A 226,960-nucleotide genomic window follows, 5' to 3' on the forward strand; every position below is an offset into this window, starting at 1 on the left:
ATGACGGCAGTTCACCAGCGGCGGTGCCGCGACGTCCACGAGCCTCTGCCTCACGCCCGTTAGGCACCGCCTCACACCGCCCGGGCGACCGCGTCGAGCTCCGGGCGCCCGGGCGGGACGGCCAGGGCCAGCCGCAGCCGGGGCGCCCCGTGCGCCAGGGGCCGCCAGGCGAGCCCGGCGTCCAGCGCCGACGCCGGCCGCAGGGCCACCACCCGTTCCCCGGACGTCAGTTCCGCCGCGACGATGCCGCGCCGCGCGGCCGCCGGACGGAGCCGGGGCTCCCAGCCGCCCGCACGGCAGGCGTCGAGCACCATGTCGTGGTAGTCCGGGGCGAGTTCGCGCCGGAACCAGAGCAGCGTCTGCCCGTCCAGGTCCGGCCAGCCGACGGCGGCGCGGGCGGCGAGCGGATGGTCCGCCGCCAACAGCACGCCGAGCGGCTCGTCGTGCACGACGGTGACGCCGAGTCCCGCCACGTCGGCGGGCAGCGTCACCACCCCGAGGTCGGCCTCCCCCGAGCGCAGGCGCACGAGCTGCCCGGTCGTCGGCACGGTGTCGAACTCCGGCTCCGCGCCCGCGTCCCGGACCGCCGCCGCGACCCTCCGCAGCACCGCCGCGGGCGTCCCCGGCGCCACCACCGCCCGCACCGGCCGCCGTTCCCGCGCCGCCGCCCGGACGGCGGCGAGCGCCCGCCCGGCCGCCGCCAGCACGGCCCGGGCCTCCGGCAGCAGCGCCTCGCCGGCCCGCGTCAGCGTCATCCCGGCCGGCGTCCGCGTGAACAGCGCGGCCCCGGCCTCCCGTTCGAGGGCCTTGATCTGCTGGCTGAGCGAGGGCGAGCTGAGACGCAGCCGCCCGGCGGCCCGGGTCAGGTTCGCCTCCTCGGCGACGGCGCAGAAGTAGGTGAGCTGTCGGAGTTCCACGGGACCATCCTCGCGGGGCGGGGGCGGGGCGGACGCACGGGGGTCCGGGCGACGCCTATTTCTTCCGCGGGGACGAGGTGCTGCTGCACCGCGGCGGGACGGACGGTGCCGTCGTCCCGGGCTACCCGAAGAAGATCACCTCCGTCTTCCCCAGGCTGCAGGAGGTGGGGGCGGTCCGGGTCGCGTCCACGTGGACGGCCCCGAACGGCGGCCGGGTCGCCTGACCGCGCAGGTCGCGGCGCGACCTGCGCGGAGCACCGACTCGCTCACCGGCGGCGGACCTCGACCATGAAACAGCCGAATTCCACCGCGCGGACGTGTACCAGCGCCACTGCCGGATCGGCGAAGACATCGCGCAGTGCGTGATGCACCTCGGTGGCCCGCTCCTTGGGGATCTCGATCAGTCTCCCGCCGAGGATGTGACCCTGGGCGCTGTAGGCACGCAGCATCCGGCGAGCACCGTGCAGTTCGGCTGGATAGCCGGTGCCGGAGGGCGGTTCGCCGCATTCCTCGGCGTGAATGAATACCGGACCGCACTCGTCGTACGGGCCGGGTGCAGCGCCTGTCTCCTCCGCCCAGCGGCGCAACGGCGCGTACGAGACGAGGACGATCCGCTCACCTGCTTCGCTGTGCCGCAGACAGCAGCGCAGCGGGGCACCGCCCGCCGGATCGGTGACGGGTGTCCGGGTGCAACCGGCGTCGTCCCGTTCCCGCAGTTGTTCCAGCACGGCCGGATCGATGGCCCGCACTTCATAAGTCGTGGTCATGGCTCCAGCATTCGCAGATGCCCGTCCCCGCGCTGGCGGACATCGGACACCGCCCTTCGGAGCCGCCGGACACCGTGACCTGATGAGGGCCGCAGCAAGTAACTCGGCGCCTGGTCAAAGCAGGTCAACGGATCGTACGGGCGGTTCGTCAGGAACCGCTGACGCCCGTCCACGTCGCGTACAGCTCGCCGACCACCGCCTCGACCGGGCGCAGCCGGGCGGACGGGCATGGCGCCGGAGGCGGCGAGGGGTCGGTGCGGGAGCGTTCCACTGCTTCGGCCAGGGAGTCCAGGCGGTCGGCCAGGGCCTCGACGGCGACGCGGTCCGGGTCGTCCAGCGGGGCCGCCCGTCCGAGGTCGGCGGTGTGGCCGAACAGTCGGTGGAGGGAGGGGAGCAGGGCCGCCGGATCCGGGTGGCGAGGGCGGTGGTGCGTGACGCGCAGGAGGCCCGTCCGGCGGACGGTGTCGTCGAGCAGGCGCAACTGCCGGTCGGCGAGGCGGACACCGGGCGGCGTGGGCCCGTCGGGGCCGGTCGGCCGTTCGGTCAGTACGCGGAGGTGGCCCGCGGCGGCCCGGAGCGCGGCGGCCGTCGAACGCGCCACGTGCTCCGCGCCGTTGACGGGCCAGAGGACGACACCGAGGAGCAGCACGACCGCGCAGCCCGCGGTGACATCCACCAGGCGGTTCAGCGGCAGGGCGTAGGCGTCGGTGGTCAGCCCCGAGACGACGACGAGGAGGAAGGGGGTGAGACCGGCGACCATCACCGCGTAGTTGCGGCCCTGGCCGACCGGGACGAGCACGGCCGCCGCCGTCGCGAGGGCGGCCGCGCCCCACGGGCCGGGGTGCAGGGCGAACAGCGCGGCGAAGACCGTCGCGCCGACGAGCGTGCCCAGGGTGCGCTGCACGGCCCGCAGCCGGATGACGACGGGGTCGGGGCGGAGGACGAGGTAGGCGCTGAACGGCGCCCAGTACCACTCGGCGGTGCGCAGCAGCAGCCCCGCCGCCGCGGCCGCGGCGATCACCGTGGTGACCCGGAGGGTGTAGCCGCCGTCGGCGCCGACGGGCAGGACCACCCGCCACAACGGGGTGCGGGGGAGCGGCGGGGCGGGGGTGGAATCACCGGGCGGCGGCCCGGCGCGCGCGGTGCGGAGCGCGGTGTCGAGCCGCTCCGCCAACGAACCGCCCGTGTCGGGGAAGCGGTCGGGGCCCCGGGAGCGCGTACGGGAGAGCGTCCTCGCGACCGTCCGGGCGGTGCCGCTCGCGTCCGGCTCACGGAGGGCCATGGCACTGAATCGCACCAGCCCGGCGAGGTCCGTGAGACGCGCCAGCCACCGCCCCTCGGCGCGCACCGCGGACGGGCGGGCCGCGCCGAGCTGTTCCGCGCCCTCGCCGGCGGCCCGGAGATGGGCGCCGGCCCACTGGGCGCGGTCCCGGAAGCGAGCGGTGCCGGCGGAGTCGAGCAGCCGCGCGACGCTGCGCCAGACGCCGCGTACGGCCTCACGGCGCGAGCGCACCGGGAAGGGCAGCGCGAGGGCCGTTCCCCAGAGCCATCCGACCGCCAACAGCCCCAGGGAGAGGGGGAGTCGGCCCAGTCCTCCCGGGGCGGCGAGGGCGACGAGGCCGTTGGCCGTGAAGGTGAGCCCGCCGAGCGTGGCGGTGACCGTCCGCACGTACGAGGAACCGACGGCCGCCAGTGCGGCGGAGACGCCCACCGCCGCCCATCCGTGCGCGGCGACCGGAGCCGCCAGCGTGCCCGTCGTGTAGCCGACGAGCATGACGAACCCCAGGGGAACCAGTGTGCGCAGCCGCGCCGGTACGTAGCCCCCCGGGTCGTTCAACTCGGCCTGGTACGAGCCGAGGGCGACCAGCCCGAGGAGTGAGGCCCGGCCGGTGGCCGCGGCGAGGGCCAGCGGCACGCCGACCGCGAGCACCATCCGCGGTACGGCGGTGGGCGCGAAGGGCACTCGGTCGAATCCCAGCACCGCGGAGGAGAAGCCCGGGTGGCGCGGGCGTCCGTCATGGACGGTCATCCGACGGCGAACAGCGGCCCGGTGAGGGTCAGTCCGAGGTCGTGGCCCACGTAGGAGAAGAAGGCCAGCAGCATCAGGCACGCGCCCGCGAGGGCGAAGTCCTTCTGGAAGTGGATCATTTCCTGTTGGCGGGCCATGGGCTCGGTCTCCTGCCAGAACCGGTGCATCGTCAGGGCGGCGGGGACCAGGAAGACCGCCAGGAGCAGGGCTCCCAGGTCCGCCCAGGCACCGAGCAGCAGGCTCAGGGAACCGGCCAGCATCAGCAGTCCGCTGCCCGCGACCGCCGCGGCGGGGACGGGCAGGCCCTTGGCCGCCGCATATCCGGCCATGGCCTTCGTCTTGGTCAGGTGGCCGACGGCGGACGTCAGGAACAGCAGGGCGAAGAGAATGCGGCCGATGAGGACCAGGACGTCCATGACGACCTCCAACTGGCGGGAATCAGGGGGGCTGTCGGCCCGTCGGCGGCAGCAGGCGCATGCCGGGCGGGACGGGGACGGTCCTGTCGCCCGTGGCCAGGGCGGAAAGCTCCTCGGCCGAAAGGTCCTCGGCCGACGCCCGGGGACTTCTTCCTCACCGTACTGCCGCAACCGGTGCCCCGCTGCTTCGGCCGGGCCCCGTACGCGACCATGCCGTGCCGTCCCGGCCTCTCTGCCAGCGGCGATAGCGAATTGTCACTGGAGAACAACGGAGGGGAGGCGATAGTGTGTGCGAGCCGTTCCCCCCACGATTCGACGGTGTCAGCTGTCCGTCAGCCCGTTCCGATCGTGGAGTTCCCCTTGGCCATGCCCACCGCGTCCGCATCCCGTTCCGCCGTCCGTCGTCGGTTCGCCGCAGCCTCCGGGCTCGTGCTCGCCACCGTGCTCGCCCTCGGCGGGTGCACCGGGGGCGACAAGGCGTCGGAAGGCTCCACCACGACGCACACCGCGTCCGCCCCGGTGTCCGCATCACCGTTCCCCACGCGCGAGGCGACGCCTTCCCCGACGCCCGACCCGACGACGGCATCGCCGAAGCCCGAGCCGTCGTCGCACGAGCCCTCGGACGAGCCTTCGGCCGAGGAATCGCACGCCCGCCCCGCCCCGGAACACACCCGCGCCGATGCCTCCACCGGCTCCTCGGGCCGGAGTTCCGGTACGGAGTCCGCCTGCGAGATCCGTTCCAACGCGGGGAACTGCTACCAGGCCGGGCAGTTCTGCCGCAAGAGCGATGTGGGCGCGAGCACCCACGACGCACACGGCCGGCTCATCACCTGCGGCAGCGACAGCGGCCGGCCCCGCTGGCACTACTGAGCGGGGAACGGTCAGTCGTCCGTCTTGATCTTCTTCATGACCAGGTGGGAATCGACCCGCGTCACCGCCCGCAGCCCGATCAGCTTGGTCGTCAGGAACGTCTCGTACGCCGCGTGGTCCTCGACCGCGACGCGGATGAAGTAGTCGGGGCGGCCGAACAGACGGTTGAACTCGAGGACTTCGTCGTAGGAGGCGATCGCGGACTCCAGCTCCTCCACCGTCTGGAGGTCGTTGACGCCGATCTCCACGGCGGCCATCACCTCGAAGTTCCGGCCGGCCGCCGCCGGGTCGATGCGGGCCCGGTAGCCGGTGATGATCCCCTCGTCCTCCAGGCGCTTGACCCGGCGCAGGCAGGGCGGCGGGGTGAGGCCGACGCGTTTGGCCAGCTCGACGTTGGTCAGGCGGCCGTCCTGGCGCAGATGGAACAAAATCTCCCGATCAATGCTGTCCATGTAATTTCATTACCCATCCGGCCCGGTTTCAAGAATGATCCGAAACCATATTACGTCCATCAAAACCTAAAATTGCTATATGAACGCCCCGTCAGCCGCGGCGATAGGCCGCCCCTCCGCCGTCCCCTCCCGACCACCGTCCGACTTCCGGTCGGCCCTCACGGACTCCAGCTCCGTGGGGCTGGCCCTGTTCCCGCTGGGGATCGCCTTCGGCGTGCTCGTCGTCCACGCGGGGCTGGACTGGTGGTGGGCCTCCGCGATCACCGCCTTCGTGTACGCGGGCTCGCTGGAGTTCCTCCTCGTCGGCCTCATCGCCGCGGCGACGCCGCTGGCCCAGGTCGCGCTGACGGCCTTCCTGGTCAACTTCCGGCACGTCTTCTACGCGCTGTCCTTCCCGCTGCACCGGGTCAAGTCCCGCGCGGGCAAGGCCTACAGCACCTACACGATGACCGACGAGGCGTACGCCCTGACCACCGGGGAGTCCGCGCAGTCCTGGAGCGGCCGCCGGATCGTGTGGCTCCAGGCCCTGTGCCAGGTGTACTGGGTCGCGGGCGCCACGCTCGGCGCGCTCTTCGGCGCGCTGGTCCCGGCCGAACTGGCCGGTCTGGACTTCGCGTTGACCGCCCTGTTCGTCGTCCTGGCCGTCGACGCCTACCTCGTCAAGCGCGACGTCCCCACCCCCGTCCTCGCCCTGGTGTGCGCGCTGGCCGCCCGCTTCGTCCTGCCGGGGCAGATGCTGCTCGCCGCGCTCGGCCTGTTCACCGCCGGGCTCCTGGCCCGCCGCGCCTTCGCGTCGCAGAGGGAGGCGGCCCGTGCCTGAGAACACGGCCTACGTCGCCGCCGCCGTGGCCATCAGCGCCGCCGTCACCTGGGCGCTGCGGTCCCTGCCGTTCGCCGCGCTGGCACCCCTGCGGGCCAGCGACACCCTCCGCTACCTCAGCGTCCATATGCCGGTCGGCGTGATGGTGATCCTCACCGTCTACACGCTCCGCGACGTCTCCCCGGGGGGCGCCGCGCCCGTCGGCCTGGCCCTCGCGGCCACCCTCGGCCTGCACCTGTGGCGGCGCAACGCGGTCCTGAGTGTGCTGGGCGGCACGGCGATCCATGTCGCCCTGGCGAGCACGGTCTTCAGCCACGTCTGACGAGAGACCGGCCGGGCCGCTATACAAGGGGGATGACATTCCCGGAGGCGTCCCGGCGCCGCTTCCTGCGCACGGCCGCCGTCGCGGCGGCTCCTCTGCCCGCGCTCGGAGCGCTCGCGCCGCCCGCGGCCGCCCGGTCCGCCGACAGCAGGTCCGCCGACAGCCGGTCCACCGAGGGGAGACGGTGGACCGGCCACTGGCCCGCAGACCTGAAGGACGCCGTGGTGCGGGCCATGCCCGCCGCCGTGGAATGGGCCCGCCCGGCCCGCTGGCCCTTCGGGGCCGTCCTCGTCGACGCCGCGTCCGGGGACGTCGTGGCCGGGGCCCGCAACACCACCGAGAAATCCGGCGACATGACCGCCCACGCCGAACTCAACCTGCTGCGCGAGGCCGCCGCCGCGGGCCGCGACCTCCCCTCATACGTGGTGGTCAGCACCGCCGAGCCGTGCGCGATGTGCGCGGGCGCCCTGCTGTGGGCCGGGGTGCGGGGCGTCGCCTACGGGACGTCCGTCGTCACACTCGTCTCGCATGGCCTCCCGCAGATCGACCTGCCGTTCGGCGAGGTCGTGCAGCGGTCCGATCTGCCGGGGCCGCGGCCCGCGGTGGGGCGTGAGGTGCGCACGGATCTCACCGATCCCCTCTACCGCAGGCCCGGATGACGGGCGGGTCCCCGGCGCACCCCGAAGGGCGCACCGGGGACCAGGGAACGGCCCGTCACCAGATGACGGGAATCCTCGCCGGCATGATGGCCATCCGGTTCGGGTGCCAGGGCACTTCCTCCGCCGGAACCGCCAGGCGGATGTCCGGCAGCCGGTCCAGCAGGACGCGGAACGCCGTGTCCGACTGGCGGCGTACCAGGTGCGCGCCCGGGCAGTGGTGACGGCCGTAGCCGAACCGCAGGTGCGGGTTGGGCGAGCGGGACGGGTCGAACGCCTCGGGGTCGGGGAAGGCCGCCGGGTCGAAGTTGACCGCGTCCAGGGACAGCAGGACCAGGTCGCCCTCCTTGACGGAGGCGTCGCCCAGCTGCGCGTCCCGCGTGACGTACCGCGGGATCGCGTTGCCCAGGACCACGCTGCACCGCAGCAGTTCCTCCACGCACTGCGGCATCGTCTCCGGCCGGGCCCGCACCGCGCTCATCACCTCCGGCTTCTGGAGGAGGTTGAACGCCGCCACCCCCAGGAAGCTCGCGAAGTCCTCGTAGCCGCTGACGAAGAGGACGGAGACGATGTTCGACAGCTGACGGACCGTCAGACCACCGCTGTCCGCGTTGAGGTCGGCGAGGCGGTCGACCAGGCCGCGCGGCTCGCCGGGGCGGCGGGCGGCCATGTACTCCTGCATGTAGAGGCGGATCTCCTCCCAGTTGCGGGCGAGTTCCTCCGGCGAGTACGTGACCATCGTCAGGTCGACGTCGGCCCGGTGGGCCAGCCACGCCCGGTCCGCGAAGGGCAGGCCCAGCAGCCGGCACATGCACTTCGCGGCGACCCACTCCGCGAAGTGGTGCTGCAGATCGCCCGGCGCGCTCTCCCGGGCCATGGCGTCCAGGCCCTCCCGGGTGGCCTCGGCGACCCAGTCGGCGGGCAGCTCCGGCTGGTTGCGGCCGAGCGCCTTGAGCACCTCGTCGCGCAGCCCGGCCTTCTGCAGGTGGTTCATGGCGTCCAGCAGCTCGGGCGCCAGGATCGGGGCGTCCTGCGCCGGGCTCTCGGCCTCGGCGAGGACGGAGCGGGCGAACGCCCGGTCCCGCAGCACGTGCTGGGTCAGCTCGTAGCCGGTGACCAGCCAGGCCTCGCCGCCGGAGTTGGTGCTGACCCGCGCCACAGGACAGCGGCCCCGCAACTCGGCGAGCTCGGGGGCGAGACGGTCGCCGTCGGTGCTGAACGGATAGCGCGGGAGCGGCTCCCGGCGCGCGGCGTCCTCGGTCGGTGCGGTCACGGAGTGCGGGCCCTTCTCTTCCGAATTTTCCGGGGTCATGGACGAAGCGGTCACCAGCGCACCGGCAGCCGTGCCGGGGCGCGCAGCGGCGTCGATTCGTCCCAGGCGATCGTCTCCGCCGGCACCGCCAGTTCGATGTCCGGCAGCCGCTCCAGCAGCACCTGGATCGCGGTGGCGAGCTGGAGCCGGGTCAGATGGCCACCGGTGCAGGCGTGCGGGCCGTGCCCGAACGCGATGTGCGCGTTGGGCGACCGGGTCAGGTCGAGGCGGTCGGCGTCGGCGAACGCCTCCGGGTCGCGGTTGGCGGAGGCAGGCACCGGGACGACCGCGTCACCGGCCCGGATCCGCTGCCCGTGCAGCGTGAAGTCCTCCTTGGCGACAAGGATGTTGATGGCGTTCATCAGCGGGACGTACCGCAGCAGCTCCTCCACCGCGGCGCCGATCCCCGCCGGCTCGTCCCGCAGCCGCCGCAGCTGCTCGGGGTGGGTGAGCAGGGTGAGCAGGGCGTTGCCGGTGTGCTGGATGTTGGTCTTGTAGCCGGCCATGAGCATGGTGACGACGAAGCTGACGACGTCGTCCCGGGTCAGCTCGCTCCCCGGGCGGCGGCTCTCGGCCAGGAGCAGGTGCACATAGTCCTCGCCGGACCCGCCGGAGGAAACCTCCTGCTCCTTGCGGGAGATGAGCTCCGAGGCGTAGTCCTGCAGCGCGTACAGCGCCGTCAGCACCTCCTCCATCGTCAGCCCCGAGGCGCCGAGCAGGGCGAGGGTGTGCGGCAGATAGATGTCGCGGTCCTCGTGCGGCAGCCCGACGGTCTCGCACAGCACCCGCAGCGGCAGCGGATCGACGTACGCGGCGACGAGGTCCGCCGTCCCGTCCTCGGCCCCGGCCACCATGGCGTCGATCAGCTCCTCCGCCATGGTCCGGATCCGCGGGCCCATGAACTCCAGCCGCCGCCGCCCGAACAGCGGCAGGACGGTGCGGCGGACGCGCTCGTGGTGCTCCCCGGTCATCTCCAGGAACGTGGGCAGGCACGGCGGCGGCGCGTCCTCGCCCTCGCGGGGCGGCCAGGCCGACATCAGCGGCCGCTCCAGCCGCGGATCGGCGAATGCGGCCCGCGCGTCCGCGTAGCGGGTGATCAGCCAGCCCGTCTCGCCGTTGGGCAACTGCGCCTTGACGACGGGCTGTTCGGCGCGCAGCCGGGCGTAGGCGCACGGCGGTCCGGCCGTGCCGGGCTCCACGTCCGGGACGGGGATGACGGTGTCGGTCTCGCTCATGCGGTCGTCTCCGAGGGCTCGGCGGCGGGACGGGGCAGATAGCCGGAGGTGAAGAAGTACTCCAGGTAGTGGTCCAGCAGGGCGGCGTCGACCGGCGGGCAGTCCAGTCCGCTGCCGGCCAGCGCCGCCTCGGCGTTGCGCCGTCCCAGCACGGGGAAGGTGTCCTTGAGGTACATCTCCTTGACGGACATGTCCGCCGCGCGGCTGCGGTCGACGCACAGCGAGACGAACGGCGCGGTGGCGCTCGTCGGATGCTCGGCGACGTGCCGCACCAGCTCGCCGACCCACTGCCCGTACGGCATGGTCCGCAGGGCGAAGCCCGCCGCGCGCATCCGGTCCAGGACGTCCGAGAGCATGCCCGGGCGCGGATTGGTGAGGTGGTAGACGCGTCCGTCGGCCGGCTCGTGGGTGGCGATGCGCACGACGCACTCGGCGACATGGTCCACCGGGACGAAGTCCATGGGCAGTTCGATGTCCGGGGCCAGCCCCGTCTCGGCGATCACCTTGAAGAGGGAGCAGATGGCCGTCTCGGTGTTGCACGTGCCGTGCGCGCGGTCGCCCGTCACCTCGTACGGCCGGTACACCGCCACCGGCAGCCCCTGCCCGGCGGCCTCCTGCAGCACCCTTTCGGCGACCCATTTGCTCTCCGCGTAGCCCATGGTGAGCCCGTCGGCGTGGTCCAGCGGCAGATCCTCGTCCACCTCGCGCACCCCGGCCGTGCCGAACCCGGCCACGACGGCGACGGTCGACACGAAGTGCACCGGCACCCGGCGCGGTGCCGCGATACGGACGACCTCCCGGGTGCCGTCCACGTTCGACGCGCGTAACTCCTCATACGGATAGAGGAAGTTGACGCGGGCGCCGTTGTGGAGGACGAGGTCGAGGGTGCGGGACAGCTCCTCCGCCTGCCCGGGCGCGAGGCCCAGACCCGGCTCGGTCAGATCGCCGGGGAAGCACTCCACCCGCCGCCACGCCGCGTCGTCCGGACGCAGCCCGTAGCGGGCGAGCGCGGTGCGCACCCGCTGTTCGGCGTGCGCCCGGTTCGAGGCCCGCACGGGGCAGTGGACGCGCGCGGCCGTGGAGCGCAGCAGCCGGTCCAGGAGGAAGGCGCCGACGAATCCCGAGGCGCCCGTGAGCAGGACGTTCCGCGGGTCGTCCGGGCGCGGGGCCGGGCCCTCGGCGGGCGGGAGGTCGAAGCCCAGCTCGGCCTCCTTGACGAAGTCGACGCCCGGCCCCGCCGCCTCCACGGAACCGCCGCGCGCCGCGTGCACGGCCGCCGCGAAGCCCTCCAGGGTCGGGTCGGCCAGCAGCGCCCTGATCAGGCCGGAGCCCAGGGAGGCGTCCATGCCCAGCAGGGCGAGGGTGCGGGTGACGGCCTCGGAGGCGAGCAGGGAGTCGCCGCCCAGGTGGAAGAAGCCGTCCCGGAGCGCGGGGCGGACGCGCAGCACCTGCTGCCACACCTCGGCGAGGACACCGGGCAGCCCCTCCAGTTCGGCCTCCTCGCCGGGGGCCGGTGCGGCGGGGACCGGCGCGGCGGACCTCAGCCGGGCGCGGTCCACCTTGCCGCCGCTGGTCACCGGGAAGCTCTCCAGGGGCACGAGCACCGGGACGGCCTGTGCGGGCAGCCACTGGGTGCAGTACGCGCGCAGCTCCGGCAGCGGCAGGGGGAGGCCGGGCCCGGCGGCGGTGACGTAGGCGGTCAGCGCGCCGTCCCCGGCCTCCACGACGGCCTCGCCGACCGCGGGGTGGGCCCGCAACCGGGCCTCCACCTCGTCGAGTTCGATCCGCGCGCCGCGCAGCTTCACCTGGCGGTCCAGCCGCCCCCGGTACTCCAGCAGGCCGTCGGCCGTCCGGACCGCCCGGTCGCCGGTGCGGTACAGCAGCCCGCCCGGCTCCACGTCGGGCAGCGCGACGAACCGCTCGCCGGTCAGGTGCGGATCGCCGAGGTAGCCCAGGGCCAGGCCGTCCCCGCCGACGCAGAGCTCGCCCTCCTCGCCGGGCGCCGCCACCGAGCCGTCGGCCCGCAGGACATGGGCGGTGGAGGCGCCGTACGGGCGGCCCAGCGGGACGTGCGTGGCGTCCTCGGGCAGGGGGCTCAGCACATGCGCGGTGGAGACCACCGAATTCTCGGTCGGACCGTAGAAGTTGACCACCGTGGTGTCCGGACAGGCCGCCAGCACGGCGTTGGCCAGCCGCGGGTCCATCGCCTCGCCGCCGGCGGAGACGAACCGCAGCCCGGACATCGCCCCGGGGCGGGTGCGGGCGAGGAGGTGGAAGACGCTCGTCGTCAGGTAGGCGACCGTCACCTCCTGTGTGCGGAACAGCTCCTCCAGCGCGGTGGGCGACAGCAGCTCCTCGCGGTCGGCCAGGACCAGGCACGCGCCGGTGAGCAGCGCGCACCAGATCTCGATCGTCGAGGCGTCGGAGGACAGCCCGTAGGCGTGCAGGACCCGGTCGCCCGGCCCGGGCGGCGGCAGTTCGGGCTCGGAGAGCACGAGGCGCACCACGCCCCGGTGCGGTATCGCCACGGGCTTGGGGCGGCCGGTCGTGCCGGAGGTGAAGGCCACGTAGGCGGGGTCGGCCGGGGACCCGGTGACCGCGCGCGGCGCGCCGGATCCCTCCTCGGCATCGGCCTCGATGCCGTCGAGCCCGATGCTCACGCGCAGCCCGCGCACCGGGCGTTCGCTGCCCGGCAGGGTGACCGCGGCCCGCAGCCCGGCGTCCTCGGCCATCGCCCGCAGCCGGGCCGGCGGCAGGTCCTCGTCGAGCGGGACGTACGCACAGCCCGCCTTGAGGATGCCCAGCAGTGCGACCAGCGCCTCCAGCGAGCGGCTGCCGCACACGCCGACCAGGCCGCCCGGCTCGACGCCACGGGCGAGCAGCCGGGCCGCCAGGGCGTCGGAACGGGCGTCGAGCTGCCCGTAGGTGAGGGTGCGCCCGCCGTGCCGGGCCGCCGGCGCGTCCGGCCGGGCGGCGGCCTGCGCCGCGAACAGCTCGGGTATTCGGTGCTCCCGCGGGTAGCCGGGCGCGGGGCGGGGGAGCGGGCGTGACGAAACGTCGGTGTCGGTCATCGGGTCCTTTTCCGGTCGTGCTCGGTGCTTCGGTGCGGTTTCGGTGGTGTGCGGTGCCGCGCCGGTCAGCCGGCGTCGGCCCCGGCGTCCGCCCCCTCGAAACCGGCCGCGAAGGCGCCGAAGTCGGCGCTGCGCCAGCGCTGCGGGCGCATGCGGAAGGCGATGTCGTCCTTGAGCTGGTCGGCGGTCCCCGCCAGGTAGTCGCGCGCCTCCTGGGGGTCCAGATAGCGGTGCGCCAGCGCCTCGCGCACGGCCGGGTCGACCGGGTCCTCGATCGCGGTGACGGGTCCCTCGACGCTCACGAACCGGTACGGCCGCTTCTCGTCCTGCGCGCAGAGGCTGAACCTCCCCGCGGCGCGCAGCAGTTGTGCCTTGATCGTCTCCCGGCCGGTCTCGACGACGATCTCACCCCCGGGCTCGTAGCCGTACCAGACCGGTACGACCAGGGGTGCGCGGTCGCCGCCCCGGGGGTCGGTGACGCCCAGGACGCCGATGCGGGGCTCGGCGAGGAAACGTTCGCGTGCGTCGTGCGGCATGGCGGGCAGCATGCGGTGGGCTCCTGCTTTCGGTGGTGGTGAGGCTTTAGGCGGTGCTGAGGCTTTCGGTGGTGCCGAGGTGGCGGGATGTGCGCTGTTGCGGCGCTGTCTCCACCGTGAAAAATCTTGGAAACGACGCATCACTCCCCGGCGGAATATCCAACAAACTTATGTTTTGAGCCGAGTTGGATCATGCGAAGGAGGGGGATCGGCGGACGGCGGGGCCGGGGGTTACCGGAGGTTGATCAGGAGGGGAGTGCTTCCCGGGACGCCCCGGACGGCGAGGCCGGGAGCCGTCGTCGACTGGCCGGTGATCACCCCTTGTCAGCTTCGGTGACGCTATGCGTGCGGCGCCGGCGGGGTCGGGATTCCCCCGGCCGGCCTCTTGCCCGCGGCTGCCGGGGTCGTGGAAGGCGACGCTCCGCTGCCCGCGCACGTGCGGTCCTCGTCCCGGGCTAGACTTGCAGAGTTATGCAATTCACTAGTTGTCGAATGAACGGATGGGGGACGTAGTGTGGCCGGGTTCGCGGAGACAGTGCTGGAGCGTGTCCGGATGGCACGCGCTCGTCTCGCGGCTGCGCGGGAAGCCGGTGACGCCTACGAAGAGGCCGCGGCCGCGGACGAGTTGGACGACGTGCTGCGGATCGCCCGTGAGCACGGCATCGACCCGGACGCCGGGACGGGAGCCCGGTGAACCGGGCGGGCGGACGACGGTGATCCGGCGCCCCGGTGCCGGGCACCGCACCGCCCCGGCGGTGCCGGTGCGCAGGCGGACCTGGACGGTGCCGCTGGTGCCGGCGTCGGTGCGGGAGGCGCGGGAGCGTGCGGAGAGGAGCCTGGCGGAGCTCGGACTGGCGCCCGGGGCCTCGGTGTTCGACGCCGCGCTGCTGGTCGTCAGCGAGCTGGTCGCCAACGCTGTACGGCACGCACCGAGGTCCCCGGACGTCGAGGTCGCCGTGACCGTGACCGACGGACTGCTGGTGATCGCGGTCGGCGACCTCGATCCGCGCCTGCCGGTCCCCTTCGGGCGGACCTCGGGGCAGGGGTTCCGGACGGTGACCGACGTGGCCCGCGCCTATGCCGGGGATCTGCGGGTCGAGCCGGATCCCGGGGGGCGGGGCAAGACCGTGATCGTGTGGTTCGCCCTGCCGGGTTGATTCGCCCTGCCGGGCTAAGGCGCCGCGGCGCGCAGGTCCGCCAGGAGCTCGGCCTGGCCCTGGAGGACGCCGGAGAGGATGCTCCGGGCGACCCGCAGCAGCTCGGCGAGCTCGGGGGCGGCGAGGCGGTAGAAGACGTTGGAGCCTTCGCGGCGGGTGAGGACGAGGTTGGCCCTCCGCAGGACGGCGAGCTGCTGGGACAGCGCGGCCGGTTCCAGGCCGACCTCGGGCAGCAGTTCGGCGACCGCGTGCTCCCGGACGCTGAGCAGCTCCAGGACGCGGATGCGGGCGGGGTGGCCCAGTGTTTTGAAGAACTCGGCCTTGAGCTGGTAGAGCGGGGTGCCCGCCTGTGCGTTCGCCGCACTCTCCCGACCGCTGCCGGACCCGGCCTTGTGGCCCGCGCTCGTCCTGCGCACCTGTTCCACCCGCTGCTTCCCGTTCGAGGAGGCGATCGTGGCCGCCTCCGGTGACATCCCGTGACCTCCACAATTGCAGATTCCTGCATATTCCGAACACCCGAGGCCCCGTCCCGGAGGGAATCGGTTCCCCGCCCCGCCCCCGTCCCGCCCCCGCCCGGGCCGTGCGCGGTCGCCGTCCGGCGGTGCCGTCCGGCCGCCGGAGCGACGTCCGCCGCGTCGGACGTCATCATTCCCACATTCTGGGACGGGAAGGGAACAAGTCGGGTCGAACCAACTCACTTCGGCTCCCGATGATGCCCTCCAGGATGCGCCGGACTGGCTGAAAAGGCCATCTGGACAAGCCCGTTCATCTCTGAACGCCCCCGGGCCGGAGCGTCGCCGGCCGAAGTCCGTGCCGCGCGCCCGCTCTCGGCAGCGGTGAAGACGTCGATCAATAGCGGGTGTTCGGCCATTCATCCCCTTCGTCACTGAACAACCGGTTCCGCATGTTGCCTGCGGATCTTGCCGTGTTGACTCCTTGAGCCCGCTCGATGCCGTGCGGTACACAAGTGGCGTTTGTTGCCCAGAGGGGCAAGAGAAAGGGAAGTGATGCCAAAGAGTCCCTTGCCGGAAACGCTGCCCGACGTGCTGAACGTCATCCGCACCCGGACCGTCCTCCGGAATTACGCACCCGGATCCATCGACGACGAACTCGTCGACCGGATGCTGGAGTGCATGCTCGCTGCACCCACCGCCTCCAACAAACAGGCGTGGTCATTCGTCGTGGTGCGCGACCCGGCGAACGTACGGCTGCTGCGCGCCTTTTCCCCCGGCATCATCGGAACGCCCTCGTTCGTCGTGGTCGCCTGCATCGACCGGCGGCTGACGGCCGGCCTCACCGGTGAGATATCCCGGAAGATCTACGAGACCTCGAAGCTCTGCGTGGCCATGGCCGTGGAGAATCTGCTCCTCTCCGCCCACGCCCTCGGCTTCGGCGGCTGTCCGGTGAGCAGCTTCCGCGAGGAGGTGCTGCGCGAACTGCTCGGCCTGCCGGAGCCGCTCGAACCCGTGCTGCTCGTGCCCGTCGGGATCCCCGCGCAGCCGCCCACGCCCTCCGACCGCCGCGACAAGAACGAGGTGATCAGCTATGAAGTCTGGGGAAACCGTGCCGCAGAACCCCTTGCATGAGGACATCGCGCTGCTCGCCGCGTATCTGCTGAGCAGCGGCCGCGGTCTGCTCAACGAGCCCTCGGACTACGGGGCCTTCCGCTGCGCGGACGCCGCGCGCCGGACGCTGGAGATCCTCGAACGGGCCGGCGGCAGCTCGCCCGGGCTCACCGAGGTCCGCGAGCGCCTGGACGGCGTCATGTTCGCGCCCATGGGCGGCGGCATGAACATCGCCGAGATCCTCGACGAACTCTGCCTGAAGATGGCGGACACGCTGAAGAGCGCGCCGTCCTCTTCCTCCCCCTCTTCCCCTTCCTCGTCTTCCTGAACGGATCCATGAACCCCCCAGAGGAGAAATCGTTATGCCCCCGCACGTGCTGACGGAGGCCCCCGGGATCGAGATGCGCGGGGAGCCCCTCGGCGAGAACTGCCGGCGCATCTGGCAGCGCGCGGAACACGCCCTCATAGGCATAAGCGCGGGAAACAGCTATTTCAATCAGGACCGGCTCACCGCGCTGCTCGAATGGGCGGAACGCCACTACGAACGGATCGACGTCGTCTACGTCGACACCGCCTTGGACACCATGCTCCTGGCCGACGGCCGTACGCCGGAGAGCGCCGCGAAATCGGTGAAGGCGACCGTCCGCGACGTACGGCGGCGGATCAAGCGGTCCCTGGAGAGGCTGGAGCCGCAGGCCGGGCGGTTCCGCGTGCGGGCCCTCTCCGAGCTCCTGGACGTGCCCGAATACCGGGCCGTGCGGCAGCGCACGGACCGCGCCTTCGTGGAGGACGCGGAGTTCGCCGCCACCTGCGAGGCGATGGTGCAGGAGATCGTCGCCCACCGCGGCGGCGGGGCCGCCGTCACCGACGCCCATCTGCGGGCCGGCCTGGCCTATGTCCAGGCGGAAGCGCCCCTGTTCACCGACTGCCCGGCCATCTTCGGGGTCTCCGAGTCGGTGGTGCTGTACCACCTGAGGACCCCGATCTCCGAGTACCTCGCGGGGGACCCGCAGGGCTTCCGCGCGGCCCCCGGCCAGGGATTTGTCGTCGTCCGCCCGGCGGAGACGGCGCTCGAGGCCGCCTGAGGTCTTTCGGGAGCGACCGGCGGTGGGGAGCGGGCGATACCAATACACTGGTACCTCACACTCCAACTCCCCATGCCGAGCAGGGAGAAGGCCCCGCACCGACGCGGGTGCGGGGCCGGGGAGCGGGGGCGCCCGTGGACCGGCCGGTCCCGGTGTGCTTGCCTCACACCGGGACCGGTCTCACCCCGCTCGCCAGGCCGTGACCAGCATGGCCACGGAGACGAGCAGGCTGAGCACCTCGTATCGGCGCTCGATCCGGTCCAGAGCGCTGCGTAACCACTCCTTCACGCGTTGCATCGCGGCCTCACCTTCCGGGGGTTTCTCGGATTCCCCGGGGCCGGCCGACCCCGGGGGGCTTCGGCGACCGGAAGGTGCTCCGCGGGGCAGCGCGCAGGCAACGCTACCGCCAAATCGCCTCCGGCGTACGGGGGTTGAGCCGGGCGGGAGGTCGCGGCCCGGAATCGCCAGAATCCGCACACCTCGGGAATGTGTCACTCCGGTCACACTGCTTGAAGGGGCAAAAGCGCATGGGGTTAGCATGTGAGCGCCGCCTAGCTCGAAAGAGATACCCCTGTGACTGTCAACGAGGACACGTTCACCAACTGGAAGAACCGCGAGGAAATTGCGGAGTCGATGATCCCGGTCATCGGGAAGCTGCACCGGGAGCGGGACGTCACCGTCCTGGTCCACAGCCGCTCCCTGGTGAACAAGTCGGTCGTCAGCATCCTCAAGACCCACCGGTTCGCCCGCCAGATAGCCGGTGAGGAGCTCTCGGTCACCGAGACGCTGCCCTTCCTGCAGGCCCTCACCACGCTCGATCTCGGCCCCTCGCAGATCGACATCGGCATGCTCGCCGCGACGTACCGGACCGACGCCGACGGTCTGACCGTGGAGGAGTTCACCGCCCGGGCCGTCGCCGGTGCCACCGGTGCCAACAAGATCGAGCGCGGCGACGGACGCGACGTCGTCCTCTACGGCTTCGGCCGCATCGGCCGCCTCGTCGCCCGCCTCCTCATCGAGAAGTCCGGCTCCGGCAACGGCCTGCGGCTGCGCGCCGTCGTCGTCCGAGGGGGTGGGGATCAGGACATCGTCAAGCGCGCCTCCCTGCTGCGCCGCGACTCGATCCACGGCCAGTTCCAGGGCACGATCACCGTCGACGAGGCGAACAGCACGATCACCGCCAACGGCAACGAGATCAAGGTGATCTACGCCAACGACCCGTCCGAGGTCGACTACACGGCGTACGGCATCAAGGACGCCATCCTCATCGACAACACCGGCAAGTGGCGCGACCGCGAGGGCCTGTCCCAGCACCTGCGCCCCGGTATCGACAAGGTCGTCCTGACCGCGCCGGGCAAGGGCGACGTCCCCAACATCGTCCACGGCGTCAACCACGACACGATCAAGCCGGACGAGCGGATCCTGTCCTGCGCGTCCTGCACCACCAACGCGATCGTCCCGCCGCTCAAGGCGATGGCCGACGAGTACGGGGTGCTGCGCGGCCACGTGGAGACGGTCCACTCGTTCACCAACGACCAGAACCTGCTGGACAATTACCACAGTTCCGAGCGCCGCGGCCGCTCGGCGCCGCTCAACATGGTCATCACCGAGACCGGTGCCGCCTCCGCCGTCGCGAAGGCCCTGCCCGACCTCCAGGCGAAGATCACCGGCAGCTCGATCCGCGTCCCCGTGCCGGACGTCTCGATCGCGATCCTCAACCTGCAGCTCGCCCGCGAGACCACGCGCGAGGACGTCCTCGACCACCTCCGCCATGTCTCGCTGACCTCGCCGCTCAAGCGCCAGATCGACTTCATCAGCGCCCCCGACGCGGTCTCCAGCGACTTCATCGGCTCGCGCCACGCGTCGATCGTCGACGCCGGGGCGACGAAGGTGGAGGGCGACAACGCGATCCTCTACCTGTGGTACGACAACGAGTTCGGCTACTCGTGCCAGGTCATCCGGGTCGTCCAGCACGTCTCCGGGGTGGAGTACCCGACGTATCCGGCGCCGGTGGCCTGACGCCCGGCGGACGGACCGGCCCGCGCCCGGCGGGCCGGACGGCGGCGGTCCCGGCGCGGCCCGTGCGGTGCCGGCCCGCGCCCGCCGTGGGGTGCGGGACCGTCGCCCGCTCCGTAGGCTCGTGGACGTGACCACACCCCGGGACCTGATGATCACCGTGCTGGACGCGCCGGCCGGCCGCCCCGTGGCCCAGGGCGAACTGTCGCTCGCCCTGGCGGGGGCCGAGCTGATCGACCTCCTGGCCGCCGGGGCCGTCACCCTGGACGACGACCGGATCGTGCCCGGCCCCGGGCCGGTCCCGTCCGACCCCGTCGCGGACCGGGCCACGGCGGCATTGATCATCCAGGAGCCGTACGAGACCGTCGAGGACCGGCTCTGGCGCCGGGGCCGCGGCCTGGCCCCGGCCTACCTCGCCGCCCTGGAGGCGGAGGGGGACCTCACCCGGCAGCGGAGCCGGAGCCACTGGAAGCCCTTCCAGGACGGCCGGACGGAACTCGCCGACACCCCCGGCCGCCGCCGCGCGGCCGCCCGCCGGGCCTCGGACGAACCCGTCCTCGCCACCCTCGCGACAGCCCTCGGGATCCGTGACCGGGACGCCGAGGACGCCCCGCCCCCGGCCGACGAGGCGGTGCGGACGGTGCTCGCCGCGGTCGATGACGCGCTGACGGAGCTGGCAGCCCTGCGCCAGCGGCGGGCCATCGAGCAGGCGGCCTTCGACAACATCTGGCGGGGCAACTGACGCCTCGGATCGGATGCAGAAGGCCGGATTCAGAAGGCCGGATTCAGAAGATCGTCAGGACCGTCGGCCCGCTCGCGCTCGTGACCCCGCCCGACAGGCACTGCAGCGCCCCCGGCTGGGGGAGAGGAATGATCTGGAGCACCTTCCGGCCCCGGAAACGGCCGTGCGTCACCGTGCCGGCGGCCGGCGTGACCACCTGACCGGCCAGGGCCGTGCTGCTCCCGGCGATCTCGGCGGTGCTGGCGTCGTGGGCGTTCCAGAAGTAGGTCCGGCGCGTCCGGAAGCCCTCCAGGAGGTTGTTGCACCCGGTGAAGAGGGTGAACTCCTCGTGGTAGCCGCCGCTCCTCACCGCCCCGTCGCCACCGGTGCAGGAGTGGAACCGGCCGTCCACCGTGACGCGGGTGTCCCGGGGCAGGAGGCCGAGACCGGGGTGGTAGGCGACGGTCTCGGTGCCCAGGCACTGCACCTGGCCCGGATCCCGCTCATGGGCCGACGCGGGCACGGGCGCGGCCGTGCCGAGCGCGACCGCGGCCAACAGGACGACCGCGCGAAGGCGTTGTCCACCGAATCGTCCGATTCTGCTCACACTGGGCATCATGGGGCGTCTCTGCCCCGGCAGGACACCCGGGACCCGGGCGTGCCGGAGCGACGGACGGTGCGCGATCCCGTACGGCCGCGCGCGACGGCCCGCGTACGCCTATCCGCGCGGCCCGTCCCGCGCGTAACCTCCTGTCGCATTGCCCTGTGGCGGAGCGATCTGGAGAGCGATGGACACCCTGGAGAGCGGCACGCTGACGGTGCCGGGTGCGCGGTTGTACTTCGAAGTACGCGGCACCGGGCCGCTGTTGCTGCTCATCCCGGGCGGTGCCTCCGACGCCGAGGTCTTCCGGGAGCTGGCCGACGCGCTCGCCGACCGCCACCGCGTCGTCCGCTACGACCCGCGCGGCATCTCGCGCAGCACCCTCGACGCCCCGCCGCCCGAGCCCTGGCTCGCCACCCAGGCCGACGACGCCGCGCGGCTGCTCGGCCACCTCGCCCCGGGCGGCGAACCGGTACGGGTGTTCGGCAGCTGCGCGGGCGGGCTGACCGCCCTGGAGCTCCTGCTCCGTGATCCGCGCCGGATCCGGCGGGCGGTCGTCCACGAGCCGCCCGCCATGGGGCTGTTGCCGGACGCGGCGGAGCACGTGGCCTTCTTCGACGAGGTGTACGCGACGTTCCGCCGGGACGGCGTGCCCGCGGCCATGGACCGGCTCTGTGCCCTCTTCGGCGGGCGAGCCGCCCCGGACCTGCCCGAAGCGGCCGACAACAGCGCGTTCTTCCTCTCCCATGTGATGCGGCCGTCCGCCCGCTGCGTACCCGACGTCACCGCGCTGGCCGCCCTGGCGGACCGGGTGGTGACGGCCGGCGGCCGGGACTCGCGCACCCACGCCGTACACCGGCCGGTGGCCCACCTCGCGCGGCAACTCGGCCGGGAAGTGGCCGAGTTTCCCGGCGGGCACTCCGGCTACGCCAAGTACCCGGCCGCCTTCGCCGCGCAGCTCGATGCTCTCCTGGCCGACGCGGCGCCCCCGCGCGGCTGACACGCCATGCGCATCCTCATGGGCGCCCAGAACTGCGGCTTCGGCCCGGCTTCCGTACTCGTCGCCGTGGCCCGGCAACTCCCGGAGCATAAGCGGGTGTTCGTGGGGGATGATGTCGCGGCCGCGTTCGCGCACCGCAACGCCCCGGCCTTCGACGGCGTTCACGACGGCACCCACGACCTCGACGGGCTGCTGGCCGACAGCGATCTGGTCGTCTCCGCGATGGACGCCGACCTCGTCCTGCACTCCGTCGTGGCGCACCGCCCGGTGGTCCTGGTGGACTGTCTGTTCGGCTTCTGGCAGCACCGCCACTCCCTCGCGCGGATCCGCGAACTGTGCGCCGGCCTGCCGCGCGACTCCTTCCCGGCGGCCCGCCGGCACCTGGCCCGCCTCTCGCCCCACGAACGCGTCCTCGCCGCCCACTTCCTGGCCGACCACAGCGTGGTCCAGAACTTCCCCGGAGTCCCCCGCCGCATGGCCGGGTTCGCCGCCGCCGGCGCCGCCGGAGCGATGCACCTGACCGGTCCGCTCGTCGACCGGGAGGGCCTGCGCGCCGCGCGGGGGGACGGACGGGCGGACGACGGACCCGGCTACGACCTGATCGTCAACACCGGCGGCTTCAAGAACTTCCTCCTCGACTTCGACGACCGCAACGACTACCTCCGGCTGCTCGACCGCTGGATCCCGGACCTGCTCGCCGACTGGCCCCGCTTCGGCGGCGTCCTGCTCTGCGGCGGCCCGTACGCCGGTCACCGCGCCCGCACGCTCCGGACGGCCGGGCGCCGGGTCGACCGCCGGTTCCTGCCGCAGCGCGAACTGCTGCGCCGGGTGGCGACGACACCGCACTACCTGCTCGCCCCCGGACTGTCGGCGCTCCACGAGGCCACGCTGCTGGGCCGCCTGCCGCTGGCGCTGCACGAACAGCACTATGCGCACACGTTCACCGTCCGGCACCTCGCCGGCACCCTCTTCGGCCGTCTCGCCGGGCGCTTCTCGGATGTCCTGCCCGGCCACGCGCCGCCCGAGGACGACCTCGCGGGCACCGAGGCCCTCGTGGCCGTCGCGGGCCGGATCCGGGAGGACGACGGCCTGTACGCGCGGTTCCGCGGCACGTTCAACGAACGCCTGGAGCGCTACCTCGCCCTCACGCCGCACCAACGGCAGGAAGGGGTGACGGAACTGCGCCGCCTCCTGGACGGGCCTCCCGCCCCGGCGGTGATCGCCGGGCTCCTGTCGGCCGGGTGAGCGGCCGCGAGGCGGTGCGCGTCAGCGCCCCAGGGCGCGGGCGATCTGCACCGTGTCCGCGGTCTGCCGGAGACGGACGATCCTGCCGTCGCGCAGGGTGAAGACATGCGCGAAGCGGGAGGTGAAGGGAGCGCCGGTGCTCCTGGCCCGGCCGTGGTAGCGGCCCAGCACGAACACCGTGCCGTCGGCCTCCCAGAACTCGTCGCCCTCGGCCCGGAATTCGTCGAAGTCGCCGGTGAAGGAGAAGAAGTCGTCGACGATGCTGTCGAGACCGTGGTAGACGCCGCCGTTGGGGAAGCCCTCGGCGATGTCGTACTCGGCGTCCTCGGCGATGACCGACCGGAGGACCTCCCGGTCCCCCTTGGCGGCATACATGCGGCGGACGACGTCGGCGTCGGACACGGAATTCCCTTTCTTCGTGCGGGAACGCTGCGCACAGCGACCACGTTACGTCGATCGCACCGACAGCGCCTCGCGGCCATCATGGCCGCGTCCGGGCCACGGAACGAGACGGATCTCGGCCGACCGCGCCGACGACGACCATGAAAGGGAGTCCATGGGACGGAACAAGGACCGCATGCTGGCCGGGGATTGGTATCTGCCCGACGATCCCGAACTCGCCGCCGACACCCGGCGTCGCGCGGAGCTCTGCGCGGCGTACGACGCGGCCACCCTGGCCTCCCCCGAGGAGCGCCACGCGCTGCTCGTACGACTCCTCGGCTCCGTGGGCGAAGGGGTGCGGATCAGGGCCCCCTTCCGGTGCGACTTCGGTTACCACATCCACGTCGGCGCGGGGACGTTCGTCAACTTCGGCGCCGTCTTCCTCGACGCCGCCCCCATCACCGTCGGCGCGGACGTCCAGATCGGCCCGAACGTCCAACTGCTCACCCCCACGCACGCGATGGAACCCGAACGCCGACGGGAGGGCTGGGAGAAGGCCCTGCCGGTGACGATCGGCGACAACGTCTGGCTCGGCGGGGGAGTGATCGTCTGCCCCGGGGTGACGGTCGGCGAGAACACGGTCGTGGGCGCGGGATCCGTGGTCACCCGCGATCTGCCGCCCGGCGTCCTGGCGGTGGGCAACCCCGCCCGGGTGGTGCGCCCGCTCGACGGGACGGACCGGGCGGGGCGATGACCGGGGCGACGGACGGTTCTCAGCGGACGGTTTTCAGCATATGCCGGTGAATGACATATGGTGGTGACATGACTGACCGTGCGATGCAGGAACCGACCCTGCTCCTCCTCACCGCCCTCGCCGACGAGCCGCGGCACGGTTACGCGATCGCGCGCGAGGTGGAGTCGATCTCCGGCGGGCGGGTGAAGATGCGGACCGGCACGCTGTACGGGGCGCTGGAGCGTCTGCTGCAGCAGGGGCTGATCGAGGTGCACAAGGAGGAGGTCGTCGACAGCCGGCTGCGGCGCACCTACACCCTGACCGCTCCCGGCCGTACGGCCCTGGCCGCCGAGGCCGAGCGGATCGCGGCCACCGCGCGCGAGGCCACACGGCGCCTGGGCGCCACGGGCAAGGCGGCCACCGCGTGAACCCCGTCCTGCTGCACCTGTATCCGGCCGGCTTCCGCCGCGCCTTCGGCGACGAGATAGCCGAGTCCTACCGGGAAGCGACCGAAGGGGCGGGCCGACGCGCCCGGCTCCGTGAGGCCGCCGACATCGCCGCGCACGCCGTGCGACTGCGCCTCGGCCTCGGCTCCGCGCACCCGGGCGGACGGCTCTTCGCCGCCGTCGCCCCCTTCGCCCTGGCCGCGACGGCCACCTACGCCGCCTTCAACCTCATCGGGAGTGCCGGAGACTGGTACGTCATGCGCGCCGCGGGCACCCCCGACCGCGTGAGCGCGTTCATGACCCTCATGAACGGCTGCTACCTGCTGACCTTGATCGGCGCGGTGGTCGCGCTGGCCGGGCGCCACCTCCCCGGGGTGCTGTGCGCGGTCGCCGGGGCGGCGGGCAGCTCGGTGACCTTCTTCTACCCGATCTGGCGCATGCCGCCCGACCTGCGGTGGGAACTCGTGGGCTTCCTGCTCGCGCCGGTCCTGATCGCCGCGCTCCCGCTGGCCTGCCCGCCCGACCTGCGCCCGGCCCGCCGGGTGCGCGGCGCGGCGGGGATGGTCGCGGTGGTGGTGTGGGCCGTCCTTCTGGTGGGCGCGGTCGTCGTCATCGACCCGCTCGGGATCGGGCTGCTCTTCCCCTGGCGGTTCGGCGTCCCGATGGCCGCGGCCCTGTTCCTGGCGGGCCGCCGGGCCTTCGCCGGAATCCGCACCACCGCTCAACTCGCCTGCGCCGCCGCGCCGTTCATCGTCACGATGTACTTCTCCGGGTGGGTGCGGGACGAGGAGATCCTGGCGCTCCTCGGCGCCCTCGCCGCCACCGCCACGGTCCTGCGGCTACGGCGTGGCAGCGGCTCCGACACGGTGAACCCCGCCTGAACACCGGCAGGTTGCCGAACTGATGGGACGCAGAGGGGCGGACCGTGAGGTCCGGCGATCAGGAGGCACCCCTCTCTCGTCCCCCTCTCTTCCCCCTACGGACAGCTCCCTCTACGGACGGCCCTCTTCGACCGGCCGCCTGGCCACAGGACTTGCCATGCCCATTTCCGTACCCACCCGAGCTGCCCGCGGCCTGTTCCGGGCCGTCGGGCAGCGCATACCCCGCCCGTCGGCCGGGGGCGGGCGCCTGGCCGCGGTCGACGGGCTGCGGCTGCTCGCAGCCGCAGCCGTGGCCGCTTACCACTACCTCGGCACCCCGACCCCCCGCTTCTGGGGCGAGGCCTACGACCTCCCGCAGGCAGCACCGCTGCTGCACGCGATCAGCGGCTACGGCTGGCTCGGCGTCGAGGCGTTCTTCCTGATCAGCGGCTTCGTCATCTGCATGAGCTGCTGGGGCCGCACCCCGGCGCAGTTCGCCGTCTCCCGTATCGCCCGGCTCTTCCCGCTGTACTGGGCCGTCGTCCTGCTCATCGTCGCCGCCGGCACGGTCACCGTGCTCGCCGGACAGCGGTCGGGGGCGCCCACGGACCTGCGCACCACCCTGGGCAACCTGACGATGATTCCCCGCCCGCTCGGCCTGGATTTCACCGCCGGTGTCGCCTGGACGCTATGGGTGGAAGCCCGCTTCTACCTCCTCATGGGCGCGCTGCTGCTGATCGGCCTGACCTACCGGCGCGCGGTGGCCTTCGGTTTCCTCTGGCTCGTCCTGGCGTCCATCGGCCGCGAACTGCACTCCACCGTCCTGGACGAGATCCTGCTCAGCCAGTACGCCGGACTCTTCGTGACCGGCATCGCGCTCTACCTGATGCACCGCTTCGGACCCAACCTGCTCCTGTGGCTGCTGGCCGGCTTCGCCTGGTGCTACACCCTGACCGTCCTGGACGACCGCGTCGCCACACACACCAACTCCAACTGGGCAGTCGGCGCGGCCGTCCTCACCGGCTTCCTCGTCCTGCTCGCCCTGGCCGGCCCCGGACCGCTGCGCCACCTCCAATGGCGCCCCCTCGTCTACGCCGGCGCCCTGACCTACCCCTTCTACCTGGTCCACCAGAGCCTGGGCATACCCGCCACCCGCGGCATCCTCAAAACGCTCCCCGGTCTCGGCCTGCTCCCCTCGATCGGCCTCGGGCTCTTCCTCTCCCTGCTGCTGGCCGCCGTGCTGAACCGCCTGGTCGACCGCGAACTCGGCCGCCTCCTGCGCCGCCATCTCACCGCCGCCCTTGATCCCGGCCGCACCGAGCCGAACCGGCCCGCACCGCCGATCGCTCCCCGCCCGTCGGCGGAAGAAGGGTGAGCCCAGCCCCCGTGTTGCGCAGCACAGCGCACCGCCGCCGCGGGCCGGGAGTGCTCCCGGCCCGCGGCGGCGGGCATCATGCCGACGGGATCCGTCGGACCGGTCAGACCCCGAAGGGAGCCGCGTAGCGGATGGTTCCGGCGGGCAGCGGACGGTCCGGGTCCAGGCCGAGGGCCATCAGGGCCTCGTCCGGGACGTCGAAGGTCACGCCGATCCCGTGCAGGGAGGCGCGGGTGAAGCCGAAGCGCGGGTAGTACGCCGGATGTCCGAGGACGGTGACGCAGTGCTCGCCCATCGCCCCGGCCGCGGCGAGCGCGGCGCGGACGGCGGCGGAACCGGCGCCGCTCCTCTGGTACTCGGGCCGGACGGCGACGGGGGCCAGGCACAGGGCCGGGGCGTCGCCGATGTGGCAGCGGGTCAGCAGGGCGTGGCCGACGACGGTGCCGTGCTCGTCGGTGCTGACGAGGGACAGACCGTCGATCCAGGAGGAGTCGGCGCGCAGCGCGTCGACGAGGCCGGCCTCCGACGGGGTGTCGAAGGCGGCGAGGACGATCTCGCGGATGGCGGGGATGTCGGCGCCGGTCTCGGCGCGGGTGATCCACTGGTTACGGGTACGCATGACGGGATGACGATCCGTTTCATGGTGAGGTACGTGCAAGGAAGGTGCCTCGCGAGCTCACGCTCCCGGCGAGGCGGCCCCTGTGAGGTGATCCCTGTGAGGTGATCCCTGTGAGGTGATCCCTGAGAGGCGGGACGACTGGCTCAGGCCGTCGCCCGGGACGTGAGGGCGGTCCGGGCGCTGCGCTGTGCAGTGGCCTTCGGCGCGGTCATCAGCCCCACCTCCCTTTTCGTCCTCACATGTGGATCAGCACGTACTCGTCAAACCTAACACACGGATGGAGCAGCCGGGCCGCTGTCGATCTTCCCCCCGGCTGTCCCCGGACGGGGGGCACCGTTGGGCTGACCTGTGCGTATGCTCCCCGCATGGCAGACGGACCGGGGCACGGGGACAGGGGGTGAGCGGCATGGCCGCGAAGAAGGGCAGGGCCTGGGTCTTCGCCGTCGTGATGACCCTTCTGGGGGTGAGCATCGTCGTGGACTGGAGCCGTGGCGAGGGGCTGGACTGGTCCAGTGCCGCCTTGCTGCTGGTGGTCGGCCCGCAGGCGGCAGGGGAGATGCTGCGGGCCCACGGCCGTGTCCGTGCGGCCGCCCGGACCGGGACCGTCGCGAACTGGATGGTGCTCCCCGCCGTCGTGGTCCTGTGGGCGGGCCTGATCTCCGGCTGGGCCCGGGGCGAGGGCACGCCGTGGCTGCCGTTCGCGGCGGCCGTGCTGATGCCGCTCGGCGCGGCGGTGGCGGGCGTGGCGGCCCTGCGCAGGCGGCACATGCGGCCGGGGCCGGCCGACTGATCCCGGGCCTCGCGCGGTGCGTTCAGCCGCCGGGGCGCACCATCACCAGGCGCCGGTCGGGGAGATGGCCGGTGAGGGCGACGGTCGGGCCGTGCGAGAGCACCTTGGGGTCCGGCACGTCGGACGGCATCGGCTCGTTGCCCGCCACGTAGTCGGAGGCGCCGGGCCCGGGCGGGAACGGGGCCGCGGTCCGGATCAACTCCTCGTAGTGCTCCAGCGACTTGGCGCGGTTGACCGTCACCGCGGCCGTGACGCGCCCCCGGTAGCCGTACACCGCGACCAGCCGGCGGTCCCCGGGGGCACCCTGCGCGAGCACGACCTGGTCGGAGAAGGTGGGCACGCCCACGGACTTGATGTTGAGCCCGAACTGGCTGGACCAGAAGGCGGGCACGGACAGGTGCGGCCGCTTGTGCGCGCCCCGGTGGACCATGTTGTGCGCGGCGACCTCGGCCTGGGCGACCGCGTTGCCCCAGTGCTCCAGGGCGAGGAACTGGTACTCGAAGAGCGGGTGCGGGAAGCGGGACACATCGCCCGCGACGAAGACGTCGTCGGTGACGATGCCGTACATGTCGACGACCCGGCACCCGGCGTCGCAGGCCACGCCCTTGGGCCCGGCGGCGAGCCCCGATCCCGCCAGCCACTCGGTGTTGCGGACCGCGCCGAGCGCGACGACGGCGATGTCGGCGTCCAGGGTGCTGCCGTCGGAGAGTTCGGCCCCACTCAGCCGGCCGCCGCTGCCCTTGAGCGAGGTGACCGTCACCCCGCAGCGCAGGTCCACGCCGTGCGAGCGGTGCAGCTCCGTGGCCCAGGAGGCGACCGTCCCGCCCAGCGCGCCGATCAGCGGCGCGCGGCCGCGTTCGGCCACGGTCACGGCCAGGCCGCGTTCCCGGCAGGCGGAGGCGATCTCCGAGCCGGTGAACCCGGCGCCGATCACCAGCACGCGGCGCGGCCCGGCGTCCAGCCGTTCGGACAGGCGTTCCGCGTCCTCGACGGTCCGTACGGTGAACACACCGTCCAGCGCGCCCTCTTCGCGGTTCGGCCAGGGGCGGGCCCGGGTCCCGGTGGTGATCAGCAGCCGGTCGTAGGGGAGTTGCTCACCGTCGGCGAGGAGCACCCGCTTGCCGTCCGCGTCCAGGCCCGTGGCCCGTACGCCCAGCTTCCACCGCGCGCCCGTGTCCCGGCGGGCCGGCAGGGTGCACTGCCCGGCGCGCGCCCGCCCCAGCAGCACCTGCTTGGACAACGGCGGCCGGTCGTACGGGGGATGGGGCTCGTCGCCGACCACGGTCAGCTCACCGGCGAAGCCCTCCTCGCGCAGCGCCTCCGCGGCCCGCAGCCCCGCCAGCGAGGCGCCGACGACGACGATCCGGCCGTCCGTCAGGTCATGCGACACCGGCGGGCTCCCCGGTGAGTTCCAAGGTGTTCAGGACGTTCGGGGCGTACATCGCGGCCTCCTCGCCGTGCGGCTCGTCCGTCTGTGTCCTTCCTACGTTCCCCCGGGCGGTGGTGCAGGCGGTGCTGCTCCATCGGGGGTGCGACCGGTGACCGGTCTCCCTCCGAACGGCCGCCTCCGTGTCGCGTTCCGCGGAATCACGGCATGGCATGGGAGATGGCACGGGAGGAAGCCGAGACGGAGGTACGGATGGTGGGCAGTCGGGCGCGTGGTGCGGGCAGCGGGGCGTGGGGACGGGCGCGGAGGTGTCCGGCGTGGCCGGCCGTCCTGGCGTCCGTGCTCCTCGTGACGGGGATCTTTGCGACGGGGTTTTTTACGGCGACGGACGCCGCGGAGGCGCAGGCGCGCCACCGGGCGCCGGTCCGGCCGTCCGTCACCAAGGAGTCCGACTGGCGGGGAGTGGCGGCCGTGCTCGGCCACCCCGGGCGGGTCGTGGACCGCCGGGCCTACGGGATCGGGTTCCCCCGCGCCGACCTGAAGGTGGTCTGCCAGGGGCACCGGGTCGCGGCGATCGGTTCGTTCGTCTCCTTCATCCGTTACCCCGACCGGCAGACGATGATGATGGGCGAACTCGCGCTCACCGAGCCCGAGGTACGGAAGGTGCACGACGCGCTGGTCGCCCACGGCCTGGCCCAGACGTCCCTCCACGAACACCTCCCGGCCCATAGCCCCCCGTTGTGGTGGCTGCACTTCCACGGCATGGGCCGGGACCCGCTGGCCCTGGCCCGCGGGCTGCGCGCCGTCCTGGACGTCACCGGCACACCGCACGTGAAGGGCACCCCCCACAAGGTGACCCTGGAGCTGGACAAATCGGCCATCGACAGGGCGCTGGGAGCCGCGGGAAGGGCGCAGGGCAAGGTCTACAAGGTCACCTACGCCCGCAGGGAGACCGTGGCCGACCACGACCGCGTCCTGCCCAGGATGACGGGCAGCACCAGCGCCCTGATCTTCCAGCCCCTCGGCGGCGGCAAGGCCCTGCTGAACGGCGACATCGCCGTGACCGCCCATGAAGTGTCCGCCGTGACGAAGGCGTTGCGGCGCGGCGGGATCGAGATCGTGGCCTTCCACAGCCATATGCTCACCGACCAGCCGCGCCTGTTCTACTTCCACCTGTGGGCCGTCGGCGATCCCGTCCGCCTGGCCGGTCACCTCCGTACGGCCATCCGCCACACCAACTCCTCGCCCGCCGCGCCGGACTGACTCAGGATCAGTTTTCGTCCCCGTCGGGCTCCGCGTGGGGGAGCAGAGGGAACAGCCGGGCGACGAGGGCCACCGGGAGGGCGCCCTCGGGGCGGGCCAGGGGGCGGTGTTCGCGGTCCCGGTACGGGGCGAGCGCCCGGCGGATCGTTTCGGCGACCCGGCTCATCTCCTCCGGGGTCAGGTAGGAGATGGCGCTGAACGCCTCGTCGCGGCGCCAGTCGGCGGGTGCCCGGTCCCGCCGGGCGAGCCACTGCTGCCAGCTCTCGTCCTCCAGCGCGCGGGCCCGCGCCTCGAACCCGTCGTCCTGCACGGTCGCTTCGGTCGCTTCGGTGGAGTGCTGCTGCCGGAGACGCCACGGGCGGGCGCGGCCCCCCGCGTGGGGAGCCTCCTCCACGTATCCGTGGCGGGCGAGCTGCCGCAGGTGGAACGAGCAGAGCCCCGAGCTGTAGCCCAGCCGACCGGCGGCTTCGGTCGCCGTGACCGTGCCGACCTCGGCGAGCAGGTCCAGCAGGGCGGTGCGGACCTCGTGCAGGCGCAGTTGTTCTTCGGTCACTTTGCAAAGTCTGCTACTTTGCAAAGCCTGTGGCAAGCAAGAAGAAGAAATGTGGGGGGAACCAGCGATGCCCGTCCGTCATGACCAGTCCGGTGCCCGTGTCCGTCTCCAGGGCCGTCCCGTCGACACGTATCCGGCACTGCCGCCGGAGGCGGAGCGAGGATCCGTGCGCCGGATCACGGTGATCGGCGAGGAGGTCCTCAGCCGCCCGTGCCGGGAGGTGACCGAGTTCGGGACCCCGGAGCTGTCGGCGCTGATCGACGACATGTTCCTGACGATGCACGTGGCCGACGGCGCCGGCCTCGCCGCCAACCAAGTCGATGTCGATCTGCGGTTGTTCGTCTACGACTGCCCGGACGAGGACGGGATCCGGCACGTCGGCCACATCGTCAACCCGGTTCTGGACGAGCCCGATCCGGGCGACCGTCGGCTCATCGACGACGGCGAGGGCTGCCTGTCCGTACCCGGAGCGACCAAGGACGTCCCCCGCGCCGACCGTGCCGTCGTCCGCGGCTTCGACAGGGACGGCAACCCCCTCGTCATCGAGGGCACGGGCTACTTCGCCCGCTGCCTGCAGCACGAGACCGACCACCTCGTCGGCCACACGTACCTCGACCGCCTCTCCACCCGGGACCGCAAGGACGCGCTGCGACAGATGGAGGCCCGGCGGGACGAGGTCTTCGCGCGACGGGCCGCCAGGGCCGACGAGTTGGGCCGCCGGGGTGCCTGATCGCCGGATGTGACAGGCTGCTGCGATGACGCAGCACTTGATAGCGGTGGCGGGCAGCGCCCCCGGCGTGGGAAAGTCGACCCTCTGCCGCGCCCTGACCGCCCGGATCGCCGCGACGGGAGTCGTGGTCGATCACTTCGAGGAGGCGGAGGTCCTCACCCGCCCCGCCTTCCGCCCCGTGGCCGAGGAGTTCGCCGGAGGGGCCCGCGCGGTACGGCCCGCGACCCTGGTCGCAGCCACCCGCTCCTACGTGGAGGAGGCGCGGGCCGACGGAGTGGACGTGCTGGTGACGGACGCGCTGCTCCCGTTCGTTCCCTCGCTGGTGGCCTGGGGACATGACGAGACGGAGATCGCCCGGACCGTCCGGGACGTGGCCGGGGCCGTGGAGCCGACGCGCGTCTGCGTCGTCTACGTCCGGGACGACCCGGAAGCCGCCCTGCGGCGGGCGGTCGAGCGCGAAGGACCGCAGTGGGCGGACTGGTACGTCGACAGGCTCCGCAGCTCCCCGGGCACCGGTTCCGTCCGGGACCTGGAGTCCGCGGCCGGTCATCTGCGGCGGGAGAGCGCCCTCACCCTGCGCGTGCTGGCGGCGACGGGGTGGAAGGTCCTGGTGGTGGACGTCGACGGGCGGGACGCCGCGCAGTTGGAGGAGGAGGCCGGGGAGTGGTTGCAGGGATGGCTCGGAAGGGAACTCCGCCCACCCGGCTGCCGGTGACATGGACGTGGGGCCGTACGCCGTCGGCGGACCGACCGTCCTCCGGTCGGTCCGCCGACAGCCTTGATCAGTGCGCCGTGCGCGTATTCCAGATGGCCTGACTGCCGTCATAGATCACGACGTTGCCGTCGTCCTGGACGGCGAGCCGGGACCCCGGGTGCCCGGCGGTCTTCGAGTTCCACGCCGCCTGTCCGGAGCGGGTGTAGACGACGAAGTTGCCGTCGGTCTGGAAGACGGCCCGCCAGCCCCTGTTGACGGTGGAGGCGTCCCAACGGGCCCGGCCGAACTCGTCGTACACGACGAGGTTGCCGTCCGTCTGCATGACCAGCGTGGCCGTGTCGGAGCTCCAGGACTGGCCCCGCTCCAGCACGGCGGGCGCGTCCAGGATCTGCGTGGCCTTGATTCTTGCCGTGGTCGTGGATCTCGCGTCGTTCACCGAGCTGTGTATGGACGGTGCGGCGCCGGCCTGGCCGGCGAGTGTCAGGGTGGCGAGTGTGGCTACTGCGAGAAGTGCGCTGACCCTCTTCTTCATGAGGAGGGCCCTCCTTTCGCCGAGTCGGTCGTCCACCGGCTTCCCCGCCGGGGACGGCGGACCGCAGTCTGCCACCGCATGACTGGATGAAGGTTCGACGATCGGGGGAAATGACGCGTTCGCATCGCTGTATTGGCCAACTGGCCGCTGTGGACACGGGAATGCCCAGGCGCACCACCCGTGTCCTGTCCGGGGAACCGTTCGCCGGAACACCGGAACTGTCCTGCTCCCGCAGGCGGTTCACGCCCCCGGCGCGGGCCGTACGCCGATGCCGTTCCGCTCGAGGAGGGCCGCGGTGACGCCGTCGCCTGCCACCGGTCTGCCGGTGAACGACCCGTCGTAGACCGACCCCCGCCCGCACGAGGGGCTGCGCGGCGTCAACAGGGCCTGCGTGCAGCCCGCTTGGCGGGCCGCCGCGAGGGCGCGCCGGGCTCCTTCGACGAACTCGGCCGTCACGTCGCGCCCGGTGTCCTCCACGACCCGGGCCGTCCCGTCCAGTACGTCGTGTCCGTCCCCGCCCACCAGCTCCGCGGGCCGCCGGGGAGTGGCGAGCCCGCCGGCCACCTCCGGGCAGAAGGCCACGACGTCATGCCCCGCCACCGCCTGCTCGACCTCCGGGGAGGCCTTGTGCCGTCCGTCGTACCGGCACGGGATGCCCCGCAGGCATGCACTGACCAAGATCGCTTCCACGGTGCCAGGTTAGCCTGCCGCCGCGGCCGGGAGTCCGGTCAGGTGGTCGTCAGGGCCAGATGCCGTCGTTATCGTCGTCGGGGACGATGACGATCAGGCCGTCGTACTTGCCGCCTTTGCAGATGTCGTAGTCGTAGTCGCCCCCATTGGTCGTGATCTCCGTCGGTAGCCCGCCATTGTCGATGCACTGCGCATCGGTGACGGGTTGCGGTTCCGGGGCCGCCGTGGCGGGCGTGGTGCCGAGGGCGGGCACGGCGAGCAGAAGGGCCAGCGGCCCGAGGACGCGGGAGACCTGGTGTATTCGCATGGGAATGCCCTCCTCCTACCGTTGAACGCATGACCTGCTCAGTGTCGCCGTCCGTGTGAGAGGCCGCCCGGTCTGCTGCTCCACATGGGGGACCGGCCGGCTTCGCGTATCGCAGGGGCGAATCCAGCAGAAGGAAACAGACGCCGGTGCCTCCCGAGATCCAAAGCGGCTTCGGGTTGAGGGATTTGAACCCAGCCGCGCAAATGCGGATTACCAGAGAAGTATCCGAAGCCTGTTGCACCGGGAGGCGCCCGGCGTCGTGTGCACCACTGTATCCGTGGCCACGGACGGCACCACTAGTTTTTTCGTCCCGCGCCCGGCAGGCAGGCCCGCTGCCCGCAACGGACCGCGGCGGGGACGGCGGTCTACGCTCGCGCCATGACGATCACATACGAGTGGCGGGGCGACTTCGACAACGCAGCCCTCGACGCACTGCACGCGGAGGGTTTCAATCACCGCACCCTGGGCGTCGATTGGCTGGCCCAGGTGCACCGCCACAGCCTCGGCTGGGTCTGTGCACGCCATGACGGCGACCTCGTCGGCTTCGTGAACGTCGTGTGGGACGGCGGCGTCCACGCGTTCGTCCTGGACACCGTGGTCGCAACGGCCCACCGCCGCTCCGGGGTCGGGGTGGAGCTTGTCGCGGAGGCCGCGCGACAGGCCCGTACGGCCCGATGCGAATGGCTGCACGTCGACTTCGAGGACGACCTGCGGTCGTTCTACTTCGAGGCCTGCGGGTTCAGGCCCACGCCCGCGGGGTTCATTGCGCTCTGAGCCGGCCTCATCGCATCGCTCCTCGGCCATGCAGGGGGCCGTTGAAGGAGTTCGATAAGTCCACTTCAGAGCAGGTGACTTGGTCGTCGCTCTTTCAGGGGGAGGTGGGCGGTGGCCGGCCGACCGGCGTGCTGCGTATGCGACGGATCTGTCCGATATGGAGTGGGGACCCCTTGAGCCTCGCGTGCCGCCGCCGAACCCCGGCGGTCGGCCGCCCAAGCATGGCCGGTGGTTCCAGCGGGCCGTACGGCTGCCCACCGAGCACTTGGAGGTCCAGCTCGCTTTTCCTGCCGTGCTCGACCCGGTCGTGTGGGGGACCGAGACGTCGATGACTGCCGAGGCATCGCCTCTGCGGACAGCCACGGTCCGGCGGGACGAGAACGGGACCAGGCTGTTCTCCTGGACGACATCCGCACCGGCCCTCCACGCCCGGTACCGTCTCGAATGGAGGTTCCGGGCCCGGCCCGAACGCGACGTGAGTGACAAGGAGTTCCAGTGACAACGGTGCGGCCCAGCGAGCAGATGCGTGACCTCGGCGTCGTGCAGTACGGCGCCGCCGTCCTCGCCGAGGCAGCCCACCGCTTCGACCTGCCGGACGAGAAGGGCACTGCCGAGCAGACCGTCGAAACGCTGTTCGCTGCTATGGAGCGGATCGCGCGCGTCCATCCCTTCGCCAAGGGCATGGGCATCGCGGCCCCGCAGATCGGCATCGCCCGGGCGGCGGCCGTCGTCCAGCCCGCTGACCCCATCGCGGCGGCGATCGTCCTGCTCAACCCGCGCATCACCGCCCACTCCGACGAGACGGACGAGCAGTACGAGGGCTGCCTGTCCTTCTTCGATGTCCGCGGCATGGTCCCCCGCCCCCTGGCGATTACGGTGACGACCACTGCCCTGGACGGCACCGAGGCCACCACGGTGTACGAATGTGGCCTCGCCAGGCTCGTCGCCCATGAGATCGACCACCTCGACGGGCTGCTCTACACGGCCCGGATGCGAAGCGGAGTCTCCCCCATCCCCGTCGAGCAATACCGCCAGACCGGCCGCACCTGGGCCTACGAGCAGTAGCAACCTGAGGCGGCGGGCCAGCATCTCGGCGCAGCACGACGAACTGCCCGGCGGTGCCTTCGAAGTCGGCGTCCCCGAATGGATCGACTATCGCAAAACCGGCGGCCAGCCTCTCTGCCTGCCCATCGGCCCGCCCTCACCTCGCCGGACACCCCGCCTACGACGCCGCTCTCCCGGCCGTCCCGGACGACAACTACACCGACTGTGACCACGGGCGATACGCACCCGCGTGCGTAGACCGGTGCCGTGAGTGCGACCTCGGCGATTACCCGATCCTGGCGGGCGTCCCGTCAGCCGGGGTGCGTACTCGGCGAGAACGCCCCCTATGTTCTCCGAACGCCGGTGGAAACGTCTCCGAAGGCGGTCGACGCTCCGGGTGTGGAGGCCATGGCGAAGACCTGTTCCGTTCGACGCAGCGGTAGTGGTCGTGCTGCCGACCGCCCTGTGCAACCCGAGCTACTGCTGCCTCCGTGTCCAGCCGGTGCTGACCGTACCGCTCGACCGTGTGACGAGCACACGGTCCGTGGCGCTCGTGCTGGCAGGATGCCGGCGGACCACGGGTGAAGGCGGCATACCAAGGAGGAACGGCAGTGAGCAGCATCGAGTTCGAAGCCAGGGCACTGGGCATCGACGTCGCGGCCACCATGGCGGCGATCGGGCGATGCGGTGGCGTTCACGTCGCGGACAGGCTGATGCGCCGTTACGTGTACGACATCGTCCCCGGTGTCGCGGGGCGCTGGATCCGACTTCGCGATACGGGAACCGAGGTGACCTTGTGCGTGAAGCACATCGTGTCGGACACGATCGACGGCACGCGGGAAGAGGAAGTCACCGTGGACGACTTCGACACCACCAACACGCTGTTGGGACTCATGGGGTTCACGCCGAAGGCCTACCAGGAGAACCGTCGGAGTTCGTATCTCCTCAACGGCGTGCAGCTGGAGATCGACAGGTGGCCGCTGATTCCTCCGTACCTGGAGATCGAGGGTGACAGCGCTGAGGACGTCATCTCCACCGCGAAGCTCCTGGAGCTGGACCCTGGCCGGCTGACCGCTGTCAACACGATCGGGATCTACGCGCACTACGGGATCGACCTGGAGAGCATCCAGGACCTGCGTTTCCGCGAATGAGCCGTCCTCTTGAGAGGTGAGGAGCCCCGAAGTTTCCGGACAGGCATCCAATAGGGTTGTCCTGAACAGGAAACGAGGAAGAAGAAGTGGCGCCACCCAGCAAGTACACCCCGGAGTTCCGGGAAGAAGCCGTCCAGATCGCGTTGCAGTCGAGCAAGACCGTCACCGAGGTAGGGCGTGAACTCGGAATCAACCCGGAGACGCTCCGCGGCTGGGTGAAGAAGCATAAGCGGCGCAACGAGCCGACGGTCGACGCACCATTGGCGCTTGACGAACGGGCCCGTCTGAAGGAAGCGGAACGGCGCGTCCGTGAGCTTGAGATGGAGAACGCGTTCCTGAAAAAAGCCGCAGCGTACTTCGCGAGGGATCCCCGGTAGCCAGCAAGTTCGAGTTCATCGAAACGATGCGACTCGACACCGAGGAGTACGCCTACACAGTCGAGTTCATGTGCCAGCGGCTCGGCGTGTCCAAATCTGGCTACTACGACTGGCGCTCGCGCTCCGATTCCGCGACGGCGAAACGCCGCGAGGAACTGAAGACGCTCATCCGGAAGGTATTCGAGATGTCGGACAGCACATACGGGTACCGGCGCGTGCATGCCCAGCTGGCCCGCTGGGGCGTGGCCGCCGGCCTGGAGCTGGTCCGCCAGCTGATGCGGGTCCTGGGCCTGGTGACCTGCCAGCCGAAGCCGAAGAGGTTCGGCCTGACCCGGCCCGCGGCCGGCGCGTTGCCCGACCTCGTCGGCCGCGACTTCACCGCCGATGCCCCCGGCGAAAAGCTCGTCGGCGATATCACTTACATCAAAACCGGTGAAGGATGGCTCTATCTGGCGACGGTCATCGACTGCTGCACCAAGGAAGTCATCGGATACGCAATGGACGACCACTACCAGACACCTCTGATATCCCGGGCCATACGCAACGCCGCCCGCAACCGGAAGCTGGCCGCGGGAGCCATATTCCACTCGGATCGCGGCAGCAACTACATGTCAGCCGAGTACGCGGGCGTCCTCTCAGGGCTCGGACTGCGGCAATCAGCCGGCCGCACCGGAATCTGCTTCGATAATGCTATCGCCGAATCGTTCTTCGGCACACTGAAAAACGAGCGAGCATCACGCGTAACTTACCTGACCCGTGAAGCTGCCCGACAGGACATCACCCGGTACATCGAATTCTGGTACAATCACAAACGCCTTCACTCGGCAGTGGGATACCGGCCTCCCCGTGAAGTCCATGCCGAATACCAGAAGTTGCGATCCGTCGCGTAAGAGACCGTCAGACGCTTGTCCGGAGAACTCGCGGCGCCTCAAGGAGCGCCATGAACGACGATTCGGATTCCCTGCCGGTGACCGTGGTGGCGGATCGCGTAGTACCGGGTGAAGATTATCGATGCCTGCGGGCTGGCCTGCGGATTCTGTCACAACGAAGGCACACCTGTGGCTGCGGACAACGCCGGCCAAGCCAGGGCCGGTTCACCGGAACGCCGGGCAGGACAGGGCGGGTCTCGATCTACCTGCACACCAATGGTGCGGACTTCCTGCCCGAACGGATCGAACCGAATGCCGACTGCTCTGGCCCCGGCCGCTGCGCGAGGAGCCGTGGGAACCGACACGGACTGCCAAGAGGGTTACTGCGGCATCCGCATGTATCGAGCCCGGCAGGGGCCGTTCATGGTGGGGGTGTGCATTCAGCGGATGGACCTGTGCACTTCCCTGGGTGAGTTCGTCATGAGCAAGCGGCGGGACGAAGTGCGCCACCTCCGCGATCAGGAACTCCTGCGGCTGCGCATCAAGTACCGCAAACAGATCCACGGCGCGGCGTCGGCCTGAGCAATAGCGCTTTGAGGCCGAGTGATCTGCCTTTCCGTTGAGGTGACTTGATAGGTTCGCTCCATGAGATCCCATCAGGCGGATGTGTGTCATTCGGCTTCGTCCTGGCGGCAGCCCTGCCCTCCGGCGGCCTCCGTGGAGCGCAGCATGCTGGTTGAAGAGGTCGCCAAGCGCATCCTGGCCCTCGGTCAGGGGCGCCTGCTCGTGGGGGTCGATGGCCTCACGGCTGCGGGGAAGACGAGCTTCGGGCATGAACTGGCCGAGTGGATCAGTGCTGCGGGGCGGCCGGTGCTCCGGGCGACTCTCGACGACTTCAAGAGGCCGTGGAAGGACCGGCACCTCCACGACCGGGAGTCCGGTGAGGGGTACTACCGCAACGCGTACGACTACGACGCGGTCAAGCGGCTGTTGCTGGATCCCTGCCGGTCATCGGGAGCGACAACCTGTGCGCTGTGCAGTATCGACCCGCTGACCCAACGGGATCATTCATCGGAAGTGACGCCGCTCGGGGCGGACTCGGTGCTGATCGTGGACGGCGTCTTCGCGTTCCGGCCCGAGATCGATGAGTACTGGGACTTCCGGATCTGGTTGCAGGTGGATGCGGAGCTGTCCGTTCGGCGGGGTGCCGAGCGTGACCAGGACCGGGCCGGATCCGAAGCGGAGTTGATCCATCGCAACAGGTATCTGGTGGCCGAGCGTCTCTATCTTCAGGAGGTCGACCCGTTGCCGATGATGGATGTCGTCATCGACAACTCGGTGTTCGCGCGTCCGCGGATCGTGACACCTTGACGCCGGCACGGTGCAGGCCGCGGCGGGAGCAACCGTGCCATCTTGGCCATGGTTACGGGGGCAGACTTTGCAGAAACGATCGACTGAGATGTTCCGGACAGGGGCCCGGACGGTGCTTCCCGGGCCGTGCCGGACCGGGGCATGGCGTCCCGCTGACAAGTGCATCGCCCTGCCCCCGGCTCGGGGCAGGGCGGCGGTCTCCCCCCTGGTCTCACCCCTGGGAAACATGGGGCTTTGTCAGCACCTTGCCCAGGCGAGCGTCCGAGGAGCCCTTCTCGTTCGCGGTCATCTTCCGGGTCTTGGCGACGACCGCGTTCCGCACTCCGTCGGTTCCGTTGTCGGCGGGACTGACGATGGTGCCCTTGACCTGTTCGTTGATGACCAGACCGTCGGAGTAGAAGTGCCAGGTGCCCGTGACCTTGTGCATGGCCTGGGCCCGGTCGATCCAGCCCACTTCACCAGGCTTCACGGTGATCCCGATGGATCCGCCCTCGGAATGTGAATTGCTCCATGTGTAGCCGTACTTGGCGGAGACGCTCGCGCTGAGAACCTTGTCGATGAGCGTGGCGGTGACCGAGGCGGAGACCTCCACCGTGTTCGTGGAGCCCACGGTGTCCGACCAGTTCAACTGCTGTGTGGCGTCCGAGCTGGTGTAGTTGTACAGGTCGTCGGAGGCGGGGTGGTAGTTCCCGAGGTACGCCTTGTCGACGACAGGGTTGTCGAAAGTGCAGTACAGGTGGTCCGGCTTGTCGGTGACGACCTTCTGGCAATAATCAAGAATTTGGGCGTCGGAGGGGTGATCGATCCCTCCGAACAGCTTCTTCACCTCGGCCTTCACCTCTGCGTTCACATCGGAATTTCCCGGATTCGTGTCGGCGGAAGCCGGCAGGGTTCCCCCGACGGCGGCGGCCGTGGTGACCGCGAGGGCGGCCAGTGCCCGGACTCCGTACCTTCTGGACCAGATCATGTTCACTCCGCATACCTGTCTCGAAGGCCTCCACGGGAAAGAGGCTCCGTCTCAGCTTGACCCGCTCCCGCGTCGAATTTCGACCCAAAAGCAGGTAAATAGAGCGAAGTGAATCCGGGATGGGAAATGACGATTTCCCATTTCTCAGGAATGTGGTGGCCCTCACCCACCCCCCGCCAGCAACCGATACCCCCGCTTCGTCACCGTCCCCACCAGATGCCCGTACGGCCCCAGCGCCGTGCGCAGGCGGCCCACCGCCGCTTCCACCGCGTGTTCGTCGGGGCGGCGGCGGGACGGGCCCGGCCAGGCGCGGTGGAGGAGTTCGGTGCGGCTGAGGACCGTGCCCGGGCGGTCGGCCAGGGCCGTCAGGACGGCGGCGGGGACCGGGGGGAGGCGGAGGACCGCGTCGGGGGCGAGGACGGCCGTGCCCTGGAGGATCAACAGGCCTGCGGGGGTGACCAGTTCGCGGCGCTGACGGTGGATCAGTTCGCGGGTGAGGACGCGGACGAGGGAGCCCAGGCGGCCGCGCTCCGGCCAGACGCAGGGGACGCCGGCCGCCAGGAGGGGGCGGGCGCAGACCGGGCCGATGCAGGCCGGGACGACGTCATGGCGCAGGGCCGCGAGGAGCTCCTCGCGGTCGCAGGAGGCGAGGAACGCCTCGATCGCGGGGGCGCTGGTGAAGGGGAGGGCGTGCACCTCGCGCCGCAGCGTCCGCTCCGCCAGGCGGCGCACGGCGGCCGGATCCTCCGGCGGGCCCCAGCGGTAGACGGGGACCTCCACGACGGAGGCCCCCTGGTGGCGCAGCGCCGCGGCGAACTCCGGCAGCGGTGCGCCGTGTTCCTGCACGGCGACGCGGCGGCCGCGCAGATCGCGGGCGAGCAGCCAGGCGAGGACCTCGTCGAGGGCCTCCGAACCGGGTGCGTACCCCTCGTGCAGCCCGCAGGCGCGCAGCGCGCCCGTCGCCTTGGGGCCGCGGCTGATCAACACGGCCTCGCGGCAGGCCGCGAGGAGCCCTTCGCCCAGCCCCCAGTCCTCCGCCGCGCCGACCCAGGCGCGCCAGCCGACACCGGTCGTGGCCACGGCGTAGTCGACCCCGCCCGCCAGGCACGCCTCGGTCGCCGCGCGCAGCAGGGTGTCGTCGGCCAGCGGCACGATGCGCATCGCGGGTGCCAGGACGACGTCCGCGCCGCGGCGGCGCAGCAGCGCGGCGAGCTCGTCGCGGCGCCGGTCCGCCGTGACGCCCACGGTGAAACCGGTCAACGGCGGCGGCCCCGGTGTCGAACTTCCCATGGGGTGAGGCTCGCCGATCGGCGTTAAGCCCCTGTTGCGGCAGGATCACGGGACCGTGAGGTCCGTGACCGCCGTGGTGCGGGAATGTGTCGTCCGCCTCACAGCGGGCACGCCCTTGCGTGTGGGTGATGTGAGCGGGCGGCAACGCGGCCGTCGCACGCCGGAAACGGGGGACGCGGAAGCTTCTGGCATGACCTCCACGGACACCCACTGCCCCTACTGCGCACTCCAGTGCGGCATGCGGCTGCGCCCCGTCCGGCCGGACCGGCCCGGCGGGCCCGCCGTCGAGGTGGGCGAGCGTCCGGAGTTCCCGGTCAACCGGGGGGCCCTGTGCGGCAAGGGCCGTTCGGCGGCCGCCGTCCTCGGGCGCTCCGTCCGTTTGACGGAGCCGCTGGTGCGCGACGTACGCACCGGCACGCTGCGCCCGGCGGCCTGGGACGAGGCGCTCGACCGGGCCGCGCGCGGGCTCGCGGAGGCCGGGGAGCGGTACGGGCGGGACGCCGTCGGGGTCTTCGGCGGGGGCGGGCTCACCAACGAAAAGGCGTACCTGCTCGGCAAGTTCGCCCGCGTCGCGCTGCGCACGCCGCATATCGACTACAACGGGCGCTTCTGCATGTCGTCCGCCGCGGCCGGCCAGCGCGCGGCCTTCGGGCTCGACCGCGGGCTGCCGTTCCCGCTGGAGGACGTCGCACGGACCGGCTGTCTCCTGCTGGCCGGGAGCAACCTCGCCGACACCATGCCGCCCGCCCTGCGCTATCTGCGCGCCCAGCAGGAGGCCGGCGGCCGGCTGATCGTCGTCGATCCGCGCCGCACCCGTACCGCCGAGGGCGCCGATCTGCACCTGCGCCCCGCCCCCGGCACCGATCTGGCGCTCGCCCTCGCCCTCCTCCACCTGGTGATCGTCGAGGGGCGGGTGGACGAGGCGTTCGTCGCCGCCCGCACCACCGGCTACGCGCACGCCCGCGCCGCCGCCATGGCCCACTGGCCCGAGCGGGCCGAACGCATCACCGGAGTGCCGGTGTCCGCGATGCGGCAGGCGGTGGCGATGTTCTGCGACGCCCCCAGCGGCATGGTCCTCACGGCGCGCGGCAGCGAACAGCACAGCAAGGGCACCGACACCGTCGGCGCCTGGATCAACCTGTGCCTCGCCACCGGCCGGGCCGGCCGCCCCCTCAGCGGCTACGGCTGCCTGACCGGGCAGGGCAACGGGCAGGGCGGGCGCGAACACGGTCAGAAGGCCGACCAGTTGCCCGGCTACCGGTCCCTCACCGACCCCGGCGCGCGGGCGCACGTGGCCGGGGTGTGGGGCGTGGACCCCGATTCCCTTCCCGGACCCGGGCGCAGCGCCTACGAGCTCCTCGACTCGCTCGGCACGGACGGCGGTGTGCGCGCCCTGCTGCTCATGGGGTCCAATCCCGTGGTCTCCGCCCCGCACGCCTCCCATGTCACCGAGCGGCTGGGGGCGTTGGACCACCTCGTCGTCTGCGACGTCGTCCGCTCCGAGACCGCCGAGCTCGCCGACGTCGTCCTGCCCACCGCCCAATGGGCCGAGGAGGACGGCACGATGACCAACCTGGAGGGCCGCGTCATCCTGCGGCAGGCGGCCGTCGCCCCGCCGCCCGGCGTGCGCACGGACCTCGCCGTCCTGCACGCGCTCGCCGCGCAGCTCGGCCGCGACACCGGCTTCCCCGCCGCCGCCGGGGAGGTCTTCGACGAGCTCCGCGCGGCGTCCGCCGGGGGACAGGCCGACTACGCCGGCATCAGCTACGACCGGATCAGGGCCGAGGACGGCGTCTTCTGGCCCTGCCCGGACCCCGAACACCCCGGCACACCCCGGCTCTTCCTCGACCGCTTCGCCACGGCGGACGGCCGCGCCCGCTTCGCGGACGTCTCCCACCGGCCCGCCGCCGAGGAGCCGGACGCGCGCTATCCGCTGCGGCTCACCACCGGACGGGTGCTCGCCCAGTACCAGAGCGGCGCCCAGACGCGCCGCACCCCCGAACTCCGACGGGCGGCGCCGGGGCCGTTCGTGGAGCTGCACCCGCGGCTGGCCGCGCGGCTGGGGATCGCCGACGGGGACCCGGTCGTCGTCACCAGCCGGCGCGGACGGGTCGTCGCCCCCGCCGTGGTGACCGGGGCGATCCGGCCCGACACCGTCTTCATGCCCTTCCACTGGGCGGGACCCGGCCGGGCCAACACGCTCACCAACCCGGCGCTCGACCCGGTCTCCCGGATGCCCGAGTTCAAGGTGTGCGCGGTACGGGTGGAGAAGGCGGCATGAGCGGGGGCGTACGGAGTGTCGCCGTCGTCGGAGCCGGAATGGCCGCCGCCCGCTTCGCCTCGCGGCTCCTGGCGCTCGCGCCGCCCGGCGGCGTCGAGGTCACGCTGTACGGGGCCGAGCCGTACGGACCGTACAACCGGGCGCTGCTGGTCGGCGCGTTGCGGGGGCGGCCCGCCCCCGGGGAGCTCGGCCTGTCGGCCGGCAGGGCGACGGTGCGCACGGGGACGGAGGCCGTCGCCGTCGACGCGGCCGCCCGTACGCTGCGCACGGCGTGCGGTGCCACGGCTGCCTACGACGTGCTCGTCCTGGCCACCGGGTCCGAGCCCGTCCTGCCGGAGCTGCGGGGGCCCGTGCCACGGGCCGGGGTCCACCTGCTGCGCACCCTCGCCGACCGAGGGCGCCTCGCCGCCGGGGCGAGGGTCGTGCGGACCGTCGTGGTGGTGGGGGGTGGGGTGCTGGGCGTGGGGGTGGCGCGGGCGCTGGCGCGGCCGGGGGTGGAGGTGCATCTGGTGTGCGGGGCCTCGGGGTTGATGGCGCGGCATCTGGACGCGGGGGCCGCGGTGGCGGTGCGGCGGACGTTGACGGGGGCGGGGGTGACGGTGCACGCGGGGCCCGTGGTGCGGCTGCTCGGTGACGAGCGGGTCGTCGGGGCCGAACTGGCGGATGGCCGTTGCCTGGACGCCCGGCTGGCCGTGCTCGCGTGCGGGGTCCGTCCTCGGGTCGCGCCGGCCCGGGCGGCCGGGCTGGATGTCGCCGACGGTGTGGTGGTGGACGACGGGCTGGCGACGTCCGCTCCCGGGGTGTACGCGATCGGGGACTGCGCCGAGCACCGTGGCGTCGTCCACGGGCGGGCGGAGGCGGCGTGGGAGCAGGCGGACGTGCTGGCCGCGCGTCTGTCGGGGGCGGACCCGGAGGCGGTGTGCGGGGTTTCCCCACCTTATCTGCGGCTGAGTGCCGGGGAGTTGGAGATCGCGGCGTTCGGGGATTCGGCGGGGGAGGGGACGGGGGTGGTGGTGCTGGCGGATGCGCGGGGCGGGACGTATCGGAGGTTGGTGTGGGAGGGGGATGTGGTGGTGGGGGCGGTGTTGGTGGGGGATTTGGGGATGGTGGGGGAGGTGGGGGATGCGGTGTTTGGGCGGGAGGTGGTGGAGGGGGATGGGGTGCGGTTGCTTTTGGGCGGGTGAGTTTGCCCCCGGCCCGCCCTTTCACCGTTTCTTCCGGGGGCTGCGCCCCCTGCACCCCTGCTCCCGGGGCTCCGCCCCGGACCCCGTTTGTCGCGGCTTCGCCGCTCGTCCTCAAACGCCGGACGGGCTGGATCGGCGCGCCATTCCAGCCCGTCCGGCGTTTGAGGACAACCGCGCGGAGCGCGGTTTCGGGGGGCCAGGGGGCGCAGCCCCCGGTCAACGCGGCGAAGCCGCGTTACGGGCCCGGGGCTTGCCCCGGAAGAAACGGTGAAAGGGCGGGCCAGGGGCAAACCCCCCTCCCACCCCAGCCACAACACAAGGAGAACCCGAGACCCATGACCAACAAACCCCGCCTCCTCCTCATCGGCCACGGCATGGTCGGCCAGCACTTCCTCCACTCCCTCACCCACCGCACCACCGCCTTCGCCATCACCGTCCTCGCCGAAGAACCCCGCCCCGCCTACGACCGCGTCCACCTCACCTCCCTCCTCTCCGGCACCACAGAACACGAACTCTCCCTCTGGACCGACGCGTTCGCCGCCGAGCACGGCATCGACCTGCGCCTCGGCGACCCCGCCACCGCCGTCGACCGCACCGCTCGCACCGTCACCACCCGCTCCGGTGCGACGATCGGCTACGACACCCTCGTCCTGGCCACCGGATCCCGGCCCTTCGTACCGCCCGTCGAGGGCCGGGACACCCCCGGCTGCTTCGTCTACCGGACCGTCGACGACGTCTCGGCCGTGCGCGCCCGCGCCGGGAGGACGGGGGCCGGGGTCGTCGTCGGCGGCGGGCTGCTCGGGCTGGAGGCGGCGGGGGCGCTGCACGCCATGGGGCTCGTCACGCACGTCGTCGAGTTCACCCCGCGGCTGATGGCCGCGCAGGTGGACGACGGCGGCGGCAGCGCCCTGCGGCGCAGGGTCGAGCGACTGGGCGTCGTCGTCCACACCGGCGTCGCCGCGCGCTCCGTCGAGGCGGGGGCGGACGGCGGCGTCCACTGCGTGACGCTCACCGACGACACGGCCATCGACTGCGGACTGGTCGTCTTCTCCGCGGGCGTCCGCCCCCGCGACGACCTCGCCCGCGGCTGCGGACTGCCGGTCGGCGAGCGCGGCGGCATCGTCGTCGACAAGGGCTGCCGCACCGCCGACCCGAGGATCCACGCCATCGGCGAATGCGCGCTCACCAGCGATGGCAAGGTGCACGGGCTGGTCGCGCCCGGATACGCCATGGCCGAGGCGGCGGCGGGGCAGATCGCGGAAGGGCGCGGCGAGTTCACCGGCTCGTACCCGGCCACCAGCCTCAAACTCCTCGGCGTCGACGTGGCCGGCTTCGGCGACGCCCACGCCACCGGCGACGACGCCCTGGAGGTCACCTACGCCGACAGCCGCGCCGATGTCTACAAGAAGCTGCTGCTCACCCCCGACGGGCGGATCCTCGGCGGCGTCCTCGTCGGCGACACCGGCGCCTACGACGTGCTGCGCCCGCTCGCCGCCGCCGGCGCGCCCCTCACCACCCCGCCCGAACGGCTCCTGTTCCCGGGGGGCGACGCGTCCGACGCGCCGTCCGGCCCGGCGGGCCTCCCGGACGAGGCCCTCATCTGCTCCTGCCACCACGTCACCAAGGGCACCATCCGCGCCGCCGTCACCGAGGACGGCTGCACGGACGTCCGCGCCGTCCAGCGCCGCACCCACGCCGGCACCGGCTGCGGCTCCTGCACAGGACTGCTCGCCAAGCTGATCCAGAGCACGCCGGGCGAGGGCGGCGTGCCCGTCGCCCGGGGACTGTGCGAGCACTTCGACCGGACCCGCCCCGAACTCTTCGAGATCGTCCGCACCACCGGCATCACGACTTTCTCCCGGCTCATCGACGAGCACGGGAACGGCAGCGACGGCTGCGACATCTGCAAACCCGCCGTCGCCTCCATCCTCGCCACCCTCAACCCCCGGCTGGGCAACTCCGTCCACATCCTCGACGGCGAACAGGCCGCCCTCCAGGACACCAACGACCACTTCCTCGCCAACCTCCAGCGCAACGGCTCCTATTCGGTGGTGCCCCGCATCCCCGCCGGGGAGATCACCCCCGAAGGGCTCATCACCATCGGCGAGATCGCCCGCGACTTCGGCCTCTACACCAAGATCACCGGCGGTCAGCGGATCGACATGTTCGGCGCCACCGTCGACCAACTCCCGCACATCTGGCGCCGCCTCGTCGACGCCGGCTTCGAATCCGGCCACGCCTACGGCAAGGCTCTGCGCACCGTGAAGTCCTGTGTGGGCACGGACTGGTGCCGCTTCGGCGTCCAGGACTCCGTCGCCCTCGCCATCGAACTCGAACTGCGCTACCGGGGACTGCGCTCCCCGCACAAGATCAAGGCCGCCGTCAGCGGTTGCGCCCGCGAATGCGCCGAGGCCCGCGGCAAGGACTTCGGCGTCATCGCCACCTCCGCCGGCTGGAACCTCTACGTGGGCGGCAACGGCGGCATGACACCCCGTCACGCGGACCTCCTGCTCGCCGACGCCGACCACGACACCCTCGTCCGCACCGTCGACCGCTTCCTGATGTTCTACGTCAGCACCGCCGACCGCCTGGAGCGCACCGCCCCCTGGATCGAACGCATGGAGGGCGGCCTCGACCGTCTGCGGTCCGTCCTCGTCGACGACGCGCTCGGCATCTGCGCCGACCTCGACGCGCTGATGGCCCGGCACGTCGACACCTACGAGGACGAGTGGCGGGCCACCCTCGACGACCCCGAACGGCTGCGCCGCTTCGTCTCGTTCGTCAACGCCCCCGGCACCCCCGATCCCACCGTGCGCTTCGTCACCGAACGCGGGCAGATCCGCCCGGCCCCCGTACTTCTGCCCACCCCCGTCCCCGCCCCCGCCACTGCCCCGGCGGTGGCCCGGTGACCGCCCCGCTCACCGTCGAGATCGACCTGGGCTCCGGCTGGACGCCCGTGTGCCGCTACGACGACCTGGTCCCGGGCCGGGGCGTCGCCGCCCTCGTGGACGGCCGGCAGGTGGCGCTCTTCCGCGACCGCGCCGGAACGGTGTACGCGGTGGGCAACCACGACCCGTTCAGCGGCGCCCATGTGATCTCGCGCGGTCTCCTCGGCACCCGTGAGGGCGTCCCCGTCGTCATCTCGCCCATGCACAAGCAGGCGTTCGACCTGCGGTCGGGCCGCTGCCCCGACGAACCCGAAGCACCGGGCGGGATCCCCGCCCAACTGCCCATATGGCCCGTACGACTGACTCCCACTGACTGACCTCCACCGATTGACCCCCACCGCCTGAACCTCACCGCCTGAACCTCACTGAATGACCCTGCCGAATGACGGGAGACCCCCATGAACCCCACCGTGCCCACCGCCCTCGGGCCACCCCGGGACCCCGCCGCCCCCGACTCCCGCCGCCGCATCGGCGCATGGCACCCCGAGGACCCCGTGTTCTGGGAGACCACGGGCGCGGCGGTCGCCCGCCGCAACCTCGTCTGGTCCGTCCTCTGCGAGCACATCGGCTTCTCCGTCTGGTCCCTGTGGTCCGTCCTCGTGCTCTTCCTCGGACCGGAGTACGGCATCGACCCGGCCGGCAAGTTCCTGCTGACGGCCGTCCCCACCCTCGTGGGAGCCGCCCTGCGGCTGCCGTACACCGTCGCCGTGACCGTCCTCGGCGGCCGCACCTGGACCGTGGTCAGCGCCCTGCTCCTGCTGGTGCCCACGGTGCTCATCGGCGTCGTCCTCCACCCCGGTGTCTCCTACGGCACGCTGCTCGTCACCGCGGCCCTCGCCGGGGTCGGCGGCGGGAACTTCGCCTCCTCGATGGCCAACATCAACGCCTTCTACCCCCAGCGCCTCAAGGGACGCGCCCTCGGCGTCAACGCCGGCGGCGGCAACCTCGGCGTCCCCGCCGTGCAACTCCTCGGCCTGCTCGTCCTGGCCACCGCCGGCGCCGGGCACCCGCGGCTGGTCGTCCTCGGCTACGTACCGGTGATCGTCCTGGCCGCCCTCGGCGCGGCGCTGCGGATGGACAACCTCCCCGGCGCGCGGCCCCCCGGGCGACCGCTGCGCGAAGTGGCCCGGCAGGGGCACGCGTGGGCGGTGTCCCTGCTCTACATCGGCACGTTCGGCTCGTTCATCGGCTTCGGGTTCGCCTTCGGGCAAGTGCTGCTCGTACAGTTCCCGGACGCCTTCCCGACCCCCGTCCGGGCCGCCTCCCTGACCTTCCTCGGCCCGCTGCTCGGCTCGCTGGCGCGGCCCCTCGGCGGGCACCTAGCCGACCGCCGGGGCGGCGCCCGGGTCACCTTCTGGACGTTCGCCGCCATGGCCGCCGGCGCCGGGCTCGTCCTGCTGGCCTCCCGGGAGGACTCCCTGCCGCTGTTCCTCACCGGCTTCGTCCTGCTCTTCGTCCTCAGCGGCGTCGGCAACGGCTCGGCCTACAAGATGATCCCCGCCGTCTACCGGGCCGAGGCCCGCCGGAAGGCCGCGCGGGGCGAGGACGCCGGGGCCGCCGAGGCCCGCGCCCACCAGCACGCGAACGCACTGATGGGCATCGCGGGCGCGGTCGGGGCGCTCGGCGGAGTGCTGATCAACCTCGCCTTCCGCCAGGCGTTCCTGACCGGCGGCACCGGCGAACCGGCCTATCTGGCCTTCCTCGCCTGGTACGTCCTGTGCCTGGCGGTCACCTGGGCGGTCTACCTGCGGCGGCCCGACACGGTGTGAGACGACACGGTGTGGGACGGCCGCGCGGCCTGGGCGACGTGCTGCCCCTTGCCGTTCCCCTTGCCCTTGCCGTGCTCGCCCGGGGTGTTCCCGACCTTCGCCGTGATCCCCGCCGCCGCGTTGGCCGCGGTGAGCTGGTACGGGCCGAAGGCCGGGTTCCTCGGGTTCAGATAGCCCTCGGGCATCGCGGTCTCCAGCAGGTAGTACGTGCCCAGCGGCAGGTTGGTGAAGGTGCAGTGGCCCTGGGGGTCAGTGGCGCAGCCGGTCTCGACGCGCTGGTCGGCGCCGGGTCCGTTGAACTGGAGGCCGGGCTTTCCGTTCGTCTCGCGCCACAGCTCGAACACCGCGCCCTGGAGCGGGCGTTTGGTCCGGGTGTCCGTCTTCTCCAGACGGATCGAGCCGTGCGGCTCCTCCGGTTTGACGTCCGTGGCCGTGGCCGAGACGCCCGTCGCCGCGTTCTGCGGGGTCAGCGTCAGCGGGCCGAAGACGCCCGGGGCGGGGACCAGATAGCCGGGCGGGGCCTGGATCTCCTGCCAGTAGTACGTGCCGGGTTCGACCGTGGCGCGGCACGCGCCGCCCGCGTCGGTGGTGCAGGGCCCGTCGACCTTGGTGTCCGGGCGCGCCCCCGTCGTCTGCAGCCCCGGCATGCCATTGGTCTCCCGCCACAGCTGGAAGCGGGCGCCCGGCAGGACGGCGTGCGTCCCGGCGTCCTGTTTGACGACCGACACCTGGCCGGTGACCGGGGGCGGAGGAGGCGGGGGAGGCGTCGTCCCGCAGTCCGGCAGGTCGCCGTTGAACGGGTAGTTGTGGAACTCCTGCCCGCCGCCACCCGTCGCCGCCGACGTGTGCGTCAGCGAACCGGTGGTGAAGAACCGTCCGTTGATGCCCGGGAGCGAGACCGTCGTCCCGCTGGACGGAGTGCCGATCAGGAAGCTCCCCTGGAACTGGCCCGTCCCCTTCAGCTCCACCTGGGTCGCGTCCGGGATGTTCCACAGCAGCCGCTCGCGCAGCCTGTTGAACGCGTTGTCGTCGGTCAGCGTGCCGCTGTAGGTGTTGATGACGCGCGCCTCGCCGAGGAGGTTGACGAGTACCGTGGCGCCGTCCGGGATGCCGGTGAAACGGACGCCCTCCTGGCCGCCGCCGCGTCCCGCGATGTCGAAGTCGACGTTGAACACCTGGAGTTGTGACGTCCCGTCGCCCGCGAACAGGGTCTCCGAGCCGTTGTTGACCGCTGTCCCCGTCGCGGGGCGGCCCAGGCCGTCGGTTCCGTGGGCGTAGCAGCGGCTCGCGGTGGAGAGCTCCTCGCGGAGGCCCTCGTACGGCTCCGCGGCCTGCGGGTCCTCGATACTGCGCCCGATGACCGTCCCGGTGGCGGGGCCCGCGTGCCGGACCACGCCGCGTTCCGCGTCGAGCCGCTGTCCCGGTGCGACGGTGACGGATCCGCCGGTCGTCAGCCAGTCCGCGCCGTCCGGGGGCGGGACCCGTGAACCCACCCCGGCCAGGCCGATGTTGTAGAGAGCTCCGCCCCGCGACTTGTTCTGGTCGAACGAGCCGAGCGTGACGACCCGGCCCTCCGCCTCGGCGGCGGCGCCGCGCACGAGGAAGTCCCCGCCGACGAAGATGTTGATCCCGTTGTCGCGGCCGGCGATCGGGCCGTTGCTCACGGGCGGGTAGACGGCCGGGCACTGCCCCGGCACGCACGGGCCGAGCCCGCCGGGGAGGGGGACGGGGACGGCGGGCCGTGCCAGCGGTCCGGCGACGGCGAGGGCGGTCAGGGCGGCGACGGCCGTTGTGCGCCACGGGGGTCTGTGCACGGTGTCCTCGTAAGGGTGAGTCGGTGTGTGTTTTTCGTATAGATCGTGACCATATGTCGATGAATTGCCCGGCTCGGCGCGCGGAGGAATGACCCATTCAGTGGAGAATGGTAAATATCCGAACATTTAGCCGCAGGATCGATTTTCCTTACCCGAAAGGGTGAAGGGGTGTGTATCTGTGGACGGCCTGGGGCAACCACGGGGCGACTCGCACAAAACGCCGAGTTTTCGATCAACTCGCTTGAAAGAAAGGGGAATTGTCATGTTGTGTCCTGAACGCGAAGGAAGCCTCGATGTAGAACGAGTCGTCTGACCGCGGTGCTGTGCGGAAGATGAAGGTTTCGTGGCCCTTCGGAGCCGCCCTGCGGGGGGAGGCTCCAAACCGCCTCATGCTGCGTTGGATTGAAGACCGTCGTGGTGAGCGATGAGGAGAAGGCGCCCTTGACGGCGTCAGGTGGGGACCGGGAAGGCGAGCGCAAGCGAACCACTGCCGAAGCGTCGTAAACCCTAGAAGACATCAGAACCGGGGCATCATGACGGTCCCGGGATAAGCCTGGCGGAAGCCCGCCGACTGGCCAGGTGGTGTCCGGCGTAGAGGTGGCGCGAGCCCGGTCTGCGGCTTCCGTACGGAACAGGAGAAGGCGCGTCCCGAGACTGCCCCGGCTGTTGGTGGCCGGGCGAGAGGGAGTGCCCGTGGACCCTTGGGTCCGCGGGCGTCAGAGTACCGTCGGAGCGCGCTGGCGGACCGGCCCGTAGTAGTGACGAAGCCCCTGTAATGGGGGTGGAGCGAAGGGGCCGGGCTGTTCGTGACCCGTTCGTTCGATCAACCGGACGTGCTCCGGGAGGAGTCGCGTGAGCGTGTTGTTGAAGTCCTCGGGCGTCAAGTCGTTCGACATCTCGAAGTGGGCTGTCAAGGAGGCGTGGGAGAAGGTCAAGGCCAACCGGGGTGCACCGGGGGTGGACGAGGAGACGATCGCGCAGTTCGAGGCCGGTCTGAAGGGCAATCTGTTCAAGATCTGGAATCGGATGTCGTCGGGGTCGTACTTCCCGCCGCCTGTGCGCGCGGTGGAAATCCCGAAAGGGCCAGGGAGGGGCATCCGGATCCTGGGTGTTCCCACCGTGGCTGACCGGGTGGCACAGACGGTGGTGGCGGCGATGATCGAGGAACGGGCGGAACCAGTGTTCCATCCGGACTCCTTCGGCTATCGACGCGACCGGTCGGCGTTGGACGCGGTGGCTGTCTGCCGGCGGCGGTGCTGGGAGAGCGACTGGGTGGTCGAGTTCGACATCCGCTCGTTCTTCGACAGCGTGCCGTGGCCGCTGGTGGTCAAGGCAGTGCAGGCGGTGTGTGACGTGCCATGGGTAGTGCTCTATGTCAAGCGGTGGCTGGCCGCCCCGCTGGAGCTGCCCGACGGGACATTGCAGAGCCGGGACAAGGGGACCCCGCAGGGCAATGCCGCGTAGTTAAGAAACGGCGAGGATTTTGATGTCCGGTGGGTCTGGGTGGTGGACTGTGGTTTCGGTGCGCTTCTTTTTCCTGTAGGCGTGGACGTGGATGCGTTTGACGGCTCGTGGGCTGGTGCGGTGGCGCCGGCTGGGGTTGGGCCTCTCCAGAATTTCTGTGAAAGCTGATTCAAGAGCTTTCGCGAGACGGTGAGGGGGAAAAGCCCGCCTGGTCAGTGATCTGACGGCGGATGATGCGCAGTGAGCGGATGAAAGATAGCCGGTCGGGGTCGATATCGGCTTGGTCGGCGGCTTCGCACATCAGGTGCCGGACCGCATAGTGGGTGAGCAGGAGCGCCCAGATCTCCTGCTCGATCATGTCCGGGGATTTTGAACGCAGTACGGCGCCGCGGCCGCGTTGATGGGTTTTGATCTCGTCGAGGCCGGACTCGAATTCCCAGCGTTCCGCGTACGCCGCCGCGAGCTCGGCAGCACTGGCGTCGTCCGGGTCCATGATGGTGGTGATCAGGCAGAAGATTTCTCCTTTGCCTTCACGGTTGGTCACCTCGTACTCGACGACCCGGACCGGGATGCCGGACGGCTCTTCGATGTGTGCTGCCCCTCGGTGACGCTGGACGGCACGCCGGCGGCGTACTTTCGGGTCCAGCAGAAATGACTCGTACGAGCCGTCCTTGAGCGGTCGGACCACCGGCAGATGAGGTCCGTCGGGCATCCGCCACAGAAGATCCGCCCCCGCGGCCGCAGCAGCTTCCCACAGCCGGTAGGCGTAAAATCCCCGGTCAGCAGTGATGAGCATGCCCGGCTCGAAATCCGCCACGAGATCCCGGGCCAGTGTCCCTTCATCCGTACGCCAGGGCCCCAGCCGTGCAGCCACAACGGCATGCGTGCCGCATTCTCCCAGCCCGACAATCTTCACCTGTGGAAACGGGGCAGGATTCTTCTCCCCGCCGGAACGCCCGAACTCCGCGTCATTCGCGGGCGTGTCGGGGAGGTCCAGTACGAAACCGTCAATAGCCATCAGCCGAAAATTCCCCAGCCATGCCCCTTGCGTACCGCGCTGGGCACACGGCAGCGCCACCCGCTCGAACAGCGCTTTCAGCGGCTCAGGCCCCAGACGCCGGCGCGCCTGGGAGACCGCGCTGGACGTGGGAACCGTCCATTCCTTCCGCCATGTCCCCAGGAACCGCAGGCCGTTGACGAGCAGACGGGTCACTTCCTCATACGACTCGCCGAAGAACAGGCACATGGCCATCACGTAATACACAACGACACGTGCAGGCAGCAGACGAGATCTCTTCTCCGTCCGCCCCGTCTCCGCGAGAACCTCATCGACCAGGTCACGGTGCACCAGACGCGTCAGAACCCCGATACCCACCCGGTCAGTCAAACGCTCGCCGGAGATGGCCCCTTCATCTCGAATCCCACCCATGAACGAGAAACATAACCAGATTCGTGGCCACAGCGAAAGAGCAGAACCGCCCCAGGTTGACTGTCCACAACCATCCCCGGCGTGTCGCTGTGAAAATGTGGACACGGAACGCCGAGTTTCTTAACTACGCGGCATTGCCCCGCAGGGCTCCGCGGTATCCCCCGTCCTGGCGAATCTGTTCCTGCACTTCGCGTTCGACATGTGGATGGCCCGGGAACACCCGGGGGTGCGGTTCGAGCGTTACGCCGACGACGCGGTGATCCACTGCCAAAGTCTCGCGCAGGCCAGGCATGTCCTGGCCGCGCTGGACGGGCGGATGACCGAGGTCGGTCTGGAACTGCACCCGGACAAGACACGGATCGTGTACTGCCAGGACAGCAACCGGTGTGGGAAGTTCGAGCACACCGCGTTCACGTTCCTGGGGTACACGTTCCGCCCGCGCAAGGCCGACGGGCCACGCGGCAGGTTCACCAGCTTCAGCCCGGCCGTCAGCAAAGAGGCCCTGAAGAAGATGGGGACGACCGTGCGGTCCTGGAAACTGCACACCCGCGTCGACCTGTCCGGCCGGGACCTCGCACAGTGGATCAACCCTGTTGTGCGGGGATGGATGCATTACTACGGAGCGTTCTACCGCACCGCACTGCATCCCCTCCTGGCACGCATCAACAACTATCTGATGCGCTGGACCCGCAACAAGTACAAACGACTCAGAGGCTGGAAAGCCGCGGTCCAGGGGTGGGAGCGGGCCGTGACACTGCGGCGGGACTTCTTCGCGCACTGGACCTGGGCCAGCCATCCGACACCCCGGTGATCAGAGCAGCACGAGCCGGATGACGGGAGACTGTCACGTCCGGAATCTGTGGGAGCCCGGGGGTGTGATTCCCCCGGGCCACCCGGCCGTCGCTTTGCGATCGGCATCCTGGCGGTGGCCGCACTGCTCGGGGCCCTCGCCACCCCGGCCGGGGCGGAGGACTGGGGGAAGGGCGAAGGCGGTGGGGGCTACCGGTGTGAGAGCACCATGAACCAGAGCCACAACCTCGTCGGCGTCGGCGTCGGCGTCGCCTGCTCCCCCATCTCCATCCTCTAGGACGGACGCGTCACGCGGGAACGGCGCCGCTCGTGGGCCCGGGATGGTGTGGGAGGGAAGCCGTCCGGAGTTCCACGAACGGTCCCGGCCGGTGGTCGTGAACCACCGGGCGGCCGGCCGGGCCATGTGACGCGGTGAGTCGGGCACGTTGTGGTGGGCGGCGGCGCGGGCGTCGCCGAGGCGATCCGCCCGTCGTCCACCCGGACCGGAGGAGTCCGCCCACGCGGCCGGGGCCGCTACGTCCCCGGCTTATGGCCCCACACGTACACCGCGTCCCCCAACTGCAGTACCCCCCACAGCGTCTTCGCATCGGCCACGCTCATGTTGACGCACCCCGCCGAGCCCGCCCCGTCGTACAACTCCCCGGGCCGCCCGTGGAAGGCCTGCCCGCCCGAGAAGAACTGGGCATACGGCATCGGTGCGTTGGCGTAGAGCGTCGAGACGTGGTCGATGTGCCGCCAGTACACCTTGTGCCAGCCCGCGCGGGTCTCCTCGCCGAGCCGTCCCGTCCGCACCGCGACCGGACCGAACTTCACGGGGCGTCCGAGCTGCACCCACATCAGCTGCCGGTCGAGGTCCACGCAGGCCACCTTGCGCGCGGGCGTCGGGACCGGACAGGCGCCCGCCGCGTTCGGGTTCGGACGGGCCTGGGCCAGGAGCATCGCGCGGTAGGTGGCGAGGTTCGCGAAGCCGTCGGCCGGGCGGACGCCCGCCTTGCGCTGGAAGGCGGCGATGGCCGCGCAGTCGGCGGGGGACTGGCGCCCGTCCTGCGGCCGGTGGAGGAACGCCTCCAGCTGCCACTGGTAGGGGCCGGTCCCGGCGGTGCACGCCGCCGCGTGGGCGGGGGCGGCGACCGGCGGCCCCCACCGGGCGGCGGAGAGCAGCAGCGCCGCGGTGATCAGGCCGTACCGTCCCGCGCGTCCGAGGTGCATGTACGACACCTACACAGCGTCCGCCCCCGGGGCACGCCGGGCGGGCCGCACGGGTGGACGGCCGGTCTTTCAGAGCGTCCCGAACTCCTTGAGCAGGGTGGCGCAGAACGCCTGGAGGTCGTCCGGCCTCCGGCTGGTGATCAGTGTGCTGGGGCCCGCCGTGCAGAGGTGGACCTCCTCGTCGACCCAGGTGCCGCCCGCGTTGCGGATGTCCGTGCGCAGACTCGGCCACGAGGTGAGGGTCCTGCCCCGTACCACGTCCGCCTCCACCAGCACCCAGGGTGCGTGGCAGATCGCCGCGACGGGCCGGCCCGCGGCGAAGAAGTCCGCGACGAAGGAGACGGCGTCCGGGTCCGTGCGCAGGGCGTCCGGGTTGGCGACCCCGCCCGGGAGCACCAGGCCGTCGTAGTCCGCCGCGGACGTCCGGCCCACCACCTCGTCGACAGGGAAGGTGCCGGCCTTGTCGAGGTGGTGGAACGCCTGGACGCGGCCGGGGTGGGTGGAGACCAGCCGCGGCGTTCCGCCGGCGTCCGCCACCGCCTTCCAGGGCACGGTGAGCTCCACCTGTTCGACGCCCTCGGGCGCGACGAGGAATGCCGCCTTCATGCCCCTGCCCTCCCGGTCTCCGTCCTCCCGGTACCCGCCGCGCCGGTCGTGGCTCTTCCGGTCGTGGCCCTTCCGGTCATGTGTAGCGGCAGATGCCGCCGGTGCCCTGGGCGGGGGTCCGCGGCGTGCCCGGCTCCAGCACCCGGACGTCGGCGCCGGTGAGCAGGGCGGCCCGCACCGCGACGTCGGCCAGCCGGCCCTCGTGCGGCTCGCCGCCGCCGTCGGGCGGCAACGCGTCGCGGCGCTCGGCGAGTTCGGTCGGCGAGGAGCCGAACCAGGCCGTCCGCTGGTCGTTCGGGTCGTCGGTGACCGCGAGGGTGCCGACGCGGCCGAGGGCCAGGGCGTCGAGGGTCGCGTGGACCCCTTCGACCGCGTGCCCGCCGGGACCCAGCTCGTGCTCCAGCTGCCGCAGGAGCTCGGCGGTGCGCGCATGGCCCGCGCGGGACGCCTCGGCCACCGTGCGCGCGGTGTCGTCGGCCGGTCCGCCGGCGCCGCGGCTGCCGCCGACGTGCCCCACGGTCACCTCGCGGCGCACCCGGGCGGGCAGGTGCTTGGTGACGTACTGCCGTGCCCGTACGTCGCCCGCGAGCAGCAGCAGGGTGGCCGACACCTCGGACAGGGCGGTGTCCAGGGCCCGGGCGACGGCCGTCGCGTTGTGCTCCCAGGAGTCCTCGGCGCGGTGCTGGAAGCGCATCTGGGCCAGGCCCGGGCTGCGGACGATCTCGTCGTCGGGGCCGGTGACCGTGCGCCGCACGGGTTCGGCCGAGCCCTCCGCGAACAGCAGGAGGTCCGCGCCCGTGCGGTCGACGACCGCGACCACGTGCGCCGGGTGGTCCTGCCGCCACTCCAGCAGTGGCAGCAGGTGGGGGACGGGAGCGAACTCGGCGACGTCCCCGTGGGGCGCGCCGGGCAGTTCGGCGGCGTAGCGCACCTCCCCGCCGGCGGCGAACGCGGCGAGGGTGCCGGTGCCCGGCAGCGCGTCCAGGACGCGGGAGGTCAGCGCGTCCACCGTGGCCGCGTCGGCGCCCTCCCTGGCGAGCCGGGCGGCCAGTTCGCGCCAGCGTGCTCCGGCCTCCTCGGCCCGCTGCGGGCGCATCTCGCGGTCGAAGTAGACGGACGCGAAGGGGCCGGGCGCCTCCAGGAGAGCGCGCAGGGTGCCGGTGTCGGTCCGGGTGGCAGTGGTCATGTGGGCTCCTCCTCCCGGGCGGTTTCCACCCACCCTTCAAGCTGACCAGATGGGACAAAGCGGCGCACGCCGGGGCGCGTGCCCGTCAACCACGCCCCGGGAACTGTGATTACGTGTAGTGACTGGGCAAACGCTCTCTGGAATCATGGGAGTTGAGAGGGTCGGGGGTCGCGGGCGTCCCGAGGAGGGGAGGGCGCCCGCGAGACCCTTGTCCCGCCCTGTCGTGGGCGGTTTCTCGGGCGGCTTCACGGGCGGCCCTCAAAGAGATCCTTTGATCCAGTAATGGAAATCTTTATTCGACTTATGGAAGGAACCTCGGTAGCTTCGGCAGTGTCCCAAGAGCCCGCACGGCCGGGTCTCTTGCACATCCCTGCACGTTCCTACCGATGGGCGGTGTCCTGCGGTGACTTCCATGGCGGGCGAGCGCCGAACCGCGTCCCCCTGGGCCTTCATGGCCGCGACCGCGGTCCTCTGGGGCTCGGCCTTCCCGGCGATCCGCATCGCCCTGGACGGGTACTCCCCGACGTCCATGGCGGTCCTGCGGCTCGTATGCGCGGTGGCGATCCTTACGCCCTGCCTGTTCACCGGCCGCATCAGCCGGCTGCGCCGCGCCGACCTGCTGCGCATGGCCGGCTTCGGCCTCACCGGCATGACGGCCTATCAACTCCTGCTGTACGCAGGCGAACGCCACGTCGAGGGTGGCACCGCCGCCATGCTCGTCGCCACCTCGCCCGTCTTCGCCACCCTGCTCGGCATGCTCGTCCTGCGCGAACGGCCCGGCACCCGGGGCGTCATCGGACTGCTCGTGGCGCTCGGCGGCGCCCTTGTCGTCGCCACCGCCGGCGGCGGAGGCGGCGGAACGCACTCCGGCATGGCGATGATCGTCCTCGCGGCCGCCGCCCAGGCGACGTCCTTCGTCCTCCAGAAGCCGCTGCTGAAGCGCTACTCGGGCATGGACTGCATCTTCTACGGCAGCCTCTTCGGCCTGCTCCCGCTGCTGTTCTCCGCCCCCGAGGCCGTACGGCAGACCGCCGGCGCGGGCTGGCAGCAGCTCGCGGCCGTCGGCTGGCTCGGCCTCGGCTGCACGGTGCTGGCCTTCTGCACCTGGTCGCGCGTCCTCAAGGCCGCGACCGCCTCCACCAGTTCGCTCGTCCTCTACGCCGTGCCGGTCGCCGCGCTCGCGCTGGACGCGGCCGTGTTCGGCGCCGTCCCCACCCCCATGGCGGGGCTCGGCGGACTCGTCGTCCTCCTCGGCGTCGCCGTCGCCGCCATGCGCCGCACCCCGCCGCGCCGCGTCGCCGGCTCGGCGCCGCAGGCGACGACGCCCCGGCGGGAGACCGTCAAGTCCGGCTGACGGGGCGGCCGTTCAGCAGCGGCCGCACCCGGGACAGCGTCTCGCGCACATTCTCCTCGGCGACCAGCCCGTCGGCCTCGTCCGGGGCCAGCCAGCGCAGCTCCGCCCCCGGGTGCTCCGGCCGTATCCCCTCCGGCGTCCCCGTCGCCAGGACGAACCGCAGGTCGGCATGCTCGTGGGCGGGCTCGTCGCCCGCCGCCGGCACCGGGACGACCACCACATGCGCGAGCCGGGCCCATGGCCACGGCGCCAGATCGCCCAGCCCCGTCTCCTCCAGACCCTCCCGCAGCGCCACCCCCAGCGGATCGCTCTCCCCGGGGTCGCCGTGCCCGCCCACCAGCAGCCACGAGCCGTGGCGCTTGTGCCACCGCAGCAGGAACCGCCCGCCCGCCGGATCGAGGATCACCGCGGACGCGGTGACGTGCAGGGGCAGGGAACGGTGCCAGGGATCGTCGGCGGACGCCAGGAGCGCGCGCAGCCGGCCGACGTCGGCGCGCTCCCGGTCGTCGCCGGGCCGGTGGGAGTCGAGGGCGTCCGTGACGGACAGGGGTGCGGAGATCATGCCGGGCAGCCTAGGGAAGAGGACGGCCGCGCCCCAGCGAATTTCGCCCCGCGGCCGCGCCCTGGGTCCTGCGGCCTAGTCCCCGCCCCCGCGGCCGTCCCACCACTTCTCGCTCGTCAGAGCCTTCCTGATCTCGAGGCCCGCTCGTTCGAGCTCCTCGGGGGTCCGTTCGCGCAGCGCCTTCCGGCGTTCGTCCTCGGGCAGGCCATGCACGGAGAAGGCGGCGACATCGGACAGTTGACGACGGGGCTCCTCGGTCCCGGTCATGGCGCTCACGGTCCTTTCCTGAGGCATCCGGGCGGGGGCCGCCCGTACCTCCAGCGTCCGCCCGGACCCGGCCGCCCGCCGCCGGACGACCGGGGGAAACGGAGGGGGAACCACCTCGGGCCGACGGACCAGGGCCGCAGCCGGATGTGGTCCCGGTCCTGCGCCCGACGCGCGGGCCGGGCACCGGACCGTAGAGTCTTCACCGGTGGCGGGCGTCGTCGGTGCCCTGACGAACGACATGCCGGACCCTTCGCGGTCGGCTGTCAGGCGCGTCACACGGCGGGGCCCTCAACCCCCGAGAGGGCCCCGCCACCTACGCCCCGCCGCCCGAGGCCCCCCGGCCTCCTCCGGCAGGTGCGGTCCTTCACCGTGACGGGACCTGTCGGCGGCCAACCCCCGCGGAAAGACGGGCGGATGACCCAGCCCGCCCCGGTCGAAGCGCCCACGGCATGGAACGGCCTCGGGTTCGTCGTGATCCGCGGCTGGCCGGTGGACGGCCGCACCGACCAGGAGCGCTCCGCCACGTGTCGGCAACTCGCCGCCTTGCTGGGCACTCCGAGACCCGCGGACCCCGGCACCCCGTCCTCCGCGACTGCTGTGTGTGCGACAAGCAGCACAAGGCGGGGAGACGCTACTGGTCGGCGGCCATACCGTCCGACCGTTGCGCGGTCCTTCGCATTCCCCTGCACCCAGGAGACCTTCTCCGGCTGGACAACACCGTCGTGCTGCACGGCCGCACCGCCTTCACCGACGCGCCAGAACCGCACGCCCGCCGGCGGTGCCGCCCGGCCTGCGGCGTCGGCTTCTCCTGCGGAGCCATCGCGGCCGTTCCGTAACACCGGAGACCGAGGAGGGAGGTCAGCGGCGGCGGGTGCGCGCGGCGTCCACGGCCAGCGCGGCGAAGAACCGGCCGACGTCGTGCCCCGCGGCCTCCAGGGCAGCCGGGTACGAACTCGTGGCCGTCATGCCCGGCGCCGGATTCGTCTCCAGGACGAACACCTCGCCCCCGGCGGTGACGACGGCGTCCGTACGGGAGAGATGGCGGAGCCCCAGCGCCCGGTGGGCACGCACCGCGGCGCGCCGGGCCCCGTCCGCATGGGCCTCCGGCAGGCGCGCGGGAGTGTGGAAGGCGACCGCCCCGGCGGTGTACCGGGCCGTGTAGTCGTACAGCCCCCGCGCCTCGATCTCCACCGGCGGCAGGGCGACCGGCCCGCCGTCCGAATCGGCCACGGCGACGGCCACTTCGACGCCCTCGACGCACCGCTCGATCAGGACGTCGGGGTGGTGGCCGAGCGCGGCCACCAGCGCCGGCGGCAGCTGCTCCGCGGTCTCGACGAGGCCCACGCCGAGCGCCGAACCGCCCGCGCGCGGCTTGACGAACAGGGGCAGCCCGAGCCGCGCCACCACCCGCCCGGCCAGGTCCGCGGCGCCCAGGTCGTGGAAGGCGTGCTGCGGCAGCGTCACCGAATCCGGCGTCCGCAGACCGGCACCCGCGAAGACCGCCTTGGCCGTGGGCTTGTCGAACGCCGCCCGGCAGGCGGCCGGACCCGCCCCCACGTACGGGACGCCCGCCAGCTCCAGCACCTCCCGGATCGTGCCGTCCTCCCCGGCGACCCCGTGCAGCAGCGGCAGCACCACGTCCGGCGGATCCTCGGCGAGGTCGCGCAGCAGGGTGCCGTCCACGTCGCGCTGCCGCGCCTCGACCCCGGCCGCGCGCAGCGCGTGGGTCACATGGGAACCCGAGCGCAGGGACACCTCGCGCTCGGCGGACAGGCCGCCGGCGAGAACCAGCACCGACAGGGGATCGCTCATGCGAGGCCGTCCAAGAGGGAAGGGGGTCAGGGGAGTTCGGGGCCGGGGGACTGCGGCCCGCGGCCGTCCCGGGCGCCGGTGACGCCGAAGGTGTCGCGCAGCGCGATCTCCTGCGCGACGACGTCGCCGAGCCGCCGGACGCCCTCGGCGATCCGGTCCGGGGGCGGGTAGCAGAAGGACAGCCGCAGGTGCGCCCGGCCGTCGCCGTTCGCGAAGAAGCCGGTGCCCGGTACGTACGCGACCCGGGCCGACGTCGCCCGGGGCAGCATCGCCTTCGCGTCCAGCCCGTCCGGGAGCGTGGCCCACACGAAGAACCCGCCCTCCGGCACCGTCCACGTCGTCCCCGGCGGCATGTGCTCGGTCAGCGCCCGCAGCATCGCGTCCCGCCGCTCCCGGTACATCTCCCGGAAGACCTTCAACTGGTCGCCCCACGGCTGCGTCCGCAGATAGCGGTCCACCACCAGCTGCGTCAGCGGCGACTGCGACAGCACCGCCGACTCCGCCGCCAGGACGAGCCGGTCGCGCACCGCCGACGGGGCCAGCGCCCAGCCCACCCGCAGCCCCGGCGCGAACGTCTTGCTGAACGACCCGAGGTACACCACCTCGTCCCGCCCGGCGTCCGCCCGCAGCGGCCGGACCGGCTCGCCGTCGTAGCGCAGCAGACCGTACGGGTTGTCCTCCAGCACCAGCACCCCCGCCCGCCGGCACACCTCCAGCACCCGCCGGCGCCGCCCGGCGGCCAGGGTCACACCGGCCGGGTTCTGGAACGTCGGCACCGTGTAGAACAGCTTCGCCGGACGGCCCTCCGCCCGCAGCCGATCGAACGCGTCGGCGAGCGCCTCGGGGACGACGCCGTCCCCGTCCATCGGCACATGCGCGACACGCGCCTGGTAGGCGGCGAACGTGCTGATCGCCGTGACGTACGTGGGCGCCTCGGTGACCACCGTGTCCCCCGGGTCCAGGAACACCTTCGCCACCAGGTCCAGCGCCTGCTGCGAACCGCACGTCACCACGACGTCGTCCGGCCGCGCGGCGATGCCCTCCAGGGCCATCACCTCGCACACGCTCTCCCGCAGCGACTCCACGCCCTGCGCCGACCCGTACTGCAGGGCCACCGCCCCCTGCCGCGTCACCAGGTCGGCCATCACCGCGCTCACCACCTCCAGCGGCAGCGCGGACACGTTCGGCATGCCGCCGGCCAGGGAGACGACCTCCGGCCGGGATGCCACCGCGAACAGGGCGCGCACCTCGCTGGCGATCATGTCCGCCGCGCGCGCCGCGTAGTGGCCGTGCCAGGGGTCGAGCGTCGGGCGTTTCTCGGGCGAATCATCGGACTGCACGCCGGGCTCCCTCACCATGAAGGTCGAAAACCCTCCGGACGGTAGTGAGTTGGGCCACCGGCGGACCGGTCATCGCGTACGGTTCGCACGGACGAAGGAGCGTGTCGAACGCACCAGCGCCCCATGGCCCGGAGCGTGAGCGCGCCGAGGCCGACCGACGCCGCCGTGGCTACCCGGGCCCCTCGTCGTCGAGGTGCATCTCGTCCTCCGTGCCGGACGACCATGACGTCCGGACACATCCGGACACGTCCGGGCAGGTCACGCCGGATGCGGGAGCGGCTCCGCGCCGGTGCCGTGACACGCCTCGATCAGCGCCCGCAGCTCGGCGCGCGGGGGATCCGGCCGCACCGCCAGGAAGGCCCGCATGACCGGCGCCGGGTCGCTCAGCGGACGGAAGACGACGCCGGGGACGGGCAGTTGGTCGGCGTGGGGCGCGTAGAAGACCGTCCAGGACGGTTTTCCGTAGCCGACCGACGCCAAGGTGTCCTGCGCGGTGGTGAATTCCGGCCCCAGGACGGGAACGAAACCGGCCTCCTCGCACGAGCGCATCACCAGGTCGTACAGGGCCGGATTGCGCGAGCGGCCCGACAGGCGCAGGGGCAGGTCCGCCAGGTCCGCCAGGGCGATCGTGCCCCGCACCGCCAGGTCGTGCCGGGCCGGCAGCGCCACCATGAGCGCGTCCTCCCAGAGCGGGAGCAGCTCCAGGCCGGGAACGGAACGGTCGCCGCGCAGCAGCGTCGCGTCCAGCTCCCCGCTGCGCACCCGCTTCAGCCGTTCCTCCGTGGCGGCGGTGACCAACTCCAGCTGGGCGCGCGGGGCGAGGCGGGCGAAGCCCGCGAGGATCCCCTCCAGCCGGGCGCCGAGCCCGGCGCTCGTGCCCAGCCGCAGCGTCGCCGCCTGCTCGGTGCGCAGTTCCTCGACGGCCTCCCGCGCCCGGGTCCGCGCCGCCAGCACCTCGCGGGCGTGCGGCAGCAGCCGCCGGCCCGCCTCGGTCAGGGAGACCGCGCGCGTGGTCCGCGCGAACAGCGGGACCCCCAGGTCGCGCTCCAGCCTGCGCACCTGCTGGCTCACCGCCGACTGCACGATGTGCAGCCGCTCGGCGGCCCGGCCGAAGTGCAGCTCCTCGGCCACGGTCAGGAAGTACTCGAGCTGTCGGATCTCCATGCCCCACCCCGTTGATCAGTTCCGGTGATGAGTGTAGGCGCGGTTCGGCCGTTGGCCGGGGGCGGCGGTCGCGGTGGACTGGGACCGTCTTCAGCCCGTCCGGCGCTTGAGGACGAACGCGGCGCAGCCGCGTTGCCCCGCGCGGAGCGCGGCGAGAAACGGTGAAAGGGCGGGACCGGGGCACCCCTCGCGACGGCAACCACCCCCCACCCGCACCCCAACCCACACCAAGGAGCCCCCATGCCCACCACAACCACCACCACGACCCACCACGACGTCACCGTCACCTACGACATCACCAGCCCCACCCCCACCGCCCCCGGCCTCGTCCTCATCCACGGCACCGGCGCCGACCGCACCCAATGGGCGCCCCTCACCGCGCGGCTCTCCGACCGCTTCACCGTCCTCGCCCCCGACCTCTCCGGCTCGGGCGGCACCACCGACCCCGGCGGTCCGCTCACCGTCGCCGACCTCGCCGACGAGGTGATCGCCGCCGCCGACCACGCGGGGCTGGAGCGCTTCCACCTCGCCGGGCATTCGCTCGGTGCGGCGGTGGCCGCGCACCTCGCGGGGACCCGGCCGGGGCGGGTCCGCTCGCTGGCGCTGCACGCGGGATGGGCGTACACCGACACCCGGATGGCGGCCGAACTCCGCTACTGGCTGGAGCTGCTCAGGACCGACGCCGCTCACGGGACGGACCTGTTCGTGCGCATGGTGCCGCTGATGGCGTTCGGGCCGCGTTACTGGGAGCGGACCGACGAGGCCGCGCACGAGGCACTCGTCCGCACCCTGGCCGGCGTCATCTCGCCGACCGCGGCCGCCCGGCAGACGGAGACCGACCTCGGCGTGGACCTGCGTCCGCTCCTCGGCCGGATCACCGCGCCCACGCTCGTCCTGGCCAGCGCGCACGACCGGCTCATCGACGCCGCCCAGCAGGACGCCCTGCTGACCGGGATCGCGGACGCGCGGTACGCGGAGATCGACGCGGGGCACGGGGCGCCGGGGGAGGACCCGGAGGGGTTCGCGGCGAAGCTCGCGGCGTTCCTGGACGAGCGGGCGGAGGCGGAGGCGGAGGCGGAGGTGGCGGCCGTCTGACGGGCCGGCTCAGACCTCGAGTTCGGCCTCGATCCGCTTCAACTGGTGGCGGGCCATCGCCAGATTGGCCCGCTGCGTGTCCAGCACGAGGTAGAGGAAGAGGCCGCTGCCACCCCGCCCGGTGAGGAGCCGGATCAGGTGGTACTGCGTGCCGAGGGTGATGAGGATGTCCTCGATGCGGTCCTGGAGGTTGAGCATCTCCATGGCGCGCAGCTTCGCCCGTACGACATCGGTGTTGGCGGCCGCGGCGACGTTGAGGTCGATGTTCTGGGACCCGCCCAGGGTGCCCAGGGCCATGCCGCTGCCGTAGTCGACGAGGGCCACGCCGATGGCCCCCTCGATCGAGCCCATCGCTTCCTTGAGCGCCATTTCGGTGTTGGCCATGAGAATGCCTGCTTTCGCTATGGGGGTGGGTGATAGGTCCTCGACCTGCTCCTGGACCTGCTCCTAGACCTGCTGCGGCCGGTGCTGGAACGCGCCGTCGATCAGCGCGGCGAGCCGGGGACAGGCCCGGCGGGCCTCCAGGTTGAGGCGGCCGACGTTCGCGTCGGCGGTGGCCAGCAGCGTCAGCACGCTGGAGACCCCGGCCGCGTAGGTGGCGACGTATCCGAACTCGCCGTTGACGAGCAGTTCGCGGAAGCCCCCGTGCCCCACGGCCTCCGTCAGGCGTGCCCCCACGCCCAGGGCCGCGGCGGTCAGCGCGGCCACCCCGTCGGGCTCCGCGTTCTTCGCGAGCAGATGGGCGATCACCAGCCCGTCCGTGCTCGCGACCATGGCGCCGGTCAGATACGGCACCCTGACCCGTAACTCCTGTAACTCGGCGAGTACTTCGGGCGGTGCGGCGGTCATCGACTGTCTCCTCACGGCGAACTGCCTCAAGGCGCGCCTCATCATGGGATCGGCGGATTCGGGCGGGTGCACGGCACGGTCACAGTCCTCTCCGGCCCGCGGGTGGTTACCAATGGCGTGTCCGTTGCGACGGAAGGTAATCGAAAAGAGTGCCGGGGTGGGAGGGTTTCGGCATTTTCTCTCGGCACATGTACACGGCGGTGCGGGATGTGAACGGCCGGAAAGCGACGTTTCGTTGAGGAGCACCGAGTGGTCGCGGGCGGCCCCTGACGAAAAGACCGGAGGTTTACATTCCGCGCCGCCGGTTTCTCTGCCGCCGGTTTCTCCGCTGCCGGTTGCTCACAGCGGCCCCGCGCCCTTGAACGCGCGATGGATGGGCGAGGTGCTGGTGCCGAGGACGCCGGGCAGGGCGGCGACCGGGCCGGTGAGGTAGCGGTAGAAGGCCCCGGCGTCGCGCGTGCTGATGCTGGCGTAGATGTTGAAGTCCCCGGTCGTGGCCGCCGCGAAGGACACCTCCGGATGGGCGGCGAGCGCCGCGCCGACCGCCTCGATGGCGGCGGGCTCGATGTTCAGCCACAGGGCCGCGCGGAAGTTGCCCTGGAGGACGCGCGGGGCGAAGTCCAGGTCGAAGTAGAGCACGCCGGCCTCCCGCAGTTCCGCCATCCGGCGTCGCACGGTGGTCGCCGACCAGCCCGTGGCCGCGGCGAGTTCGCCGACCGGCGTCCGGCCGTCCCGCGCCAGCGCGTCCAGCAGTCGGCCGTCGGCCTCGTCGAGCGGATACGCCGGGGCCGGGGCCGGATCGCTGAGCAGGCGGTCCGGCGCGTTCGCGGGCTTCAGCGCGGCGACCTGCTCCGCCGTCAGCGGGCCCGACTTGGTGAACAGGCTGAGGTCCTGGCCGAAGAAGACGTGCAGCAGACAGTGCGCGCTCACGTCCACCACCCGCGGCGTCCTCGGCAGCTTCTCCAGCAGCAGCGTGTCCCCGCCGCCGGTGCCCCCGGGGCGGACGAGACAGGCGATCTCCGTCCCGCCGGAGGTGAGGCTGACCCAGGTGGTGTCCGGCCGGCGGGCCAGCGCCTCGCCGATCGCCCCCGCGGCACCGGGCGCACAGCGCACCCGGACGAACCAGGGCACCTCGCCCAGCCGCAGCGGATCGGTCAGACCCACCACCCGCAGCGTGCCCGCGGACCGCAGCCGGGTGTAGCGCCGCGCCACGGTCTGGTCGGAGACCCCCAGCACCTCGGCGATCCGGCGGAACGGCGCCCGGCCGTCGATCTGCAGCGCATGGGCGAGCAGCCGGTCTTGCTCCCTGTCGAGCACGGGCAGCACGACCCGCCGTTTGTCGAGATTCACCGGTCCACGGTACGAGATGTCGAGTTCCGCCGCCGAACGGCCACCGGCTGTGGCACCGCCCCGTCCGCCACGGAAGCTTCTCGCCAGGGGACGGCGCGGCTCGAAGGCGCCCCCGAAACGAATGGGAGCCCCCTGAAAACGATGGGAGACTGCACAATGCGTAAATGGTGGCCCTTGGTGGCGGTGTGCCTGGGCGCCTTCATCCTCCTGGTGGACGTCACGATCGTGAACGTCGCCCTGCCGAGGATGGCCGACGACCTCGACGCCTCGTTCTCGTCCCTCCAGTGGGTCGTCGACGCCTACGCCCTGTCGCTGGCCGCCCTGCTGCTGGCGGCGGGCTCGGCCGCCGACCTCTTCGGGCACCGAAGGCTCTACGTCCTGGGCCTCGTGCTCTTCGCCCTCGCCTCCCTCGCGTGCGGGCTCGCCCCCAACGCCGGGGTGCTGGTGGCCGCGCGGGCCGTGCAGGGAGCCGGCGGCGCGGCGATGTTCGCGACGTCCGCCGCGCTGCTCGGCGCCACGTACCACGGCCGTGACCGGGGCACCGCCTTCGGCATCTGGGGAGCCGTCAACGGCGCCGCCGCGGCCGCCGGACCCGTCCTCGGCGGACTGCTCACCGAACACATCGGCTGGCAGGCGATCTTCCTGGTCAACCTGCCCATCGCCGCCGCGGCGGTCTGGCTGACCCTGCGCGTCATACGCGCCGACCGGAGGGCGACGTCCGGCAACCGCGGCCGGCTCGACGCGGCCGGCGCCGTCACCTTCACCCTCGCCGCCGCGGCCGTCACCTACGCGCTGATCCGCAGCGCCGAGGACGGCTGGACCTCGGCCACCGTCCTGGTCTCCTTCGCCGTGGCCGCGGCCGCCCTCCTCGCCTTCGTCCTCGCCGAGACCCGCCTCGCCCGCCGCGGCGGCCTGCCCCTGCTCGACCTCGCCCTGCTGCGCCGGCCCTCCTTCGCCGGACTCATGGGCGGCGCACTGCTCTTCCAGGGCGGCGCCTTCGGCTGCCTCGTCCTCGTCTCCCTGTGGCTGCAGTCCGTCCTCGGCCTCGGCCCGGTCGCCGGCGGCGTGGCCCTGATGCCGATGGCCGCCCTCTCCTTCCTCGTCGCCGCCGTGGCCGGCCGCCACGTCCAGCGGATCGCGCCGCGCCTGCCGATCGGCGCCGGCATGCTCCTGGTCGCCGCCGGCATGTACCTGCTGTACGACGGGATGTCCGCCGGTGCCGACCGCTCCTCCCTCATCGCCGGGCTGGCGGTGGCCGGCGCGGGCGTCGGGCTGGCCACGCCGGTCCTGGTGTCGGCGGCCACGGGCAGCGTCCCGCCGCAGCGGATGGGCATGGCGGCGGGCGCCGTCAACACCTTCCGGCAGCTCGGGATGACGCTGTTCATCGCCGTGCTCGGCGCGGTGTTCACGCACACGGCGCGGCAGGAACTCGCGGGTTCGGTCCCCGACGCACACGATGCGGCGTCCGCCCTCGCGGGCGGCCAGGCCCAACGCCTGGTCGCCGCCGCCCCGGAGGGCAGGCGCGCGGCGGCGGAGAACGTCGTCCACCACGCGTTCGCGTCCGGCCTCCAGGACGTCTTCCTGTGGTCGGCGGGGGCGGCCGCGCTCGGCGCCGTGCTGGTGCTGGCCCTGGTGCGCCCGACGCCCTCCCGCCCGGCGGCGGACGCACCCGCGGAGCGGCCGGTGCGGGTGGCGGAGGAGGTGTAGGAACTCCCGGCAGGCACCGCGCGATTGCTTGCTCCGCCCGCATGGCGGCCGGAGCCTCGCCCCCTCACGTGTGACCAGGGCCGACGACCCATGGTCCGGCCAGGGAAAATGTTCCCCTGCGGGTTCGGGCACGTCCGGACCTCATGCCCGGGCGCTCATGCCCGGGCTGCCTCCAGCCCGTGATCGTGCTCGCACGCGGCGTCGTCCAGGCCGTGGACGTCCCAGACGGGGAAAGGGTCGGCCCATGACGTCCCCGATTCGTCCGGCCTCACGAGGCAGGCGGACAGGGCCCGATGCAATGCCTCCGGGCGCAACTCGGTGCCGATGAAGACGAGTTCCTGGCCCTGCCCGTCATGCTCCTGCACACCTGCGGGCTCGAACCGGGCCACGGCCCCGGCCTGCGACCACAGTCCGGCCACCCGGTCCCGCCCGGCCAGCCGGAAGAACCCCTTGGAGCGCAGCACTTGGCCGTAGGCCCCGGAGTCGAGTTCCTCGGTGACGAACGTCCACAGCCGCTCGGGGTGGAAGGCCGGTCCGGCGCGGAAGACCGTCGAGGAGATGCCGTACTCCTCGGTCTCGGGGGTGTGGTCGCCGTTGAGTTCCCTCACCCAGCCGGGCGCCTGCTGGGCACGCTCCAGGTCGAAGAGGCCGGTGCCGAGGATCGCCGACGGATCCACCCGGCCGTGCTCGGCCGGTACGACGCGGGCGGCCGGATTGAGCCGGGCGAGCGCCGCCCGCAGCCGGTCGGCATCCGCTTCGCCCACCGTGTCGAGCTTGTTGACCACGATGACGTCGGCGAACTCGACCTGGTCCATGAGGAGATCGCTCACCGTCCGTTCGTCGTCCTCGTACTGATCGAGGCCGCGCTCCGCCAGGCCGTCGCCGCCCGCGAGCTCGGGTAGGAAGTTCGCGGCGTCGACGACGGTGACCATGGTGTCGAGCCGGGCGAGGTCGCCGAGGGCCGCGCCGTCATCCCGGGGGAAGGCGAAGGTGGCGGCGACGGGCAGGGGTTCGGAGATTCCGCTCGACTCGATGAGCAGGTAGTCGAAGCGGCCTTCGCGGGCCAGCCGGTCCACCTCCTCGAGGAGATCGTCCCGCAGGGTGCAGCAGATGCACCCGTTGGTCATCTCGACCAGACGCTCCTCGGTCCGCGACAGCGCCCCCTCTCCGCCCCGCACCAGTGCGGCGTCGATGTTGATCTCGCTCATATCGTTGACGATCACTGCGACGCGCAGCCCACCGCGGTGGGCGAGGACGTGATTGAGCAGGGTCGTCTTGCCCGCGCCGAGGAAGCCGGAGAGGACGGTCACCGGCAGCCGGTGCTCAGCCATGACCGGTCAGCCCTCCTGGCCCAGCAGCCCGCGCTCGTACGCCTTCACCAGCCGCTGCGGCACCAGGCGCACGGAGCCGTCGACGGTGACCGGGACCAACTGGGGCGTCGTCGCCTTCCACCGGGCACGGCGATGGCGGGTGTTGGAACGGGACATCTTCCGCTTGGGTACGGCCATGGGAACGGGACCTCCGTCGTCGGTGTGTGCCGTCACGCTACATGAAAACGGAAACCGTTACCAAGTGGCGTGTGACTCTTCGTGGAGGACCGCGCCGATCGGGCAACGAGGAGCTACGACCATCGCGAGGGCGTCGGCGGCGATACCTCTTCCGCGGCCCGGGCTCCTCTTATCCGGTCTTATCCGAGTGAGTCCAGCGCCACGGCTCTCCTGAGCCATGATCGAAGCCCCTTACGGGCAGCGATAGTTGGCCCGGTGCCGCATCCTGGGGCGCGCCGGGAAGCCGCGGCGCCGCGCGGGCGACGGGTGGTTGCGTCGGCGGACGCAGTGGTCGAACACGCCTTGCAGGACGTGCAGTTAGGAAATGTATGGGTTCATTGCCGAATGGCGGCGCACGCGCTCGGCACCACTATCGTCGAGTCATGACACGAGCAGCGCGAGTTGCGACCGCTGATCCCCTGCAACGTGTGACTGTCCCGCACTGTGATCGTTGGGGATCGCATGGTACGGGGTGAGATAGAACGAGGGCAGCGAACCCGGCTGTTGACGCGACCGTCGGCCGGTACGGCGGAGAAGCATCCGGGAATCTGCGCACAGCGGAGTCGGCTTCCGCCTCCGGCCGACACGGCGGGCCCGGCGCACCGGACCGGCAGTGCTTCCGCGGGCCGGCTGCTCGGCGTCGACCTGGCCCGTGGTCTCGCGGTCTTCGGCATGTACGCGGCCCATGTCGGTCCCCGCCCGAGCGCGGGCGGGGCGATCGGCTTCCTGATGGAGCTGTCCCACGGCAGGGCCTCCGCGCTCTTCGCCCTGCTGGCGGGCTTCACCGTCGTCGTCATCACCGGGCGCAGCACGCCGAAGACGGGTGTCGCGGGCCGTCAGGCCGTCGCCAAAGTGGTGATCCGGGCCGCGGTGCTGGTGGCCGCCGGTACGGCGCTGGCCATGACCGACCCTCCGGTCGATGTCATCCTGGCCTTCTACGGCGTGTACTTCCTGCTCGTGCTGCCGCTCCACCGGCTCCGCGCAGGGCAGTTGGCGTTGATCGCGACGGCGGCGGCCATCGTCTTCCCCCAAGTGCTGTACGCCCTCGCGCAGATGACCGGCGGGAGCGGGTACGGGAACCAGAACGGGGCCGACGACGTGTTCTCCCTCCTCGTCGGCGGCAGTTACCCGGCCATCACCTGGGTCCCGTTCGTCATCGCGGGCATGGCCGTCGGCCGCCTGGACCTGGCGCGCACCGCGGTCCGCGTCCGGCTCGCCGTCGCCGGTGTCTGCCTCGCGGTGGTCGGCCACGGAGGCTCCTGGCTGGCACTGCGGTTCGTCCCCGGCGCCGCCCGCGCCCTTGCCGACGTGGCCGGACCGGGGGCGGCGAGCGCCTGGTGGTCCGACAGCGCCGGCTACCCCACCTACGACACGCCGGCCTGGCTGCTGGCTGCCTCTCCGCACAGCGAGACGACGCTGTCGATCGTGGGCGGCACCGGAGTGGCGATCGCGGTCCTGGCCCTCTGCCTCATGGCCGTGGACACCGTCCCGCGCCTGCGCGCCCCGGCCCGGCCGGTCATCGCCGTGGGATCCATGTCCCTGACGGCGTACGTCCTCCACTTCGGCGGAATATGGCTCCTGGACATCGAGGAGGCGCCGGGATCGCCCATGCCCGTTCTGCTCGGCTTCGTCGGCGCCGCCACGGTGTTCGCCGTCATCTGGTCGCGGTTCTTCCGCCGTGGACCTCTCGAATGGCTGGTGTACAGAGTGGCAAACCTTGCCCGGTACGTGCCGTAGAACACGAGGAGCGATTCGTCTGTCTCGGTCCGGACCCGGGCCGCGGGCCCGCGGCAGCGAAGTTGCAGGACACTCGGCGTGATGGTCACACGGCCGGCCGACGCGCCGCCGAGCACGCCGCCCCCGCCCCGGCCTGTCCGACGATCAGTCCCGCATTACCGCCCCGTGCCTTGGCGACGCAGCGCTTCCGCGCCCGCGTACCGGGCACTGTCGCCCAACTGCTCCTCGATGCGGATGAGTTGGTTGTACTTGGCGGTGCGATCGGAGCGGGACAGCGACCCGGTCTTGATCTGGCCGCAGCCCGTGGCCACCGCCAGGTCTGCGATCGTCGTGTCCTCCGTCTCTCCGGAGCGGTGCGACATGACGACGGTGTAGCCCGCCCGGTGGGCGGTGTCGACGGTGGCCAGGGATTCCGTCAGGGTGCCGATCTGATTGACCTTCACCAGGACCGAGTTGGCGACGCCGGAGCCGATGCCCTCGCGCAGGAGGGTCTCGTTCGTGCAGAACACGTCGTCACCGGTGAGCTGGCAGCGCGCACCGACCCGTGCGGTCAGGTCCCGCCACCCCGTCAGGTCATCCTCGGCCATCGGGTCCTCGATCGACACGATGGGGTAGGCGTCGATCAACTTGACCAGGTAGTCGGCGTGTTCGGCGGGTGTGCGCCGTACTCCTTCCCCGGTGTAGTCGTAGACGCCTTCGCGGAAGAACTCGGACGACGCCGGATCCATGGCCAGGCCGATGTCCGTGCCCGGCCGGTAACCCGTGCGCTCGACGGCGGTCACCACGAAGTCGAGGGCCTCCTCGGCGGTGCGCAGGGCGGGTGCGAAGCCGCCCTCGTCGCCCACACCCGTGGAGTGCCCGGCGGCGAGGAGGTCGCGGCGCAGGGTGTGGAAGATCTCGGAGCCCATCCGCACGGCCTCGGCGAAGGTCGCCGCGCCGATCGGGGCGATCATGAACTCCTGGAAGTCCAGGGGATTGTCGGCGTGCGCGCCCCCGTTGACGATGTTCATCATCGGTACGGGCAGCAGCCGGGAGTCGGAGCCGCCGAGGTAGCGGTAGAGCGGCAGGCGATGGGTCGCGGCTGCGGCCTTGGCGGTGGCCAGGGAGATCCCGAGGATCGCGTTGGCGCCGAGCCTGGACTTGGCGGGCGTGCCGTCCGCGGCGACGAGGGCGGCGTCGAGACCGGCCTGGTCCTCGGCCTCGCGGCCGGTGGCGACGGCTGCGAGCTCCGTGTTGACGTGGCGCACCGCGCGGTCGACGCCCTTGCCGTGCCAGCGGGCCGGGTCGCCGTCGCGGAGTTCGACGGCTTCGCGGGCACCGGTGGAAGCGCCGGAGGGGACCGCGGCCCGGCCGATGGAGCCGTCCGCCAGTTCCACGTCCACTTCGACGGTGGGGTTGCCCCTGCTGTCCAGGACGCGGCGGCCGGTGACGGAGGTGATGGCGGTCATGGGAGTCCTTCCCGTTGTCGCATATGTGCCGGGTGTGGCTGCGGCGACGGTGGCGCTGGACCCGACACCGCAAACTGTACAGCAAGGCTGATCAGTTCTCCTGTTCAGCCTTGCTGTTCAGCTCTGCTGCACAGCTTTGCTGCACAGTTCTGCTGTTCAGCGGAGCTGCGTTAAAATCCGGTATGCCCCTTCCGGAATCCGCCGCCGTCGCGGCCGAACTGCGCACCGCGATGGGAAAGCTCACGCGGCGCGTAAAGCTCGAGGACCAGATGCCGCTCGGCCAGGTGGCCGTCCTCGGTTCGCTGGACCGCAACGGTGCGATGACGACCAGCGAGCTCGCGGCCGATCAGCGGGTGCGCCCGCAGTCCATGGCCCGGGCCGTCGGACTGCTCATGGAACAGGGGTTGATCACGCGCCGGGCGCATCCGACCGACGGCCGCAAGAGCCTGGTCGAGCTCTCCTCAGCGGGGCAGACGCTGCTGGAGGAGGAGCGGGGGCGCAGGGCGGACTGGCTCGCGCGGGCGATCGAGGCGGAATTGACGGGGGAGGAGCGGGAGTTGCTGGCGCGGGGGATCGGGCTGGTGGAGAGGCTCGCGGCGCACTAGGGCGTGTCCGATGGGGCGGTCCGACCGCGAGACAGCGGGCTCAGCGGGAGCGGATGCGGTTCGAGGCCGCCGAGTCGGCGCGGCTCACGCGTAGTCGAAGTAGCGGTGCCACCACATGGTCTGCCAGTCCTCCAGGTTCCCTCCGTCGTACCGCTCCCTCAGCAGGCGCCCGGGGACATAAGTGCAGCCGAGATCGGCCGAGGCGGTTGCGATCCGGTCCCGGTCCTCCTCGTGCAGCCGCTCGACGGCGAGGGCGCTGTCGCGAGCGTGGCCGCCCGCACCTGCCGTGATCAGGGAGCCGAAGTTGCTCAGCCGGACGATCACCCGCTGCCTGCTCTCCGTCGCCGTGGACGGCACCACGATCTCGCCGCGGAAGGAGGCGTCCTGGACACCACGATCAACCTCGCAGACGCACCGGAACCGCTCCTCGAGCAGCCGGACGAGCGACTCGAACCGGCAGGGAGCCGTACGTCTCGCGTGGTCGCGCGGGAATGCGATGGACTCCGGGTCGTCCAGCTCCCGCAGCACGCCCCGCAGATGGTCGTCGTCGTAAATCACGGATCAATTCTCACTCACTCGCCGTCGGCGCCGTTTCTCAGCTCAGTTGCTCGGCCAGCGCGAGGATGATTCCGCTCGGCCCGCGGAGGTAGCAGAGCAGGTAGCTGTCCTCGTAGCGCGTCACTTCGCCGACGAGTTCGGCGCCGTGCGGGCGGAGGCGGGCGAGGGTGTCCTCGATGTCGTCGACGGCGAACATGACGCGGTGCAGGCCCAGCGTGTTCGCCGGGGTGATCTCCGGCTCGGGGGTGATCGCCTTCGGGGTGTGGTACTTCGCCAGTTCGATCCGGCCAGGGGCGTCCGGGATGCGCATCATCGCGATTTCGCATCGCATGTCGCCGCCGAGCCCGACGACATTTCCCGCCCAGCTTCCTTCGATCGGCATCCTGCCTTCCAACTCCATGCCGAGTTCGGTGAAGAAATCGACGGCGGCGTCGATGTCGTCGACGACGATGCCGACATTGTCCATGCGCTGAATCGTCATGCCCGTGAGGATAGGGGCCGGGTCCGACGCCGTCGGCTCGGCCAGGCCGGCGGTCGGCGCGCGGGGCAGGGGCGTCGGAGATACCGTGGGACAGGTAGTCGTTTTCTACCGGCTTCTACCGGCATGTCCGCTGATGAATCAGCAGGACGCCACCCTCACCCCCAGGAGGGGCCGTGGCTACAGGCAAGGTCAAGTGGTTCAACGCCGAGAAGGGCTTCGGCTTCATCGAGCAGGACGACGGCGGCCCCGACGTCTTCGTCCACTTCTCGGCGATCGAGGGAGGCCCGGGCTCGTACCGCTCCCTGGAGGAGAACCAGAAGGTCGAGTACGACGTCACCCAGGGGCAGAAGGGGCTGCAGGCCGAGAACGTCAAGCCGCTCTGAGCATCTCCGTTACCGAGGCGCTGGGAGGACGCGATGCCCCAACGGCACACCTTGAGCGTGCTCGACTGGCACGATGACGGGTCCTCCACCTCGTCCGTCTGGGTCGTCAGCGCCGATGAGCGCGAACGCGTCAGGGATTTCCTGGGACGCGGCCCGGACATGGAGGGCGTCGTCACCCCGGAACAGGCGGACGAGGCAAGGACGATCACGCAGTCCTGGCTGACCTGCGCCAATGGGGACTCTTCGGCCTGACCGCTGCCGGACCGGCACCGCGGCGCAAGCCGACGACTCCTTAGCCCGCGTGGTGAACGAGGGCTACTGCGGCGGCTTCGGCTTGATGATCGCGAACGGGGCCCCGAACGGATCGGTCAGCCAGCACATCCGGCCCACGTCCGGGACATCGGACGCCGGCATCAGGACCGAACCGCCGCTGCCCTGCACTCTGGCGACGGTCTCGTCCACGTCGTCCACCGAGAAGTACGGGATCCAGCGCGTCTCCTCCGTATCGCCCTGCAGCCCGGCGACGCCGCCGAAGGACGCGTCCTGCTGGTCGCCCTCGCCCGTGGAGAGCACCGTGTACGTCATGCCCGGCATGTCCATCGCCTGCGAACGCCAGCCGAACACCGCCGCGTAGAAGCCGAGGGCACCCGCCGGGGTCGGTGAACTGGGCCGTCCGCCCGGCATCGAAGACGTCGAACGGCGCGCTGCGCACCCGCCCGCCGTGCTGTTCGACGGCCTTGGCCGTGGCGTCCGCGTCCGGCGTCCGGAAGTACAGCGTCCACGCCGGGCTCGCGCCCTCCTCGGTGAGGGGGCCGATCGCCCCGACCGTCCTGCCGTCCTTCCGGAAGAATCCGTAACCGCCGGAGCCGGGACCCGCGGACCGGAACTCCCAGTCGAAGACCGCGCTGGAGAAGGCGACGGCCGCGGCGGTGTCGGGCCCGGCTGGTCAACCAGAGCGCCCAGGGGGAGAGTTGGCAGATACGGTCGCCGGAGGCGGGATACCGCCCCCGGCGCCCGGTCAGCGGGTGGCGAGGAACTCCAGCGTGTCGATCACGCGGTTCGAGAAGCCCCACTCGTTGTCGTACCACGCGACCACCTTGACGCGGCGGCCGTCGACGCGGGTGAGGGCCGAGTCGAAGATCGACGAGGCCGGATTGCCAGTGATGTCGGACGACACGAGCGGGTCGTCCGAGTACTCGAGGATGCCGGCGAGCGGCCCCTCCGCCGCGGCGCGGTACGCCGCCAGCACATCGTCGCGCGTCACGTCGCGGGCGACGGTCGTGTTGAGTTCGACGATCGAGCCCACCGGCACCGGTACGCGGATCGAGTCGCCCGACAGCTTGCCGTCGAGCTTCGGCAGCACCAGGCCGATCGCCTTGGCGGCGCCGGTCGTGGTCGGCACGATGTTGACGCCGGCGGCCCGGGCGCGACGGGCGTCGCGGTGCGGACCGTCCTGCAGATTCTGCTCCTGCGTGTAGGCGTGCACCGTCGTCATGAACCCGTGCTCGATACCGGCGAGTTCGTCGAGGACCGCGGCAAGTGGCGCGAGCGCGTTGGTGGTGCAGGAGGCGTTCGAGACGATCGTGTGCACGGCCGGGTCGTAGGCGTCGGTGTTGACCCCGAACGCGAGCGTGACGTCGGCGCCGTCCGACGGCGCGCTGACGAGTACCTTGCGCGCGCCCGCGTCGAGGTGGGCGCGGGCGGCCTTCGCCGAGGTGAAGCGGCCGGTGGCCTCCAGGACGATGTCGACGCCGAGTTCGGCCCACGGCAGCTGCGCCGGTTCGCGCTCGGCGAGCACCCTGATCCGGCGGCCGTCGACGACGAGGGTGTCCCCGTCGACGGTCACCGGGCGCCCGAGCCGGCCGGCCGTCGAGTCGTAGGCGAGCAGCCGGGCGAGAGTGGCGGGCTCGGTCAGGTCGTTGACGGCGACGATCTCGAGGGTGCTGTCGCGCTCCAGCAGTGCGCGCAGCACATTGCGTCCGATGCGGCCGAATCCGTTGATGGCGATGCGAGTCATGAGTGAGGTCCCTTCCCTTCGCCGCCATGCTCGTCCGCGGCCCGCGCCGCTGACAGTGGCGGGATCGCCACGGTTCAAAAGGATCCCGCCAAAAGGATCCCGCCACGCGGGTGCCGGGCGGGCTACTCGCCCCGGGTGAAGGTGCGCCGGTACTCGCTCGGTGTGGTGCCGAGGATGCGCTGGAAGTGCAGGCGCAGGTTCGCGCCGGTGCCGAGCCCGACGTCGGTGGCGATCTGCTCGACGCTGCGCTGCGAGCGCTCGAGCAGTTCGCGGGCCAGGTCGATGCGGGCACGCATCACCCACTGCATCGGCGTGCAACCGGTCTCCTCGACGAAGCGCCGGGAGAACGTGCGCGGCGAGACCTCGGCCTGCCGCGCCAGTATGTCGAGGGTGAGGGGGTCGCCGAGCCGGTGCAGCGCCCACTCGCGGGTGGCGGCGAACCGCTCGCCGAGCGGCTCGGGGACGCTGCGCGGCACGTACTGGGCCTGGCCGCCGCTGCGGTAGGGGGCGGCGACCAGACGCCGGGCCGCGTGGTTGGACGCGGCCACTCCGAGGTCGCCGCGCAGGATGTGCAGGCACAGGTCGATGCCGGAGGCGGCGCCGGCGGAGGTGAGCACGCTGCCTTCGTCGACGAACAGCACGTTCTCGTCGACCCGGACGAGCGGATGCCTGGCCATGAGCGCCCGCGTGTAGTGCCAGTGCGTGGTGGCGCGCCTGCCGTCGAGCAGGCCCGTGGCGGCGAGCGCGAAGGCGCCCGTCGAGATGGCGGCGAGCCGTGCGCCCCGGTCGTGGGCGGCGATCAGTGCGTCGACGACGGCCTGCGGCGGGTCCTCGCGGTCCGGGAACCGGTAGCCGGGGACGAAGACGATGTCGGCCCAGGCGAGCGCGTCGAGGCCGTGGTCGACGTAGTACGCGAGGCCGTCGCCGCCGGCCACGGGACCGGGTGTCGCCCCGCACATCCGCACCTCGTACGGCATGCTCGCGCGGGTCGTGAAAACCTGCGCGGGAATTCCGACATCGAGGGGCTTCGCGCCTTCGAGTACGAGGACGGCGACGCGATGCAGGCGGGAGGCTGGCACAGGAAGAGATTACGTGGGGCGTGACGCCTCTCTGAGAGGGCGGTACGTACGTGAGTTGATGTCCGGTCCGTCGTCGCAGTTGTTCAGCGAGGGCGGCGCTTGGCGAGGCGGCGAACGAGCAGGGGGACGACGGATCCTGCCAGGAGGGCGGCGAGCGGTACGGCGGCGTTCACCCATGGGGCCCGTAGGGGTTTGTAGGCGGCGATGCCGTCTTTGATCTCGATGTAGCCGCGGGGGCGGGCGCCGGCTCCGCCCCCTCCCGTGCCGGTGTTTGCGGCTCCGGCTTCGGGGCCCGTGCCCCCGGCGAATCCGAAGGCGATTTCGGCGACCGGAATGACGGTGATTCCGCCGCTGGTGACGGGTTCGCCGAAGACGGCCGACACCGAGGCCCGGCTACCGAGCTGTTCGGCCAGGCGTTCCATCAGGACTGCGGCCGTGTCGGCCTGCGGGACGGGCCGGTTCGGTATGTCTGGGCCGGTCATCGGATACCTCCGGGTAGGCGGGTACGGCGGTTCCGAGGATATGGGAGGGCCCGGCATGGGCCGCGTGCGGATCGGTTGTGCGGCGGGGGGCGCGGGCACGCCACTTGCCCTATGGGTGAGGGAAGTTGCGGCGGCGACCTCGTCCAGCAGGGCGGTGCCGTCGGGACGGAGAGCCCCCGACGGCACGCGCGTGCTGCGGCCGATGCGGCCTCAGTGGCCCGTCAGGGCCGCAGCAGTCCGTCGAACTGCTCCCAGCCCGACCACGGGCCGCCGATGGCTGTCTGCCAGCGGTGATACGGGTAGCCGCCGCTGTTGACGCCGAAGAGTTCGACGCGCCCGTCGGCGTTGGTCTCGGCCGCGACCTGGGTGAGCAGTCCGTCCAACTGCTCCCACCCGGCCCACGGGCCGCCGATCCCGGTCTGGGCGCGGTGGAAGATCTGGTCGGCACTGTTCGTGCCGAAGATCTCCAGTCGGCCGTTGGCGCTGCGGGCGGCGGCGATCGAGGTCAAGGAGCCGTCCATCTGCTCCCAGGGCGACCACAGCCCGCCCAGGACGGTCTGCCACTTGTGGAATACGCCACCGTTGCTGTTGACGCCGAAGAGTTCGACGCGCCCGTCGGCGTTGGTCTCGGCGGCAATCTGGGTGAGCCGGCCGTCCAGCTGTTCCCAGGCCGACCACGGGCCGCCGATGGCTGTCTGCCAGCAGTGATAGACGTACCCGGCGCCATTGACGCCGAAGATCTCCAGTCGGCCGTCCGCGTTGCGGGCGGCGGCGATCGAGGTCAGGGCGCCGTCCATCTGCTCCCAGTCCGACCAGGGCTTGTCCGCGGTGAAGGTCTGCCACCGGTGGTAGACGGACCGGCGCCGTTGACGCCGAACAGCTCCATGCGCCCGTCGGCGTTGGTCTCGGCGGCCACGGCGCGCAGTGCGCCGTCGAACTGGTACCACGGCGACCAGGCTGTTCCGGGGTGGCCCTGGAAGCGGTGGAAGACCCCGTCCCCGCTGTTGGTACCGAAGAGTTCCAGCCGGCCGTCGTAGTTGCGGGCGGCGGCTATGGAGGAGCCGAAGACGGCGGCGCGGGCCTTGCTCCCCGCGGCGGCGGGGCCCGGCGCGGTGCCCACGACCGCCAGGGCCGTGGCGATCGCCGTCATGACGCCGACCAGTCGGCCGAGGCGTCTGTGCCGCCTTCTCGGTCTCCCCGGCTTTCTCAGCCTTCTCAGCGTTCTCATCGACTCGACTGTCCTTTCCTGCTGGGGAACGGTGCCATGCCGGTGCGAAACGCTGAGCACGCTACAGCCGCCCTCGCGTCCCGCACAGGCCCGTGCGTCCCACGGGGCTCTTTCCGGCCGGTGAGGAAGTTGGGCCTGCCTCCTGTCAGCGAGGCCGGTGCGTCGACTACCGGAACGGATCCGGGCTCTACCTGTGGTGGTTCGCGTTCAACCGGGGGACGAGAAGGCCCACGCTCCGCAGGAGCTAACTGCCGTCCGCATCAATTCTGTTGTGCCACTGCTTCTTCCCCGCCGGAAGTTCCGTCCGTCCCGGACGCGGTGGCGACGATGTCTGTCCTTCTCGACCCGTCAACTGCAGTGCGAGTACGGGTGGTTGTTGGTGTTGCTCACGCCGCCGTAGGAGAAGTTCCACGTCGAGGTCTCGCCGGAGCATGAGTGCCCATAGGCGGTGAAGTTCCAGTTCCCGGTGTACTCGCGGTTGTTCGTCACGCCGGTCACTGGGATGTACCCGGCGTCAAACCAGTACGTGCCCTTGTTCAGCACCGGCTTGTTCGAGTTCACGGAGCTGTCCGAGCTGGACTTCACGTCGACCTGGCCGAATCTCCAATTGTTGACGTAGTTGGTGTTCCACAGGTTGACCTCGGTGTAGGCGCCGCTGCAGTTCCACCCGAGGTAGAACTGACCGATGGTCTGCGAGCCCGCCTTGATGCTCTGGATGTCCCCGAGCACCTGGCCGCCTGGGGGACAGCTTGCCGCATTGGCGGATCCGGTTCCGACTGTGGTGAACGTGAGGCTGGCCGCGACAACGGCGAGCGCAGCAGAGGCCGTACGTATACGGGTGCATATCCGCATAATTCCCCCTGGAAGTCGTCGAGATGGGCCCTCTTTGGCATGCTCATGCTCCCACTGGGCTTGCGCCTGCCCCAGAGCCATTCCCGGTCATTCGGTCGGCGAATTGAACTCCGCAAACGCGCACTCCTCACCCACTGAAGATCAACACGGTGGGATCACGGACATCGCGACGGAGCCCGGGGCCCTGCTCCGCGACCACCGATGCCGCCGAGTCGGTCGGCTTCGGGAGCCTGGCCACCCTGTGCACGGCGGGCATTCACGCGCTCGTCGGCGACGGCGGGTTCGCCCCCCAACCGCCTCGCAAGGGCGGCCTCGACGCCTACCTCTGGCAAGCTGCCGTCAAAGTCTTGCCCTGAGTCGAGAATCTCCGGGCGGCACTCGCACCGGGGAGGACCGGAGGCGCTTGGTCACGCCTCCTGGGCGGGCCCGGCACCTGGGGGTGTGAGGTGTGCGCGCTTGGCCGTGCGGCCGTCGCCCGAGGAGCGGCCGCGCAGGCGGCGGGTGATCCAGGGGCCGGGGAAGTCGGCGGCCCAGCGCAGTTCGGCGGCGCCGGTGCGCCGGCCGGTGGGCGACGGGGTGGTGGGGGTGGGCAGGGGGTGGGTCCAGGAGTCGTCGCTGCCGGGCAGGGCGAGGGCATGGGCGACGGCGGCGGCGATGCGTCGGTGGCCGAGGGGGCTGGCGTGCAAGTGGTCCGTGCTCCACAGACGGAGGTCGGTGACGACGGCGTGATGACCGGTCTCGGCGACGGCGACGCCGTGCCGGTGTGCGGCCCGGCGGATGCGGTGGTTGAGGGCGGTGACGCGGTGGCGTACGGGCCGGGCCGGCGGGGTGATGCGGGCGATGTCAGGGAAGGTGAGGGTGGCGACGCGGGTTCCCCGGGCGGTGAGTGCGGCGAACATCGCCTCCAGGTGGCCGGCGACCTCGTCGGCGTCGAAGCGGGGCCGCAAGAGATCGTTGACGCCGGCTGCCACCGTCGCGAGGTCCGGTCTCAGGGCGAGCGCGGGGGCGAGTTGTTCGGCGTGGACCTGGCCGGCCAGGCGGCCTCGGACGGCGAGATCGGCGTACAGCAGACCGGAGTTGTGGCGGGCATGGCAGGGCCTCTGTTTCGGTGAGTTGGTGGGGGAGGGGGCCCGAAGCGTCACGTCCGTGATGCGGCGCGCTTCCCGTCACGCGTCGCTGTCGCGCGTTGTTCGAGTACGCGGAGCGCGGTCTCGCCCCACTGGATGTTCTCCTTCTCGAAGGCCATGCCGCGCAGCAGTGTCAGGTACGGCCCGATGCGTTCGGCCTGTGCGCAGTACTCGTCCTCCGTGCGCCCCTTCAGGAGGCGTTCCTTGAGTCGTTCGTACCGGGCGAGCTTGGCCTCGGCCCACCCCATGCGCTCCGTGATCGCCGCCCGTACGGCCTCGGCGTTCCCCACGTCCGTGCACTGCACCTTGACCAGGAGCTCGTCACGGATCGTCGTCGGCTTGCCCGGCGGTTCGGCGACATAGGCGCGCACGGCCTCCATTCCGGCTTCGGTGAGTGAGAAGAGCCGCTTGTTCGGCCGGCGCTCCTGCTCGACGATCCGGGCGGAGACGAGCCCCTCGCTCTCCATGCGTTCGAGCTCCCGGTAGAGCTGCTGAGGGGCGGCCATCCAGAAGTTCGCGACGGAGGCGTCGAAGCCCTTGGCCAGGTCGTAGCCGGATGCCTCGCCTTCGAGGAGGGCGGCCATCACCGCGTTGCGCAATGCCATGAGGGCAGAGTATTGCATCGTTGACTAGTCATGGATATGAGTATTCGGCCGTTGTTGCCGCCTTGCCCGCAGGGGGTGGACAGCGGGCACGCCGCGCCGCCATAGTCTCCGACGCGTCTACTCAACGAATTGACTAGAGGTGAGGCTGTGCACCCGTTCCGCAAGGCCGTCGAGAACCGCGACGAGGCCGCCATCGAAGCGCTCCTCGCCGAGAACGTCCTCTTCACCAGCCCTGTCGCCTTCAAGCCGTACCCGGGCAAAGCGATCACCGCGGCGATCCTGCGCGGGGTGATGCGGGTCTTCGAGGACTTCGCCTACGTGCGGGAGATCGCGAACCCCGACGGCCGCGACCACGCCTTCGTCTTCACCGCGACCGTCGACGGCCGGCAGATCCAGGGCTGCGACTTCCTGCACTTCGACGAGGAGGGGAAGATCGACGACTTCACCGTCATGGTCCGTCCGCTGTCCGCCGCCCAGGCGCTGGCCGAGGCCATGGGAGCCCAGTTCGACCGGATCGCCCACGAGGCCGGACAGGCCGCCGGGTCCGGACCCGACGTCTGAATCCTCATTTCCCCGGCGCCCGGCCACCGCCGGCGCCCATACCGGCTGTGCACGGCTTCATCGCGTGCCACAGCGCGTCAATCCGCAAGGCCGCCGCGTCGCGGGACGCGGCGGCCCCGGCCGGCCCGCCCAAGGAGCCGCACCGTGTCAAAGATCGACGCACCGACCGTCGGCCGGCTGCCCACCTCGCCGCGCACGTCTTCGGCCTGTCCCGTAGGCATTCCCTACGGGACCCCCAGGGGATTCTCCCCCCTTGCGGCCTGGGGGTCGCTCCATGTCCCGGCGGTGTGGCCAACGGGCATGATCCATCCATGACTTCACGGCGAACAAAAATTCGGACTCTGGCCGGCGCTGCGGTCGTCGGCAGTGTGTCCGCCCTGGTGGCTCCGGTCCCGGCGGTGGCCGGCCCCCACAGTGAGCGGGTGCACGGCGGGGCCGTCGTCTCCGTCGAGCAGGCGGCCGACCTCACAGCGGAAGAAGTGGCCGGGAAACTCCGCGGGAAGATCGACTCGTCCCAGGTCCGCTACGGCGTGACCGCCTATCGGGTCACCTACCGCACCACGGACAGCACGGGCGCCCCCACGACCGCGAGCCAGCTCGTCGTCCTGCCCAAGAACGGGGAACGCCACCTGTCCACCGTCTCCTGGCTGCACGGCACCACCGTCTACCGCAAGGACGTCGCCTCGGAGAATCCGAAGTCGGACGACCGGCTCGCCGCCCTGCTGTTCGCCTCGACCGGGCGGGCCGTTTCGGCGCCCGACTACGTGGGCCTCGGCTCGGGCGAAGGATTCCACCCCTACGGTGACCCCCGGGCCACGGTCTCGGCCTCGGTGGACGGCCTGCGCGCGGCCCGGACCGTCGCCCACCGGAACGGCCGGGAGCTGAAGCGGAAGGTTCAGGTCAGCGGGTTCTCGCAGGGCGGCCCCGCGACCATGCTGGTGGGCCGGGCACTTCAGCAGGAGGACGCCGACCGCTACTTCCGGCCGGGGGCACTGGCCCCGGTCGGCGGCCCCTACAACCTCTCGGCCTTCGAGGCCGCCGCGGCCGACGACAAGATCGCCAAATCCGGCATCTACCTCGCCTACTTCGTCACCGCCTGGAACAGGATGTACGGCCTTTACGCCTCACCCGGCGACGCCTTCCGCGCCCCCTACGACCGCAAGGTGGAGGGCCTCTTCGACGGACGTCACACCGCCGAGCAGATCGTCGGCGAACTCCCGGCGGCCTCCAAGGACTTGTTCACCGAGGACTTCCTGAACAAGATCCGCAAGCCCGACGGCGTCCTGAAGGACAGACTGCGCCCGATGGACAACACCTGCGACTGGCGGCCGAACGCGCCGGTGGAAATCTTCCACGGCCGGGGCGACAAGGACGTCGACTTCGGCCATGCGACGTACTGTGCCGACCAGTTGACGAGGAACGGCGCCGCACACCGGCTGACCGACGTCGGCGACTACGACCACAGCGGATCGGTACAGCAGGCCCTGCCCCGGATCATCAGGTTCTTCGACGAGTCGGCGAAGACCGGCTGAGAAGACCGGCTGAGACAGTGACGTCAGCGGCAGGGCATCCTGCTGTCCGTCGCGGTGGTCGTCCTGCTCATGCCCGACCGCCTGAGCACCGGCCCGGACGAGCCGGCGCGGCGCTCAGGCAGTCGGCAGGCACAGTAGGAAGGCCGCGCCGCCCTCCGGGCCGGGGGCGACGGCTTCGAGGGTGCCGTGGTGGCGGGTGGCGATGTCCCGGGCGATGGCCAGGCCCAGGCCCGAGCCGCCCGCGTCGCGGTCGCGGGCCTCGTCGAGGCGGGTGAAGCGCTGGAAGATCCGCTCGCGGTCCTCGGGCGGGATGGACGAGCCGTCGTTGAAGACCCGCAGCCGGGTGGTGCCGCCCGACCGGTCGACGGTGACGGCCACGGTGGTGCGGGCGTGCCGGGCCGCGTTGTCGAGGAGGTTGCGCAGCAGGCGGTGGAGCTGGAGGGGGTTGCCGCGGACGGGGGCGGTGTCGGGCAGGCGGGCCGTGAAGTGCGGGCTGTAGGGGTGCCGCAGGCTCAGCTCGTCGGCCAGTTCGCGCGCGGTGCCCGCGAGGTCGACGAGGGCAGGGGTCGGCTGTGGCGTGTGGGGGCGGGTGAGGAAGAGCAGGTCTTCGGTGAGGGCGTGCAGGCGGCGGGTGGCGGCAAGGGATTCGCTCGTGGTCTGCGGCCAGTCGGTCTGCTCGGGACGGGCGAGCGAGGCCTCCAGCCGGGTCTGGAGGGCGGTGAGCGGTGAGCGCAGCTCGTGGGCGGCGTCGGCGACGAAGCGGCGCTGCTGTCCGGTGGAGTGCTCCAGGCGGTCGAGGGCCTCGTTGGTGGTGACGGCGAGCCGTCGGATCCCGTCCCTGGCCGGGGGTACCGGCACGCGACGGGCGAGCCGGTGCTCGCTGATCTCGGCGAGTTCGCGGCGGATGGCGTCCACCGGGCGCAGGGCGCGGCGGGTCGCGGCGTAGGCGGTGGCCGAGACCAGCAGGGCGATCAGCGGGACTCCGGCGGCGAGCGGGCCGTCGAGCTGGTCGGCGGCGGCCTGTGCGGCGTCGGGCAGGACGAGGACGTACACCGTGAAGGTCCCCGGCCCGGGGCCGAAGACGGTCTCGTCCTTCGGCCCGACGGTCACCGCCGTGCCCACCGCGGTGAAGGTGCGGTGCGCCAGCCGGTCGGCCTCGGCCGGGTAGGGGTCTCCTTTCCGGGCGATCACCCCGCCGGTGCGGACGGTGACCGTGGCACGCCAGTCGTTGGAGGCGCCGGAGGGTGCCGGGGGCAGCTCGCGGTCGTCGAGTTCGATGTCCGCCGCCCCGTTGCCCCCGGTGCCGATCGAGCCCTTGCCGTTGACGACGAGGTACGGCCAGTCCAGGTTGGTCATCGGAGTGGGCCGCAGGGGAAGGTCGTGCGCGACGGTACGGGCCTGGACCCGCGCCTTGTCCACGGTGCTCGCGAACTGGGCGGCGTACACATGGCCGCGCAGCCACCAGGCACCGGCCGAGCAGAGCACCAGCGCCACCAGACCGGCCAGCAGCGCGGTACGCGTCTGGACCGGCAGGCGGCTAAGCACGCGCGGCACCGTCGTCGACCAGGCGGTAGCCGGCCCCGTGCACCGTCTCTATGCTGCGCCGGCCGAAGGGAGCGTCGATCTTGCGGCGCAGGGTGCTGATGTACACCTCGACGATGGAGGTGCCGCCCTGGTACGCGGGGTCCCAGACCTCGTCGAGGACGTCCTGCTTGGCGACCACCTGGCCGCGGCCCCGGGCCAGGCAGGCGAGCACCATCAACTCGCGTGCGGTCAGGGCGATTTCCTGTTCACCTCTGCCGCAGCGGTGTGTGGTGGGGTCGAGCCACAGGTCGCCGGCGCGCAGCGGCCCGCCGGCGCTGCCGCCCTCGCCGCCGCGCCGGATCAGGGCGCGCAGCCGCGCGAGGAGCACGACGTAGGAGAAGGGCTTGGTCAGGTAGTCGTCCGCGCCGGTGTCGAGGCCCTCGGCCTCGTCGTACTCGCCGTCCTTGGCGGTGAGCATGAGGACGGGCGTGCTCACCCCGCTCCTGCGCAGCTCGGCGCAGACCCGGTAGCCGTGCACGCCGGGGAGCATCACATCGAGGATGATCGCCTTGTACGGGTGCTGCAGGGCCAGTTGGAGACCGGTGAGCCCGTCGGTGACGTGTTCCACCGTGTAGCCCTCGCCGCGCAGCCCCTGGCGCAGGGCGCTGCCGATCTGCCGGTCGTCCTCGATGACCAAGATGTCCATGGGTTCCAGCATCGCAGGTCAGGGCTCCGCCTCCTTAAGGGATCTTAAGGTCCCCGAGGCGCTCTCAAGATCTTTAAGAGTTCCTTCGGCATCCCTTTCCTACGTTGTGGCCATCGGTCGACGACAAGGAGAGTCCGTGAGCATGCACGACGACCGGACCGAGATGCTTCCCGCGGTGCGGGCGGAGGACGGGCCCGCGCCCGGTGGTGAGGCGTCGCCGGGCCGTCGCCGGGTGTCCCGCAGGGCCTGGCTGACCGCCGCGGCGGTGGCCGGAGTGCTGGCGGTCACCGCGGGCGGTATCGCCCTGACCTGGACGGGTACGGGCTCCGGCGGCCCGAGGGCGGAGGGTCCCGCCGCCGGACAGACCGCGGAGGTGAAGCGGACCGACCTGAGCCAGCAGAAGTCGCTGTCCGGCACCCTCGGGTTCGGCGCCCCGGCGACCGTCAAGGGCCGGGGCATGGGAACGGTCACCTGGCTGCCGAAGACGGGCGCCACCCTGGACCGGGGCGGGCAGCTGGCCCGTGTCGACGACCGGCCGGTGACCGTCTTCCGCGGAGGCATGCCGCTGTACCGCACGCTCGGCGCGCCGGTCGTGTCCGGGAGCACGCCCGCGGCCGGGAGCACGCCTGCGGCCGGGAGCACGCCTGCGGCCGGGAGCACGCCCGCGCCGGGAAACACCCGCGGTCCGCAGGACACCGGCAAGCCCGGTGCCACGCCGCGGCCGACGGAGCCGGCGGGCAGTGACGCCGCCGTCGGCGAGGTCGCCGGCCCCGGCACCAAGGGCGCGGACGTACGGCTCCTGGAGGAGAACCTCTACGCCCTCGGCTACCACGACTTCGGCCGGCCCGACGAGACCCTCACCGACGCGACCGTCACCGCGATCAAGCGCTGGCAGAAGTCCCAGGGCATGCGGGAACCCACCGGCCGGGTCGCCCCGGGCGACGTGGCGGTGCTGCCCGGCAAGGTACGTGTCGGCGAGATCAAGGCGCACCTGGGCGACAGCGCCACGGAGGACCTGATGGTGGTCACCGGCACCGACCGGGTGGTCACCGTGCCGATGGCGGTCAACGACCTCAACCTCGCGAGCAGGGGGAACAAGGTCACCGTCACGCTCCCGGGCGGCAGGAGCGCCCAGGGCAAGGTGGCCGAGGTCGGCACGGTCGCCACCGGGGGCGGCGGCAACGGGAAGGACGGCCAGGGCGGCGGCTCCGGCGGCGGCGACCAAGGCGACTCCGGCGAGCAGGCCAAGGTCCGGGTCACCGTCGCCCTGGACGACCCGTCGGCGGCGGGCGGACTGGACGGCGCCCAGGTCACCGTCGACTTCGCCAGCGAGAGGCGCGACGGCGTCCTCGCCGTCCCGGTCGGCGCCCTGGTCGCCCTGCGCGAGGGCGGCTACGCCCTCCAGCTCCCGGCCGCCGCCGGGACGAAACCGCAGCTGGTGCCGGTGACGACCGGAATGTTCGCCAAGGGTCTGGTGGAGGTCTCCGGGCCCGGGGTCAAGGACGGCATGAAGGTGGTGAGCACCGCATGAGCACCGCGTACGAAAAGAGCACCGCGCACGGAATGAGCACCGCGTACGAACCGAGCGCCGCGTACGGAAACGGGGTTCCGGTCCTGGAACTCGACGCCGTCTGGAAGAGCTACCCCGGCGGCGTGCACGCCCTGCGCGGCGTCTCGCTCTCCATCGCCCGGGGCGAACTGCTCGGCATCGTCGGCCCGTCCGGCTCCGGCAAGTCGACCCTGCTCCACATCATGGGCATGCTGGACCGCCCCACCGAGGGGCACGTCCGCATCGACGGCCAGGACATCGCCTCGCTCGCCGACCGCGAACTGTCCGCGCTGCGCGGCCGGACACTCGGCTTCGTCTTCCAGCAGTTCCACCTCGTGGACGGCATGACCGCCACCGACAACGTGGCAACCGGCCTGATGTACGCGGGAGTTCCGGCCCGGCGCCGCCGGGCCACGGCCCTCGAAGCGCTGGAGCGGGTCGGTCTGGCCGACCGGGCGGATCACCTGCCGCACCAGCTGTCCGGCGGTCAGAAGCAGCGCGTCGCCATCGCCCGCGCCCTGGTCACCCGCCCCGCACTGGTACTGGCCGACGAACCGACCGGCGCCCTCGACAGCCGTACCGGCGATGCCGTGATGGCGCTGATGCGCGAGCTGCACGCACAGGGCACCACCATCGCGATCATCACCCACGACCGCGAGCTGGCCGCCTCGCTGCCCCGGCAGGTGGAGATCCTCGACGGCCGCGTCCGCCGCGACACCGGGCTCCTGGCCGGGAGCGAGGCCACCGCATGAAGCTGTTGCCCTCGCTGCGTCGGCACCGCCCGCGGTCCGCCGGCCTGCGGACGTACACACCTGCCCGGCTGTCCGTCCGCGACGTGCTCGCCCTCGGCGTGCTGCGCCTGCGTGCCCGCCCCATGCGGGCGGCGCTCTCCGCGCTCGGCATCTCCATCGGGGTGGCCACCATGATCGTGGTGGTCGGCATCCCGGCCTCCAGCAAGGCGGCCCTCGCCGAGCAGCTGGACCGGCTCGGCACCAACATGCTCAAGGTCAAGGCCCAGGACGACCGCACTCCGCTGCCCGAGCAGGCGGACGCCATGGTGGCCCGGATCGGCCCGGTCACCTCCGCCGCCGAGGTCGGCAAGATGCCGAACGTCTCCATCCGCCGCAACGACCAGGTGGACGCCGGCGACACCTCGGGTGTTTCCGTCATCGCCGCGCGCGGCAATCTGAAGGACACCTTCGAGGCCGATGCCTGGGCGGGTGCGCTGCCCGAACAGGGCGCCGGGAGGCTGCCGTCCGTGGTGCTCGGCCCCACGGCCGCCCACAACCTGGGCATCACCAGCCTTGCGCCGCACAACGGCATCGGGCCCCAACTCCTCGTCGGGGACAAGTGGTTCACTGTCACCGGCATCCTTCGCTCGATGCCCCTGCTGCCCGAACTCGACTCGGCGGCGATCGTCGGCTGGCAGGCCGCCAAGGAACAGCTCGGCTTCAAGGGCCACCCCGACACGGTCTATCTGCGCGCCCGGGAATCCGCGCTCGACGACGTCCGCGCGGTGGCACCGGCCACGGTCAACCCGCAGCGGCCCGAGGCGGTCACCGTCTCCCGGCCCTCCGACGCGCTGGCCGCCAAGCAGCTGACCGAGACGACGTTCTCCTCGCTCTTCCTCGGACTGGCCGCCGTCGCCCTGCTGGTCGGCGGGGTGGGGGTCGCCAACACCATGATCATTTCGGTGCTGGAGCGGCGTACCGAGATCGGTCTGCGCCGTGCCCTGGGCGCCGGGCGCGGCCAGATCCGTATCCAGTTCCTCACCGAGTCGGTGGTGCTGTGCCTGCTCGGCGGCGGTGCGGGGGTGCTGCTCGGCACCGCCGGTGTCGCGGGCTGGGCCCTGTCCCAGTCCTGGCCGGCCGTGCTGCCGCTGCCCGCAGTCCTCGGTGGCCTGGGCTCCGCGGTCGTGACCGGCGCCGTCGCCGGCCTCTACCCGGCCGTACGCGCCTCCCGCCTCACCCCCACGGAAGCACTCGCCAACGCCTGAGCCCTGCAACCCCCTTGGCCACCTGCCGACCGCTCCCCGCACAACACTGACAGGAGTACAGACCATGCTGTTCACCACCCCCCGTACGTCCCGGCCGCGCCCGCTCCTCATAGCCGCCACGCTCATCACGTCCGCCACCCTCGCCACAGTGCTCACCGGCTGCGGAGGCGGGGGCGGCGGTGCCGAGGCATCGGGCAAGAGCGAAGAGGTCGCCTCCGTCGAGAAGGACGGCAAGAACGGCAAGGGCGGCAAGGACGGCAAGGAAGGCGGCAACGGCCCGGCGGGCCAGGCCAAGAAGTACAAGGTGGGAAGTCCCGAACTGGACAAGGCCTTTGACGCATGGAAGGCGGAGATGAAGACCTGCCAGACGCGCAAGGCGCAGGAACTGGGCATCGAGACGCAGATGGGCAGCGGTCCCAAGGCGGGGGAGGTCTACCCGAAGGCGACGGACGTGGAGGGCCAGAACAAGTTCTTCTCACAGGTGCGCAAGCCATGCCAGGAGAAGAACCCGGCTCCGGAGGCGGAGGACGACGGCAACAAGGCCGACACCCTGGCCACGGCCAAGAAGCAGTACGAATGCCTCAAGAAGGCCGGTCTCGGCGACCTCCACGAACCGACGAACGACAACCCGGCGCTCTTCACCTCCGAGGGAACGCAGAAATACTTCGGCCAGGAGCCCGACCCGAAGAGCATGAAGATCCTCAAGGACTGCGGCATCGGCTGACAGCCCGGCGGCCGCTCGGGCCCTGTTGGCCGGCGGCCGTCGGCCGCTGCGCAGGGCCGGCCGGTCGGACACCGTGCGAACACGCTGCGGTAGAAGCCCTGGGCTGCGGCGGCGTCGGTGGTGCAGAGCTCGGTCCAGCATGGGCGTTCGGCTCCATGACCGCGCTTGATCGTGGCGAAGAGTGACTCGGCGAGAGCGTTGTCCCGGCACCCCGGCACCCCGGCACCCCGGTGCGGCCGTGCCGGGGTGCCGGTGCGGCGTGCGCAGAAGGGGCCGAGGCCCCTGATCTCGGACGTCCGCCAAGCCGAATCAAGCCCACTCGACGAGACGGTCACGTTCGTCGACGGACTCCGACGCCGCCCTTCCTCGACCGACCGACCGAACTTGGCCGATCAGCGAACCCGATCGATCAGCGAGCCGTTTCACGCCCTGCCCACATGGCGTTGCCTATGCCATATTGCGCAGTAATCCGGATGAAAGGCGTGTCATGAAGATCGCAGTCATCGGCGGTACCGGACTGATCGGTTCGCAGGTCGTCAAGAACCTGAGCACCGCCGGACACGAAGCCGTACCGCACTCGAAGTCCACCGGAGTCGACATCATCGGCGGCCAGGGGCTGGACGAGGCGGTGGCGGGAGCCGACGTCGTCGTCAACCTGACCAACTCCCCGACCTTCGACGAGGCCTCGCTCGCCTTCTTCCGGACCTCGATGGACAACCTCCTGGCCGCGGCCCGGAGGGGCGGCGTCGGCCATTTCGTCATCCTCTCGATCGTCGGCGTGGACCAGGTGCCGGAGCTGGACTACTACCGCGCCAAGGCGCTCCAGGAGAAAATCCTTGTGGCCGGGCCGATCCCCTACTCGATCGTGCGGGCCACGCAGTTCATGGACTTCATGGACGCGGTCCTGTCCTGGACCGCCGACGCCGACACCGTCCGGCTGCCCGCCACGCCCATCCAGCCCATCGCTTCCGAGGACGTGGCCGATGCGGTGGCGGAGGTCGCCGTCGGGGCTCCGCTGAACGGCATCCGCAACATCGCAGGACCCGAGGTCTTCCCCCTGGACGAGCTGGGCCGGATCACCCTGTCCCACAAGGGCGACAGCCGTACCGTCGTCACCGACCCCACCGCCGGCATGTTCGCCGCCGTCAAGGGCGACGTCCTCACCGACAAGAACGCCCGCCTGGCCCCCACCCACTACGCCGACTGGCTCTCCTGACATCTCCGCCTCCTGCGTGTCGGGCAGCTGCGGGCGGAGAATCCGCAACGGGCAGCCGAACAGGCCCACTCGGCAGCCGGCCAGGCGCTACGTCCCGCCGTCCGAGGCCACCCCGCACCCCGCCGGGGCAGCCATCGACATCACCCCGCCACCAACATCGGCTCCCTGCACCGAGCGCGCGCCATGTCCAGTGCAGGGTTCGTCAACTACCCGACCGAGTCGTGGCACTGGTCATACCGTGACCGCTACGGGGCGCTCGTCACGGGTGCACCGGCCGCGGCCTACGGGCCGGTGCACCCGATGAAGGCGTACCAGAACCGAAGCACCTTGCTACTTCACGCCATCCACGAAGCACGAGCGTAGGGGGAAGCCATGACCGTGATCGTCGGCCTGGTCCACGAAGAGCGGGTCCACCTCGGCGGGGACTCCGCAGGCATCTCCGGAAGCAGGCTCACCGTCCGGAAAGACCCCAAGGTTTTCCGCAACGGCCCCTATGCCATGGGGTTTTGTGGAAGTTTCCGCATGGGTCAACTGCTCCACCATGCCTTCAAGGCGCCCAAGCCCAAAGGCGACCTCGATCGCTTCATGACCACGAAGTTCGTCAACAAACTCCGCACGTGCCTGAAGGAGGCCGGCTGGGCGCGTAAGGAATCCGAGCAGGAACAGGGCGGCACGTTCCTCGTCGGCATCTACGGCTGTCTGTTCATCGTCTACGGCGACTACCAGGTGGCCGAGCCCGCCGACGGATACGCGGCCGTGGGCTGCGGCAACGAATTCGCCCTCGGCGCCCTCCACGCCACAGCAACCACGGACCTGGCACCACGCGAACGCCTGACCGTCGCCCTGGCCGCGGCCGGCCACCACAGCACTGACGTCAGCGGACCCTTCACCTACACCACCGCACCCGCGCACAGCGAACTCCTCCGGATCGAAGCAGCCCAGTACGCCACCGAGAAGGTGCCCGCCCCGAGGGAGGAGGAGCCCTCAGATGCATGAACCGGTGGCCCTGTCCCCGGCCTTGTACGACGGAGGCCCGGCGCTGCTCACCGAAGTGATGGCTGTGGTCCGACAAGTGGCCGCTGCGGTGCTCGCGGAGCACGGTGCCGCCCAGGTGACCACGAATCTCGGCGGGTACCAGGAATCGAAACACCTGCACTTCCACGTCATCCACCGGGACACCTGACAAGCGTCTCATCAGGGAGGGGAACGCGTTGGCGAATCAGTGGGTACCGCCCGAGGAGTACGTGAAGCGACTGCCGATGCACTCCAGTTACGGCTGCATGTTCTTCACCGACACCAAGGGCCGGGTGCTGCAGCTGCGCTCGTCGGTCCAGCAGCACTCGCAGCTGTGGCAGTGGCCCGGGGGCAACACCGACAACGAGGGCGAGTCGCCGTTCGAGACCGCCGTGCGGGAGTGCAGGGAGGAGACCGGGATCGTCGTCACCGGCCCGCCGAAGGTGCTGGGGGTGTTCTGGCAGCCCGCGGGCACATGGCCGGTGGCCAAGCTCGGGTTCGCGTTCGACGGTGGGCAGCTCATGGCGGACGAGCTGGACCGTATCGTTCTCGATCCGGACGAGCACGACGAGTTCGCGGTCCGGTCGGTGGACGAATGGGCGAAGGTGATGGACACACGATGGTGGGAACGGCTCGCGGCCGTCCACCGCGCGAGGCAATCCGGTGCGACGGCGTATCTGGAGATGCGGTCAGATGTCCTCTGGTGACCACTTCCTCGTGGGCGCCTGCGTGTTCGTCCAGTGCGACGGCGGGTGCATCCTGAATCGTGCCACCGCGACCGGTCAACTGCCCGCCGGTGAACAGAATTCCGCCTTCAGGAGGTCGGTGCCGGCGCTGTCGGGGACGCCCCAGTCGCCGTTGAGGTTGAGGGCGAGGGTGTGCCGGCCGTCCTCGGTGGTGACGGCCTGGGAGAACGAGCCGATCCAGCCGCCGTCGTTGCCCCAGAGCCACACCCCGCAGGCGGCCTTGAGCGTGGCGATGCCCAGACCGTAGCGGTACGCGGGGTTCTGCGGATGCGCAACGGTCGTCTTCATCTCGGCGAGCTGCTCGGCGGGCAGCAGTTCGCCGCGGATCAGGGCGCTGAAGAAGCGGTTCAGGTCCGCGGCGGTGGAGATGATGTCGCCGTCCCCCCAGGACTGGGAGGCGTTCTGCCGGGTGACGTCGTAGATCTTCCTCGCGCCGGGATCGGTGCCCAGGGTGGAGTAGGCCCGGCTGCTCGGCTCGGGCACGTCCACGGAACGGCCGGGCAGGACGGTGCCCTGCAGCCCGAGCGGCTCGATGATGCGCGTGCGGACCTCGTCCGCGTAACTGCGGCCGCCGGCCTTCTCCATGATCAGGGCGGCCAGGACGTAGTTGGTGTTGGAGTAGCCGTACCGGGCGCCGGGTTCGAAGCCCGGCCGGTGCGACAGGGCGGTCCGTACGGCCAGGTCGGGTGTCACCGTGTCGTAGCGGTGCCTGAGGAAGCCCGGGGCCCGGACGTACTTCTTCAGGTGGCCGGGGTCATCGGTGTAGTCGTAGATCCCGCTGGTGTGGTTGAGCAACTGCCGTACGGAGATCCTCCGCCCGTCGTTGCCGTTGCCCCGCACCACACCCGGCAGCCACCTCTCCACCGTGTCGTCGAGACCGATCCTCCCCTCCGCCTCCTGCTGCAACAGCACGGTCGCCACAAACGTCTTGGTGATACTGGCGATACGGAAACGGTCATCGACGCTGCGCGGCCGGCCCGTCACGCGGTCGCCGACCCCCGACGTACTCCGCCAGACCCCCCTGCGGTCCCTCGCCTGCACCGTAATCCCGGGAACCCCGGCCTGCACCAGCGCGTCCAGGACCCGCTGGGTGGCCTGATGCCCCCCATCCCGTGCCGTGTCACCCGACGACGCCCCGGCAGGGGCGGTGAACGCGCCGACGACGAGGGCTCCGGCAGCCAGCGCCCCCGCTGCACTGCGCGCCATCCGACGAGTTGCCATGCTCCGCTCCTTACGGGTCCTTGTCCCAACGGGGGCGCCGAGCTCGCCTCCGCCCCGGCAAACGCCGGGGTGCAGCATCAACACCCCCCGCACAGAAGAGACTTCACGGCAGCTGCCTTGGTTGAGCCGCACCGCTTTCCGGCTGCCCTGCCCGAGGACACCGGACGTCTCGGCGGCGGTGGTGGAAAAGGATTGGTCCGGAAGCCCCCCGTACGGCGACAATCTTCGCCATGCTCCTGAAGTCCGCCCCCGCGTTCGTCGACGCCCTGCTCGCCACCCTCGACCCGCTGTCCTACCCGCAGCGCATGCACCACATGGCCCTGCGGGCCAGAGAACTGAACGCGAGCGACGGACCCGCCGCACTGGCCGCCATCCTGGCCGAACTGACCCGCCGCGACGGCCACTACGAGCGCGGGCTGGCCGCCCACGCCGCGTGGGCGTGCCGGTACACGGACTGGCACGCGCCCCGCCTGGCCGATCCCGACCCGGTCGTCCGCGGGTACGCCCTGCGCGCCGTCCGCCACGGGCTCGTCCCGGACGCCGCCGTGACGGCCGCGCTGGACGACGCCCCCGCCGCCGTCCGACGCGCGCTGATCCGCGCCCTCGTCACCGGCCGGCGCACCGCGCTCGCCGACGCCCTCGTACGGCCGCTGCGGGAGCGCTGGGGCGACACCGAGGCGGCACGGCTGCTGCCCGCCTGCGCGCCGGAGACCGTCGCCGAGCTGCTGCCCGGCCTCTTCCACGCCGTCGCCGGCTGGGACCGGCTCGCCGTGCGGCACCCCGCCGCCATCCTCCACGTGGCCGAGGAACAGCTCACCGGACTCCCCGAGACCCTGCGGCACCGCTGGTGGCACGTGAACGCCGCCGCCGTGGCGGCCGCAACCGAGGCCGAACCGCTGCGCGTGCTCGGCCTGTTGGAGCACCTCTGCCCCGGCGCGCTGCCCTGGCCGGTCCGCCGCAGGCTCGGCCCCCTCACGGCCGCCGACCCCGCCCGTACCGTCCGCCTGCTGCTCGCCCCGGGGAGGCGGCCGGAGGAGCGCCGTCACCTCGCACGACCGGTGCTGCGCACCCTCGTTCGGCGCGAGCCCGCGGAACTCGCCGAGCTGGCCCGCGCGTTGAGCGACGACGAGTCCGCGCTCGTCCGCCTGCTGCGTGAAGTGCCGCCGGCGCGCCGTGCGCACGTCTACGACGCCGCCGTGGCCGGCCGGGACATGAGCCGCGCCGTGCTGTCGGACGCCCTCCTCGACGTCCTGCCGCACGCCCGGCGCGAGGCGGAGGCGCGGCGGATGGCCGCGCAGGCGCGCGAGCGTGGGGCCGCCTGGCAGACGGTCCTGGCGGCCGTCGCACACCTGCCGGCCGCGGAGGCCCGTGAGGAACTGCTGGCCGCGACCCGCCGCTCCGCCGCCGACGACCGCGTCCACGGGTACCGGACGCTGTTCCGCAACGCCGGCCGCTCCGGCGACCCCGCCGTCGTCACCGCCCTGCTCGCGAACCTGGACCGGCTGCGCAACGAGCAGGACCCGGTGCGCTCGCCCGCGCTGGAGGCCCTCGCCCGGATCCACCCGTCCCTGTTCACGGACGCCGCCGCGCCGCACCTGGAGCGCATCACGACCGACGCGTGCGAGGCACGCGACCTGTCCTGGCAGGGCCGCTGCGCCCTCAACGACCTGGCCGTCGCGCTGCTGCGCGAGCACGCGGTCACCGGCGAACGCGAGCTGACCGACTGGGCGATGCGCACCCTCGGCCGCCTGTGCGGCGCCGACCGCGTGCGGTTCGGCGGGCTGCGCCGCGGCCAGGAGCACAAGGTCTACGAGGCCCTGCGCCACTGGCTGGAGACGGACGCGGACATGGCCGACTACACGCTGGCCTTCACCCTCGCCCGCTCGCTCGACCGGCGCGCCCACGGCCTGCCCGGGCTGCAGGCGCTGCTGCGCCGCGCGATCGCGGAGGGCGACGAGAGCACGGTGCGTACCGCCGTCGGCCTGTGGCTGGAAGACCCCGCGGCGCGCGACGAGCGGCTGGCGGAGGTCCTCGCCATGGACCCCTCCACGGCCACGCTGTACCCCGTGGCCCGGATCCTGGCCCGGCGCCGTACGGATCTGCTCGACGTCCTGCTGACGGGTACGCCGCCGTACGGGCGGTTCCTGCCCAAGGGCAGCCACTGGCTGCCGCCGGTGCACGGAGCGGCCTACTGGCTTCCGCGACAACAGGCCGCCGCCGCACGGATGGTGGAGCACGCCGTGGACGACCTGTCGCTCCACATGCACCAGCGCGTCGCGGCACTCCACACCGTCGCCGCCATCCCTGAGCACGGCACGCGGATCCTGCTGCGCCACACCGATGCCGCCGAAGTGGCCCTGGCCGAGGCCGCGCTCGCCGCCCTCGTACGCACCGAGCGCCCGGGGGACCACCTGCCCGCGCTCCTCGCCCACGCCGGAGGCGACCGCGCACGGGTCGCGGTCTACGCGGCCACCCGCGCGAGCCGCTACGTCGCCCCCTCCCGGCTGGCCGGGATGCTGCGCGAACTGCTGCTCGCGGAGCGGGGTGTGAAGGTGACCAGCCGCAAGGAGGCGGCGCGGCTGGCCGCCACCGTGCTGCCGGTGCGGGAAGCGGCGTCCCTGCTCGCCGAGGCCTGCGCGCGGCCGGGCCTGCACCACGACGTACAGGCCGCGTGCGTGGCGTTCACGACGGGGCTGCTGGCCTGCGAAGAAGCCTGGGACCTGCTGGCATCCGCCGCAGTCGGGCGCCGCGAACTGCGCATGGCCGTCCTGCGGACCCAGCCGTTCGACCTGCCGGAGCAACACCGGCCCCGCTACGCGGAGTTGGTCCGCACCCTGTGCGACACGGACGATCCTGAGGTCGCGGAGGGCGGCTACACGGCGCTCGCCGAGTGGGCCCGCTGGGCGCCGGATGCGGGCGCGGTCCTGGCGGCGGCCGTCACGGACCTGGAGAACCGGGCGAGTTGGCGGGCGGCGGCGGGTGCGCTGTGCAGGGTGGCGACCGAGGGGCCGTCCGTCGCCCCGCTGACAGGTGCCCTGGCGGAGCTCATCGCAGCCGACACGGCAGCGGACACCCCGGACGCGGAGCCCGTTCGGGACCGCCCCGCCCGGCGGCGGGTGCGGCACCTGGCGGGCGGCGTGGCGGCGCGGGGCCCGGTCCGGCCGATGCGTGCGGCGGTGCTCGAGACCGCCGAATTCCTCGCCCGGCAGCGGGACTTCGTCCCCGCCGCCGCCGAGGTGATGGTGCAGGCCGTCGATGTGCACGCCGGGCCGGAGGCTCTGGCGGCGGAGCTGCTGCGGCTGGCCCGGCTGCACGACGGGCGGCCCGCACTCGCGGTGCGGACGGCCGCTTCGCTGGGCGGCCGGATGCACGGCCACAACGACGGCGATGCGGCTTTCGCCGCCGCGGCCGAGGCCCTGGCGGAGGACGGCGGCCACGCGGCCGGCCTGTTCGCGGTGACCCTCACGGCAGCGGGCGGACACCGCACAGGGTGGGCAGCGCCCTGGCGGGAGCTGCTGCGGACATTGCGGCGGCATGCGCACGCGGACGTACGGGAGGCGGCGCTGGAGGTGACGACGGCAACGGAGTGAGAAAAGGGCCTTGGCCGTCGGGACAGTTCACGGCGGCCAAGGGCCCTCACCCGAAGCGGGACCGCCGTGGCGCCCGGCCGGCGTCACCCTCCCTCGCGCGCACCCCGAGGTCGGGTCTCGTCCCGGAAGTCGCCCTCGTCGTCGAACACGGTGGTCAGCAGCATCCGCAGCATCTCGGCTTTCATGCCGTTCGCCTCCGAGATGTGCTCGATGGCCACCACCGAGTAGCACGCCAGCGCCGTGAAGAGACCCACGAGCGCGTCGGGTCCGTCCGCTTCCGGGTCCGCCTGCTCGTTGTAGACGTCGCAGGCGAGCTGCTGCGCGGCGGCCGCGATGCCCTCGGCGTCCTCGTTGCCGAGCGCGGTGCGCATGAACTTCAGGATCCGCCGGCTCAGTTCCGGCGCCATCGCGGCCGCCCGTGCCTCCCGTTCCGCCTCTGTCCCCGCATCACTCATGCTGCTGCCTTTCCGATCTTCTGTGGCCGGTTCGGGCCCGACCGTACGGGATGCCGGCCGCGCCGGGGAAGGGTCCGCGGCTTGAGGGACCCGGCGAGTCAAATGGCTGCTGCATGTCTTCAACTACCCGAATGTATCTGCCCATTTAAGCGGTCTTTGGGCGGGCGCTTCGGCTGCACCTGATCAGAAGGTGTCATAGGGGTAGGGGTCTTGGCTCCACCGGCCCGGCGTCCCCCCGCCCCGACCGTCCTCAGATCAACGGGCTGATCTGCTCCTCGATGCCGAGCAGCGCCCGGCCGTACAGCTCGCTCGTGGCGGAGGGATTGAGCAGTGCGTGCCGGCCGGCGGTCTCCAGGTCGCGCCAGAGGCGCTGCAACGGGTTGGCCTCCGCGAAACTCCTGGCGCCTTCCAGGGTGAGGAGGATGTCCATCGCCTCCCGCGAGCAGCGCGCCACGGCGGCCGCGTCCATGCGCACCCGGGCCCGGTCGAGGAGGGGCATGCGACGGCCGCCCGCCGCCCAGCGGTCGACGTCGTCCGCCGCGCGCGTCAGGTGCAGGGCTGCGGTGTCGATGAGGTGGGTGGCCTCCGCGAGCTGCATCTGGGTGGACGATGCGGCGCGCGCGTCCGCGTAGAAGGTGTGCGAAATGCCGCGGCCCTTTTCGAGCGAGGCCAGCACCAGGTCCAACCCTCCCCGGGCCATGCCCAGTTGCGGGCCGACGAGGGACAGGGCCAGCACGGGGACGAACGCCGAGCGGTACAGGGCCTCGTCCTCGAACTCGGTCGCGTACACGCCCTCCCGCGCCCTGGTCACGGACAGGATGCGATGCGAGGGGACGAAGACGTCGTCGGCGACGAGCGTGTGGCTGCCGGTGCCGCGCATGCCGGCCACCTGCCAGGTGTCCTCGACCGACAGCCGGTCCATCGGGACCAGCGCCAGACCCTGGTCCGGCTGCTGCCCGGACCCGTCGGTGACCGGCATGCCGAGCAGCGCCCAGTCGGCATGGAGACAGCCGGAGACGAAGCCCCACCGTCCGGTGACGACCTGCCCTCCGTCCGCCGCCCTGCTCGTCGCGGTGGGCGGAAGGGCGGTGCAGGCGCGGGCGTGGGGGTCGGTCCCGTACATCTCGCGCTGTGCGCGTTCGGGGTAGAGGCCGACGATCCAGCCGGCGATGTTGATCAACGAGGTGGTCCAGGCGGTGGACCCGCAGCCGCGGCCGAGTTCCGCGCTCACTTCGACGAGGGTGCGGATGTTCGCCTGGCGGCCGCCGAGGCGTCGGGGGACCAGGAGGCGGAACAGGTCAGCCTCCCGGAGGGCCGTCATGTTCTCCTCGGCGATCCGCCGGTCCTCCTCGGTGCGGGAGGCGTTGCGCCGGAGCAGATCGACCAGTGCGTCAGGTGTCCCCACGGATGTCCCCACGGATGTCCCCACAGTTATCCCCATGAGGGGGGACTGTAGCGGGCGCGACGAGCGGGCCCCGGCACCCGATCGCGTGACACCCGCCCCCTACCCGGCGCCGCCACCTCCGCACCCCCCGCCCCCTCTGTCACCGTCACCCCGTGCTCACCGTGCTGTTCGCCGTCCTGGCCGCCCTGAGCAACGCCTCCGCCGTCGTCCTGCAGCGCGCCGCCGCCCGGCGCGTCCCGAAGGCGGACGCGTTCAGCTTCCGTCTGGTGCGCGACCTGCTGCGGCATCCCGTGTGGTTCGCCGGCATCGCCGCCGTGATCTGCGCGGCCGTGTTCCAGGGACTCGCCCTCTCCCGGGGCTCCCTCGCCCTCGTCCAGCCGATCTTCGTCAGCGAGCTCCCGTTCGCGCTCGTCCTCGGCTGCCTGGCCTTCCGGCGCCGGCTGCCGGGATACGGGTGGGCGGCCGTCGCCATGGTCGCCGTCGGGCTCGCGCTCGGGCTCGCGGCCGCCGCGCCCGCCGGCGGGCACGCGCGCGTCGGCACCGTGCGCTGGCTGCCCGCCGTCGCCGCCTCCCTGGCCGCGATGGCCCTGTGCGTCGGAGCGGCCCTCCCGCGCCCCCGGGGCAAGGCCCGCGCCGCCCTCTTCGGGGCCGCCGCCGCGATCGGCTACGCGCTGACCGCCGCGCTGATGAAGGACGCCACCGGCGCCTTCGCCCGGCAGGGCGCGGGCGCGTTCTTCACCAGCTGGCAGACCTACGGCTTCGGCGCCGCCGGGGCCGCCTCGCTCTTCCTGCTCTCCAACGCGATGGAGTCCGGCCCCCTCGTCGCCTCGCAGCCCGCCCTCACCCTGGGGGACGCGCTCGTCAGCCTCGCCCTGGGGCTGCTGGTGTACGAGGAGCGGGTGCGCACCGGACCGTGGGTCGTCCTGGAGGGCGCCGGAGTCCTGCTGATCACCGTCGGGGTGCTGATCCTGCCCCGGGTGGAGCCGGGGCCGCCGCCGGACGCTACCTCCTGACGGCCCGCAGGACCACGAACTTCGGATCGCCCGCGACGACCTCGCAATTGCCGAACAGCTTGCGCAGCATGACGTGGTACCCCAGGTGACGGTTGCCGACGACCCACAGCTCACCGCCCGGACGCAGCACCCGCCGCGCCCCGGTGAACATCCGCCGCGCCGTGGTGTCGGTGGTCGCCTGGTGGGAGTGGAACGGCGGGTTGTTCAGCACCAGGTCCACCGATCCGTCCGACACGGGGGACAGTCCGTCGCCCACGGTGAACTCCGCCGCCCGCCCGGCCCCCGCGTTCGACCGGAACGTCGCCTCCGCCGAGGCCACGGCCTGGTGCGACTCGTCGACGAACACCACGTCCGCGTCGGGGTTCGCCAGCGCGGCGGCCGTGCCCAGCACGCCGTTGCCGCAGCCGAGGTCCACCATGCGCTCGGCGCCGTGGCGCCGGGGGAGGTGGTGCAGGAAGAAGCGGGTGCCGATGTCGAGGCGGTCCGCGCAGAAGACGCCCGCGTGGTTGACCACGGTCAGCCCGGCCGCCGGGCCCGCGTCGTCGCCCAGGACGTACTCCAGCGGCCAGGGGTTCGGCCCGCGCTCCAGGTCCGGATCGGGCGAACAGAGGATCAGCCGGGCCTTCTTGGCGGCCAGCGAGGTCCGCGTGGGCCCCAGGATCCGCTCGAAGAGCCGCAGGGTCGAGGTGTGGATCTCGGTGACCTTGCCGGCGCCCACGACCACCGTGCCGGCGTGGACCGCCGGCGCCAGCCGCAGCAGCTGGTCCTCCAGCAGCGCGAGGCTCTTGGGCACGCGGACCAGCAGGACGTCGATCCGGTCCGGCGGGGTGTCCCTGGTGGACAGCAGCCGCACCGCGTCCGGCGCCACGCCGTTGCGCGCCAGGTTGGCCCGCGTCGCCTGCTGCCCCAGGAACGAGTCGGTGATCTGCGCGGGCCGGTGGGCGGCGAGGGCGGTGGCCAGGGCGCCCCACCGGTCGCCGACGACGACCACGGAGCCGCCGAGGTCCGCCCGCGCCGCGGGGGTGCCGTCGGCGGCGGCGACGGGGTCCGCGAGATGCCGCAGGAGGTACTCGTCGGCGGCGTCCCAGGGCAGGAGCCGGTCGCGGGGGTCCTCGGGGAAGCGGGTGAGGTCGAACTCGCCCATAGGCGTGGAAAAGCGCTTCATCGTGGGACTCAGGCTATCGGAGCGGTACGGCGGCCCGCCGCCGGGAGTGCGCGGCTGCTGATTGAATGCCCCGCATGCACCTGATGTTCGTCGGCGACTCCATGACCATCGGCAGCGCCGGTGACCTCACCTGGCGCTACCGCATGTGGCAGCACCTCGCCGCCTCCTACGGCGGCCCCTTCCGCATCGTCGGCCCCCGCCGCACCCTCCACGACGTCGCCGCCGACGACGCCGTCTCCCTCGACTACGGTGCCCCGGACTTCCCCGAGCGCGCCCGGGCGCACCTCGCCGGCTGGGGGGAGGGCTGGTACCACATGGCCCCGCTGATAGAGGACGCCGTGCGCGCCCACCGGGCGGACACCCTCCTCGTCTCCCTCGGCCTGATCGACCTGGGCTTCTACACCGACGCCGGGCAGACGGCCGACAACGTCCGCCGCTTCGTCGCCGGGGCCCGCGCCGCGAACCCCCGTGTACGGGCCGTCTTCCTGCCCGTCATCCACAACGTCCGCGCCCGCGACGAGCCGGGGTTCGCCGCCGAGTGCGACCGCTTCAACGAGCTGCTGGCCAAGGCCGTCGCCGACCTCGACACCTCCGCCTCGCCCCTGCTCCTCGCCTCGGTCCCGCCCGACTGGGACATGGACCGCGACACCTACGACGGCACGCACCCCAACGCCCGGGGCGAGCACCGCCTCGCCGCGGCGTTCGCCGACGCGATGCACCAGGCGTGGGAGGTGGGGGCGGAGTACGAGCCCGTGCCCGCTCCCCGGGACGGCCGCCGACGCTAGGGCGTGTCCGATGGCTGTTGCGGAAGTGTGTGCGGCGCTGGGCGCGACGTAGTACATGTGGAGGGTCCTGGACGCATGCCTGTTCTCATCTGGAGTCGTCGATGTCCGTTCGCCGTGTCGTGCCCAACATCCGGTCGGAGGCTGCGCAGGAGAGCCGGGAATTCTATGGCCTGTTGGGCTTCGAGGAGGTCATGAACCACGGCTGGATCATGACGCTCGCCTCCGCGTCCAGTCCGGCGGCGCAAGTCAGCTTCATGACCAGCGACAGGACCGCGCCGGTCACTCCCGACATGAGCGTCGAAGTGGACGACGTGGACGCGGCCTACGCGGCCATGCGGGACAGCGGTGCGGAGATCGTCCACCCCCTGCAGGACGAGGAGTGGGGCGTGCGGCGGTTCTTCGTCCGCGACCCCAACGGCCGCGTGGTCAACGTGCTGGGCCATCGCTGACCCTGCTCCCGCGTGGCGCTCCCGGCGGTCGACCGGGTCGAACGGGAGGCACCATGCCGTCGGGACCGGACGAGCACGTTCACGAGTTCCGACAGCGTCGGATCGTGTGAACAGGCCGATCGTGATCACCGTCCGTGCGACTGCCGGTCGGTGCGCGACCTGCGAGCACTGGCGCGCGGCGTACGAGTCGATCGCGCCGGGCCTGGCCTCGTACCAGTGGCACGCCATCGAGGTGTACGCCGCAACTCGGCTGCGCTGAGCCGGGACGGGGGACGGGGCCGCCGCCGCGGGGGTGCGGCGGCGGCCCCTGCCGGATCGGGCCACTTGCCGGTTCCGTCGGCATAGGGCCCGCAGCTGTCGCGGAACGCCCGGGCGAGGTGCCGCTTCTCGTCGCCCCCGGCGCCGCCCGCGAGGGGCGGCGCCGGGGGTGACGGCGGGTCAGACGCCCGTCCGCCGGTCGATGACCGTGCGCAACTTGCCGCTGCTGGCGGCGCGTTCGTAGCCGTCCCGGCCGACCGCGTCGACCCGCAGGTCGAGCAGGCGCTCCTCGGTGACGGCCGCGTGGAGCTCCGGGTAGTGGGCGAGGAAGGCCGCGGCGGCCTGGTCGGTGTCCGTGCCGGTCATGCGCAGGACGACCCTTTCCCGTGCGGCCCCCGGTTCGACGAGCATCTGCAGCTCGCCGCCGTAGCCGAGGTGCTCCTCGGCGATGCGGGAGAACCGGCGGTAGTTGAGGAAGTAGGTGCCGGTGCGGATCACATCGCCGGTGCGGCCGAGCAGTTCGAAGCGTGGCGTCGTGCGGCCGCACTCGCACACCCCCTCCACCCAGCGGCCCAAGTCCCCCTGTTCGTAGCGGGAGATGTCGGGAGCACTGCGGGTGTGCGGGGTGAAGACGATCCGTCCGGTCTCCCCGGGGGCCACCGGCTCGGTGCTGTCGATCCCGAGGATCTCCAGGGTGAACAGGTCGTTGAAGAGGTGGTAGACGGAGCCTTCGGCATGCTCGCACTGGTGGCCCATGGTGCCCAGGTCGCTGCCGCCGTAGGCGAAGCCGCGGATCACCTCGATGCCGAACTCCTCGGCCAGGTGGCGGCGTTGCTCGGCGCCGAAGTGCTCACCGCCGTAGAAGACCTTCCGGATGCCGCCGTAGGCGCGCAGGGTGTCGCCCGCGTGCTGGAACAACTGCCGGACGTACGAGGGCATGGCGAGGATCGTGTTCGCGCGGTGCCGGATCAGGACGGCCGCGTCGCGCTCGTAGTCCGTGCTCCCGGCGACCGGCAGCTGGGTCGCGCCGATCTCCTCCAGGAGGCCGTTGCCGTACAGGAAACTGCCGTACATGCCGCCGGCGAACAGCAGGTTGGCCACGCGGTCGGTGCGCACGTCGAACCCGGCGGCGACCAGGCCCTCGCCGCCGCGCCGCAGCTGGGTCGTCCAGTCGGCGTAGGAGTGCACGGCCAGGGCCGGGCTGCCGCTGCTGCCGCCGCTGCAGATGTGCAACTGCTGCTTGTCGGCCGGGACGTCCGGGTTGAGCCGCTGAACGTCGGCCTTGGTCATCACCGGTCGAGCGGCGGAGGGCCGCTGCCAGGCCGCGGGGCCTGCCGCGGCGCGCGGATGCAGGTCGTCCAGGCGGGTGTCGTGCGCGAAGCGCTCGTCCAGGCGGACGCTGACGCGGCGGCTGTAGCGCTGCAGCGGATAGAGGCCGTCGTGCGGCTCGCCCGGGTAGCTGTCCAGCATCGACCCGACCGGGGTGACGCGCAGCACGCCCGCGGTGAACAGCCGCTCGGCCAGCTCGGGCACGTCGGTGCGGGCGGCGGCCAGCCCGGCGGTCTGCAGATAGCGGCGCATCGGCCGCAGCGTGGCGGTCAGCTGCTCGCGCGGCAGGGGCTTGACCCACACCGTGCGGTAGAGGGGCGAGGCGCGCAGGGCGGAGCGGTGGTCGACCAGGATGCGCCAGGCGTCGGCGGTGCCGCCGTACGTCCTGGTGAGGCCGAGATGCTCCTCGCTGCGGGCGACCAGGAGCGTGGTGGTGATCTCCGCCTGCTCGGCCACACCGGGCGGCATGGCCGGGAAGGCGGCGCCGCGCCGGTCCAGGGCGGTGCCCAACCGCTCGGCGAATGCAGCCAGTTGCGTGCGGTCGTCGGTGTCGAGGTAGACCACCTGGGGGCTGGAGCAGGCCTGTTGGTCCAGGCGGCAGACGCTGTCCGCGACGCCGTCGAGCACCTCCTCGTCGGCCCAGGCGTCGGCGGTCAGATAGGCGAAGGAGATGCGGTGGCCCCAGGTGATCAGACGGCAGCCGGCCGGCACGTGCTCGGAGACGCCGCTGACGGCCTCCTCGCCGCCCCAGACGGCGACCGCGTCCGCCGGGGCGCACAGGAGCCGGAGCCAGTCGGTGCGGGCCGAGGAGAAGCGCAGCACGATCAGCCGGGAGGCGACGGTCCCGTCCGGGTCCTGCTCGCCCAGCGCCTCGAGGATCAGATGGGTGAACAGCGAGCCGCCGCCACTGGTCTTGAGCACGTTGACGTTGCCGGCGAGGAGCCCCTCGACCGCGCTGAAGACGCCGACGATGGGGTCGTTGCCGGCGGTGACGTGCGTCAGCAGGCCCACCGGCGCCCAGGACTCGAACACCGGGGTACGGAAGTCGGCGCGCCGCAGGCTCTCCGGGTCGGTGCCGCCCAGCTCGACGCGCAGCTTGCGCTCCAGCCCGTCACGGCTCAGGAACTCCGCTATCTCCGCGATGCTCTGCCGGGCCGACGCCTCGTCCGAACCGTCCTCGACGAGGCGCGCGAACAGACGCCGGTGGACGGCGCTCTCCGCGTCGGACAGGAGACGGGAGAGCCGCTCGCAGGCGGCGACGACCTGACGGGCGGGCAGCGGCCGCGCCAACTCCTCACCGACCAGAGACGGCAGCTCGGCCAGCAGCTTTCCGGCCTCGGCGTCGTCGATCCAACGCCCCTGCCACAGATGGTCCTTGAGCTCGGCCATCACGCCGCTCCCTTCATGAGTTCGGCAGCGGCGACGGCGCAGCTGCGGTTGGTGCTGGTGCCGGCCCGGCCGTGGATCTCGAACCAGTCGGTCTCCAGACCGCAGCCGCACGCGGAGCCGGGGTGGACGGAGACCAGATCCCCCATGAGCACGCTGTGCACGGGCACGGAGGTCATGAACGGCGAGACGCAGTGCAGATAGCCCTGTTCGCCGTACGGCAGCGGGTCGAGCGTCGCCACGTTCCGGGAGAAGATCCGCGACCAGACCGGGGCGTGCAGGCGGTGCCGGGCGCATTCGGCGTAGGTGACGCCGTGCTCGACCGCGCCGTAGCTGTCGCGCACCCGCTCGTGGGGGATGCCCAGTTGCTCCTCGATCCGGTCGTACAGCTCCGTCTTGCCGATCTGGCGGCCCGCGTGCCCCTTCCAGCCGCCACCGAGATAGACGAACGAATCCGCGCGCAGCTTCAGCGGCGGAATGCCCAGGGCGCGCATCCGCTCCAGGGTGAACCAGAGGAACGAAGGGAAGCCCAACAGGCGGACCGGCAGGTCCTGTTCGGCATAGCGCACAAGGGTCTCGACGCAGCCGAAGGGATCGAAGACGTGCTCGTCGCCGACCGCGCGCAGGGCGTAGGCCCGCTCGTTGACCGGAGCCATGTCGCACAGGAAGTCGTCGGTGAAGGCGGTGCCGAGCTTGAGGCCGTCGGCGGGCTGGTAGCTGTAGAGCAGGTAGTTGGCGGGCTGGCCGGGGGTGACGAAGCCGTAGTGGTCCAGGACGAAGGCGGCCATGCGCATCACCGAGCCGATCGACCAGGAGTCGAAGAACATCTGCGACTTCTGGCCGGTGGTTCCGGAGGAGGTGAAGTGCGCGGCGATGTCCTCGTCCGGGATGGACTTGACCACATGCGTCTTGAAGAAGTTGGCGTGGGTCAGGGGCAGTCGGGCCGCGTCGGCGGCGGTGCGCAGTTCGGGCTCGCCGTGGGCGCGCCAGACACTGCCGTAGAAGTCGGAACGCTCGGCGTGCCAGGTGTTGACCTCGGTGAGGGCCTGGGCGAACAGGGCGTCGATGTCGGGACCGGTCGCGTACGGGGTACGGAGGTCGCCCAGTTGCTGCAGGTGCGGCAGGCGCCCGGCGTCGGGCACCGGCAAGGGGGCGAAGTACTTCTCGTGCGGGGCCGTCGGGGCCGTCGGGGCCGTTTCGGGTGTGGTCATCGAGGGGGCTCCGGGGTGAAGGTGTTGAGGTAGGTGGCGGTCCAGGACCGGCTGTACTGCTCCACGTAGGGGGCGAACGCGGCGTCGGCGTCCAGGGCGCGGAAGTCCGGGCGGCCGGAGGCGTACGCGAGGAGCACGTGGTCGTGCCACGTCCCGTTCTCGTGCCGCATCGCCGGGTACAGCGCGCTGGGGACGAAGCCGTGCGCCAGGTAGTGCTCCAGACGCTCGTGGTCGGCCAGCGGCAGCAGCGTCTCGACGTACGCGGCGCCGTGCTCGGCCATGGCGTGCACGACGTCGCCGAGCGCCTCGCCCAGCGGCGCGGTGGAGGGGGCGACGTCGAGCAGCGTGCCGCAGCCGCCCTCCCGGTCGATCACCCCGTAGGCCTCGAACCGGCCGTCCTCCGGGGTGAGCAGCACATTGGGCGGGCTCAGCGGCAGCGACGGCACCCCGCCGCAGGCGTGCTGCGCGTAACGGCGCCGTACGAAGCCGGTCGCCTGGATCACCTCGATCGGCTCCGCCTCCGGCCGCGGGCACGCCCGCCGGGGAGCCGGTCGCGGCCGGACACCGGTGAAACCGAGGGGCCCCGCGGCGCGGTCGGCCGCCTCCAGCAACGGCACGATCTGCTCGGGCACTTCACGGACCGGCGCGCGCCGGTCCAGCACCCCGTCACGGTGCCGGATCACCAGGGCCAGCGTCTCCCGGCTGCGCAGCTCCACCGCTCCCGGCAGGAGTCCCAGCGGCCGGAAACCCTGCCGCATCAGGGCCCGTTGGGGCACGGGGGAGACGCAGCGGGCGGTGGCGTACACCGAATCCAGTACGCCGTGGGGGCCGAAGGCCTCCTCGCACAGTCCGGACAGCAGGGCCCGGGCGATGCCCGCGCCCGCGTGGCCGGGGTGCACGGCGAGGCCCTCGACCTTGCCGATCCGCGCGGCCAGGTCACCGCGCAGCACGGCCGAGCCGACGACGTCGCCGCTCCCGGCGTCCCGGGCGACCAGCCACCGCACGCCGGGCGCTTCGAGCGCGGCCGTCATCGCGGCCGGGTCGGTGCCCAGGCGCAGGGGGTAGGAAGGGCCGTACACGGCGAAGTACAGCTGACGGAGCGCGGCCACGTCGCGGGCTTCGGCGGTGTCGATCAGCACGGTGCCGCGCCCGCCGGTCCGGGGCAGTAATTGAGATTGGGTCACAGGAGCTCCGTTCATCGAAGTCATGCGTCGAAGTCGAAGAAGTCGAAGAGTCGAAGAAGAAGGCCGAAGCCGGGTTCAGCGGGCGTCGGACGGAGCCGAGGCGCGGGCCGAGGACCGGGCGCGGGCGAAGAGGACCGCGGCGACCGGCAGCAGGCCCACGGCCTGGGTCAGGCACAGCGTCCGGGCCGACACCACGTCGCCGATCAGGCCGAAGACCAGGGCGGCCAGCGGGAAGCTCGCCCCCAGCAGCGCGAGCATCGCGGCGAAGAACGCCGGCCTGGCCGCGGCCGGCACGCTGCGCTGGAACAGCGCCACGAACACCACGTTCGTGGCCCCGACCGCCCAGCCCGCGACGACCAGGCACACCACGAACAGCTCGCGGTCGGCGACGAGTCCGGGCAGGACGAGGGCGGCGCCGAACAGGGCGATGCAGGCGGCGCCGATGTGGCCCGGGTGACCCGGCAGACGACCGCCGGTGAAAATGCCCAGGAGCATGCCCAGCCAGAGGGAGCCCTCCAGCAGACCCAGGGTGAGGGCCGGACCGTCCAGGACGTTCTTGGTGTACAGCGGCAGGACCAGGAAGGTCGCGTTGATGAAGAAGTTGGCAGCAGCGAAGCAGATCAAGGCCAGGCGGATGAAGGGCAGATCGGCCAGCATCCGCCACGTACGGCCCAGACCCCCTTGCGCCTCCTCGTCGTCCGCACCTTCGAGGGGCGTGAAACGGGCCCGGGTCACCAGCAGGGCCGCGCCCAGGTAGGCCAGCGCTCCGGCGGCCGCCACGCCCGCCAGGCCGACGAGTTCGACCAGCGCGGCGCCGAGCAGCGCGCCCGCCATGCCCACCAGGGAGAACGTCGACTGCTCGAAGGCGGTGGCGTCCTCGATGTCCGCGTCGTCGACCAATTCCGGTACGGACTTGGACAGACACGGGTCGAAGAGCGCCTGACAGGCGGCCAGGCCCAGCATCACCGGATAGACGGCGAGCATCGGCAGGTCCGCCGACGCGGCACAGGCGGCGATCGCGGCGGCCAGCACGGCTGCGGCGGACACCGACGACCGCAGCACGCTGCGACTGGGGTGCCGGGCGATGGCACGGGCTATCAACGGGGCGCACAGCACGGGCGGCAGTGCCGCGCACGCCAGCAGGATCCCGGACGCCAGGCCGCGCTCGCCGGCCGTGACCTCGCCGAGAATCCACCACATGACACCCATCTGGTACATGCGCGTGGCGCTCTGGCTGAGCAACTGCGCCCCCCACATCCGGGCGAAATGGTGGTTGCGCAGCAACAACGGGCGACGTCGGTCCGGAACTCCGGCGTCTTCGGGTGAAGGGCTTTCGGTGTCGACGGGCTTTATACCCGTATCGACAGCGTCTACAGGAGGGATTGTTCCCTTGCTATTCATCTTCCGCCAACCGGAATGAGGGCGCCCCCGTAGGCGCCGAGTGAGATGGAGAGAATGAGGAATGCGGCCGCGTGTGGCCGCGGTCTCGTGCGATTCGTGGTTCCGGGAGCGGAACTCTCGGCATTCCTCACGTAGGGAACGAGAAAACGCGGGGGCACCGGTGATGACACCGGCCCTGCGGGGCGCGGCGGGGAAGGCCGGGCAGTTCCCGTGCAGGGGAAGAGGGAGGGGAAGACGCGCGGGGAAGTCGGCGCGGAGAAGGGGAGTTACTGCGGGGGAGTGCTATGAGGTCCGATAGCGGGTGGACGGACATATGGCCTTGCCTAGGGTCGACGAAGACACTGCATGGGCGCGAGGCTCAGCGGGGATGGGTGGCCCGAGGCCTGCTTTCGGGGTGCGTGAAATACAGCACACCCACGCGTTTCGCGTGAACGTCGGTCTGACGTTCCTTCACGAACGCGGCGCCTCATTGAATATAGCGCACGGTTGATCGCTCCGCGTTAACCGTTGAATCTTGAACCAGGGACTGTTGGCCGGAAATCGGCCCCGGGTGTCGCGCCATGTGTGAGTGGGTCCGTCTGTGCCTGCTTCCTGCATTCCGGGTCGCGTGAGAATCCTTGCTCATATGAATGCGGTATGGGGTATCGGCATTCGAAAGGCCGGAGTCCCGCCGGAAAGTGCGCTCCTCGTCGGTGATGGCCGCAACTGTGCCCTGCTCTGCGTCGGGACCGCCCTCGAACGGGCCGGGGGAGGGGGCGACTGGGGCGCGGGCACGTCAACTCCCCCGTAGCCCACCCGCTTTGTGGCGACCGTTGCCAGTTGGCGGACGGGATACAGGGACGCGCGGGTTGCGCGCGGTGGGCAGCTCCCGGTTGATGGTGCCGGCGTCCCTCCCGTCCCTGGGCAGTCGCAAGTTCCGCCAGGACTTCCGGCAACGCCGACTCGTCGGTCGTGGCAACCGGGAAGACGGGCAGTTTCCCTCCCCGGCAAGCTGGGTGGTCGGGGCGGGTGTGCCGACGGACGTCCGTCCCCACGTCGTCAGCGAGACGCGGTGGATCTGAGCCGGGGCGGTCGGGAGGTGGTCCGCTCCCGGGGATCGTTTTGCGTTCGGTGGGGAGTGCTGCAGGGTTGGCCTTGTGACAAGGAGCCAAGACGTGACGACAGAAGAGGCCCGGACTCTCACTCCCGACGAGTACGAGCGCGCGTATGACCGGCTTACCGCCGTGGCCGTCCGCAACGGGGCCCTGCTCGGTGCGGACGCCGCCCACCAAGCCCTGACCGAGGCATTGGCCGCCGTCGGTGTACTGGCTCCGGCCTCTGAGCCCGAGCAGGAAAGCCGCACCGTACGACGGACGGCCGACGCCGTGATGTGGCTCCTCGGCAGCGACGAGGACATCCGGCACGGCGGGTTCGTCCTCGGCCGTCTTGCCGATGGCACGATCCCGGCTTTCACCTCCGAACACGCGCGGTACGAGCGGCGGTTCGCCGATTCCTCCGCGGCCTTCGGCGGCGCCTGGGGCGGCCCCGTTCCCGGGGCCCCGGCCGAGCAGCCCGTGGCTCTCGTCCCCGGGTGTGCGTGCGGATGGCGCGGCCCTGATCTCCCCTACGATCCCGCAGAGGGGTTGTGCGGCAACGGCACCTGCCACAACGGCCAGGCCGTCCACGCCCACCGGCTGTGGCAGGAGCACGCGACGGCCGAGCTGTCCGCAGGCGCTTCCGGGGAGCATGGCGTCCGCCCGACCGCGGTCACCGCATCAGTCGGTGAGTTCACCGACGGATGCCGTCCCGGGTCTCCTCAACCGGAGTTCCCGCGCTGATCGCGTCACGGACGGGAACGGCCGGACCGTCCGTCACACCGAGCTTGCGTCAGGGCTTGCGTCAGGCTTCGGCGGACCGGTCGCCCGGCACGGCGGCGCACCGGCACCAACATCGGCTGCCGCGCTGCCGCCCCGGCCGTCGTGTTGCCCGGCTCGATGCGCTGTTCAGCCGCGCTTGGTGAGGGTGAGGAGCACCGCCGAGTCCTCGATCGCGTCGAGGCTGTGGCGGGCCGGAGGAACGGGGATCAGGTCACCGGCCCGGCCCTCCCAGGAGGTGTCGCCCTCGGTGAGCCGCACATGTCCGCGCAGTACCAGAACGGTCGCGTCACCGGGGTTGTCGTGCTCGGCGAGGTCGGAGCCGGCGGTCAGGGCGAGGAGGGTGTGCCGCAGCCCGTGCTCGTGACCGGCGTAGATGGTGGTTGCGCTGCGTCCGGAAGGGGCAGTTGCTGCACGCTTCAGGTGCTCGTCGGCCTGGGTGTCCAGGGAGATCGTCTGCATGGTCCCAGTATCCGGGACGGTGGACGGCTGCTCGGGTCCGGGTGGGTTCAGGTCCGGGGGCAGGTTCAGGCCGGGGAGAGGTTCGGGGCGAACACGGTCCCGGTGCCGGGCGGATTGTCATCGGAGGGGAGCCGGCGCCGTGGCGGGCGGCGACCGGCCTCGGGCCGCTTCCGCCGGCGTCGCGGCTGCGGGACTCGTCGAGCCGGGTGAGGTGCTCGAAGATCCGCTCCCGGTCGGCGGGGGCGATGTCCGGTCCGTCGTTGTGCACCCGGGTGTGCCAGGTGTCCCCGGCGCGTTCGACTGTGCAGCGTCACTCGTCAACTGCCGCTGGACACCACCCCCTTGCCGACAGCAAGTGAAGCGGGCAACTCACCTGGGCATGTGGTGATTTCACTCGGAAGAGCGGTTTGGGGTTTCCATGAGGTGGTAGTGCGCCGTGGTGCGCCGGTGCGGGTACAGCTGTCCGGAGGTGCATCCGACGCCTCGCGAAGGGCAGAGTCATATGACGCCAGAACTCTCCGCGCCCGGGGTCTATGTCAAGGAAGTCCCCAGCGGATTACGGATCATCACCGGCGCGGGCACTTCCACGCCCGCCTTCCTCGGCTACCCGGTCGTCCGGCCCGAAACCGGCAGTACGCCGCAGCCCGTGCGGAGTTGGAACGAGTACGTGGACGCGTTCCACTTCCGCTCCGGGCTGACGCTGAAGGAGGTCGACGAGGCGCTGGCGGTCTTGAACGAGCGCAGGGACGCTTTCCAGGACGCGACCTGGTCCCTCATGGGCCAGGCCGTTCCTGATCACATCCCTGACGGTGCCACATATGCGCGTTTCGTCGCGCTGAAGGAGGTGCTGGGGACAGGCCATAAAATCTCCGACGATGAGAAGGCGTTCGTCGACGAGACCGATGGGAAGGTCCAGGACCTCTCGGAGTACAAGGGCTGGGAGAGCAAGGGCAAGTCCTGGTGGCCCGTGATCGCACGCCATCTTGAGCTCACCGAGGTCAAGAAGAATCTGGAGGCCGGGCAGCAGTACGCCCTCGCCGAGGCGGTCTACGGTTTCTTCGCCAACGGTGGGACCAAGTGCTACATCGTCGCCCTCGACCACGGAGCCGACCTCAAGACCGAGGTCCAACTCGGCCTCACCGGACTGCTGACCGTCCCGGACGTCCACATGGTCGCCGTACCGGACCTCTGGACGAAGAGCCAGAACCCGGCGGACGGGAAGGTGGTCATCGACGCTGTCGTGGCGCACTGTCTGAAGATGCGCAACCGGCTGGCGATCGTGGAACCACCGCCGGGCAAAAAGCCGTCCGAAGCCGGCGCGTTCGCAGAGGGATTGGCATCTCACGACAGCACGGACGCCGAGTTCACCACCCTGTACTACCCCTGGCTCGACGTCCCCGGGCTGAACGGTGTGCCCCGCACCGTGCCGCCGTGCGGCCACATCGCGGGAGTCTGGGCGCGCACCGACGCCGAACGCGGTGTCTTCAAGGCCCCCGCCAACCAGAACCTCCGCGGCGTCCTCTCCGTCCCGACCGTCCTCACGGACGGGCAGAACGGGGAGCTGAACGCGAAGGGCGTCAACTGCCTACGGGTGTTCCCCGACCGGGGGCTGCTGGTGTGGGGTGCCCGGACCCGGTCGAGCAGTCGTGACTGGAAGTACCTCAACGTCCGTCGCCTGGTGTCCTTCCTCTCGGATTCGATCCGTCAGTCGTCGACGTGGGCGGTGTTCGAGCCGAACGACGAGCGGTTGTGGGCGACGTTGCGGCACGCGGTCTCGTCGTTCCTCACCGACCAGTGGCGCCAGGGCGCCCTCGTCGGCCACAAGCCCGAAGACGCGTTCTATGTGATCTGCGACGCCACCAACAACAGGCAGGACAGCATCGACGAGGGCAAGGTCATCTGCGACATCGGTGTGGCGCCCGTGCGCCCCGCCGAGTTCGTGCACTTCACCATCACCCAGATCGCCGGCCAGCCCGGCCAGACCAGCTGAGCGAGGAGACGCCGCCCATGTTGACCGGTGACAGCTTCAGCAGCAGCACCTTCGCCGTCGAACTCGGGAAGTTCCAGGTGGAGACCGTCCAGAGCGTCTCGGGGCTCCAGTTGGAGCAGGACGTGGTCGAGGTCCGACAGGTGTCCCCGACAGGCGAACTCCTCGTACGCAAACAACCCGGGTCCCGTAAGTCGGGCGAGATCACCATCACCCGCGGCATGGACAAGAGCACCGCCTTCACCGACTGGATCAAGGCGACGCTCGTCAACGCCGACCTCGACGCCGCCCGGCAGAACATCACCATCGCCCTCAAGGACGCCAAGAAGCAGACCGTCCGCCGCATCCACCTCAGCAACGCCTGGGCATCGCGCTGGGAAGGGCCGTCGCTGGGCGCCTCGGAGTCCGGACCCGCGACGGAGCAGGTGACCATCACCTACGAGGACATCAGCGTCGAGTAGCCACGCCACCATCACTCAAGGAGCGCAGATGCCCAACCCGAACCCACCCGGGGTCTTCGTCAAGGAACTCCCCAGCGGCGTACGCACGATCACCGGGGCGAGCACCTCGGTCCCGGCGTTTCTCGGCTACACGAAGGTATCCATCAAGGAAGATCCGAACGAGACGCTGAAGCCGTTCACCGAGGCGGACCGCAAGTTACCGCAGAAGATCGGGAGCTGGCGGGAGTTCGCCGCACGCTACGACATGGCGGGGATCGCCGAGGAACTCGCGGAGGCGAGCGACCCGGTCATCATCCGTACGCTGGAGCGCTGCTTCCTCTTGGCCGAGGCGGTCTACGGATTCTTCGCCAACGGCGGACGGACCTGCTATGTGGTGGGCTTCACCAGCCCGAAGGACGCCGTGTCTCCCGAGGACCTCAGGGGGAAGCAGGACGAGCGGACGGGCCTGGCCGGACTGGAGACCGTCCCAGAGGTCACCATGGTGGCTGTGCCCAGCCTGTGGGACATGACCACGGCCGTCTCTACCACGGTGGTCCAGCCCGACCCGGATCAGGGCAAGGTCAGGATGGACGAGGTGCTGACCCACTGCACCGCGCTGCGCAACCGGCTGGCGATCCTCGACCCCCCGCCCGGCCTGAACCCGGGCAAAATGCAGGAGTTCGCCGGAAAATTCGGCTCGTCCGACGACGCCGCCGCCTTCACCACTCTGTACTACCCGTGGGTCACGGTGCCGGGCGTCAACGCCCAGGAGCGCACCGTCCCGCCCTGCGGCCACATCGCGGGAGTCTGGGCGCGCACCGACGCCGAACGCGGCATCTTCAAGGCTCCGGCCAACCAGAACCTGCGCGGCGTCCTCAAACTCGGCACCCTTCTCACGGACGACGAGCACGGGGAGTTGAACGCGAAGGGTGTCAACTGCCTGCGGGCGTTCCCGGACCGGGGCCTGCTCGTCTGGGGTGCCCGCACACGGTCGACCACCCGTGACTGGAAGTACCTCAACGTCCGTCGTCTGGTGTCGTATCTCTCGGATTCGATCCGTCAGTCGTCGACGTGGGCGGTGTTCGAGCCGAACGACGAGCGGTTGTGGGCGACGTTGCGGCACGCGGTGTCGTCGTTCCTCACCGACCAGTGGCGCCAGGGCGCGCTCGCCGGCCGTACACCCGACGAGGCGTTCTACGTGATCTGCGACGACACCAACAACAAGCCCGAGACCATGGACGAGGGCAAGGTCATCTGCGACATCGGTGTGGCGCCTGTACGTCCCGCCGAGTTCGTGCACTTCACCATCACCCAGATCGCCGGACAGTCCGGCCGGACCAGCTGACGGCTCGCCCTCCGGCCCCGCTCCGGCGGGGCCGGAGGGACCGTCCGCCACGAGGACTCCCCATGCCCCGACTGTTACGCGCAGGCGACCTCGTCATCCCCCAGGCGCCGATCCTCTCGACGAAGCCGACTCCTGACCTGCCGGGGACGCTCATCCCGATCCCCACCCCGCTGCCGGGCTCCGCCGGATTCCTGGTGGAACACCAACCCGCGTGCGTACCGGACGACATCGAAGAGCTGAGGATCTACCTCTCGTACTCGACGCCGGCCTATCCCGTCTTCGGCGCGGGTGAGGCACGGCTGCGCCTGACGCCCGCTCACCGCTCCCGCCATGCCCGCACCAATCATGGCACCGAGGTCGTCCTCGACGGCGGCCCGGTCGACCTGGTCTTCACACCCATGCTCCCCGCGTCCAACCCGACCGGCACGCCGCCGAACGACCCGTCCACGGAGTACATGGGCAAGGCCGTGTTCGTCCTGCCCCCGACCCGCGCCGTACTCGCCGGGGCCCAGGGCTGACTCAGCCCGGCGGCAGCACCGACTCGTCGAAGTAGCGCCCCAGCTTGACGTATTCGTCGCGCACGGCGTCCAGCAGATCGCCGGTGCCCACCGGGCGGCCCGTCTCCGCCGCCCGGTAGGCCGCCGTCAGCGCACAGCAGCGAATCGCACCGCCGGGCAGTTCGAACGCGTCCGCCAGCAGCCCCAGATCGAGCTCCGGGGAGCGGGGCAGGGCGGGGCCCAGACAGCGGTCCCACAGCGCCCGGCGCTGCTCCGCGCTGGGCAGGCCGAAGGGGACGACCAGGTCGAGCCGGCGCAGGAACGCGGAGTCGATGTGGTCGTGCACATTGGTTGTCAGGACGGTGAGGCCGTCGTAGGACTCCAGGCGTTGGAGCAGGTACGCGGTCGTGGTGTTGGCGTACCGGTCGTGCGCGTCGACGGGCCGGGACCGCTTGCCGAAGACGCCGTCCGCCTCGTCGAAGAGGAGGGCCGTGCGGGCGGGATCGATCCCGGAGAAGAGGAGTTCGAGGTGCTTCTCGGTCTCGCCGATGTACTTGTCGACGACGGCGGAGAGATCGACGACGCGCAGCTCCAGCCCCAGGTCCGCGGCGACGACTTCGGCGGCGAGCGTCTTGCCCGTCCCCGACGGACCGCTGAACAGGGCGCCGACGCCCCGGCCCCGCCCGCCGCCGGGGCGCATCCGCCAGTCGCCGAGGACGCGTTCGCGGTGCCGGACCCGGCGGACGAGGTCGCGCAGCAGCGCGCGGGAGCGATCGGGCAGGACCAGGTCGTCCCATCCCACGGCGGGGACGATCCGGCGGGCCAGGCGGCGCGAGGGGTCCGGTGGGGGCGGCGGCGCGGCGAGGCCCAGCAGGTGGTCCGTCACATGGTCGGGGACGCGCAGGGAGCGTGTCAGGTAAGGGCGTTCGGCGTTCTCCACCTCCAGCAGGCCGCGGGCGCGGAGCGGTCTGGCGGGGTCCAGGGCCGCGCGCCCGCGCGGGTCGCCGGGGTGCAGCCCGCACAGATGCAGGGCCAGGCCGACGGTGGCCCTGCGGAGGGTGACGTCGTCGTTGAGGTAGCCGTAGCAGCGCTCGTAGGCGGGGTCGAGGTCGGGGGCGAGGGCCACCAGCAGGAGGTCCCTCTCCAGCGGGGAGAGGGAGAGGTCCCGCAACGGCGATGCGGCACCGGCCCGTTCGGCGGCCTCCAGCTCCTCGGCGGCCCGCTGCTCGGTCTCGTCCGGCGGCAGTGGCGCCGGGACGGTGCGCAGCAGGTGCGGCGCCAGGTCGTCGGAGATGTACAGGCCGCGGAACGGGTCGTCCAGCGGCTGCGGATCGCCCTCCGCGCGGGCGGCCACCGCCCGCCGGACCCGGTGGCGGAGGAGGTCGAGCCGGGCGAGGAGGGTGTCGGCGGGGGTGGGCGGACGAACCGGGGTCGTGGTCACGGCAGCGGCTCCCCGTCCGGCTGCGGCGGCCAGTTGTCCCAGACCGGGGGTGGGTCCGCGCGGGGCAGCTCGACGCCGAGGACGAGGGGCAAGCGGACGTGGTCCTTGTAGCGCTCGGGGGCGAAGCTCAGCAGTGGGACGATCACCGTGACGTGGAGGGCGGGGACGAGCCTGTGGCCGACGGCCGACCACAGCTCCTGGACGGCCCGGTCATCCACGGGCGGCGATCCGATCTCCAACCGCGCCACCAGGCCCATCTCCTCCAGTTCCTCGGGCAGTTCGAGCTCGAACTCGCGGTCCGTGGACAGTCCGGTCAGCAGCTCGCCCAGCATCCGGTGGGACGTCATGGGGTCCGGGGCCCAGGCCGTGAGCAGGTAGGACAGCCGGGTGTAGCGGGGCGGGTCGTGGTGGGCCAGCTTTGCCGGCCTGTCGGAGCCGGGGAGCGGGCCATAGCGGTGGACGAGCCCGGTCATCCGCCGGTCGAGATCCTCGCGGATGTCGTGGAGATAGATCCCGACGGTCTCCGTGCCGATGGTTCCGCCGGGTGCCGTGCCACCGGACGGCGGGCGGAACTCGATGGTGTAGGTCTCCGGGTAACGGAGGTCCTCCTGCACGCGCTTGCACAGCGCCCTGTCGACGACGTCGATCACGCGGAGGTTCCCTTCGTGATGCGGACCTGCCGCAGGTCGATGCCGACCTCCGGGGCGGTGCCGACGGGAACGTGCTCGGCCATGTCGGCCACGACGAGGGCCGGGGCGCCCGCGTCCACGACGTACAGCCGCCGGTCCGTCGTCCCCGGCCGCAGGGCGAGGCCCGCGAGCCCCGTACCCGCGTGGACGGTGCGCCGGACGGCGCCGCTCGCGGCGTCGAGCACGCGGAGGTCGCCGCCGCTCTCGTCGGTCACATACACCGACCTGCCGTCGGCGGAGACGAGGAGGCGCCGGGGAGCTGAGGTCCCGGGCAGCTGCCAGGCGCCCGGGAGCACCTGCGGCGCGCCCAGGCCGAGGCCGCGGAGCCGACCCTGCTGCCCGAGGAGCGCGCCGGAGCCGTCGGGCCGGAAGGCGACGGCCCCGGCGTCGGCGGACACCGTGCCGACGAGCTGCGGACGGGCGGGATCGGTGAGGTCGAGGAGGTGGACGCCCTTGTCGTCGGTGCTGACATAGGCGTGGCCGCCGAGCGGGTGCACGCGGACCGACCGGGGGCGGCCGGGCAACGACAGTTTTGCGCGGGGGCGTTCGAGGGGTGCGTCCGGTGGGGCGGACAGCTCCAGTACGTGCAGGACCGCGTCGTCCGCCCCCTCGGCGGTGAGGGCGTAGAGATGGCCGGGGGCGATGGCCAGGCTTCGGACAGGCGGGAGGCCGACCGGGAAGGCATCGGTCACCGTGGGCCTCTCGGGGGCGGTGACCGCGAGAGCCCAGAGCGTGACGGCGCCGCCCAGGGTGCCCGTCGCATAGCCGTGGGTGCCGTGCGGGTGCAGGGCGAGGGCGGTTGGGGTCTGCTGTCCGTCGGACAGGGCAACGGCCTCCCCTAGAGCGGGAGTTGCGGGGTTCTCCAGGCGTACGACGTGGAGTACGGGCTTGCCCTGATCCCCGGTGCCGGGGAGGTAGGCGAACCCGCCGCCCGGATGGATCGCGACATCGCACGGCCCTCCCGGGACGGGGAGTTGTCGTCCGTCGTCGGCGCCGGTCAGCTTGACGGGGCACAGCGCGTCCTGCCCCACGCGGTAGGCGTACGGGGCCGTGGGATGCACCGCGAGGGACAGGGGGACGGCGGGGTCGGCCGTGCCGATGGAGTCGTCGGTCAGTTCGGGGCCCCGGCGGAGGACGGTGACGGTCTTCGCCCCGGCGCAGGCCACATAGGCGCGCAGCCCGTCCGGGGCGCAGGCGACCGCCACGGGGTCCGCGTCGACGGGGAGCGTGGCCGACTTTTGCGCGGTGGCGAGGGAAACCCAGTGCACGGAAGGGGCTTTGGGTGAACGGTCGGCGACGTACGCGTGGCGGCCGTCCGGGGTGCAGATCACCTCCCAGGGGCGGGAGTCGTCGGAAGCCCTGACGGGGATGGGCGTGACGCCGTGGCCCAGCACGCTGATCTCCTTCCGTAGATAGTCCGCGATGTAGAGGGTCTCGTCGTCACGGTCGGCCACGATCACCCAGGGATGGTCGGGGAGTGGTTGCCGGGGTTGCGGCACCGGGGCCGCCTTGAGCCGCGATTCGTCGAGGGTGACGGAGATGAGGCCCGCGTCGGCGGCATCGCGTTTCTCGGTCACCAAGTGGAGGGTGTCTTTCCCGCGGCACGAGACGCTGCGCACCCACGGAGCCTCGACTCCTTCCACCTTGGTCATCGGCTTGTCCGAGCTCTGGGGGACGGCGATTCCGTACACCAGACCCGCGGAGTACCGGGTCGCGTACAGGAACTCGCCGTCCGGTGACAGGGCCAGGGAGGCGGGCACGTGTTCGTTCTGGCCGTGCTCGATGGTGAGCCAGCAGTCGAACTGCACCTGGGAGTTGTCCGTGACGGTGAACTGGGCGACTTTGCCCTTGTCCGCGCTCGACACATACAACTTGGCCGTTTCGCCGGGGCCTTTCCCGGACAGGGCCAGTCCGTGCGGCTGGGTGACCTCGCTGTGTCGGATTCCCGCGCTGAAGTCCCAGCTATTGCCGCTCCGTTGGAGGATGGACACCCTGTCCGGGCGGTTGGTGCCGCTGTCGTAGTTCGTGACGTACAAGTGGTCGCCCTCCGCTGAGAGCGCGATCTCGTGCGGACCGGTGAAGTGGCCGTGGTCCTTGTCGATGGAGCCGTCGTGGGTCCAGCCCGAGCTGTTCCGCCGGAGGACGGCGATCTGCCCCTTGGGGACGTCCGACGTCTGGTCCACGTAGTCCGCGACGTACAGGGTGTCGCCACGGATCGCCAGCCCGACCGGTATGGCGCACTGCACGGTCCCCTGGGGGATGGTGCCCGAACCGCCCCTCAGATCGATCCGGGAGGCGGACCCGGTGCCGGAGTCGGCGGTGACGGCGTACCGGCCGTCCGGGGTGACCGTCACGCCGTGCGGGTGTGCGTCCTTCGCCAGGTCGGTGGCCTTCACCGTCACCGTGGACGTGGCGCCGAAGTCGCTCTTCGGGCGGAGCGTGAGGAGCTGGTCGGTGCCCGGGCTGGTGACACAGGCGAAGTCGGGGCCCATGGCGATGCCCCACGCTGTCGTCCCGGACGGCAGGTCGACGGTGCCCTTGTGGGTGCCCGCCGTGAGATCGGCGACGGCCACGCGGGCGCCCGACTCGTCGGTGGTGCACGCCCACAGCCCGTCGGGGGTCACACCCGTGGCGAAGGGCTGCCTGGTGGTGTCGCCCACGCCGATCCGGCCGTCCATGACCACCGGCCCCATGCGGAGGGTGTGGATCTCCCCGGTCGCCTGGTCAGTGATGTAGGCGAACCGGCCCGCGCTGTCGGTCGCGAGGCCCGAGGGCAGTACGCCGACGGCGATGTCCGTACGCGAGGCGGGCGCGGCCGGGGAGACCGTGCTGAGCACGCCCGTGGTCCGGCCGAGGACATGGGCCCGGGTGCCGTCCGGGGAGAGGAGCACGGCCGACGGGCGCCGGACGACCGGGAGAACGGTGAAGGCCCCCGGCTCTCCGGTCCCGGCGTCGAGCGCGGCCACCCACAGCTCGGCGGATTGCTGGTCGGCGATCCAGAGCCGGCCGTGTCCGACGGCGGCGGTCCAGGGACCGGGCCCGACGGGGTGGGGCGTCGTCGCCGTGGCACCGGCCAGGTTCACCACCACGACGCCGGCCCCGTCGCACAGCGCGTAACCGAACTCCCCGTCCGGGTACACGGCCACCGCGCGGACGGGCGCCGGCAGGGCGACGGAGGCCGCCTTCGGCGCACCCGGTGCGCCGACGTCGACGACGTACAGCCGGCGGGCCGATTGCTCGTCCTTGTCGTGCGCGACGCAGACCCATCGGCTCCCCGGGACGGACGCCAGCGTGAACGGCCCCTTGCCCACGGGCACTTCGCGACGGCCGGTCCCGTCCTCCGCCAGGACGTGCACCGTGTCGCCCGCCCAGGCCGCCACGCAGACCTGCCCGGCGAAGAGCCCGGCCGCCACCGCGCAGGGCGCGCCCGGCAGGGGAACCACAGTGGACCCGCCGCCTGTGACGACGACGGACAGGGTGTAGTCGTCGTAGCAGGCGACGTACGCGTGGGTGCCGTCCGGGCCGAGCGCCAGCGCGCGGGGACCCTTGCCCACCGGTATGTGCGCCGGCGTGACCGGCGTGCCGTCCGCCGCGAACCCGGCCGTCACGAGGCGGTCGCAGGCCCGGTCGAGGGCGAGGAGGTACCCGTCCATGAAGTGCCTTCCTGTTCAGGGGGTTTCGGCGACGACGACGCGGTGCTCGACCGAGTAGACGGTCTGTTCCTCGCCGCAGTCGATGCGCAACGCGGTCCCGACCTCCGCCCCCGAATCCATGTCGGTGCCGTGCAGCACCACGGAATCGACGCGGGCGATGCCCTGCACCCGCTCCAGGACGCGGTACGCCTCGCCGGTGTACACCGGCCGTCCCAGCGGCCAGCCCTTGCCGTCGGGCCCGCCGTCGACCGGGTTGAACCAGCGGTACAGCGCGCGTTCGGCGGCCATGGCCAGGGCGGCGCGTTCCGTCGCGGTCAGATAGTCCTCGGGCACCACCCGGGCCTCGCCGCGGAGGCCCACGTAGCGCGGCGTCTCCAGCCACACCGGGACGCCCGCCGGATGCAGCGCGCGCAGGGAGCGCTGGACCGTGTCGCACGCGTCCTGCGTGGGGATGAGCATCGGGAAGGGGAACCAGCCGCGCTCGTCGGCGGTCACGAACGGGACGACCTTCAGCCGGACCCCGGCCTGGAAGGTACCCCCACTGGTGTCGGTGAAGCCGTCGGCGCCCTTGCCGACGGCGGTGTTGCGGATCGATATGACGCCGTCGGGGCGGTTCCAGGCCGTGTCCGCCGGGATGGCATTGCCCTTCGCACCCGCCGTGCAGCGATAACTTGCCACAGTGACCGGGGAGTTCGCCTCCGGAATCCTGCCGTGCTGGACCGTGCGCCCGGAGCTGTCGCGGACGGCGGGGCCGAAGTGGACCTGCCCGGTGGCGGCGTTCAGCACCACATGCGCGTCGTCCGCGCCGGATGTCTCGAAGGACTCCCGCACGGACCACTCCTCGCCGCCGACCAGGACCGTGGTGGGGAGGGGGGTGCACAGCTGCGGGGTCATGAGGGCGATCACCTGGCCCGGTTCCTCCCTGCCGGTCTCGGCCGAGGCGTCGGTGCGGGTCGCGTACTGCAGGGCGCGCACCGGGCCGGTCGCGCCGTCGTCGATCGCGACCGTGTACGTGGTGGTGTCCGTGGCCTTCGGGTCGCGGATCTGGAGGGCGAGCCAGAAGCCGTCCCCGGAGCCGTAGTTGTCCCCGCGGCGGGCCACGGCGTCGTCCACGCGGGTGACCGGCCGGTCGACCGTGGGCCGCCAGCGGGGGGAGCCGCCCAGCCGGACGGGGTGCCACAACTGGGGGGTGCCGTCGACGGCGGCGGGGGCATCGCACGCGTAGGCCGCCGGGACCTCGGGGTCCCACCACGGGACGCCGGCGCGCGGGAGGAAGACCGAGAGCGCGATCCGGTCCTCCGCCGCGACGGTGCGGTCCGGACGTGCCCAGAGGACGAGTTGGCTCAGCTCGACGTCCGCGGGAAGATGGACGAGTGCCAGGGTGACGCCGGCACCGGTGCGGTACGGGCCGCCGACCGGCCCCTCCGCGAGGTAGTCGCCGGCGGCGAGGACGTCGCGGGCGCCGGTGACGCGGGGATCCGGGAACAACCGGGCCACACCGGCGATCCGGGTGGCGGCCCTCGTGGCCTGTCCCTGGGTGGTGAACACCACGCCACCGTCGCGCGTGGTGACTTCGGTGTCCTGCGGCAGGGACGGCGTGCTCGCGTCGAGGACGAAGTGGAGCGTGGTCTCGGCCGGTTGGGCCGGGGCATAGTTGTGCGCCGGGTCCAGCGTCCCGTCGTCGTCCGTGCGCACATGGTGGATGCGGGCCATCCCGGCCGAGGCGGCCAGCGCCAGCTGCTCGTAGTCGCGCGGCGTGACCGCCCGTTCCGGGAACGGGGAGCCCAGGGGCAGCCGTTGGGCGTACTCGGCGGGCGTCTCGGCGTCCGTGCCGCCGGTGGCGGGGGCGGGGTTGGTCACGGCGGACACGTACGGCAGCGGGGTGCGCAGCACGGTGACGGTGCGGGCGGGGACGTTGCCCCCGGCCCCTCCGCCGGTCAGATAGTGCCGGGCCCGGACCGTCGCCCCCGTCGGCAGGGGCGCGCCGTGCCGACGGGCGCCCTTGCCCGTCCCGACGACCGGGGCGAACACGGCCTCGCCGGTGCGGGTGTCCAGGGTGAAGTGCCGGTCGTCGGGCCCCGATCCGGCGAGCGAGGGCACATACGTCCAGCGGAACGTCCGTCCCGCGTCGGTGGCCTCGACCGCGAGGGTGTCGGTGGCCCGCAGCATCGGCGGGTGCGCGAAGCGCAGCCGTTCACCGGGAGTCCCGGTCGCGGTGCCCAGCTCCTCGCCCGGGACGACGTGGGCCTGCACCACCGGAACGGTCACCGACAGGGCGGGATCCAGGGCGAGTTCACGGACACCCGTCCCCGGTGGCGCGAGCCGGACGAGGCCGACGTCGCGCAGCTGCCGGACCGCCTCGCCGTCCTCCGGCGGGTCGAGGAGCAGCCGGGCGGGGGCGTGTGTGACGGGTACGTCGAGCGTGACCCGGGTCCGCCCGTCCTGGCCGACGGTCCGGCCGGCCGTCCGGCACACGGCCCAGTGCGTGCCCTGCCACGCCTCCCAGACGCCGTCGGCGTCCGGCGTGATGTCGAAGGCGATGCGGGTGCCGGGGACGGCGACCGAGAGCACGGCCAGTACGTACTCGGCGGGGGCGGCCGGCGGCCGGTCGTCGACCGGCGTCACGTCCTCGTAGGAGGGGAGGTTGAGGTGGAAGGGCGCTCCGGCGAACGCGCCACCGCTCTTCGCCTTCCCGGCGAACGCCACGAGTGTCCCCTCCACCACGCCGCCCCCCGCGCCCCGCTGTGTGAACCGGCCCGCCGCGACCAGCACGCACGGATTGACGACGGCCTCGGCCACGGTGCTGAAGACCACCGGGTCGCCCGCTCCGGGCGGAGGGTTGGTGGACACCTCCAGCCCCACGGGGATGTGCACGGGTTCGGGCGCGGGCGCCGCGAGTTGGAACAGCACGTCGGTGCGGGCGGGCGCCGCCGGGTAGGGCCGCGGCCCCAACAGGCCCAGCAGCTCCAGCCGGTGGCGGTCGGGGGCACGGTTGACCCGGTCCCGCAGCGCCTCGGCCATGTCGGCGCACGACTCGATCAGGGCCCGGCCCGGGTCGGCGGGGTTCCGGCCCGTCCAGGCGGGGAGTTCGGCGCGCACCGCGCGGACCGCGTCGCCGACGATGTCCGCGCGGCCGCGTCCGTCGTGGGCGGGGATCGGCAGTGTCATGGTGAAGGGCTCCCTGGGGACGGATCAGCCGGTGACCACGGTCTTGAAGGGCAGGTGCGCGGGGCAGTGGGCGGCCACCAGCCGGGTCAGCCGGCGTTCCGCGGCCGGCCGGTCCTCGTCGCCGCGCAGGGTGAGCGTCACGGTCAGCATCCGGCCCGCGGGCGGGCGCCGGTCACCCGTGAAGACGCCCCCGAGGTCCTGGACGTCGAGGGTCCAGCCGTAGATCTCCAGGGCTTCGCGCAGCAGCGCGCGCTTGGTGCCGCGGTGCGCGGCCAGCCACGGTGCGAGGGCGACGGCCGTCCTCCGCTGGAGCTCGGTCCAGTCGGGCTCGACGCGGGCACCGGTGATGTGCGCCAGCCAGTCCAGGAACGGGGTAGGGGCCGTCCACGGGCCGAGGACCTCGGCGAGCCGGTCCAGGCAGTCCTCCGAGGGCGCGAGGGCGGCGCCGATGCCGGCGGCGAAGGCGTGGGCGACGCGGTCGCCGGCGTACACGGCGGGCAGTGTCGGCGGCCGGGGGGAATCGGTCATGACACCTTCTCCTTCCGGGAGTTCAGTCCGTCACATCGATCGCGCAGGTGGTCAGCAGCACCAGCCCGTTGTCGGGAACGTCGACGACCTGTCCGCCCCGGCCGCTGTGCACCGACGCGTCCAGGACCGTCCGGACCTCCGGCACCGCCTCCAGGGCCGCGAGGACGTCACTGGCGTGGACGCGACGGCCCCAGGGCCAGCCGGTGCCGCCCGGACCGCCGGAGACGGGGTGGAAGTACCGGTACAGCGCGTGCCGGGCCGCCGCCTTCGCGGTGCTCTGCGATGTGGAGGCCCAGGCGCGGATCCTGGCGTGTGCCTCGAAGGGGCGGTAATCGGGAGGGGCCACCTGGAGGCGGTCGCCCAGCAGCCGGGCGCCGTCCAGCAGCCCGCCGACCTCCTCCAGCATGGCGTCGGTCACCGCCAGGTCGGCCTCGTGCAACGGCTCCGCCGGGTCGGCGGGCAGATGGGGGACGAGCAGGACGCGGAGCGCCGCGTCCTCGGGGAGCCACAGGGTGGACTCGGTCCGGGGCCCCTTGAAGAAGTGGAAGACCCCGTGCAGGGTCACGACCGCGTCGGGGCTCCGCGCGCAGTGCGGGGACAGATGGGGGAAGGACTCGGCGATCAGGGACCGCACCCCGCGCCCGCCGGAGGGCTGCAGCTTGCTGCCCTGATAGGTGAACCGCCGGTGGTAGAAGCTGTCGTCGCGGAAGAGGAACACCTCGTAGTCGGCGCCGCCGTAGGCGAGGGCGGCGACGGCGTCGACGCCCTCGTGGAACGGGGCGGGCACGCCCTGCAGGTGGTCCGCGATCGGCTGCGGACCGGCGTCGCCGGTCCAGCCGCAATGCCCGCCGGAGAACCACAACCTCGGTCCGTCTCCCGACAGTTGGAGTACGGCGTCGAGACGCGTCCTGGCGAACTCCGGTGGCTCGTCCTGGCCGTTGGGAGGCGCGATCGGGCTCAGCGGCACCCGCTGGAACGCCACGTCGCCGTACGCGTCCAGGTAGTAGTGCACAGCCCAGCCGGGCTCGCGCACGGCGACGGCACAGGCTGTGACGGTGTCCGGCCGTTCGGGCGGGCACAGCGCCTCCGGCACCCGGGGGTCCTCCGGCCGCACGCTGTCCAGCACCAGGACGCGGGCGACGGTGAACGCCCGCTCGGCGAGGACCCGTTCGTGGTCGGCGGCGGTCACCGCCCGCCGCGGCGGCGCCAGTCCGAGCGCCGCCCGCTCCAGCGCCTGCCGCCAGTCCTCCGCGTCCCGGCCGGGCGCGACCACCTCCTCGACCACGGCCGGCGGGGCGTCCCCGACGAGTTCCGTACCGGGGGAGACGGCGTCCCCCGCGCCCCGGAAGGCCGCGTAGCCGACGCGTACGGCCGCCCCGGACGGCGGGAGCGCCCCCAACCGCCGCTCCCCGCCGGCGAAGGGGACGAGCGGGCCGAACACCACGTCCCCCACGGCGTCGTCCCACCAGTAGCAGGGCGTCTCCGGGCCGGCCCCGGCGAACGACGCGACCGGCGGCCACTCCTGTCCGTCCACCGTCACCTCGGTGACCGGGGAGAGAACGGGCGCGGCCGCGGCCGGACTCCAGGGCCGGCGGGACGGGGCGAACCGCTGCCCCGGGGTACCGTCGGACTTCCCCAGCTCCTCGGTGACCGTCTCCGGCCGCTCGACGGCCACGACCGTCGCGCGACCGGACGCGGGCACCCGGACCGGAGCCGTCGTACGGAGCACGAACGGACGCTCCCGGGGAACGGTCAGCTCGGTCCCCGCGGGGACGAGCCGCGCGGCGCCCGACCCGGCGAACCGGACGACGACCCGGCACGGCACCGCCGCCATCGGCGTGACGCCCATCAGCGCCAGCAGCCGGGACCGCTGCTCCGGCGTCATCCGGTTCGCCCGGTAGACCAGCGCGTCCACCCGCCCGGCGCAGAGCTCCAGCAGTGTGACGCCGGGGTCGGAGACGTTGTGGTCGGTCCAGGACGGCGACCGGGACGGCAGCGCGTGCTTGGCCGCGTCCACCAGTGGCTGGAAGCGGAGGTCGTCGAGATCGGGAACCGGGAGCTCCTGCATACGGGCCGTCACCCCTCCCGGGGCAGTGTGGAGAACGCGAGGACGAGGGGGCGCGGTTCCTCGGTGATTCGTCGTCGGAGGACGCGCTCGCGGAAGACCGTTCCGGCGGAGGAGTCCGCCGCCCGTGCCGTGAAGGGGGATTACGCCATGTCGTCCTCCAGCTTGTCGCGCACCTGGAGGACCGCGGTGGTGGGCGGTTCGTTGTCGCCCCAGCCGATCTTCAGGAGGACGTCCTCCTCCGCCTTGCCCGCCAGTACGGCGGGGAAGACGACCTGGCCGGTCCAGTCCGTCTCGCGGACGCATTCACGGCTGCCGTCGAGGAACGTCGCTTCCTCGGAGAGGATCCGGCAGGTGAGCGGGATTCCCGGGGTCGGGCAGGCGTCGGCCACGAATTCGGCGACGAGGGGGACTTCGGCCACGGCACCCGGGGTGATCTTCTTGACCGGCTGGATCAGCAACTGCGTCTTGCCGAAGGAGGAGTTGCCCAAAGCCGAGAACGGGTACCGGCCGAACTTCTTACCCGTGGGGTTGGTGTACCAGATGACCTTTTCGGACGTGTCGAGACAGATTCCGGATGCCTCGCTGCCCTGGGGCAGATCTTCGGAGGGGAGGGCGCGGGAGACGTCCCTGGGGAAGCAGTAGATCTTGTCGGTTCCGGCCACCCAGATATTGCCGTCGGGGCCGAAGGCCAGCTGACGTGGTTCACCGGTGATGGACGGACTCACCCTCCATGTCCGCTCGTTGATGTTGTACCGGAGGATCCGGTTCGGGTTCCGCGCGCTGATCCAGAGGTAGGGTGTCTTGTCGTCCTTCTTCTCCCCGAGGCCCGCGATGACATGGATGGGTACCTGGTCGGGGTGGCCCGGGAGCCTGATCTCCTCCCAAGCCGGATGCTCATCGGCGGTCGAGTACCGGTACAGGGCGTTGGTCGTCCTTGTCAGCGGCTTGATGTCTCGTTTCTGCCCGGTGGCCCAGCAGGTGTACTTGGTCTCGGTCGGATCGGTGGTGACCGCGACCGACCAGAGCCAGGTGTCCGCGTCGGCGACCGGGCGGTGCTCCGCGCCGGTCTGCCCGACCTCGACATAGCCCACATCCGTGTGCACGGGCTCGGCGAACACGATGTAGTACTTGTACGGGAGTGACGGGTCGAGGCTGCTGGACTTGACCTTCACGGTGGTGATGGTCTGTGCCCTGGCGTCGTTGTCGAGGCGGTGCTTCCTGACGATCTGGCCCTCGGCGACATCGAACTCGTAGATGGGGTCGTACTCCTGCTCGTGAGCCGGCGAGGCGAACCACACGATCTTCCGGTCGTCCGAGCACTTCGGATCGCGGAGGATCCCGGCGGTGAGCGTCGGAATGGAATCGGTGTACACGGTGTTTGCGCGCGGATTTTTCCTGTCGATCTGTACGAGAGCATTGTTGCTGGTCGTCACCCACAGGTAATTGTCCGGGCCGACCGTGATGGAGTGGGGTGCGAGGGGGGCCGTGGGCTTGCCGACGGGGTATTCCTCGATGGTCATGTGCGATCCTCCGGGTCCGATCCGATGATGGTGCGCGGATGTCCGGCGAGAATCCGCCGGTTGCTCATGGGGTGAAGGAATTCGACCGGCCGGCCTTCGACCGGCGCTCCGGCGAAGGACACGGCCGTCACCCCTCCCGGGGCAGGGTGTAGAAGGGGAAGACGAGGTTGCGCGGTTCGTTGGTGGTCCGCAGCCGGTAGCGGACGTCGACGTAGAGCACGCCCTCGTCCGTGGAGTCCATGCTGAACAGCAGCTCGTCGAGCTCGATCCGCGGCTCCCAGCGCTCCAGCGCCCGGCGCACCTCCAGCTCGGCCCGCGCCACCGTCGCGGCGTCGAGCGGGGCGAAGACGAGCCCGTGGATGCCGCAGCCGAACTCCGGCCGCATCGGCCGCTCGCCCGGCGCGGTGCCGAGCACGAGACCGATGGCCTGCGCCACGTCGTCGCCGCCGGTGGCCAGCGCCACCTCGCCGGAGGGGGTCAGGGCGCCGGGGAAGGCCCAGCCCGCGCCGATGACATCGCTCCCGATGCGTTCCATGTCTCCTTCACCTGCCTTCAGTTGATGTCGACGGGGGTGCCGGTGATTCTCGTCTTTCCGCCCTTGAGGGTGAGTTGGGCGGTGCCCTCGACGGTCACGGTCTTCCCCGCGATCCGGAGATCGTCCTCGGCCTCTATCCGTACGGTGCCCGCCGTGACGACCACCGTGCCCGTCTTCCCGGCATCGACGGTGACGGTCCCCGTGCGCGCGTCGATCCGGAGGCGCAACTCCCCGGCCTCCAGGGAGATCGCGGTCTCCTTGCGGTCCAGGTGCGCCGTCAGCTTCCCGTCGCCGGACTTCAGCCGTACGCCCTGGGGGCCCTCGGACGCGCTCAGCAACTCCAGTCGGTCGCCCGCCCGGGAAGTGACGGACCGTCGGTTCAGCCGCCCGGTCCCCGCGTCGACCAGCGGCAGACCGTGATCCGTCGGGGCATCGACCCCGTTGTAGAGCCCGCCCAGGACGTACGGGCGGTCCAGCCGGCCGTGCTCGAAGCCGACGAGCACCTCGTCCCCCGTCTCCGGAGCGACGACGCCCCCGCCGCCCGCACCGCCCCACTGCACCGTGCGCACCCAGTCGGTGACGTACTCCTGCGACAACCACGGCAGTTTGAGCCGCACGGCACCGCGCTGCCCCTGCCCCGGCTCGCGGACGTCCGTCACGATCCCCACCGCGACCCCCGTCCCGCACAGCGGCGGCGGGGGCGGCACGACCGGCGGCGGCAGCGCCCCGACCCGGACCCGGGTCAGAAAGCCGTGCTCGCCGTCGAACGTGTGCAGACAGGCCGTCGCCGTGTACTGCCCGGCGAACGGCGCGCCGGTGCCGCTCACCGTGAACGGCACACCCGCGCGCAGCTCCGGCGTGCCCGCGACCGTGGCCTCCAGGTCCGCCATCGCGGCGGCCGTCTCGTCCGCCAACGCCTTTGCTGCGGCGTCCACTTGGGACGCGGTGGTGTACGGGCGGCCCGCTACCAGCAGCCCCGGGCGGTCGCCGAAGGGCCTGCCCAGCTCCCCGGGCGTCGTCCCCAGCCGAAGCCGCTCCGTGGCGGCGGCCGAAGTCCGGGCGGTCACAGGCGACTTGGCCGCCTCGTCCCAGCCTCGCACCTCGACCTCGCCGACCTGCCCGGCGGAGGAGACACCCGTCCGCAGGGACAGCAGGTTCACCCCGTACTGGAGGACGTACGGGCTGCGGTCGGCGCCGGTCGCCGGCGGGGGAGCCTGGGCGGCGGGGGCGAGCCGGCGCAGCTCCACCGTCCGTCCCTCGACGGCGAGATGGAGACCCTGCTGGTCGGCGAGGTGGGTGAGCAGCTCCCAGTCCGTGAGGTTGGGCTGGGACAGATGGCCGATGCGTCCGCCCGCCGCCTCGACGCGGCCGGCCCGCAGACCGTGCCGGGACGCGGCCTGGGCGACGACCTCCGCGACGGTCGTCTCGACGTACGCCGCCACCCGGCGGCCGCGCGTCAGCCGGTGGCCCCGGTCGGCCGCCCGGACGGTGGTGAACGCGCCGTCCGGGCCGACCTCCTTCTCCAGCCCGGTGACCTCGCCGTCGAAGAGCGGCGTACGGGCCCGCTGCCGGGCGGCGGTCACCGACACCGTCACCGCCGTGCCGACCGCGACGCGCACTCCGGACAGCAACTGGTGCTCGGGGTCGCGGAACCGCAGCCACACCGTGGCCGGCAGCCCCGTCGCCGTCGCCACAAGCGCCGCCGCCAGGCGCTCGCTCCACTGCTCCGGCAGCGCGACGCCGTCGAAGGCGACCACCGGCTCGGCCGCATATGCCCGTTCCGTCACCGGCCGTCCTCCAGTACGGGCAGCAGCAGTTCGCTGCCGGGGCGTATGCGCTCCGGGTCGTCGATCCCGTTGGCGCGGGCGATCGCCCGCCAGGACGCGGCGTCCCCGTACGTGCGCCACGCGATCCCCGGCAGCGTGTCACCGGCCACCACGACGTGCGTGCCCACCGGGCCGTCCGCGCCCGAGGTCGGATTCTGCCGAGGCGTCGAGCCGCCCACCTCTTCGAGCGTCAGCGAGCACTCCGCGCGCACGGGCGTCCCGTCGGTCCCGAACCGCGTGTAGACGGCGTTCACTTGGGTGACGACGGCGAGGAACGCGGTCGTGCGGGCCTTGCCCCACTCCAGGCGCACCCACGGTGCGGAGGCCGGCTTCGCGGCGGCGCTCTGCGCCGTCGGCGCGCAGCACCCCAGCAGCGTCTCCACCTCGCCCTGTACACCGGAGCCGCCGCCGGGCGCGTCCAGGAACACGTCCAGCGACATCGTGCGCGGCTCGGCGCCGATGAACTGCGGTCTGGCGGCCGCCTCGTTGGACGGGGCCCGGCTGCGGTCCCAGCGGGCCTGCTTGCCGACGGATATGCGGTCGGGGTTGAAGTGCAGCTTGACCCGGGCGCGTTCGGGTCCCGGTGTGCTGCCGGTACCGGCCGGCGGGTCGTAGATCACCAGGGAGGCGCGGACGGGGGTGCCTCCCACGGGCAGAACGGCCATCGGCAGCGGTCCTTTCGTGTCGCGGACGGTCAGATCGTGACCCCGAGGAACCCGTCATGGGCGATCTCCAGCGTTTCCCGGGCCGGGAGGGACTGGTCCGTGTCGAAGGACGGACCGCTCCACCGGACCGGCAGGACACCGTCCAGCAGCCATCGGACGATCGGCTTGCGGTCCGGTCCGAGGGCGACCAACTGCCCCGGCATCCGCACCGGTTTGTCGATCTGCTGCTGGATCCACGCCCACACGAGCACGGTGTCCTTCGTCAGCGGTCTGCCGAGCGTGACGTTGGAGTACCGGAGCCGGGTCGGCAGATGCCACACCCGCCCGTTCATCCCGCCCTCCGTCCGCTCCTCGACATCCATGGAACAGCCCAGCCCCTCGCACGAGGTGAACGTACCGAGCTCACTGGTCCCGATCGTCAACTGGAACAACGAGCTGACGGCGAAGTGCTGGGCCTGATCCGGCATGACGGCTCCGTCCGGGGGTGGTGACGTCAACGAGGGGCGTGGCCGGGAGAGGGGTGGTGCGGCATCGGCCAGTCGATCCGCTCCGGAAGCCCGAGCGCGGGGAGCACGGCACGGGCGATCACATCGGCGTGGGCCTCGGCGATCCTGCGGGCGAGGAGGGCGGGGTCGGGCGGTGGGGGCGGGGACGCCCCGGGACGGGAGGGAGCGGGGGACGGAGGAGGGGGAGCGGGCGGTTGCGCCCGGGGCGGGGGCGGGGGCGTGCCGGGCCGGGGGCCTTCGTGCCCATGGGAAGGGGGTTGGTGGGGCGGTAGGGAGAGCGGCACGGCGGTCGGCGGCGCTTGGGTCAGAGGACGGCCGAGGGGAGGCCGGGGTGGTGGGAGAGCGTCCGACGGCCGGGTGGGCGGGGGACCGTCCTGGAGCGGCCCGTTCTGCGGGAGGACGGGCGACCTGGGGGAGGAGATGGGGAGAGAGGGGTTCCCATGGTCCCCGCGCACCACCCGGGCCCGGGGCGGCCGGGCGGGCGCGGGAGCGTGGGGAGGGGGCGGTGTCTGGACCGGTCGCCAGGGTGTGGCATGGGGGGCATGGGGTGCGGGCTCTGGTGTGCGGGCCGGGGCCGGTGTCTCCGGGAGGGGCACGGCGCCGGGGGCGTGCCGGTGCACGGGTGCCGGCGCGGGGAAGACGGGCGGGCGGTGGGGTGAGGGGAACGACGGCCGGGGGGTGGCGGCGGTGTACGGGTGCTGAGCCGGTGAGGGGGCGGGGGCGGACGGGGTGAGGGGAGGTGCGGGCGTGACGGAGGGAGCGGTGACGGGCCCGGGGGCCGGGGCGGGGGTCCCGGGGAGAGCCGGGACCGGTGGTGGGGCGGGTCGGTGGACGTCCTGCGGGGGTGTTGCCCGGGGGAACGCCGGACGGAGGGCCGGAGCGGACACGTCGGGGAGCGCAACTGTGCTTTCAGAAGCGGGCGTTGGTACGTCGGGCGGCGGGACGGTCGGCCCGGGCGGCGGCGCGGAGGGGGCCGGAGGGACAACGGAAGCGCGGGGAAGCGGCGCCGGCGTTTCCGGAGAGACGTCGCGCGGATGGTACGTCCGAGCCGGGGGCTTGATCGGCTGCGAGGGCTGGGGAGTCACGTGGGCGGGCGGAGAGACGGGAGGGCCTCCGGTGAGGCGCGGTACCGGGGATCCGTGGTCAACCGGTGCGGGGGCGGGCGCGAAGACGCTCGACGCGGGCCTGGAGGGGCCGGGCCCGTCACCCGAGGACCATGGAACATCCGCAGCGGGCGCGGAGGTGGGAGCCCTACCGGTGAGGGCGGGTGAGGGGTGCGGTTCCGGGGAACCGTGGGCAGCCGGTACGGGTGGGGGCGGCGTAGAGATGCCTGGCGCGAGTCCGGAAGGCTCGGGTCCGTTGACCGATGCCCTCGGAACATCCGCGTCGCGCCCGGCGGAGCGAGCTGTTCCGTCGGCTCCGTACGACAGGGGACCGGCCACCGCGGCGATCCGGCGCCCCGCCGGTTCCCGGACGGCGGACCGCCCCCGTAACGTACCGAGCGCACTCCCCACCGCGTGAACCACCGTGCGCCACAGAGGCATCGGCACCGGCTCGGGTGCCGGCGGCTCCGGCGGTGGTCCGGCGAAGGGCAGAGCCTCCCCCGTCCCGTACGGACGCCACGCCCGCCCGCCGGAGGAGAAGCCCACCCGCCCGCACCCCACCCGCACCCCGCGCGGCAGCAACGACCCGTGCAGCGCCACGGCCGGCACCGGCTGCCATGCCGTCAGCGACCGCCGGAACCCGGGCAGGGGGCTGCCCGGCAGGGTCGCGCGGGGTGCCCACGGCGGCAGCGGAGGCCGTGGCGCCGCCGCCGTGGGCCGCAACGGGCCGCGCTCCGCGCGCGGCGGCCGCCGCCGGAAGAGCGGGGAGAACATCACAGGCCCCCGTCCCCGGCGGCCGACGCCGTGTTGATCCGGGCGATCTCCCGCACCCACGCGTGCCGTTCCCCGTGCGGGAGGGCCAGAAGATCCGCATACGCCCAGTGGAAGTGGTAGGCGATATAGGCGACTTCCGCACGGAGCCGGTCGGCGGGGTGCGTCATGATTCCCCCAGGCGTTCACCGGGCACGGGCTCGGGGACCGCGAACGCCGTCCCGCACGAGGGGCAGGCCACCGCGCGGTCGCCCTCCAGCCCGTTGACCCGGCGGTAGAAGTCCTGGAGGTAGGCCAGGTCGGTCGCGAAGAGCGACTCCACCACACCGGCGTGGATCTCGGGCACGTTCCCCAGCCGGGTGATGACGAGGCTGAGCAGCACGACCCCCAGGTACGCCGGGTTCTCCTTCACCCGCTGGTCGATCAGCGGCGCCAGTTCGTCCCGCGCCGTGGCCAGACGCATCCGGCCCCGGCGGTGGACGGCGCCGGTGCCGTCGACGTAACCGCAGGGCAGCTCGAAGTCGAACTCGGTCCGTAAGCCTGGGGGTTGCTGTGTCATCGGCTCTCCTTCCGGTCCGTCCGATCTTTCCGGGTCCGTCGTCAGAGGACGCGCTCGCGGAACACCGTTCCGGCGGAGGTGTCCGCCGCCCACGCCTCGACCCGGACGCGCCCGGCCTCGGAACCGGCCATCAGGGCCGGGGAGGTCGCGACGCCGGTGTCGTCGCCCGGTACGACCGCGATCGGCCCGCCGTCGAACGAGGCCAGGTCGTCGTCCACGACGCGGAAGGTGACATCGACGGCCGGTACGGGCGCGCCGTTGGCGTCCACCACCGTGACCTTGAGCGGTTCGGCGAACTCCGTGCCGCGCTCCGTCTCCTGGCCGGCCCCCGAGAGATAGCGTGTGTGGTCGGCGGGACCCACGGCCGCGGTGACGGTGATGTTCTCGAAGCGGGTGAAGACGCTCTCCTGCTCCCACAGGGCCGAGATGTCGCACTCCCCGGCGTGCTTGGCATGGAGCACGGAGCTGGTCGCGATGCCATCGGCGTCAGTGGTCCGGACGTCGGTCGTCCTGTCGCCGTCGAAGCGGGCCTGGTCGCCCTTGATGGTGAAGGTGATCGTCGCGCCCTGCACCGGGCCGCCGTCCAGCCTGGCCGCCTTGACCTTCAGCGGGTTGGGGAACTCCGTGCCGACGGCCGCCTGTTGGCCCTGTCCCGAGACCGGGGTCAGCTGGACCTTCGAGACGCGGAGCATCTGCCCGGTCCCGGTGAGCCCGACCCACAGCGTCCCGTCCCGGTCCACGGCGAGGCTCGACGGCTCCGTCCCCTTGCCGGTCGAGAGGGTTCCGGTCAGACCCGTCGCGCCCGGGGCGAAGTAGCCGATCATGTCGCGCGTGGGCATGGTGAACCACAGCGAGCCGTCGGGCAGGCCGTAGACACGATGCGCGACCGCGGGGACGGTGATGGTCCTGTGCGACTTGGTGTCGAAGTCGTACCGGATGATCCTGGCTTCCGGGGTGGTCGCCCAGAGCGCCTTGCCGTCGGCCTCGGTCAGCGCGATGGAACACGGCTTCAGCTGGCCGAAGTTGATGGGGGACAGGTCGAAGTCCCCCGTCGAGGCTTCGTAGCGGACCACCTGGTGACGGTCGGGGCAACTGACCCAGTAGTCCTGGGCGTTGCTCGTGTCCACGGCCAGCCCGTGCAGCGGCTTGCCGTAGTCGGTGGAGATCGAGACCTGACCCCTGGCGTCGATGAAGGTCAGCGACCCAATGCCGTCGAGCGTCGCGACGAGGCGCTGATTGTGGTTCCTGTCCGAGCCCAGGGCCAGGGCATGGGTGGCGGCCGGTGCGCCGATGCCGAGGGGCGGATACTCGCCCGACGTCGGGCACTTGACGGCGTGTCCGTTGGTGGTGTCGTGGACGTAGGTCCAGACGGCCTGGTCCCAGAGCGCCAGGTTCTCGGCCTTCTGACCCGAGTGGATCGGCTCGAAGACCACGCTGTCGTAGGGGGCGCGCGGAGTGAAGCGGCCGATCTTCGCGTCGGGCGTGACGAACCAGACGTTCCTGTCGGCCGGGTTGTAGGCGAGTGCCACGGGCTTGGCGTTCCCCGTGAGGTCGTGGATGTTGCCGGATGCGGACGGCACGTCCGGGCTCCTCTCGTATAGCTCGTGCGGCTCGTGGAGCTGGACCGGTTACGCCCCGTTGTCCTCCGGCTCGTTGCGCACATTGAGGATCACGGTGGTGGGCGGTTCGTTGTCGCCCCAGCCGATCTTCAGGACGGCCTCCTCCTCGACCTTGCCCGCGTGCACGGCGGGGAAGGTGACCTCGCCCGTCACATCCGTCTCGATGACGCATTCCCGGGTGCCGTCGAGGAACGTCGTCTCCTCGGAGGTGATCCGGCAGGTGAGCGGAATGCCGGGAATCGCGTTCGCGCCGGCCACGAAGGAGGCCACGAGCGGCACTTCGGCGATGTCGCCCGGCGCCACACTGGTGGTCGGCTGGACCACCAGCTGGGTCTTGCCGAGGACGGACTTGCCGTCCTCCGGGATCGGATACTTGCCGATCTTTTTCGCCGGGCGGTTGGTGTACCAGACGACCTTGTCCCGGTCGTCGATGCAGATGGCGTTGGCCTCGCTGCCCGGCGGCAGGGAAGGACTGGGAACGAGCGTGATGGCGTCGTTCTTCCTGAAGCGGTAGATCTTGTCGCTGCCGGCCACCCAGATGAGGTTGTCCGGACCGAACGCGAGTTGCCGTGGCTCACCGGTGATTTCCTGGCTCTGCTTCCACGACTTGTCCTTGACGTCGTACCGGAGGATCCGGTTGGGATTCCGGGCGCTGATCCAGAGGTACGTCTTTTTCTCCCCGTCCTCCGTCACGTCGCCGGCGATGATGTGGATGGGGATCTGGCCGCCCGGCATCGGAATGCGCCGCCATGCCGCATTGTCGTCGGCCGGAGTGAAGGTGTACAGACCATTGGTCGTCCTGGCGGGCCTGTCGTGCTGCTGCCCGGTGGCCCAGTAGGTGAACTTCGTCTCGGTCGGGTCGACAGTCGCCGTCACCGACCAGAGCCAGGTGTTGAATCCCGGCTCCTCCTTGGGCAGCGCGTGGAAACTCGCGCCGTTCTTTCCGACCTCGACGTATCCCACGCTGGTGTACACGGGCTCGGCGAACAGGATGTAGTCCTTCTTGGGGGCCGACGGGTTATTGGGGTCGGTCTTGATCCGCACGGTGGCGATGGTCTGTGCCCGGGCGTCGTCCTGGAGGTTGTGCTTGTTGATGATCCGGAGCTCTTCGACGTCGAACTCGTAGATCGGGTCGTAGTCCTGCGGCCCCGCCGGCGAGGCGAACCACACGACCTTCCGGTCCTTCGGGTCCTTCAGGATTCCGGCGGAGTACGTGGGAATCAGGTCGGTGAACACGGTCTGGGCGCTCGGATCGCTGCGACTGATCTGCACGAGGCTCTTGTTGTCGGTGGTCACCCACAGCCAGCGGTTCGGGCCGATCGCGACGGAGTGGGGCACCCGGGTGCCGCCGGACTGGGTGATCGGGAATTCCTCGATGGGCATGTGCGATCCTCCGGATCCGTTCCGATTGCGGTTCACGGCTGTTCGCGTCGCACCGCGCCGCCGTGGGCGAAATGGCCATGCCGGAAGCACATGCCAGGACGGCGGTACGTGAGCATTGATGCTAGCGGCTCGCTTGCAGCCGTCAACAGCCCGCGACAGAAAGGGAGTTCACTCTTTCGGGCTACTTCCGGGGGGCGTCGGGTGGGCGTACCCTCCCTCGGAGGGACCGGAATTCGACGTTTCGTTTTGCGGGAAACGTTTTTCCGTGGAGGTGTCGGCCGTGTGGCGAGAATTCGCCGGTTATCCATTGCGGGAAGGAATTCGATCGGCCAGTCTTCGGTCATCGCCTCGAGATGGTGAGGAATCATGCGCCGGAGCGATCACGCCCACTTAGGCGGGCATTCCCCCGGGCCGTCCCGCCGGTCCGCGGCGGCGGAACCCCCCTCGTCCGTCAGGGCCGTGGCGGCGCTGCAACTCCGGGCGGGGAACGCGGCCGTCAGCAGACTGATCGTCGGTATGCCGCTCGTCGTCCAGCGCATGGTCCGGCCCGCGCGCACGGCGACGCTGGGCCGCTGGGAGAACGAGGTCGTGTGGGAAGGGCCCGACTGGGGACCCTTCGACCGCACCGGCGGAGGCCGGTCGGTACGCGTCACCCTGGGGCCGGGATCCCGGGCCCCGGAACGCAGCTACGGCGGATCGCCGCCGGACCCCAAGGAGTGCACGGTCGTCAACGCCCTCATCGCCCGCGACGGCCGGGTCTGGGTCCGGGGGCACCTCTGGAACGACCACCTCGGCGGGCCCGGCACGTCGTGCAACCTCACACCCATGACGTCCGAGACGAACAGCCGGTTCAACAAGGCATTCGAGGAGCCGCTCAAGAAGATGCTCTGGGCGTGCATGCGGCACGCGCAGGACAACCCGACGGCGGAGCACTGGTACGGGGTGCGCTTCCATGTGACGGCGGAGGGACGGCGGTCGACGGCGAAGGCCGAACCGGACTACCACGTGGCGGAGGAGTTCGACCACGCGGCGCGCTACGTCCGGAAGGACAAGCGGACGGGTGCGGTGACCCTCGCCGGGGCGGCGGTCCCAGCCGGTTTCCCGGCCGAACTGCTGTGAGACCGGGGGGCGCGGGCTCCGACCGGTCGGGGGTATCCGAAGACGTCCGCTCTTGAGGGGAGTGCCGGTGCGCGCGCACGACGGGAAGCACGACCGAAGCCGCAGTCGGTTCACGGCAGTTCGTCCGGCGGGACCGGAGGCCGGCGCGACCGCCGCCGTGCTGCATGCCCTGCAGCGCACGGCGGGCAACGCGGCCGTGTCCCGGGCGGTCGCAGGCACGAGCCCGGTCATGGTGCAGCGGACCGTGGACGAGGGCCTGCGCAAGGCGAAGACTCCGGACGAGATCGTGGCCGCCCTGAAGAAGTCCGGGCACTCGCAGGACGATGCCTGGGAGTTGATGCGCTATATGACGTCTCAGCAGTTCCCGGCCGGTGCGGGGCAGGGCGGGTTCGACATCCTCGACAGCATCAAGCGGGCTTCGGACGAGCCGATTCCCAGGATCCGCAAGACGATGGCGGCGGGGTTGATGGGCAAGCGGTGGACGATCCGCCACTACACCGGCGAGGATCCCGGCAACCCCCCGGGCTTCAAGGAGATCGCATCGACGTACGAGAACGCGGCGGCGGGCAGGCCGGGCAAACACACGAATGTCGCGGACTGGCGCTCGCTCGGGAACATCAAGTTCACGTTCTACCTGGTGGCCGTGGACGGCAAGGTGCCCCCGCGCAAGTGGCTCAACGACACGCACTGGTACGCCGAGTGGGACCTCGACGAGATCGGTGAGTGCTGGGTGTCCCCGGACCTGCTGGAGACGATGAACAAGCCCAAGGACGCGAAGGGCGCGCGTGAGGCGATGAAGGGGGTCAAGGCGTTCCGCGGTACCGGCAAGGAGCTCAAGGAGCTGCTCGCGACCAAGGCATTCGGCAGTGGCAACGATCCGGCCGCCGCCCTGGACACCGTGATCGGCGGCGCCTTCGAGCTCAAGGTCCCCGGCGGGCTGCCGGTCGCGAAGTGGCAGAAGAAATAGGCGCGTTCGAGGGAGTGGTCGGCCGGCCTTTGCTCGCTGAGGCCCGCTCGCGGCCACCCGCTTCGGTATCCGGTCCGCGAGCAGCGCTGCGTGTCGGCGAACGGCACAGCCGGAGAAATGAGAGATGGCCCAGGCGACACCGCCTGGGCCACCGGCGTTCCGAGGGCGGGCGGGCCGGGCCGTACACGACGCCGCAGCGCAGGGCTGCGCGGTGTGCGGGCTTCGGGTGTGGTGAACCGGACTTTCCTGCGGCGGGGTTGCGGGGGAACGCCAGGGGTTTGGCGTTCCCCCGCGGGGTCGTGCGGGTGGCCGGAACCGGCGGATACGGTGAGGACTCCTCCGGCAACGCGAAGGGTTACGCGTTGTCGCCCTCCGGCTGGTTGCGGACGTTGAGGGTCACGGTGACGGGCGGTTCGTTGTCTCCCCAGCCGATCTTCAGGGTGACGTCTTCCTCCGTCTTGCCGGCCCGGACGGCGGGGAAGGCCACCTGGCCGGTCACCTCTGTCTGGAGGATGCGTTCCCGGGTGCCGTCGAGGAATGTCGTCTCCTCGGATTCGATGCGGCAGGTGAGGGGGATCCCGGGGGTGGGGCTTCCGTCGGCCACGAACGATGCCACGAGCGGCTCCTGGACGACATCACCAGGCGCCACACTGGCGACTGGCTGGACTACCAGCCGGGACGACCGTGCCTGCGTCCTCCATGCGATACTTGCCGATTTTCTTCGCGTTGAGGTTGGTGTACCAGACGACCTTCCGGTCGTCGATACAGAGCCCTTGGAGGAAGGTGGCATCCGGTACGTCGGGGCTGGGGAGGAGCGTGATGTGGTTGTTCTTCTTGAAGCGGTAGAGCTTGTTGGTACCGACCACCCAGATCAGTCCGTCGGGACCGAACGCCAGTTGTTGCGGAGAGCCGGTGAGCGTTTCGCTCGTCTCCCACGAACCGTCTTCGATGTCGTACCGGAGGATCTGGTTGGGACTGGACGCGCCGATCCAGAGGTAATTCCTCGTCTCGCCGCCGTTCGTCGCGGGTCCGGCGATGATATGGCCTGGGACTTGGCTGGGGTCGGGCAGCGGGATCCGCTTCCACGGGTTGTCGTCGGTCGGCGTGTAGGCGTACAAGCCGTTGACGGTCTGCGGATCATCACTGCGTTTCCGTCCGGTGAACCAGTAGGTGTATCGCGTCTGGTCCGATGCGACGGTGACTTCGCCCCGGTAGGGCGAAGTGTTGAATCCATCGGTGTCGATGGGGAGTGGGACGAGGTTCATTCCGCCCTTTCCCAGTTCGATCCAGCCCACGCAGTTGTGCTGGAAGTCGGGGAACAGGATGTAGTGGACGGATGGGGCTGACGGGCTGTTGTCGGCTTTGATTCGTACCATGCTGATGCCCCCGACCGATGCGTCCTTGAGGAGGCTGTGTTTGTGGTTGATCCGGTACTCGTCGACGTCGAACTCGTTGATCCGGGCATAGTCCGTGTACTTCTCCCCCTCCTTCCGGCTGGAGGAAGGGAACCACACGATGTTCCTGCCCGTCGGGTCGTTCAGGATTTGGGTGCCACTCGGGGGAGTCTGACCGCTGTGCAGGGTTTGGGTGCGTGGATCGTTTCGGCTGATCTGCACCAGGCTGCCACCGGGGTTGCCGCCGGAGGCGTGGTTGTCGTAAGTGGTCACCCACAGGTGGTCGTCCGGGCCGACCGTGATGTAGTAGGGCCATCGGTTGGCGCCGGTCTGGTCGATGGGGAATTCCTCGACGGGCATGTGCGATCCTCCGGATCCGTTTCGATTGCGGTCCACTGGTGTTCGCGTTGCGCCGAACCACGTCGGTGACGCTTCGATGCCAGGAGCACATATCGGAATGGGAGTGCGCGGGGATTGATGCTAGCGGTCCGGCTATAGTTGTCAACTGCTCGTGGGAAATCGTTTCCCGTCAGTGGTGGGGTGGCTGAACTTTTGGGCGAGTAATCGGAACTCGACGTTTCGTGTGCAAGAAACGTTTTAGCTGGGGGTGTTGGTCGAATGGCGAGAACTCGCCGGTCATCCATTGCGGCAGAGACGCCGAAGGGCCACCCTTCATCCATCTCTTCGAGTTGGTGAGGAACCATGGGCCGGAGCGATCCAGTTCATTTGGTTGAACGTTCCCCAGAGGCGCGCCGGCGGATCCCGAAGTCGATTCTTCCGTCCTCTCCCGAGGCCGTGACCGCGTTGCGGTCCCGGGTGAGTATCGCGCGTCGGCCGACTCGTCGGAGGTCTTCCCGGCGGGGCGGTGCACCGGCCCCGCGAGGGGCCGCCGGGGGCGGCCGGTCTCCATACCGGGGTGTGCCGTGCCCGTCCACCGGCGCATGGAGGAGCCTGTCCGGAACGACCGCCTCGGCCGGCCGGATACGTCACGCAACCTCGCGCCCATCGCCTCCGCCACCAGCTCACGCTTCAACCGGCCTGCGGAGGACGTGCCTCTCCACGGCCCACCCCGGCCCGCTTTCCCCACGTGCCCGGGGCGGGCGCTCGGCCACGCCGCCGGGCCAGTCGAGAAGGTCCCCCAGCGCGTGCGCAGACCCACGACATACCCGGCGGGAATACTGGGCGAACGGGTCTACGGATCATGGGAGTTCACCGGATCGCGCAACGCTCCCGCCTCATCGTGCGGCCACGCCTCGTACGCCGCGGCGCCGACGGCTCCCGCCAGGTGCAGCGCGTACGAGACAGAGTCGAAGCAGATCCCGCCGCTCAGCAGGCGGCACTCCGCAGGGGGGAGGGAGAGGACCTTGCGCAGGACAGCCTCCCGTACCGCTTTCGGTCCCGCTGTGGCCATGGGTGCCTTGGAAGCGGCAATCCACCGTGGGTGTTCCGCGAAGGCGAACATGAAAGCGTCCTCACACCAGGGCAGGTGCGGCTCCTTCTGCTTTGCCCCGGTCGGGAGCCGCATCGACACGACTTGTCGTACCCCTCTGCGACCATGGCGCCATGGAAGAAGAAGTGATCCCGATCCTCCGCGTCTCCGACGCGGCCACGGCAGTCGACTGGTATGCGCGCCTGGGCTTCGTGAAGCAGTGGGAGCATTGCTTCGAGCCGGAACTCCCGGCGTTCGTCGAAGTGGCGCGTGGGCGGGTGCGGTTGTTCCTGTCGGAGCACGCCGGTGATGCCCGGCCGGACACCCTGGTGTACTTGCGGCTGCGCGACATCGACGCGGTGGCGGCCGAGTTCGGGGCGCCCGTGGCGGACGTGCCGTGGGGACGCGAGGTCGAGCTGCGCGATCCGGACGGAAACCGGCTGCGAGTGGGCAGGCCGGCCGACGGGTAGCCGGCATCGGAAAGGGGACGCCGGCCCCGGCCTCCCGCAGCCGCACCGGATCATGGCGTTCACGCCGTGCTCGCCGAGCCACTCCAGGATGAGGAGGGTCATGTCCTCGACGCCATCGGCCTCTTCTCCCAGGAGGCATGGTCCCGACCCCATGTACACCTCTCAACGACAGCTACAGAGAGGCCCAGTCATGCGTGCACACCGCCCTGTCACGAATGCCGGACCCGTCGAGAAGAAGTCCGTGGCGCGGGCCGTCCCCGCCTCGCCGCGGCCGACGCCGGCCGATCTCCTGGCCCGGCAGCGCGCCGCGGGGAACGCGGCCGTGGGCCGCTACGTCCAGCAGGTGCTCGCCTCCCCGGGGCGCCCGCTCGCCGAGCCGCTGCGGTCGGAGATGGAGGCCCGCCTCGGTGCCGACTTCTCGGACGTCCGCGTCCACACCGGGACCAGCGCCCAGCGCTCCGCCGCCGAGATCGGCGCCCGCGCCTACACCAGCGGCAACCACGTCGTCATCGGCGAAGACGCCGACGACCGGCACGTACTCGCCCACGAGCTCACCCATGTCATCCAGCAACGCCAAGGGCCGGTCGCCGGCACCGACAACGGAAGCGGGCTGCGTATCTCGGACCCCGGCGACCGCTACGAACGCGAGGCCGAGGCCAACGCCACCCGGGTCCTGTCCGGCGCGGCTCCGGCCGCCTTACCCGCCCGCGCGGTCCCGGCCCCGGGCGCCGGGGCCGTCCAGCGCATGCCCAAGGGCGGCGCCAGGGCGAAGGGGAAGGCGGCCACTGCCAAGGCACCCGCCGAGAAGGAGAGTACGCAGCTCGGGGACCAGACCATGCTGAAGGAAACGGTGGACGGAACCCAGGTGACGATCGTCCTGGACACCCATCAGAACAAGCACCAGAACCCGAAAATCGCAGAACTGGGCCCGTACAAGGCGAAGATGGGAACGACGTTCGGCTCCCAGCAGGGACTGGAGTGGCACCGGAAGAACACGGCGGCCTTTCTCCTGGGGTGCGCGCGGGGGCTCATCAACGGGGAGGCCGCGGCCGGCGGGCTGGAGTGGAACTGGAGGAAGCAGGGAGCGGGGAAGGTGGCGACGAACAAAAAGGTCGCCGTCGACGTCAATGGCCAGCAGGTGATTTTCGACGCCGTCGCGGAACTCAAGGACAAGAACCTGGTGATCACCTACCACTGCAATCCGCCGGAGTAGCCCGCCCTTCCGCCCTCCGTCGCAGCGCCCGGTCGAACGCCTCGAAGTCACCCGCCGTATCGGCGATCCTCCGCTTGAGGAACGGGACCAGGAGGCCGGTGAAGCGTCCGCTCTGGACCAGCCGCGTCCCGCCGCCGTCCAAATCCGTGAGGACGAAGCGGTGTTCACCGTCGAAGAGGCCCGGTACGAGCAGCCGCCCGCGCCAGCGCAGCTCCCGCTCCGGGACGACGGCGCGCACGCGCGGGTGGAAGGTCATCGGACGGCGGTGCGCCGGGTGCATCCTCAGCCGGAGCCGGGAGCCCACGGTGACCGACCCGGAGGCCTCCCGTACGAACGGGTTCCAGTCGCGGTAGTGCTCCAGGTCGGTGAGCACCTCCCAGACGCGTGCGGGAGGTGCCCCGATGTCGGTCCAAGTGGCTATCTCACGCATCTCACCCCCGATCCTCTCGCCGTTCCCCCGTCACCGCCACATGGCGGCGACGATCCCCAGCGTCACGAAGACCAGAGCGTGCACCCCGAGCACCGTACGCAGCACCCACCCGGCGTCGGCCGGGGCCCCGGCGGCCGTCCGGGCCGGGGCTGCGGTACGGACCGCCGCGCCCCCGCCCGCCGCGCGCTCCGCGACCGGGGCCGGCGCCCCGGCCGGCCCGGGCGCGGTCGTGGCCAGCTCCGCCGCCAGCGCGACGCGGGCGACCGCGGCGCCCGAGGCCAGCGCGGCGCTGACGTTCTGCACCGCGACCAGGTGCCCCGCCGAGTACCCCAGCGCCTGCGCGGCACCGGCCTGGCTCGCCGCGAACATCGCGTTGGCCCCCGTGTTGGAACCGGCCAGGAAGCCGCCCACCGCGCCGATCCACGGCGCGAGGACGAGGTAGGCGCCGCCCAGCGAGGCGCAGGCCTCGGCCAGTTCGCGGCTCATGCCCGTCACGGTGAGCAGCGTGCCCAGCGTCAGGAAGACCACCGTCGTCAGGGTCACCTGCCACCAGCGCCCCAGCGCGGCGCGCGCCGCCGCGCCGAGCACCGGGCCGCGGGCGCCCAGCAGGGCCGGTGCGAGCACCCCGGTCAGCGGCAGCCAGCCGCCCGGCCCGGCGAGCACCGCCCACCAGCCGTCCTCGATGCCCGCCGCGGCCAGCGCGGCCCGCCCGGCCAGGAGCCCGGCGACCAGGAAGGCGTAGGGGGCGAGTGCCCGTCCCACGGGCTCCCTGTCGCGTTCGACCGTGCGGGAGACCGACAGCAGGACGACGACGGTGGCCAGACCGCCGAGCACCCCGGCCAGCGGTACGCCGACGAAGGTGTTGACCGACCACACCGTCACCCACAACACCCCAGCTGCCAGCAGGAGTTCCCCCATCGCCGCCAGGGCGCGGCGGAACCCGAAGGAGATGATCAGCGCCGCCGCCCCGCAGATCAGGAAGACGGGCGCGGACAGCAGGGCGGAGTCGACGCCCAGTTGCCGGAAACCGACACCGCCGAGCTCCGCCGCCACCAGGCTGCCCGGGGCCAGCGACCCCCACGGCACCGTGACCAGTCCCAGGAGCCCGACGGCGGCCGCCCTCGCCGGTGCCAGCCCCAGGCTGCGCAGCAGGGGAACGGCGACCACGACCCCGATCCCGAAGCCGGTGAGCGATTCGGCGAACGGGGTCACGCCGAGCATCACCAGCAGCACCGCGCGCGCCGGAGAACTGCAGGCGGAGCCGATCCGGTCGCCCAGCCGCGCCTGGGCGCCGGTGCGGTTCATGAGCTCGCTCAGCAGGATGCCGCCGAAGAGGATCGCGGCCAGTTCGACGACGGTGGGCAGCATGTGGAGCTGTGCGTCGCCCAGTTCGCGCGGCGCGGTGCGGAAGACGGTGGCGGTGAGCACCACGGCGGTCCCCAGCGCGGCGAGGCTCGCGTACAGGGCACGCACCCGCAGCGCGAGCAGGGCCAGGGTGACCAGGACGGGCAGAGCGGCCAGCGCGGCGTTCACCGGGCGCGCCCCTCACCGAAGACTCCGGATGCGTACATTTCTGCCCCTCCTCGTTGCGCAAGCGGACGGCCCGTCGGAAGGAAGCCGACGGGCCGGGATCCGCACTGTGGGCGAGGGAGGCGCGGCCGGGCAATGCGGGGTGCGCTACTTGGTCAGGTCGGCGCCGCAACCAGCTACTTTCCAAAGTGGAAAGTGGATGACATGCCGGCAACCGGGAAGTTCGGAACGAGAACCAGGGGGTTCACCATGGCCGGACACATCGACGCCGCAGCCGCGTTGCGCGGCGCCGCGCGCATCGAGAACGCGGCACGCGGCAGCAGCCATTGGTACGCCGTGTATCTATGGATCTTCGCCGCATGGCAACTGGCCTTCGTCCCTGCCGTCGTGCTCTGGCACGCCGGGACGGCCGCGAGCGGCGGAGCGAATGCCGCTCTGGTCTCGGGGCTGTCGGTCTACGCGGCGCGCCAGCGCGTCGTTCCGCGCGGCTTCGCCCGCCGGCACTGCACCGTGATCGGGACATGGGCCGCCCTCTACGCCCTCACCATCGTGCTGTCCGTCACCGTCCTCCGGGACAACGTCCTCTTCGCCGCGGTCGCCGCGCCGGTCTGCGCCCTGCCGTTCGCCGTGGCGGCCGTGGGGGAGCGGAGGCGTCGGACGTGAGCGACCGCCACCCGCGGCACCGGCTCGCGCCGCTGCTGGCCTCCCCGGTGCGGCTGTCGGTCGTCGCCGCCCTCGCCGCCGTCGGGAAGGCCGAGTTCGGATATGTGCGGGACCTGGTGGAGGTCACCGACTCCGTGCTGTCCAAACAGGCCGCGGCCCTGGAGGAGGCCGGCTGGATCGCCGTGGAGAAGGGCCGGGTCGGCCGGCAGCCGCGGACCTGGCTGGCCGTCACCGACGAGGGGCTCGCCGTCTACCGGCGCCATCTCGATGCGCTGCGGGACATCGCGGGCTGAATCAACCCCCAATCAACGCCGGGCATCGGCGAGCGGGTTGGGCAGCAGCGCCCACCGGTCGCCGCTCCCCGGCTCCAGCCGCATCAGCGTCAGCGCCTTCGCCGGCAGCCGCTCGGTCCGGAGCGCCCGCAGGTCCGCCGTCGCGGGGAGGTCCCGGGCGGCGGTCTCCAGGACCGCGCCCAGCGTTGCGGCGTTCCCCGCCAGCGGGCCCAGGGCGCCGGTGATCAGGCAGCCGAAGACCTTGCGGCGGAGGGCGACGGGATCGTCGTTCAGCAGCCGGCCGGTCAGTGGCGGTGGCGGGAAGCCGTGCCGCCGCAGCCGGGCCGGGCTGATGCGGATGTCGGCGAGGTCGCGGTAGACCAGCCGACGGGCCCACCCGTCCGCGTCGACCACCGCGAGCAGGTTCTGCCCGTGCCCCTCCATGGCCACCCCCAGGTCGAGCAGGTCCAGGCAGACGCCGAGGGCCAGGCGTGCGAAGGCGACGACCCGCTCCGTCCGGGCGCGGGGGCCGTAGTGCGTGAGCAGGGAGGGCAACTCGGCGACGGGGACGACCTGTTCCCCCGGCCCGGCGTACGCGTACGGCGACTCCCGCAGCACCGCCGCCAGGTCCGGCGTGCCTGCCCCCGCCGCGGCCAGTGTCCGCGCGATGTGCAGTCGGCCGTCCAGACGCCCCGCGACGGACTCGATGACCCCCGAGGTGGCCAGGGCATGGTCCACCGAGTAGGCGGAGATGTCCCGGACGGCGGAGGTGAGTTGGGTGCTGAGCGCGGTCTTGACATGTGTCCTCGTGTCGAGGGCGAGGGATCTCAGGGCCAGGAGCGGATGGGCCTCCGGGCCCGGGAGCAGCGGCAGGCCGGTCAGGACGTGCTCGGCCTGCCAGGGGTGTGCCGGGATCAACACGGCGTCCCCGTCCCGCAGTTCCGGCGGCCATGGGCCCCGTACCGTCGCGTTCCGGACGGGCGCGAGCCGCAGCCCCACCACCGGGCGGTGTTCCGGCGCGTACGCCAGCTGCTCGGCCGCCGAGAAACCGGGCCGGGAGCGGCAGCCGGGATGGTACGGATGGCCGTCCGGGGAGCGCTGTTCCCACTCCCAGGGAACCGTCGGCGGGCCTGCGGGACAGGGTGCCGTCCTGGACAGCGCCAACGACGCCACGCCGTGGTCGAGTTCGGCGGCGAAGCGCTCGCCGCCCGGCACGGCCAGGGCCGTCAGCAGGCGGGCGGGGTGGTCGTACGCGACGCCGTCCAGCTCGACGGCCCCGACCGCCCCGCCCGTCGTCCAGGGATCCGACGGCGGACCGTGCAGCCGCCGCCCGTTGGCCAGCCGCAGCGTGATCCCGCCGCCCCCGGCCGCACGGTCCGCCACCCAGGGCAACGGCTCGTGGACCAGCCCGCGCCACAGCCGGGCCAGCACCGCCGCCCGCGCCCCGGGGAGGGCGGCGAGGTACGCGGCGGACAACTCGGGGCGGACGCTGTCCAGTTCCTTCGCGAGGTCACGCTCGGCGACGGTGTGGCACACGGGCATGTCCTACCGCACTCGAACACACTCCACACATACTGATGCCCGATGAATGCCTTCGCCCGGACAGCCGACGCCCTGGCCGTCGCGCCTCTCCTCAACTGCCTGCTCCGCGAGGCCGCCAACGCGGCCGGGGAGCCGTCCGCCGGCCGTGCCGTCCACCGCCTGCGCACCGGCGGCCGGCTGCTGCGCGTCCGCACCGGCCACCGGCCTTCCGCCCCCGAACTGTGGACCGGGGACACCTGGCAGCCCCTGGACCACGCCGCCCTCGTCGCCCTCGCCGCCCGGGAGATGGGCGCCGCCACCGGACGCCCCAATGACGCACTGGTCGCCGAGATGGCCGCCGGGCGCACGACCGTCGAGGCGCTCCTCGCCGCCCGCGCCCGCGCGGCCCCGCCCGACGACCTGTGGCTGCGCTCCGAACAGGCCCTGGTCATGGGCCACCCCTTCCACCCGGCCCCCAAGGCCCGTACCGGAGGCGGCCCTCCGGACGTCTGGCTGCGCTACGCCCCCGAGGCGTACGCCCGTTTCCCGCTCGTCCTGCTGGGCGTACGCGAGGACGCGGTGGCCGACGACGGGGACACCCGCGCCCTCGACACGCTGGGCCAGGCCCCGCCCGGTTACCGCCTGTTGCCCGTCCACCCCTGGCAGTTCGACCTCACCCGGCACCTGCCCGCGGTGCGCGCCGCGTTCGCCGAGGGCCGGCTGGTGCGGCTGGGGGTGACGCCCTGGGAGGCGCGGGCCACGTCCTCGGTCCGTACGGTCCACGTCCCCGCGGCCCCCGAACGGCCGGATCTTTTCCTCAAGTTCAGCCTGGACGTACAGATCACCAACGACATCCGGCGGATCCGACGGCACGAACTCCGTGACGTGCGCCGCACCGACCCGCCGGTCACCGCCGCCTTCCGGGCCATGGGCGGCCCCGCGGCCTGGCTCTCCGAACGCGGCCACCGCACGGTCCGCGGCCTGGAGGAGACGTTCCCCGTCCTCGTCCGCGACGGCCTGGACGGCCATCTGCTCCCGGGCGCCACCGCCGTCCTGGGCGCCGCACTCCCCGAGGGCTTCGACGGCAATCCCCTCGACCGCGTCACCGACCCGCTGTCCTGGTGGACGGCGTACCTGGACAGCGTCGTCCCTCCCGTGCTGGAGGCGTACGCCCGGCACGGGGTCGCCGTCGAGTGCCATCTGCAGAACACCCTGGTCGCCGTCGACGCGGACGGCGTCCCCGTCCAGGCCGTCTTCCGCGACACGGAGGGCGCCAAGGTCGTCCCCGACACGCCCCGCGAGACCGCCCGGCGGCGCCTCGTCTACTGCCTCGTCGTCAACAACCTCACCGAGATCGCCGGCGCCCTCGCCCACCGCTTCCCCGGGGCCGCCGACGAACTGTGGCCCGTCGCACGGCGGGAGTTCGAACGGTACGACAAGGAACGCGGACTGCCCGGGACCGAAGAGCTCCTCGCCGCCCCCACCGTCCCGGCCAAGGCCAACCTCCTGTCCCGGTGGATCGACGCGGACGGCACCGACCCGCGCTATCTGCCCGTCCCCAATCCGCTCGCCCTCAACGGTGCTGCGGGGCAAGCGAGTTGACCACTGTCTCCATGACGGCGTACCAGTGCTCACGTCGTTCCGCGCGGGCGGCCGCGTCGGGCAGCCGCTCCTGGTGGAAGCGGAGCATCGCGCCTTCGCCGCGGGGTGTGACGGTGACCTGCACCGTGGTCTCCGCGACGGCGCCGGAGGGCCGGTGGGTCAGCCGGAGGCGGGCGCCCTCGCGGAAGCCGCGCACCTCGCCGGTCGTGCCGTCGGCCGTCGTGTACGAACTCCCGTGCTCCGTACCGATGTCGGCGCCCTCGCCCAGCCACAGGGCCAGGCCCTCCGGTGAGGTCAGAAAGCGCCAGACCTCGGCCGGAGGCACCGGAAGCGTCCGGGAGACGCCGATCTGGAAGCCGGCGTCCTGCGTCAGACCCGTGGGGCGGTGGTCGTGGTTCATCGGGCGGTCTTCTCCTCGGTCTCGCGCCGGGCGCGCAGGGCCCGGACCTTGTGGCGGTTCCCGCAGCGCTCCATGGAGCACCAGCGGCGTCGGCCGGGGCGTGAGGTGTCCACGAACACCAACTGGCAGTTGTCCGCGCCGCATTCGCGGATGCGATCGGCGGACGGTCCGGTCAGCAGGTCGACGGCGTCGCGGGCGACGGCGGACAGCGCCTGCCCGCCGGTGACCGGCAGGGCCCAGGCCCGGGTGCCGTCGGCGGTGATCCGCGGGGCGGGCGGGGGAGCGGCCGCCGCCCGGTTGACCTCGGCGAGGTCGCCGGGATCCGGCCGGTCGCCACGGACGGCGGACCGCGCGAGGCGCCACAGGGCGTCCCGCAGGGCGCGGCCCGCCGCCAACTCCCCGGCGGAGACGGCCACGTCGTCGGGGCGCAGCCCCAGCCGGGAACGCCCCAGCCAGTCGGCCAGGTCCCGCGGCTCGTGCAGGGACTCCCAGCGGGCGAGCCCGCCCGGCCCGCCGGTGCACAGCAGCTCCAGGCACAGGGCGCCCGGGTCGAAATGGAAGCCGGTGCCGTCGGGGGAGCGGAGGAAGAGCCCGCTTGCCGTCGTGATCATGTAACCACTATAAATGGTTTCGGAAAAGATCGGATAGGAGAGGGGCGCGCCGCCGGAACCGCGGGCGCCCGGGACAACCGGAGGAAACTTCCATGGCCGTGCACTGGAAACTCGTCGTCGACTGCGCCGACCCGCAGCGTCTCGCCGGCTTCTGGGCCGCCGCCCTCGAGTACGAGGTGGAGGACCACGGCGTCCTCATCGACCGGCTGCTCGGCCTCGGCGCGATCGACGACACCCAGTGGACCGCCGTCGGCGACCGCAAGGCGTGGCGGCACGCGGCGGCCTGCCGCCACCCCGAGGACCCGGTCGACGCCGCCACCGGTGTCGGCCTCGGCCGCCGCCTCCTCTTCCAGGCCGTCCCCGAGCCCAAGCAGGGCAAGAACCGCCTGCACATGGACCTCCACTTCGGACCGGAGCGGCGGGACGCGGAGGTCGGGCGTCTGGAGGGGCTGGGAGCCCGGGTGTTGCGGAGGGTGGCGGAGCACGGCAGCACCCATGTGACGATGGCGGACCCCGAGGGCAACGAGTTCTGCGTGCAGTGACCGGCTCCGGCACCGCGAGAACCCGTTCAATCGGACGCGGACGGCTCCTGCCGTGCCGCGTACCGCCGCGCCTTCGCACGGTTCCCGCAGACGCGCATGGAACACCAGCGCCTGCTGCGGTTCTTCGAGACGTCCCAGAAGACCCAGGCGCACGCTTGCTCCGCGCAGCGCTTCAGGCGGGTCGACTCTCCCGTGACGACCAGCTCGCCGGTGCTGGTCTCGGCGGTCTCGCTGGCGCTGACCCTGCCCTGGCTGCTGACCGCCCTGCACATCGGCGTGCTCGTCGACCGCGCGGACCGGCGCCGCCTGCTCTGGCTGGCCGACGGCGTACGGCTGCTCGCCGTCGGGACGTTGGCCGCCCTGACCGCCGGCGGGCGCGGCGGCATCGCGGCCCTGGTCCTGGTCGCCCTGGCGCTCGGCGTCGCCGAGGTCGTCGCGCTGACCGCGGCGGCGGCGCTGGTGCCCTCGCTCGTCCCCCGGGCCGGACGCGCCCGCGTCAACGCCTGGATCGCCGGGGCGGAGACGGGCGCCAACGAGTTCGGCGGTCCCTTCCTCGGCGGGCTGCTCTTCGCGATGGGAGCGGGGGTCGCGCTCGGCGCGGCCTGGGCCGCGTATCTCGGGGCCACCTGTCTGCTGGTCCTGCTCGTCGGCCGCTTCCGGGCCGTGCGGCGGGATGCCCCGGGCGACGCGTCCGGCGTGCACCGGCAGATCGGTGAAGGGCCGCGCCACTTGTGGCGGCACCCGCTGCTGAGGGTGATGTCCCTCACCCTGACGGTGCTGTGCGCCGGTTGGGGCGCCTGGATGGCCCTGATGCCATTGGTCGCGACGGGGCGCATGGGACTGTCCGCCCGGGAGTACGGCGTCGTCGTCAGCGCCCTGGGGTGCGGCGGGCTGGCGGGCGCGCTCGCGGCCGGGGTCGTCGACCGGCTGCTCGGCCGGCGCCGGGCGCTGCTGGCCGATCTGGTCACGACGTTCGCGATGCTGGCCGTCCCCGCCCTGACGTCGAACCTCTGGGCGGTGGCCGGTGCGGCGTTCCTCGGCGGCCTGGGCGGCACGCTGTGGACCGTCAACGCCCGGCTGATCGGCCAGAACCTCGTCCCGGAGGACATGGCCGGGCGCCACAACGGTGCCTACCGGCTGCTGAGCTGGGGCGCGATGCCGGTCGGGGCCGGGCTTGTCGGGGTGCTCGCGCAGTGGTTCGGCGACCGCGTCGCGTTACTGGTCTTCGCGGGAGCCGTCCTCGCGGCCGTGCCGGTGTTCCTGCGGACGGTGACGGAGGAGGCGGTGCGGGAGGCGGGTTGAGGGTGGGGTGCGGGATGTGCGCTGAGGCGTCGTATGACGGGTGTTCCATCAGCCATTCCCGGCCAACTCGTACGCCTGTGCCCATGCGGCAATCCGCTAGGCACCAGCACCGGGAGTCACACAGGCGTTCCCGAGCGTGGCCGATCCCTTTCGGGGGGTAGTGCCAGGCGCCCCACAGGTCCCTACTCTCCTCCGCCATGCGCCCTACAACACGCAGACGCCTCGGTCTCTCCAGTGTCCTCGCCCTCGCCCTCGGCCTGCCCGGCCTGGTGGCACAGCCCGCCTCGGCCGCCCCCGCGGCGCCGATGTCGATCAGTGTCGACAAGGCGAGCGCGACGCCCGGCTCGACGGTCACCATCACGATGACCTTCACCAACGACCAGCAGACGAACACCCAGTTCGTGTACCAGTCGATACAGCCGACCTGGAACACGACGCAGGACCCCGGTCTCAAGTACGCGTTCAAGTCCTGCACCGGTGAGACCGTGCAGTGCGATGTGAACGGCACGAGCGGCACCGTTCGTTACATCGTCCCCGTCATCCCGGGCGCCACCCGCACCGTCAAGCTGACCTACGACATCGCCGCGGACTCGGCCTGTGGCCCGAGCCGGCGCATCGACTTCTACTCGTACGTCTACTACGAGTTCCAGGGTGGCCAGGCCAAGAAGGACGGCGTGTACAACACGGGCACGGACATCGCGTGCAAGACGCCGGCGGCGGCACCGGCGACGAAGGGCGCGGTGAAGGCGCCCGCGAAGGCGGCCACGAAGGCGTTGGCGAAGCGTCACTGAGGCGGCGTGCCGGGGCGGGTCGGGGGTTTTGCCCCCGACCCGCTCTTTTCCCGTTCCCGGGCCACGTTTGTCGTCCGCCCCCGGACCCGGCCGGAACCCCGGCGGCAGCGAGCTGCAACTAGGCTGTTCGGCCACCTCACTCGACGGCGAGGAGAGTCGCCATGCGGACCGGCATCGTCATGACAGCAGGGCCGGGTGTGGAACACCTGGCCGCCCGCGCGGAGGAACTCGGCTTCGACAGTTTCTGGGTGTACGACACGCCGATGGTCCACGGCGATCCGTTCGTGAGTCTCGCACTCTGCGCCAAGTCCACCCACCGGATCAGGCTCGGCATCGGTGTCACCTCACCGGCACTGCGTTCCGCGCCCGCCGCGGCGGCGGCCGTCGGCAGCCTCAACGCCCTCGCCCCCGGCCGCATCATCTGCGGGGTCGGCACCGGCAACACGGCGCGCCGTACGCTCGGCATGCGGCCTGTGAAGACGGCGGAGCTGGAGTCGTTCACGGCCGCCCTGCAGGCCCTCACCGCGGGCCGCGAGTCGGACTACCGCGAGGGGGCCCGGTCCAGCAGGGTGCGATTCCTGCACGTCGGGCCGTACGTCAACACCGAGGCTCCCGTGGAGTTCGTCGTGGCCGCGTTCGGCCCGAAGGCCGCTGCGGTCGCCGGACGGCTCGGCGCGGGAACGATCTCCTTCGGGCTGCACGACCCCGCTGCCTGGTCCGCCCTCGGCCGGGCCCGGCGGGCGGCGGCGCGGGACGCGGACAGCGCCGGGAAGACCCGTTCGTATCTCATGTCCTCCCTGCACGTTCTCGCCGACGGCGAGGACCGCTACGGCGATCCGGTCAAGGACTCGATGGGGCACATCGCACTGAGCGCACTGATCCTCGGCGCGGAGAACCCCGCCTTCCGCGCGGCCCTCCCCCCGGAAGAGGCCGCGGCCGTCGACCGTCTGCTCCAGTTGCGCGGCACCACCCCCACCGATCCCAAGCGTCACCAGGCGCTCTACCGCAACTATCTGGACCGGCTGTCCCCCGTGGACCGCGAGCTCATCGTGCCCTCCCTGGTGGACACCTTCGGCCTGGTCGGTACCAGGGGCGAGGTTGTCGGGCGGATCAACGCGCTGGAGAAGTCGGGGGTCGACGAGCTGGTGATCCAGCCCGTTGTGGACCCGGAGGCCGAAATGGCCGAGTTCGCGCGGTTGATGGCCTGACGCCCGGCGGGGGACGGCCGCCGGATCGTCCGGCGGGCGGCTCGGGCTGCCCGGCATGGCGGGTCCGGGGCAGGGCGACCCGCCGGAAGGGCGAACCGGGAAGAGGCCCGATGCCGCGGGGGATTGGGCACCCCGGCCCCCTCCCGGTCCGGTGATCAGGATGGGCCGCGGGACCGCGCGCGGCGTAGGGCCGAACGGCCCTGACAACCTGACGGACCGTCACAGCACATTCCGCACCCCCATCACATGGGCCGAACGGCCCCACCCCCCGGGGACCTTCGGGCAGACCCGCCCGGTGCCATACTGGCGCGCGCCGCCCACCGGGCAGCCGGCCCGTATCACCCCGCCGACAGGAGTACCCCCATGCCCCGCCCCACGCCCGCGAAGGGGTGCTGACCCGTGCACACCGTCGGCGACGAGTACCACGGGCTGCTGGCCCGCCACGACGCCATGCGGCTGCGCCGCTCCCTGCTGTCCCCGGGGCAGCCCGAACGCCCGGCGGCCGCCCCGGCGCCGGAGCCCTACGACGGCCGGGCCGACCAGCGGGTGATCCAGCGCGGCCTGGACCTCGTCTCGCCCTTCGACGACCTGATCGCCGAGCTCTACGCCGAACTCTTCGCGCGCCACCCCTACTTGCGCTCCCTCTTCCCCGAGTCGATGGAGTTCCAGCGCCGGCACCTCGCGCACATCTTCCGCTACCTCGTCGAGAACCTGCACGACCCCGACCACGTCACCGCCACCTTCACCCGCCTCGGCCGCGACCACCGCAAGCTCGGCGTACGGCCCGCCCACTACGAGGCGTTCGAGGCGGCCCTGCGCGAGGCGCTGCGCCGTACCGCCGGCTCGCGCTGGACGTCGGTCATGGAGGAGGCCTGGCTGCGGATGCTGCGCTTCGCCGTCGGCGCCATGGTCGAGGGTGCCGAGGCGGCGCTCGGCGAGCCGCCCGCCTGGCGGGCCACGGTCGTCGCGCACGAGCGGCGCCGCCGGGACCTCGCCGTCCTGCGCGTACGGACCGGCGAGCCGTACCCGTACCGCGCCGGACAGTACGCCGCCGTCCAGTCGCCGCTGCTGCCCCAGGCCTGGCGGTACTACTCGTTCGCCTGCGCCCCCCGGCCCGACGGCGAACTCGAGTTCCACGTACGGCTCGCCGGGCCCGGGGGAGTGAGCGAGGCCCTCGTCGAGCGCACCCGCGTCGGCGACACCCTGCGCCTGGGTCCGGCCAGCGGCACCATGACCCTCGACGAGGACCTCCCGCGCGACCTGCTGCTCGTCGCGGGCAGCACCGGCTGGGCACCCCTGAAGGCCCTGCTGGAGGAGGCGTCCGCCCGCCGGACCGGGCCCCGGTCCGTCCATCTCTTCCTCGGCGGGCGGCGCTTCGCCGACCTGTACGACGTCGAGACCGCGACCGGGCTTGCCCTGCGCCGCCCCTGGCTGCGGGTCGCCCCCCTCGTCGCGGACGAACCGGAGCCGCGCGCCTGGGAGTCGCTGGCCGGTGCCGTGCTCCGGCAGGGCGACTGGTCGGGCCACACCGCCTACCTCGGCGGCCCGCCCGCCCTCGTCGCGACGGCCGCGGCCCGGCTGACCGCCGCCGGGATCCCCGCCGGGCACGTACGGCACGACCCGCTGCCCGCCACTCCCGGCCTCGCCCTGGCGGGCTTATGAGGCCGTCGGTGCCTCCTCGTCGCCGACGTCGCCCGCCCGGTCGTCCAGGACGATCGTGACGGCGGCCCCGGAGCGGCCCCCGCCGCCCGTCCGCTCGACCGCGGCGGCGATCCGTACGTACAGCTCCACCGCCAGTGCCCAGTCGCCGGTGGCGCCCCGTCCCGAACCGGCCGTGTGCCACAGGCTGGTGAGGACGGCGATCAGCGACCGGCCCGACAGCGCGGCCTCGACCCGGTCCCCGCCCGGGCTCAGGACCTGGCCCGGGGCGCGGAAGTGCCGGTCCCTGGCGGCCTGTTCGAGGACGAACGCCCAGGTGTCCCGGTGACAGAGCAGTGTCGCCGACGCGATGCCGGCCGCGCACCGCAGCAGCCCCGGCAGCCGCGCCGCGTCCAGCGGTGCGCCGTCCCGGCCGACGGGCTCCTCGCCGTCCTCCGCGGCCGCCGCCGGTGCCGGTGCGAGGGGCTCCGGGTCCGGCGGCGCCTCCAGCAACTGGCGGCGCAGGGACTCCATATCCGTACGGGCCCGGGCGATGTCCTGCCGGGCCTCGGCCAGTTCGCCCACCGCGCGGTCCAGCCGCCGGCGCAGCTCGCGGTTCTCGGTCCGCAGGTCCGCGACCCCCGAGGTGACCGCGTCGAGCAGTTCCTGGCGTATGTGGCCCAGCGTGCCGCGGAGTTCGGCCAGGCCCGAGCCCAGGGCGTCGCCGACCTCGCGCCGGGCCGCCCGGTTGTCCTCCAGGACGGCCGCGGTGTCGCTCCTGTTGCTCCACGCCATGCGAGGTCCCCCCGACTCCCGGCCGCCGACCTCCCGGCTGCCGACGCGGAGAAGTCTTTCCGCGGTTCTTCCGTGCGAACCGTCGCCGACGCGGGGAATCCCGGACGTACGACGCGTCCGGTGCGGGAAGCGGACGAATCGATGGGACCGGCGGGTCAGCGGGTGCGCCACGAGCCGTCCGCCAGCGCCTCCGTCACACGGCGCTTGACCGCCGCGCGCGCCTCCACATCCAGTAACTCCCGGTCCAGCAGCCCCGGACGGTACTCGTACGGGGCCAACTGGGCCCGGATCCAGGCGTACTCCTCGGAGTACAGCTCCGCCAGCCGCCGGCCCGCCCGGTCGCGCGCCTCGGTGTCCGCGACGCACCGGGGGTCCTCCCGTCCCGCCCGGCCCGCGGCCGCGGCCACGTGCCGGGTGCGGTGACCGCACTCGACGCGCCGCTGGAGCACGGCGGCCATGAAACGCCGGGCGTTGAGCAGCCGGAACAGCTCGCCGTGCGGCAGCGCCGCGGCCGAGGACGGCAGCGGCCCCAGCGCGCACGGGCTCCCGGCGCCCGCCAGCGGGAACGTCATCTTCGCCAGCTCCCGCAGCGCCTGGTCCCACCGGCGCAGCAGCAGGGGATGGAACAGTGCCGGCTCGCGGCCCTCCTGCCGGCGGGCGTCGTCGGCTGCGGCGTCGCGCACGGTGCGTGCCGGGGCGGTCAGCAGCCCGTTCACCCCCGGGGTGAGCGGGGCCTCGATCCAGCCGCGCCGGTAGGCCAGTTCGATGGAGTCGTAGACGTCCTTGACGGCCGGTTCCTCCAGCGGGGCGAGGCCGTGCGCCGCCCGTTCCTCCGCCAGGAGCTTGGCGAACTCGTCCATGTGGAGCTTGGACAGCCAGTTGCGGGCGGTGTGGCAGGCGTCCCGCATCGGCGAGCGCAGCAGTCCGCCGTGGTGCGCGCGGCGCCGGAAGTCGGCCGCGACGCGATGGGCGGCGGTCAGGGTGCTCCGCACCCGGCGCAGGCGGTACTCGTTCCGCGCCGCCCGCGGATCGCCGGTGCACAGCATCCGCTCCACCGACACCTGGAGCTCGCCCTCCGCGTACTTGAGGGCGTCCAGCCAGTCGAGATGCCACTCCCGGCGGCGCAGCAGCCGCCGCGTGGACGACGGGACCCGCATCGTCGCCTCGGCGATGGCCACCGTCACCAGGGCGGTGAAACTCCGCTCGAAGAGCGGGATCAGCTCGGCCGTCGGCATCACGGCGACGTCGCCGAGCCTGAGCCTTGGGTGTGCCGATGGTCCGTCCACGCTTCCCCCTCGCCGGCCCGGTGGGCAATCGCGAACATTCTGTCCCGCGGGGAGCCCGGAAGGGGGCGGTTCCGGCAGGGCGCCGCCCGCCCGGGGCATCCTGGGCGGGCGGACGGCGCCGTTGCGGGCCGGAAGCCCGTCACGCGGGGGTCGGGCACAGCGGATGCCGGGCGATGATCCCGGTGAATCAACTACGGGAAAACGGACGGAAGTTGGCTGCACAATCCGGCCGGGCCGGTATGCGAGGACGCGCGGCGGGGCCCGCCTCCGCGCGGAGCCCGGGCCCCCGGCGCGTCCGCGCGCCACCGGGTCAGAGATGAATCTCCTCGCACGCCCGCCCCCGCGACTGGAACCCGCCCTTCACATGCTCCCACCCCTCCGCGCACACCACCGCCCGGTTCGGCAGGTCCCGCCCCACCGGCACCGTGAACTGCTGGTGATAACCCCAGAACGCCGTCCGGCTGTTGGTGTCCAGGCCCCCGCCCCACACATGGAAGTGCCCCGTGAAGTCCCCGTTCCACGTCGTCGACGCCGACACCGAGTCGACGTGCAGCCCGCTTCCGTCGACCGAGATGCACGTACGGTGGTTGCACCCCCGCGCCCCCGCCTCCGCCGACGGTGCTCCCGCGACCAGCAGCGTCACCGCCCCGGCCGCGCCCAGCGCCACCCGTACGGCGCGACGCACCCTCGCCCTCCTCGTCCCCATGAAGCCCACGCGGCCCACGCTCCCCATCTCGCACCGGCATCAACAGGGCCGACCCTGTCAGTGATCCGGCCCGGGGCCCTCGTCCGGCGGCCGGATTCCACCCGATCGACTGAGGGGTGCGCCGTACGGTGAACACCGCGGCCGGAACGGGGCAGTTCGCCTCCTCGCGCTTCCGTCCCGTGCTTCCGTCCCGTGCTTCCGTCCCGTGCTTCCGTCCCGTGCTTTCGCGCAAGCGGCCCCCGCGGGGCCGAACCGGTGACGGCGCGCGCGGCGTGCCGTGCCGCGTCCGCCCGCGCTCCTAGCCTGGCCGGATGCGCATCAGCACCGTCATCCTCCCCGTCTACCGATGGCCCACCGCGCAGGAGCACTGGCGCCGCGCGGAAGAACTGGGGCTGCACGCCGCCTACACCTTCGACCACCTGGCCTTCCGCAGCTTCCGCAGCGGTCCGTGGCTGGGCGCCGTGCCGACCCTGGCCGCGGCGGCGCTCGTCACCTCACGGATCCGGCTGGGCACCATGGTCGCCTCGCCCAACTTCCGCCACCCCGTGACCCTGGCCCAGGAACTGATGAGCCTGGACGACATCTCCGGGGGCCGGGTGACCGCGGGGATCGGCGCCGGCGGCGAGGGCTTCGACACCACCATCCTGGGCGGGCGGCCCTGGGCCCCGGGGGAACGGGCCGACCGGTTCGCCGAGTTCCTGCCCCTGCTGGACCGGCTGCTGACCCGGCCGGCCACCACCTCCCACGGCACCCACTACTCGGCCGTCGAGGCCCCGATGATCCCCGGCTGCGTCCAGCGCCCCCGCGTCCCGTTCACCGTGGCGGCCACCGGCCCCCGCGGGCTGGCCCTCACCGCCCGGTACGGGCAGGGCTGGGTGACCTTCGGCGACCGCCGGCAGGCCGCCGAGCAGAGCGGGGACGCGGCCGCGGCGTCGGTGCGCGACCAGGTGACACGGCTGAACGAGGCGTGCACCGCGCTCGGCCGTGACCCGGGGGACCTGGAGCGGGTCTATCTGACCAGCTTCACCAAGGACCCCTGGCAGGACTCGGTCGACGCGTTCGTCGACCTCGCCGGCCGCTACTGCGGCCTGGGCATCGGCGAGGTGGTGCTGAACTGGCCGGTGCCCGGCACGATGTTCGACGGCTGCCAGGAGACCTTCGAGAGGATCGTCACCGAGGCGCCCCGGCAGCTCGCCGGCTGACCGGTCCGCCGGGGGGCGCCCTGGTTCAGGACGCCCCGGTTCAGGACGCCCCGTCCGGCACCAGGACGAGTGCCGACACCTCGCCGTCCGCGGTGTCGTGGACGTCGTCGATGACGAGTCCCGCCGCGGCGGCGAGGGCGTTCCACCGGGCCAGGGTGCGCTCCTGGCCACCGGTGATGGCCATCATCCAGATGTCGGCCAACCGCCCCCGGTCCGGCCCCCGTTCGGACAGCACGCGCTCCAGCAGGACGATCCGTCCGTCGTCGTCCAGGGCCCGGTGGCAGCGGCGCAGGACGGCGACGGCCTCTTCGTCGGCCCAGTCGTGCAGCACGCTGCCCAGCGCGTAGGCGTGGTGCCCCGCGGGGAGGTCGGAGCGCAGCATGTCCCCGGGCCGCAGGACCAGGCGTTCGCCGAACCGGGCGCGCGTGGCGTGCGGGACCAGCTCGATGACCTCGGGCCGGTCGAGCAGGGTGACGTGCAGCTTGTCGTCGGCGGCCAGCAGCAGTTCGGTGAGACCGCCCGTGCCGCCCGCCACGTCCACGACGCTGCGGAAGCCGCGCTTGGCCAGGTACGGGACGAGCGGCGCGTACAACTGCGCCGCCCGCACACGCATATAGGCGTGGAAGGCGGTCAGGGACGCGGGGTCCCGGCTGATCCGCTCGAACAGGGCGCCGCCGCGGGCCCGTTCGTAGCTGGTGCCGCCCCGCGCCACGCACTCGGCGAAGGCCCCCCAGCCCAGGAACATGTCGATCTCGGCGAACTCCGGCCGCAGGGTGTCCGGGTGGTCGGAGCGCAGCAGCTGCCCCCCGGCGGTCAGCCGCACCGTCCCGGATGCGTCGACGCGCACCACGCCGAGCGTCTCGGCGGCCAGCACCAGCCGGGACAGCCGGTCCGGGTCCGCCTCGGCGGCGGAGGCGAGCCGGTCCATCCCGGTGCCCTCGGGCGGGATCAGGTCGGGGACGGCCAGGGCGCACAGGGCGTGCAGGATCCTGCCGGGCGCAATGTCGAACAGCTCGGCGAGCCGCCGCCGTTCTTCCTTCACTTCCGCCTCGTCCATGGTCTTCGCCGTTCCTTTCACGCGGTCGGGGCGGTCGGGGCGGTCGGAGCGGTCAGATCGGTCAGGGGCGTCGCCCAGTCGAGCTGCCGCAGCAGGCCCTCGTCCAGGTGGGAGAGACGGCGCAGCGTGCTCCGGCCTCCCCGGGCGTTCGCGATCGAGATCCAGTCCGGGGGGCCGCTCGCGGTGAGCAGGGCGCTCACGGCGATGTTCCGCTCGGCGCGCGGTCTGCGGTGATGTGCGTAGAGCTCCAGCGCCGCCTCCCGGTGCGGGGCGTCGCGGAGCGCCTTCGCCAGGACGACGGCGTCCTCGAACGCCATCGACGCGCCCTGTCCGGTCGCCGGCGGCGCGGCGTGGGCGGCGTCGCCCACGAGCACCACCCGCCGGCTGTGCCAGCGGACGCCGGGGGTCAGCCGGACGGCGTTGGTCACCATCAGCTTGTCCTCGGTGGCCCGCACGATGTCGGCGGCGGGGGAGCGGTCCGGGCGCAGCAGGGCGACGAGCCGGTCCCGCCAGGTGCCCGGCGGGGTGACGGCGGCCTCCTCGGCGCCGACCGCAGGGCCCCGCAGGCGGGCGAACCAGAAGGTCTCCCCGACGGGCGAGACCAGGCAGCCGAACAGCACCCGGCTGCCCCTGACCATGGTGAGGGTGTCCGGTTCGAGGACGGCGCCGGCCGCCGGGTCGCGGGTGTAGCCGTAGAAGATGCTCTGGCCGGCGTAGACCGGCAGCGCCGCCGGGTCGAGGTGTGCGCGGACGGCCGAGCGCAGCCCGTCGGCCCCCACGAGCAGCTCGCCGGTGGCCGAACTCCCGTCGGCGAAGCGGGCGGTGACGCCCTTGTCGTCCTCCTCCAGGGCCACCAGGCGGGCCGAGTAGCGGAGGGCCAGCCCGCGCCGGTGGGCCTCCTCCTGGAGCGCGGCGCCGAGTTCGGCGCGGCGCATGCAGCGATAGTGCAGCGAGGGTTCGTCCTCGCCCAGCGGCACGGACTCCAGCCGGGTGCCGCTCTCGTCGAGGAAGCGCATGCCGGTCACGGGGAAGCCATGGCCGGTGACCGGCCCGGCCGCCCCGATCTGGGCGAGCGCCTGCATGCCGTTGCTCGCGAGGGTGAGGAACGCGCCGATGTCCGCGCCGGTCCTCGGGTGCGCCTCGTGGACGGTGACCTCGAAGCCGGCCTTCTGCAGGGCGAGTCCCGTGGCGGAACCGGCGACGCCGCCGCCGATGACCAGGATCCCGGACACGGCCGTCAGCAGCCTTCGGCGCCGTACATCATGCGCTCCCAGTCGGTGACCGCACCGCAGAACCGGGCCCACTCCTGGCGCTTCATCCGCAGGAAGAGATCGGTGAGTTCGGGGCCGATGCCCTGGATCAGCACGTGGTCGGCGGCGAAGAGGTCCAGCGCCTCGTCGAGGGCCAGCGGCAGCGTCCCGAACCGGTCGGTGACGGGGCCGTCGGTGGTGCCGCGGGCCGGGCCCGGGTCGATGCTGTTCTTCAGCCCGTCCTCGACCGAGGCGAGGATCGCGGCGTGGGAGAGGTATGGATTGACCATGGCGTCGGGCGACTTGACCTCCAGCCGTCCGGCGGCCGGCAGGCGTACGGCGCAGGTCTTGTTGTCCATCCCCCAGTTGATCTCCTGGGGGGCGAACTGGCCGGTGGCGACATAGCGCTTGTAGGAGTTGACCGTCGGCGCCATCACCGCCGCGGCGGCCGCGGAGTGGGACAGGATGCCGCCGAGCGCGTGCCGGCCCGTCGTGCTGAGGTGCAGCCCGGGCGTCCCGGGGTCCAGGAGGACGTTGCGGTCGCCCTCCCAGAGGCTGATGTTGTGGTGGCAGCCGTTGCCCAGCTGGTTCTCGGCGGGCTTGGGCATGAAGGTGACGGAGGCGCCCAGCTCACGGGCGACCTGACGGCAGATCAGCCGGTGCAGCACCAGCCGGTCGGCGGTCCGGTCGGCGCGGTCGAACATCCAGTTGAGCTCCAGCTGGCCGGGGCCCTCGCAGTTGCTCTCGATCATCTCGAAGCCGAGCTCCTGCCCGTAGGACATGACCTTCTGGTAGACCGGCCGCAGCTGTTCCAGCTGGCCCACGTGGTACATCGGGTGCGGGGTGCCGGGCACGTGCTCGGCGGAGTGCCCCGGGACCGTCCAGGTGGCCTCCGGCTCGCAGCCGCTGCGCAGCTCCAGCCCGGTGCGGGCGGTGAACGCGGCGTGTGCCCGGGCGAAGCTGCCGCGCGCGTCCAGCGGCATCGGCCGGCCGCCCGCCCCCTCGGGCGCGCCGGCCGGTTCGTACATGCGGCAGAAGAAGAAACCGGTGCGCGGGTCCCAGGGCAGGACGGCGAAGGAGTCCAGGTCCGGCATCACCACGCACTCGCCGCGCTCGGGGCTGGCGGCGAGCAGGACACCGGCGGCGTCCATCTGGAGGTCGGCCATGACGCCGGGGTGGGCGCGCAGCCCGTTCTCGACGTTGCGCACCAGCTCCGTGGCGGGGGCCACCTTGCCGACGACCCGGCCGGTGAGGGTGACCACCTGGTAGTACACATACTCCACGCCCGCCTCGGCGATGCGGGCCCGGACCGTCTCGATCGCGGCCTGGTCGCCGTTGCGCTCGTAGTGCTCGTCCAGCACGGACTGGGTGGCGGCGGTCGTCATGCGGGTCTCCCGTGGGTGGTCGCCGTACCGGCGGGCGGGCGGACGCGGAGGGGGAATGCGGCCGGGCGGTACGCGCCGCCCGTCGGCGGGGCCGGAACGCGTGCCCCGCGGGGCACGGTCTGCCCGGGCCCCGGACCACGTTATGCCACGGTCCCGTGCCCCGCGCGGCCAACCACCGGGGCACATAGCCCGTTAGGGGGACATTCCCCTCCCGTCGCATATCGCCATCGACGGAGGGAACACGGTATCCGCTCGCTTCCCGCCCATGGTGCGGGAGCGCCGGGCTCATTCCAACTCGCCTTTATTTCCTCAGGAGTTGGGCCTTTCCTTCCGCCCGGGGAGAGCGTGTACGGCCACCGGCCCCCGGGTGCCGTGCGAACCGGTCCTGAGCAAGGGAGCGAGGGGTTCATGGTGCTTCACCGCATGGCGCGCAGCGGCATCAGACTGGGCACACTGGTCGAGCGGGCCGCGGCCCGCCACCCGGCCAACGTCCTGGTCCTCGACCACGACCTGGACGTCGCCCCCCACCTGGGGCGCCGCACCACGGTCGCCGAAGTGGCCGACCTGGTGGCCGACCTGGCCTCCCGGCTGTGGGCCGCGGGCGTCCGCCCCGGCGACCGCGTCGTCGTCCACAAGTCGAACAGCCTCGACATCACCCTCCTCGCCTTCGCCGCCGCCCGCGCCGGCGCCGTGCCCGTCCTGCTCTCCGCCCAGCTCGACGGGGACACGGTGCTCCGGCTGCTGCGCCGCGCCGAGCGGCCCTTCCTCGTCACCGACCAGGACAAGCTCGACCGGGAACTGCCGCCGCCGGTGTTCGAGGAGGCCGAGGAGGTGCTGGTCGTACGCGGCTCCTATCCGCGCGCCATCGGCCTGGAATCCCTGGCCGGCGCCGAGCGGATCGCCCCGGTGGCCACCGCCCCGCACCGCCCGGCCCTCATCACCCACACCTCCGGCACCACCGGCGTCCCCAAGCTCGCCGTGCACACCGGGGTGACCCAGCAGATCCGCTACCTCCTCCAGGTCTCCGCCCTCGCCCCCGTCGTGCCGCGGCGGGAGACCATCGCCATCCACGCCTCGTTCGTCCACTCCCGGATGATCAGCGTGCTCGCCATCGCCCTGCTGCGCGGCCTGCCCATGCTGGTGCTGGCCGACGAGGACCCCGAACGGGCCGCCGAGCACTTCGCCCGGATGCGCCCGGGCATCGTCGAGGCGCACCCCAACTCCTTCATGGCCTGGGAGGCGATGGCCGACGACCCCCGCCGCCCCCTCGCCAACGTCAAGCTCTTCAGCAGCACCTTCGACGCCCTCCACCCGCGCACCGTGCACCGCATGCTGGGCGCCTCCCGCCGCCGCGCCCCGCTCTTCGGCCAGATGTACGGCCAGACCGAGACCGGCCCCGTCGTCTGCCGCGGCTTCACCCGCCGCCGCTCCCGCAGCGCCGACGGCCGCTGCGTCGGCTTCCCCTTCGTCGGCACCACCGCCGTCCGCGTCGTCGGCCGCGACGGCCGGCCGCCCTCCGCCCGCACCCCCGGCTTCATCGAGGTGCGCAGCAAAGGCCACTTCGTCACCTACCTCGGCGAACAGGAGCGCCACGACGGCCAGTTGTCGGCCGACGGCTGGTGGCGCACCGGCGACGTCGGCTACCGCACCCGATGGGGCTGTGTGCACCTGCTGGACCGCGAGGTCGATGTCATCGAGGAGTTCGGCAGCACCCTGGACGCCGAGGACCGGCTGCTCACCGGCGTCACCGACCTGACCGAGGTCGTCATCGTCCGCGGCGCCGACGGCCTGGCCGTCCCGGTCGTGTGCACCAAGGACGACCGGCCGCTGGACGAGGCGGCCTGGCGGGCCGCGGCCGCCGCCCTGCCGCCGATGGCCCCGCCGGTGCACTGGCGCGAGGACGAACTGCCCAAGACCGCCACCATGAAGATCAAACGCTTCGAGCTGGCCCGGATCCTGGCCGAACGGCAGAGCGACGCGGCCTAGCACGCCCCAGCGCTGCCGACGGAACCCAGGAAACCCCAGGAGACTGTGACGTGGCAGAGATGCGAGCCATCCTCAAACAGGGCACATCGGTCCGGGTCAAGCGCGTCCCGGTACCGGAACCCGAGGCGGGCGAAGTGCTCATCCGCGTCGCGGTGGCCGGGGTCTGCCGCAGCGACGTCAACGCCGCGCTCGGGCTCCTGCCCTGTGCCGACCCCCTCGTCCTGGGGCACGAGTTCTCCGGCGTCATCGCCGGACTCGCCCCGGACGTACGGGGGTTCGCCGTCGAGGACCGCGTCAGCGTGATGCCGCTCATCCCCTGCATGCAGTGCGATCGCTGCGCCGACGGCGAGACCGAGTGCTGCCCCTACCACGAGTGCCTCGGCTTCCGGCGGCCGGGCGCCTTCGCCGAGTTCGTCACCGTCCCCGCCCGGGTCGTGCACCGCATGCCGGGGGCGCTCACCTTCCGCGAAGGCGCCTACGCCGAACCCGTGTGCTCCTCGCTGGGCGTCCTCAAGGCCGAGATCAAGCCCCCCGACCGGGGCCTGGTGCACGGAGCCGACCGCACCGCCCGGCTCACCGAACGTGTCCTGCGCTCCTACGGGTTCACCTCCCTCGACGTCCGCGGCACCCGCACCGGCGAGGACCTCGCCGGGCGCATCCCGCCGGACACCTACGACTTCGTCGTCGTCAGCGAGCCCCGGGGCGAGATCCTCGACGAGATGATCCGCGTCGTCCGCCCCGGCGGCCGCATCATCGTCCGCGGCCGCCCCCTGGAACCCGTCCCCATCGACCTCGACGCGGCCCTCCGCAAGGAGGTCACCCTCGAATCGGTCTCCTACGGCACCTTCGCCGAATCCCTGGGCTTCCTCTCCCAGGAGACCGGAACGATCTCGGACCTGCTCGGCAGCGTCCGGCCCCTGGAGGACTTCGAGGACGTCTTCTCCGCCGAGAGCGAGAGCCAGCGCCTCAAGAGCTTCTTCTGCCCCAACTTCGCCGCGATCGGCACGGACGAGATCGAGGCGTGGGGGCGGCTGATGGGGCCGGGGGGCTGAGGGGGCCGGGGGGCTGAGGGGCGCTCGCCCTCCGGTCCGTCCCGTTCCGGGCAGTACCCGTTCCGGCCATGGCCGGTCCTTCCCTTGCACGAGTTCTGCGCAGCCGCTGGAATCCATGCGCGGGACCGGGGCGGTGCGCGTCCCGCGCCCGAGGACCGATGCCCGAAGACTTGATGCGCGAAGACCCGATGCCCGAAGACCCGATGCCCGATGGAGGAAGCAGCGCATGAACAGACGCAAGAGCCTTGCCATCGTGACAGCCGCCGTGGCACTCGGCGGCGGCCTGGCGTTCGGCGCTCCCGGCGCGCAGGCCGGGCAGCAGGACACCCCCGGGCCGTCCGACGTCTCGATCCGGCAGAGCGCCGACATCGGCAGCTGGCGCTACCAGCGGTGCGGCGACGAGAACTGGTTCTGCCTCTACTACTCGCCCAACGCGAACGGTGCCGGCTGGGGCTACACGCATGCCGACGCCAACGTCCACGACCTGCTCAACTACCGCTTCAACAACAGTGGGGCGGGAGCCGGCCAGGTGGTCGGCAACAACGCGGCGTCGGCGGAGAACGCGTCCTGGTGCAATGTCGGCATCTGGTACCACGCGAACTTCACCGGTGACAGCAACTGGCTCGCCCCGTACCAGGGCGGCAACCTCACCTCGTGGATGCGCAACAACGAACGCTCCATCAGGGTCAAGGACGACACCCGCTGCCCCGGCAAGGGTGACGGCTGACACGCGGCGCGGGCCCGGGGCGATCCCCGGACCCGCCGTACGTACCCCGGGAGACGTCTGATGGTGCGCACGCGAACCGCACAGTGCCTCGCCCCGGTGGCAGCCCTCCTGACCGCGATGCTCCTCGGCGTGTGCGGGGCGGAGGCGGAGCACGGGGGCCTGCACCGGCCCGGACCTTCGCCCGCACCGCCCGCCCCCACGACCGGCAGCAGCCCTGCCCCGCACCTGCCGATCGAGGACTACATGCTGTCGGCCGTGCAGATCACCGAGTACGAGCACGTCATGGACGCCGTCGTCAACGCGTGCATGCGCCGTTTCGGACACGGTTACCCCGTCGCGGCCCTGCCGAGGCCCGGCAGCATCGCCGTCACCAGCCGTGAAGTGACGTACCGGCGCTACGGGGTGACGGACGAACGCGGCGTCCGCCGCTGGGGGTACCACCTGCCCCACGACCCCCCGACGGCCGATGACAAGGGATCGATACCGCCTCCACGCCTGAGCTCCGCGGCCCGCCGCGTCCTGCTGGGCACCGGCCCCGGTGAGTCGAAGTCGGGCCTTCCCGAAGGGGGTTGCCTCGGCGAGGCGACGCGGGCGGTCAACGGCGACGTCCCGGCCGATCTCCAACCGGGCCACGGCGACGCCGGCATCGTCGCCGGGCTCAAGGCCGAGAGCTTCCGCGCGTCCTCGGCGGACCCTCGTGTCGCCCGCGTCTTCGACGGCTGGTCGGCGTGTATGAAGGGCAGCGGGTACGCCGTGAAGGACCCGCTGGAAGCAGGCAGCGGACTGCCTTCCCTGCGCGCCCCGGAGCCGGACGCGGCCGAAATCGCCCGGGCGGAAGCGGACGTCCGCTGCAAGCGCCGGACCGGGCTCGTGGAGGTCTGGTCCGCAGTGGAGTCCGAATACCAGCGCACCGCGATCCGAGAGCATGCCGCCGGGCTCGCCCGGGCGCGCAGGGCGAGGGACGTCCAGGTGGCGAACGTCCGGCGCCTGCTCCGGGGTTACGGCCGGGGCGCCGCGCCGTCCGGTGGTGCCGCGGACGGGACGGCCGGTGGTGGAGACAGAATCCGCGGCCCGCGCCCGTCGGTGAGAACTGACACCGCCGGGTCACGCCAGATCGCCCCAGGGAGCCGGTGGAGCCGAGGCGAAGAAGCGGAGCAGGCCCAGGAGTCGGCCGGCCGGAGGGGCGGTCCAGTGGCGTTCGCCGGGGCGCGGGACGGGATCGGAGAGACGGCCGAGGGCCCAGGCGAGGTGGAACCACAGCACACGGGCTTCCCAGGCCGGTGTACTCGTCGCGGTTCGTTCACCGGCTTCCTGCCGGTAGCCGTCGAGCATGGCCGGGATGTCGGACAGGGGCATCTTGGCGAAGTCGGCGGCGGGGTCGGACCATTGGGCGTCGCCCCAGTCCACGATCCCTGTGAGCCGCATCGTCCTCGGGCAGACGAGCAGGTTCTGTGGGGCGGTGTCGCCGTGGAGCAGGGCCAGGGGTGGGTCCGCGGGGAGGTGCGGTGAGAGCCGGTCGAACCATCCGACGAGCCAGCGGGCGCTCTCGGCGTCGATCCAGCCGTCAGCGAGGAGGCGGTCGGTGAATGCCCGGGGGTCCGTGGGCCCGTCGTCGTCCATGGGGACGGTGCGGAGATCGGGTGCGGTGGCCGGGGTCAGCCGGTGGAGCCTGGCCAGCTCCCGGCCCAGCTGGCGGAGGATGTGCTCCCTGTCGGCGGTGGACAGTTCGAGGCGTGCGAGGTCTGCTCCCGGCGCCCGGGTGAGCACCATGTAGGGCACGTCCACTGCCGAGAAGGAGTCGTCGAAAGCGACGACTTCGGGCGTGCCCACGCCCGCGTGCCGGGCGGCGGGGATGACTGCGGCCTCCTTGACCAGGTCCGGGAGGAACCGCTCGGTCCGCGGGATGCGCAGGACCAGGTCGTCACCGAGAAGGAAGACACGGTTGGCCACCCCCGAGGGAAGGGGGCGCACTTGCTGGGCGGTTGCCCCGTGCCGGCCGGCGATGGAGGCCAGTGTCTCGTCGCTCGTCTCGTATTCCCGCATGATCGAGCATGCTGGCACGGAGAGCCGGGGCCCTTCTCGTTCTTTTCGGCGGAGCTGTGACAGTCGTCGGCGGAACCGGCCGACGGCCCAGTCTCCCGTCCCGGCTCAGCGCAGCCGGGTTGCGGCGTACACCTCGATGGCGTGCCACTGGTACGCGGCCAGGCCCGGCGCGATCGACTCGTACGCCACGTGCCAGTGCTCCTTCTCCACGCAGGTACGCCCGATCGCGCAATATTCCTCGGCGTCGGCGGGCAGGCCGGTGGCCGGCAACCCGTCCAGCCGGATCATCCGCGCCGTGCGCTCGCGCTCGTCGGCCTCGGTTTCGGCCTTGCTCCATGCCGAGGTGCGCCGTTCGACACCGATCCGGCTGGGCATCCTTTCTGCCTGGTCAGAGGCTGATGGAGGCTGACGTCGAGGACGTGTGCCGACGACTGCGGCCGATGGGGCGTGATGGCGGTGCCGGCGAGGCTGCCCTGAGCGTCCTGGGTCCTCAACCCCCGACCGCTATCCGGCCGTCAGAGGTCGACGGCCGCTCTCCGGCGCCGGGACGTACGCCGGCTCCGGCGCCGGCCGTGCCGCGTCAAGCGGAACGAACGCACGGGGGCGGGTCGGGCGACCTCGGCGGACCTGCCTGGACCTCGATCCATGCCGGCCGACTGTGGCGTCGCAGAGCCGGACGATGCACACGCCGGCGGCCGCTACGCACAGCGAAAGCGCGAGACGCGTGCGTAACCGCCCGCGGCCCGGCGGGCGCGTGGGGCTGCGAGGGGGCGCAGAGCGAGCGAGGCTGGGATATGGGGCTGGCGAGGAGAACCACGATGACCGGTCGCCGTGACCAGCCGGGCCCGGCTGATCCGCTCGGTGAGGAACTGGCAGCGGTCGTGCACCGCACAGGCACCGCGCTGGGAGGCGCTCTGTACCTGCGGGACCCGAGAGAGCCTGTGCTGGGTCTGGCGGTGGTGTGCGGGAGACTGCCCGCCGAGATGACTGCGCCGTGGCGTCGCCTGCTGTTGACCACGCCCAGCCCGGCCACGGATGCGGTGCGGCAGGAACGCCTGGTGTGGGTGGCGTCCCAGGAGGACATGGCTCGCCTCTACCCTGCCGTGGCGGCCTACGTTCCGTACCCGCTCGCCGTCGCATGCGCCCCGCTCAAGGGCAGGCGTCACTGCTGGGGCGTACTGGTCCTGCTGTGGCCCGCCAGTCATGGGGCCCATCTCGGTCTTCGCGAGCGCGAGCGTATCGCCGTCAATGCCCGGCGCATCGCACGTGCACTGGACAAGACCACCGGCCCACCGGAGATCCCGGAGCAGCCCCGCGAAGTCCCCCTGCACCGTCCCGCCGAAGAGCCGGAGCATCCCGCACAGGCGGCAGCCGATCTGATCGAACGTCTGCCGGTCGGCATGCTCGCCTTGGACAGGGAAGCGCGTATTACGCTCGCCAATCCCAGCGCCGCTCGCCTGCTGGGCCGGTCTGTCGGGCAGTTGTACGGCAAGCAGCCGTGGCAATCGCTGTCCTGGCTGGACACCCACACCTGTGCGGATGCCTACCGCACCGCCCTCAGCAGCCGCGAACCATCCACGCTGACCGTTCTCCGCCCACCGGACCATTGGCTCGACTTCCGCCTCTACGCGGATGACGACGGCGTCATCATCCTCATCGGCCCCCATCCCACCGGGGCGGACTCCACCCGGCTCTCCAGCGCGTCACATGTCGGCCCGGCGTCGGCAGGAGGGATCTATCAGCTGATGCACCTGGCCGCCGCGCTCGCCGAGACCGTGCGGGTCCAGGACGTCGTCGACCGGGTCGCCGACCAGATCCTCCCCGCCTTCGGTGCCCAGGGCCTGATCATGGGGACCGTCGAGGCCGACCGGATGCCGGTCGTCGGACACCGCGGTTACGACCGGAAGATCATCGAACAGCTCGACGGCCTTCCCACGGACGCGGCCCTCGCCCCCATCGCCCGCTCTCTGGCCGTCGGCACCCCCGCCTTCTTCGCCGACCGCGCCGAACTGGCCCGCGCCTACCCCGAGTCGCCACCGGTCAGCGACAAAAACGCCTGGGCGTTCCTGCCGTTGGTCACCTCGGGACGCCCCATCGGCTACTGCCTCCTCGCCTACGACGAGCCCCACGAATTCACCGCCGCCGAGCGTTCCCTCCTCACACCGCTGGCGGGTCTCATCGCCCAGGCGCTGGACCGCGCCCGTCTCTACGACGCCAAGCACGGCCTCGCCCACGCCCTCCAGCAGACTCTGCTGCCCCAGGCCCTGCCGACCGTGGCCGGGCTCGATGTCGCCGCCCGTTATCTGCCCTCCAGCCACGGCATGGACATCGGCGGCGACTTCTACGACCTCATCCGTCTCACCGACACCACCACCGCCGCCGTCATCGGAGACGTCCAGGGCCACGACGTGACGGCCGCCGCCCTCATGGGACAGGCCCGCACCGCCGTCCACTCCCACGCCACCGCCGGCGCACCCCCCGACCAGGTCCTCGCCCGCACCGACCGGGACCTGGCCGACCTGGACGCCGGCAGGTTCGTCTCGTGCCTGTACGCCCACCTCGACCTGGCCCGCCACCGGCTGACCCTCGCCAGCGCCGGCCACCCGCCCCCACTCCTGCACCACCCCGGCCACCGGGCCCACACCCTCGACATCGACCCCGGCCCGCCCCTCGGCCTCGGCCTGGGAACCCCCTCCTACCCCCTCACCAGCCTGGCCCTGCCCGAAGGCTCCCTTCTCGCCCTCTACACCGACGGCCTCGTGGAAGTCCCCGGCGCCGACATCGGCCAGACCACCGCCGACCTCGCCCGGCACCTGAACGCGTCGAGCGATCTCCCCCTCCACCAACTCATCGACAGCCTCGTCGACCACACGTGCCCAACTGGGCGGCACACCGACGACATCGCCCTTCTCCTGCTCCAACCCCACCGCTCCACAACCCCATGAAGCCCCCGGCGCAGTCACCGCCCACCGCGCGTCCGAACGGCAACCAGCGACGAGGCTGTGCCATTGGACGGTCTTCCACGGGCCGAACCGTTCGGGCAGGTCACGCCACCGCGACCTCTGACACCTCCCCCTGCGCCCCGCCGGATGGCGGAACTCACCGGGCGCCGCCGCCCCGTCACCGGGTGACGGGAGCGGGGCATGGCGGAATGTCCCCAGCAGGGGGCGGTCCGCAGCCTTGAGGAGGACGGTGTGAGAGGCCGTATGTTCCATGCCCGGCCATGGCGGTACACCACGGTGCTGTCCGCGGGCTCCGTGCTCGTCGCGCTCGCCCAGCCCTTCCCCGCGCACCCGCCGGAGACGGCCGCGGCCCCGTACCGCGACGCCCGGCTGCCCGTCGAGCGGCGCGTCGACGACCTGCTCGGCCGGATGACGCTGGAGGAGAAGGCCGGGCAGATGACCCAGGCCACCCGCGGCACCGTGGACCCCGACGCGATCACCCGCCTCGGACTCGGCGCACTGCTGTCCGCCGCCGGTACCGCCCCCACCCCCAACACCCCCGCCGCCTGGGCCGACATGGTCGACGCCTACCAGAGACGCGCCCTGGCCACCCGGCTGCACATCCCGCTCCTCTACGCCACCGACTCCGTGCACGGCGACAACAACCTCCTCGGCGCCACCGTCTTCCCCCACAACATCGCCATGGGCGCCACCCGCGACCCCGCCCTCGTCCGGCAGGCCGCCCGCATCACCGCAACCGAGACCCGCGCCAGTGGGCCGCAGTGGGTCCTCGGCCCGTGCCTGTGCGTGGTCCGCGACGACCGCTGGGGACGCACCTACGAGAGCTACGGCGAGGACCCGCGCCTGGTGGAGAGCATGGAGACCGCCGTCGACGGGCTCCAGGGCACGAACACGAAGGACCTCGCCCGCCCCGACCACGTCCTCGCCACCGCCAAGCACTTCGCCGGCGACGGCGACACCGCGTACGGCACGTCCACCACCAAGGACTTCACCATCGACCAGGGCGTCACGGTCACCGACCACCCGCACTTCGAGCGCGTCGACCTCGCGCCCTACCGGTCCGCCGTACGCCGTCATCACGTGGGCAGCGTCATGGCCTCGTACTCCAGCGTCGGTTGGACCGACCGGGCCGACCGCCGACCGGTGCGGATGAGCGCGCACAAGGAACTCCTCGCCGGCGTCCTCAAGCGCCGCATGGGCTTCCCGGGAATCCTCGTCAGCGACTGGGAAGCCATCCACCAACTGCCCGGCGACCCCGCCACCCGGGTCCGTACCGCCGTCAACGCCGGGATCGACATGCTCATGGAGGGCGCGGACGCGGCGCGCACCGTCCCCGCCGTCGTCACGGAAGTACGGGCCGGACGCATCCCCCTCGCGCGCGTCGACGACGCCGTACGCCGCATCCTGCGCGCGAAGTTCCAACTCGGCCTGTTCGAGCACCCCTTCACCGACCGGCGCAACGCCCGCACCATCGGCTCGGCCGCCCACCGCGCGCTCGCGCGCCGCGCCGTGGCCGAGTCCCAGGTGCTGCTGAAGAACGACCGCCACGCGCTGCCGCTGCGCCCCTCGCAGCGCCTGTACGTCGCCGGGTCCAACGCCGACGACCTCGGCGACCAGGCCGGCGGCTGGACCCTCACCTGGCAGGGCGCCTCCGGGCACACCATCCCCGGCACCAGCATCCTGCGGGGCATCCGGCGCCACGCGCGCCACGTGACGTACAGCGCCGACGCCTCCGCACCGATGCGCGGCCATGACGTCGGCATCGTCGTCATCGGCGAGACCCCCTACGCGGAGGGCGAGGGCGACGTCGGCAACCACGGCCGCTCGCTGAACCTCTCCGCCCGCGACCGCGCCGCCGTCGACCGGGTGTGCACGGCCGTACCCACGTGCGTGGTCCTCGACGTCGCCGGCCGCCCCCAGATCGTCACCCGCGAACTCCGCAGGGCGGCCGCGTTCGTCATGGCCTGGCTGCCCGGGAGCGAGGGCGAAGGCGTCGCCGACGTGCTGTTCGGCAAGCGGCCGTTCACCGGGAAGCTCCCGGTGAGCTGGCCGCGCAGCCAGGCGCAGGAGCCGGTCAACGTCGGCGACCGGCACTACGACCCGCTGTTCCGCTACGGATACGGGCTCACGACGTCGTCGCGGACCGGGCGTCCGCCCTCTCGTACAGGGCGTTGATCTGCCCGGCGTACTTCTCGGCGATCGCCCGGCGCCTGAGCTTCATGGTCGGGGTGAGCTCGTCGGAGTCCGGCAGCCAGTCGACGGGCAGGACGGCGAACCGCTTGATCTGCTCGACGCGGGAGAGCCGCGCGTTGCCTTGGTCCACCGCCTCGGCGACGGCCTCGCGCACCCGGGGGTCGGTGGCCAGGGCGGCGGGCGAGGCGTCGGGCAGGCCGTGGGCGCGGGCGAAGGCGGCGCGGGCGTCGGGATCGAGGACGATCAGAGCGACGTTGTACGGGCGGCCGTCGCCGACGCAGACGCACTGGCCGATCAGCGGACCGGCACTCTTCACCGCGGACTCGATGACGGCGGGCGACATGTTCTTGCCCGCCGCGTTGATGATCAGCTCCTTCTTGCGGCCCACGATGGACACATAGCCGTCGCCGTCGATGGTGGCGATGTCCCCGGTGTGCAGCCAGCCCTCGGCGTCGATCACCTCGGCGGTCCGCTCCGGGGCGTTGCGGTAGCCGCGCATCACGACCGGCCCGCGGGCGAGGAGTTCGCCGTCCCCGGCGAGCTTCAGCTCGACGCCCGGCAGCGCCCGGCCCACCGTGCCGGGCCTGGACGCGTCCGGCGGGTCGAGAGAGCTGAGGCCGGACAGCTCCGTCATGCCCCAGCCCTCGCGGACGGGCACCCCGAGGGCGGTGAAGAACTCCAGCACCGCCGGTGCGCACGGCGCCGCGCCCGCGGCGGCCGTCCGTAACCGGTCCATCCCGAGCAGGGCGCGCAGCGGCGCCAGCACCTCTTCCTCCGCCCGGGCATGACGGGCCAGCAGCCCGGCATCCGGCCCCGGACCGGGACCGGTCAGTGCGGCCCGCTCGGCGCGCACCCTGGCCCGGCCGGTCTCGATCGCCCCCAGGACTGCCGCGCGGCGCGCCCCGTCCGGCTCGGCCGCGATCCCGGCGAGCAGCGCCGCCCGGAATTTCTCCCACACCCGCGGCACCCCGACGAACAGCGTCGGGCGGGTCTCCCGCAGGGCCGGGGCCAGTTGGGAGGCATCGGCGAGCGAGGTGATCTGTGTGCCGCTCGCCACCGCCGAGTAGTGCGTGATCAGCCGGTCCACGGCGTGCGCGGACGGCAGATAGGACAGGGTCGTGTCGCCGGGGCGCAGCGGGTTCACCCGCTGCCGCGCGCCGTACATCGCCAACTGGTTGGCGTGCGTGATCTCGACCCCCTTGGGCGGCCCGGTGGTGCCCGAGGTGTAGATGACCGTCAGCAGGTCCTCCGGCCGCACCGACCGCCACGACGCCTCGAAGTCCAGCCCGCCGTCGAGGGTTTCGACCTGCTCCAGCGACAGCACGTCCTCGTCCGCGCCGTCGACGCCGATCAGATGCCGCAGACCGGTGTGCCCGCGGACGGAGCGGACGCGGTCCAGGAACGTCTCCTCGGTGATCAGCACCGTGGCGCCCGCGTGGCCGAACAGATACCTGAGCTGCTCGGCCGAGCTGGTGTTGTAGACCGAGAACGGTATCGCTCCCAGGTGCAGCACGGCCATGTCGGCCAGATGGAACTCGGGCCGGTTGCGCAGCATCAGCGCCACCAGGTCGCCGCGGCGGACCCCCAGCGCGGCGAGCCCGGCCGCGATCCGGCGCACCCGGCGGCCGTACTCGCCCCAGGTGATCCGCTGCCCGTCCCCCGGCGTCCGCAGCGCGACCGCGTCCGGCCGCGCGGCCACCGTCGCCTGGAACGCCTCGCACACCGTCGTTGCGCTCATCACCACATCCCTTCGTCCCCGCAGCAGGCGGATCGGACGAGAAAAGGGTCTTGTGCCGGGGGAGTGGTGTGCCAGAGAGCATCCTGCGAAAATTCGGCCATTTGTGAAGGGCGGTGTCCTCAAGGGCGGCGTCCTCAAGGGCGGCGTCCTCAAGGGCGGTGTCGTCAAGCGGGCCGCCGATGTCAGCCGACCCTGATGGCGTCGAGCTTCTCCCTCAAGTAGCGGTGCGAATCGACACCGCGCACATCCGTACCCGGATTGCACTCGTAGAAGTAGACCAGGGACATCAATTCCTCGGCCGGCTCGTCCACGGGCGGTGGGAGTACGCGGTGCCGGCCCGAGCGCCAGCGGCCCCCGGTCCACAGCGCCATGAGATCACCGATGTTGACGGTGAGGGCATCCACGTCGTATGGGGCGTCCTGCCAGCCGTCGTCGTCGGTGAAGACCTGCAGCCCTCCTCGGCCCGGCTGCCGGTCGAGGACGGTGACCGTGCCGAAGTCGGTGTGCGGCCCGATCCGGAACTGACCGGGCCGCGGGGAACCGACCGTCTCCGTGCCCGGGTACCGGTTGATGTTGAATCCCCATGTGGGGTGAGTGGTGTGCCGTGTGAAGAAGTCCTCGTCCTCGCCGAGCGCGACACCCAGCAACTCCAGAATGCCCTCCGACAGAGCGCGCATCCGGGCCAGATAGGAGGTCACCGGGGGCCGGAGCGAAGGGACCTCCGCCGGCCAGGTGTTGGGCGCGAACCACTCGGCACCCACGCGCGGGTCCCTGCCGGGCCCCTCCGCCGCGAAGGAGAGCGACTCCTTGAGATCGGGCGGCGTCTCGGTGCCCTCCGCATACGCGTTGGCCTCGGCCCCCGGCGCCAGCCAGCCGCGCCCGCCGACCTCGACGGAGTACGGCCGCTTGGCCTCTTCCGGCAGCCGGAAGAACAGCCGGGCCTGCGCACGGACGGCGGCGCGCAGGTCCGGGGCGATGCCGTGCCCGGTGACGAGCAGGAACCCGGCGGTGCGCAGCGCCCGGTCGACCACGGCGGGGCTGCCGTCGGTCCGCCAGGTACGGATGTCGACGCTGGGGATGGTGGCCATGCAGCGACTCTTCTCGTCGGCACGGGGCGCCAAACCCGCGTGCCCCCCAGGGCGTGCTCCGCCGGGCGCGGGCCGTCGCGACGACAGCCGGCACGGTCTCTTTCCCGCCTGCGCCGCTCCCACCCCCGCCTTGCCCGGCCCTTTACCGTGCGCGGGAAGCCCCGGAGCGGCCCTGAAGGACGTATGCCGCGGAGGTGCCGAGCCCACGGGGCTTCCCGAGGGCGCCGGCCGTCGTCCCGCCGAAGCGGCCGGTCATCTCGTGCCACAAGTACGAGCCCGCCAGCGCCTCTTGCAGCGCGGTGACGAACCGGTCCGCCTCGGGCGGTACGGCCTCCGGTGCCGCGGCGAGCGTGTCGACCCTGGCGGTCAGCAGGGCGTCGACAAGGGCGTCGGCGTCACGCAGGGTCAGCCCGAGGGCCTTGCGGGCGACCTCCACGCCGTTGTTGCCGACCGTGCCCTCGTCGACCTCCCGGTCGTAGGACACGATGTCGTTGTGGAGACTGACGGCGTCCACGAACGCGTCCACGGCGGTGCGGAACTCCCTGCCGCGGTGCACGTGCGGGGAGAGCTCACCCATCGCGTGCTCCATGAGCACGGCGGTGAACTGCAGACCGCCGAAGTCGCGGCGGGCTCCCAGGTATTCGATCAGGTCGGTCACCGCATGGTCGACATGTTCGAGCTCCCACAGCACCCCGTCCAGGAAGCGCCGCACGCTGCCGGTGAACCGGTCGCGCCACAGCGGGGACATCGTGGCGGCCGTGCCGGTCCACAGATCGGCGAAGGCCCGCTCCACGGGATTGGCCGGGACCAGCGGCCGGGGTAATCCGTCCAACGGAAGGAACTGCATCAGCCGTTCCACCTGGGCCGCCGCCGACGCCTGGTCGTGGTCGCGCCGGTAGAGCGGCAGGAACAGGTCGTCGACGAACCACAGGGCGACGTGCCAGGCGGTCACCAGGTCCAACTCGGAGGCGTCGGCGTCCGGATGGGTCAGGGCGATGAACAACGGGAAGTCGGCCTCGTCGAACTTCCTCTCGCTCCACCTCTGCGGCCACTCCAGGTACTGCTCGTCGAACATGCCCATCCGCCGGGCCCATTCCTTGGTGTGGGTACGGGCCCGGTCGACATGGGGATTGAGACGGGACGGGAACGGCATGTGGAACTGCTGTCGCGAAAGAGCCCTCATGATCGGATGCTTCCCGTTCCGGACCCGCGCAACCCCGGGGCCGTGGGTGCCGTGCCATGCCGCCAGGGGTGGGGGCGGCCGCTCGGGGGCGGTGGGGCGGGGAGCTGTACCCGTAGGAGTGAACTTTCCTCGGTGAGGCTCTACTTGACGACCCCAGTGGAGAGATCGTCGGTGCTTGCGCACACGATGGAGGTTTCCCTTGACGGTGGCAACGGCCCGACGCATGGTGATCGGGGTCAGCCCCTTCGGCGAGCCGGATGCCCGGCTCGCCGCTGCCGTCAGCAGCGCCGGAGGGCTCGGCGTCATCGACCTCGGAGGTGACGGCAGAGCCGCCCGGGACGCCCTGGACCTCGCCCGCCTCTGGACACCCGGCGCCTTCGGCGTCCGCGTCCCCGCCGACGGCGCGCCGATGCTCGACGAGCTCCGCGCCTCCGGCGGCGACGGCCCGCAGGTCGTGCTGGCCGCACCCGGATTCCCCCTGCACCGAGGGGAGTTGTGCCCGGGGACCGTCATCGCCGAGGTGCGCAGCCTGCGCGAGGCCCGTACGGCCGTGGCCGCGGGGGCGGACGGGCTCGTCGCGCGCGGCGGCGAGTGCGGCGGACCGGCCGGTGAACTCTCCACGTTCGTCCTGCTCCAACAGCTCCTCGGCGACGACCGCATCACCCTCCCCGTCTGGGCCTGCGGCGGCATCGGACCGCACACCGCGGCCGCCGCCGTCCTCGGCGGCGCCGCCGGTGTGGTCCTCGACGTCCAGCTCGCCCTCCTCGACGAGGCCGGCACCGCGCCCGGACTCGCGGCGGCCCTGCGGCTCCTGGACGGAACCGAGACCCACTACGCGGACGGCCGGCGCACCCTCGACCCGCACCGGCCGGGCCTGCCCGGCACCCTGCGCGGCAGGCCGCTGCCGCTCGGCCAGGACGCCTTCCTCGCCCGCCGTTTCGCGCGGAAGTACGGGACCGCGGCCGTCGCCGTGCGAGCCGTCCGGGACGCCGTCGAGCGGGCCGCACGGGACGGGAGCGCGCCCGGCGCGCTGCGGCCCGGCTCCCCGATGAGCCGCGCGCTCGGTACCGAACTGCCCGTCGCCCAGGGGCCGATGACACGCGTCAGCGACCGGCCCGGGTTCGCGGCGGCCGTCGCCGACGCGGGAGGGCTGCCCTTCCTCGCCCTCGCGCTCGCCGGACCCGAGCGCACCCGGGCCCTGATCGAGGGGGCCCGTGCCGCGCTCGGCGACCGCCCCTGGGGCGTCGGCCTCCTGGGCTTCGCTCCCGAGGACGTCCGTACCGCCCAGCTCGCGGCCGTACGCGACCTCCGCCCCACCCACGCCATCATCGCGGGCGGCCGGCCCGCGCACGCCGCCGACCTGGAGCGGCACGGCATCCGTACGTTCCTGCACGTGCCCTCGCCCGGACTGCTCGAACAGTTCCTCGCCGCGGGCGCCCGGCGCTTCGTCTTCGAGGGCGCGGAATGCGGCGGCCACATCGGACCGCGCAACAGCTTCCCCCTCTGGGAGGCCCAACTCGCCGTCCTCGAAGACTTCCTGGACGCGCGGCCCGACCAGGACCGGTCCGCGGTCGAGGTGCTCTTCGCCGGCGGCATCCACGACGAGCGCTCGGCCGCCATGGCCGCCGCGCTCGCCTCCGGAATCCGTGCGCGCGGCGCCGCCACCGGAGTGCTCATGGGCACCGCCTACCTCTTCACCGAGGAGGCCGTCGCCCGCGACGCCATCCGCCCCCTCTACCAGCGGCAGGCGCTCGCCGCCGAGAGGACCGCCGTCCTGCGCACCGGGCCCGGCCAGGCGACCCGCTGTCTTCCCAGCCCCTACTGCCGCACCCACGAGGCGCACCGGGAGGAACTGAGCGGACGGGGCGTACCCGACCGGCAGGTGTGGGAGGAACTGGAGCGGCTCAACCTCGGGCGGCTGCGCATCGCCGGCAAGGGCGTCGAGCGCGTCGGCGACACCCTGCAGGACGTCGACGAGCGACGGCAGCTCGACGAAGGGCTGTTCATGGCCGGCGAGGCGTCCGTCCTGCGCACCGCCACGACCGGTGTCGCCGCCCTCCACCATCAAGTCGGGCACGGCGCGGCCTCGTTCTACGAGGAACGGTCCCGCGCCCTGGCGCCGCCGCCGGACGGGGAACAGCCGGCGCCCGAGCCACTGGAGATCGCCGTCATCGGCATGGCCTGCGTCTTCCCGCAGGCCCCCGACCTGCCGGCCTTCTGGGGCAATGTGCTCTCCGGCGCCGACGCCGTCACCGAGGTGCCGCCCGAGCGCTGGGACCCCTCCGTCCACCACGGTCCGGAGGCGACCGCCCACGACGTGTCCACCTCCAAGTGGGGCGGCTTCCTGCCCCGCGTTCCCTTCGACCCGCTGCGCTACGGCATCCTCCCGGCCTCCCTGCCCGCCGTCGAACCCGTCCAGCTGCTCGCGCTGGAGACCGCCGCGCGGGCGCTGGCGGACGCCGGCTACGACCGCCGGGAGATGCCGCGCGACCGCACCTGCGTGATCTTCGGGGCGGAGGCCGGCAGCGACACCTCGGACGCCGCCGCCCTGCGCGCCGTCCTGCCGTCCTACCTCGGCCGCCTCCCCGAGGAACTGGCGGCCCGGCTGCCCGCCCTCACGGAGGACACCTTTCCCGGCATGCTCGGCAACGTCATCGCCGGGCGCATCGCGAGCCATCTCGACCTCGGCGGCGCCCACTACACCGTCGACGCGGCCTGCGCCTCCTCCCTGGCCGCCGTCGAGGCGGCCTGCGCCCAACTGCGCGGCGGCGCCGCGGACCTCGCCCTGTGCGGGGGCGCCGACCTGCACAACGGCATCAAGGACTACCTCCTCTTCTCCTCCGTCCGTGTCCTCTCGCCCACCGGCCGCTGCCGCCCCTTCGACGCCGATGCCGACGGCATCGCGCTCGGCGAAGGCGTCGCCTGCCTCGTGCTCAAGAGGCTCACGGACGCCGAGCGCGACGGCGACCGCGTCTACGCCGTCATCGAGGCCGTGGGCAGCAGCGCCGACGGACGTTCGCCGGGGCTGACCGCGCCCCGCCGGGAGGGACAGCGCGCCGCCCTGGAACGGGCCTACGCGCAGGCCCGCGTCCGCCCCGCCGAGGTGGGGCTCGTCGAGGCCCACGGCACCGGTACGGCCGTCGGCGACCGCACCGAACTCGCCGCGCTCACCGAGGTGTTCACCGCGTCCGGTGCCGAGCCGGGGAGCTGTGCCGTCGGATCGGTCAAGTCCCAGATCGGGCACACCAAGTGCGCCGCCGGGCTGGCCGGGATGGTCAAGGCGGCCCTCGCGCTGCACCGGGGCGTACGGCCGCCGACCCTGCACCTGCGCCGGCCCGACCCCTCCTGGCGGCCGGACGCCAGTCCGTTCGTCTTCCACGACAGGGCGCTGCCATGGGCACGGCCCGTCGAACGGCGGGTCGCGGGGGTGAGCGCGTTCGGCTTCGGCGGCACCAACTTCCACGTCGTGCTGCGGGGCCACGGCGGGAGCGCGCCGCCGTCCTGCGGCCACGACGTCTGGCCCGCCGAACTCCTCGTCCTGCGGGGCGCGGACGACGCGCGCGAGCTGCTGCGGCTGACCGGGCTCAACGACGGCGCCGGGCGCCCCTGGCGACTGCGCGACCTCGCCCTGACCGCCGCGCGGCGCACCGGCGGACACCCGGCCGGTGCCGCCGTGGTGGCGACCTCCCTGGACGAACTGCCCGATCAGCTAAGGGCCGTGGCCGCTGGGGAGCCGGGACCGGGAGTCCACCTCCCGGACCGGCACGACGCCCCGGCGGGCGAGGTCGCCGTCCTCTTCCCCGGCCAGGGCAGCCAGCGCCCCGGCATGCTCGCCGAACTCTTCGTCGCGTTCCCGGAGACCCAGCGCCATCTGCGCCGGGCACCGGCCGACGTCCTCTTTCCCCCCGCCGCGTTCGACGCCGGGACCCGGGAGGCGCAGCGCGCCCGCCTCGCCGACACGCGTCACGCCCAACCCGCCCTGGGAGCCGTCTGCCTGGCCGTCCACGACGTGCTCAAGAGGCTCGGCGTACGGGCCGGCATGGCGGCCGGGCACTCGTACGGGGAACTCGTCGCCCTCGGGGCCGCGGGGGTCCTCTCCTCCGAGGCCGTGCTGGACCTCAGCGTCGCGCGCGCCGAGGCGATCGTCCGGGCGGCGGGGGACGAACCCGGTGCCATGGCCGTCGTCGCGGCGGAACCGGGCAAGGCCGAAGCGCTGCTCGACGAGGGCGGACTGCTGGGGAGAGCCGTCGTCGCCAACCACAACGCGCCCGCGCAGAGCGTGGTTTCGGGGGATGCCCCGGCCGTCGAACAGGTTCTGGCCGCGGCGGCGGACGCCGGGCTGAGCACACGCCGTCTCCCCGTTCCCTGCGCCTTCCACAGCCCGCTCGTCGCGGGAGCCGTGGAGGAGTTCGCCGCATCGCTGGCCGGACTCCCGGTCCGTACGCCCGCCTTCCCGGTCTGGTCCAATACGACGGCCGACCGCTATCCGGAGAATCCCGCGGACGTGCGGGAGCGGCTCGCCGGGCAGATCGCCGCGCCCGTGCGCTTCGTCGAGCAGATCGAGGCGATGTACGAGGCCGGGGCCCGGGTGTTCGTCGAAGCCGGGCCCGGTACGGTGCTCACCGGACTGGTCCGGGCCATTCTCGGGACGCGCCCGCACCTCGCCGTTCCCTTCGAACCGCACCCGGACGCCGGGCTGGCCGGACACCTCCAGGCCCTGGCCCGCCTCGCGGTGGCGGGTGTCCCGGTGGCGGCGGAGCGGCTGTTCACCGGGCGCGACGCGCGCGTCGCCGACCCGGCCGCGGTACCGGAGCGGGCGGGCTGGACGGTCGACGGCCACCTCGTCCGCACGGCCGACGGGGCGCCGCTGCCCGGGGGACTGCAACCGGCCCGGCACATCGGGCCGCTCGCGCCGCCCTCCGCGCGGACGGACGACCCCGGCCTGCTGGCCGAATTCCTGCGCACCAGCCGGGAGATGGTGACGGCACAGCGGGATGTGCTGCTGGCGTACTTCGGCGCCGGGCAGGCCGGACACGCCAGGCGGGGGCCGGACGCACCGGATGTGCCGGCCCTCCCGGAGCCCGTGCCTGTGCCCGCGCCCGTGCCCGTGCCCGCGTCGGGGCCCGGGACCCCCGTCACGGCCACCGGGCCGGATCTGCTGACCACGGTCCGGACCGTGATCAGCGAGCGGACCGGCTATCCGCTGGAACTCATCGGGCCCGATCTGGACCTGGAAGCCGAGTTGAGCATCGACTCGATCAAGCGCACGGAGATCGTGGGCGAACTCGGCCGGCGGCTGAGAGCGGCGGCGGGACCGGACCGGGACGCGTCGGCGGAGCCGGAGCTGGAAGACCTGCTCCTGGCCCGTACGGCGGCGGCGCTCGCGGACCGGCTGGGGGCAGGGACGGGCGGAGGAGACCGGGCGGAGGGCGCCGCCGCGACCGGCCGGAAGGAGGCGCCCGCCGCGGACCCCCGCCACGACCGGACGCCCGGGGGAGCCAAGAGCACCGCGCGATACCTGCTCCGCGACGTCCCGCTCGCCGGTGCGCCCGAACCCGACGACGCCGTCCTGCGCGGGCGCCGCTTCCTGGTGCTGGCCGAGGACACGCCGCTCGCGCGCACCCTCGTCGAACGGCTCCGCGGACTCGGGGCGGCCGCCCGGTGCGACAGCCGCCCGGACCCGGAGGAGAGCCGTCCGCACGACGACGGGGTCATCCACCTCACCGCGCTCACGCCCGGTACCGCCCCCGTACTGCCCGCCGGATTCCCCGAGTTCCAGGCCGTCCTGCGCGGCGGACCGCGCTGGCTGCTCTGCGCCCGGCCCGCCGGGGAGGACACCCGTACGGCAGGGCTGGGCGGATTCTTCCGGACCGTCGCACAGGAATACCCCGGCACCCTGGCCCGCGTCGTCACCATCGACACCGACCGCCCCGTCACCGCACTCGCGGACGAGCTCGTCGGTGAACTCCTCGCCCCCGACCGCTGTCCGGTCGTCCGCCGCACCTCCGACGGCACCCGGCTGGGACCGGAGCTCCACCCGGCCCCGCTCGACTGCCCGGACGACGGCGACACCGTGAAGACCGCCCTGGCCGCCGGCCTCGGCCCCGGCAGCGTGGCCCTCCTGGCCGGCGGGGCCCGGGGCATCACGGCCCGCGTCGCCGTCACCCTCGCCGCCGCCGGATGCCGCGTCGAACTCCTGGGCCGCACCGACCTGTCCGGCACCACCGAGGACCCCGGCCCCGCCCAAGCCCCCGACCTCACCGCCCTCCGCACCGTCCTCGCCGGGCGCGGCGGCCTCGCTCCCGCCGACGTCGACCGCGAAGCCCGCCGCGTCCTCGCCCGGCGCGAAGTCGCCGCCACCCTCGGCGAGATCGCCGCCCTCGGCGGGGCGGCCCGCTACCACTGTCTCGACCTCCGGGACACCGACGCCGTGCGCACGGCCGTCGAGGAGATCCATGCCGGGACGGGGCGCATCGACGCCGTCGTCCACGCGGCGGGCGTCGTCGAGGACCGGCTGCTCGCCGACAAACGGCCCGACTCCTTCGCACGCGTCCACGGCACCAAGACGGACGGTGCCCGCGCCCTGCTCTCCGCCGTGCGCCGACTGCCCGAACCGCCGCGCCTGGCCGTCCTGTTCGGCTCCGTCGCCGCCGTCCTCGGCAACCGGGGGCAGGCCGACTACAGCGCCGCCAACGACGCCCTCGCCGCCCTGGGCCGGCACTGGCGGCGGACCACCCCGGGCCGCGCGCTCACCGTCCACTGGGGTCCCTGGGCACCCGACCCGCACCACCCCGGCATGGTCGGACCGCAACTCGCCCGCGACCTCGCCCGCAACGGGATCGGGCTGATCGACCCGGAGGCCGGGGTGCGCGCGCTGTTCCGCGAACTCGCCCACGGCGACGCCGACATCGACGAGGTGGTCCTCGCCGCCCCGGGCCGGCTCCTGTGACCGCGGCCCGCGAGCCCGTCGCGATCGTCGGCATGGCGGTGACCCTGCCCGGAGCGGGCGACCTCGGCACGTACTGGCGCAACCTCGTCGACGGCGTCGACGCCATCACCGGCCTCCCGGAGGGGCGCTGGCACCCGGAAGGCATCGCCTGCCGTCGCGGCGGCTTCGTCGACGGCCTCGTCGACTTCGACCCGGCCGCCTTCGGCATCATGCCGACGGCGGTGCACGGCACCGAGCCCGACCAGCTGATCGCCCTGCGCACCGCCGCCGGGGCCCTCGCCGACGCGGGCCCCGACGCCCTGCCCGCCGACCGCACCCGCATCGGAATCGTGCTCGGCCGGGGCGGCTACCTCACCCCGCGGACGGCCCGCCTGGGCCAGCGCGTACGGACGTCCGCCCAACTGGTGCGCACGATGAGGGAGGTGCTGCCGGACCTCGGCGAGGAGCAACTCGGCCTCCTGCGCACGGCCTTCCTCGACGCCCTGGGCCCGTACAGCCCCGGCGACGGGCTCGGCCTCGTCCCGAACTTCGCCGCCTCCCGCGTCGCCAACCGCCTCGACCTGCGCGGCCCCGCCTACACCGTGGACGCGGCCTGCGCCTCCTCCCTCCTCGCCGTGGACCACGCCGTCACGGAACTGGCGCGCGGACGCTGCGACATGATGCTCGCCGGGGGAGTGCACCACTGTCACGACGCCACCATCTGGAGCGTCTTCGCCGAACTGGGCGCCCTGTCGCCCTCCCAGCGCATCCGGCCCTTCCACCGCGACGCCGACGGCATGCTGCTCGCCGAGGGCACGGGCGTCATGGTGCTCAAGCGGCTCGCCGACGCGCAGCGGTCCGGCGACCGGGTGTACGCGCTCGTCCGGGGCGTGGGCATCGCCTCCGACGGGCGCACCGCCTCCCTGGTCACCCCCGACCCCGCAGGACAGGCCCGCGCGGTACGGCTCGCCTGGGCGGAGGCCGGGCTCGACCCCGCCGCCCCGGGCGCGCTCGGCCTCCTGGAAGCTCATGGCACCGGTACCCCGGGCGGCGACGCCGCCGAACTCGCCGTCCTCGCCGAGGTGTTCGGGTGCCAGGACCGCGAACCGGACGCCGTCGTCGGCTCGGTGAAGTCGATGATCGGGCACACCATGCCCGCCGCCGGCGCCGCGGGCATGGTCAAGGCGGCGCTGGCGATCCACCACGGAATCCTCCCGCCGACCCTGCACTGCGACGTCCCGCACCCGGCGCTGCTCGACACCCGCTTCCGCCCGGTGGCGGCCGCCCGCCCCTGGGAGGCCGAGGTCCGGCGGGCAGGCGTCAACGCCTTCGGCTTCGGCGGCATCAACGCCCATGCGGTGCTGGAGGAGCCGCCGGGGCCCGCCCCGGTCCGCACCTCCCCGGCCCGGCGGGCCGTCGTCACCGAACGCGAACGGGTACTGCGTCTGGCGGCGGACGGCCCCCGGGCCCTGGCCGCGCTGCTGGACACCGACGACGCGGCGCTGCGCGCCAGGGATACCTGCGGAAGCGGTCCGGCCCGGCTGGCGGTCGCCGGGCCCGGCGCCGGACAACTCGCGCTGGCCCGCAAGGCCGTGACCAGGGGCCGGCTGTGGGGCGGCCGCGGCGGCCTGTGGTTCGCGCCCACCCCGCTCCTCGGCCCCGGCGGCGGACGGGCGGCATTCCTCTACCCCGGGCTGGAGGCCGAGTTCGCCCCCCGGGTGGACGACGTCGCCGACCACTTCGGACTGGAGCGCCCGCGCATCGGGCAGTTGACGGACGACGACGTCGTGGGCCGTGCCGCGGCCCTGTTCGATGTCGGCGGACTGCTGTCGGCCGCCCTCGGCCGCATGGGCATCCGGCCGGACGCCGTCACGGGCCACAGCGTGGGCGAGTGGACCGCGATGATCGCGGGAGGAATCTTCCGGGAGGACCGGCCGGGGACGGCGCTGCGCGACGCCGTCACCCGTCACTTGCGCCTTCCCCCGCTCACCTTCCTGGTCCTGGGCGCCCCGGCCGCACAGGTCGAGGAAGCCCTCCCCGCCTTCCCCGGCGTCGCCCTCTCCCACGACGACGCCCCGCACCAGTGCGTCGTCTGCGGCCCCCGGGAGCAGGTGGAGGCCCTGGCGGCCCGGCTGCGCGGCGAGGGCGTCCTCGGCCGCGTCCTGCCCTTCCGGTCCGGGTTCCACACCCCCATGCTGGCCCCCTATCTCGACGGTCTGACGGAGGCGTTGCCCCGCTTCGCCGTGCATCCGGCCGACGTGCCGGTGTGGTCGGGAACGCTGGCGGCGCCCTTTCCGGACGACGAGGCCGGCATCCGGGAACTGTTCATCCGCCACCTCCTCGAACCGGTCCGCTTCCGGCAGTTGACCGAGGCCCTGTACGCGGCGGGGTTCCGGGCCTTCGTCCAGGTCGGCGCGGGCCAGCTGCCGGCCCTGGTCGGGGACACGCTCGCGGGCCGCGAGCACCTGGCCGTCGCCGCCGACTCGCCGCGCCACAGCGGCCTTTCCCAGCTGGGACGGCTCGCGGCGGCACTGTGGACGATCGGCGCGGAACCGGACTTCACCGCGCTCGGCCCGCGCCGCCCGACCGTCGGCCTCGACCTGGGCGCAGGGCCGGTGTCCCTCGGACCGCGGGCCGGGGAACGGCTGCGCGCGGCACTCGGCCGGGCCCGGGAGGGCACGGCCACCCCGCTGCGCGACCTCGCCCGCCGCGTCCCCGCCGCCGCCGAACTGGAGGCGCTGCTCACCGAGACGGCCACCACGGCGGCCGAGCTGTTCGCGGCCGCGGAGCGCCCCGTCGAGGGCGGGCGGCCGAGGCCCCGCGGGGCGGATCCCACCGTCGTCCGCCGCACCGTGAAGGCCGACGTCGACCACATGCCCTACCTCCTCGACCACTGCTTCTACCGGCAGCGTCCCGGCTGGCCCGAACTCGCCGACCGCTGGCCTGCCGTCCCCGCCACCACGATCGTCCAGCTCATGCTGGAGGCCGCCGGCACCGTCGGAACGCCCGTCGCCGTCCGCGACGCCCGTTTCCTGGAATGGACGGTCGCGGAACCGCCCGTCGCCGTGGAGCTGACGGTCGCCGCCGGAGCGGACGGCGACGGATGGCACCGGGCCGCGTTCGGCCGCCACGCACGCGCCGGCATCCGGACGGCCGCCGACCACCCGGAACCGCCCGCCCCCTGGACGCGCGACGAGCCCGAGACCGCGCCGTCCGTCTCCGCCCGGGAGATGTACGAGCAGCGGTGGATGTTCCACGGACCGCGCTTCCAGGGTGTCACCGAGATCGCCGCGCTCGGGGAGCGGCATGTACGAGCCGTCTTCACCTGCCTGGACACGCCGGGGGCTCTTCTCGACTGTGTCGGCCAGCTGATCGGCTACTGGCTGGCGGCGACGCACGTCGAAGGAGTGGACGTCCTCCCCGTGGGGATCCGGGAGATCGTCCTCCACGGCCCGCACCCTCCCCCCGGCTCCCGTGTCGACTGCCATCTCCGGATCACCCGGATCACGGACAAGCTCCTGGAAGGAGACGCACAGCTCACGTTCGAGGGCCGGGTGTGGGCCGGGATCCGCGGCTGGCAGGAGCGCAGATTCGACTCGAACCCCACGACCGTCGCCGTCATGCGAGGGGCCGACCGCCACCCGCTCTCGTCCCCTCAACCCGGCGGCTGGCAGCTCGTGTTCGACCACTGGCCGGATCCGGCCTCGCTGGAGATGATGATGCGCTGCCAGCTCGCAGGCGAGGAACGGGCCGCCTACGCGCACCGTCCCGTGCGCGGCAGACGGCAGTGGCTGCTCGGCAGGTTCGCCGCCAAGGACGCGGTGCGCCGCCATCTGTGGGAGCACGGGGCGGGGCCGGTCTTCCCCGGTGAAGTGCGGGTCCGCGACGAGCCCTCGGGGCGTTCCCGGCCGGAAGGGGTGCACGGGCGTCGCCTCCCTCCGCTGGAACTGTCCCTCGCGCACTGCCGGGAGGCGGCCGTCGCACTGGTACGGCCCGGAGGCACCCCGGTCGGGATCGGCGTCGAGGAGATCGCCGACCGCACGTCCGAGTCGGTGTCCCGGTTCCGGGCGGCCAAGGAGGCGGCCGCGAAGGCGGAGGGTCTCCAGGGCGATCCGCACGGCTTCCTCGTCACGGCCGAGGATCCCGGCCGCGTCGACGCCCTCACCGTCCGCGCGCCCTCGGGCCGTTCGTACGCCGTCCGGCTGGCGCGCATCGACAACCCGCCGGGGCTGCCGCCCAGGAGCTATGCCGTCGCCTGGACCCTGCCGGACGAGGTCCACCCTCCCGACGAGGTCCACCCTCCCGTACAGCCGAAGGGAAAGCACTCATGACCGCCACGCCCACCGACACCGACGCGTCCGCCGTCCTCGCCGGGGTCACCGACGCCCTGCGGCTCGTGCTCCACGACTGCCCGCCGGATCCCGGCACCGTCACCATGGGGACCCGGTTCGTGGAGGACCTGGACCTGGAATCCGTCGACGTGGTCGCCCTCACCAGCGCACTGCGCGACCGGTACGGCGAACGCCTCGACTTTCCCGCGTACTTCGCCTCGCTCGACTTCGACGAGATCGCCGATCTCACGGTCGGGCACCTGGTCCGCCACATCATGGACCGTCTGCGGTGACGGTGCTCGACATCGGCAGGGTCCGCCTCAACGTCGAGCGCCTGGGCGACGTGGACCGGCCGGTCGTGGTGCTCGTCCACGGCCTGACCGCCGGCAGCCTGGCCTCCTACTACTTCAGCGTGGCCGGCCGGCTGGCGGCGGCCGGACACTGCGTCGTGATGTACGACCAGCGCGGCCACGGCCGCAGCGAACGGCCGCACACGGGCTACCGGCTGGAGGAGTTCACCGCCGATCTCGTCGCACTCCTGGACGTGCTCGGCGTGGACCGCCCCTTCTCCCTCGTCGGCGAATGCTTCGGCGGGGCGGTCGCCATGGACTTCGCCGCCCGGTATCCGCACCGGCTGACCGGCCTCGCCCTGATCGAGTGCCCGCTCCCCACCGGCGCCTGGGCCCGGGGACTGGTCGGGCTGCTCGCCCAGGGGGCGGAGCTGACGCGCGACGCACAGGCGATCGACCGCATCGGGCGGGAGCACGGCCGCTTCGCCGCGCGGGCGGTCCGCCGCTCCCGTCCCCTGCTGCTCGACACCACCTTGCTCGAAGAGGTGGCGGACAGCCGCACCCGCGAGGAGGACGACTGGAGCTCGCTCGACGTACCGGTACTCGCCCTCTACGGGGGCGACTCCACCCTCGTCGGGAACGCTCCCGTCATGGAGCGCGTCCTGCCGCACTGCCGTACCGTCGTCATCCCCGGCCATGGGCACCAAGTCCTCGTCGACGCCCGCGAGTCGGTCGGCCCCCTGCTGGTCGACTGGGCTCTTGAGGGCCGCCGACGACAGGAGGGGACGCCTACGCCATGAGCCGGTTCCTCTTCGTCGTCCCCCCACTGGCGGGGCACGTCAACCCGGCGGCCGCCGTCGCCGCCGAACTCGCCGCGCGCGGCCACCGCGTGGCCTGGGCCGCGGCCCCCGAGGCCGTACGGGACGCTGTCGGCGCCGATGCCGAGGTGTACCCCTGCGCGGCCCCGGCGCACGTGCCCCGGCCGCCCGGCCTGCGCGGGGCCAAGGCGCTGCGGTTCCTGTGGGAGGACTACCTCGTACCGCTCGCCGAGGCCATGACTCCGGGCACGCGGGAGGCCGTCGCCGCCTTCCGTCCGGACGTGCTCGTGGCCGATCAGCAGGCTCTCGCCGGAGCCCTGGCCGCCGAGCGGTCCGGGGTGCGCTGGGCCACCTCGGCCACCACCCCGGCGGAGGTGGGCGGTGCCGTCACCCTGCCCGGGGTCGAGTCATGGGTCCGCTCCCGCCTGGCGGGGCTGCGCGAGCGGTTCGGCGACCCCGGGGCCACGCACGATCCCCGGTTCTCCCCGGATCTCGTACTCGCCTACACCGTCGCCGAGTTGGCGGAGGCGACCGTGCCCGGTGTGCGCTTCGTGGGTTCCGCCCTCCACACCCGCCGGATGGTGCCGGACTTCCCCTGGGAATGGCTCGACCGGGACCGGGTCACCGTCCTGGTCTCCCTCGGAACGGTCAATACCGACAACGGCGGCCGCTTCCTGGCCGAGTGCGCGGCAGCCGTACGGGACCGGGCGCACCGCCTGCAGGCCGTGATCAACGACCCCGGTGGAGTGCTGGACGGGGCGGCGGACGACAGCGTGCTCACCCTGCCGGGAGTCCCCCAACTCGACCTGCTGCCCCGGGTGTCGGCGGTGGTCTGCCATGCGGGCCACAACACCGTCGTCGAATCGCTGTGGCAGGGGGTTCCGTTGGTGGTCGCGCCCATCCGTGACGACCAGCCCTTCGTGGCCGACCGGGTCGCGGCGGCGGGCGCGGCGGTGCGGGTGCGCTTCGGCCGCGCCGACCGCGCCGGGCTGGGAGCGGCGCTCGACACCGTGCTGGACGGGCCGGACCACCGGGCCGCCGCCCGGCGCCTGCGGGACCGCCTGCGCGCGGCCGGCGGCGCCGGTGCGGCCGCCGGGCACCTCGAAGCGCTCGCGGCACGCGCGTGACCGGAGCGTTTCAGCTCCGGCGCGCGAGGAGCCGGTAGGCGTTGGAGAGGGCCGTGCGCCGGGCGACCGGGGCGAGGCACTGGTCGAGCCCGTAGGCGGCCGCCAGGGCGGGCGAGCCGCTCGCCCACAGGAGCTTCCGCACGCGCCGGGCCGTGGTGGTCGGCCGCCGGGGGTGCCAGGGCGCGTCGTCGTGGGGCGCCAGGCGGGAGAGCAGGAGCGCCACGGCGCCGGCGAGGTCCGTCGGCCGGTGCGCCACCCTCCGGTCGGCCTCCAGCACGGTGAAGCCGGTCTTCTCCAGGGCCTGTCGCAGGTTGCGGAAGGGCATCATGTGCAGGTGCTGCGGCTGGAGCCACGGCACCCACCATCGGCCCAGCAGCCGGGAAAACGCCGATTCGGGGTCCGGGACCTCGATCTGGAGCAGGCCGCCGGGGGCCAGCGCGGTGTGCGCGGCCTTCAACTGCGCGCGGGGATCGGGGGTGTGCTCCAGGTAGTGGTGCATGCTCACCACGTCGTACCGGCCCGCCAGGGAGGGGGCCAGGTCCGTGAACAGCCCCCGCAGAGCCTTGTCGATCCGCCCCGACGCTTCGGCGAACTCCACTCCCTCACCCTGGTCCAGGCCGTGGAACACGGACGTGGGGAACACCTGCCGTGCCGCCTCGGGGAAGTGGCCGTACCCCGTGCCCACATCCAGCCAGCGTTCGGGATCGACGAAGGGCCGCATGAATTCCGCGGAGACGCGGTGGCACTTCAGGCTGAGGCCGGCGCCGAGCAGATTCTCCGCGAACTCACGGCCGAGTCCGTCGTAGCAGTCCCGGTAGTAGAACTCCAGGCCGTCCTGGTTGAGTCGAGGGTTCTGGAAGTGGTGGCCGCAGGCGAGGCACCGGTCGATGACGAAGGTGCCGGGCTTGTGCTGGAGGAGGTCGGGGGTCCGCAGGCGTTCGCGCAGCCGGTCCGACGCGCACCAGGGGCAGGCCGTCCGTCTGGGCCCGAAGAACCGCTCCGTACCGGAGGCCAGGTCACGCTGGTAGAGGGGGCGGAGAACGGCGACTTGCTCGGCTCGCGTTGTCACGCCTGCTGTCGTACCACTCCGATGTCCCCGCCGAGGCCGTGTCCGGCGCCTGGCAACCCTAAGGAGCGTACGCGACGGCCGCTACGGCACCACCGCCCGCTCCCCGAACGGATCCTCCGGCCGCGCCCGCCGCCCCAGCCCCACCGACAGGCACTCCCGGGCGATCGCGTCCGCGTCCCCCAGGATCACCGAGTCCACCCCCGGCCGTATCCCCGCCGCCGTCACCCAGTGCACCGTCTCCGTCGGCACCCCGAAGGCGAACCGGTACGGGTGCGGCCGCCCCGCCGCGTCCACCAGCCGGTACGGGCGCGGCGTCACCATCAGGCCCCCCGTCTCCACATGCCCGTCGTGCCCGGTCGGGATCAGATACGGCCGGCACGCCCCCCGCGCCCGCAGGTCCCGCACCAGCGGGTCGGTCGTGAGGCGCACGTCCACCTCCGGCAGCCGCGCCTCCACCAGCGTCGTCACCCGCCGCTCCGACCCGGGCACCGCCGCGGAACTCACCGCGAACCCCTCGGGCACCGGAACCACCCGCATCCCCGGCCCCACCAGCTCCACCACCCCCGCCTCGACCAGCGCGATCAGCTCCTCGATCCGGCGCGGCGGCGGGCCGATCGACAGGAACGCGTTCAGCGGCGTGAACCAGGTCTGCAGCTCGTTGCGGTATGACTCCCCGGTGATCCCCGCGTGGTCCACCGCCAGCCGCACCTCGTTGCGCAGGTCCCGCAGCACATCCAGGGCCGCCTTCAGCGGACCGTCCACATTGCCGCGGCGCGCCTCGGCCAGGTCCTCGCGCAGATAGCCCAGCAGCCACTCCTGGTAGGCCGCCGGACCCGTGAACTCCCGGCTCCCGTACGGCCGGCAGATCCGTTCCCAGTCCCACGCGTCGTCCCGCACGATCCCGAACCGCTCCAGCACCCGCTCGTCCACCGGAGTGCCGAACGGCTGCCGCGTGTACTCGTGCAGGAACGCCTCCCGCTCGGCCCGGCGCGCCCGCTGGGCCAGCAGCGTCGAGAAGTACACGGCCGTCACCTCGCGGTCGATCAACGGCCATACGTCCCGGCTGAATTGGATCTGCTCCCCGTCCCGGCGCCGTCTCCGCAGCGCCGCGATCCGCTCCTGGGTCAGCACCACCGGCCGGTGCCGGCCGAACGCCCCCTTCTGGTTCTCGCCCCGCGCGTGGTACGGAACGCCGCGCCGCGACCCCGCGAACAGCCGTGGCTCGTCGCCCGACGGCCGGTAGCGCAGCTGCCCGCGCACCCGGCGGAAGGCGCCGCCCCGGCCCTCCGTCAACAGGGCCACATAGTCGAAGAAGTTGAGCCCCAGCCCGCGCAGCGCCACCCGCTCGCCCGCCGTCACGGCCCCCAGATCCGCCTCCGCCGGACTGGCCGGCGGCAGATAGCCGAACCCGTGCCGCTCCGCGTGCTCCAGCAGCTCCGTCTCCTCCGCGCACCCGGCCGCCGGCATGTCCAGATGCCCCTGCGCCAGGACCACGCAGTCCACCAGCAGCCGCGCCCCCGTGTCCAGTGTGACGACCTGCGCCGCGCCCTCCGCCTCCGTCAGCCGCACCGCCCGGTGCCGGTGCAGCCGGATCGTCACGCCGTCCGGCGCGGTGCGCACCAACAGGTCGAGCACCCACGTCAGATAGCGGCCGCAGAAGGCCCGCGACGGATACGACCCCGGGCCCAGTTCCGCGGCCTCCGCCCGTACCCAGTCCGGCACCGCGCCCCGCGGCTCGCCCGGCACCACCTGCTTCGCCCAGTCGTACAGGCTCGGCCCCGGCCGGATCGGACCCTCGCAACTGACGCTCGGATCGGTGAACATGGTGACCTGCGCGGCCACCGTGTTCATCAGCAGCCTCTGCGACTGCGTGCTGCGCCACACCCGCCCGCCGGTCCCGAGATAGGGATCGACGGCGTGGACGACGACCCGCCGGCCGGACGCCCCGGCGTTCGCCGCCAGCCGTTCGACGACCGACAGCCCGCGCGGGCCCGCGCCGATCACGGCGATCGTCCTGGCCCGGGCACCGTCCACCACGGCCCTCGCTTCCGTACGGCTAACGGCAGATCATTACGGCTGACGGCAGATCATGAGGGAGCTGCGGGGCGCCTGCTGGTAGTCCGCCCAGAACGCGGTGGACCAGCGCTCGTCGGGCGGTGGCGTCCGCGTCGACTGCCACCGGACAGTCCCGAACCCCGCCTCCCGCGCCGCCTGTTCGTAGTCGGCGCGCTGCCACTCGTAGTACGCGAACGGCACCGGCGGATCGGACAGGAACTCCATGCGCATCAGCGGCGCCTCCCCGCCCGGGACCCGCTCCACCAGCCGGGCACCCGTCGCACCGGCCTCCTCCAGGAACGGGCCCGTGTTGGGGACGACCGCCAGCAGCGTCCCGTCGGGAGCCAGGTTGGCCCGGACCGCCGTGAACATCGCGCGCTTCACCGCCCGCGTGGGCGCGTAGTTGAACAGATAGCTCGCCGTCGCCACCGCGAAGCTGCCGAGCACCGGCAGTTCGGCCGCGTCCGCCACCAGGTACTGGATCCCCCGGGGGTCCTGCCGCTCCAGGGCCCGGGCCAGGCGCACCATCTCCGCGGAGACGTCCACCCCGATCACCGGGGCGGCACCCCGCCCGGCCAGCAGCCGGGAGATGTCCCCGTGCCCGCAGGCCACGTCCAGCGCGGGCCGCCCCCGCAGGTCGCCGCAGGCCCGGAGCGCGTCGAGGAGGGTGTAGGAGTCGGCGACGCAGAACGCCGCGTTCTCCTTCATCTCCGCGTACCGCCGCCCGATCACGTCGTACTGGGTCTTCTTCGTCATCTGCCTCACCTCGTACGGACCGGACCGGTCGTGCGGTGGACCGCCGCCCGCCGCATCGGGCTCCCCGCGGGATCCCCGCCCGGCAGGGCCTGGACGGTGGCGGCGGCCTTGAGCAGGATCTCGGCGTACTCCGCGGCCGGATCGGAGTCCAGCAGGATCGCGCCGCCCGTCCCGGCGGTCAGGACGCCGTCGTGCAGGACGGCGGTGCGGATCACGATGCTCAGATCCGCCGGGCCCGAGGCGGACAGATAGCCCAGCGCCCCCGAGTAGATGCCGCGGGGCCGCTGTTCGAGCCCGTCCAGGATCTCCAGCGAACGCAGCTTCGGCGCGCCCGTCATCGACCCCCCGGGGAAGCACGCCCGCACCCCGGCCACCGCGTTCACCTCGGGGCGCAGCCTGCCCCGGACCGTCGACACCAGCTGGTGGACCGTCGCATAGCTCTCCGTCGCCAGGAACTTCGGCACCTCGACCGTGCCGACCTCGCAGACCCGGCCGAGGTCGTTGCGGAGCAGATCGGCGATCATCAGGTTCTCGGCGCGGGTCTTGGGGTCCTCCCGCAGCGAGCGGCACAGCGCCTCGTCCTCGGCCGGGTCGTCGCTGCGCCGCGCCGTTCCCTTGATCGGCTTGCTCTCCACGGTCCGTTCGCGGTCCACGCGCAGGAAGCGCTCGGGGGAGGCGCTGAGCACCCACGTCCCCCCGAAGCGCAGCAGCGCGCCGTACGGGGCCGGGTTGAGGGCCCGCAGCCGGGTGAAGCAGGCGAGCGGGTCCTCGGGCGCGGGCAGGGTGACCGTGTTGGTCAGGCACAGTTCGTAGCTCTCGCCCGCGTACAACTGCCGTCGGCACGCGGCGATGTCGTCGAGGTAGGTGGCCTCGGGACGGGCCAGGGCGCGCTCGGCGCGGCGGGTGGCGGCCCGGACGTCGGGCGGCCGGGCGGGCGCGGACGGGCGCCGGGTGCGCGGCAGTTCGCGCACCGCCCGCGCCGTCGCCTCCAGCCAGTCCTCCGCCGCCTGCGGCTCGCCCGGCTCCTCCGGGCGGCACAGCGCCACCAGATAGGTGCGCCGTTCCTGGTGGTCGACGGCGAGGAAGCGGTCGCAGAACAGCCACTGCGCGTCCGGCGCGGCGGCCCGGTGGCCGTGCGGGGAGCCGCAGTCGGCCCGTAGTTCGTAGCCGAAGTAGCCGACGTAGCCCCCGGCGAAGTCGAAGGGCAGATCGTGCGGCGGGGGGACGGAGCGTACGCGCAGCCGCTCCTCCAGCACGTCGAAGATGCTGCCGGGGCAGGCGGTGGTCACGCCGTTGCCGTGCCGGACGGCCACCCGGCCCTCGCCGACGCGGTAGGTCAGCAGCTCGCCGAGCGGGCCCGAGGCGTCCCCGAGGAAGGAGAAGCGGGAGAGCCCCTCCTCGACATGGGCGCTGTCCAGCCAGAAGACCGGGTCGCTGTCGCGGTACAGGGCCGTGAAAGCGGCACGGGTGTCGGTCTCGCCGGGCAGGACGACGTACTTGACTTCCAACAGCGGTGCGCCAGGGGCATGTTGGGGGAACGCGTGGCGGGGGAGCGTACGTTGCGCCTCCCGCCGCGGGGGCCGGTACGCGGCACGCGCCAGGGAACGGAAGTTGTCCATCAGACGGGCGCCGTGCTCCGACGCCACCGACTCGGGGTGGAACTGCACGCCCCACCAGGGCCGGTCGCGGTGGGCGACCGCCATGACCACGCCGTCCTCCGCCCGCGCGGTCACCCGCAGCGCGTCCGGCACCGGCTCGGCCAGGCACAGGGAGTGGTAGCGCACCGCCGTGAACTCCCGGGGAATTCCGGCGAAGAGCGCGTCGCCGTCGTGCGTGACGGTGGTGAGGTGCCCGTGCCGGGGCCGTGGCGCCTGTACGACGTCGGCCCCGGCCTCCGCGCCGAGGCCCTGGTGTCCCAGGCACACCCCGAGCACCGGGAGGCGGCCGTCGAGCAGGACGTCGCGCGAGCGTCCGAAGTCCCGTTCCCTGCCGGGGCGTCCGGGTCCGGGGGAGATGACGGCCGCGTCGTAGGCGCGGAGATCGATGTCCGCCCATGCGGGGTCGTCGTTGGTGAGGACCTGGGGTTCCGTGCCGTATTCGGCGGCTATCAGCTGGAACAGGTTGTACGTATAGGAGTCGTAGTTGTCGACCAGGAGGACTTTGATGGCGGGCTCCCAGGGTTCGCACGGGACGGGGGACCCCTGCTGGGTCTCCCGTCGCCCCCGCTTCAAAAGCGGACGGAGCCCGGGCCATACGGATGGGTGCACGGCGTCGGCCGTTCGCCACGGCCGGGTTGCGGTCCGGCGCCCGCGCTGTTCAGGGGGATGCCGGGCCGGTGAGGGCGGTGCGGAGGGCGGAGCCGTCCGGCGGGCCGCCGCGCCAGCGGGCGGCGATGTGGCCGTCGGGCCGGACGAGCAGCGCCCCGTGCGGGCCGAGGCCGCAGGCGTCGGCGTGCTCGTGGGGGAGGGGTTCGACGCGCAGTGGCCACGGTGCGGTGCTCTGCCCTTCCCAGCGGGCGGGGTCCGGGGTGAGCAGGGTGAACCATGTGCCGAGGACGTCGAGCGTGGAGCGGTGGTGCGCGAGCGGGAAGTGGGGCATGCGGCGGCCCGGTTCCGCGGTGGGGACGTAGTCCGTGCCGCTGTCGGGCGGTGTGCCGCCGTCCGTACGGACGGCGGCGGAGCGGTAGGTGACGCCGAGCACGAGGCCGAGCTGGGCGAAGTACCGCTCCGACCAGGGGAGTTCGAGCCGCTCCGGCGCTGATCCACCGGCGCGGAGCTGCTCGCGGCGCCGCTGCTGCACCTGGAGCATGAGCTGGGTGTTGGCCACCGCCTGGCGGAGGGTCCGATGGGCGACGGGCCGTCGTTCCTCCTCGTAGGTGTCCAACAGGCCCGGATCCGCCCACCCTTGGAGCACACCGGCCAGTTTCCAGCACAGGTTGTGCACATCGGCGACCCCGGTGTTCATGCCGAGACCGCCGACGATGGGGATCGCGTGCGTGGCGTCCCCGGCCAGCAGGATCCGGCCGTGGCGGAAGCGGTCGGCGACGAACGCGTTCATCGTCCAATGCTGGACCCGCAGCACGTCGGCCCGTACGACGGTGCCGGTGCCGAGGGCCCGCGAGACGCGTCCGGGCCAGTCGGCGTGCTCCGCGTCGTCGGGCGTGGGGGCGAACCAGGCCCAGCCGCCTTCCGGGTAGAGCGGGGCGAACAGTCCGTGCGCGGTGAAGTAGACGCCGGCGGGCTGCCGGGCGCACCAGCGGCTCAGGTCGGCGTCGAACACGACGGTGGTGAAGCCGCCCATCGGGCCGGGGCCGGCGGTGCCGATGCCCAGCCGCTGCCGGACGGTGGAGTTCGCACCGTCGGCGGCGAGGACGTAGCGGGCGCGGACGCGGGTCCGTCCGCCGCCTGCACGGTCGGCGAGCAACGCCACGACGCCGTCGGCCTCTTCGGCTTCGGCCGGACCGACGAGCTCGGCCCCGAACCGCACGGGTGCGTCCGCCGCGGAGAGGAGGACGGGTTCCAGCCGGTCCTGCGAGGTGGCCACGCCGGTCACGGGACTCTCGGGCACCGGTGCGTTGATCCCGATCATGGGCGCCGTGGCGAAGTCGGGGTCCTGCAGGGTGTCGCGGAAGCGGATGCGGCCGTACTCCGGCGCGAACGCACGGGCCGTGATCGTGTCCGCGATCCCGAGCCCGCGGAAGATCTCCATCGACCGCACATTGATGAGCCGGGACCGGGGGAAGGGCGACAGCTCGCCGTGCTTCTCGACCAGCAGGGTCCGCACGCCCCAGCGCTCCAGGAGCGCCCGGGCGGTGAGCCCGACGGGCCCGCCGCCGACGATCAGCACCGCCACCTCGGTGTCCGCCACGGGCATGTCGGGCTCCCTTCCGCTCACTTCGCAGTGTGCGCGGTGTGCCGGGTCGTCGCCCACAGGAGCAGGGCGGCGCAGCTGAACGCCGCTCCCAGCGCCGTCACCCCCGGCCAGCCGGCCGCGGCATACGCGAGCGAGGAGCCGATGGCGCCCAGCGCGCTGCCCGCCGAGTAGAAGACCATGTAGCCGCCGATGATCCGGCTGCCGGCGTCCGGGCGCACCTCGTGGATGAGGGTCTGGTTGGTGACGTGGACGGCCTGAACGGCGAAGTCCAGGAGGACCGCTCCTATGGCCAGTGCCCATAGGGACTGCCGGGTCAGCGCCAGGGGGATCCACGACATCACGAGCAGCCCCAGTGCGACGCCGGTGGTCCGCTGCGCGAGGCCGCGGTCGTTCCAGCGGCCGGCGGCCCCCGCCGCCACGGCTCCGGCGGCCCCCGCGAGCCCGAACGCGCCGATCGCGGTGTGCGACAGCGACCACGGGGGACCGCTGAGCGGCTGGGCGAGGCTGCTCCACAGCGTGCTGAAGGAGGCGAACAGCAGGAACGCGAGCCCGCCGCGGATCCGCAGCAGGGGGTGGCGGGCGAACAGGGAGACGGTCGAGCGCAGCAACTGCCGGTAGGGCACGCCCGGTTGCGGCGGACCGCCGGCGGGCAGCGCGCGGCGCAGGAGTACGGCCAGCGCCGCGGTCACCAGGGCCGAGGAGAGGTAGACGGCACGCCATCCGGCCAGGTCGGCCAGGATGCCGGCCACCGTGCGGGCCAGCAGGATGCCGGTGATCACCCCTGTGGTCACCGCCCCCACGACCCGGCCCCGGAGGGCCGCGGGGGCGAGGGCGGCCGCCGCGGCGACCATCGTCTGGGTGACCACGGCCAGCAGCCCGATCACCGCGAGGGCGGCCAGCAGGACCGCGGCGCCGGGCGCGAGCCCGGCGGCGAGCAGCGCCGCCGACAGCAGGCCGAGCTGGAGCGTGATCAGCGCGCGCCGGTCGGTCAGGTCCCCGAGGGGGACGAGAAGCAGCAGGCCCGCCGCGTATCCGGCCTGGGTGAGGGTGACGACCACGCCGAGCAGGCCGGAGCCGAGCGAGAAGCGTTCGCCGAGCGTGACCAGCAGGGGCTGGGCGAAGTAGACGTTGGCCACCGCGCAGCCGCAGGCGACGGCGAAGAGCAGCACGAGGCGCGCGGGAGGCGGGCCGGGTGGTGCCGCAGTGGCCGGTGGTGCGGTCTTGTGTCGTGTGCTGGGGCCGTCGCCCGGCATATGCCCTCCCAAGTTGGTTGCAACTTGCTACCCGGGTGACCGTAGACGCTTGAGGTAGCATGTTGCAACCAAATCGAGGAAGGGGGGCGCGATGGTCGCCCGCACCAGGTTCGACACCGACCCGTGCCCGGTCGCCCGGTCGGTGGACTCGATCGGCGACTGGTGGTCGCTGCTCATCGTGAGGGACGCCTTCGACGGCAGCCGCCGCTTCGTCGAGTTCCAGCGCAGCCTCGGCATCGCCAAGAACATCCTCGCCGCCCGGCTGCGCACACTGGAGGGGGCCGGAGTGATGCGCCGGACGCCCGCCGCCGACGGCGGCGCCCACCAGGAATATGTGCTCACCGAGAAGGGGCGCGACCTCTTCCCCGTCGTCGTCGCGCTGCGCCAGTGGGGCGAGGCGCACTGCTTCGCCCCCGGCGAAGCGCACTCACGGCTCCTCGACCGCGAAACCGGGCGCCCGCTGCGCCCGTTGGACGTCCGGTCCGAGGACGGACGTCCGGTCGGCCCGCGGGAGACGGTCGTGAAGAAGCTCGACGGCGGTGGCGCCGCCGCCCGCTGACGGCGGCGCCGTTACTCCGGCTTCCTGCCCTGGACCGAATACATCAGGCACGACGTCGCGAGGAAATCGGGGTGGGTCATCACCCGCCGCGCCGCGTCCAGTTGACCCTCCGTCAGCCCTGCGGCGAGGAAACGGTCGCGCAGGTGGCGCGTGTTGTGCACCTGGAGCGCCGTGCCGGGGGAGCCGGCGCGCCACTGCTGGACGTCCGGCTCGGCGTCGATGCCGGTCAGGCCCGCCTCGTGCATCACGGTGGCGGCGCGGCGGCCCCAGGTCAGATCGACGCCCGCCGACTCCAGGAGGCGCACCTTGGCGTCCAGGTAGGCGCGGTACGCCGCGGCGTCGGTGCAGCCGCCGACGGGGATCAGCGGGCCGTACGTCGTCTCGTCGAAATCGTCCAACTGGAGCCAGCCGCCCGGGCGGAGGGCGCGCACCAGGCGGTGCAGGACCGCCTCCCGCTCCGGCAGGTGCAGCAGGACCAGGCGGGCGTGGACGACGTCGAAGGCGTTCTCCGGCAGGGGGTCGGCCGTGATGTCGTGGACGGTCACCCGCAGGCCGGGGGAGGGCGGTACGTGCCCGGGCTTGATGTCCGTCGCCAGCACCGAGCCCGCCGGGGCGACCCGCGCGGCCAGCCGGCGGGCGACGCTGCCGCCGCCCGCGCCGACCTCCAGACAGCGGGACCCCGGGCCCAGCGGCAGCCGGGACAGCCGGCGGACGGTGAAGCCGTCGTACGCCGCCGCCAGGCAGCGGTGTTGCTCGGCGGCGTGGCTGTTGTCGTTGTCGAAGGCGTAGCCGGGCGGAGGTGTCGTGGCCGTCATGCCGTCCCCGGGGTCGTCGTCGTATGCGTCGACCGTACCGGTTGTACGTGCGTTCTGCGCCGCATGGCGTGAACTGTCTTGCAATCAAAGGCAATTGCCGGGGTCTGATGGTTGGTGGACGCTTGAATCACGTCGTTCATCCATGGAATCCGGCCGTTGGGGCTCTCCCGGCCGACCGCTGGAGAGGGAAGCGCCCCTAGCATCGTGCGCGGCTCCCGGGAACTTCCCGGGCGCATGTGTCAGGGAGGTATTCCTGTGCGCACCTTGAAGGCAGCCGTAGCCGCACTCGTCCCGCTGGCCCTGGGGGCGTCCCTCGCCCTCCCCTCGACCGCCTCGGCCGCCGCTCCGGCGGGTCCGGCGGCGTTCGGCAACTTCCTTCTGCAGACCGGCACCGCCCTCCACGAGACCGACGACACCTTCGCCACCACGACCACCGACTGGGACCGCGACGGCCGCCCCGACCTCGTCGCGGTCAAGAAGAGCAACACCGGCACGAACAGCACCGAGGTGCACATCCTGTCCGGTGCGAGCAACTTCCAGCGCTTCGCCCTCCAGACCGGCACCGCGCTCCACGAGACCGACGGCACGTTCGCGTTCGCCTTCACCGACTGGGACCGCGACGGCAGACCGGACCTCGTCGCGGTGAAGAAGAGCAGAACGGGCACCGGCAGCACGGAAGTCCACATCCTCTCCGGTGCGAGCAACTTCCAGCGCTTCATCCTCCAGACGGGTACGGCGCTGCACGAGACGGACGATTCCTTCGACTTCGCGGTGACGGACTGGGACCGTGACGGGCGTCCGGACCTGGTGGCGGTGAAGAAGAACCGGACGGGCACCAACAGCACCGAGGTGCACATCCTGTCCGGTGCGAGCAACTTCCAGCGCTTCAATCTCCAGACGGGTACGGCGCTGCACGAGACGGACGACTCGTTCGACTTCGCGGTGACGGACTGGGACCGTGACGGGCGTCCGGACCTGGTGGCGGTGAAGAAGAACCGGACGGGCACCAACAGCACCGAGGTCCACGTCCTCTCGGGCGCGAGCGGCTTCCAGCGCTTCGCCCTCCAGACCGGCACCGCGCTCCACGAGACCGACCGGACCTTCGAGTTCTCCGTCGCCGACTGGAACCGCGACGGCCGCCCCGACCTCGTCGCGGTCAAGAAGAGCAACACGGGCACCCACAGCACCGAGGTCCACATCCTCGGCTGACCTCCGCACGTCCCGCGAAGGCCCTCCCGGCCACTGGAACGGAAGACGGACCGGGAGGGCCTTCCTGCCCGGGTGCGACGCCGGGCGGCTCGCGTTACCCTGCCCCGCCCGTCCCGCCCGGCTTGCGGGCCTCGATCAGGACCCGGGAGGAATGCGCCACGAACGGCCCCTCCTCCTCGATCCGGTCGTGCAGTTCGCGCAGCCGGTCGCGGTACTCCCCGACCGTGAAGCCGGGCACGGTCCAGATCACCTTCCGCAGGAAGTAGACCACCGCCCCGATGTCGGAGAACTCCATGCGCAGCCGCTCCATGCGCACATCGACGACGTCGAGGCCCGCGGCCCGCGCCGCGGCCGTCTCGTCGTCGGGGTGGCGCTTGCGGCGCGCCGCGGGCTGCGGGCCCAGGAAGTACTCGACGAGCTCGAAGACCGAGGCGGGGCCGACGTGCTGGGCGAAGTACGTGCCGCCGGGGCGCAGCACCCGGGCGATCTCCGGCCACCACACGGTGGCCGGGTGCCGGCTGGTGACCAGGTCGAACGCGGCGTCCGCGAACGGCAGCGGGGGCTCGTCGGGGTCGGCCACCACGACGGCGCCCCGCGGGTGCAGCAGGGCGGTCGCCCTGGCGACGTTCGGCGGCCAGGACTCGGTGGCGACCATCGTCGGCGGCAGCCGCTCCGCCCCCGCCAGGACCTCGCCGCCGCCGGTCTGGACGTCCAGGGCGGCCGAGGCCCGCGACAGCCGCTCGCCCATCAGCCGCTGATAACCCCACGAGGGGCGCTCCTCGGTGGCCCGGCCGTCCAGCCAGGAGAAGTCCCAGCCGTCCACCGAGACGGACGCGGCCTCGGCCACCAGAGCGTCGAAGGTATGTGACATAACCCCATCCTTACGGCAAAACCGCAGGTCGGCCAAGGGATTTTCGCCCGCCCCGGCGAGGCCGGAAACCGCCCCCGGCGGGCTCTCCGAAGCGCGCACGGCCCGCGCACCCGGCACTGTGGAAGGGGTGGCCGAGTGAAGGAGACCGGCGATGGCGGACGGACCGATGACGCTCTTCAGCGAGAGCCCGGAGGACCCGTTCTCGGCCGCCCACGCAGCCCTGGCCGTCGTCGACCACCGCGGCGTCGTCACCGGCTGGGGGGCCCGCACCGAGGACCTGCTGGGCCACCGCGCCGAGGACGTGCTCGGCAAACCCGCCGCGGACGTGCTCGTCGCCCACCGCGACCAGGAGGACGTCGCCGCGGCCGCCGCCGACTGCGTGCGCGGGCACGGCTGGTTCGGCGTCGTCCCGCTCCTCCACCGCGACGGCCGGCGCGTCCACGTCGGCATCCGCGCCCGCCGTGTCATCCGGACGGACGCGTCCCCCGAGTGGTTCCTGGTGGGCGCCGCCGCCGAGGCGGTCGTCCAGTGGGAGACCGACCGCTCCGTCCTCGACGGCCTCTTCCGCCGCTCGCCCATCGGCATGGCCGTCCACGCCCCCGACCTCAGCGTCCTGCGCGTCAACCGCGCCGTCGCCCGTATCGCCGGCATCCGCCCCGACCAGGCCGTCGGCCACCGCACCGGCGACTTCGTCGTGGCCGCCGACGCCGAGACCGTCGAGGGCCGCCTCCGCCAGGTCCTGGAGACCGGCCGCCCCATGATCTTCACCGAGCAGCCCTGCCGGCTGCGCTCCGACCCCGTACGCGGCCGGTACGTCTCCGTCTCCGCCTTCCGCCTCAGCGACTCGGCCGGACACGTCCTCGGCGTCACCCAGCTCGTGGAGGACGTCACCGAACGCCACCGCGCCCGGCTGCGCCTGGCCCTGCTCAACGAGGCCGGCACCCGCATCGGCACCACCCTCGACGTGGCCACCACCGCCCGCGAACTGGCCGACGTACTCGTCCCCGAACTCGCCGACTGCGCCTCCGTCGACCTCCTCGAACCCGTCAGCCGCGGCGAGGAACCCTCCCAGGGCGCCGCCGGCCCGGTCCGCCGCTCCGCCCTGAGCTGCGTCGTCCCGGGCGCCGAGGAACTGCTCCACCCCGTCGGCCGCCGCATCGAGTTCCCGCCGGGCAGCCCCCAGGCCCGCTGCCTCACCGAGAAGCGCCCCCTCCTCGTCCCGCACGGGGCCGGACCCACCGGGGTGGCCGCCGTCGCCCAGGAACGCGCGGGCCGGGCCCCGGACCCCGCCGTCCACTCGCTCATGCTGGTGCCGCTCGTCGCCCGCGGCCTCGTCCTCGGCCTCGCCGTGCTCTGGCGCGCCGAACGCCCCGAGGCGTTCGAGGCCGACGACCTCACCCTCGCCGGGGAGTTCGCCGCCCGCGCCGCCGTCTGCATCGACAACGCCCGCCGCTACACCCGCCAGCACCAGGCCGCCCTCTCCCTCCAATGGCGGCTGCTCCCGGGCGAGATGCCCGACCTGCCCGCCGCCGAGGTCGCCCGGCAGTACATCCCGGCCGGCGCGGCCGAGGGCGTCGGCGGCGACTGGTTCGACATCATCCCGCTCTCCGGCGCCCGCGCCGCCTTCGTCGTCGGCGACGTCATCGGCCACGGCATCGACGCCGCCGCCACCATGGGACGGCTGCGCACCGCCGTCCACACCCTGGCCGAACTCGACCTCGAACCCGAGGAGGTCCTCTCCCACCTCGACGACCTCGTCCACCGGCTCGCCGCCGAACAGGAGGCCGCCAGCCATGACTTCCCCAACGACCAGGTGACCGGGGCCAGTTGCCTCTACGCGGTCTACGACCCCGTCTCGCGCCGCTGTTCCCTGGCCCGGGCCGGCCACCCACCGCCCGCGCTGGTCACCCCCGACGGGCAGGTCACCTTCCCCGACCTCCCCGCCGGTCCGCCGCTGGGCCTGGGCGGTCTGCCCTTCGAGGCGGCCGAGCTCGAACTGCCCGAGGGCAGCCTGCTGGCCCTGTTCACCAACGGACTCATCCAGCAGGCCGTCATCGACATCGACGCCGCGCTCGCCCGGCTGGCCGACCAACTGCACTCCGTCGACCGGCCGTTGCCCGAACTGGCCAAGGCCGTCGTGGAGGCCCTGCTGCCCGCCCGCCCCCTCGACGACGTCGCCCTCCTGCTCGCCCGCACCCGGGTGCTCGGCCCCGAGCACGTCGCCACCTGGACCCTGCCCTCCGACCCGCGCGCCGCGTCCAGCGCCCGCGGCCTGGTCGCCGACCAGCTCGCCGCCTGGCACCTCGACGAACTGGCCTTCGCCACCGAGCTCGTCGTCAGCGAACTGGTCACCAACGCCTACCGCTACGCCGACGGCCCGGTGACCCTGCGCCTCATCCGCGGCCCCCGCCTCATCTGCGAGGTGTCCGACACCAGCAACACCTCCCCCCACCTCCGCCGCGCCCGCAGCACGGACGAGGGCGGCCGCGGGCTGTTCCTGGTCGCCCAGCTCACGGAGCGGTGGGGGACGCGCTACGAGCGCGAGGGCAAGACGGTGTGGACGGAACAGCCCCTGCCGGCCGGGGCGGACACGCCCCAATGACCACCGCTTGCCCTACCCGGCCGCCCGCGGCGCCATGAGCCGGGCACCGAGCTCACGGACCGCCACGCGGTCGGCGGGCCGGGCGATGCGGGCCTCCGCGTCGGCCAGGACGAGGCGGACCTGCCCGTCGACCGCGGCGCGCCGGTCCGCGTCGGTGACGGACGCGGCGGCCGTGGTCAGCAGGCGCAGCAGCGCCAGGCACACGGCGGGCTCGCCCGCCCCGTAGCGGCGGATCTGGCCGCAGGCGAGGTCGAGGTGGTCGGCGAAGGCGGGCCCCGCGACGGCCACCCTGACCACGCCGTCCCGGTCCGCCCGGACGTCGTCCCCGAGGGGCCGCCCGGCCAGCATGCCGACGACCACGGAGAGCCGGTCGAGCGTCTGGACGCCGGTGTACGGGTCGTTGACCGCGGGGGAGAGGGCGCGCAGCGCGATGTCGACGAGCTGACGGATGCCGAACATCGTGTCCTGCCGCAGGGTGCGCTCCGGCCCGATCTGCACGGTGTGGTGCAGGGCGCGGGCCAGCGCGGGGACGTCCCGCGGCGGGCCGCCCCCGCGCGACCAGGCCAGGGCCAGCGGCTCCGGCCCGGCCACGACGTGGTCGCCCACCCGGGCGACGAGCGCGACCACGGCGTCCTGCGCCGCCGCGGCCCGCAGCAGCACCTCGGGGTGGACGGTCTGGACGTAGCCGGAGCGCGGGGCGGTCAGCACGACCGCCTCCGGGGGCGGGGCGGGGCCCGTGCGGTCGGTGCCGGGGCCCTTCGCGGTGTAGGCCCGCACGGTGCGGGCGGCGGCCGCCGCCACCGAGTTCATGATCGTGTCGATCTTGATGGAGTGCACGATGTGGTGCACGAAGAACACCAGCATCCCGAGGCTGAGGAAGAGCAGCGCGATCGCCCCGGTGACGGCGAGCCGCGGGAAGTCCGCGGTGCCGGTGGCGCGGACGGTGTAGAGCCCGGCGGCGCTGTAGGCGAACGTGGCGATGAAGGTGGCGAGCACCACCTGGTTGGGGCGGTCGCGCAGGAAGTTGCGCAGGAGCCGGGGGGAGAACTGGGTCGAGGCCAGCTGGAGCGTGACGATCGTCAGACCGAGGACCAGCGCGATCACGGTCACCACGGTCGAGGCGATCGCGATCAGCGCCTGGCGGGCGTCGTCGGCCGTGCCGGCGAAGGCGAGCGGGCGCAGCACGGAGTCCGGCGGGATCCGCACCCGGGAGAGGAGGCTGCCCGCCACCAGCGCCAGCGCCGCGGCCGCCGCCGGGAGCGCCCACAGGGCACCGCGCAGATACTCCCCGAGCGCCTCGGCCCGGGTACCCCGTCGCACCGGCCGCATATGTCGACCTCCTGCCGGCTGGCTGCCGTTCCTTGCGGCCAGGCTCTCCCGCGCCCCTCCCCACCGCGCGCGCATCTCCACCGGACGGCCCAACCGGACGCGTCCTGCGGCCCGGTCTCAGCCGGATCCCGCGGGGACGGGGCCGGCGGGGTGCGCGCTGCGGGTCCGGCGGCGGAAGGAGACGAGGCCGACGGCGCCGGCCGCGGCGAACCAGAGCAGCTGGAGCCCCAGGCAACTCCAGACGGGCGCGGTGCTGAAGCCGGCACCGGCACCGGCCTGCACGGCTCCGTAGGACGGCAGGTACTTGATGAGTCCGCTGCCGGCTCCCGGCATGTAGGTGGGGTTCTGCAGGCTGACGTCGATGCCGCTGGCCATGACGATGACGAACATGCCCTCGACCTCGCGGCGCAGGAGGGAGGCAAGGGCGATGCCGAACGCCCCGTACGTCACCGTCGCGCACAGCAGCGCGAGGGCGAGGGGCACGGGCTGGCGGGGCGTCCAGAAGAAGCGGAGGAGAAAGGTGGCGTAGAGCGCGACGACCGCCGAGGCCGCGGTGAGGGTGGCGAGTTTGGCGAGGATCGGATGGTTTCTCATGGCTCGTCGATCACGGCGGGCCGGGGCAGCCGGTGATCAGGAAGCAGCCGCGAACAGCTCCTCCGCCTCCGCCACCGCGCGTGCCAACACCCCGGGGTCCGGCCGCAGTTCGGAGACGATCGCGTCGACGCCCCGCAACCCCGCCCGCTCCAGCAGACGTTTCTCGTTGGTGACCCACTCGCCACGCGCGGCCAGCACCGCATGTGCCGTCTCCGCGGCGGCGACGGCCAGCGCGCCCGCGACCTCCGTGGCCCGGCCGTGGCGGACGTGGGCGGCGCCCGCGTATCGGAGCGTCATGGCCGCCCGGCCGCGCCACATCGGCGGGGCCGTCGCGCGCAGCGCCTCCGGGTAGCCGGGGCGGGGGAGGGAGCCGCTGAGCACCGTGTTGAGGGCGAGTTCGGCGACCACCAAGTAGCTCGGGATTCCCGCGAGATGGAACATCAGCGGCTCCCAGTGGAAGCGCCCCCGGCGGGCCTCGGCGAGCTCGTGCTCGACGACGTCGAGGTCGCGGTAGTGGACGTCGACGCGCCGGCCGTCGACGGTGAACCAGCCGCCACCGTTGAAGACCCCGCCGCCCCAGCCGCCGATCCCGGACACCTCGCCGTCCCAGCCGACGGCGCGCAGGTCGTCCGGATCGAAGCCGCCGCGGTAGTACAGGGCCAGGTCCCAGTCGCTGTCCGGGGTGTGGGTGCCCTGGGCGCGCGATCCGCCGAGGGCGACGGCGTACACGCGGGGGAGCGCGGCGAGTTGACGGGTGAGACGGTCCAGGAATTTCTCGTCGTTCATGATGCGCCCATCGTACGGAGGTGGGGCGGCGGTGCTGCCGCCCCTCGCGCTGTCGGTTCGCGGTACCTCACTGACGGTCCCCGACGGGAGAATGTGACAGCCCTGGGCCGACGCCACCCCGGACCCCTGACCCGTCGGGCACGCCCTAGGGTGGGCACATGTCCGAAACCTGGGATGACGGCGCCACCGGCGTCCTGCGGCTGCCCTCCGGCCGCCTCGTCCGCGGCCGCGGCCTGAGCCGCCCTCTCCCCGCCGGCCCCGGGCCCGGCTTCGCCGTGTACCTGCTCGGCAAGGAACCGCCCCGAGTCGACTGGGAGGCGCGCTGGTTGCGCTGGCCCGACTTCCGGCTGCCCGCCGACGACGACCGGGCGCGGGCCGTCCTCCGCGAGGCATGGGAACGGGCCGCCGGCGAACGCGTCGAGGTCGCCTGCGGCGGGGGCCGGGGGAGGACGGGTACGGCGCTGGCGTGCATCGCCGTGCTGGACGGCGTCCCCGCCGGGGAGGCGGTGGCGTATGTGCGCCGGCACTACGACGCGCGTGCCGTCGAGACGCCCTGGCAGAAGCGGTACGTCCGCCGTTTCTCCCCCGCCGGGTGAGCAACACCCGCTCCCGCGCGGCCGGTTCGGCCGTCACTCCGGGTCCGCGAGGTGCTCGACGATGACGAGCGTGCCCCGGCTGCCGGGGCCGACGGCGTGCTCGACGCCCGCCCCGACGACGTACATCTGCCCCGCGCACACCTCCACCCCGACCCCGTCGGCCACCAGGTGCAGCGTGCCGTCCAGCACCAGCAACGCCTCGGCCGTCCCGTGGGACTCCGGCTCCAGGGCACGCCCGTCCATCCGCAGCACCTTCAGCCCGACGCCACCGATGCCACCGACGCCACCGGCGCCCCCGATGCGCCCGAGCAGGCGCGAGTTCCAGGCGCCGGGCAGTTCCGCGGCCGTACTGCGCAGGTCGACAAGGCTCATGGCATACCTCCGGCGGGTCGCTCCGCAGGGGGCGACCGTGTTCGTGATCAAGGGATGGCAGTGACGTTAGGGCACGGCGCGGGGGCGACGGTCGACCGTTCGGCAAAACCTCCCGCCGGGTGACCACTTCGCGCCGTGGACGGCGGCGTGGCCGGTGAACCGTGGTTCGGCTGTGCCCCCGGTACACGGGGGCGGCGAAGCCGGTGTGCGCGGCCTCCATGTCTTCGGGGTATGGCTCGCGTATCGATGTGCTCCGCGAGGGGCCGGAGGAGGGCGAGCGGATGAGTGAGACGGCCTGTCACGAGGATGCTGCCGACACGTTCAGCGTGATCGCCGGTGGCGACGTGCTGGTCCACCCGCCGGTCACGGACCAGGCCTTCGCCGACGCCGGGGCGGCCGGCGGTACGGAGCCCGACTTCCGGCCGATCCTCGCGGGGGTCAAACCGGCCGTCTCCCGGGCCGACCTGGCGATCTGTCACCTGGAGACCCCGCTCGCACCCGCACACGGCCCCTTCGCCGGATACCGCCGCTTCAACGCTCCGCCCCAGATCGCGGCGGCCCTGAAGGACCTGGGGTTCCACACGTGCTCGACGGCCTCGAACCACACCCTCGACCAGGGCGAAGCGGGCGTGCACCGCACCCTGGAGGCACTGGACGCGACCGGGATCGGACACACGGGGTCGGCCCGGAGCGCGGCGGAGGCCGACCGGCTCAACGTCATCGACGTCAAGGGGGTGCCGGTCGCCCACCTCTCCTACACCTACGGCTTCAACGACACCGCCCTGCCGGACGGCCGTCCGTGGCTGGCCAACCTGTACGGGGACCGCGTCCTCGCGGAGGCGCGCCGGGCCCGGGCGGCGGGCGCCGAAGCCGTGATCCTCAGCATGCACTGGGGCCGCGAGTACCAGAGCCCGCCCAGCCCCCGCCAGATCCGTATGGCCGCGGAACTGACCGCGGGGCCGGAGATCGACCTCGTCATCGGCCACCACACCCACGTCGTGCAGCCCTTCGAGAGGGTCAACGGCAGATGGGTGGCGTACGGGCTGGGCAATCTGATCGCCCGCCACCGCGTCCCGCGGGGGAGCACGGAGGAGGGCGCCATGGCGTGGTTCCGGTTCGTCCGCGAGGGCGGGCGGTGGCGGGTCCGCAGCGCCCGCTGCCTGCCCGTCCTCATCGAACTGGACCGGGAGATCCGTACCGTCGACCTGGCCGCCGCCCGCCGTGATCCGGCCCTCCCGGCCGACCGGCGCCGCCGCTACCGGCAGGCCGGCGACCGCATCCGCCGCGCCGCCCTGGGCCGGGGAGCCGGGAACCCGGGTCTGCGGGAGCCGGGTTGAGCCCTGCCTCAGGGGCGCTCGGCCATGGGGAACGCGTCCTCGGACCAGACCGCGCGCCCGTCTTCCCACAGGGACAACTCCGCCTCGATGTCGAGGAGGGGCACGGCCAGGGGAGCCTCGTGAGGGGAGAGGCCGCGCCGCGGCAGGTCCGAGAGGCCGAAGTTCCGGCAGATGAAGCGCACCGCCGGGCCTCCGCAGGATCCAGGGCCCCTCGCATGTCCGGGGCGCATGTCCGGGCCGTCTCAATAGGGACAATCGTGTCGAATCGCGGCAACGGCTCCGTCGTCGGGCCATGCGGCACCGGGATCATCCGGTGGTCTGTTTCCGGCATGGATGGAATGGCAGGGCCGGGCGTTTCCCGCGCGGGGAGGCGGTGCGGCACGGTGAGGGGGCCGGCCCGTCCGGGACGGCACCGTCACCGCCCCTGCACGGACAAGAGGCCCGCACCATGCCGAAGGTACTGATCACGACCGGCGACGCCGGCGAGGTCCTGGAGGTCCTCCACCCGTACTGGCGGCTCCAGGAGGAGGGCCACGAGGTGCACATCGCCGCCCCGTCCCGCAAGCGGCTGCAGCTGGTCGCCCACGACGGTGCCGCCGGTTTCGACACCTTCACCGAGAAGCCCGCCCACACCTGGCCGGGCGACGCCGCCTTCGGCGAGATCGACCCGGCCGACTACGCGGGGCTGGTGGTCCCCGGCGGCCGCGCCCCGGAGTACCTCCGCCTCGACGAGGACTTCCGCCGCATCGTGCGCCACTTCTTCGACCGGGACAAGCCGGTGGCGCACATCTCCCACGCGGCCGTCGCGCTCGCCCCGCTCGGCGTCCTGGCCGGCCGGCGCACGACCTGCTGGCCGGCCTGCGCACCCGACGTCCAGGCAGGGGCCGGCACCTTCGTGGACGAACCCGTCGTCCTCGACGGCGCCATGGTCTCCGCCCAGGCGTGGCACGCCCAGGCGCCCTGGATGCGCCACTTCGTGGAACTGCTGCGCAGCGGCGTCCACGCCGCGGTCTGAGACTCCGCACCGCACCGGCGAGCCGCCGCCGCCTCCCTCGCCGCCCACCGCCCGGCGGCCAGAATGACGATCACCAGTGAGAAAGAGGAATCCCGTCATGACCGTGAACCCGACCGTCACCCTCAACAACGGCGTACCGATGCCGCAGCTCGGCTACGGCGTCTTCCAGATCCCCGACGCGGAAGCGGCCACGGCCGTCGGCACCGCCCTGCGCGAGGGCTACCGCAGCGTGGACACCGCCGCCGTCTACGGGAACGAGGAGGGCACCGGCGCGGCCCTGGCCGCCTCCGGCATCCCGCGCGAGGAGCTGTTCGTCACCACCAAGCTGTGGAACGGCGCCTCCACCACCTGGACCCGCGACCTCGTCCTGCGCGAGTTCGACGCCTCCCTCACCCGCCTCGGCCTGGACCACGTGGACCTGTACCTGATCCACTGGCCGCACCCGATGCGCGACGAGTACCTCACCATCTGGCGTGCCTTCGAGGAGATCGCCCGCAGCGGCCGGGCCCGGGCGATCGGCGTCAGCAACTTCCAGCCGGCGCAGCTGCGCCGGCTGATCGCCGAGACCGACACCGTCCCGGCCGTCAACCAGATCGAGCTGCACCCCTGGCTGCAGCAGGCGGAGCTGCGCTCCCTCCACACCGAGCTCGGCATCGCCACCGAGGCGTGGTCGCCGCTCGGCCAGGGCAAGCTGCTGGACGCCCCGGTGCTCGCGAAGATCGCGGCCAAGCACGGCCGGACCCCCGCCCAGGTGGTGCTGCGCTGGCACCTGCAGCTCGGCAACGTCGTCATCCCCAAGTCGGCCACGCCCTCCCGCATCCGCGAGAACATCGACGTCCTCGGCTTCGAACTGGACCAGGACGACCTCGGCGCGATCGCCGCGCTCGACAACGGCACCCGGCTGGGTCCCGACCCGGACACCTTCGACGCGAGCTGACCGGGCTTCCCCTCCCAGGACCCCGTACACACATCGGCCACCGACTCGGCCACCGGCAGAAAGCAAGATCATGATCTTCATCACCGTCAAGTTCCCCGTCCGTCCCGAGCGCAGCGAGCAGTGGCTCGACATCGTCCACGACTTCACGACCGCCACCCGCGCCGAGCCCGGCAACCTCTTCTACGAGTGGTCCCGCAGCGTGGACGACCCGAACGAGTTCGTCCTCGTGGAGGGCTTCCGGGACGGTGAGGCGGGCCGGGCCCACGTGGAGTCCGACCACTTCAAGAAGGCCATGGAGGACCTCTCCTACGCGATCGCCGCGAAGCCGAAGATCATCAGCGTCGAGCTCCCCGACCGCCAGGGCTGGGACCTGATGGGAGAGCTCTCGCCGCGCGAGGCGTGACGCCCCCCGCGGAGGCCGGGGGCCGGTGACCGGCCCGCCGCGGACACAGGCGACACTGGACGGGGAAGAACCGAAAGGAGCAGGCGTCATGCCAGGTCGGACCGGGCCGCGGGCAGCGGACCGCACCCTCGAGGTGCTGGAGATCGTCGCCGAGGCGCCTGCTCCGGTATCGGCCAAGGCACTGGCCCGCAGCCTCGGCTGCGCCCTGTCCACCGTCTACACCCTGCTCACGCCGCTCACCGAGCGCGGATATCTGGTCCGCACGGACGGCGGCTACACCCTCGGGTACCGGATCCCCGCCCTCCACCGCTCGTTCCAGCACCAGATGGGCCTGGACGACGGCATCCACGGGCTGCTGGCGCGGCTGCGGAACGCCACCCGCGCCTCGGCCAACTACGTGGCCTACCAGGGCGACGGCCTGCTGATCGCGGACATCAGGACCGCCGCTGTCGACGGCGACGAAGGCCCCGACCTCGCCGTCGGGGTCGACCCGCGCAGTCACGCCTGGGCCCACGGCAAGATCGCCCTGGCCTCCGCCGGGGCGGCGGCCCGCCGCCGCTATCTGGAAGAGCCCGGACTGCGCCGCTTCACCCCGCACACGATCGCCTCCGCGGAGCGGCTCGACGGGGAGCTGCGGCAGATCCGCAGGACCGGCGTGGCCCTGGACCTGGAGGAGGCGCAGGAAGGGCTGGCCTGCCTGGCCTCGCCCGTGCTCGGGGCGGACGGGTCCGTGATCGGCTCCGTCTCGCTGTGCGTCCGCCCGGACGACCTGCGCACCCGCCGGCAGCAGTTGATCGCCACCGTGCGGGAGACGGCCCAGGAGGCCACGCAGGTCAATCGGCGCTGACCCATGTCGACCGCGGGTGGGTCCGGGGCGGCAGCCGGCAGTCCACGGCGGTAGGTCGGCACGCCACAGCAGACTTGTGCAGAGGGGCCGTTCAGCACGTGGACAACCGTCACCTCTCCAAGATCAAGTAACATTCCGCTGTTATCACCCACTGTGTCCGTGCAATTCCTGCGCGGTGCTGAAGATCGAGGGCTTCCGTGCGAAGAGAAGTGAGCGGACGCACGGCGTACGAGGTGTTGACCGGCCGGCCCGGCGACCCCGGTATGACGCCCGCACTGCTGGAGCAGATGTTCCGGCTCCGCTACGAGGTCTTCCATCAGCGGCTCGGCTGGGAGGTCAGCGGTGAAGGCGGCCTGGAACGCGACCGGTTCGACGAACTCGACCCCGTTTACGTCATCGCAAGACACCGTGCCGACCACACGGTCGTAGGGTGTGTCCGCCTCTTGCCGACGACCGGCCCTTACATGCTGCGCGATGTCGACGCCTTCCGGCCCGCCCTCGCCGGCCACCCGGCACCCCGTTCTCCCCGCATCTGGGAAATCAGCAGACTGGCCGGCACATCACCGAACGGCCCCACAACGACGGCCGATGCAATATCCCGGCCTGCCGAGGCCGGACTCGGTCCCATACCGCGCGCCCTCCTGACGGCAGTTGGTGACTACGCGGCAGGCCATGGGATAGACAGATTCGTCACCCTTTCCGGACTCCGTGTGGAACGCCGCGCCAATGCCAGCGGTATCCCGAGCACCCGGCTGGGGATGCAACGGCCTACCCGTATCGGTACGGTGCTGTGCACCGCCTACAGCGTTTCCGCCACTGCATTGGCCGCACTTTCCTGAGAACTCCCGGGAAATGCCCGGCGGATTCCGCTACGGGAGCAGCAGGCCCCAGTACGCCGCCCATGGGATGAAGACCGCTCCGGCCGAGAGCTGGAGCCACAGGTGGGCGCGGGTTCCCGGGGCGAGCCCGGCGTGGTGGCGGTGGAAGGAGATGGCGGTAAAGGCCGTCGCTGCGACCGTTGCCGTGGCCAGGAGTTGGAGGAGCAGCCACAGGAGGGGGCGGCCCAGCAAGGTCGGGCCGACGAGGTTGGCTGCGGTCAGGGCCATGAAGGCGAAGTAGGCCAGGCAGCCCAGGACGGTCGTCGCGCCCAGTGCCGCGAGGGTGCGGGCGGGGCGGCGGGTGGGCAGGGGCGCGGTGCCGCGCAGGCGGCGGACGGCCGCCGCCACGGGGTGGCCGAGGAAGGCGAGGGCGAACAGGGCGAGCGCGGCGAGCTGGCCCCACCCGTTCTCGTACCAGGCCAGTGGCGCCAGTTCGCGGCTGGTGCCGTCCTGTTCGGGCCGCAGCGCGCCCGGGGCGACCGGCTCGCCCTTGACGAAGGCCGCCGCCATGTCCGCGCCGCCGGGCGCGAGCGGGTCCGGGCGGTCGAAGCCGTTGTCCGAGGTGATGTGCAGGTTGTGCCGGGCGTCCGGGACGAACCGGGTCAGGTGGTGACGGTTCCCTCCCCGGTCCAGGGCCGCGCCGATAATGCGTGCGCTCTCGGCCGGCGCGGCCTCGCGGTCCAGGGTGCCCCACAGGTTGAGCACGGGCTGCCCGACCCGCTCCCACACCGGCACGGGGTCGTACGTCGCCTCAGGGAACAGCCCCGCACCGACGAGTTGGCGAATGCCGGTGTCCTGCATCATCCCCGGCAGCGAGCCCCGAACCCCGCCATGCCGCAGGTACTGCCCGTACGCCCACGCCTGCTGCCGCGACGGCGACAGCCCCACGGCCCCCACGGTCACCACCTTCGCCACGTCCGCCGAGCGGGCGGCGGCCAGTGAGGCCACCCACGCGCCTTCGCTCAGCCCCCAGACGCCGACCCGCCCCGGGTCCACGTCGGCGCGGGCGCGCAGCGTCCGCACTCCGGCGAGGGCGTCTTCGGCCAGCACCGAGTAGTCCCGGTGGAAGGACGAGTACCCCTCCGTCCGCTTGTCGTAGATCAGGGTGACGATCCCGCGCTCCGCGAACGCCTCGGCCTGCAGGCGGAGTTCGGCCCTCTTGGTCGGCCCGGCTCCCGGGACGAGTACCAGGGCGGGGTGCCGCCCTGCCTGCCGCGGGGCCAGCACGGTGCCGTACAGCGCGGTGCCGCCGCTGCCGGCGAACGTCACGTCCGTGCCACGCGTCACCGCACCGGCGACCGGAGCGCCCCCTACGGTCACTACAGCCATGACGAGTACGGCGATGAATGCCAGTGCCCTCGGAGCTCTTACGGTGGGGTGGCGCACGGTTGTCCCTTCGGCGTTCGGCGGCGGGCTCGGCCGTCCGGCCCGCGTCCGCCATCAGGCTTTCACCGTGCGGTTTCATGATCCAGGGCCTTACCCGGTGTGCTCCGGGCAGGGGTTCCCCTCTGCCGGGGGTGGGGTTCTCCCCACCCTGCGGGCGGGGCGCGCTACCGTACCGGCGAGTAGGAGGGGCGGCCGTCCTGTGTGGTGCGGTCCTGCGTGGCGCGAGGGGAGAGGGCGTGGAGCGGCAGTGGAGCCTGGAGGAGAGCACGGTCGTCGACGCGCCGCCGATGGTCGTCTACCGGCTGGTGTCGGACCTGCGGAACATGGGGCGTTGGAGCCCGGAGTGCCGGTCCGTGTGGGTGCTGCGGCCTCCGGCGCGAACCGGAACGCGGTTCGTCGGATTCAACAGGCGTGGGCCGTTCGCCTGGTTCACCCTGGGGCAGGTGATCCAGGCGCGCCAGGACAGCGAGTTCACGTTCGACATCGGTGTCCTCGGACTGCCGATCGCACGCTGGGGCTATCGGTTCGAGCCGGAAGGCGAGGGAACGCGGATCACCGAGTTCTGGCAGGACCTGCGGACCGGCGGGTGGCGGGCCAGGGGTGCCGATCTGCTCGGGACCGTCTTCGCCGGGACGAACCCCGCCCGCCGGGTCGCACTCAACCGGGCCGGCATGCGTACCACTCTGGCGCGCATCGCGCAGACCGTGGTCTCCGGGGTCTGAGCCTGTGACGGCGGTCGCCCGGCGGTCCTGCCGGAGATGTCCGGGCATGGGCCGTCACCCGTCGGGATTGGCCTCCAGGCACGTCAGCTCGATCTCGTCGACGAGCGCCTCGTAGGTCTTGCCCGTGAGCTGGGCGACGTTCTCCATGCCGACGGCGGCCCAGCCGGCAAGGCTCATGACGAGCGACCGCAGTCCGTCCGTTCCATGCTCGGCCAGGACGTCGTCGGCGACGTACATCGCCTCCTCCGGCACCCGCTCGGCGGGCTCCAGGCCGACCACCGTCCGCAGCAGACCGACCGTCCGTCGGCTGATCTCCGGGGCGATCGCGCGCAGGCGGCGGTCCTCTTCCTCGTCCATGCTTCCCTCTCGGTCGGGCGACGACGGGGAGGTGTCTACCAGAAGGCGGCCGAGAGCTACCAGGCCGGAAGCGCGGCCGAGTTGGGGTCGCGGGAGAGCGGAATTGACGCCTCCAAGCTTTGTCCTGCGGTGCTGGGTGAGCGGTCTCACTCAGGAGGGTGAATCTGTGCCGCCTGTCGCGGGGGCTCGCCTGGCGGGTGGGGTGGGAGGGGCGGGGGTGTACGTGATCGGTAAGGTTAGCCTAAGCTAATCCCGGTCCGGGTGGTGGGAGCCTGCCGTACCTCGTCCGAGAAACGTCGAAGCCGTCGGTGATCCCGGCCGCCACGACCGGGAGACGCAGGCCGACGAACGACCCAAGGACGGGACATGGTGCGCATAGCTGTAGCGGGCGCGAGCGGATACGCGGGCGGTGAGGTGCTACGGCTGTTGCTGGCGCATCCCCACGCCGAGATCGGCGCGCTGACCGCGGACTCCAACGCCGGCCGGACGGTGGGGGAGGTGCAGCCCCACCTCGCCCCGCTCGCCGACCGGGTCCTGGAGAAGACCACCCCGGAGGTGCTGGCCGGTCACGACGTCGTCTTTCTCGCGCTGCCGCACGGCGCCTCCGCCGCCATCGCGGCCGACCTCGGTCCTGACGTTCTTGTCGTGGATTGTGGGGCGGATTTCCGGTTGGTGGATGCGGGGGAGTGGGAGCGGTTCTACGGGTCCGCGCATGCGGGGACGTGGCCGTATGGTCTGCCGGAACTGCCCGGTGGGCGCGAGGTGTTGGTGGGGGCGCGGCGGATTGCCGTTCCCGGGTGTTATCCGACGGCGGTGTCGTTGGCCTTGTGGCCGGTGTATGCGGCGGGGTTGGCGGAGCCGGAGGCGGTGGTCGTGGCGGCGTCCGGGACGTCGGGGGCGGGCAAGGGGCTCAAGCCCCATCTGCTCGGCAGTGAGGTGATGGGGTCGATGAGTCCGTACGGTGTCGGGGGTGCACATCGGCATACCCCGGAGATCGTGCAGAACTTGTCGGCCGTCGCCGGGGAGCGGGTGGGCGTCTCCTTCACGCCCGTGCTCGCGCCCATGCCGCGCGGGATCCTCGCCACGTGCAGTGCGAAGGCGCGGGACGGTGTGACGGCCGGGGCCGTGCGGGAGGCGTTCGGGAAGGCGTACGGGGACGAGGCGTTCGTCAGGTTTCTCCCCGAGGGGCGGTGGCCGGTGACGGGGGCTGTGGTGGGGTCGAACGCGGTGCAGGTGCAGGCGGTGCTGGACGAGGCCGCGGGCCGGATCGTGGTCGTGAGTGCGATCGACAACCTGACGAAGGGCACCGCGGGTGGCGCGGTGCAGAGCATGAACATCGCCCTCGGTCTTCCCGAGGGTCTGGGTCTTACCACCATGGGAGTGGCGCCATGAGCGTGACGGCAGCACAGGGGTTCACGGCGGCGGGGATCGCCGCCGGGATCAAGGAGAGCGGCAGCCCCGACCTCGCCCTGGTGGTCAACCAGGGACCGCGCCTGGCAGCCGCGGGTGTCTTCACCGCCAACCGCGTCAAGGCCGCTCCGGTGCTGTGGTCGCAGCAGGTGCTCAGGGGCGGGCAGGTGGCCGCCGTCGTCCTCAACTCGGGCGGTGCCAACGCCTGCACCGGCCCCGAGGGCATGAAGGACACGGAGGCGACGGCGCAGAAGGTCGCGGACGCGCTGGACTGCGCCGTGGGTGAGGTCGCCGTGGCGTCGACCGGGCTCATCGGGGTCCGGCTGCCGATGGACCGGCTCCTGCCGGGCATCGAGAAGGCCGCGTCCGAACTCTCCCCGCACAGCGGTGAGAAGGCGGCCATCGCCATCAAGACCACGGACACCGTGCACAAGACGGCTGTGGCCAAGGGCGAGGGCTGGACGGTCGGCGGCATGGCCAAGGGGGCGGGGATGCTCGCGCCGGGGCTGGCGACGATGCTCGTCGTCCTGACCACCGACGCCGACGTGGACCCGGCCGGGCTGGACGAGGCACTGCGCACCGCGACCCGTACCACCTTCGACCGGGTCGACTCCGACGGCTGCATGTCCACCAACGACACGGTCCTGCTGCTCGCTTCGGGCGCGTCCGGGACGACTCCCGCCCTCGACGCGTTTGCGGAAGCCGTCCGCGCGGTCTGCGACGACCTGGCCCGTCAGCTCATCGGGGACGCCGAGGGCGCGAGCAAGGACATCCGTATCGAGGTGGTCAATGCCGCGAGCGAGGACGACGCCGTCGAGGTCGGCCGTTCCATCGCCCGCAACAACCTTCTCAAGTGCGCGATCCATGGCGAGGATCCCAACTGGGGCCGGGTGTTGTCCGCGATCGGCACGACCTCCGCCGCCTTCGACCCGGACCGGCTCAACGTCGCGATCAACGACGTCTGGGTCTGCCGCAACGGCTCCGTCGGCGACGACCGCGACCTCGTCGACATGCGGGACCGCCAAGTCCGTATCACCGCCGATCTGGCCGAAGGTGACGCGTCCGCCGTCATCTGGGCCAACGACCTCACCGCCGACTACGTCCACGAGAACAGCGCCTACTCCTCATGAATCCGGACATGAACCCCACCCACATACCCAAGGCCCGTACCGTCATCGAGGCGCTGCCCTGGCTGCGGCGTTTCCACGGGAAGACCGTCGTCATCAAGTTCGGCGGCAACGCGATGATCGACGACGAGCTCAAGGCCGCCTTCGCCGAGGACATGGTGTCCCTGCGGTACGCGGGGCTGCGCCCGGTCGTCGTCCACGGCGGTGGCCCGCAGATCAGTGCGGAGCTCGACCGGCACGGCATCGCCTCCGAGTTCAAGGCCGGGCTGCGGGTCACCACGCCCGAGGCGATGCAGGTGGTCCGCATGGTGCTCGCGGGGCAGGTGCAGCGCGAGCTCGTCGGACTGATCAACCGGCACGGGCCGTTCGCCGTCGGCATGACCGGTGAGGACGCCCACACCATGACGGCCGTGCGGCGCATGGCCGAAGTGGACGGCGAGGCGGTGGACATCGGGCTGGTGGGGGACATCGTCTCCGTCGACACCTCCACCATCGAGGCGTTGCTCGACTGCGGCCGCATCCCCGTCGTATCGCCCGTCGCCCGTGGTGCCGACGGCGAGATCTACAACATCAACGCCGATCTCGCCGCCGCCGCGCTCGCCGGGGCGCTGGGCGCGGAGAAGCTGGTGGTCCTCACCGACGTCGAGGGGCTCTACGCGGACTGGCCCCGCAGCGACGACGTCATTCGCCGGCTGACGGTGAGCGAACTGGAGGCGATGCTCCCGGGGTTGGCGAGCGGCATGGTGCCCAAGATGGAGGGCTGTCTGCGGGCGGTCAGGGGCGGGGTGGAGACGGCCCACGTCCTGGACGGCCGTGTTCCGCATTCGCTGCTGCTGGAGGTGTTCACGGACGAGACCGTGGGGACGGCGGTCGTGCCCGACCCGGTGCTCGCCGCCGCCGAGGAGGTGATGCCCGTATGAACGACCGCATGAACGACCGGGACCTGACCGCGCGTTGGCGCGGCGCCATGATGGACACCTACGGCACCCCGCCGCTGACGCTGGTGAGCGGATCGGGGGCGACGGTCCGGGACGCGGACGGCCGGGAGTACACCGACTTCGTCGCCGGCATCGCCGTCAACGCCCTCGGGCACGGCCACCCGGCGGTCGTGGAGGCGGTGGGCGAGCAGATCGCCCGGCTCGGCCATG

Annotated in this window: 209 protein-coding genes and 3 pseudogenes (2 of these 212 only partly in view); 103 read left to right on the forward strand and 109 right to left on the reverse strand. The window is 72.4% G+C overall.

Annotated features, from left to right (window positions below; translation table 11 throughout):
• Window positions 1–2, reverse strand: partial view of a YciI family protein gene (locus tag AB8735_RS33705; RefSeq protein WP_344031745.1) — a 2-nt sliver only. It extends 283 nt beyond the left edge of the window; only 2 of the gene's 285 nt are visible here; its start codon straddles the left edge of the window (only 2 of its three bases are visible, at window positions 1–2); the stop codon falls past the left edge of the window.
• A 69-nt stretch (window positions 3–71) separates the two neighbouring features.
• On the reverse strand, window positions 72–917 hold the full coding sequence (locus AB8735_RS33710) for a LysR family transcriptional regulator (RefSeq protein ID WP_372411454.1): 846 nt from the start codon (window positions 915–917) through the stop codon (window positions 72–74).
• Between the two features lie 59 nt (window positions 918–976).
• On the opposite strand from AB8735_RS33710, the pseudogene AB8735_RS33715 reads away from it, so the two are divergent.
• Window positions 977–1,141: pseudogene (locus AB8735_RS33715) on the forward strand (hypothetical protein); the annotation flags it as partial.
• A gap of 42 nt (window positions 1,142–1,183) precedes the next feature.
• Here the strand turns inward: AB8735_RS33715 and AB8735_RS33720 are convergent.
• From AB8735_RS33720 to AB8735_RS33730, 3 genes are all read right to left on the reverse strand, one after another.
• Window positions 1,184–1,684: a DUF1203 domain-containing protein gene (locus AB8735_RS33720; protein ID WP_344020841.1), complete on the reverse strand. Its 501-nt coding sequence runs from the start codon at window positions 1,682–1,684 to the stop codon at window positions 1,184–1,186.
• Window positions 1,685–1,832: 148 nt separating this feature from the next.
• The gene (locus AB8735_RS33725) at window positions 1,833–3,713 is read right to left on the reverse strand and encodes an FUSC family protein (RefSeq protein WP_372411455.1); all 1,881 of its coding nucleotides are present in this window, start codon (window positions 3,711–3,713) and stop codon (window positions 1,833–1,835) included.
• On the reverse strand, window positions 3,710–4,129 hold the full coding sequence (locus AB8735_RS33730; RefSeq protein ID WP_344020836.1) for a DoxX family protein: 420 nt from the start codon (window positions 4,127–4,129) through the stop codon (window positions 3,710–3,712). Before AB8735_RS33730 ends, AB8735_RS33725 begins: the two co-directional genes overlap by 4 nt.
• Before the next feature lie 318 nt (window positions 4,130–4,447).
• On the opposite strand from AB8735_RS33730, the gene AB8735_RS33735 reads away from it, so the two are divergent.
• Window positions 4,448–4,999: a hypothetical protein gene (locus tag AB8735_RS33735; RefSeq protein WP_372411457.1), complete on the forward strand. Its 552-nt coding sequence runs from the start codon at window positions 4,448–4,450 to the stop codon at window positions 4,997–4,999.
• Window positions 5,000–5,010: 11 nt separating this feature from the next.
• Here AB8735_RS33735 and AB8735_RS33740 read toward each other — a convergent pair whose 3' ends face one another.
• The gene (locus tag AB8735_RS33740; RefSeq protein WP_344020831.1) at window positions 5,011–5,451 is read right to left on the reverse strand and encodes an Lrp/AsnC family transcriptional regulator; all 441 of its coding nucleotides are present in this window, start codon (window positions 5,449–5,451) and stop codon (window positions 5,011–5,013) included.
• Between the two features lie 79 nt (window positions 5,452–5,530).
• Between AB8735_RS33740 and AB8735_RS33745 the strand changes: the two genes are divergently transcribed.
• From AB8735_RS33745 to AB8735_RS33755, 3 genes are read left to right on the forward strand one after another with little or no spacing between them, the layout of a single operon-like run.
• Window positions 5,531–6,271 carry an AzlC family ABC transporter permease gene (locus AB8735_RS33745; RefSeq protein ID WP_372411458.1) on the forward strand — a complete coding sequence of 247 codons (741 nt, stop codon included), beginning with the start codon at window positions 5,531–5,533 and terminating at the stop codon, window positions 6,269–6,271.
• Window positions 6,264–6,593, forward strand: coding sequence for a branched-chain amino acid transporter permease (locus tag AB8735_RS33750; protein ID WP_372411459.1), 330 nt, complete (start codon window positions 6,264–6,266; stop codon window positions 6,591–6,593). Before AB8735_RS33745 ends, AB8735_RS33750 begins: the two co-directional genes overlap by 8 nt.
• A 32-nt stretch (window positions 6,594–6,625) precedes the next feature.
• A complete protein-coding gene (locus AB8735_RS33755) occupies window positions 6,626–7,252 on the forward strand; it encodes a nucleoside deaminase (protein WP_372411460.1) in 627 nt (208 codons plus the stop codon).
• Window positions 7,253–7,307: 55 nt separating this feature from the next.
• On the opposite strand, the gene AB8735_RS33760 is transcribed toward AB8735_RS33755, so the two are convergent.
• From AB8735_RS33760 to AB8735_RS33775, 4 genes are all read right to left on the reverse strand, one after another.
• Window positions 7,308–8,522 carry a cytochrome P450 gene (locus AB8735_RS33760; RefSeq protein ID WP_372411461.1) on the reverse strand — a complete coding sequence of 405 codons (1,215 nt, stop codon included), beginning with the start codon at window positions 8,520–8,522 and terminating at the stop codon, window positions 7,308–7,310.
• Between the two features lie 50 nt (window positions 8,523–8,572).
• Complete coding sequence (locus AB8735_RS33765; RefSeq protein ID WP_372411462.1) at window positions 8,573–9,796, reverse strand: cytochrome P450; 1,224 nt, start codon at window positions 9,794–9,796, stop codon at window positions 8,573–8,575.
• On the reverse strand, window positions 9,793–12,867 hold the full coding sequence (locus AB8735_RS33770) for an amino acid adenylation domain-containing protein (RefSeq protein ID WP_372411463.1): 3,075 nt from the start codon (window positions 12,865–12,867) through the stop codon (window positions 9,793–9,795). Before AB8735_RS33770 ends, AB8735_RS33765 begins: the two co-directional genes overlap by 4 nt.
• A gap of 65 nt (window positions 12,868–12,932) precedes the next feature.
• Complete coding sequence (locus tag AB8735_RS33775; protein ID WP_372411464.1) at window positions 12,933–13,403, reverse strand: pyridoxamine 5'-phosphate oxidase family protein; 471 nt, start codon at window positions 13,401–13,403, stop codon at window positions 12,933–12,935.
• A 553-nt stretch (window positions 13,404–13,956) separates the two neighbouring features.
• Here AB8735_RS33775 and AB8735_RS33780 point away from each other — a divergent pair.
• Together AB8735_RS33780 and AB8735_RS33785 are read left to right on the forward strand one after the other, a co-directional pair.
• A complete protein-coding gene (locus AB8735_RS33780; protein WP_344020814.1) occupies window positions 13,957–14,097 on the forward strand; it encodes a hypothetical protein in 141 nt (46 codons plus the stop codon).
• On the forward strand, window positions 14,054–14,560 hold the full coding sequence (locus AB8735_RS33785) for an ATP-binding protein (RefSeq protein ID WP_372411465.1): 507 nt from the start codon (window positions 14,054–14,056) through the stop codon (window positions 14,558–14,560). The genes AB8735_RS33780 and AB8735_RS33785 overlap by 44 nt, the downstream gene beginning before the upstream one ends.
• A gap of 14 nt (window positions 14,561–14,574) precedes the next feature.
• Here the strand turns inward: AB8735_RS33785 and AB8735_RS33790 are convergent, their stop codons facing one another.
• On the reverse strand, window positions 14,575–14,985 hold the full coding sequence (locus AB8735_RS33790) for an ArsR/SmtB family transcription factor (RefSeq protein WP_372411957.1): 411 nt from the start codon (window positions 14,983–14,985) through the stop codon (window positions 14,575–14,577).
• A gap of 618 nt (window positions 14,986–15,603) precedes the next feature.
• Here AB8735_RS33790 and AB8735_RS33795 point away from each other — a divergent pair.
• The 5 genes from AB8735_RS33795 (at window position 15,604) to AB8735_RS33815 (ending at window position 19,968) form a co-directional block, all read left to right on the forward strand.
• A complete protein-coding gene (locus tag AB8735_RS33795; protein WP_344020810.1) occupies window positions 15,604–16,146 on the forward strand; it encodes a nitroreductase family protein in 543 nt (180 codons plus the stop codon).
• A complete protein-coding gene (locus AB8735_RS33800) occupies window positions 16,106–16,453 on the forward strand; it encodes a DUF6092 family protein (RefSeq protein ID WP_344020808.1) in 348 nt (115 codons plus the stop codon). The genes AB8735_RS33795 and AB8735_RS33800 overlap by 41 nt, the downstream gene beginning before the upstream one ends.
• 34 nt (window positions 16,454–16,487) lie before the next feature.
• Window positions 16,488–17,210, forward strand: coding sequence for a tRNA-dependent cyclodipeptide synthase (locus AB8735_RS33805; protein WP_372411466.1), 723 nt, complete (start codon window positions 16,488–16,490; stop codon window positions 17,208–17,210).
• Between the two features lie 573 nt (window positions 17,211–17,783).
• A complete protein-coding gene (locus AB8735_RS33810; protein ID WP_344020804.1) occupies window positions 17,784–19,229 on the forward strand; it encodes a glyceraldehyde-3-phosphate dehydrogenase in 1,446 nt (481 codons plus the stop codon).
• A 127-nt stretch (window positions 19,230–19,356) separates the two neighbouring features.
• On the forward strand, window positions 19,357–19,968 hold the full coding sequence (locus AB8735_RS33815) for a GPP34 family phosphoprotein (protein ID WP_344020802.1): 612 nt from the start codon (window positions 19,357–19,359) through the stop codon (window positions 19,966–19,968).
• A 43-nt stretch (window positions 19,969–20,011) separates the two neighbouring features.
• Here AB8735_RS33815 and AB8735_RS33820 read toward each other — a convergent pair whose 3' ends face one another.
• Window positions 20,012–20,554: a hypothetical protein gene (locus AB8735_RS33820; protein WP_372411467.1), complete on the reverse strand. Its 543-nt coding sequence runs from the start codon at window positions 20,552–20,554 to the stop codon at window positions 20,012–20,014.
• Between the two features lie 181 nt (window positions 20,555–20,735).
• Between AB8735_RS33820 and AB8735_RS33825 the strand changes: the two genes are divergently transcribed.
• A complete protein-coding gene (locus AB8735_RS33825; RefSeq protein ID WP_372411468.1) occupies window positions 20,736–21,548 on the forward strand; it encodes an alpha/beta fold hydrolase in 813 nt (270 codons plus the stop codon).
• Between the two features lie 6 nt (window positions 21,549–21,554).
• The gene (locus tag AB8735_RS33830; RefSeq protein ID WP_372411469.1) at window positions 21,555–22,793 is read left to right on the forward strand and encodes a hypothetical protein; all 1,239 of its coding nucleotides are present in this window, start codon (window positions 21,555–21,557) and stop codon (window positions 22,791–22,793) included.
• 21 nt (window positions 22,794–22,814) lie between these two features.
• On the opposite strand, the gene AB8735_RS33835 is transcribed toward AB8735_RS33830, so the two are convergent.
• Complete coding sequence (locus AB8735_RS33835) at window positions 22,815–23,195, reverse strand: nuclear transport factor 2 family protein (protein WP_372411470.1); 381 nt, start codon at window positions 23,193–23,195, stop codon at window positions 22,815–22,817.
• 154 nt (window positions 23,196–23,349) lie between these two features.
• Between AB8735_RS33835 and AB8735_RS33840 the strand changes: the two genes are divergently transcribed.
• From AB8735_RS33840 to AB8735_RS33855, 4 genes are all read left to right on the forward strand, one after another.
• The gene (locus AB8735_RS33840; RefSeq protein ID WP_372411471.1) at window positions 23,350–23,928 is read left to right on the forward strand and encodes a sugar O-acetyltransferase; all 579 of its coding nucleotides are present in this window, start codon (window positions 23,350–23,352) and stop codon (window positions 23,926–23,928) included.
• A gap of 68 nt (window positions 23,929–23,996) precedes the next feature.
• Complete coding sequence (locus AB8735_RS33845) at window positions 23,997–24,335, forward strand: PadR family transcriptional regulator (protein ID WP_344020790.1); 339 nt, start codon at window positions 23,997–23,999, stop codon at window positions 24,333–24,335.
• Complete coding sequence (locus AB8735_RS33850; protein WP_372411472.1) at window positions 24,332–25,234, forward strand: hypothetical protein; 903 nt, start codon at window positions 24,332–24,334, stop codon at window positions 25,232–25,234. The genes AB8735_RS33845 and AB8735_RS33850 overlap by 4 nt, the downstream gene beginning before the upstream one ends.
• 157 nt (window positions 25,235–25,391) lie before the next feature.
• Window positions 25,392–26,588, forward strand: coding sequence for an acyltransferase (locus AB8735_RS33855; RefSeq protein WP_344020786.1), 1,197 nt, complete (start codon window positions 25,392–25,394; stop codon window positions 26,586–26,588).
• Window positions 26,589–26,691: 103 nt separating this feature from the next.
• Here the strand turns inward: AB8735_RS33855 and AB8735_RS33860 are convergent, their stop codons facing one another.
• Complete coding sequence (locus tag AB8735_RS33860; protein WP_372411473.1) at window positions 26,692–27,207, reverse strand: GNAT family N-acetyltransferase; 516 nt, start codon at window positions 27,205–27,207, stop codon at window positions 26,692–26,694.
• Window positions 27,208–27,613: 406 nt separating this feature from the next.
• Here AB8735_RS33860 and AB8735_RS33865 point away from each other — a divergent pair, with 406 nt between their 5' ends.
• Window positions 27,614–27,997, forward strand: a complete 384-nt coding sequence (locus AB8735_RS33865; RefSeq protein WP_372411474.1) for a hypothetical protein — start codon at window positions 27,614–27,616, stop codon at window positions 27,995–27,997.
• Window positions 27,998–28,019: 22 nt separating this feature from the next.
• On the opposite strand, the gene AB8735_RS33870 is transcribed toward AB8735_RS33865, so the two are convergent.
• Entirely contained in the window at window positions 28,020–29,387 is a 1,368-nt protein-coding gene (locus tag AB8735_RS33870) for an NAD(P)/FAD-dependent oxidoreductase (RefSeq protein WP_372411475.1), read from the reverse strand.
• 345 nt (window positions 29,388–29,732) lie between these two features.
• Between AB8735_RS33870 and AB8735_RS33875 the strand changes: the two genes are divergently transcribed.
• Window positions 29,733–30,647, forward strand: coding sequence for a DUF1259 domain-containing protein (locus AB8735_RS33875; protein WP_372411476.1), 915 nt, complete (start codon window positions 29,733–29,735; stop codon window positions 30,645–30,647).
• 7 nt (window positions 30,648–30,654) lie between these two features.
• Here AB8735_RS33875 and AB8735_RS33880 read toward each other — a convergent pair whose 3' ends face one another.
• Window positions 30,655–31,200 carry a winged helix-turn-helix domain-containing protein gene (locus AB8735_RS33880; protein ID WP_372411477.1) on the reverse strand — a complete coding sequence of 182 codons (546 nt, stop codon included), beginning with the start codon at window positions 31,198–31,200 and terminating at the stop codon, window positions 30,655–30,657.
• Between the two features lie 67 nt (window positions 31,201–31,267).
• On the opposite strand from AB8735_RS33880, the gene def reads away from it, so the two are divergent.
• Together def and AB8735_RS33890 are read left to right on the forward strand one after the other, a co-directional pair.
• A complete protein-coding gene (def, locus tag AB8735_RS33885; RefSeq protein ID WP_372411479.1) occupies window positions 31,268–31,930 on the forward strand; it encodes a peptide deformylase in 663 nt (220 codons plus the stop codon).
• Window positions 31,931–31,955: 25 nt separating this feature from the next.
• On the forward strand, window positions 31,956–32,645 hold the full coding sequence (locus AB8735_RS33890) for a hypothetical protein (protein ID WP_372411480.1): 690 nt from the start codon (window positions 31,956–31,958) through the stop codon (window positions 32,643–32,645).
• 67 nt (window positions 32,646–32,712) lie between these two features.
• On the opposite strand, the gene AB8735_RS33895 is transcribed toward AB8735_RS33890, so the two are convergent.
• The 3 genes from AB8735_RS33895 to AB8735_RS33905 all read right to left on the reverse strand — a co-directional run bounded on the left by AB8735_RS33895 (window position 32,713) and on the right by AB8735_RS33905 (window position 34,174).
• Window positions 32,713–33,177 carry a hypothetical protein gene (locus AB8735_RS33895; protein ID WP_372411481.1) on the reverse strand — a complete coding sequence of 155 codons (465 nt, stop codon included), beginning with the start codon at window positions 33,175–33,177 and terminating at the stop codon, window positions 32,713–32,715.
• 240 nt (window positions 33,178–33,417) lie between these two features.
• Complete coding sequence (locus AB8735_RS33900; protein WP_372411482.1) at window positions 33,418–33,867, reverse strand: DUF523 domain-containing protein; 450 nt, start codon at window positions 33,865–33,867, stop codon at window positions 33,418–33,420.
• A 49-nt stretch (window positions 33,868–33,916) separates the two neighbouring features.
• Window positions 33,917–34,174: a hypothetical protein gene (locus AB8735_RS33905; RefSeq protein WP_372411483.1), complete on the reverse strand. Its 258-nt coding sequence runs from the start codon at window positions 34,172–34,174 to the stop codon at window positions 33,917–33,919.
• Between the two features lie 378 nt (window positions 34,175–34,552).
• Between AB8735_RS33905 and AB8735_RS33910 the strand changes: the two genes are divergently transcribed.
• The 7 genes from AB8735_RS33910 (at window position 34,553) to AB8735_RS33940 (ending at window position 39,760) form a co-directional block, all read left to right on the forward strand.
• The gene (locus tag AB8735_RS33910) at window positions 34,553–34,948 is read left to right on the forward strand and encodes a GNAT family N-acetyltransferase (protein WP_372411484.1); all 396 of its coding nucleotides are present in this window, start codon (window positions 34,553–34,555) and stop codon (window positions 34,946–34,948) included.
• Window positions 34,949–35,132: 184 nt separating this feature from the next.
• Window positions 35,133–35,447 (forward strand): hypothetical protein, encoded by a 315-nt coding sequence (locus AB8735_RS33915; protein ID WP_372411485.1) that lies wholly within the window; start codon window positions 35,133–35,135, stop codon window positions 35,445–35,447.
• On the forward strand, window positions 35,444–36,013 hold the full coding sequence (locus tag AB8735_RS33920; protein WP_372411486.1) for a peptide deformylase: 570 nt from the start codon (window positions 35,444–35,446) through the stop codon (window positions 36,011–36,013). Before AB8735_RS33915 ends, AB8735_RS33920 begins: the two co-directional genes overlap by 4 nt.
• A 590-nt stretch (window positions 36,014–36,603) precedes the next feature.
• A complete protein-coding gene (locus AB8735_RS33925) occupies window positions 36,604–37,143 on the forward strand; it encodes a class IV adenylate cyclase (protein ID WP_372411487.1) in 540 nt (179 codons plus the stop codon).
• An 86-nt stretch (window positions 37,144–37,229) separates the two neighbouring features.
• Window positions 37,230–38,410, forward strand: a protein-coding gene (locus AB8735_RS33930) for an IS3 family transposase (protein ID WP_372411489.1) whose coding sequence is annotated in 2 segments (ribosomal slippage) — window positions 37,230–37,494 and window positions 37,494–38,410 — 1,182 coding nt in all. Because the reading frame shifts where the segments join, the coding sequence is not laid out codon by codon here.
• Window positions 38,411–38,740: 330 nt separating this feature from the next.
• Window positions 38,741–38,971: a hypothetical protein gene (locus tag AB8735_RS33935; RefSeq protein ID WP_372411490.1), complete on the forward strand. Its 231-nt coding sequence runs from the start codon at window positions 38,741–38,743 to the stop codon at window positions 38,969–38,971.
• Window positions 38,972–39,118: 147 nt separating this feature from the next.
• The gene (locus AB8735_RS33940) at window positions 39,119–39,760 is read left to right on the forward strand and encodes a uridine kinase (protein ID WP_372411491.1); all 642 of its coding nucleotides are present in this window, start codon (window positions 39,119–39,121) and stop codon (window positions 39,758–39,760) included.
• A gap of 211 nt (window positions 39,761–39,971) precedes the next feature.
• Here AB8735_RS33940 and AB8735_RS33945 read toward each other — a convergent pair whose 3' ends face one another.
• Window positions 39,972–40,727, reverse strand: coding sequence for a hypothetical protein (locus AB8735_RS33945; RefSeq protein WP_372411492.1), 756 nt, complete (start codon window positions 40,725–40,727; stop codon window positions 39,972–39,974).
• 162 nt (window positions 40,728–40,889) lie between these two features.
• Entirely contained in the window at window positions 40,890–42,017 is a 1,128-nt protein-coding gene (locus tag AB8735_RS33950; RefSeq protein WP_372411493.1) for a uroporphyrinogen-III synthase, read from the reverse strand.
• Window positions 42,018–42,207: 190 nt separating this feature from the next.
• Between AB8735_RS33950 and AB8735_RS33955 the strand changes: the two genes are divergently transcribed.
• The 5 genes from AB8735_RS33955 to AB8735_RS33975 all read left to right on the forward strand — a co-directional run bounded on the left by AB8735_RS33955 (window position 42,208) and on the right by AB8735_RS33975 (window position 50,199).
• Window positions 42,208–44,298: a molybdopterin oxidoreductase family protein gene (locus tag AB8735_RS33955; protein WP_372411494.1), complete on the forward strand. Its 2,091-nt coding sequence runs from the start codon at window positions 42,208–42,210 to the stop codon at window positions 44,296–44,298.
• Window positions 44,295–45,482, forward strand: a complete 1,188-nt coding sequence (locus AB8735_RS33960; RefSeq protein ID WP_372411495.1) for an NAD(P)/FAD-dependent oxidoreductase — start codon at window positions 44,295–44,297, stop codon at window positions 45,480–45,482. The genes AB8735_RS33955 and AB8735_RS33960 overlap by 4 nt, the downstream gene beginning before the upstream one ends.
• Window positions 45,483–45,817: 335 nt before the next feature.
• Window positions 45,818–48,391, forward strand: a complete 2,574-nt coding sequence (gene nirB / locus AB8735_RS33965; RefSeq protein ID WP_372411496.1) for a nitrite reductase large subunit NirB — start codon at window positions 45,818–45,820, stop codon at window positions 48,389–48,391.
• Entirely contained in the window at window positions 48,388–48,747 is a 360-nt protein-coding gene (gene nirD, locus AB8735_RS33970) for a nitrite reductase small subunit NirD (RefSeq protein ID WP_344020729.1), read from the forward strand. The genes nirB and nirD overlap by 4 nt, the downstream gene beginning before the upstream one ends.
• An 81-nt stretch (window positions 48,748–48,828) precedes the next feature.
• A complete protein-coding gene (locus AB8735_RS33975) occupies window positions 48,829–50,199 on the forward strand; it encodes a nitrate/nitrite transporter (protein ID WP_372411497.1) in 1,371 nt (456 codons plus the stop codon).
• Here AB8735_RS33975 and AB8735_RS33980 read toward each other — a convergent pair.
• The gene (locus tag AB8735_RS33980; protein WP_372411498.1) at window positions 50,172–52,013 is read right to left on the reverse strand and encodes a choice-of-anchor A family protein; all 1,842 of its coding nucleotides are present in this window, start codon (window positions 52,011–52,013) and stop codon (window positions 50,172–50,174) included. The genes AB8735_RS33975 and AB8735_RS33980 overlap by 28 nt on opposite strands.
• Window positions 52,014–52,865: 852 nt before the next feature.
• On the opposite strand from AB8735_RS33980, the gene AB8735_RS33985 reads away from it, so the two are divergent.
• Entirely contained in the window at window positions 52,866–53,477 is a 612-nt protein-coding gene (locus AB8735_RS33985; protein WP_372411499.1) for a reverse transcriptase domain-containing protein, read from the forward strand.
• A 169-nt stretch (window positions 53,478–53,646) separates the two neighbouring features.
• Here AB8735_RS33985 and AB8735_RS33990 read toward each other — a convergent pair whose 3' ends face one another.
• Window positions 53,647–54,906 carry an IS4 family transposase gene (locus AB8735_RS33990; RefSeq protein ID WP_372405003.1) on the reverse strand — a complete coding sequence of 420 codons (1,260 nt, stop codon included), beginning with the start codon at window positions 54,904–54,906 and terminating at the stop codon, window positions 53,647–53,649.
• Between the two features lie 133 nt (window positions 54,907–55,039).
• On the opposite strand from AB8735_RS33990, the gene AB8735_RS33995 reads away from it, so the two are divergent.
• Window positions 55,040–55,717, forward strand: a complete 678-nt coding sequence (locus AB8735_RS33995) for a reverse transcriptase domain-containing protein (protein WP_372411958.1) — start codon at window positions 55,040–55,042, stop codon at window positions 55,715–55,717.
• Window positions 55,718–55,831: 114 nt separating this feature from the next.
• A complete protein-coding gene (locus AB8735_RS34000; RefSeq protein WP_372411500.1) occupies window positions 55,832–55,993 on the forward strand; it encodes a hypothetical protein in 162 nt (53 codons plus the stop codon).
• 236 nt (window positions 55,994–56,229) lie between these two features.
• Here AB8735_RS34000 and AB8735_RS34005 read toward each other — a convergent pair whose 3' ends face one another.
• From AB8735_RS34005 to AB8735_RS34015, 3 genes are all read right to left on the reverse strand, one after another.
• The gene (locus tag AB8735_RS34005) at window positions 56,230–56,925 is read right to left on the reverse strand and encodes a L,D-transpeptidase family protein (protein WP_344020720.1); all 696 of its coding nucleotides are present in this window, start codon (window positions 56,923–56,925) and stop codon (window positions 56,230–56,232) included.
• 69 nt (window positions 56,926–56,994) lie between these two features.
• On the reverse strand, window positions 56,995–57,531 hold the full coding sequence (locus AB8735_RS34010) for a type 1 glutamine amidotransferase domain-containing protein (RefSeq protein WP_372411501.1): 537 nt from the start codon (window positions 57,529–57,531) through the stop codon (window positions 56,995–56,997).
• Window positions 57,532–57,607: 76 nt separating this feature from the next.
• Window positions 57,608–58,717 carry a Vms1/Ankzf1 family peptidyl-tRNA hydrolase gene (locus AB8735_RS34015; RefSeq protein ID WP_344020716.1) on the reverse strand — a complete coding sequence of 370 codons (1,110 nt, stop codon included), beginning with the start codon at window positions 58,715–58,717 and terminating at the stop codon, window positions 57,608–57,610.
• Between the two features lie 412 nt (window positions 58,718–59,129).
• On the opposite strand from AB8735_RS34015, the gene AB8735_RS34020 reads away from it, so the two are divergent.
• Window positions 59,130–60,071, forward strand: coding sequence for a DMT family transporter (locus AB8735_RS34020; RefSeq protein ID WP_344020714.1), 942 nt, complete (start codon window positions 59,130–59,132; stop codon window positions 60,069–60,071).
• On the opposite strand, the gene AB8735_RS34025 is transcribed toward AB8735_RS34020, so the two are convergent.
• The gene (locus tag AB8735_RS34025; protein WP_372411502.1) at window positions 60,058–60,633 is read right to left on the reverse strand and encodes an NUDIX hydrolase; all 576 of its coding nucleotides are present in this window, start codon (window positions 60,631–60,633) and stop codon (window positions 60,058–60,060) included. The genes AB8735_RS34020 and AB8735_RS34025 overlap by 14 nt on opposite strands.
• Window positions 60,634–60,708: 75 nt before the next feature.
• Entirely contained in the window at window positions 60,709–60,900 is a 192-nt protein-coding gene (locus AB8735_RS34030; protein WP_344020710.1) for a hypothetical protein, read from the reverse strand.
• A gap of 524 nt (window positions 60,901–61,424) precedes the next feature.
• Between AB8735_RS34030 and AB8735_RS34035 the strand changes: the two genes are divergently transcribed.
• The gene (locus tag AB8735_RS34035) at window positions 61,425–61,736 is read left to right on the forward strand and encodes a TauD/TfdA family dioxygenase (RefSeq protein WP_372411504.1); all 312 of its coding nucleotides are present in this window, start codon (window positions 61,425–61,427) and stop codon (window positions 61,734–61,736) included.
• A gap of 22 nt (window positions 61,737–61,758) precedes the next feature.
• Here the strand turns inward: AB8735_RS34035 and AB8735_RS34040 are convergent, their stop codons facing one another.
• From AB8735_RS34040 to AB8735_RS34050, 3 genes are all read right to left on the reverse strand, one after another.
• Window positions 61,759–62,712, reverse strand: a complete 954-nt coding sequence (locus AB8735_RS34040) for a D-alanine--D-alanine ligase (RefSeq protein ID WP_372411505.1) — start codon at window positions 62,710–62,712, stop codon at window positions 61,759–61,761.
• 26 nt (window positions 62,713–62,738) lie between these two features.
• Window positions 62,739–63,974 (reverse strand): PLP-dependent aminotransferase family protein, encoded by a 1,236-nt coding sequence (locus tag AB8735_RS34045; RefSeq protein ID WP_372411959.1) that lies wholly within the window; start codon window positions 63,972–63,974, stop codon window positions 62,739–62,741.
• A 336-nt stretch (window positions 63,975–64,310) separates the two neighbouring features.
• Window positions 64,311–65,216, reverse strand: coding sequence for a LysR substrate-binding domain-containing protein (locus AB8735_RS34050; protein ID WP_344020702.1), 906 nt, complete (start codon window positions 65,214–65,216; stop codon window positions 64,311–64,313).
• A gap of 240 nt (window positions 65,217–65,456) precedes the next feature.
• Between AB8735_RS34050 and AB8735_RS34055 the strand changes: the two genes are divergently transcribed.
• Window positions 65,457–66,311: an alpha/beta fold hydrolase gene (locus AB8735_RS34055; RefSeq protein ID WP_372411506.1), complete on the forward strand. Its 855-nt coding sequence runs from the start codon at window positions 65,457–65,459 to the stop codon at window positions 66,309–66,311.
• A 9-nt stretch (window positions 66,312–66,320) separates the two neighbouring features.
• On the opposite strand, the gene AB8735_RS34060 is transcribed toward AB8735_RS34055, so the two are convergent.
• The 3 genes from AB8735_RS34060 to AB8735_RS34070 form a co-directional block, all read right to left on the reverse strand.
• Window positions 66,321–66,695, reverse strand: coding sequence for a hypothetical protein (locus tag AB8735_RS34060; protein ID WP_344020698.1), 375 nt, complete (start codon window positions 66,693–66,695; stop codon window positions 66,321–66,323).
• Window positions 66,696–66,758: 63 nt separating this feature from the next.
• Window positions 66,759–67,160, reverse strand: a complete 402-nt coding sequence (locus AB8735_RS34065; RefSeq protein WP_344020696.1) for a roadblock/LC7 domain-containing protein — start codon at window positions 67,158–67,160, stop codon at window positions 66,759–66,761.
• A 339-nt stretch (window positions 67,161–67,499) separates the two neighbouring features.
• Entirely contained in the window at window positions 67,500–68,510 is a 1,011-nt protein-coding gene (locus AB8735_RS34070; RefSeq protein WP_372411507.1) for an Lrp/AsnC family transcriptional regulator, read from the reverse strand.
• A gap of 156 nt (window positions 68,511–68,666) precedes the next feature.
• Between AB8735_RS34070 and AB8735_RS34075 the strand changes: the two genes are divergently transcribed.
• The gene (locus AB8735_RS34075; RefSeq protein ID WP_372411508.1) at window positions 68,667–70,217 is read left to right on the forward strand and encodes an MFS transporter; all 1,551 of its coding nucleotides are present in this window, start codon (window positions 68,667–68,669) and stop codon (window positions 70,215–70,217) included.
• 155 nt (window positions 70,218–70,372) lie between these two features.
• On the opposite strand, the gene AB8735_RS34080 is transcribed toward AB8735_RS34075, so the two are convergent.
• Window positions 70,373–71,548: a GTP-binding protein gene (locus AB8735_RS34080; RefSeq protein ID WP_372411509.1), complete on the reverse strand. Its 1,176-nt coding sequence runs from the start codon at window positions 71,546–71,548 to the stop codon at window positions 70,373–70,375.
• A gap of 6 nt (window positions 71,549–71,554) precedes the next feature.
• Window positions 71,555–71,725, reverse strand: a complete 171-nt coding sequence (gene rpmF / locus AB8735_RS34085; protein ID WP_372411510.1) for a 50S ribosomal protein L32 — start codon at window positions 71,723–71,725, stop codon at window positions 71,555–71,557.
• Window positions 71,726–72,268: 543 nt separating this feature from the next.
• Here rpmF and AB8735_RS34090 point away from each other — a divergent pair.
• Window positions 72,269–73,501 carry a DUF418 domain-containing protein gene (locus tag AB8735_RS34090; protein ID WP_372411511.1) on the forward strand — a complete coding sequence of 411 codons (1,233 nt, stop codon included), beginning with the start codon at window positions 72,269–72,271 and terminating at the stop codon, window positions 73,499–73,501.
• Window positions 73,502–73,656: 155 nt separating this feature from the next.
• Here the strand turns inward: AB8735_RS34090 and eno are convergent, their stop codons facing one another.
• A complete protein-coding gene (eno, locus tag AB8735_RS34095; protein WP_372411512.1) occupies window positions 73,657–74,949 on the reverse strand; it encodes a phosphopyruvate hydratase in 1,293 nt (430 codons plus the stop codon).
• A 182-nt stretch (window positions 74,950–75,131) separates the two neighbouring features.
• On the opposite strand from eno, the gene AB8735_RS34100 reads away from it, so the two are divergent.
• The gene (locus AB8735_RS34100) at window positions 75,132–75,554 is read left to right on the forward strand and encodes a MarR family winged helix-turn-helix transcriptional regulator (protein WP_372411513.1); all 423 of its coding nucleotides are present in this window, start codon (window positions 75,132–75,134) and stop codon (window positions 75,552–75,554) included.
• Window positions 75,555–75,638: 84 nt separating this feature from the next.
• Here AB8735_RS34100 and AB8735_RS34105 read toward each other — a convergent pair whose 3' ends face one another.
• Window positions 75,639–76,112: a hypothetical protein gene (locus AB8735_RS34105; protein ID WP_372411514.1), complete on the reverse strand. Its 474-nt coding sequence runs from the start codon at window positions 76,110–76,112 to the stop codon at window positions 75,639–75,641.
• 37 nt (window positions 76,113–76,149) lie between these two features.
• Complete coding sequence (locus AB8735_RS34110; RefSeq protein ID WP_344020677.1) at window positions 76,150–76,593, reverse strand: VOC family protein; 444 nt, start codon at window positions 76,591–76,593, stop codon at window positions 76,150–76,152.
• 173 nt (window positions 76,594–76,766) lie between these two features.
• On the opposite strand from AB8735_RS34110, the gene AB8735_RS34115 reads away from it, so the two are divergent.
• Together AB8735_RS34115 and AB8735_RS34120 are read left to right on the forward strand one after the other, a co-directional pair.
• Window positions 76,767–76,976 carry a cold-shock protein gene (locus AB8735_RS34115; protein ID WP_344020675.1) on the forward strand — a complete coding sequence of 70 codons (210 nt, stop codon included), beginning with the start codon at window positions 76,767–76,769 and terminating at the stop codon, window positions 76,974–76,976.
• A 33-nt stretch (window positions 76,977–77,009) separates the two neighbouring features.
• Window positions 77,010–77,228 (forward strand): hypothetical protein, encoded by a 219-nt coding sequence (locus AB8735_RS34120; RefSeq protein WP_344020673.1) that lies wholly within the window; start codon window positions 77,010–77,012, stop codon window positions 77,226–77,228.
• Between the two features lie 63 nt (window positions 77,229–77,291).
• Here the strand turns inward: AB8735_RS34120 and AB8735_RS34125 are convergent.
• The 9 genes and pseudogenes from AB8735_RS34125 to AB8735_RS34165 form a co-directional block, all read right to left on the reverse strand.
• A pseudogene (locus AB8735_RS34125) lies at window positions 77,292–77,913 on the reverse strand (VOC family protein); the annotation flags it as partial.
• 81 nt (window positions 77,914–77,994) lie between these two features.
• Window positions 77,995–78,993 (reverse strand): type I glyceraldehyde-3-phosphate dehydrogenase, encoded by a 999-nt coding sequence (gene gap / locus AB8735_RS34130; RefSeq protein ID WP_372411515.1) that lies wholly within the window; start codon window positions 78,991–78,993, stop codon window positions 77,995–77,997.
• Between the two features lie 122 nt (window positions 78,994–79,115).
• Window positions 79,116–80,072: a helix-turn-helix domain-containing protein gene (locus tag AB8735_RS34135; protein ID WP_344020669.1), complete on the reverse strand. Its 957-nt coding sequence runs from the start codon at window positions 80,070–80,072 to the stop codon at window positions 79,116–79,118.
• An 83-nt stretch (window positions 80,073–80,155) separates the two neighbouring features.
• Window positions 80,156–80,554: a spore germination protein GerW family protein gene (locus AB8735_RS34140; protein ID WP_344020667.1), complete on the reverse strand. Its 399-nt coding sequence runs from the start codon at window positions 80,552–80,554 to the stop codon at window positions 80,156–80,158.
• Window positions 80,555–80,775: 221 nt separating this feature from the next.
• Window positions 80,776–81,351, reverse strand: coding sequence for a tectonin domain-containing protein (locus tag AB8735_RS34145; RefSeq protein ID WP_372411516.1), 576 nt, complete (start codon window positions 81,349–81,351; stop codon window positions 80,776–80,778).
• Window positions 81,336–81,704: a hypothetical protein gene (locus tag AB8735_RS34150; protein WP_372411517.1), complete on the reverse strand. Its 369-nt coding sequence runs from the start codon at window positions 81,702–81,704 to the stop codon at window positions 81,336–81,338. Before AB8735_RS34150 ends, AB8735_RS34145 begins: the two co-directional genes overlap by 16 nt.
• Before the next feature lie 426 nt (window positions 81,705–82,130).
• On the reverse strand, window positions 82,131–82,511 hold the full coding sequence (locus tag AB8735_RS34155; protein ID WP_372411518.1) for a hypothetical protein: 381 nt from the start codon (window positions 82,509–82,511) through the stop codon (window positions 82,131–82,133).
• 530 nt (window positions 82,512–83,041) lie between these two features.
• Window positions 83,042–83,776 carry an SGNH/GDSL hydrolase family protein gene (locus AB8735_RS34160; protein ID WP_372411519.1) on the reverse strand — a complete coding sequence of 245 codons (735 nt, stop codon included), beginning with the start codon at window positions 83,774–83,776 and terminating at the stop codon, window positions 83,042–83,044.
• Window positions 83,773–84,366, reverse strand: a complete 594-nt coding sequence (locus AB8735_RS34165) for a PadR family transcriptional regulator (RefSeq protein WP_344020659.1) — start codon at window positions 84,364–84,366, stop codon at window positions 83,773–83,775. The genes AB8735_RS34160 and AB8735_RS34165 overlap by 4 nt, the downstream gene beginning before the upstream one ends.
• A 147-nt stretch (window positions 84,367–84,513) precedes the next feature.
• Here AB8735_RS34165 and AB8735_RS34170 point away from each other — a divergent pair, with 147 nt between their 5' ends.
• Window positions 84,514–84,927, forward strand: coding sequence for a nuclear transport factor 2 family protein (locus AB8735_RS34170; RefSeq protein WP_372411520.1), 414 nt, complete (start codon window positions 84,514–84,516; stop codon window positions 84,925–84,927).
• 311 nt (window positions 84,928–85,238) lie between these two features.
• Window positions 85,239–86,459: a lipase family protein gene (locus AB8735_RS34175; protein WP_372411521.1), complete on the forward strand. Its 1,221-nt coding sequence runs from the start codon at window positions 85,239–85,241 to the stop codon at window positions 86,457–86,459.
• 114 nt (window positions 86,460–86,573) lie between these two features.
• Here AB8735_RS34175 and AB8735_RS34180 read toward each other — a convergent pair whose 3' ends face one another.
• Together AB8735_RS34180 and AB8735_RS34185 are read right to left on the reverse strand one after the other, a co-directional pair.
• The gene (locus AB8735_RS34180; RefSeq protein WP_372411522.1) at window positions 86,574–88,004 is read right to left on the reverse strand and encodes a sensor histidine kinase; all 1,431 of its coding nucleotides are present in this window, start codon (window positions 88,002–88,004) and stop codon (window positions 86,574–86,576) included.
• Window positions 87,997–88,689: a response regulator transcription factor gene (locus tag AB8735_RS34185; protein WP_372411523.1), complete on the reverse strand. Its 693-nt coding sequence runs from the start codon at window positions 88,687–88,689 to the stop codon at window positions 87,997–87,999. The genes AB8735_RS34180 and AB8735_RS34185 overlap by 8 nt, the downstream gene beginning before the upstream one ends.
• Window positions 88,690–88,831: 142 nt before the next feature.
• Here AB8735_RS34185 and AB8735_RS34190 point away from each other — a divergent pair, with 142 nt between their 5' ends.
• The 8 genes from AB8735_RS34190 to AB8735_RS34225 all read left to right on the forward strand — a co-directional run bounded on the left by AB8735_RS34190 (window position 88,832) and on the right by AB8735_RS34225 (window position 95,895).
• Window positions 88,832–90,220: a peptidoglycan-binding protein gene (locus AB8735_RS34190; RefSeq protein WP_372411960.1), complete on the forward strand. Its 1,389-nt coding sequence runs from the start codon at window positions 88,832–88,834 to the stop codon at window positions 90,218–90,220.
• On the forward strand, window positions 90,217–90,990 hold the full coding sequence (locus tag AB8735_RS34195; protein WP_372411524.1) for an ABC transporter ATP-binding protein: 774 nt from the start codon (window positions 90,217–90,219) through the stop codon (window positions 90,988–90,990). Before AB8735_RS34190 ends, AB8735_RS34195 begins: the two co-directional genes overlap by 4 nt.
• Window positions 90,987–92,234 (forward strand): ABC transporter permease, encoded by a 1,248-nt coding sequence (locus AB8735_RS34200; protein ID WP_372411525.1) that lies wholly within the window; start codon window positions 90,987–90,989, stop codon window positions 92,232–92,234. Before AB8735_RS34195 ends, AB8735_RS34200 begins: the two co-directional genes overlap by 4 nt.
• Window positions 92,235–92,298: 64 nt before the next feature.
• Window positions 92,299–92,958 carry a hypothetical protein gene (locus AB8735_RS34205; RefSeq protein WP_372411526.1) on the forward strand — a complete coding sequence of 220 codons (660 nt, stop codon included), beginning with the start codon at window positions 92,299–92,301 and terminating at the stop codon, window positions 92,956–92,958.
• Window positions 92,959–93,445: 487 nt separating this feature from the next.
• On the forward strand, window positions 93,446–94,174 hold the full coding sequence (locus tag AB8735_RS34210) for an SDR family oxidoreductase (protein ID WP_372411527.1): 729 nt from the start codon (window positions 93,446–93,448) through the stop codon (window positions 94,172–94,174).
• Window positions 94,175–94,546: 372 nt separating this feature from the next.
• Window positions 94,547–95,170 (forward strand): hypothetical protein, encoded by a 624-nt coding sequence (locus tag AB8735_RS34215; RefSeq protein WP_372411528.1) that lies wholly within the window; start codon window positions 94,547–94,549, stop codon window positions 95,168–95,170.
• Window positions 95,163–95,357 (forward strand): HIT domain-containing protein, encoded by a 195-nt coding sequence (locus AB8735_RS34220; RefSeq protein ID WP_372411529.1) that lies wholly within the window; start codon window positions 95,163–95,165, stop codon window positions 95,355–95,357. The genes AB8735_RS34215 and AB8735_RS34220 overlap by 8 nt, the downstream gene beginning before the upstream one ends.
• A 28-nt stretch (window positions 95,358–95,385) precedes the next feature.
• On the forward strand, window positions 95,386–95,895 hold the full coding sequence (locus AB8735_RS34225) for an NUDIX domain-containing protein (protein WP_372411530.1): 510 nt from the start codon (window positions 95,386–95,388) through the stop codon (window positions 95,893–95,895).
• 75 nt (window positions 95,896–95,970) lie between these two features.
• On the opposite strand, the gene AB8735_RS34230 is transcribed toward AB8735_RS34225, so the two are convergent.
• Window positions 95,971–97,155, reverse strand: coding sequence for a serine hydrolase domain-containing protein (locus tag AB8735_RS34230; RefSeq protein ID WP_372411531.1), 1,185 nt, complete (start codon window positions 97,153–97,155; stop codon window positions 95,971–95,973).
• A gap of 230 nt (window positions 97,156–97,385) precedes the next feature.
• Here AB8735_RS34230 and AB8735_RS34235 point away from each other — a divergent pair, with 230 nt between their 5' ends.
• The gene (locus AB8735_RS34235) at window positions 97,386–100,745 is read left to right on the forward strand and encodes a hypothetical protein (protein ID WP_372411532.1); all 3,360 of its coding nucleotides are present in this window, start codon (window positions 97,386–97,388) and stop codon (window positions 100,743–100,745) included.
• A gap of 83 nt (window positions 100,746–100,828) precedes the next feature.
• On the opposite strand, the gene AB8735_RS34240 is transcribed toward AB8735_RS34235, so the two are convergent.
• Both AB8735_RS34240 and AB8735_RS34245 read right to left on the reverse strand, forming a co-directional pair.
• Entirely contained in the window at window positions 100,829–101,200 is a 372-nt protein-coding gene (locus tag AB8735_RS34240) for a hypothetical protein (RefSeq protein ID WP_344020632.1), read from the reverse strand.
• 250 nt (window positions 101,201–101,450) lie between these two features.
• On the reverse strand, window positions 101,451–102,605 hold the full coding sequence (locus tag AB8735_RS34245; protein ID WP_372411533.1) for an acyl-CoA dehydrogenase family protein: 1,155 nt from the start codon (window positions 102,603–102,605) through the stop codon (window positions 101,451–101,453).
• Between the two features lie 152 nt (window positions 102,606–102,757).
• On the opposite strand from AB8735_RS34245, the gene AB8735_RS34250 reads away from it, so the two are divergent.
• Complete coding sequence (locus AB8735_RS34250; protein ID WP_344020628.1) at window positions 102,758–103,618, forward strand: DMT family transporter; 861 nt, start codon at window positions 102,758–102,760, stop codon at window positions 103,616–103,618.
• On the opposite strand, the gene AB8735_RS34255 is transcribed toward AB8735_RS34250, so the two are convergent.
• Window positions 103,608–104,783: a methyltransferase gene (locus AB8735_RS34255; protein ID WP_372411534.1), complete on the reverse strand. Its 1,176-nt coding sequence runs from the start codon at window positions 104,781–104,783 to the stop codon at window positions 103,608–103,610. The genes AB8735_RS34250 and AB8735_RS34255 overlap by 11 nt on opposite strands.
• 74 nt (window positions 104,784–104,857) lie before the next feature.
• Here AB8735_RS34255 and AB8735_RS34260 point away from each other — a divergent pair, with 74 nt between their 5' ends.
• The 3 genes from AB8735_RS34260 to AB8735_RS34270 all read left to right on the forward strand — a co-directional run bounded on the left by AB8735_RS34260 (window position 104,858) and on the right by AB8735_RS34270 (window position 106,276).
• Window positions 104,858–105,568, forward strand: coding sequence for a GDSL-type esterase/lipase family protein (locus AB8735_RS34260; protein ID WP_344020624.1), 711 nt, complete (start codon window positions 104,858–104,860; stop codon window positions 105,566–105,568).
• Window positions 105,569–105,669: 101 nt separating this feature from the next.
• On the forward strand, window positions 105,670–106,017 hold the full coding sequence (locus AB8735_RS34265) for a VOC family protein (RefSeq protein ID WP_344020622.1): 348 nt from the start codon (window positions 105,670–105,672) through the stop codon (window positions 106,015–106,017).
• Window positions 106,018–106,123: 106 nt separating this feature from the next.
• Window positions 106,124–106,276 carry a hypothetical protein gene (locus AB8735_RS34270; protein ID WP_372411535.1) on the forward strand — a complete coding sequence of 51 codons (153 nt, stop codon included), beginning with the start codon at window positions 106,124–106,126 and terminating at the stop codon, window positions 106,274–106,276.
• 179 nt (window positions 106,277–106,455) lie between these two features.
• On the opposite strand, the gene AB8735_RS34275 is transcribed toward AB8735_RS34270, so the two are convergent.
• The 4 genes from AB8735_RS34275 to AB8735_RS34290 all read right to left on the reverse strand — a co-directional run bounded on the left by AB8735_RS34275 (window position 106,456) and on the right by AB8735_RS34290 (window position 112,672).
• Window positions 106,456–108,993, reverse strand: a complete 2,538-nt coding sequence (locus tag AB8735_RS34275) for an acyl-CoA reductase (protein WP_372411536.1) — start codon at window positions 108,991–108,993, stop codon at window positions 106,456–106,458.
• Window positions 108,993–110,201 carry an acyl-protein synthase gene (locus AB8735_RS34280; RefSeq protein WP_372411537.1) on the reverse strand — a complete coding sequence of 403 codons (1,209 nt, stop codon included), beginning with the start codon at window positions 110,199–110,201 and terminating at the stop codon, window positions 108,993–108,995. The genes AB8735_RS34275 and AB8735_RS34280 overlap by 1 nt, the downstream gene beginning before the upstream one ends.
• Entirely contained in the window at window positions 110,198–111,385 is a 1,188-nt protein-coding gene (locus AB8735_RS34285; protein ID WP_372411538.1) for a GNAT family N-acetyltransferase, read from the reverse strand. The genes AB8735_RS34280 and AB8735_RS34285 overlap by 4 nt, the downstream gene beginning before the upstream one ends.
• Before the next feature lie 75 nt (window positions 111,386–111,460).
• Window positions 111,461–112,672 (reverse strand): MFS transporter, encoded by a 1,212-nt coding sequence (locus AB8735_RS34290; RefSeq protein WP_372411539.1) that lies wholly within the window; start codon window positions 112,670–112,672, stop codon window positions 111,461–111,463.
• 1,268 nt (window positions 112,673–113,940) lie between these two features.
• On the opposite strand from AB8735_RS34290, the gene AB8735_RS34295 reads away from it, so the two are divergent.
• Window positions 113,941–114,603, forward strand: a complete 663-nt coding sequence (locus AB8735_RS34295; RefSeq protein ID WP_372411540.1) for a hypothetical protein — start codon at window positions 113,941–113,943, stop codon at window positions 114,601–114,603.
• 165 nt (window positions 114,604–114,768) lie between these two features.
• Here the strand turns inward: AB8735_RS34295 and AB8735_RS34300 are convergent, their stop codons facing one another.
• Window positions 114,769–115,101 carry a cupin domain-containing protein gene (locus tag AB8735_RS34300; RefSeq protein ID WP_372411541.1) on the reverse strand — a complete coding sequence of 111 codons (333 nt, stop codon included), beginning with the start codon at window positions 115,099–115,101 and terminating at the stop codon, window positions 114,769–114,771.
• Window positions 115,102–115,603: 502 nt separating this feature from the next.
• Here AB8735_RS34300 and AB8735_RS34305 point away from each other — a divergent pair.
• The 4 genes from AB8735_RS34305 (at window position 115,604) to AB8735_RS34320 (ending at window position 119,391) form a co-directional block, all read left to right on the forward strand.
• Window positions 115,604–117,091: a phage tail sheath family protein gene (locus AB8735_RS34305; protein ID WP_372411542.1), complete on the forward strand. Its 1,488-nt coding sequence runs from the start codon at window positions 115,604–115,606 to the stop codon at window positions 117,089–117,091.
• 17 nt (window positions 117,092–117,108) lie between these two features.
• Window positions 117,109–117,549, forward strand: coding sequence for a phage tail protein (locus AB8735_RS34310; RefSeq protein ID WP_372411543.1), 441 nt, complete (start codon window positions 117,109–117,111; stop codon window positions 117,547–117,549).
• Window positions 117,550–117,577: 28 nt separating this feature from the next.
• Window positions 117,578–118,873: a phage tail sheath family protein gene (locus AB8735_RS34315; RefSeq protein WP_372411544.1), complete on the forward strand. Its 1,296-nt coding sequence runs from the start codon at window positions 117,578–117,580 to the stop codon at window positions 118,871–118,873.
• A 62-nt stretch (window positions 118,874–118,935) separates the two neighbouring features.
• Entirely contained in the window at window positions 118,936–119,391 is a 456-nt protein-coding gene (locus AB8735_RS34320) for a hypothetical protein (RefSeq protein WP_372411545.1), read from the forward strand.
• A gap of 1 nt (window position 119,392) precedes the next feature.
• On the opposite strand, the gene AB8735_RS34325 is transcribed toward AB8735_RS34320, so the two are convergent.
• From AB8735_RS34325 to AB8735_RS34395, 15 genes are all read right to left on the reverse strand, one after another.
• On the reverse strand, window positions 119,393–120,811 hold the full coding sequence (locus AB8735_RS34325) for an ATP-binding protein (protein WP_372411546.1): 1,419 nt from the start codon (window positions 120,809–120,811) through the stop codon (window positions 119,393–119,395).
• Window positions 120,808–121,461, reverse strand: a complete 654-nt coding sequence (locus tag AB8735_RS34330; protein WP_372411547.1) for a Pvc16 family protein — start codon at window positions 121,459–121,461, stop codon at window positions 120,808–120,810. The genes AB8735_RS34325 and AB8735_RS34330 overlap by 4 nt, the downstream gene beginning before the upstream one ends.
• The gene (locus AB8735_RS34335) at window positions 121,458–125,153 is read right to left on the reverse strand and encodes a hypothetical protein (RefSeq protein WP_372411548.1); all 3,696 of its coding nucleotides are present in this window, start codon (window positions 125,151–125,153) and stop codon (window positions 121,458–121,460) included. Before AB8735_RS34335 ends, AB8735_RS34330 begins: the two co-directional genes overlap by 4 nt.
• Window positions 125,154–125,168: 15 nt before the next feature.
• Window positions 125,169–128,321: a putative baseplate assembly protein gene (locus AB8735_RS34340; protein WP_372411549.1), complete on the reverse strand. Its 3,153-nt coding sequence runs from the start codon at window positions 128,319–128,321 to the stop codon at window positions 125,169–125,171.
• Window positions 128,322–128,345: 24 nt separating this feature from the next.
• Complete coding sequence (locus AB8735_RS34345) at window positions 128,346–128,849, reverse strand: phage tail protein (protein ID WP_344020596.1); 504 nt, start codon at window positions 128,847–128,849, stop codon at window positions 128,346–128,348.
• Window positions 128,850–128,871: 22 nt separating this feature from the next.
• Window positions 128,872–130,917 carry a hypothetical protein gene (locus AB8735_RS34350; protein ID WP_372411550.1) on the reverse strand — a complete coding sequence of 682 codons (2,046 nt, stop codon included), beginning with the start codon at window positions 130,915–130,917 and terminating at the stop codon, window positions 128,872–128,874.
• Between the two features lie 140 nt (window positions 130,918–131,057).
• The gene (locus AB8735_RS34355; protein ID WP_372411551.1) at window positions 131,058–132,437 is read right to left on the reverse strand and encodes a hypothetical protein; all 1,380 of its coding nucleotides are present in this window, start codon (window positions 132,435–132,437) and stop codon (window positions 131,058–131,060) included.
• Between the two features lie 127 nt (window positions 132,438–132,564).
• Entirely contained in the window at window positions 132,565–132,972 is a 408-nt protein-coding gene (locus tag AB8735_RS34360) for a GPW/gp25 family protein (RefSeq protein WP_344020590.1), read from the reverse strand.
• Between the two features lie 17 nt (window positions 132,973–132,989).
• The gene (locus AB8735_RS34365) at window positions 132,990–134,759 is read right to left on the reverse strand and encodes a VgrG-related protein (protein ID WP_372411552.1); all 1,770 of its coding nucleotides are present in this window, start codon (window positions 134,757–134,759) and stop codon (window positions 132,990–132,992) included.
• Window positions 134,756–135,463, reverse strand: a complete 708-nt coding sequence (locus AB8735_RS34370; protein WP_372411553.1) for a LysM peptidoglycan-binding domain-containing protein — start codon at window positions 135,461–135,463, stop codon at window positions 134,756–134,758. Before AB8735_RS34370 ends, AB8735_RS34365 begins: the two co-directional genes overlap by 4 nt.
• A gap of 29 nt (window positions 135,464–135,492) precedes the next feature.
• Window positions 135,493–135,930, reverse strand: a complete 438-nt coding sequence (locus AB8735_RS34375; RefSeq protein ID WP_344020584.1) for a phage tail protein — start codon at window positions 135,928–135,930, stop codon at window positions 135,493–135,495.
• Window positions 135,931–137,845: 1,915 nt separating this feature from the next.
• Window positions 137,846–138,013 (reverse strand): DUF6760 family protein, encoded by a 168-nt coding sequence (locus AB8735_RS34380; RefSeq protein ID WP_344020582.1) that lies wholly within the window; start codon window positions 138,011–138,013, stop codon window positions 137,846–137,848.
• Complete coding sequence (locus AB8735_RS34385) at window positions 138,010–138,402, reverse strand: hypothetical protein (RefSeq protein WP_344020580.1); 393 nt, start codon at window positions 138,400–138,402, stop codon at window positions 138,010–138,012. The genes AB8735_RS34380 and AB8735_RS34385 overlap by 4 nt, the downstream gene beginning before the upstream one ends.
• A gap of 41 nt (window positions 138,403–138,443) precedes the next feature.
• Entirely contained in the window at window positions 138,444–139,982 is a 1,539-nt protein-coding gene (locus AB8735_RS34390) for a hypothetical protein (RefSeq protein ID WP_372411554.1), read from the reverse strand.
• 48 nt (window positions 139,983–140,030) lie between these two features.
• Window positions 140,031–141,404, reverse strand: coding sequence for a hypothetical protein (locus tag AB8735_RS34395; RefSeq protein WP_372411555.1), 1,374 nt, complete (start codon window positions 141,402–141,404; stop codon window positions 140,031–140,033).
• Window positions 141,405–141,863: 459 nt separating this feature from the next.
• Here AB8735_RS34395 and AB8735_RS34400 point away from each other — a divergent pair, with 459 nt between their 5' ends.
• A complete protein-coding gene (locus tag AB8735_RS34400) occupies window positions 141,864–142,523 on the forward strand; it encodes a hypothetical protein (RefSeq protein WP_344020574.1) in 660 nt (219 codons plus the stop codon).
• 157 nt (window positions 142,524–142,680) lie between these two features.
• Window positions 142,681–143,490: a hypothetical protein gene (locus AB8735_RS34405; protein WP_372411556.1), complete on the forward strand. Its 810-nt coding sequence runs from the start codon at window positions 142,681–142,683 to the stop codon at window positions 143,488–143,490.
• A gap of 355 nt (window positions 143,491–143,845) precedes the next feature.
• Here the strand turns inward: AB8735_RS34405 and AB8735_RS34410 are convergent, their stop codons facing one another.
• From AB8735_RS34410 to AB8735_RS34420, 3 genes are all read right to left on the reverse strand, one after another.
• Window positions 143,846–144,106, reverse strand: coding sequence for a hypothetical protein (locus AB8735_RS34410; RefSeq protein WP_372411557.1), 261 nt, complete (start codon window positions 144,104–144,106; stop codon window positions 143,846–143,848).
• A gap of 19 nt (window positions 144,107–144,125) precedes the next feature.
• Complete coding sequence (locus AB8735_RS34415; protein ID WP_372411558.1) at window positions 144,126–145,244, reverse strand: hypothetical protein; 1,119 nt, start codon at window positions 145,242–145,244, stop codon at window positions 144,126–144,128.
• A gap of 832 nt (window positions 145,245–146,076) precedes the next feature.
• Entirely contained in the window at window positions 146,077–146,295 is a 219-nt protein-coding gene (locus AB8735_RS34420) for a hypothetical protein (protein ID WP_372411559.1), read from the reverse strand.
• A gap of 152 nt (window positions 146,296–146,447) precedes the next feature.
• Here AB8735_RS34420 and AB8735_RS34425 point away from each other — a divergent pair, with 152 nt between their 5' ends.
• Together AB8735_RS34425 and AB8735_RS34430 are read left to right on the forward strand one after the other, a co-directional pair.
• A complete protein-coding gene (locus AB8735_RS34425) occupies window positions 146,448–146,783 on the forward strand; it encodes a glyoxalase superfamily protein (RefSeq protein ID WP_372411560.1) in 336 nt (111 codons plus the stop codon).
• Window positions 146,784–146,973: 190 nt separating this feature from the next.
• Complete coding sequence (locus tag AB8735_RS34430; RefSeq protein ID WP_372411561.1) at window positions 146,974–147,996, forward strand: DUF4157 domain-containing protein; 1,023 nt, start codon at window positions 146,974–146,976, stop codon at window positions 147,994–147,996.
• Here AB8735_RS34430 and AB8735_RS34435 read toward each other — a convergent pair.
• Complete coding sequence (locus AB8735_RS34435; RefSeq protein WP_372411562.1) at window positions 147,968–148,426, reverse strand: SRPBCC family protein; 459 nt, start codon at window positions 148,424–148,426, stop codon at window positions 147,968–147,970. The two genes, AB8735_RS34430 and AB8735_RS34435, sit on opposite strands and share 29 nt — an antisense overlap.
• Before the next feature lie 30 nt (window positions 148,427–148,456).
• Window positions 148,457–149,959, reverse strand: coding sequence for an L-lactate permease (locus tag AB8735_RS34440; protein ID WP_372411563.1), 1,503 nt, complete (start codon window positions 149,957–149,959; stop codon window positions 148,457–148,459).
• A gap of 246 nt (window positions 149,960–150,205) precedes the next feature.
• Here AB8735_RS34440 and AB8735_RS34445 point away from each other — a divergent pair, with 246 nt between their 5' ends.
• Both AB8735_RS34445 and AB8735_RS34450 read left to right on the forward strand, forming a co-directional pair.
• Window positions 150,206–150,619: a hypothetical protein gene (locus AB8735_RS34445; RefSeq protein WP_372411564.1), complete on the forward strand. Its 414-nt coding sequence runs from the start codon at window positions 150,206–150,208 to the stop codon at window positions 150,617–150,619.
• Entirely contained in the window at window positions 150,616–150,912 is a 297-nt protein-coding gene (locus AB8735_RS34450; protein ID WP_372411565.1) for a winged helix-turn-helix domain-containing protein, read from the forward strand. The genes AB8735_RS34445 and AB8735_RS34450 overlap by 4 nt, the downstream gene beginning before the upstream one ends.
• A 12-nt stretch (window positions 150,913–150,924) precedes the next feature.
• Here AB8735_RS34450 and AB8735_RS34455 read toward each other — a convergent pair whose 3' ends face one another.
• On the reverse strand, window positions 150,925–152,433 hold the full coding sequence (locus tag AB8735_RS34455; protein WP_372411566.1) for an IucA/IucC family protein: 1,509 nt from the start codon (window positions 152,431–152,433) through the stop codon (window positions 150,925–150,927).
• A 42-nt stretch (window positions 152,434–152,475) separates the two neighbouring features.
• Between AB8735_RS34455 and AB8735_RS34460 the strand changes: the two genes are divergently transcribed.
• Entirely contained in the window at window positions 152,476–154,014 is a 1,539-nt protein-coding gene (locus tag AB8735_RS34460; protein ID WP_372411567.1) for an IucA/IucC family siderophore biosynthesis protein, read from the forward strand.
• On the opposite strand, the gene AB8735_RS34465 is transcribed toward AB8735_RS34460, so the two are convergent.
• Window positions 153,986–154,414 (reverse strand): SRPBCC domain-containing protein, encoded by a 429-nt coding sequence (locus tag AB8735_RS34465; RefSeq protein ID WP_372411568.1) that lies wholly within the window; start codon window positions 154,412–154,414, stop codon window positions 153,986–153,988. The two genes, AB8735_RS34460 and AB8735_RS34465, sit on opposite strands and share 29 nt — an antisense overlap.
• Window positions 154,411–155,025 carry an ABATE domain-containing protein gene (locus AB8735_RS34470; RefSeq protein WP_372411569.1) on the reverse strand — a complete coding sequence of 205 codons (615 nt, stop codon included), beginning with the start codon at window positions 155,023–155,025 and terminating at the stop codon, window positions 154,411–154,413. The genes AB8735_RS34465 and AB8735_RS34470 overlap by 4 nt, the downstream gene beginning before the upstream one ends.
• Window positions 155,026–155,117: 92 nt before the next feature.
• Between AB8735_RS34470 and AB8735_RS34475 the strand changes: the two genes are divergently transcribed.
• Entirely contained in the window at window positions 155,118–155,567 is a 450-nt protein-coding gene (locus AB8735_RS34475; protein ID WP_344020903.1) for a VOC family protein, read from the forward strand.
• 26 nt (window positions 155,568–155,593) lie between these two features.
• Here the strand turns inward: AB8735_RS34475 and AB8735_RS34480 are convergent.
• Window positions 155,594–155,770: pseudogene (locus AB8735_RS34480) on the reverse strand (CGNR zinc finger domain-containing protein); the annotation flags it as partial.
• Window positions 155,771–155,777: 7 nt separating this feature from the next.
• On the opposite strand from AB8735_RS34480, the gene AB8735_RS34485 reads away from it, so the two are divergent.
• The 4 genes from AB8735_RS34485 (at window position 155,778) to AB8735_RS34500 (ending at window position 160,530) form a co-directional block, all read left to right on the forward strand.
• The gene (locus AB8735_RS34485) at window positions 155,778–156,869 is read left to right on the forward strand and encodes an MFS transporter (RefSeq protein ID WP_372411570.1); all 1,092 of its coding nucleotides are present in this window, start codon (window positions 155,778–155,780) and stop codon (window positions 156,867–156,869) included.
• A 197-nt stretch (window positions 156,870–157,066) separates the two neighbouring features.
• The gene (locus AB8735_RS34490; RefSeq protein ID WP_344020907.1) at window positions 157,067–157,660 is read left to right on the forward strand and encodes a hypothetical protein; all 594 of its coding nucleotides are present in this window, start codon (window positions 157,067–157,069) and stop codon (window positions 157,658–157,660) included.
• 161 nt (window positions 157,661–157,821) lie between these two features.
• Window positions 157,822–158,868 (forward strand): LLM class flavin-dependent oxidoreductase, encoded by a 1,047-nt coding sequence (locus AB8735_RS34495; RefSeq protein ID WP_372411571.1) that lies wholly within the window; start codon window positions 157,822–157,824, stop codon window positions 158,866–158,868.
• Window positions 158,869–159,267: 399 nt separating this feature from the next.
• Complete coding sequence (locus tag AB8735_RS34500) at window positions 159,268–160,530, forward strand: globin domain-containing protein (protein ID WP_372411572.1); 1,263 nt, start codon at window positions 159,268–159,270, stop codon at window positions 160,528–160,530.
• Here AB8735_RS34500 and AB8735_RS34505 read toward each other — a convergent pair.
• From AB8735_RS34505 to AB8735_RS34515, 3 genes are all read right to left on the reverse strand, one after another.
• Window positions 160,525–161,301: a hypothetical protein gene (locus AB8735_RS34505; protein ID WP_372411573.1), complete on the reverse strand. Its 777-nt coding sequence runs from the start codon at window positions 161,299–161,301 to the stop codon at window positions 160,525–160,527. The two genes, AB8735_RS34500 and AB8735_RS34505, sit on opposite strands and share 6 nt — an antisense overlap.
• A 155-nt stretch (window positions 161,302–161,456) precedes the next feature.
• The gene (locus AB8735_RS34510) at window positions 161,457–162,587 is read right to left on the reverse strand and encodes a hypothetical protein (RefSeq protein ID WP_344020914.1); all 1,131 of its coding nucleotides are present in this window, start codon (window positions 162,585–162,587) and stop codon (window positions 161,457–161,459) included.
• 310 nt (window positions 162,588–162,897) lie between these two features.
• Window positions 162,898–163,272: a hypothetical protein gene (locus AB8735_RS34515; RefSeq protein WP_344020916.1), complete on the reverse strand. Its 375-nt coding sequence runs from the start codon at window positions 163,270–163,272 to the stop codon at window positions 162,898–162,900.
• 332 nt (window positions 163,273–163,604) lie between these two features.
• On the opposite strand from AB8735_RS34515, the gene AB8735_RS34520 reads away from it, so the two are divergent.
• The gene (locus AB8735_RS34520; RefSeq protein ID WP_372411574.1) at window positions 163,605–164,495 is read left to right on the forward strand and encodes an LLM class flavin-dependent oxidoreductase; all 891 of its coding nucleotides are present in this window, start codon (window positions 163,605–163,607) and stop codon (window positions 164,493–164,495) included.
• A 40-nt stretch (window positions 164,496–164,535) separates the two neighbouring features.
• Here AB8735_RS34520 and AB8735_RS34525 read toward each other — a convergent pair whose 3' ends face one another.
• Genes AB8735_RS34525 through AB8735_RS34535 form a run of 3 tightly spaced genes read right to left on the reverse strand, consistent with a single transcriptional unit; the run spans window position 164,536 to window position 168,187 of the window.
• Window positions 164,536–165,552 (reverse strand): methyltransferase, encoded by a 1,017-nt coding sequence (locus AB8735_RS34525; RefSeq protein ID WP_372411575.1) that lies wholly within the window; start codon window positions 165,550–165,552, stop codon window positions 164,536–164,538.
• A gap of 17 nt (window positions 165,553–165,569) precedes the next feature.
• Window positions 165,570–166,784: an FAD-dependent monooxygenase gene (locus AB8735_RS34530; protein ID WP_372411576.1), complete on the reverse strand. Its 1,215-nt coding sequence runs from the start codon at window positions 166,782–166,784 to the stop codon at window positions 165,570–165,572.
• A gap of 5 nt (window positions 166,785–166,789) precedes the next feature.
• Complete coding sequence (locus AB8735_RS34535) at window positions 166,790–168,187, reverse strand: glutamine synthetase family protein (RefSeq protein ID WP_372411577.1); 1,398 nt, start codon at window positions 168,185–168,187, stop codon at window positions 166,790–166,792.
• A gap of 408 nt (window positions 168,188–168,595) precedes the next feature.
• On the opposite strand from AB8735_RS34535, the gene AB8735_RS34540 reads away from it, so the two are divergent.
• The 3 genes from AB8735_RS34540 (at window position 168,596) to AB8735_RS34550 (ending at window position 171,952) form a co-directional block, all read left to right on the forward strand.
• Window positions 168,596–170,173: an AMP-binding protein gene (locus AB8735_RS34540; protein WP_344020924.1), complete on the forward strand. Its 1,578-nt coding sequence runs from the start codon at window positions 168,596–168,598 to the stop codon at window positions 170,171–170,173.
• A 59-nt stretch (window positions 170,174–170,232) separates the two neighbouring features.
• Window positions 170,233–171,225, forward strand: coding sequence for an alcohol dehydrogenase catalytic domain-containing protein (locus tag AB8735_RS34545; protein ID WP_344021027.1), 993 nt, complete (start codon window positions 170,233–170,235; stop codon window positions 171,223–171,225).
• A 226-nt stretch (window positions 171,226–171,451) separates the two neighbouring features.
• On the forward strand, window positions 171,452–171,952 hold the full coding sequence (locus AB8735_RS34550) for a hypothetical protein (RefSeq protein ID WP_372411578.1): 501 nt from the start codon (window positions 171,452–171,454) through the stop codon (window positions 171,950–171,952).
• Window positions 171,953–173,056: 1,104 nt separating this feature from the next.
• On the opposite strand, the gene AB8735_RS34555 is transcribed toward AB8735_RS34550, so the two are convergent.
• Together AB8735_RS34555 and AB8735_RS34560 are read right to left on the reverse strand one after the other, a co-directional pair.
• Window positions 173,057–173,995, reverse strand: a complete 939-nt coding sequence (locus tag AB8735_RS34555) for a phosphotransferase family protein (protein WP_372411579.1) — start codon at window positions 173,993–173,995, stop codon at window positions 173,057–173,059.
• A 105-nt stretch (window positions 173,996–174,100) separates the two neighbouring features.
• Entirely contained in the window at window positions 174,101–174,370 is a 270-nt protein-coding gene (locus AB8735_RS34560; protein ID WP_372411580.1) for a hypothetical protein, read from the reverse strand.
• A 443-nt stretch (window positions 174,371–174,813) separates the two neighbouring features.
• Here AB8735_RS34560 and AB8735_RS34565 point away from each other — a divergent pair, with 443 nt between their 5' ends.
• Both AB8735_RS34565 and AB8735_RS34570 read left to right on the forward strand, forming a co-directional pair.
• Complete coding sequence (locus tag AB8735_RS34565; protein ID WP_372411581.1) at window positions 174,814–176,940, forward strand: SpoIIE family protein phosphatase; 2,127 nt, start codon at window positions 174,814–174,816, stop codon at window positions 176,938–176,940.
• A 249-nt stretch (window positions 176,941–177,189) separates the two neighbouring features.
• Window positions 177,190–179,133, forward strand: a complete 1,944-nt coding sequence (locus AB8735_RS34570; protein ID WP_372411582.1) for a glycoside hydrolase family 3 protein — start codon at window positions 177,190–177,192, stop codon at window positions 179,131–179,133.
• On the opposite strand, the gene AB8735_RS34575 is transcribed toward AB8735_RS34570, so the two are convergent.
• From AB8735_RS34575 to AB8735_RS34585, 3 genes are all read right to left on the reverse strand, one after another.
• Window positions 179,084–180,889, reverse strand: coding sequence for a long-chain fatty acid--CoA ligase (locus AB8735_RS34575; RefSeq protein WP_372411583.1), 1,806 nt, complete (start codon window positions 180,887–180,889; stop codon window positions 179,084–179,086). The two genes, AB8735_RS34570 and AB8735_RS34575, sit on opposite strands and share 50 nt — an antisense overlap.
• A 182-nt stretch (window positions 180,890–181,071) precedes the next feature.
• The gene (locus AB8735_RS34580) at window positions 181,072–181,977 is read right to left on the reverse strand and encodes an isopenicillin N synthase family dioxygenase (protein ID WP_372411584.1); all 906 of its coding nucleotides are present in this window, start codon (window positions 181,975–181,977) and stop codon (window positions 181,072–181,074) included.
• A 142-nt stretch (window positions 181,978–182,119) separates the two neighbouring features.
• Complete coding sequence (locus AB8735_RS34585; RefSeq protein WP_372411585.1) at window positions 182,120–183,160, reverse strand: terpene synthase; 1,041 nt, start codon at window positions 183,158–183,160, stop codon at window positions 182,120–182,122.
• Between the two features lie 205 nt (window positions 183,161–183,365).
• Between AB8735_RS34585 and AB8735_RS34590 the strand changes: the two genes are divergently transcribed.
• Genes AB8735_RS34590 through AB8735_RS34610 form a run of 5 tightly spaced genes read left to right on the forward strand, consistent with a single transcriptional unit; the run spans window position 183,366 to window position 196,654 of the window.
• The gene (locus AB8735_RS34590) at window positions 183,366–190,109 is read left to right on the forward strand and encodes an SDR family oxidoreductase (RefSeq protein WP_372411961.1); all 6,744 of its coding nucleotides are present in this window, start codon (window positions 183,366–183,368) and stop codon (window positions 190,107–190,109) included.
• Window positions 190,106–194,419, forward strand: a complete 4,314-nt coding sequence (locus AB8735_RS34595) for a beta-ketoacyl synthase N-terminal-like domain-containing protein (RefSeq protein WP_372411586.1) — start codon at window positions 190,106–190,108, stop codon at window positions 194,417–194,419. Before AB8735_RS34590 ends, AB8735_RS34595 begins: the two co-directional genes overlap by 4 nt.
• Complete coding sequence (locus AB8735_RS34600) at window positions 194,416–194,712, forward strand: acyl carrier protein (RefSeq protein WP_372411587.1); 297 nt, start codon at window positions 194,416–194,418, stop codon at window positions 194,710–194,712. The genes AB8735_RS34595 and AB8735_RS34600 overlap by 4 nt, the downstream gene beginning before the upstream one ends.
• Window positions 194,709–195,509, forward strand: a complete 801-nt coding sequence (locus AB8735_RS34605; protein WP_372411588.1) for an alpha/beta fold hydrolase — start codon at window positions 194,709–194,711, stop codon at window positions 195,507–195,509. The genes AB8735_RS34600 and AB8735_RS34605 overlap by 4 nt, the downstream gene beginning before the upstream one ends.
• A complete protein-coding gene (locus AB8735_RS34610; protein WP_372411589.1) occupies window positions 195,506–196,654 on the forward strand; it encodes a glycosyltransferase in 1,149 nt (382 codons plus the stop codon). The genes AB8735_RS34605 and AB8735_RS34610 overlap by 4 nt, the downstream gene beginning before the upstream one ends.
• A gap of 10 nt (window positions 196,655–196,664) precedes the next feature.
• On the opposite strand, the gene AB8735_RS34615 is transcribed toward AB8735_RS34610, so the two are convergent.
• The 6 genes from AB8735_RS34615 to AB8735_RS34640 all read right to left on the reverse strand — a co-directional run bounded on the left by AB8735_RS34615 (window position 196,665) and on the right by AB8735_RS34640 (window position 205,660).
• Complete coding sequence (locus AB8735_RS34615) at window positions 196,665–197,723, reverse strand: class I SAM-dependent methyltransferase (RefSeq protein ID WP_372411590.1); 1,059 nt, start codon at window positions 197,721–197,723, stop codon at window positions 196,665–196,667.
• An 81-nt stretch (window positions 197,724–197,804) separates the two neighbouring features.
• On the reverse strand, window positions 197,805–199,760 hold the full coding sequence (locus tag AB8735_RS34620; RefSeq protein WP_372411591.1) for an FAD/NAD(P)-binding protein: 1,956 nt from the start codon (window positions 199,758–199,760) through the stop codon (window positions 197,805–197,807).
• A gap of 33 nt (window positions 199,761–199,793) precedes the next feature.
• Window positions 199,794–200,534, reverse strand: a complete 741-nt coding sequence (locus AB8735_RS34625) for a methyltransferase domain-containing protein (protein ID WP_372411592.1) — start codon at window positions 200,532–200,534, stop codon at window positions 199,794–199,796.
• A gap of 5 nt (window positions 200,535–200,539) precedes the next feature.
• Window positions 200,540–202,765 (reverse strand): aminodeoxychorismate synthase component I, encoded by a 2,226-nt coding sequence (gene pabB, locus AB8735_RS34630; protein ID WP_372411593.1) that lies wholly within the window; start codon window positions 202,763–202,765, stop codon window positions 200,540–200,542.
• Between the two features lie 85 nt (window positions 202,766–202,850).
• Window positions 202,851–204,407, reverse strand: coding sequence for an FAD-dependent monooxygenase (locus AB8735_RS34635; protein ID WP_372411594.1), 1,557 nt, complete (start codon window positions 204,405–204,407; stop codon window positions 202,851–202,853).
• Window positions 204,408–204,424: 17 nt separating this feature from the next.
• On the reverse strand, window positions 204,425–205,660 hold the full coding sequence (locus tag AB8735_RS34640) for an MFS transporter (protein WP_372411595.1): 1,236 nt from the start codon (window positions 205,658–205,660) through the stop codon (window positions 204,425–204,427).
• A gap of 91 nt (window positions 205,661–205,751) precedes the next feature.
• Between AB8735_RS34640 and AB8735_RS34645 the strand changes: the two genes are divergently transcribed.
• Window positions 205,752–206,219 (forward strand): helix-turn-helix domain-containing protein, encoded by a 468-nt coding sequence (locus AB8735_RS34645; RefSeq protein WP_344020972.1) that lies wholly within the window; start codon window positions 205,752–205,754, stop codon window positions 206,217–206,219.
• Window positions 206,220–206,230: 11 nt separating this feature from the next.
• Here AB8735_RS34645 and AB8735_RS34650 read toward each other — a convergent pair whose 3' ends face one another.
• Complete coding sequence (locus AB8735_RS34650) at window positions 206,231–207,034, reverse strand: methyltransferase domain-containing protein (protein ID WP_344020974.1); 804 nt, start codon at window positions 207,032–207,034, stop codon at window positions 206,231–206,233.
• A 255-nt stretch (window positions 207,035–207,289) separates the two neighbouring features.
• On the opposite strand from AB8735_RS34650, the gene AB8735_RS34655 reads away from it, so the two are divergent.
• Entirely contained in the window at window positions 207,290–208,243 is a 954-nt protein-coding gene (locus tag AB8735_RS34655) for an FG-GAP repeat domain-containing protein (protein WP_372411596.1), read from the forward strand.
• A gap of 94 nt (window positions 208,244–208,337) precedes the next feature.
• On the opposite strand, the gene AB8735_RS34660 is transcribed toward AB8735_RS34655, so the two are convergent.
• Window positions 208,338–209,114: a class I SAM-dependent methyltransferase gene (locus tag AB8735_RS34660; protein ID WP_372411597.1), complete on the reverse strand. Its 777-nt coding sequence runs from the start codon at window positions 209,112–209,114 to the stop codon at window positions 208,338–208,340.
• Between the two features lie 151 nt (window positions 209,115–209,265).
• On the opposite strand from AB8735_RS34660, the gene AB8735_RS34665 reads away from it, so the two are divergent.
• A complete protein-coding gene (locus AB8735_RS34665; protein WP_372411598.1) occupies window positions 209,266–211,716 on the forward strand; it encodes a SpoIIE family protein phosphatase in 2,451 nt (816 codons plus the stop codon).
• A gap of 12 nt (window positions 211,717–211,728) precedes the next feature.
• On the opposite strand, the gene AB8735_RS34670 is transcribed toward AB8735_RS34665, so the two are convergent.
• From AB8735_RS34670 to AB8735_RS34680, 3 genes are all read right to left on the reverse strand, one after another.
• Window positions 211,729–213,045 carry a DUF2254 domain-containing protein gene (locus tag AB8735_RS34670; RefSeq protein WP_372411599.1) on the reverse strand — a complete coding sequence of 439 codons (1,317 nt, stop codon included), beginning with the start codon at window positions 213,043–213,045 and terminating at the stop codon, window positions 211,729–211,731.
• A 117-nt stretch (window positions 213,046–213,162) separates the two neighbouring features.
• A complete protein-coding gene (locus tag AB8735_RS34675; protein WP_372411600.1) occupies window positions 213,163–213,639 on the reverse strand; it encodes a hypothetical protein in 477 nt (158 codons plus the stop codon).
• A gap of 36 nt (window positions 213,640–213,675) precedes the next feature.
• Window positions 213,676–214,425: a nucleotidyltransferase domain-containing protein gene (locus AB8735_RS34680; RefSeq protein WP_372411601.1), complete on the reverse strand. Its 750-nt coding sequence runs from the start codon at window positions 214,423–214,425 to the stop codon at window positions 213,676–213,678.
• Between the two features lie 158 nt (window positions 214,426–214,583).
• On the opposite strand from AB8735_RS34680, the gene AB8735_RS34685 reads away from it, so the two are divergent.
• Window positions 214,584–215,021, forward strand: coding sequence for a protein-tyrosine phosphatase family protein (locus AB8735_RS34685; RefSeq protein WP_372411602.1), 438 nt, complete (start codon window positions 214,584–214,586; stop codon window positions 215,019–215,021).
• Between the two features lie 33 nt (window positions 215,022–215,054).
• Here AB8735_RS34685 and AB8735_RS34690 read toward each other — a convergent pair whose 3' ends face one another.
• On the reverse strand, window positions 215,055–215,393 hold the full coding sequence (locus AB8735_RS34690; protein WP_372411604.1) for a cupin domain-containing protein: 339 nt from the start codon (window positions 215,391–215,393) through the stop codon (window positions 215,055–215,057).
• 281 nt (window positions 215,394–215,674) lie between these two features.
• Between AB8735_RS34690 and AB8735_RS34695 the strand changes: the two genes are divergently transcribed.
• Entirely contained in the window at window positions 215,675–216,730 is a 1,056-nt protein-coding gene (locus AB8735_RS34695) for a CapA family protein (protein ID WP_372411606.1), read from the forward strand.
• Between the two features lie 8 nt (window positions 216,731–216,738).
• On the opposite strand, the gene AB8735_RS34700 is transcribed toward AB8735_RS34695, so the two are convergent.
• Entirely contained in the window at window positions 216,739–216,912 is a 174-nt protein-coding gene (locus tag AB8735_RS34700; protein WP_372411608.1) for a hypothetical protein, read from the reverse strand.
• A 266-nt stretch (window positions 216,913–217,178) separates the two neighbouring features.
• On the opposite strand from AB8735_RS34700, the gene AB8735_RS34705 reads away from it, so the two are divergent.
• The 5 genes from AB8735_RS34705 (at window position 217,179) to AB8735_RS34725 (ending at window position 220,771) form a co-directional block, all read left to right on the forward strand.
• Entirely contained in the window at window positions 217,179–217,745 is a 567-nt protein-coding gene (locus tag AB8735_RS34705) for a DJ-1/PfpI family protein (RefSeq protein ID WP_372411609.1), read from the forward strand.
• A 97-nt stretch (window positions 217,746–217,842) separates the two neighbouring features.
• A complete protein-coding gene (locus tag AB8735_RS34710) occupies window positions 217,843–218,682 on the forward strand; it encodes an aldo/keto reductase (RefSeq protein WP_372411610.1) in 840 nt (279 codons plus the stop codon).
• A 70-nt stretch (window positions 218,683–218,752) separates the two neighbouring features.
• Window positions 218,753–219,085, forward strand: a complete 333-nt coding sequence (locus tag AB8735_RS34715) for a putative quinol monooxygenase (protein WP_372411611.1) — start codon at window positions 218,753–218,755, stop codon at window positions 219,083–219,085.
• 88 nt (window positions 219,086–219,173) lie between these two features.
• On the forward strand, window positions 219,174–219,932 hold the full coding sequence (locus tag AB8735_RS34720; RefSeq protein WP_372411612.1) for an IclR family transcriptional regulator: 759 nt from the start codon (window positions 219,174–219,176) through the stop codon (window positions 219,930–219,932).
• A gap of 209 nt (window positions 219,933–220,141) precedes the next feature.
• Window positions 220,142–220,771, forward strand: coding sequence for an acyl-homoserine-lactone synthase (locus AB8735_RS34725; RefSeq protein ID WP_372411613.1), 630 nt, complete (start codon window positions 220,142–220,144; stop codon window positions 220,769–220,771).
• A 30-nt stretch (window positions 220,772–220,801) separates the two neighbouring features.
• Here AB8735_RS34725 and AB8735_RS34730 read toward each other — a convergent pair whose 3' ends face one another.
• Entirely contained in the window at window positions 220,802–222,139 is a 1,338-nt protein-coding gene (locus AB8735_RS34730; RefSeq protein WP_372411614.1) for an alpha/beta hydrolase family protein, read from the reverse strand.
• Between the two features lie 293 nt (window positions 222,140–222,432).
• On the opposite strand from AB8735_RS34730, the gene AB8735_RS34735 reads away from it, so the two are divergent.
• Complete coding sequence (locus tag AB8735_RS34735) at window positions 222,433–222,918, forward strand: SRPBCC family protein (protein ID WP_344021021.1); 486 nt, start codon at window positions 222,433–222,435, stop codon at window positions 222,916–222,918.
• Between the two features lie 54 nt (window positions 222,919–222,972).
• Here AB8735_RS34735 and AB8735_RS34740 read toward each other — a convergent pair whose 3' ends face one another.
• Window positions 222,973–223,275, reverse strand: a complete 303-nt coding sequence (locus tag AB8735_RS34740) for a hypothetical protein (RefSeq protein ID WP_199894719.1) — start codon at window positions 223,273–223,275, stop codon at window positions 222,973–222,975.
• Between the two features lie 366 nt (window positions 223,276–223,641).
• Here AB8735_RS34740 and argC point away from each other — a divergent pair, with 366 nt between their 5' ends.
• The 4 genes in view from argC to AB8735_RS34760 are tightly spaced (at most 8 nt apart) and all read left to right on the forward strand, a layout consistent with a single transcriptional unit that may run on beyond the window.
• Entirely contained in the window at window positions 223,642–224,667 is a 1,026-nt protein-coding gene (gene argC, locus AB8735_RS34745) for an N-acetyl-gamma-glutamyl-phosphate reductase (protein WP_372411615.1), read from the forward strand.
• Window positions 224,664–225,815, forward strand: coding sequence for a bifunctional glutamate N-acetyltransferase/amino-acid acetyltransferase ArgJ (gene argJ, locus AB8735_RS34750; protein WP_372411616.1), 1,152 nt, complete (start codon window positions 224,664–224,666; stop codon window positions 225,813–225,815). Before argC ends, argJ begins: the two co-directional genes overlap by 4 nt.
• A gap of 8 nt (window positions 225,816–225,823) precedes the next feature.
• On the forward strand, window positions 225,824–226,732 hold the full coding sequence (gene argB, locus AB8735_RS34755) for an acetylglutamate kinase (protein WP_372411617.1): 909 nt from the start codon (window positions 225,824–225,826) through the stop codon (window positions 226,730–226,732).
• A protein-coding gene (locus AB8735_RS34760) for an acetylornithine transaminase (protein ID WP_372411618.1) crosses the window boundary here: on the forward strand, window positions 226,729–226,960 show its 5' end (the start). It continues 965 nt past the right edge of the window; only the first 232 of its 1,197 coding nucleotides appear in the window; it begins with the start codon at window positions 226,729–226,731; its stop codon lies beyond the right edge, outside the window. Before argB ends, AB8735_RS34760 begins: the two co-directional genes overlap by 4 nt.

Source organism: Streptomyces luteireticuli (assembly GCF_041519305.1).
In the GTDB taxonomy this organism is placed as follows: Bacteria; Actinomycetota; Actinomycetes; order Streptomycetales; family Streptomycetaceae; genus Streptomyces; species Streptomyces luteireticuli.

Bases quoted from the DNA above. Each gene is read 5' to 3' on its own strand.
- AB8735_RS33720 (WP_344020841.1), bottom strand. From the start codon at position 1,684: ATGACCACGACTTATGAAGTGCGGGCCATCGATCCGGCCGTGCTGGAA.
- AB8735_RS33725 (WP_372411455.1), bottom strand. From the start codon at position 3,713: ATGACCGTCCATGACGGACGCCCGCGCCACCCGGGCTTCTCCTCCGCG.
- AB8735_RS33730 (WP_344020836.1), bottom strand. From the start codon at position 4,129: ATGGACGTCCTGGTCCTCATCGGCCGCATTCTCTTCGCCCTGCTGTTC.
- AB8735_RS33740 (WP_344020831.1), bottom strand. From the start codon at position 5,451: ATGGACAGCATTGATCGGGAGATTTTGTTCCATCTGCGCCAGGACGGC.
- AB8735_RS33745 (WP_372411458.1), top strand. From the start codon at position 5,531: ATGAACGCCCCGTCAGCCGCGGCGATAGGCCGCCCCTCCGCCGTCCCC.
- AB8735_RS33755 (WP_372411460.1), top strand. From the start codon at position 6,626: ATGACATTCCCGGAGGCGTCCCGGCGCCGCTTCCTGCGCACGGCCGCC.
- AB8735_RS33765 (WP_372411462.1), bottom strand. From the start codon at position 9,796: ATGAGCGAGACCGACACCGTCATCCCCGTCCCGGACGTGGAGCCCGGC.
- AB8735_RS33770 (WP_372411463.1), bottom strand. From the start codon at position 12,867: ATGACCGACACCGACGTTTCGTCACGCCCGCTCCCCCGCCCCGCGCCC.
- AB8735_RS33775 (WP_372411464.1), bottom strand. From the start codon at position 13,403: ATGCCGCACGACGCACGCGAACGTTTCCTCGCCGAGCCCCGCATCGGC.
- AB8735_RS33780 (WP_344020814.1), top strand. From the start codon at position 13,957: ATGGCACGCGCTCGTCTCGCGGCTGCGCGGGAAGCCGGTGACGCCTAC.
- AB8735_RS33800 (WP_344020808.1), top strand. From the start codon at position 16,106: ATGAAGTCTGGGGAAACCGTGCCGCAGAACCCCTTGCATGAGGACATC.
- AB8735_RS33805 (WP_372411466.1), top strand. From the start codon at position 16,488: ATGCCCCCGCACGTGCTGACGGAGGCCCCCGGGATCGAGATGCGCGGG.
- AB8735_RS33825 (WP_372411468.1), top strand. From the start codon at position 20,736: ATGGACACCCTGGAGAGCGGCACGCTGACGGTGCCGGGTGCGCGGTTG.
- AB8735_RS33830 (WP_372411469.1), top strand. From the start codon at position 21,555: ATGCGCATCCTCATGGGCGCCCAGAACTGCGGCTTCGGCCCGGCTTCC.
- AB8735_RS33840 (WP_372411471.1), top strand. From the start codon at position 23,350: ATGGGACGGAACAAGGACCGCATGCTGGCCGGGGATTGGTATCTGCCC.
- AB8735_RS33845 (WP_344020790.1), top strand. From the start codon at position 23,997: ATGACTGACCGTGCGATGCAGGAACCGACCCTGCTCCTCCTCACCGCC.
- AB8735_RS33855 (WP_344020786.1), top strand. From the start codon at position 25,392: ATGCCCATTTCCGTACCCACCCGAGCTGCCCGCGGCCTGTTCCGGGCC.
- AB8735_RS33860 (WP_372411473.1), bottom strand. From the start codon at position 27,207: ATGCGTACCCGTAACCAGTGGATCACCCGCGCCGAGACCGGCGCCGAC.
- AB8735_RS33865 (WP_372411474.1), top strand. From the start codon at position 27,614: ATGGCCGCGAAGAAGGGCAGGGCCTGGGTCTTCGCCGTCGTGATGACC.
- def (WP_372411479.1), top strand. From the start codon at position 31,268: ATGCCCGTCCGTCATGACCAGTCCGGTGCCCGTGTCCGTCTCCAGGGC.
- AB8735_RS33890 (WP_372411480.1), top strand. From the start codon at position 31,956: ATGACGCAGCACTTGATAGCGGTGGCGGGCAGCGCCCCCGGCGTGGGA.
- AB8735_RS33895 (WP_372411481.1), bottom strand. From the start codon at position 33,177: ATGAAGAAGAGGGTCAGCGCACTTCTCGCAGTAGCCACACTCGCCACC.
- AB8735_RS33905 (WP_372411483.1), bottom strand. From the start codon at position 34,174: ATGCGAATACACCAGGTCTCCCGCGTCCTCGGGCCGCTGGCCCTTCTG.
- AB8735_RS33910 (WP_372411484.1), top strand. From the start codon at position 34,553: ATGACGATCACATACGAGTGGCGGGGCGACTTCGACAACGCAGCCCTC.
- AB8735_RS33940 (WP_372411491.1), top strand. From the start codon at position 39,119: ATGCTGGTTGAAGAGGTCGCCAAGCGCATCCTGGCCCTCGGTCAGGGG.
- AB8735_RS33945 (WP_372411492.1), bottom strand. From the start codon at position 40,727: ATGATCTGGTCCAGAAGGTACGGAGTCCGGGCACTGGCCGCCCTCGCG.
- AB8735_RS33950 (WP_372411493.1), bottom strand. From the start codon at position 42,017: ATGGGAAGTTCGACACCGGGGCCGCCGCCGTTGACCGGTTTCACCGTG.
- AB8735_RS33955 (WP_372411494.1), top strand. From the start codon at position 42,208: ATGACCTCCACGGACACCCACTGCCCCTACTGCGCACTCCAGTGCGGC.
- AB8735_RS33960 (WP_372411495.1), top strand. From the start codon at position 44,295: ATGAGCGGGGGCGTACGGAGTGTCGCCGTCGTCGGAGCCGGAATGGCC.
- nirB (WP_372411496.1), top strand. From the start codon at position 45,818: ATGACCAACAAACCCCGCCTCCTCCTCATCGGCCACGGCATGGTCGGC.
- AB8735_RS33975 (WP_372411497.1), top strand. From the start codon at position 48,829: ATGAACCCCACCGTGCCCACCGCCCTCGGGCCACCCCGGGACCCCGCC.
- AB8735_RS33990 (WP_372405003.1), bottom strand. From the start codon at position 54,906: ATGGGTGGGATTCGAGATGAAGGGGCCATCTCCGGCGAGCGTTTGACT.
- AB8735_RS34005 (WP_344020720.1), bottom strand. From the start codon at position 56,925: ATGCACCTCGGACGCGCGGGACGGTACGGCCTGATCACCGCGGCGCTG.
- AB8735_RS34010 (WP_372411501.1), bottom strand. From the start codon at position 57,531: ATGAAGGCGGCATTCCTCGTCGCGCCCGAGGGCGTCGAACAGGTGGAG.
- AB8735_RS34015 (WP_344020716.1), bottom strand. From the start codon at position 58,717: ATGACCACTGCCACCCGGACCGACACCGGCACCCTGCGCGCTCTCCTG.
- AB8735_RS34020 (WP_344020714.1), top strand. From the start codon at position 59,130: ATGGCGGGCGAGCGCCGAACCGCGTCCCCCTGGGCCTTCATGGCCGCG.
- AB8735_RS34025 (WP_372411502.1), bottom strand. From the start codon at position 60,633: ATGATCTCCGCACCCCTGTCCGTCACGGACGCCCTCGACTCCCACCGG.
- AB8735_RS34030 (WP_344020710.1), bottom strand. From the start codon at position 60,900: ATGACCGGGACCGAGGAGCCCCGTCGTCAACTGTCCGATGTCGCCGCC.
- AB8735_RS34040 (WP_372411505.1), bottom strand. From the start codon at position 62,712: ATGAGCGATCCCCTGTCGGTGCTGGTTCTCGCCGGCGGCCTGTCCGCC.
- AB8735_RS34045 (WP_372411959.1), bottom strand. From the start codon at position 63,974: ATGATCGCCAGCGAGGTGCGCGCCCTGTTCGCGGTGGCATCCCGGCCG.
- AB8735_RS34050 (WP_344020702.1), bottom strand. From the start codon at position 65,216: ATGGAGATCCGACAGCTCGAGTACTTCCTGACCGTGGCCGAGGAGCTG.
- AB8735_RS34055 (WP_372411506.1), top strand. From the start codon at position 65,457: ATGCCCACCACAACCACCACCACGACCCACCACGACGTCACCGTCACC.
- AB8735_RS34060 (WP_344020698.1), bottom strand. From the start codon at position 66,695: ATGGCCAACACCGAAATGGCGCTCAAGGAAGCGATGGGCTCGATCGAG.
- AB8735_RS34065 (WP_344020696.1), bottom strand. From the start codon at position 67,160: ATGACCGCCGCACCGCCCGAAGTACTCGCCGAGTTACAGGAGTTACGG.
- AB8735_RS34075 (WP_372411508.1), top strand. From the start codon at position 68,667: ATGCGTAAATGGTGGCCCTTGGTGGCGGTGTGCCTGGGCGCCTTCATC.
- AB8735_RS34080 (WP_372411509.1), bottom strand. From the start codon at position 71,548: ATGGCTGAGCACCGGCTGCCGGTGACCGTCCTCTCCGGCTTCCTCGGC.
- rpmF (WP_372411510.1), bottom strand. From the start codon at position 71,725: ATGGCCGTACCCAAGCGGAAGATGTCCCGTTCCAACACCCGCCATCGC.
- eno (WP_372411512.1), bottom strand. From the start codon at position 74,949: ATGACCGCCATCACCTCCGTCACCGGCCGCCGCGTCCTGGACAGCAGG.
- AB8735_RS34100 (WP_372411513.1), top strand. From the start codon at position 75,132: ATGCCCCTTCCGGAATCCGCCGCCGTCGCGGCCGAACTGCGCACCGCG.
- AB8735_RS34110 (WP_344020677.1), bottom strand. From the start codon at position 76,593: ATGACGATTCAGCGCATGGACAATGTCGGCATCGTCGTCGACGACATC.
- AB8735_RS34120 (WP_344020673.1), top strand. From the start codon at position 77,010: ATGCCCCAACGGCACACCTTGAGCGTGCTCGACTGGCACGATGACGGG.
- gap (WP_372411515.1), bottom strand. From the start codon at position 78,993: ATGACTCGCATCGCCATCAACGGATTCGGCCGCATCGGACGCAATGTG.
- AB8735_RS34140 (WP_344020667.1), bottom strand. From the start codon at position 80,554: ATGACCGGCCCAGACATACCGAACCGGCCCGTCCCGCAGGCCGACACG.
- AB8735_RS34145 (WP_372411516.1), bottom strand. From the start codon at position 81,351: ATGGACGGCGCCCTGACCTCGATCGCCGCCGCCCGCAACGCGGACGGC.
- AB8735_RS34150 (WP_372411517.1), bottom strand. From the start codon at position 81,704: ATGACGGCGATCGCCACGGCCCTGGCGGTCGTGGGCACCGCGCCGGGC.
- AB8735_RS34165 (WP_344020659.1), bottom strand. From the start codon at position 84,366: ATGGCATTGCGCAACGCGGTGATGGCCGCCCTCCTCGAAGGCGAGGCA.
- AB8735_RS34175 (WP_372411521.1), top strand. From the start codon at position 85,239: ATGACTTCACGGCGAACAAAAATTCGGACTCTGGCCGGCGCTGCGGTC.
- AB8735_RS34185 (WP_372411523.1), bottom strand. From the start codon at position 88,689: ATGGACATCTTGGTCATCGAGGACGACCGGCAGATCGGCAGCGCCCTG.
- AB8735_RS34190 (WP_372411960.1), top strand. From the start codon at position 88,832: ATGCACGACGACCGGACCGAGATGCTTCCCGCGGTGCGGGCGGAGGAC.
- AB8735_RS34195 (WP_372411524.1), top strand. From the start codon at position 90,217: ATGAGCACCGCGTACGAAAAGAGCACCGCGCACGGAATGAGCACCGCG.
- AB8735_RS34200 (WP_372411525.1), top strand. From the start codon at position 90,987: ATGAAGCTGTTGCCCTCGCTGCGTCGGCACCGCCCGCGGTCCGCCGGC.
- AB8735_RS34205 (WP_372411526.1), top strand. From the start codon at position 92,299: ATGCTGTTCACCACCCCCCGTACGTCCCGGCCGCGCCCGCTCCTCATA.
- AB8735_RS34210 (WP_372411527.1), top strand. From the start codon at position 93,446: ATGAAGATCGCAGTCATCGGCGGTACCGGACTGATCGGTTCGCAGGTC.
- AB8735_RS34215 (WP_372411528.1), top strand. From the start codon at position 94,547: ATGACCGTGATCGTCGGCCTGGTCCACGAAGAGCGGGTCCACCTCGGC.
- AB8735_RS34220 (WP_372411529.1), top strand. From the start codon at position 95,163: ATGCATGAACCGGTGGCCCTGTCCCCGGCCTTGTACGACGGAGGCCCG.
- AB8735_RS34230 (WP_372411531.1), bottom strand. From the start codon at position 97,155: ATGGCAACTCGTCGGATGGCGCGCAGTGCAGCGGGGGCGCTGGCTGCC.
- AB8735_RS34235 (WP_372411532.1), top strand. From the start codon at position 97,386: ATGCTCCTGAAGTCCGCCCCCGCGTTCGTCGACGCCCTGCTCGCCACC.
- AB8735_RS34240 (WP_344020632.1), bottom strand. From the start codon at position 101,200: ATGAGTGATGCGGGGACAGAGGCGGAACGGGAGGCACGGGCGGCCGCG.
- AB8735_RS34255 (WP_372411534.1), bottom strand. From the start codon at position 104,783: ATGAAGCGCTTTTCCACGCCTATGGGCGAGTTCGACCTCACCCGCTTC.
- AB8735_RS34260 (WP_344020624.1), top strand. From the start codon at position 104,858: ATGCACCTGATGTTCGTCGGCGACTCCATGACCATCGGCAGCGCCGGT.
- AB8735_RS34265 (WP_344020622.1), top strand. From the start codon at position 105,670: ATGTCCGTTCGCCGTGTCGTGCCCAACATCCGGTCGGAGGCTGCGCAG.
- AB8735_RS34275 (WP_372411536.1), bottom strand. From the start codon at position 108,993: ATGGCCGAGCTCAAGGACCATCTGTGGCAGGGGCGTTGGATCGACGAC.
- AB8735_RS34280 (WP_372411537.1), bottom strand. From the start codon at position 110,201: ATGACCACACCCGAAACGGCCCCGACGGCCCCGACGGCCCCGCACGAG.
- AB8735_RS34300 (WP_372411541.1), bottom strand. From the start codon at position 115,101: ATGCAGACGATCTCCCTGGACACCCAGGCCGACGAGCACCTGAAGCGT.
- AB8735_RS34305 (WP_372411542.1), top strand. From the start codon at position 115,604: ATGACGCCAGAACTCTCCGCGCCCGGGGTCTATGTCAAGGAAGTCCCC.
- AB8735_RS34310 (WP_372411543.1), top strand. From the start codon at position 117,109: ATGTTGACCGGTGACAGCTTCAGCAGCAGCACCTTCGCCGTCGAACTC.
- AB8735_RS34315 (WP_372411544.1), top strand. From the start codon at position 117,578: ATGCCCAACCCGAACCCACCCGGGGTCTTCGTCAAGGAACTCCCCAGC.
- AB8735_RS34320 (WP_372411545.1), top strand. From the start codon at position 118,936: ATGCCCCGACTGTTACGCGCAGGCGACCTCGTCATCCCCCAGGCGCCG.
- AB8735_RS34335 (WP_372411548.1), bottom strand. From the start codon at position 125,153: ATGGACGGGTACCTCCTCGCCCTCGACCGGGCCTGCGACCGCCTCGTG.
- AB8735_RS34340 (WP_372411549.1), bottom strand. From the start codon at position 128,321: ATGACACTGCCGATCCCCGCCCACGACGGACGCGGCCGCGCGGACATC.
- AB8735_RS34345 (WP_344020596.1), bottom strand. From the start codon at position 128,849: ATGACCGATTCCCCCCGGCCGCCGACACTGCCCGCCGTGTACGCCGGC.
- AB8735_RS34350 (WP_372411550.1), bottom strand. From the start codon at position 130,917: ATGCAGGAGCTCCCGGTTCCCGATCTCGACGACCTCCGCTTCCAGCCA.
- AB8735_RS34355 (WP_372411551.1), bottom strand. From the start codon at position 132,437: ATGACCATCGAGGAATACCCCGTCGGCAAGCCCACGGCCCCCCTCGCA.
- AB8735_RS34360 (WP_344020590.1), bottom strand. From the start codon at position 132,972: ATGGAACGCATCGGGAGCGATGTCATCGGCGCGGGCTGGGCCTTCCCC.
- AB8735_RS34370 (WP_372411553.1), bottom strand. From the start codon at position 135,463: ATGGCCGTTCTGCCCGTGGGAGGCACCCCCGTCCGCGCCTCCCTGGTG.
- AB8735_RS34375 (WP_344020584.1), bottom strand. From the start codon at position 135,930: ATGCCGGATCAGGCCCAGCACTTCGCCGTCAGCTCGTTGTTCCAGTTG.
- AB8735_RS34380 (WP_344020582.1), bottom strand. From the start codon at position 138,013: ATGACGCACCCCGCCGACCGGCTCCGTGCGGAAGTCGCCTATATCGCC.
- AB8735_RS34385 (WP_344020580.1), bottom strand. From the start codon at position 138,402: ATGACACAGCAACCCCCAGGCTTACGGACCGAGTTCGACTTCGAGCTG.
- AB8735_RS34395 (WP_372411555.1), bottom strand. From the start codon at position 141,404: ATGCCCATCGAGGAATTCCCGATCACCCAGTCCGGCGGCACCCGGGTG.
- AB8735_RS34415 (WP_372411558.1), bottom strand. From the start codon at position 145,244: ATGCCCGTCGAGGAATTCCCCATCGACCAGACCGGCGCCAACCGATGG.
- AB8735_RS34420 (WP_372411559.1), bottom strand. From the start codon at position 146,295: ATGGCCACAGCGGGACCGAAAGCGGTACGGGAGGCTGTCCTGCGCAAG.
- AB8735_RS34425 (WP_372411560.1), top strand. From the start codon at position 146,448: ATGGAAGAAGAAGTGATCCCGATCCTCCGCGTCTCCGACGCGGCCACG.
- AB8735_RS34430 (WP_372411561.1), top strand. From the start codon at position 146,974: ATGCGTGCACACCGCCCTGTCACGAATGCCGGACCCGTCGAGAAGAAG.
- AB8735_RS34435 (WP_372411562.1), bottom strand. From the start codon at position 148,426: ATGCGTGAGATAGCCACTTGGACCGACATCGGGGCACCTCCCGCACGC.
- AB8735_RS34445 (WP_372411564.1), top strand. From the start codon at position 150,206: ATGGCCGGACACATCGACGCCGCAGCCGCGTTGCGCGGCGCCGCGCGC.
- AB8735_RS34455 (WP_372411566.1), bottom strand. From the start codon at position 152,433: ATGCCCGTGTGCCACACCGTCGCCGAGCGTGACCTCGCGAAGGAACTG.
- AB8735_RS34460 (WP_372411567.1), top strand. From the start codon at position 152,476: ATGAATGCCTTCGCCCGGACAGCCGACGCCCTGGCCGTCGCGCCTCTC.
- AB8735_RS34465 (WP_372411568.1), bottom strand. From the start codon at position 154,414: ATGAACCACGACCACCGCCCCACGGGTCTGACGCAGGACGCCGGCTTC.
- AB8735_RS34470 (WP_372411569.1), bottom strand. From the start codon at position 155,025: ATGATCACGACGGCAAGCGGGCTCTTCCTCCGCTCCCCCGACGGCACC.
- AB8735_RS34475 (WP_344020903.1), top strand. From the start codon at position 155,118: ATGGCCGTGCACTGGAAACTCGTCGTCGACTGCGCCGACCCGCAGCGT.
- AB8735_RS34490 (WP_344020907.1), top strand. From the start codon at position 157,067: ATGCGCCCTACAACACGCAGACGCCTCGGTCTCTCCAGTGTCCTCGCC.
- AB8735_RS34495 (WP_372411571.1), top strand. From the start codon at position 157,822: ATGCGGACCGGCATCGTCATGACAGCAGGGCCGGGTGTGGAACACCTG.
- AB8735_RS34505 (WP_372411573.1), bottom strand. From the start codon at position 161,301: ATGGCGTGGAGCAACAGGAGCGACACCGCGGCCGTCCTGGAGGACAAC.
- AB8735_RS34520 (WP_372411574.1), top strand. From the start codon at position 163,605: ATGCGCATCAGCACCGTCATCCTCCCCGTCTACCGATGGCCCACCGCG.
- AB8735_RS34525 (WP_372411575.1), bottom strand. From the start codon at position 165,552: ATGGACGAGGCGGAAGTGAAGGAAGAACGGCGGCGGCTCGCCGAGCTG.
- AB8735_RS34535 (WP_372411577.1), bottom strand. From the start codon at position 168,187: ATGACGACCGCCGCCACCCAGTCCGTGCTGGACGAGCACTACGAGCGC.
- AB8735_RS34540 (WP_344020924.1), top strand. From the start codon at position 168,596: ATGGTGCTTCACCGCATGGCGCGCAGCGGCATCAGACTGGGCACACTG.
- AB8735_RS34545 (WP_344021027.1), top strand. From the start codon at position 170,233: ATGCGAGCCATCCTCAAACAGGGCACATCGGTCCGGGTCAAGCGCGTC.
- AB8735_RS34550 (WP_372411578.1), top strand. From the start codon at position 171,452: ATGAACAGACGCAAGAGCCTTGCCATCGTGACAGCCGCCGTGGCACTC.
- AB8735_RS34555 (WP_372411579.1), bottom strand. From the start codon at position 173,995: ATGCGGGAATACGAGACGAGCGACGAGACACTGGCCTCCATCGCCGGC.
- AB8735_RS34560 (WP_372411580.1), bottom strand. From the start codon at position 174,370: ATGCCCAGCCGGATCGGTGTCGAACGGCGCACCTCGGCATGGAGCAAG.
- AB8735_RS34565 (WP_372411581.1), top strand. From the start codon at position 174,814: ATGACCGGTCGCCGTGACCAGCCGGGCCCGGCTGATCCGCTCGGTGAG.
- AB8735_RS34575 (WP_372411583.1), bottom strand. From the start codon at position 180,889: ATGAGCGCAACGACGGTGTGCGAGGCGTTCCAGGCGACGGTGGCCGCG.
- AB8735_RS34580 (WP_372411584.1), bottom strand. From the start codon at position 181,977: ATGGCCACCATCCCCAGCGTCGACATCCGTACCTGGCGGACCGACGGC.
- AB8735_RS34585 (WP_372411585.1), bottom strand. From the start codon at position 183,160: ATGAGGGCTCTTTCGCGACAGCAGTTCCACATGCCGTTCCCGTCCCGT.
- AB8735_RS34600 (WP_372411587.1), top strand. From the start codon at position 194,416: ATGACCGCCACGCCCACCGACACCGACGCGTCCGCCGTCCTCGCCGGG.
- AB8735_RS34610 (WP_372411589.1), top strand. From the start codon at position 195,506: ATGAGCCGGTTCCTCTTCGTCGTCCCCCCACTGGCGGGGCACGTCAAC.
- AB8735_RS34625 (WP_372411592.1), bottom strand. From the start codon at position 200,534: ATGACGAAGAAGACCCAGTACGACGTGATCGGGCGGCGGTACGCGGAG.
- AB8735_RS34635 (WP_372411594.1), bottom strand. From the start codon at position 204,407: ATGCCCGTGGCGGACACCGAGGTGGCGGTGCTGATCGTCGGCGGCGGG.
- AB8735_RS34640 (WP_372411595.1), bottom strand. From the start codon at position 205,660: ATGCCGGGCGACGGCCCCAGCACACGACACAAGACCGCACCACCGGCC.
- AB8735_RS34645 (WP_344020972.1), top strand. From the start codon at position 205,752: ATGGTCGCCCGCACCAGGTTCGACACCGACCCGTGCCCGGTCGCCCGG.
- AB8735_RS34650 (WP_344020974.1), bottom strand. From the start codon at position 207,034: ATGACGGCCACGACACCTCCGCCCGGCTACGCCTTCGACAACGACAAC.
- AB8735_RS34660 (WP_372411597.1), bottom strand. From the start codon at position 209,114: ATGTCACATACCTTCGACGCTCTGGTGGCCGAGGCCGCGTCCGTCTCG.
- AB8735_RS34665 (WP_372411598.1), top strand. From the start codon at position 209,266: ATGGCGGACGGACCGATGACGCTCTTCAGCGAGAGCCCGGAGGACCCG.
- AB8735_RS34670 (WP_372411599.1), bottom strand. From the start codon at position 213,045: ATGCGGCCGGTGCGACGGGGTACCCGGGCCGAGGCGCTCGGGGAGTAT.
- AB8735_RS34675 (WP_372411600.1), bottom strand. From the start codon at position 213,639: ATGAGAAACCATCCGATCCTCGCCAAACTCGCCACCCTCACCGCGGCC.
- AB8735_RS34680 (WP_372411601.1), bottom strand. From the start codon at position 214,425: ATGAACGACGAGAAATTCCTGGACCGTCTCACCCGTCAACTCGCCGCG.
- AB8735_RS34685 (WP_372411602.1), top strand. From the start codon at position 214,584: ATGTCCGAAACCTGGGATGACGGCGCCACCGGCGTCCTGCGGCTGCCC.
- AB8735_RS34690 (WP_372411604.1), bottom strand. From the start codon at position 215,393: ATGAGCCTTGTCGACCTGCGCAGTACGGCCGCGGAACTGCCCGGCGCC.
- AB8735_RS34695 (WP_372411606.1), top strand. From the start codon at position 215,675: ATGAGTGAGACGGCCTGTCACGAGGATGCTGCCGACACGTTCAGCGTG.
- AB8735_RS34705 (WP_372411609.1), top strand. From the start codon at position 217,179: ATGCCGAAGGTACTGATCACGACCGGCGACGCCGGCGAGGTCCTGGAG.
- AB8735_RS34710 (WP_372411610.1), top strand. From the start codon at position 217,843: ATGACCGTGAACCCGACCGTCACCCTCAACAACGGCGTACCGATGCCG.
- AB8735_RS34715 (WP_372411611.1), top strand. From the start codon at position 218,753: ATGATCTTCATCACCGTCAAGTTCCCCGTCCGTCCCGAGCGCAGCGAG.
- AB8735_RS34720 (WP_372411612.1), top strand. From the start codon at position 219,174: ATGCCAGGTCGGACCGGGCCGCGGGCAGCGGACCGCACCCTCGAGGTG.
- AB8735_RS34730 (WP_372411614.1), bottom strand. From the start codon at position 222,139: ATGGCTGTAGTGACCGTAGGGGGCGCTCCGGTCGCCGGTGCGGTGACG.
- AB8735_RS34740 (WP_199894719.1), bottom strand. From the start codon at position 223,275: ATGGACGAGGAAGAGGACCGCCGCCTGCGCGCGATCGCCCCGGAGATC.
- argC (WP_372411615.1), top strand. From the start codon at position 223,642: ATGGTGCGCATAGCTGTAGCGGGCGCGAGCGGATACGCGGGCGGTGAG.
- argJ (WP_372411616.1), top strand. From the start codon at position 224,664: ATGAGCGTGACGGCAGCACAGGGGTTCACGGCGGCGGGGATCGCCGCC.
- argB (WP_372411617.1), top strand. From the start codon at position 225,824: ATGAACCCCACCCACATACCCAAGGCCCGTACCGTCATCGAGGCGCTG.